Source organism: Shouchella rhizosphaerae, from assembly GCF_900142675.1.
Classification (GTDB): Bacteria; Bacillota; Bacilli; order Bacillales; family Bacillaceae_D; genus Shouchella; species Shouchella rhizosphaerae.
This window is the reverse complement of record NZ_FRBS01000006.1, coordinates 1-230686: the sequence shown is the minus strand read 5'-3', so window position 1 is coordinate 230686 and position 230686 is coordinate 1. Positions and strand designations below refer to the sequence as shown.

The window sequence follows — 230686 nt, the reverse complement described above, 5'->3', positions numbered from 1 at the left end:
CAAGCAATGCTTTATAGATTTGCGCATTCTCGGCAATATGTTCGAGCAACAAAACCAAAGAATCCCGTGCTATGCCTGGCTGGTAAGATTCCACATTCGCTTTAGCCGTCAAAATTTGGTGAATATCTGCTAGAAGTTCATTTAAAAAGCTTTCGACTAAATCATGAATATCTTTATAGTGTGAGTAAAACGTGACACGGTTGATTTCAGCTCGCTTTGCAATGGCGTTAACCGAGATCTTGCTATACTCCTTTTCTTCAAGCAAGGCAATAAAAGCATTTCGGATTGATTTTCTGGTGCGCAAGACACGTAAATCTAAATAGGATTTATTTTCCACGCTTTCACCCCCAATAACTCAACACATGTAAATTATACTACAGTGTCGATCGATCTGGTTATGACAAATATGGGGTAATTTTCTCCGTAAAAGCTCTTATCGACTTATAGTACAACGAACTAGGAATAGTGCTTCGCTGTCGTATAGTTTGGATAGAGGGTACTAAAAAAGCTGAACTGTACGCCCAGCTTCAGACTGTAGACAAACGCCTGCATACGTCGTCGTTTAGAAGACGAATGGAACCCCCGAAAAGTCTTTTGCGGCCACGAATCACTTTAACGCTGTGAAACGGCCGCGAGAAATCGGGTTGCCTCCTCGGCCTTTATGCACTCTTGGACAATGTCACGATGGTCAAGTACATAAAGCAATTGGTTATAGACACGTTCTAAATCTTCGGTGCTGCCTTGTTTGACACATAATAAGCATACCAACTGGACCGGTTTTCCATTCCAGCTTACCGGTTCTTTTAAGGTGACAAAAGCTAGGAATGTTTTTTCTGTTTGTGGTGTAATCGGGTGTGGGATCGCGACTAAATTTCCGTACGCGGTTGAGGCAAGATTTTCCCGTTTCACTAGTGCTTCATAAAAGCCTTTGCTTACCACCCCTCTTTCTCGTAATTGTTTATCCAGAAACCGGAGAACGTCCTCCTTGCTTTTGAGCGATTGTTGTAAAAACACAAGGCCTGCTTCGGTATAAGAGAGCAAGCTGTCACCGTGTCTTAACTGGATTTCAATTCGTTCTAAGTCTTCCGTGCCTAATATCGTATTCACCTCTACTACAGGGACTGGCATCTTTTTTTTAATAGGGATAGAAGTGACGATTAAATCAATATTTGTTAAGTCGGCTTGGTCGATTTGGTAGTATTCAGTCGTATCAACAATAAAAAGCCGCTTCTTAAAATTGGCTTCTAATTTATACTTTAATAATTGAGCGCTGCCTCTGCCCGACGCGCATACAATTAAGATGCGCTTCGGTTCTTTTTGTTGGTTGCGGCGTTCAAGGGCAGCTCCTATATGAAGGGCAAGGTAGCCAATTTCGTTTTCATCAATGCTGATGCCAAGCTTATCTTTAATTACTGCTTGGCCAATGACAGCTGCTTCAAAGGCCAGCGTATAATGCTGTTTAATATCGGCTAGCATTGGGTTGCGAATATTCATGCCGTAACGGTAACGGTTGATCGCGGGCTTTAAATGGAGCATAAGGCTAACAAGTAGCTCTTGGTCATTTGCAATGTTCAAATCGAGCTCCCTCTCCACTTTCTCAACGATAGCCTTGGCAAGCTTATAATACTCATCATCAAACACTTTTTTTAAGTTATCGTTTGCTTGCTCGTTTTCTGCAACTAGGCGAGTGCCTAATAAATGAATAGCAATATAAGCAATTTCCATTTCAGGAAAGGATACCCCAAGATGCGTGTTAAGACGGGCAATCATTTTTTGGGCAACGTAATATTCATGTTGGCTGCAAATATCCGACATATCTTTTCGGTAAAGGGAAATATGATGGCCTGCTTCGATTCGTTTAAAGGCGATGACAATATGAATAAATAAATTATTAATAGCAATATCAGACAACGTGACTCCATTTTCTTGCATCGTCGTCACCAAAATGTCCCAAATGTCGGCCAATTGTTCTTCTTTCATAAACGCCGTCAATTGCAGGCTTGTTAAATCAGCCGCAACGTTTTTTCGTTCAAACACATACTCAGCCATGCAAAACCGGCGCTTAAGTTCATCACCTTTAAGATATAAACCGTAATTGGGCCTTGTAGCAACTTGAAGCCCGTACCTAGCTAAAATCAATTTGGCGTTTTTTAAGTCATTTTGCAAACTTGATTTGCTAATAAACAGATCATCAGCTAAGTCGTCTAATTTAATATACTCTTCAGCTAGCAATAGTTTCTGAATTAACCAGGTCACTCGCTCTTCTGGGCTGATCGGGGCGCCGTGGTTGCCCGTCGTTTCTCGTTGTAAAAATTGGCGGAACTGCGCCTCATCTTCAATCGTCAGCTTATAGCCTTTGCCAGGCACGGATTCAATGCCAGCATGAATTTGCGATAACTCACTTTGCAGTTGTTTCACATCTTCACGCACTGTCCGCGGTGTAACTTGGTTGACGCTGGCCAAGTAACGGCTGGTGACGTACCCCTGTGTGCCAAGCAGCTCTCTTAAAATTGATTGTAAGCGTTGATTCATGATGCCCTCCTTCCTGTGAAAAGAACGCAAAAGGAACACTCCTTTTACGTTCTCAACCCTCGTTAAAACCCATTTTGCTGCGATACTGCTTTTATCCACTCCGCGCTCTTTTTCGGTGTCCGTTTTTGCGTTTGCACATCGACTGAAATGAATCCATAGCGATTTTTATAGGCATTGGTCCATGACCAATTGTCCATGAACGTCCACAAATGGTAACCGCGGACATTGCAGCCTTCTTGAATCGCCTGGTGGAGCCATTTTAAATGCCCTTTTATAAACTCAATCCGGTACTTATCTTGAATTTGCCCATTTTCCATAAACCGTTCTTCGTTTTGTACGCCCATGCCATTTTCAGATACAAACGACTCAATGTTTCCATAGTTATCTTTTAAATTGACCATAATGTCATAAATGCCTTTTTCGTAAATTTCCCAGCCACGGTAATGGTTCATTTTCCGTCCAGGCATGTCATAATGGTCAAAAAACCATTCTGGCATAAACGGCGACGCGGGATTAGGCAGATGTTCTTTTGCTTTTACACGCCGGGGCTGATAATAATTAACACCAAGCAAGTCAATCCGCTGTGCGTTAATCAGAGCAACATCTTCTTTTTCATAGGTAGGCAATTGCCCATACTCATCAAGCAAGGCGACAAGCTCTTTAGGAAAAGAACCAAGGACAACAGCGTCTAAAAAACTGCGGTTAAAAAACAAATCGGCAATCGCGGCTGCTTTTTGATCCCCTAGATGGTCGCTGCGCGGGTATGAAGGCGTCAAATTAAGGATGATGCCAATCTTTCCATCTTCGATAGAGCGTGTACGGAAGGCCGCCACTGCCAGTGCATGGGCTAAAACGGTATGGTAGGCGACCTGGAATGCCCTTCTTGCATCCACTATGTTTGGGTAGTGAAAATCGTAAAGATAGCCGCCCTCGACTGGCACAATCGGTTCGTTAAATGTAAACCATTTTTTCACTCGATCGCCAAACAAGTCATAACAAGTAGCAGCATACTGGGCATACAATTCGACCACTTCGCGGTTTTCCCAGCCACCTTTTTCTTGCAGCTCAAACGGCATGTCAAAGTGGAACAAGTTGACAAACGGCTCAATGCCATTAGCGATCAGCTCATCAATGACATTGTTGTAAAAGGCGACTGCTTCCTTATTCACTTCTCCCTCGCCGCCTGGAATCAGCCTTGACCATGAAATCGAAAAACGAAAACTATTATGCCCGATCGCTTTCATCAACGCAATATCGTCTTGGTAACGGTGATAAAAATCAGACGTTGCACTCGGCCCTACTTCTTCAAAAAAGCGGTTTGGCTCCAGTTCGTACCAGTGGTCCCAGATGTTTTTTCCTTTTCCGCCTTCATTGGCAGCTCCTTCGATTTGCGTTGCCGATACAGCCGATCCCCACCAAAAATCTTTCGGGAAAGAATACGCATGTGCCATCTTTATAAAAGTCCCCTTTTCGTACGGTATATTTCAATGATTTCAATTGCTAAATCACGTACGGTCATCGACGTCATCAAGTGGTCTTGGGAATGGATCAGCAGCACGTTTAACTCTGTCCGCCCTCCATTTGCTTCTTGCTGGATTAAATTTGTCTGAAATTCATGGGCTTTGGCCAGCTCTCTTCCTGCCTCTTCTATTAACTCGTCCGCTTGTTCAAATGAGCCTGCTTTTGCCGCTTGAATTGCTTCCATCGCGCTTCCTTTCCCATTTCCAGCGTGCAAAATGATACGGAAGGAAACCTCTGTTATATCCGTCGATTTCTCCACTTTTCTCACCCATCCTATCTAAGCTGTTTTCGTTGGTTTGCCTTCGCTTTGTTCATTTTCATAGTATTGCTTATCCATCACTTTCAAGAATGGCCACCAAATGACAAACACGATCGCCATGTTTACCACTTGCAAGACCGCTCCTTGCCATGAATTCGTTGCCAGTGCTCCGCTAATAATAGGCGGCATTGTCCATGGCACGATCGCTCCATACGGCGCCGGCACAAGCCCGGCCGCCATCGTGAAATACGTGAAAATCGTTACCACGACTGGCGCGAACAGCCACGGGATAATGACAAGCGGATTCATAATGATCGGCAAGCCAAAAATAATCGGTTCATTGACATTAAACAAACCAGGAGGACCGCCGATTTTTCCAAGTTGTTTTAGTTGGCGGCTGCGGCCAATCAAGAAAATCGCAATAATAACGGCTAGCGTCATACCGGACCCGCCAATACCGACAATAAACGATTCCATAAACGGCTTGCTGACAATATGAGGCAACTCATTGCCTGCGTTGTATGCGTCCAAGTTTTCTCCCGCCAATGTGAACCAAATCGGGTCAAGGACAGAGTTTATAATGATTTGGCCATGCAAACCGAAAAACCAGAAGATTTGTGTCAACAGCACGGCAATGATTGTTGCAGTCAATCCGCTTCCAAGTGCCGTTAACGGCGCTTGAACCGATGTGTACACAAAATTTTGCACGGTCTCAAAAGGTGTAAACGAAAAGGCGATACGCACCAACAAGAAAAACGAAAGGGTCATCGTAATGGGAATCAAAGAACTAAACGAACGGGACACCGCATCTGGTACGCCGCTCGGCATCTTAATTTGCCAATTTTTGTTTACAAAAAAGCGATACAGTTCCGCAGACACAAATGCTGTAATAATCCCGACAAACATTCCTTGTGCGCCTAACACGCCAACTGGAATAACACCGGTCGTCTCATCGACGTGTTGCGGGATTAAAATCAGAAAAGCAGCAAGAGCAGTCACGCCGCCAAAAAGCGCCTCGCCTCCGTAGCTTTCCGTCAGTTTATAGCCAATGCCGACGATGACAAACGTCGCCATAATCGCCAACGTTGCTGACGAAGCACTACCAATCAGTTCCTGGTACTGGGCGTAAGTGGCCTCAGTCATCAAACGGTCAATAAATGGAAGGTTGGCAATAACGACAAAAATCGAACCGAAGATAATGAGCGGCAGCGCCACCATAAAACCATCACGCAATGCTGTTAAATAACGATTGTTGTTTAACTTGTCTGCAAGCGGCATTAATACATTTTCAAGTACATCCATGAAGCGATTCATCAACCATCACCCTTTCCGGCGACTATTTTTTACTTATCAGCTAGTTCTAGTGCCCGCTTCATTACAGCCATGCCGTCGACACGCCCATACGCAACCGCATCAATAATCTCAACAGGAACACCAACTTCCTTGCCTTTTGCCTCGTATTTCTTTTTCATAAAGCGCATTTGCGGTCCTACTAACAGCACGTCCGCTTTTTCGATTTCTACCAATGCCTTATCTTGGGCAACCGCCCAAATTTCCGCTTCTACCCCTAATTCGGCTGCAGCTTCCTTCATTTTTGCTACAAGCAAGCTCGTAGACATTCCTGCTGAACACGCCAACAACACGTTCATCGTCCATTCCCCCTTAACTTCGCCTCTTTCACATTCATCTTAAAATGAATCCGCTTACAACTACACCTAATTTTTTTCCGCAGACTGCGGAAATGATGGAAATTTAGCCATATAAACGGAAAAAACAGGCATAAAAAAATAGAGCAAACAAACTCATAGCGAGGTTGTTCCCTCTATTAAAAACACTTGTTAACTTCCCCAGTGTTGGGGCCTCTCCACATAATCAGGCAATACCGTTGTTTTATCCCCTTTAGCCGATTGAATCTGTGACTGTGTTAAGAAGAGTGCTCCAGCCAAGTTTGCCCCGCTTAAGTCGGCATCTCGCAAGTCTGCGCCAATAAAGTCCGCTCTTCGTAAGTCACTATTGGTCAAGTTGGCAGCAATGAGAAACGTCCCTCTTAAATCATGCCCTTTCATATCGACGTTGGCGAAGTTTTCGCCTATATAATCTACCCGTTTCTTTTTTGTCCCGCTGCCTTTCCCCTTCTTCCGATATTGTGACCGGTATATGTCACTAACTTCTATGAACATAGGATTTATTTTATTTCTATGTGCTTCAATATCTAACGCCAATATTTCTTCCGGTGCTTTAATTGTTAATGTATAAGTTAAATCATACAAAGCCTGAATTTCTAGTTTGAAGTCTTTGGCTTCTTCTAACGCTAACTCCTGTTTTAAATAGAAAAGCATCTCGTGGAGCTGTTGAACAACTGGAAATACAGAAAACATTTCCTCGGCCATTCGATTATCTTCACGCCAGTCCTTACCCTTATAGACAACTTGTGATACCTTTTGCCCTGCCCCAAAACATTCGTAACTCACACAGCCACGAAATCCTTTGTCTCGTAGTGACTCGTGAATCGAACAGCGATGATCTGAACATAAGTGGCGGCACGGTTCCCCACTACCTTTATCATAAGGAAAATCACTCGATTTCATGAAAGGCAGAGACACACAGCACAACCCAAAACAGTTTAAGCAATCCGATTTTAAATCGCTTTCCATGGATAAACAACTCCCTATATAACGAACAAGATATGTTCATTATAAAGAAATTTTGTGTCCAAGCAATCCGTATTTCTCTACTCTAGTTTACGCGGTTCACTGAACGTCTGCTAGATTTCGAATGGTTGCAATGAAATTCGCCTAAACCCTCATATAAGCTCACTTGTTGATTTGCGCTAATTTACGCAGAACGTTCATAAACAAATAATTTATGCTTTTCAATTGGTACGTTGTCTGATTAAAACTTCCTGTAAGATAGACATCCATCGCTTGCACATAGACCATAAAAGAACCGCTCGCGCCGAGATGCCCCCATACTGTATATTTTTCTGTGAACGGGAGAAATTGTAGTTTCATAAGACCATATCCGTATTTTAAACCCAACTGCATTTTTTCCCAGTTTTGCATGAGGCGCAAGCTCTCTTCTATTACCAGTTGATTATTAACGAATGCTTTCATAAAAACCAAGAGATCTTCTAATGTACATACTGTCTGACCACCAGAATAAAAACTACTAAAACTGCGGTATTGTTCAACACTTATTTTAAGGTCGTCAAGATAGAGATGGGCAACGGGGTTGTCGCTTTTTACAGCGGGCTCGGAAAACTGGGCTAAATATGAATGCTTCATCTTCAATGGCGTAAAAATGTATTCAGGCAACCGTCCGCATAGGGCTTCGATGTAATCGACTCAATGATCAGCCCGAGTAAATTGTAGCCTGTGTCTGTATAGTGAAAGCCTTGCCCCCGGTGGAAAACGCGGTAGTAGATGTTCTTTCGACCATTCAATCGTTTCTTCAGGAGTCCAAAAGCGTGACGACTGATCGAGATTTTCACGCAAGAATAGTTTGTGGCGCTTCGGTTTATCTTCGAAAAAATCGGGCAGTCCGGATGTATTGCTTAATAAATGTGTTAGCTGAATATCAGACGAATACTCTTTTCCCTTAAAAATGTGTAGCCCTTCCACCAGGCTTTCAGGCAAATAATGGGCGATCGGATCTTCAAACTTGGCGAGACCGTTTTCCACAAACTTCGCAAAATTTAAGCCAAATACGCTCTCCCCTCCTCTTGGCCTCGCTTGCATCCGATCACTTTGCAAGCAATCAATTGCAGAGCGATTTCACTTTTTCTCCCTCCAGCTGTAAGGCAATAGGTCTTGCAGCGAAACGATTTGGTCTTCTGCTACCATAACCTGGGTCTCGCTATTAGCGTCATTCATTTGGCTAACAAATTCCCGGCATCTTCCACAAGGAGGCAAAATGCGACCATCCCAATCAACGGCAATCATTTTCTTAATATGGCTTTCCCCAGCCGTAATCACCGCCGCCGCAGCCGCATGTTCGGCACAAAAACCGATGGAACAAGCCATATCAATACAAACACCTGTATAAATGTTGCCGCCCGCAGTTTCAATTGCCGCTCCGACACCGCCGACTTCAACGACGTCAGATAATTTCCGAGGGTGTATCACCGCTTTCGCTTCTACGTAAAGTTGATCAAATGTCACATTACCACTCCTTTTATTCGCACTTTTGAATGAGGATACCTGACTAAAGCATATAAATGATGCACTCTCTTCCTTTGAGAAGAGAAGACAAACTTCGATAACGCCTTTCAGAATCGTAACCGAAAATCTATAAATTTATTAGTAAAAGAGCGGGAAACGAAAGTGGAACTTGCCAGAATATAGCCCGCTCTCCTTTATTCCACTTATTTAACTTACTAGGTCCAATAAGGGGCTCTTCTAGTAAGAGCTTTATACAGTGCGGTTTTTTGACGCACCTAGGCCGCATAAGAGCAGCATTGCGCTAACGAAAAACAATAGCAAAAGTGGAAGGTTCCAGCCTGCTGTCACATCATGGAGGAAACCGAACAAAATCGGCCCTGATGCCGCCAGCAAATAGCCAACAGATTGGGACATACCGGATAAAGAAGCTGCATCGTAGGCATCTTTCGTCCGCAAACTTAAAAAGATCATAGCCAAACTAAACGCACATCCACCGGCAATTCCGAGTAAAATCGTCCATAACGAAATAAGTGCATGATGGCCGAAATAAAAGCCGCCTAATGAAACAAAAAATAAGAAAGCCATTATGGTGACCAGTAAACGTTGGTTCTTCATGCGCCCTGCAAGGATTGGCACGATAAAAGATACGGGAAGCGTAGCCATTTGAAAAAGCGATAGCATCCAACCAGCGCTATCTTCACTCAATCCCCGGCTTGTCATCATTTCAGGCAGCCAAGTGATCAAAACATAGAAAAGGAGAGACTGCATTCCCATAAAAAGAGTAATGGTCCACGCCAGTGGTGAACGCCACAGGCTTCGCCTTACCATCGCCACATTCGTTGTGACCACAACTGATGGGTGACTCCCACGGATTCGAGGGAACCAAAATAGCGCAGCGATCAAAGCAAGTATGCCCCAGACTCCAAGTGCGCCATTCCAGCCGAAACCGAAATTACGGGCGAGCGGAACGCTGATACCAGATGCGATCGCACCGCATAAATTCATCGACACTGCGTAAATCCCTGTCATTAGTCCAATATTATTAGAAAAGTCGCGTTTAACTAGACTCGGAATGAGCACGTTGCACACTGCGATCGAGAGGCCAAGTAAAACAGTGCCTGCAAACAAGGAAATAGTTGCACTCACCGAGCGAACAGCGATTCCCATCATAAGCAGAACCAACGCACAAAACAAGACTCGTTCCATCCCGAAACGGCGCGCCAACGTAGGAGTGAACGGGGAAAGGAGCGCGAAAGCCAGCAACGGCAATGTCGTCAGCAGGCCTGCGACAGTGTTCGATAACCCGAGAGATTCACGAATCGACCCTACCAATGGGCCAACCGACGTTAGTGGCGACCGCATCGTTAGTGAGATCAGGACGATGCCAAAGATGAGCGCCCAACTCAATGAAGACGACTGTTTCGCCACAGTTGGCTTTATGCCACTTTGTACGCTCATGGCTGTTCTCCCTCGTCTTGAGTAATAACATCCTTCGATTCCTCTATATAGCGATGAACGGCTGCCACGGCACGATCACCGTCCTGAGCGACAATCGCTTCGACTAGTTGCCGATGCATTGCCACGAAGTCGGCATCAACTTCATAACGAGTTAGGCTTGTAATCGAATCATGCAACGCTTCGCCGATATGGCTATAGATTTCAATCAATATTTCATTATGAGAAGCATTAATAATCATTTGGTGTAATTGAATGTCCGCTGTTACAAACTGATCAATGTCCCCGCGTTTTGCTGCAGCCTCGCAACGTTCCAACTGAAGCAGAAGTTCGTGGGCCTCATCGTCGGTTCTCCGTTGGGCAGCTAGATGCGCTCCCTCACGTTCGAGCGCATACCGGACTTCTAACGTTTGCAACGTATCGGAGCGCAAAACACGTTTTTTCAGCACAACCCCTAAAGCACTCGAAGAACAAACATAGGTTCCATCTCCTTGTTTCGTCTTTAAAAGTCCCGCATGGATTAATGCCCGAATCGCTTCTCTTAAAGTATTGCGACTCACGTTTAATTCAGCCATTAACTCCGGCTCGGCTGGGATGCGCATCCCGACACTCCACTTGCCCGATTCAATCATATTTTCCATTTGTAACGCCACTTGTTCAACTAGCGTTTGCCGATTTGTTTTCTGAAGCATGTGTCGATCCTCCTTCTTGCACTTGTCAAACATAGGATGTTTGGTTGATTGGTATTATATCATGTCCATTAAATGAAAATCAACAAGCAGATAAATCTACACCAAGTAAGGAGAGGCTTTAACTCAAGTAATTTGATCAATGGCTAAATAGGATAGCTTACCTCTTTTCCTGCTCCCATTTTGCAATTCCACCTATTTGTATTACAATTAAAACATAAGATAAAGAATGCTTTTGGCAGAATGGTGGGACAACAATGCCTGAAAATAAACTTGATTTAATTGGAAGCCGTGTCAGCCGGCAAACATTGGCGCAACAGGTGGAGGAAAAAATTGTCAACTTGTTGATTACAAACAAGTTGAAGCCGGGAGACAAATTGCCTCCAGAAATGGAATTGATTTCGATGCTTGGTGTCAGCCGCCCAGTGCTGCGCGAAGCAATGAGTTCCCTTGAATCATTGGGAATTGTGAAGCGGAAAACACGGGACGGAACCTATTTCACAGAAAAAATTAGCAGCAAACCGTTTTCGACCATGCTTTCCCTTGTGAACGACAATATTGAAGCGATTATTGAAGCCCGTACTTCGCTAGAGTTAGGGCTTGTCGTTTTTGCTGCTGAAAAAATATCAGCACACGACTTGGAGCGGTTGCAAACGACGATTCAGGCGATTAAAGAAAGTGTGGACGATGATTATGGCGAGCATGACTTGCTGTTTCACCGCATTATTGCCCAAAGTGTAGACAATCCGATTTTGCAAGGAATGGTCGATTCGCTTTTGCTGACCCACGCAAAAGTAAATGTGCAAATTAAACATAGGGAACGGGATAAGACGGTAGCGCACCATCACGCTATTTACGATGCTCTTGCCAATCGCGACGGCCAAGCTGCCTTTCGGGCAATGCATGAGCACTTAATGTTTGTTCGCAACAAAGTCCTTGAGCCGAACCAGTAACTATGAACCCCCGCTCTATTCGTATCTTCTCTTGGCTGCCTCGTCTAACAAGTTTTCTATCAGATGAGTGCAGTTATCGACTTTGTCGACAACCTCAAACGTGCCTTATTTGGGCACGTTTTTTGTGGTTTCCAAATTTAAAATTGACTAACTATTTAATTTGTCTTACAATAAAACAAATTACCATAAGGAGTTGATCGGTTCGATGCAAACCAATAAGCTGACTGGCATTCTCGGCTTCCCTGTTTCGCCCTTTGATAAAAATGGGGCGCTTGATGAGAATGCACTCCACCGAAATATTACGTTTTTAATTGAAGAAGGCTTGGAAGCGATCTTTGTCGCCTGCGGGGCGGGGGAATTCCATGCCATTAGCAAAGCCGAGTATGGGGCAATATTGGATGTTGCTGTAGATGCGACCCAAAAACGCGTTCCCCTCTATACTGGAGTTGGCGGAAACATCCAAGACGCCCTTTCCTTCGCACGGCTTTCAGAAGAAAAAGGCGCCGACGGTTATTTAATCCTGCCTCCCTACTTGATTAACGGCGAACAAAACGGACTACGCGCTTATTTGTCAGCGATTATTGAATCAACTTCCCTTCATGCGATTGTTTACCAGCGTGATAACGCTGTATTAGAAGGGGACACACTTGAATCGCTGCTCGTCTACCCACAGTTAGTCGGATTAAAAGATGGTATCGGCAATATGGAGCAAAACATTGAATTTACTCAGCGATTTGGCGAGCGGTTGCTATGGCTAAACGGCATGCCGATGGCAGAATTAACGATGCCTGCTTATTGGCCCATTGGCTTCCACTCGTATTCATCGGCGATATCCAATTACATTCCACACATTTCTAGATGCTTTTTTGAAGCTTTAAAACGCGGCGATCATGAGGCTGTTCGCAGCCTTTATAATGACGTCCTTCTGCCAATTAATGCGATCCGCCGCCAGAAAAAAGGCTATGCGATTTCATTAATTAAAGCCGGAATGGAGATCGTTGGCTTGCCTGTTCAAGAGCATGTCCGCGCCCCACTTGTGCCTGTCGAAAAAAGTCATTACAAACAGCTGACGCAGATTTTGGAAAACGCTCACAAAAAGTACCCACGCAATCATATTTCGCTATAACCCATAAGGAAAGGAGTCTTATTTATGGATGTACGTAATTTTATTAACGGCCAATGGGTGCCTTCTGTGGACGGTCAAACAGCAAAGAACATCAATCCTGGCAATCTAAACGATACAGTCGGCACGTATCAGGATTCGACTGAAGCAGATGTAGAACAGGCGGTGCAAGCAGCTCGAGAAGCAGCTAAGCCGTGGCGCAAGTTAAGCGGGGCAGAGCGAGGGGCTATTCTTTATAAAACCGCAGACATTATCGAAAAACGTATTGACGATATTGCCGAGACTGCGGCACGGGAAATGGGCAAAACATTGGCGGAAACAAAAGGCGAAACGCTGCGCGGCATTGCGATTCTCCGTTATTATGCAGGAGAAGGGCTGCGCAAAAATGGCGATGTCATTCCTGCAAGCGATGCAAAGGCGCTTATGTATACAACCCGTGTACCCCTTGGCGTCGTAGCGGTCATTACGCCATGGAATTTTCCGATTGCGATTCCTCTTTGGAAAACGGCGCCTGCTATCATTTACGGCAATACAGTCGTCCTCAAGCCTGCTTCAGAAACGGCAGTTACATGCGCAAAAGTGGTTGCATGCTTTGAAGCGGCCGGGTTGCCCCCTGGCGTCTTAAATTTCATTACAGGCTCAGGGGCAAAAGTTGGCCAAAGCCTTGTTGAACATCATAGGGTGAACGCGATCACATTTACTGGTTCGAACACAACTGGCAAGAAAATTGGCCAAACAGCCCTTGCCAGGGGGGCGAAGTACCAGCTTGAAATGGGGGGCAAGAACCCTGTCATTGTGGCCGCCGATGCTGACATTGAGCAAGCAGTAGACGCGACATTAAGCGGAGCGTTTAAATCAACTGGCCAAAAGTGCACAGCGACAAGCAGAGCGTTTGTCGACCGTGCTGTTTACTCCACTTTTAAGAAATTGCTATTAGAAAAGACAAAAGAAATCGTAGTAGGTGACAGCCTTGATGCAAAAACGTGGATGGGACCACTCGCTTCCCAAAATCAGCTAGCCAATTGCCTTGCCTACATAGAAAAAGGCCTGAGTGAAAAGGCGACGCTATTAACTGGCGGGCATGCCATCGATCAAGAAAAAGGTTCCTTTATCGAGCCGACGATTTTTGAATGCCGAGATCACCATTCCTCCATCGCCCAAGAAGAAATTTTCGGCCCTGTCCTGGCTTTATTTGAAGTGGACGGCATCGAAGAAGCGCTTCGTTTGGCCAATGATGTGCCATACGGGTTAAGTGCTTCAATTTTCACAAAAGATATTGCCAATATGCTTGCCTTTATTGAGGATATGGACGCTGGTCTCATTCGGGTCAATGCCGAAAGCGCAGGAGTTGAACTGCAAGCCCCATTTGGCGGGATGAAACAATCCAGCTCCCATTCCCGCGAACAGGGGGAAGCAGCGAAAGAGTTTTTTACAGCGACCAAAACGATTTTTGTAAAAGCATAACAGGCCATGCAGGAGGTCTTTCCTGCAATTCTATATGTAATCGCTTACAACGAAGGAGGGAATTAGATTGCTCAAACGTTACCATTCCGATGTTTACGCCAGCATTGCTCTACAATGTTTAGCGGTGCTTATGTTTGTCGCCTCCTTGCGAATGGAGACTTTGACGATTTTATCGATTGGCGTTGGCTCACGCTTTTTGCCAATGTTGATGGCTGCTGGCATTTTTCTGCTTAGTACGGTTCTTTTGCTCAGCGGGCTTAAAAAACAAACAGAGCCAGTTAGGGAAACAGCATCTGCCGTTGACGCCCCAGACGTAGACAACAACCAGCCGCAGCAAAAAACAAGCGACGAAAAGACAACGGTTCTAGCAACAAGCCTGTTGCTGATTGGCTACGTTGTAGCACTGCCGGTGCTTGGCTTTATTTTGGCATCGACATTGTACATGGCCGGGCAATCGATGATGATGACAAGTCAACATAAAAAGCGCTTTTTTATGTTTGTTTTGCCGATATCGTTCGCAGTCTCTTTACTGCTGTATTACGTCTTTCGGGTAGGCTTTAACTTAATGTTGCCAATTGGCCTATTCGGCTAACTAATGAAGGGGGCGTGTCTATGCTTGAACTGATTGAAACTGGCTTTCTCAGCATCCTTAACATAGAAACGATTGTGATTGTATTTATCGGTGTTGCTCTAGGCCTTGTGTTTGGCGCCATTCCCGGTTTAACGGCTGTAATGGCGATCGCGATTTGTTTGCCGATTACATTTGGGATGACACCCATTAATGGTTTGTCCTTGTTAATGGGCCTATATATTGGCGGCGTCTCCGGGGGCTTCATCCCCTCTGTCCTCCTAAACATCCCCGGGACTCCTGCAAGCATTGCCTCGACATTTGATGGTTATCCGATGGCACAAAAAGGGGAAGCTGGCCGAGCCTTTGCGTTAACGATTGTATTTTCGTTTTTAGCCGGTTTGCTTAGCCTATTGGTGTTGATCTTTATTTCTCCTGTCTTAGCCAGTGTAGCGATTCAGCTTTCGCCTTTTGAGTATTTTGCCATTACTGTTTTTGCGCTGACGATGATTACATCCCTTTCAGACGGTTCCATGTTGAAAGGCCTCATTGCAGGTATGCTCGGCATAAGCCTGGCTACAGTCGGATTTGCTCCGATTGACTCTTATCCACGTTTCACATTTGGCCTACCTGAACTTGAGGCTGGCTTCAACGTCCTACCAGTGCTAATTGGCTTATTTGCGATAACGGAAATTTTAAAAACATCGTCTGATCGAAAGCAAATTGAAACGAAAAGTATCCAAACCGCTTACCGTTTAAAAGACCTTGGTTTAAGCTTCAGTTATTTTTTCAAGCAAAAATGGAATTGGCTTCGCTCTACCGCTATTGGCGTCATCGTCGGCATTTTGCCAGGGCTTGGCGGATCGGCGGCTAACATCATCTCCTACGTAACTGCTAAAAATCAGTCAAAGCATCCTGAAACGTTTGGAAAAGGGAATCCTGCCGGCGTTGTCGCCGCTGAATCTTCCAATAATGCGGCCATTGGCGGGGCACTCGTGCCGCTTTTATCGATCGGTATTCCTGGCGACGGCGTAACGGCACTTTTAGTCGGCGGGTTAATGCTCCACGGCTTAAACCCTGGCCCGCTTTTGTTTGAGCAAAATGGTGAAGTAATGTACGGAATTTTCGCTGCTCTCCTTTTGGCTAATGCCTTCATGGCCCTTTTGCTTATTATCGGAATGCGTTTCTTTATCCGTGTTCTTCATGTGCCGCGGCATGTGCTGTTGCCCATCATTGTCGTCCTTTGCGTCATTGGCGCATTCGGTGTAAACAACCGGCTATTTGATGCGCTCGTTCTTGTGCTTTGTGGTGTCATTGGTTACATCTTCGCCAAATTAAAATTTCCGGTTATGCCGATTGTGCTCGGTTTTATTCTCGGCCCGATTTTAGAAACCAATTTGCGGCGTGGACTGATGCATTCCAATGGCGACTTTCTTCCATTTGTCACGTCACCAATTGCCGCTGCCTTTCTATTGCTTGCCGCTGGTTCGTTTTTAATGGCAATCTACAAAAATCGAAAGCGTTCAGCCACTGTTTAATAAAGGAGGAATGACCCGTGAAAACACATACGCTTTATCCTGTTCTTTTGGCTTCTGCTCTGTTGTTCTCAGGCTGTACAACGGTTGGCTTTCATGCGCCGACATTTGGTTCAGAAAAGAAAGTACCCTCTGCCAGCCAGATTGACGCCTACCCGAACCGCCCGATTGAAATTATTGTCCCGACTGGAGCCGGCGGGGACACCGATTTAGGAGCACGGCTTCTTGGCCGTTATTTAGGTGAAGAAATGGATACATCGTTTGTTGTCACAAATATTGCCGGAGCTGGAGGAAGCATGGGCTCCAGGGAAGTGCTCGAAGCCGATCCAGACGGCTATAAAGTCTTGTTTTTCCACAACAACTTGCTCATCAACAAGCTATATGGCTTATCAACTTTTAACCACAATGATTTTAAGATTGCCGGCATTGCCCTAATGGATCACGGCGACACGTTTATTGTTCATGGGGATGCCCCTTACCAAACAGCAAACGAATTAGCGCAAGCCGCCATCGAACAGCCTGGTGAACTTTCGTTTGCAACGGAGGTCGGTGGCTATACACATTTGCAGATGATGGCGTTTGAGGAAGCGACAGGAGCGGACTTAAAGCCAATTGATGTCGGTGGCGCGTCTGACAAACTCGTAGCCCTTTTAGGCAACCAAGTTGACATTGTCCCGATTGCCTACGGGGTAACAGCCGATTATATTGAAAACGGCGATTTCGCCTCAGTCGGCGTCCTGTCATCAGAACAACATGCCCTATATGACAACACGCCTACTTTTTTAGAGCAAGGCATTGATGTAGAGTTTGAGAAATTTTTCTTCTTTGCTTTTCCGAAAGAAACGCCCGATGCGATTGTCGCCCGCTTTTCTGAAGCGCTAAAAGAAGTCGTAGAAAACAATGAAGCCTACCAGGAACAAGCTGAATCGTATTACACCATCCCGACTTATATGGCCCCTGAAGAAGCGACACGATATATGGATGATGTGAGTCATTCCTACGAGCGCTTGATTGAACGTCTAGAAACACAAACGAACTAAAAAGGGCTATCCCATAAGGTCAAGTAACTGACCTTGTGGGATAGCCCCTTTATTTCCGTTTACCATTTTGTCCCTGTCACTTCATTCAAGGCATTAAGCAATGCTTTTATGTAGCCAATTGAATAGGCAAAACCAATGCTTCCATAACTCCACCCAATATTAGAGTGGGCCCAATTGGCATTTAAATCTGGGCTGTCTCCTTCTAAAACGGGGACATGATCAGGATTGAGGCATCCATCATAGCCGACTTTTTTTAATTCGAGCAGCAGTTTAAACATGTTCATATCGCCATCATCGAGGAGTGCTTCCTCAAAAGCACCCGCTGTTGGCAAAGCCCCGCGCACATTGCGGAAATGAATCAAAAACAAGCGCCCTTTTCGGCCGTAATGATTGATTTCATCGACAACAAGGGAACTGCCTCCCTCTTCTGCACGCGTTCCCATACAATAGATGTAACCAACTTGCTTGCTCGGGAATTCATCCATAATCCGCCTGTAGCCAAGGCCGCCAAAAGGCGTTCCTTGCAGCGGCGAATCAGACGGATGCATTCCCAACTTAATGCCTGCCTCTTCCACCGCCGGGACTAGTTTTCCATACGCATAAAGAAAGCGCTCCCACCATTGCTCATGGGCTTCTAAAGTCGGCGCTTCATAAGGCGTTTGGCTAAAAACAAGGCTTTCACCTCTCGCCAAAGCCCCGCCCCGTTGCCTTGCTTTGTAACTTTGAGTCAAATGATTAAACGTATCTCCAGCAAACCGCTGGCGTACAATCGGTATTCCTGCTTCAGCAAATACGTTGATGGCCGCCACCGAATGATCGACTTCCTTCTCACTTTCTTCAGCTCCTGCCATAAAAGCGGCTGATAAATCAGGAAGCGTAACCCGGTTAATGTCGAGCCCAAAGGAACGAATTCGCCGTTTCAGCCGGAGCAACGCATCCAAATCAGGATAGCCTTGCTCCTTTACTCCAGGGAAGCTTGAACCACTGCCAAAATCAATACAATCCACGCCCAATTGTGTCATTTGCTTTAAGTCGCCATCTGATAAATCACACGTTGTTGTCGTAACCGATACCCTCATTCCTGATCCCCCTAGCAAATTTTTGATAAATTAATTGTAAGACAAATAGACATTTCAGTCAATTACATTTTCACCTATACAAAAAAACACCCTGAGCACAATCAGCGTGTTTTCAATCAATGTCTTTTATTCATGAAGCATACGCCTATAATGAAGGGAGACACGTTGCTTCGAGATATTCTCCAAGTAGTTCTCAGCTAATTCTGTCGCTTGTCTTGCTTCAGAAGAAACAAGTTCAATCCGCATCGCCATATCTCTTGTCAATTCTTTTTCCTTCTCCTCAAGGGCGTCAATAAACGCGCCGCTGCTTGCGCCTAAGCTGGCTCGCAGCGATTGGCCCAAAGCAGCTTGAACCACATAAAGCTGCTTAAGCGACAGTTCAAGCTGAAGTCGTTTCCACACATAGCTTGGCGGTTCTTTAAATTGGTGTGTAATCACAACCGCTCCTGTATCATCAGGAATCATCACTCGTCCTCCTTCCTATTACCCCGAAAGTGTAAAAATCGCGGCAACGTTATGTTCTTCATCAAAAATATCTTCGATCCCTTCACGCATCTTTTCAAGGAAGGTGCGCTGCTTTTCCAATTGCTCCACCAAAGCTGCTTCCCACACTGGCCCTTCAGGCAATGTGATTCCGCCAATTTGGTCATGGACGACAATTCGCTCTATGCGGCTGCCTGCTGGCGCATGGCTTTTATTTAACAAGTGCTGATAGGCCTTAGGGTTGCTTTCCATATCATCAAACGCTTGGACAAGCACCTTTTTTTGGTTTTCGACATCCTCTACGACCTCATGCTCATACAGGCGCACAAACGCTTGCACTTTTTCCTGTTGCTGCTCAACAATGGATAGGCCGTTGTAATACGCTTCGACAGTGGCACTTAAATTAACACGGATTTCCTCGCCTCCGTGTTGTGTGCTCACTATCATTTGGTTGTTGTAGTACGAGACCCCGTTTTCTGCATTCAGCGCGTTCAACAATTCATGGATGCTGTGGCTATGGCCGATTTCATCCATAACTTCTTGCAATTCCTTTTCTAAAGCCTGCCAATGGCCATACAACTTTTCGCCATGTTCGATTAACAGCAGCAAAAAAGCCACGTCACTTCCTAACAGTCCACTTCCTCCATCCCGAATTAAATACGGTGATTCTTTATATACGTCTTCAAGATGCTTATAATCATGAAGGACTTCCAGCGATTCCGTCAACCCATTCAATTCCTTAACAATGATGTCTTTCGAAGCCTCATCAATATAGCCTGCCTCAACCAAATACCCGAACACCTCTTCAGCCGAATCGTTTAAGCCTTGAACCGTCTCCACGATCGGCCCTACGTTCCGCTGGAATTGCTTAATATGGTAAAACTCTGTCAGTCCCTTGCTTAACAAATCAAAGGCCTGTGGAATTTTCGCCCCTACTTGCCCTAGCGCATGGGAACGGGCCATCTCTCCCCGCATAAAGACAGGATACTCTGACAAATCAATCGTGTCCGCTTCCAGCAATTGTTGAAGATCAGCCTGCAACTCGTTAAAATCATCAAACACCGTCCGCTTGAGACCCGTCATTTCTTCCAACACGTCGAGGGCACCATCTACTCCATTATCCATATACGCATCAGCGGCTGGCATAAAAATCGCTTGCCACTTGGCGATTTCCTCATCTGGCAGATTGGCAAGAAGAGGCGACAGTCCTGTATAATTTTTGTTCGTTACAATCCCCTCTTTCGCTTCTACTGGAACAGTCACAAACCCTCTCGTATTTTCCATCAACGCATAAAGGGGGTCATTGCTCGAACGGAGCTGATGGATAGAACTGGTGTCGATTTTTTCTTCTATGTACTCGACGGCAAACTGTTCGAGTTTATCAGGAGGGAGGGTGTAGATGGCGTTTTTGTCTGTTCTAAGTAGATTGAAGTTTTGATTGACTTTTTGTCTGAAATCGGTATCTGCAGTATAAAGTTGATACACATTAATTTGTGCACCATTTACTCCATATATTTGGTTAAATTCCTGTTCAAGAACTTGGGCAGTCAAGTTATTATTATTCGCTAACGAATGACCTAATGCGATTTTAACTGGTTGCTTACCTTTTAGACCAAATTGTACTTCAGCCTCATCCAGCAAATTAAGTGCATCCTCGGCCTGTGAAGCATCTTTCCCTTGAAACAAGCCAATCGCATTGTATAACCAATCACCAGAGTCATTAGAACCTTGCGAAATAACATAGAGTTGGCTAATGTTCTTTTCCTCGTTTTCGAAATAAAGTACTGTACCATCATAATCTGATTTTAATTCGCTACTTTCGCTTGAAGTATAAATTTTCATGTCTGCTGGAAGCTCTTCTCCCATTTCTTCAATGTAAATTCGCCGCACTTCTTTTTCAAATGCTTCTTTAGACATACCATGTTTCATTTTATATTCCAACTCGGTAATACGAAGCCACAACTCATCTTTTTTTAATAACTCTTGGTTAACCATCGTGTTCCTCCCTTTGAGTGTATTCAATTGATTCCACCCACGTACGTACAAAAGCCTCTTCTTCGTCTAGATGAACTTGACAAGTATCTAGATTATTATCCACACAAGAGGCAATATAGGAAAATTCGGTTGCCTGAGGTACCCCGCTTTCATATACTTTAAAACCAATAATCACTACTTCTAATCCGTATTCGGTTTCGTTTTCCTTTACCCCGTAATATAGAGTGGTCTTACCGTCTTTGAGTTCTTTCCATTCTCCCTCAAAATCCCACCTTCTTCGCAAACGTTCTAATTTGTTTTCTGGCCGATTCGCGCTACCGCTATAGAAATATTCAAAATCAGCTATATATCCCCAATTTTCTTCTTCACTTTCATAAGCAAAACTAATTTTTTCATAATGGTCTCCATCAATTCCAGATGCATTGTCCATAAACACGGCCTCTTCTGGAAACCAAATCGTATAAACGCCGATTTTCGAGCGCATTAAATAATACCCGTCCGCCACTGGTTCTGTCGATACCATCATTTCTCGGGAATACTCATTTTGAAACGCATCAATTTGCGGCAAGTCTGCCGGGTCCATTTCCGCTGGCGTTTTTTCTGGTTCTTCTTCTGGTGAGCTACCCATTTGGCCACAACCTCCTAACATCATGGCAATGACAACTGCCAGCAATGTCTTGCTTTTGTCCATTCTGCTCGACTCCTTAGGCCTCACTACCGCTTTTTTATCATTCTTAACATAAATATGAAAATAATGACACTGACATAAGACTTGTGAGGTTATACCTATGGGCGTTACTGGAAAGCGATTGGAGAGAGAAGAAGCTATTAGATTCTGCTTTCTTATCGGTTTGTCTTTTTAAGAGTTCGTCATTCGCCATCCGTCTCGCCTCCATCGCCACGAGTACCTGAAAACTGAATCGACTTTACCCACTGGAGTATATATGCTTCTTCTTTTGAAAAATCTATTTCGCAACTTTCTGCTTCTTTATCTAAACATGAAACGACATATAGAAACTCCATTGCTTGAGGAGCTTCCTGGAATGACACTTTGTACCCCATAAAAACGTAATTTTGATAGCCTTTAAAATCTTCTATTGTAGACCCATAGTATGTAAGACCGTGTTCATCCTCAACTTCTATCCACTCCTCCTCATAATCCCATCGTCCCCTTAAGTTATCCAAAAGCCGTTCTGGTTTTTTTGCGTTTCCTCCATAGTTATACTGAAAACCAACTACATATCCCCGGTTTTCCTCTTCACTTTCATAAGCAAAACTAATTTTTTCATAATGATCCCCATCAACGCCAGACGCATTGTCCATAAACACGGCCTCTTCTGGAAACCAAATCGTAAAGGCGCCGATTTTTGAGCGCATTAAATAATACCCATCCGCTACTGGCTCGGTCGACACCATCATTTCTCGGGAATACTCATTTTGAAACGCATCAATTTGCGGCAAGTCTGCCGGGTCCATTTCTGCTGGTGTTTTTTCTGGTTCTTCTTCTGGTGAGCTACCCATTTGGCCACATCCTCCTGCCATGATGGCAATGACAACTACCAGCAATGTCTTGCTTTTGTCCATTCTGCTCGACTCCTTAGGACTCACTACCCGTTTTTTCATCATTTTTAACATAAATATGAAAATAATGACACTTATATAAGACTTGTGAGGTTTGAACTAGCTGGATGTTCTCAATGGAAATCACCTGTGTTAAACTTTTTTCACCGGAATTTTCCGAATGATGAATAACAGAGGGAATTGTCTATGAGAGATAGAAGTTCGGTGGTCATAATAAAAGATGAGAAAGTCGTTTTAATTCAAAGAATTAGAGATGATGCTATGTATTATGTTTTCCCTGGTGGTGGAATAGAGCCAGGGGAAACACCAGAAGCCGGTGCCAAAAGAGAAGCATTGGAGGAGTTAGGAGTCGACGTAAAAATTAATGAGTGTATTTCCAAAATTGAATTCAACGGAACTCAATATTTTTTTCTGTCTGAAATTATTTCTGGAACTTTAGGAACTGGACAAGGGGAAGAATACCTGGACAAAAATAGAGATAGCGGAACGTACTTGCCAATGTGGGTAGATATAGAAAGTTTATCATTGATTGATGTTAGACCCAGTGAAGTTGCTTTAAAAGTTCAATCGCTATTCAATTGACGCATCTCCCAAATAATCAACACTCTATATAATCGATAGGAAACGTAATGAGATGCCTCATTCTCATTGCACGGTATGTCTATTTGTTGTGTTTTTGGCGAGTGTGAGTCACAATTTTCCCTTGCAAATATGAATGGCGTATTCGGTTGATTCTATTAAGTCTTTTTGCCCCTTCTGAATTCTTAAATTTAAGGCTTTGTGAAAATAACTTATAGCAAGATCGTAAATTTCTTGGTCAAACAAATTTTTGGCATAATGTTGATAAACAAAATCTAGTATACCCCGACGTTCATCACATATTTCGGCTTCTTCCATCAGTTTCTTAAACATTTGATTAGACGTATAAAAGTCTTTCTGCCATTGATATGTGTGGGCCAAACGTAGTTTATTAACAAACAAGCTATTGTCATTACTTGTGCTTTCATATGTTTGAATCGCTAACCTTAAATATTTTTTACTTTCTTCCAATTCTTTAACAATCCGCAAATAAACGCCCATTAATCCATAGATTTTTGCTACTTCGTTTTTATCGTTCTGGAATATTGGTATTTGTTTTTTTAGAAATTCGATACCTTTCATCATTTCAGCTTTTGACAGAGGAACTTCTCGCAAATTTTCATCAAAATAAAAACCTAAATTAAATGGGATAGCAGACATGTCCATCCTTTTATTTAGACCACCTTTCAAAGAATCATTCGCTACCGCCTCGTCGCCCTCGCTACGAGTTCCAAGAAAATTGAATTGATTTCACCCACTCAAGGGCAAACTGTTTTTCCTCTTCTAAATGAATCTCAAATCCTTTAACCTGTTTGTTTACGCAGCTTACATCGTGCACAAATTCTATGACCTGAGGGGCTTGTTTTGTAGAAACTTTATATCCTATTACAACAATTCATTTTGCGCCATTTTTTTTGCCCCATAAAAAATCATGCTCTCATCTTCTTCAATCTCATTCCATTCTTCTTCGTAATCCCATCTCCACCTTAGATTAACTAAGATGCGGTCAGTGGTCAGTTTTTTTAAAATTTCCCCCGTATTGGTATTGAAAATTCCCTGTATATCCGCGATTTTCCTCCTCACTCTCATACGCAAAACGCAATTTTTCATAATGGTCGCCACGTTGGTTTTAAAAACAAGCATGATCCGAAAAGCGCCGGACCATGCTTGTTTACTTTAAACTCCTTGCTGTTCTTGTTTGCCTATTACTAAAATGGTATCGCGGTCTCGGTACAGCAAAAATGTCGCAAGGATAAACGATAGCAAATCGGCAATAGGAAATGCTAAGAACACGCCGGTGATGCCCATATATTGAGGCAGCAACAACACAAGGGGAATTAGGAAAATGATTTGCCGTGACAGTGATAAAATCAAGGCAGGGATTGGTTTGCCAAGAGCTTGGTACAAACCGCCGGCGACCACTTGTACGCCAGCAAGAAAGAAACCAGCGAACATGATTCTCATCGCTGTTGTGCCTGTCTCAATCGCAAGAGGGTCTGTCGTGAAAATTCGCATCGAAAGAGCTGGGAAAGCCATCATAATAAAGACAACGCCAATCGAACAGGCGACCACGACTTTTAATGTCAGCCAAATGGTCTCACGCATTCGCGCAAATTGTTTGGCTCCATAATTGTAACCGACAATCGGCATCATTCCTTGCATAACGCCAATCATCGGCATCACCGTAAACATCATAATCCGCTGGATGATGCCAAATACACCGACGTGCATATCGCTTCCATGTTGAATGAGCATCGCGTTGATGGCGATCATCATCAAACTCCCTGATGCTTGTTGGACAAATGCAGGAAAGCCGACAGACAAAATTTCCTTTACGACAGAAAACCGCAGAGACACGCTTGTCCAACTTAGGCGCAACGAACTTTCACCTTTAACGTAATACCGCAAAATAAAGAAGCTCACCGCTCCTTGGGCAACAACCGTGGCGACGCCTGCCCCTTTAACGCCCATATCGAGAGCAAAAATGAAAATGGGGTCGAGAATGATATTCAGAATGGCCGGAATGACCATCGTCACCATCGCAAACCGAGCGTTTCCTTCCGAACGAATAATATTATTTGTTGCAAATGTAAAAGCAAAGAATACCGTACCTAGCATGATCGGGAACATGTAGTCATAGGAATACGGCAAAATATCCGGAGTGGCGCCGAATAAGACAAGCAAATCATCCAGAAAAAATAGCGCCGTGATTAAACCGGCGACGCTCATGACTACAATGAGCGCAAGCACTGTACCGAACACGCGATTGGCGTCTTCGTGCCTGTTTTCTCCTAGCCTTCTAGAAATGACAGACGCGCCGCCAATTCCCACAGCTGCCGAGACCGCCATCATGATCATCATGACGGGGAAAGCAATCGTTAGACCCGCCACCGCTTCAATGCCAACACCATAGGAAATAAAGAGAACGTCGACGACATTGTAAAACGCCATGACAAACATACCGATCATGGCTGGAACCGATAGATCTCGAAGCAATTTTCCGATCGGTTCGTTTCCTAACTTTGTGCTATTGTTCGTCTGTTTCATGATAAAATCCTTCCATTAAACGGTTAACATCCTCAAGCATTGGAGGAAAACGCTCCTTGCTTTTCATATGAACCGTCCTTTTCCTTTTAACCTAAGAGCTCTTTGCCATCTCCCCTTTTTCCTCAACTTGCTGCTTAGCAAGCTAGCTTTAGTTATTGATGGACAGACAGCCAAAAGTTTGACTCTAATATGTTCTCCATGAGGAGCGTGTTTTTCCTTCTACCTAATTATAGGGAGGGAAACACCGTATACTAATGAAATGTTGGGGCACACAAGTACAGAATCTGTCTAGAAGGCCGACTCCATTAACCCTTACGGCCCTAACCATACAAAAAAACTGCAGAATGCCTGTTCTGCAGCTTAACGTAAACGGCTTTACTATTGGGAAGACGCCCTAAAAAAAGAAAGGCAGACGTATCCGCCTTTCTTCAAGTTCTTTTTACAAGCCCCGTAGAAAAGTTATAAACTTGGACAGACAGACGGATTCCGTTTACTCTGCAGCATGCAGAGCCTTGAACTATGAAATTACGTGTCCAAAACAAATCCAATCTGGCTGCGCATCGTTTAAACCCCTCCTCTTTCAAGTAATCTTACTATACTGGTGAAATAGCTGTCTGTCAATGTATATTATTCTGTTTTATAATAAGCTAAATCGTCATTCATTTGCTGGTTTAGAGCTGTTAATTTTTCTGCGGCGGTGGCGATCGTTTCTAAGGCCGTTCCTTGTTCATCAAAGGAGGCTGTGATTTCTTCAACGGATGCGGCTGTCTCTTCTGCTACACTTAACGCTTGTTCCACCGAGAAAGTCATCGTTTTTGCTTGACCTGTAATATTTTCCATTTCATTTTCGATAATATAAATGGCGCCGCTTGTCTTTTGAATAGAAGCTTCGATCCCTGTGAATACTTCTGCTGTTTGTTTGACTGCTTCTTTTAATTCATCTGAGTAGTTGCCCGTTTGTCCGATTAGCATGATGATTTGCTCCATCTCGTGTTCAACTCCAGAGATGACCTCTTTTATTTCAGCTGTACGCGTATTCGCCTGTTTCGCAAGCTTGCGTACTTCTCCAGCAACGACGGCAAAGCCATTGCCATGTTCTCCTGCCTGGGCTGCTTCAATGCTTGCGTTTAAAGCTAAAAGATTCGTCTGCTCGGCGATGCCATTAATCACTTGCGTTACTCGCGAAATGTCTTGGATTTTTCCATATAATTTAGTAATGCCGATGCTGATATCTTCTGACGCTTGGTGGGAATTGGAATGGGACTGTTCCAAGTGGGAAACCATTTCTCTTCCTTTTGCAGAAGCAATGGAAGACTCAACGGATGTTTCCACCACTTTTTGCTTTTGCTCGTTGATTGATTGAATCGACTGGTTCAATTCCCCGACTTGCTCATTGGCTTTTTCCAGTTGGATGGCTTGATCTTGCGTTCCTGACCCGATTTCATTAACAGCTAAAAGCATCTCTTGGGCCGTTGCTGATGTCTCTTCTGCTACTGCTGACAAGTCCGAGGCCCGATCGAGGACATTGATGCCAGATTGCTGCAAATCAGCAACCAATTTTTTCAATTGGGTCGTCATTGTATTGAATGACCGACCTAACCGGCCAATCTCGTCGTTGGACTCTGGCAAGTTCGAGTAGGAAATGTCGCCGTCAGCAATTGCAGCTGCCGCAGTCGCCACTGTTTCCAGCGTTTGCACTCTTTTGCGGATAAGCCAATAAGCGGCAAGCAATGCTGCAATGGAGACGATAGCTGTTAATGCCGTTATATAATAACCAAGCTCTTGAATGTCGCTATAAAATTCGCTTTCAGTTGCCGTCATGCCAATATGCCAGCCCCAAGGTTCGAAGTATGTCATGTAGCTGATTTTTTTTACTTGTACACCGTCTTCAACACGATTATAAAACGTAAACCGATCTTCTACATTTTCCTTTCTAGCACTTTCGACAAATTGTTCCCGATTTGTCGTGTCTTCCGGAATTTCACCGATCTCATTAGTAGGGTGAAGTTGGGTTGCGTAATCTTCTGTATACGCTACCATATATCCGTCTGATTTATAAGAAAACAGCGATTTGGAATGCTCATATCCGTTTTCTGTTTTAGGTCCAGAAATCAGCAAACGTGCCCGTTCCTGCCCTTCTTCTAGCGATATTGTGCCATTCTCGATATCCTCTTGTATGGCTGTTAATAGAGGCAGCGCTGCATCGACAGTATGTTTCATATCAAGCATGCCCGCGTCAATCAGTTGATTTTTCGCTAACGTATACGTAGTAGTGCCAATTGCTAAACTTGTCATTAGCACACATGCTACAAGCAAAGCAGTTAATTTAACTAAGATTCTATTCCTAAATCTTTTCATGAACATCCCTCCCCCTTTTTGTATCGGTTAAAAAGTGACAGGGATGAATATTGCTTATCTCGTATCAGGATGCTTATTTCCCGTCGGCACGAGGAACCGTTTAAACGTAGCCTATTAATCGAAAACCTCTCATTCTTCTTTCGTTTAGCGGCAATAACCCGTTTTAGCTTTTTATTACCAGCCAGACAACACGCCAGTAAGCAAAGCAAATAGCGCCATCCATAGTGTCGTTAAAAAGGCCCACTTGAACATAAACCGTTGATGGTCGCCTAGTTCTACTTGCGCGAGGCCAATCAATAAAAACGTTGATGCCGTCAGCGGACTAAGGGGAAAGCCGACTGTCATTTGCCCAAGTACGGACGCTTGAGCAATTTCAATTCCAGGCACGCCATACATTTCTGCCGATTGGGCAAGAATCGGCATGACCCCGTAATAATAGGCATCAGGATTAAAGACAAGGCTGAGGGGCATGCTCGCAACGGCAACGACGATTGGCAGCGAACGACCAAGTTGTTCAGGTACAAGGTCGACTAGTGCTACCGCCATTGCCTCGATCATCCCTGTGCCTGTCAGGATGCCAGTAAAAATTCCCGCTGCAAAAATAATCGATAACACCGGCACCATTCCTGACGCCTGCAGCTGGATTTGTTGCATTTGTTCTTTTGGATTCGGGTAATTCATTAGCAACGCAAGCACAAAGGCAATAATAAAGACAACAGGCAGTGGCAACCATTGCATCACCAATGTTGTTAACGTCAAGGCGGTCAACAACAAGTTGGGAATAAACAACTTGGGGCGTTTCATGTTCATTTGTTCTTCTGTTTGGCCACTGCTCATTGAATATTCAATCGATTGGACACCAATGCGTTGTCGCTCTTTTTTTCCAATCCAGTACGCGACAAATAAAAGCCAAAGAAATCCTACCGCCATCGAAGGCAATAGTGGGATAAATATTTCACCAGGATCAATGCCAAGCGCGCTGCCGGCGCGGGCAGTCGGACCTCCCCACGGCATAATATTCATGAGGCCAGCTCCAAGGCCAACGATTCCTGCCAAGACGATCCTGCTCATGCCGAGTCGATCATAAAGAGGCAACAAAGCTGGGATCACGATTAAGAACGTTGATGCCCCTGAACCGTCAAGATGAGCAACCATCGCAAACAATAGTGTGCCAACTACTACTTTTAATGGGTCGCCTTTTACTGCTTTTAAAATCCGGCCAAGAATCGGATCAAACATGCCCGCATTGTTCATAACGCCGAAAAACAAGATCGCAAAACCTAACATAACGCCAGTCGGGGCGACAAGTTGAATGCCCTCGAGCATGTGCTCGCCGAGCTCAAGGCCAAACCCGGCAATGATGCCAAAAACAATTGGAATCAACACAAGTGCAACGATAACTGACAGCCGCTTCGAAACGATGGAATAGAGAAACACCGCGATCGTAAGAAAACCAAATAATGCTAGCATGAAATCCCTCCTTATTTAAGCGCTTTCAATTGCATAAAATACTAAACGAGCATAGACGATACCCGCTCGTTTATAACCAAACTTCCATTTCAAGGAGATACCAAGAGAGCGATTTACCATGTGCATCAAAATCAAGGGCGGCTGCTACGCCACCTGGACGAGTGCCATGGATGACAAAATGGAGTGCGGCCAATTGAGGAAGCTCATAACGGTCAACACTGCCAGAGGCTAGTCGGCGAAAATGTTGCTTGACCGCCGCTGCCGTTATTTGTTGCCTTACGTTTTCGTAAAATCGTTCATCGTACAGAAACAGGCTGACCGTTGTCTGTTCGCCTTTGTCGCCTGCCCGAGCATGGGAAATTTTATATAAAGGTGTAGTCATGCTATTACCTCCGTTACGAACACTTTTGTCTTCACCATGGTTCGTGGAATCGATGCTGAATAGGCAGAAACGACACGTTTTGCCTGTGATCGAACTCCGCCTGGACCCCCTGGGCCATTTAGCCACAAGGCTTCCACTTCTTCCCCAACACGTTCAGCTTGCCGGCGGTCCTTCGCTCTAGCAGCTACACGGAGAAGGACTTCATATGGGCGGACGGACGGCTCATTCTGAAAAAGCCCATTCACCCCAAGCAATTCATGTTTAACCTCTTGCTGGTTAAACCCTGCACTTGTCAATCGGGCCAATACGATTTCAGCGGCGAGACGGGCCCGTTCAGCTGCACCGTAGCCTCCATAGGCAATCATGCCTTCACCAATGTAGCCTTGGTTCACGCCAATTGTCGCTTTTAGTTGAGCGGGCCGCTCACGACCGTTTCCCCCGTTCACTGCAATCCGGTTGTCAGCAACCTCCTTAAACCTTACAGATGAAAAATCGGCGGTAACATCGGGCGTCATATAGGCAGTTGGGTCCATTACTTCATACAATAATTGCTCTTTGCATGTTTGGAGCGTCACCGTTCCCCCGCTTCCTGGCGTTTTCGAAATGATGCCAGTCCCATCAGCAAAAACATCAGCAAATGGCATTCCGAGCCGGTGCAACTCCGGCACACGCTTATTGCAGCCATCAGCAAAATAACCACCACTTACTTGGGCGCCGCACTCAAGCAAGTGGGCAAGTACTGTTCCTGCACCAAGCAAATGCCAATCTGAAAGCTCCCAGCCAAACTCATAAACCATCGGCGCCAAAAATAATGAAGGATCTGCAACACGGCCAGTTAGGATCACATCGGCTCCTTGCACCAAAGCAGGCAAAATCGCGTCAACTCCTAAATAAGCGTCAGCGGAAATAACATCATCACCGAATGTGGAAAGAGGGGCGCCCGTTTCCCATAAAGGAGGGTCGGCTTGTTTTGCTTGTTCAAGCACATCCGCACCAATTACTGTGGCGACTCTCAGCTTTGAAAGACCGAGAGAAGAAGCGATTTCTGCCGTTTTCTTTGCAGCACTTTCCGGATTAGCTGCCCCTAAATTTGTAATGACCGTTACCCCTTTGTCTTGGCATAACGGCAATAAAGCTGCCATGCGTTCTTCTAAAAACTGGCCATAGCCTTTTTCACGGTCTATCGCTTTTTCTAAGTGGGCAAGCGCCGTTGTCCGCTCGGCAAGCCCTTCCAGCACAAGATAATCTAAATCCCCGTGCTCCACTAAATCCACTGCTGCATCAATCCGGTCGCCTCCGTAGCCAGCGCCAGTGCCAATACGTATCGACTTCATACTCTCCCTACTTTCTACAATTTTTGCTATGCTATTTGAATGCAATCATTATGCCAACTGTTAATACGCGAACTTCCTAGGCTACAAGGCGCCATTTCTAAAAACAAAGAAATACATTCTAATAATTAAGAACAAAATTGGCCGTTTATCGCAAAGGCTGATATGATAATGAAAACGCTTAAAAAGGGGGCTTCCAAGTGAATGGACATGCCATTCTTGATGCCATTCAAGACGGCATTCTTGTCATTGACAAGCAAGGGATTGTCAAGAAAATTAATAACGAATATACACGCATCACAGGCGTTTGTGCACAGGACATTATCGGCAAACCCCTTCTAGAAGTCAGGCCAGAAGCACAACTTGTTTCCACGCTAAAAGACAAAAGCGTACGTGTCGGCGTTTATAGAAAAGTCAATGGCCGAGAATACTTAGTCGATATGGCGCCTATTTTTGATGGCGACCAAGTGGTAGGAGCCGTTTCAATTTGTAAAGGCAAACAAGAAGTGCTGGATTTGACAAAGACAATTGAACAGCAAAAACAACAAATTCAATGGTTGCAGCAAAAAGTAGAAGCCAGTTTTCAAGCGGCCCATCATTTTGAATCGATCATTGGATATAATCAAGGGTTAAAAGAGGTAACAGCGATTGCCCGCAAAGCAGCAACCGCTCCTTTTCCAGTCTTGATTACAGGAGAGAGCGGAACAGGGAAAGAGCTTTTTGCGCAGGCCATTCATAGAGAGGGGAAAAATGCCTCACAGCCGTTTGTACCAATAAACTGTGCAGCGATTCCAACAGACTTGCTCGAAAGTGAATTGTTTGGCTATGAAACGGGGGCTTTTACAGGTGCCCAGAAAAATGGCAAACTTGGCTTGTTTGAGTTGGCTGACAACGGTACGTTGTTCCTCGATGAAATCGGCGAACTGCCCCTTTCCTTGCAAAGCAAACTGCTACGCGTCTTACAAGAAGGAACGATACGGAGGCTGGGTGCTTTAAAGGAAAAACGCGTTTGTACCCGTATAATTGCTGCGACTAACCAAAACTTGGCGGACTTAGTGAGCAAAGGTTTGTTTCGCGAAGACCTCTATTATCGTTTATGTGTGTTCCAACTTCACATTCCACCGTTGCGTGAGCGAAAAGAAGATATCCCTTTGCTTGCCAAAACGCTGCTTGCCAGCCAATCTGACGCGAAGGCAGTGGGGCAAGTAAACATTAGCGACGAAGCATTGGAAAGGCTTAAGCACTATCATTGGCCTGGGAATGTGCGTGAACTAAAAAACGCGCTTCAATTTGCCCTTTGCATGATGGATGAACCCGTTTTGCACCCAAGCCACCTGCCGCCGCATTTGGCAACGGACCAATGGCAAAGGTCCACGCCAATGTCGTTTACTCCTCCTACGTCATTAAAAGCAGGCCTGGAGGAAGCAGAACGGCAGCTTATTACAAACGTACTTGCCAATTGTGACAATCATTTAGAAGGCAAAAAGCAGGCAGCAAAACGATTAAACATTTCCTTGGCAACGTTATACAATAAAATGAAGAAACACCGTTTGTAATTGTAGGGAGAATGGAAAAAAACCGGACGGAAATTGTCCGGTTTTTTCTGTATAACTTGCGCAGAAGCCGTTGCCTTTTTTAATGAGCTTCCAACACAGAGCGCTCTGCTACCATCTTTATAAACGCTTGATGCAAGCGGGCGTCATCCGTCAATTCAGGATGGAACGAACATGCAAGGAAAGAGCCTTGCTTGACGGCAACGATTTCTCCGTTGTATTCGCTCAAAATGTCTACATCTGGTCCGACTTCTTTAACAAGCGGCGCGCGAATGAAAACAGCAGTCAGTTTTTCGGCTACCCCTTTCACATCAAGCGTTGCTTCAAAACTATCCCGTTGCCGCCCAAACGCATTGCGCTCAACAACCATGTCGATAAAACCTAAGTGCCCATCTTGCTCACCCGAAAGAGTCTTTGCCATCAATATCAGTCCAGCACATGTTCCTAATATCGGCTTTCCTGATTCGCCAAATTCTCGCAACGGCTTAAAAAGTTGATACTTGTCAATCAACCTACGCATTGCCGTCGACTCACCACCTGGCAAAATAAGCCCATCGACTTCTGCTAGCTGGTCTGCACGCTTTATTTCGATTGCTTCTGCGCCACTGTTCGTTAATAAACGGATATGTTCACTAACCGCGCCTTGTAAGGCTAATACGCCAATTTTCATAGACTTACCACCCACGGTCCTGCATCCGTTCTGCCGGCGCCAATGTCGCCACGTCAATTCCTTTCATAGCGGAACCAAGGTTTTTCGAAAGCTCGGCAATCCGTTCATAATCTGTGTAATGGGTTGTCGCTTCCACAATTGCCCGAGCAAATTTTTCAGGATTGTCTGATTTAAAGATGCCCGATCCAACAAAAACGCCGTCAGCGCCTAGATGCATCATAAGAGCGGCATCTGCTGGCGTGGCGATGCCCCCTGCGGCAAAATTGACGACAGGCAATTGGCCCGTTTCCTTAATGTGCAGCAATAATTCATATGGGGCGCCTAACTGCTTGGCTTCCGTCATCAACTCATCTGTCGACATATGGGCTACTTGTTTGATTTGCGCCTGCATTTTCCGCATATGGCGGACTGCTTCAACAATATTGCCCGTTCCTGGCTCTCCTTTTGTACGAATCATTGAAGCGCCTTCGCCAATCCGGCGCGCTGCTTCGCCGAGATCGCGGGCTCCGCAGACAAACGGCACTGTAAAATCACGTTTGTTTAAATGATAGACTTCATCAGCCGGTGTTAGCACTTCGCTTTCATCAATATAATCGACACCCATCGCTTCCAGAACTTTCGCTTCAACGATGTGGCCAATGCGTGCTTTTGCCATGACTGGAATCGAAACAGCGTTTAACACTTCTTCTGTCACAGTTGGGTCTGCCATTCTCGCCACACCGCCAGCTGCACGAATATCAGAAGGCACCCGTTCCAATGCCATGACCGCCACAGCACCCGCTTCTTCAGCGATTTTGGCTTGTTCGGCATTAATCACATCCATGATAACGCCGCCTTTTTGCATTTGAGCCATTCCTTGTTTCACCCGGTCTGTTCCTACTACTTTTTCCATTTGTCCCACTCCTTTATCGTTGCTTTTTTTGGATTTGCTGACTAGTATAGAAAACAACTGACCACATTGTAAGTGTCAGTTTTTAAGAAAATGATGAGGTCAGAAAAAGGAGCGGTCTAACATGGAGCTGCTGTGGTGCGAATTAAATCGAGATTTGCCAACGCCCTTATATGAACAATTGTACGCACACATCAAAACGGAAATTACGGAAGGCCGCATTGGCTATGGCACGAAACTTCCCTCTAAACGCAAACTAGCCGACTCTTTAAAATTAAGCCAAAACACGGTTGAGGCAGCTTACGAGCAGTTAGTGGCAGAAGGGTATGTCGAAGTGATTCCAAGAAAGGGATTTTATGTACAAGCCTATGAAGACTTAGAATACATTCGGGCTCCACAAGCACCTGGAGATGCGTTAGCAACAAAACAAGACACGATTCGCTACAATTTCCACCCGACCCATATTGACACAACCAGCTTTCCATTTGAGCAATGGCGCAAGTATTTCAAACAAACGATGTGTAAGGAAAATCACCGTTTATTGCTGAATGGAGACCATCAAGGCGAGGCTTCATTTCGGCGCGAAATTGCCTATTACTTGCATCATTCACGTGGCGTCAATTGCACACCAGAACAGGTGGTAGTCGGCGCTGGGGTGGAAACGTTGTTGCAACAGCTGTTCTTGCTCCTTGGCGAAAGTAAAGTCTACGGGATTGAAGACCCAGGCTACCAACTAATGCGGAAATTGCTATCCCATTATCCAAACGATTACGTCCCTTTTCAAGTAGATGAAGAAGGCATTGATGTTGACAGCATCGTCCGCACAGCGGTAGATGTCGTTTACACAACGCCATCGCGCCACTTTCCTTACGGTTCTGTCTTATCGATCAATCGGCGCAAACAATTGCTTCATTGGGCGGAAGCACACGAAAACCGCTATATTATTGAAGACGATTACGATAGTGAATTCCGCTATACAGGAAAAACCATTCCATCCTTGCAAAGCATGGACGTCCATAACAAAGTCATTTATTTAGGCGCCTTTTCAAAATCATTGATCCCGTCTGTCCGCATCAGTTATATGGTACTGCCGGCACCACTTGCCCACTTATATAAAAACAAGTTTTCTTACTACCACTCAACGGTATCGCGCATTGACCAGCAAGTGCTGACGGCCTTTATGAAACAAGGGGACTTTGAAAAACACTTAAACCGGATGCGGAAAATTTACCGCCGCAAGTTAGAAAAAGTTCTGAGCCTGTTGAAACGATATGAAGACAAGCTATCGATAATCGGTGAACGTTCCGGCCTCCATATCGTTCTCGTCGTAAAAAATGGAATGGATGAACAGACACTGGTTGAGAAAGCATTAGCCGCCAAGGCAAAAGTGTATCCACTGTCTGCTTACTCCCTTGAACGCGCAATCCACCCGCCTCAAATTGTACTTGGCTTTGGAAGTATTCCTGAAGATGAATTGGAAGAAGCGATTGCGACAGTGTTGAATGCATGGGGGTTTTAAATTCACCCATCCCTTTCTAAATGGATCGTATGCCCTGTATCAGGGTCAACATAAGACGGATGAGATTCGGCCTCAACATACTCCAATCCATTTGTATCAGGAATATCTTTAGGATCAAGGTGAATGACATGTGGGTTCAGTATCGTTTCCCGTAGCAGTTGAGGCGTGTTTGTTGGTTGAGAGGTGTTTGTGGTTTGTGGAGTATCTTTTGACTCGGTGCAGCCAACTAACGCAAGTGCCAGGATCGGCATGACCAAAAGTCTATACATGAGAAACCCCTTTCCCGTTCTACTCGTTAAGAAAAGGGTACATGAAGCGAGTTAGAAATTCAATATTTTTCCTTTCAACGCTGCTGCTGGTTCTACTTAAAGTCCCTCTGGCCTGTTAAACCCGACACCCCCTTCAGGCAGTAATAAACGCTGCTTAAAGGGGGCGTGTGCTTACATACAGCAACTTAAAGCTGTTGGCCGTTCGCGTTATCGTGTAATACGCGGATCGGTAAAGATGTCACTGGCGTCGTCGCTGTGGGAAGAAAATTCACTTATGATTGCCCCTTGGGGCCCTGCTTGAAACCAGTGGCGCGTGTTTGGCGGAATCGTATATTGTTCCCCTGGCAGGAGCACAATTTTGTTAGCGGCTGTATAATAACTAGCATCTTCAGCTGGCGGATGGACACTTGGATCGTCCGTTGCCTCCCCTTCAACAAATAGATGGACACAGCCAAAGCGGCAGCGGAATGTTTCTTCTTTTCCAGGGGTGCCGTCTGGCCGGGGTGGGTGTTTATGTTCTGGGCACGTTTGGTTCGGGAACAGCACCAATTCCTTGGCACAGTAGCGCGGGCTGTTTACATAAGTGAACAGTTGCAAACCGCTTTGCTCAAGGCGCCCTAGCCCAAAGTCAGCAACTTCAATAGTGTCCGCTTCTTGGTCCGTTAAGAGAAACCCTTGTTCTTCAAGGGCTTCTCGTGTTTTTTGCTTTGCCGTTTCCATATCCACTACTTACAACCCCTTCGTCAAGCTGAAGTCGTCAAGGTCGACTTCCTCCTCTTCAGGTTCTTGTTCCATTGCCTCTTCCTCTTGTTTGACTGCCGGTTTCCACAATGACAACATCGTACCGGTAATGAGGCTGCCGATGGCAAGCGCTAACACAAAGTACCAAGGTTCAATCATCAGTGGTACCACAAACAAACCGCCATGTGGCACAGTGCTTCCGACTCCCCATACCATCGAAAGCCCGCCGGCAATTGCTGAGCCAAATGAGCACGAAGCGACAACGCGGATCAAGTCCCGCGCAGCAATTGGGATAACCCCTTCGGTAATCATGCAAATGCCCATTGGCACGGCTGCTTTTAATGTTTCTTTTTCTGCTTTTGTATATTTGTATCTTGTAAATAGGAAAGATAGAGCAATACCGAAGACAGGCACCATGGAGCCAATGAATTTTACTGCTTCTGGTTCATAAATGCCTTCTACAAGCAGCCCATCGGCAAATAACGAGGCCGTTTTGTTGACAGGGCCACCGAAGTCAAAACTGGACATTGCGCCGAGGATCGTCCCCATAAAGAAGCGCGAACCACCTTCCATTGATTGCAACAGACCTAGCAGTGAGTTTTGCATGCTGGCAATGGGCTGGCCAATGATTGTCAACATGAGCAAACCAGAGAAAGCGGTTGCAATTAAAGGAATAATCATGACAGGCATCAGACCAATCATGCTCTTTGGCACTTTCACATACTTTTTAATTGCCAACACGACATAACCTACTAAAAAGCCGCCGAGTATGCCGCCGATAAAACCGGCCTGGATTTCATTGGCAATAAAGCCAATGACGAGGCCAGGGGCGAAAGCGGGGCGATCGGCAATCGACATGGCAATCGCTGCTGTAAAAAGGGGAACGACGAGCGTCATGCCCCAACCGCCAATTTGGTTCAAGTAAAAGGGGATCGTTCCTTCATGGTTGGCGACATCGGCTCCTCCGAAGATTTGCCCTAAAGCAATGCACAAGCCGGCCGCAACAATCAGTGGGATCATATAGGAAATACCAGTCAACAGATGTTTTTTAATCGTCAAGCCGATTGATTTCATGCTGCTTCTCCCCTTTACACGTTTGCGTTCAATTCAGCTTCGATTTTCTTGATGAGCTGCTTTGGCGATTTGATGGCAATATGTGTCGGGATGCGGATGACTTTTTTCTCTTTGAAACGATCGCGCCCCGATATGCTAATGTCTGCTGCAATGATGACGACGTCCGCTTCCTTGATCTCGTTTGCTGTCAACTCATCTTCCGTGCCGATCGTCCCTTGTGTTTCAATCTTTACTTCGTGCCCTGCTTCTTGTGCCGCTTTTACAAGCTTTTCTTTCGCTAAAAATGTATGGGCAATTCCTGCCGTACAAGCCGCAACACCAACAATTTTCATGATTCTCCCTCCTGTTCATCAAATGCCTGTATAATGTCGTCTTTTGAGTTCGATTCAAGCAATGCGGCACACACTTCATCGCGGGCAAGCGCACCAGCTACTTTGGCCAGAAGCTTTAAATGAAGATTGCCCTCATCTTCTTTGCGTACCGCAAACAAGATAATCGCCTGAACCGGTTTTCCGTCTAACGTTTCCCAACCAATTGGCTGTTTCGTCCGGCCGATGGCAATCGCTGTGTGGCGAACAGCATCCGACTTGCCATGGGGAATGGCGACCCCGCCGCCAATCCCCGTCATGCCTTGAGCTTCCCGCTCATATACATCTTTTTCAAAGCCTTCTTTTGATTCGATGGCCCCATTCTCATCAAGCAAATCAATTAATTCTTTAATCGCGTCTTCTTTCGAGGTCGCGCTTAAATCAAGATTGATCACATCTTTATGCAATAACTCCGCTAGCTTCATTGGCCTATTTCCCCTTTCACTCACTGAGCTTGTACAACGGTGCTTTGCCTGTTGAACCGAAAAGCGCCATTTTTTTGCGCAACACTGCTTTCGCCGCTTCTCGGGCTTCAGGCATTAACACGTCCGGTTCAAAATCGTGTGGTTTCTCTTGGAGCGTTTGGCGCAACTGGTTGAAAAAGGCGCGTTTCATATCGCTAGAGAGGTTGATTTTTGCTACCCCTAATTGTGTCGATTGGCGGATGTCCTCATCTGGGTTATCCGAGCCGCCATGGAGGACTAATGGGATGCCTACTGACTCATTGATTTTCTCCAGCCGGTCCAGTTGGATTTTTGGCTTCATATGCTTTGGATAGAATCCATGAGATGTGCCAATCGCGACGGCAAGTGTGTCGCAGCCAGTACGTTCAACAAATTCCCGTGCTTCATCTGGTTCAGTGTAAAGAATTTGGTCTGCGCCTCCTTCAGAGCTGCCGTCATTGTTGCCGATTGTTCCTAGCTCGGCTTCTACGGAAACACCGACTGAGTGGGCTATTTCAACCGCTTGTTTCGTCAAGGCAATATTTTCTTCAAACGGCAAATGGGATGCATCCATCATCACCGATGTATAGCCATTTTGGATCGCCTGGGCAATATCAGCCAATGTCGCCCCATGGTCGAGGTGGATCACGATTGGCACGCGAGCACGGTGTGCTGCTTCTCTGGCGTAAGCGATAAACTCATTGCCTATAAGCGCCAACTCATTAGGATGGATTTGTAAGATTGCTGGCGATTTTTCTTCCTCTGCCGTCTCAATAATGGCGGATAGCAATTCGCTATTAGAAACATTGTAGGAGCCGACTGCAAATTTTTGTTCATATGCGACTTTAAGCAATTCTTTCATCGTGATAAGCATATAGTTTCCTCCAAGTTAAGGTTATAATGACAAACTATTCCGAAATCCTTGGTACGACTTCATGTCTTGAAGACGTGCCGTTTTACTAAGTTGATAAATTTCGCGAAAGATTGATTCGTACAACACGGTGTCCCGTTCACTCACCAATAGCAAGAACACCATTTGGACTGTCCGCTCTCCCCATTGGACGGCACGGCTGTTCATGCCAACAAAAATTTTTGTTTCCGGGGCATCGATTGAAATAAGCGGATGGGGCACAGCCATGCGGTTGCCAATGTCTGTTGCAGACAATTGCTCCCTCGATTCAATCGATGGCAAGTACACTTCGGCTCCTGCCTTTTTCACAAGCAAGCGCAGCAGCTCTTCTTTTGTCTGCCCATTTAAACGGAAAAAGCAATCTTCGGTAACGCGTGCCTGCAAAATCCCGTAAGTTAAGCATTCCTTAATGCGGGCAATATCTTCTTTTGTGATGAAATCGCCTTCAATATACAATGTCTTATGCTGTGTCTTGAGCTCCTTGGACGTTGTCAGTACAAACGCGGCATCGCGGGGCACTGCAGAAGGAGCATAAGGAATATAAATTTCCTGAATCGACACTTGCGGATACGCTTGTTCCACTTTTTGTTTCATTAGTGTGGTCATAGCCAAACTTTTTGTGCTAATTAAAGGAACACGGATTGGCTTTCGTTCCATTCGGTCAATTGCCGCCTGCAAATGAAGAGCTAAGTAGCTTACTTCCGCTTCAGGAACGGAAATAGACAACTTTTCTCCTAGTTCCTCAGCAAAGACAACCGCCATCTGAAACGCATGAATGTATTGGGCTTTAATCATCGATAACGATGGAGCTTCGATTTCATATTGGTCTTGTAATACGGACAACATATTTTGCAAATGCAACGTTAAATGCCTTAGCAGCTTTTGGTCGCCTATTAAATCGACGCCGTACTGCTTCTCGAGTAACGACAACCCTGCTAAGCAGGCCGCCTGTAGCCGTTCAGAAGCGGCTGTGTTGCCGTTTTTTTGGATCGGAAGCAACTTGAAGGCGATGCAATTAGAAGCAAGATAAGCAAGTTCCCCATCGGGGCAACATGGCCAACCAATCGCATTCGCTATTTGTTCAGCCAGTTTCCAGTTTGCTCCTGCTTGCGCGCTCTTGTTTGTGCTTAATTCATGCGTTTTTCCGCGGTGCACAGCGACAAGCACTACAGCCAATAACTTTGCCCAGACACTGGCCGACACATAGATGCTATTTGCATCTAAAACATCGCTTAACTTTTTGCCTATATCGGCAATGCTTTGCGGCGTATGCCATCCTGAAAAGGCCGTTGTCATTTGTGAAATTGCTTCTTGCTTTGCAGCAAATTCATTGTTGAACAAACTTGTCAACAACATCCGTTTATCTTGCTCGTTCCCAAGCAAGCGAATTCCACAAAAAGGCTTTGTTTCAAACATGGCTTTTCGGTCATACTGCTTCAGCCATTCCGACATCCTCATCACATCACTATGGATCGTTTGCGGGGAGACGAAATGGGTTTCCGCAAACTTGTCATAGCTCATCCATCCATTTGCATCAAGCAATTCTTTGACAAGCTGAAAAGCCCGTTTATGGTAATCTAAATCTAAATGAGAGCGCTTGTTAAACTGCGTTAATGTCCCTCTCAATTTATATCCAAGGCGATTGTTGGAAACAATTTCTGCATTGATTAAATAGTCTTCATTCAAAATGCGAATGTCATTGCGAATCGTCCGGTCGCTTACGCCTAGCTGTTCGCCTAGCTCCCGGCCTGACAAAAAACGCCCCTCCTTTTCTTTTAATAATTGGAGCAGTCTGGCATGCCGTTTCTTCAATGCGACCACCTCCTAATTCTCACTATAGTTGGGCTCGCCTTCTCCTGCTAGGCTATCCTATTTCCTAAATGATTAGGAAGTAAGCGCTGTCATAAAAGGAGATGATAAGAATAACCTATAAATCGATTTATCTCCATGTTTATTTTATCATGGTTGATTCAGCTTCATTTCTAGTAATTTCATCCATTCTTCTAATAAATTTTGCCACTGGTCAATTTAGACGCACTCAAGCAGAAGAGCATGATTTAGTGGATGAAAGAAGGAACCACATAAGACAATCGATACAGCGGGCATAATAAAACCGCCCCTCTCTAACCAAACTGGAGAAAGGGACGGTTTTACTTCCTACTTAAACTCTATTTTCCATGAATGATCGTAATGCAGCTTTCATCCCATGTTCTCCTATATTCTGCACATGGAACGTAACGGTTTCCGCCAATTGTGGGACAGCGGTTAAATCGGTCTCCCAAAGCTGCTGATTGCTAAGAAATGCATGAATTGTACGCTGCAAATCCTCTCCATTATGATCGGACAGAATTTGAATGGAACGAAGCGTTTTTTCATTCTCTTTAATCGGATACACAGTATCCCCGCGTTTGCCAAACCATACATGGTCCTTCACATGATCAGGACGATAAAAGACGTATAAAGCGGCTAGTGAAAAGGTTAAAGCTGCTGGAAGCGCATTGTTTTTCCTTACCGCTTCGAGAAGAGAAGGCAGTATCCTAGTTTTCCATTTAAAGATGGAGTTCAATGAAATGTCTAATAGCTTGTGCTGATTAAACGGATTGCTAAACCTTTCGAATGTAGCGTCTGCAAAGCGGATCTTTTCCTCTTCATTGATATGAAGCAAAGGCAAAATTTCTTCGTAAACGCCTGTTCGGATAAATTGCTGGAGTTCCTCATCCTCCATTGCTTCCTTAACGGTATCCAGGCCAGATAGATACGCCGCCGCAAACATCATGGTGTGGGCGCCATTAAGAATTCGCACCTTCAGCTCTCGAAATGGAGCTACAGGCTTCCAATGGACGTTTAATCCAGCCTTCTCGAAAGGCAACTGTGCCGCTATTTCCGGTTTGGCTTCGATCGCGAATAAATGAAACGGTTCACAAGTGGTTAAAAGAGTATCCTCATAGCCTAGCTCTTGATTAAACTGCTCAATCCCTTCCCGAGGAAAGCCTGTGACAATACGGTCTACAAGCGTATTGCAGAACTGGTTATGCTGGTCGACCCAGTCTATAAAGGATCGAGGGAAGCCCCATTCCGTTGCCAGCCTAATAACAATTTCCTTTAGCAGTTGCCCGTTGTTGTCCAATAGCTCACAAGGAAATAGGATCATGCCCGCTTCCTTCGCACCTTGGAACGTTTGAAAGCGGTGATAGAGATAAGCGGCCACTTTTCCTGGAAAAGACAGGGGAGAGCGTGCCTTGTCGTACTCCTCATGCAAATACGTCAATCCAGCTTCAGTGGTGTTGGAGAACATAAAACGAACGTCTATGTTTTCTGCTACCTCAAGAACCTTTTGCCAATCTGTGTAAGGGTTAATCCCCCTGCTGATCGACGTCACAATCTCCCTTTCATCTACCTCTGTTCCATTCAACATTCCCCGCTGCGCCAACGTATACAACCCGTCCTGTGCGTTTAATTTAGGCACTACTTTACCGTGTGGAGTCGGCTGTATCGCTACAATCGAGCCATTAAACAAGCCCTTTTTATTCAACGTATGAATCATCCAATCGACAAAGCCGCGCAAAAAATTCCCCTCGCCAAACTGGATGATACGCTCCGGCAAATGCGCGTTGCAAGCTTCGTTTGCGTCCTGTAGGAGCTGCTTTTTAGCTTGATTGTGAGCTATGAATTTTTTTGATAATTGTTCCATTTAGAGGTCCCCTTTTTATTTGATGAGCGTTAAAGGGTCACGCCATCCTTAAAAATAGCGATCTCTTTAAAACCGTACTGCTCATTTTTTGTCTTCTTTTCTCCCGAAGCGACCTGAAGCAAATAGGTGAAAAAGTCCTCTTTGACATCGTCCATGCTGCTGCCTTGAATGAGCTGTCCGGCGTTATAATCAATCCAGTTCTTCTTCTTTTCAAATAGGGCGGTATTGGTTGAGATTTTAACCGTTGGCACAGGCCCGCCAAACGGGGTTCCCCTTCCTGTTGTGAACAGCACGATATGGGCACCAGCTGCAGCAAGGTTTGTGACAGATACTAAGTCGTTTCCTGGCCCTTGTACGATGTTCAGCCCCTGCTTTGTAACCTTAGAACCATAAGGGAGGACGTCGACGACAGGGGCAAATCCACCTTTTTGGACACAACCAAGTGACTTTTCCTCCAGTGTTGTAATGCCTCCTTTTTTATTGCCTGGAGATGGATTTTCGTAGACCGGCTGGTTGTACTTAAGGAAATACTCTTTGAAACCATTTACCACATCGACTAAATCGTTAAATACCTTTTTATCCGTAACCCGCTCCATCAGAATCGTCTCTGCGCCAAACATTTCAGGCACTTCCGTCAAAATCGTTGTCCCTCCTGCGGAGATAAGCATATCGGAAAACGCTCCGACCATCGGATTCGCTGTAATTCCTGAAAATCCGTCAGATCCTCCGCATTTTAAACCAACTTTTAACTTTGATAGAGGAATAGGCTCTTTTTTAAATGTTTTTGCATAGCTGACCAGACTCCCGAGTAAATCCAGCCCTTCCTCAAGTTCGTCCTCGACATCTTGGACCGCGAGAAACTTTACTCGTTCTTTATCGATTTCTGATAGAACCTGTTTAAACGATTCTATAAAGTTGTTCTCACACCCTAGACCTAATACGAGAACCGCTGCAGCGTTAGGATGCTCTACGAGTCTTCCTAATATTTTTTGAGTGTTATGCAAATCATCGCCTAGTTGGGAGCAGCCTAGGGGATGAGGAAAATGATAGATGCCATCGATCCCTTCCTCTTGAAATGCCTCATTTCCCATTTTCGCGAGAATCTCTGCTGTTTTATTAATACAGCCCACGGTATTGATAATCCATATTTCATTACGAATGCCCGCTTCCCCGTTTTTGCGCCAGTACCCATCAAAAGTGGTTGCGGATTCCCGAACACGAAACGGCTGTGATTTATGTTGATACTGATATTCGAGCGTTCCTGATAGCTTCGTTACAACATTATCGGTGTGTACCCAATCGCCTTTTTGAATTGGCTTGCTTGCTTTGCCAATAGGGAATCCGTATTTTACGATGTCTTCTCCTACAGCGATGTCTCTGATTGCAATTTTGTGCCCAGAAGGAACGTCTCTGGATAAAGGAATATGCTCTTCTTTAAACTGGATACGTTGATCTTTTTGCAAGTCTTTTAAACTGACGATGACATTGTCTGTCGGGTGAACTTGAAAAAAAGCGTTAGACAAAATCAAAACCTCCTTATTTGTTAAACATGGATTTAATCTACCTCACAGTGTCCAGTTGTCGCTGAATACCGTTAGAGTGGATGGCTTCATCGATCCTTATTTAATTAGGAGAACAGAGAAGGCAGCCATAGGGAAATTGCTGGGAAATAGGCAACAAGCAAAATCGCAATGATTAAAACAATATAAAAAGGCCATGCCTCTTTAATAAAATCTTCAATTTTCACTTTAGTAATTGCCGTTGTCGTAAACATAATCGTCCCGATAGGAGGAGTGATCGTTCCAACACTAAGGCAAAGAATAAAGAAAAGCCCAAAATGCACAGGATCTATACCGAATGTTTGAATCATAGGCATAAAGATAGGTGTTAGTATAATAAGTAAAACGTTGCCTTCAATAAACATGCCTACTACGAGTAAAAAGACCATAATGACTAATAAAAACAGAGCAGGGCTCTCGATAAAATTGGTTACCGTGCCAGTTAGTTGCTGTGGAATCTGCTCCAGCGTTAAAATCCAGCCGAAGGCCGTTCCTGCCGCAATAATGATCATGATCGTGGCCGTTAAATTGACCGATTCTTTTAAAGCGGTAACGAGCTGATTGCCCTTCATCTGGCGATAAATAAAAAACCCTAAAATAAGAGCATAAATAACGGCAATCGCTCCGGCCTCCGTTGGGCTGAACACGCCAAAGCGAATTCCACCAATAATGATAATCGGCAACAAAATCGCAAACGCTGCATCCTTAGAAGCAATGAGCATCTCTTTTGGTTTAGCCGCTGGCTTTTTTTCCGTTTCAAAGCCTCTCTTTTTAGCAATAAAATGAACAAGTATTAAGAAAATCACACTAAGCATTAAACCCGGTACAATGCCAGCTAAAAACAGGTTGCCAATAGACACGTTCCCGATATAGCCGTACATAATTAAGGCTATCCCTGGTGGAATGATCGGTGTAATCAGAGACGTTGCCGCTGTTAATACAGTCGAGAAAGCAGGCGGATAATTGCGCTTCGTCATTTGCGGCACAAGTACTTTGGACTGCATGGCCGCATCCGCGATATTAGACCCCGATAAACCTCCCATCAGCACACTGAGCAATACGTTGACTTTCGCTAGCCCACCTGTCATATGGCCAGTCATGACTTGGGCAAAGTTAAGCATTCTTTCCGTAATTCCGGTATAGTTCATCAGAATCCCTGCTGTTATAAAGAAAACGATCGCAAGGAGAGGAAAGGATTCTACGCCACTCATCATTCGTTGGATTAAGATTTCATGGGTGAAGCTATCATTCATGATAAAGTAGTAGGCGCAGCCGGCAATAATGGCGTAGGCTACAGGAATATTCAATATGATCAGAGCAAACATGATAATTAAAGCGATCGTTAAATCCATCCTTACTCCAGTCCTCTCTCTTGATGTATATAAGCCCGGTCTCTTTTAATAAACACGTTAAGAAGATGAAACACGGCTAGCAACGAACCGATCGGCACCGCCAAATTAATGAATGTATAACTGATCCCAAGCACTGGGGTTACTTTGGCGACACCGTGAAAGGCAAACGTAGCCCCCCAGTAGACAAACACAAGGATAGTGGCAGCCAAAATCACGACAAGCCTTGCCACCTGAACATAATGGCGTATTTTTCCCGGCATTTTCCGGACGAAATAATCGATTCCTACGTGTGAATTGTGCTTGATTCCAGAGCTAATACCGATAAACGTAAGCCATATAAACAACGCCAAACTGACTTCCTCAGTCCATGTGATCGGACTGTTTAAGACAAAGCGGAAAAATACGTTTGCGCTAATGAGAACAATAATTCCTGATAAAGCAAGAACTCCTAGATAATCATCCAAATGATGAAAAAAACGCTTCATGTTTATCACCTCTACGTTGTTGTGAGTGTAGGCTTTCCTCTAAGCATCGATCCAGCTTCTACCAGAGACAAAGGAGTTGTTCATTCCTTCTAATCACGGTTATCCAGCAGTTCTTGAATCGTTTCCTGTAGATCAGGGCTCCATTCAGGAATACGGTTAAAAATCTCCTGCGCTCTTTCTTTAAACGGCTCAACATCAATCTCATTTATCTTAATTCCTTGTGAAGCAAAATCTTCGAGAACCTTTTCCTCCTCCTCTGCCACAATCGTTTTTTCAAATTCTCCCGCTTCATCCCCCGTTGTCTGTAAAATGTCCCGCAAATCAGCTGGCAGAGAGTCCATAAACTCGTTTCCAGTCACCCATGGGCTAATAATCTTCGTATGTCCCGTTAACGCTAGAAATTTCGCGACTTCATGCGTTTTTGAGCCAGAGAGGACAGGCAGCGGATTCTCAGCCCCATCAATTACGCCCTGTTGCAAGGAAGCATACATATCGGATAGAGGAAGCGGTGTCGGTGAAGCGCCAAGCACACTGAACGTGTGAATATACATCTGGTTGTTTGGAACCCGGATTTTTAGCCCTTTTAAATCCTCTGGTGTCAGAACCTCTTTCGTTGTCATGAGATGGCGCTCACCATAGAGTGTGTTTGTTGTTACAATCTCTAAACCCTCCTGCCTCAAGTCATCCTCGAGCGATTTAAACCAATCGGTTGTCGTCAAGTAGAATAAATCCTCTACGTCGTCTACTAGATATGGAGCCGTCATCACTCCCAGATCAGGGACAAAGTTCATAAGGAAGTCATAGCCTGTAAAGATGATCACATTGCTCCCAAACAGTGCCTGCTCAACTACGTCTGCTTCAGAGCCTAGCTGTGAGCTAGGATATAACCGTATATTCAACCGTCCGTTGCTCCGTTCTTCGGCAAGCTCCTTCCACTTCCGCGCCATTTGGTCTACTGGTTCACCTGGCTGATTTCCGTAAGCGATATTCACGGTGTAAACCTGGTCTGGGCTATTGCCTGCATCAGCCGTACTGCATGCCGTTAACAAAGCTACCATTACAAGAAGTAGGAGGGAGGACATTGTTTTCCCATTCTTCATTCCATTCAGTCCTTACGTATAGTTTTTCTTATTGCTCGCCTTTGTTGATAACGCTTTCATTTTTGCCATAACAATCTGTTACTCTGACCTGTACCAATTTAAATCGTTGATAGACTCAGGCAAGGGACGAGCTAATTTCTCATCCCTTAGAGCTCTACGACCACCTTTATCACTTTTGATTCCGGTAATAGCCAGCTATCAAACTGTTCAACCATCTCCCTAAAGCTGCAGCGATGGGTAATGTACGAATCCAGTTGAATAGAGCCTGTTTCCAACACCTGTATAACGTAGTTAAAATCCTCTTTGGTCGCGTTCCTGCTGGCCATTAATGTCATTTCTCTTTTATGAAATTCTGGATCATCAAATTGAATCATTCCGTTGACAAGCCCTACGTAAACCAATTTCCCCCCATGAGCAACATAGTTAAAAGCTTCTGTCATGGAATCGTTGTTTCCCGTCGCATCAAAAACAATTGTCGGCAACTCGTCATTCAGTCGATCATTTAGTTCGGACAGAGGGTTATCCAATGCATGGACGACTGCATCTACTTTGGCCCATTGCTGGCAAAATTCAAGTCTCTCTTCATTGACATCCATAGCAATGACACGGGCACCCTGTTCCTTGGCAAAAAGCATCACGCCCAACCCGATGGGCCCTGCCCCAATCACTAGAACCTGTTCATTTCTTCTTGGCTTCGCCCGATTTACAGCGTGGGCACCAATAGCAAGAGGCTCAATGAGGGCTGCTTCATCATAGGAAAGACTAGTAGTTTTCATTAATTGTTCGGTAGGAACAGCAACCAGCTCTCTCATACCACCATCGATATGAACACCCAGCACATTCACCTTCGTACAACAGTTCGTTTTGCCGTTTCGGCAAGCATGGCAATTTCCACAGCTTAAATAAGGGATGATCGCTACACGATCTCCTGCTTGCAGCCCTTCAGGATTATGTTCGACCTCTTCAATGACACCAGACAGCTCATGCCCTAGTACTCTAGGATAGGAAAAAAAGGGCTGGTTTCCTTTATAAGCATGAAGATCAGTCCCACATATGCCAATTCGTTTAATACGAACTAACGCTTCACCGGGCCTAATTGAAGGCGCTTTCTCTTTTGTCATCTTGAATACATTTGGCCGTTCGCAAACGATGCTTCTCACAGTTTTCCTCCTCATTCTGTCCACCCTTCATTGTTGCCAAGATTCATTTTATCACCATAAATAAGTTATAAATATTGCGTATTCTGCTCAATATGTACCTTTTATTGATATAATATAAAAAGATTAAGATTTTAGGTTTGGAAAAGAGGTGTTGACATTGGAGCCTGTCCGCAAAACATTTGATTCAGAGAATGATTTCCCCTTTTTCATTGCTTATAAAGATACGAAAACGCCTAATCGCGAGCTTCCTGACCATTTGCACGACTGGTACGAAATTGTCTATGTCTACCAAGGGAAAGGAACCTTTTTTATCGATCAGAATTTATTTCAAGCTGAGCAGGGAGATATTATCACCATCCCTGGAAATACGATCCACCGCGTCATCCCAACAGCAGAAAATTTGATTACCTCAACGGCTATTTTTTTCAGCCCCGTTTTATTGCAGCGCTCTGTATTCTGGGATTCTCACTCCTATCTAAGATTGTTTGAGGAAGGCAAAGGACGCAAAAATTACAGGCACCGGCTAGAGCCAAAAAACCGGGCTCAGCTCGAATTGTATATCGATCAGCTCTGGGAGGAGGAAAAAGAAAAGCGCATTGACCAGAGGCAGATGTTAGCCCTTTTGTTGCAGCAAATTCTTTTGTTTCTAAACCGAAACTGCCTCAAGAGCGAGCATGTCGGGCATCATAACGCTGGGCCAGTGTGGATCAATCAGGTTCTTGACTATATCGAGCTCAATTTAGAAAATGAGCTCGAACTGAATAACCTAGCGAAAATAGCAGCTGTGTCGCCGGCGCACTTTAGCAGGGTATTTAAAAAACTTATCGGCATGAATGTAACAGAATACATCACAACGAAGCGCATCATTATGGCGAAAAATTTGCTACAAGAACAAAAAGAAAACATTGCCCTTATTGCGGAACAATGTGGCTTTAACAGCATGCCACACTTCTATCGGACATTTAAAAGGCTTACGTCCGTAACGCCGGCGGCGTATCGAAGTAGCTTTGCCAAATAGATTTTTAGAAAACTGATTTTTTCTTCTCTTATAAAAAGGACGAGGTACCAATGTTAGAAACACCACTTCGCTCATGTTCACATCGGTGTGAGAGATGTAAACATGAGCTTTTTGTCGACTTTTAAAGGCGCCAATGCCATTTCCGCTAAAACCATTGACTAGGGAGTGAACGATCCTATATAATAACAATGAAAATTTTACAAATAATAAACCTCTTTTTCATAATCTCTTTATTCTTACATGGGACAATCATATTATCGCTATCATTGCCATAACTTAATAGACGCAGCCTGATGAATACAACCCTGATTAAACGACAAGGAGTCGATTGATTCCTGTGATGAGGGCTTTTTTGCATGCTTTTAAAGGATGGCCTGTGCATAGTTTCCTCTTCCAATTTTGCTAAGGAGGTGACTGATGGAACGATTTTAATGCTCCTTTATAAGGGAACCAAGAGAACGTACCGCACACGGGTATCAACTTGCCGTTCCCGCTGGCATTTTTGCGTAAAAATGAAAAGGGGGGTTTTGCAATGAGACAGAAAGCGGCGACGTTTGTTTGTATTTCGATGATGGGATTGTTTGTTCTCAGTGCTTGTGGCAATTCAAATGAAGACGCTGGAACGGAAAGCGAGGGGGAAAACCATCAAGGGGACATTGTATTAGAGCTTTGGCAAAATGACGCGAGCGAAAAAGAAAAAGTATATCAAGATGCGATTGCCCGTTTTGAAGATAAAAACCCAGGTGTAACAGTGAACATGCAGTATATTCCGAATGACGATTATAAACAGCGCATGGTTGTTGCCATGTCAGGAGGAGATCCTCCAGACGTCTTTTTTTCCTGGGGTGGCAGCTGGCTAAAAGAGTTTGCTGATGCCGGGCAAGTAGTATCATTAAATGACTACGATATCGACTTTGATAAATTTCTTGATGTTGCACTAACGAATACAACATTTGAAGACGAAGTTTACGGGCTTCCGTTAGGGCTTACTCAAACACTGTTCTTTTATAACAAAGAAATTTTTAATGAATACGGGTTAGAGGAGCCGCAAACATATGACGAGTTTCTTGAAATTGTGGACACGTTAAAAGAGAACGATATTATCCCGATTACATTAACCAACCAAACAAAATGGCCGGGCACGTATTATTTGATGTATTTTGCCGACCGCCTAGGCGGCGAAGACCTTTTTCAAGGGGCTTTTAACCGTGACGGTACAGGGTTTGATGACGAGTCCTATGTAAAGGCAGGCGAATACATCCAAGACCTTGTTGACAGAGGTGCTTTTAATCCAGGCTTTAACGGCGTTCCTTACGATGCAGGGCAAGGACGGCAACTGCTTTATTCGGGCCAGTCTGCAATGATGCTAATGACGAATACGTTTATCTCTAGCGTACGTACAGAAGCACCTGAATTTGAAGAGAAACTAGGGATGTTTGAGTTTCCTGAAATAGCTGAAGGAAATGGCGATCCTTCCAATGTAGGCGGCGCAACAAGCCCCGTTTGGTCCGTTTCTTCAGCCACAGAACATCCTGACCTTGCAGTTGAGCTGATCAATGAACTTACAAGCATTGAAACAGCCGAAGATTATGTAAACCGAACGGGCAGCATTGCCGCTATTAAAGGCATTGAAACAGATGACCCATTTATTAAGCGAATTGATGAAATCGCGGCTAATGCCAATGACATTCACATGCCTTATGACCAAACATTGCCCCCTGCTCTTGCTGAACTACATCTAGATACAACACAGCAGCTATTCGGTAAAGCGCTTACACCTGAAGAAGCAGCTAGCCAGATGGAGGAGAAAGCAAAAGAATTGTTAGATTAACAGATAGAAGAGAGCGCACTTTTTCGTCTAGTGCCTCTCTTTATCTTTATAAAAGGAGGGCTACATATGAAAACCGCTGTTCAACCAGGAACTTCTCCCCCGCTTACACAAAGAAAGGCAAAGAGCGGTCGAACGATTTTCTTCTTTGTATTGCCAGCGCTTCTTGTTTATAGCGTATTTATTATGTATCCGATTTTTTCAACATTCTATTACAGCCTTCATGAGTGGAATGGTGTGCAACCTCAACGCACCTTTATTGGACTGGACAACTATGTGACTTTGCTTAAAGACGCCACTTTTTGGCAAGCGCTGCAAAACAATAGTTTGCTTGTGCTTGTTTCCGTTTTTGTGCAAATCCCACTAGGGCTGATCATGGCACTTGTTCTCTTCAGCCCTGTCATCGGTAAAAGATTGTTAAATGTTATTTACTTTCTTCCCTATTTAATGTCTACGGTAGCGATAGGGCTTCTCTGGATTTTTATGTATGACCCGATAAACGGTCCGATTAACCAATTGTTGCAAATAGTTGGCATTGATGCGATCCCCTGGTTAGCAGACGCCAATGTAGCGATGATTGCCATCTTAGTTGTCGTTATTTGGCAGTTCTCTCCTTTTTACATGATTTTATTTAAAGCAGCCATGGTAGGGATTCCAAATGAATTGTATGAAGCGGCTAGCATTGATGGCGCAAATGGAAGGCAACAGTTTTTTTACATCACGTTGCCTGCCCTCGTTCCGACTATTGTCAGTTCTTCCGTTCTCGCCGTTGTTGGTTCGCTAAAAGCATTTGACATTTTTTACATTATGACTGGCGGCGGCCCTGGAGGGGCAACAGAAATACTAGGAACCTATATGTACAAGCAAGGCTTTATCCAGTTTAGCATGGGCTATGCGAGCACAGTCGCTGCTGCCATGTTTATTATTGCCTTTATTTGTGTAGCCATCATCCAATTTGTTGAATACCAGCGAAAGAAACGGGGGATCCTCTCGTGAATCCACTACAACTCGTTAAACGTATCATGCTGTATGTGTTGGCTGTTTCCTTGTTGCTGTTTACGTTTTATCCATTTATGTACATGGTTGGTACATCGCTAAAAAGCATGGACGAATTTTTCGACAACCCTTACGCGATTGTGCCTGACACCTTTACGTTTGAACATTACTTTGCGGTAGTTGATATGGGGCTTGCTGGCTATTTTTTAAATAGCTTAATCATTACGGTAAGCGCCGTCTCATTGACAGTCGTCATTGCTTCATTAGCCAGTTATCCATTAAGCCGGCTGTCATTCCGCTTTAACCGCCCTCTGTTTTTGCTCTTCGTTGCAGGAATGATGCTCCCCATTCATGCGACCTTAATACCGATTTTTGTTTTAACGCAAGAGATGGGCATTTATGATACATTGTTGGCTTTACTCGGTCCATATGTCGCTTTTAGCTTGCCAATCTCGATTTTCATCTTGACGCAGTTTATGCAGGAAATTCCTAAAGAGCTTGAAGAAGCCGCACAAATTGACGGCGCGAATCACTGGACCATTTTTCGCAAAGTGATTTTCCCTAATGTAACCCCAGCCTTGTCTACAATTGTCATTTACAATTTCGTCTTCTTGTGGACAGAGTTTATCTTTGCACTCATTTTGCTTACGACAAGAAGTAAGATGACATTGCCTCTTGGACTGCAAAATTTTTACGGCGAATTGATGATTAACGTCCCTGGCCTGATGGCTGCTATCACGCTAGCTAGCTTGCCGATTTTGTTATTGTTTATTATCGCCCAAGAACGTGTTGTCAAAGGTTTGACAGGCGGCGCTTTAAAAGGGTAAATCGGGTTGTCCCCCTTCTTGTGCTTGCCTCTGGAGGCCCCAGAGGCAAGGTCAACCAAAATCTTTCCATGTAAAATCAATGCTTAACGTACCAACAGCCTTTTCATCCGGGTAGTACGTTTTAGCTGAAGCAGCTTCTGGCTTGCGAAAACAGACGAGGTTTTTTGGTGATGCCCAAATGCACGGCAAATCGCTGGACGGACTGAGTGAATGCCACAACAATCATTGGCTTCGTCAAAAAAGATGCACGTCCCTAAAAAACGCTGTTGGTTTTTTAGGGAATCGCGTCTTTTCGCAGGCATTTTCTTAATGTGTTTTTTTATATGTCGCAGCTCCCTTTCGGAAATAGGCACAGGCCCACAGCACAATCCTTTGCATCCTTTGCATGGCAAATCTCCCACTTTCATCTCTCCTCTAAATGGATTCATTTACAAACAACGGCAAAAAGCCTTTAAACACACTTGAAAGGACGCTTTCAAGTTGCTTAAAGGCAACGTTTATTGGGTTCGTTTGTATGGTTATTATACCATATTTATGCTTTAAGTGGCCAGATCGATGTTCCATCCTCTAGTCATTTTATCGAATTGAGGATACGAGTATTTTTGCCTTTTGGAAGAGAAATATTTATTTTTTTCAGTTATTCTGTTATATTAATTCCTACGTATGAACTATTTAGACAAGTGTTGCGCACGGCTCCAAGCAAAAGATTCGAAATATACAAAACAAGAAAGTGGGGAAAGAGAGATGACAGAAAAACAATCATTTGGTTTTGAAACCATTGCTCTACATGGTGGACAAACGCCTGACTCTGCAACAAACGCGAGAGCGGTACCCATTTACCAAACAAGCTCTTACGTATTTAATGATACCGATCACGCTGCAAATTTGTTTTCTTTACAAGAGCCAGGCAACATTTATTCACGCATTATGAACCCGACACATGATGTGTTTGAACAGCGGATGGCTGAATTGGAAGGCGGCGTAGGCGCATTAGCAACTTCTTCTGGGCAAGCTGCCATTACATATGCGATTTTAAATATCGCGGGAGCAGGAGACAACATTATTGCTTCCAGCAGCTTGTATGGCGGCACTTATGCCCTATTTGCGCACACGTTGCCTAAACTAGGCGTGGCATGCCATTTTGTCGATGTCGATGAACCATCCCAATTTCAAGAAAAGATCACAGACAAGACTAAAGCGATTTTTATCGAAACGATTGGAAATCCGCAAATCAACATAGCAGACATTGAAGCGATTGCAGACATTGCCCATGCAAATGGGATCCCCCTTATCGTTGACAATACGTTTGCTACCCCGTATTTGTGCAGACCGATTGAACATGGCGCAGACATTGTTGTCCATTCCGCTACTAAGTTTATTGGCGGCCATGGGACATCGATCGGCGGCGTCATTGTCGACTCTGGACGATTTGATTTTGCCAATGGCAAGTTTCCTGGTTTATCAGAGCCAGATGCTAGTTACCATGGACTTGTGTATACAGAGGCACTTGGCCCCCTCGCTTACATTACAAAAGCACGAGTCACGCTGCTTAGAGATATTGGCGCCTCTGCTTCCCCATTTAATACATTTCTATTTATTCAAGGGCTGGAAACATTGCCGTTGCGGATGGAGCGCCATGTAGAAAATGCGAAACGCACTGCTGAATACTTACAACAGCATCCTATTGTTTCTTGGGTCCATTACCCAGGCCTAGAGTCGAACCGTTACTATGATCTGGCACAGAAGTACATGCCGAAAGGGGCAGGATCGATCTTTACATTCGGCATTAAAGGCGGCGTGGAAGAAGGCAAACGGTTTATTAACAGCCTACAGTTATTCAGCCATTTAGCTAATGTCGGTGACGCCAAATCATTGGTGATTCATCCAGCAAGCACCACACACCAGCAACTAGATGAAGAAAGCCAAGCAAAAGCAGGCGTCACACCAGACATGGTTCGCCTATCTGTCGGTATCGAAACCATTGACGACATTCTGAGTGATTTAGACCAAGCGCTTCAAAAAAGTCAACAGTAGGCAAATAATGCCCGCTAAACAAACAATCGTCTCCCTGAAAAAGGAGGCAACCTTTTGCATAAGCCTGTTCCTTGCCTTTTAGCGGATAAAGACGATTAGGCCAGTTGAAGGTTCAACTGGCCTTTCATTAAGTTTGCGCTCTCCTACTCCCCTTTAAATAGGAGCACTCTAGTTTGCGAGCGCACTCGTTCGTTCCTCTAATGTAGGGTTCGTCTAGAAACATGGCGATTGTCATTTTCAATTTCAGCAAATAAGTTGCTTTCGCTCATGGCATTGTTGCTTTGCCGGTTTGTTTCATTTGGTGGAGGAGCACCTTTTAAATAATGTGCCAACAAGGCCTCCATTTGTGCATAAGTGATCGGCTTTGCCCAATCAAATAGTTCATAGCCAAGCCCACCGTTTGGCTCAATGGTGGCTGTCTTCACATCACTCATTTTAGATATTCCTTGCTGGCGCAATTGCATTTCCAAGGCATCGACCGTCATTCTAAGCTTCTTTAAGTTTTGTGGTTGCAGTTGGCCTTCACGTATAACGAGTATGGCTGGCCCTTTGATAAATGACTCAGCTGCATTCCACCTAACTTGGATCGATTCAGCTAGAAACAAGACCAATATAAACACCACAGCGGCAATGATCGTCAAGAGAATACTATGATTGGCAATTGGCTGTACAATGACAGTTCCAATAGAAATCATGGTAATCGTCGTCGGCACTGTCATCTGTGATATCGATTTTCGGCCAGAAACCCGTAACAATAGCATACCGACAATGATTAATAGAAACGCTTTCCATACTTCACTCCAAATAGCGCCCATTTCCACCCCTACTCCTTTTTCATTCCAGAATAGTTTTTTCCATTTGCCTAAAGTTCATTCAATAGCCATTCTGAAAAGGGAGCAACAGTGCATGAAAAAGCGAGAAAAGGACAGACTCCATTTGATGGTATTGTATCCCCGATGCTATTTAGCAATTCCCCAAGGGGAGAACAACAAATACGTTCCTAAAACCGTTAAGATCACCAACACACTTACCCAATTGCGGTGTTTCCAAGGTGTCAAGTCGACTTTGTTCGTTTCTTCTGTCAATTCAAACGGAACCTGTAATGGCTTTAATCGGCTTAGCGCCCATAAAAGCAACAAATCGATGAAAAACATCACGCTAAATACGTAGAGATAATGAATTTCTAAGAATATCTGACTTGCAGTATAGGCAACCACATGAAAAGCAAACGTCACTTTTGCAGCAAAGGCAGTCGCGTACTTAGAATAGAAGCCGAGAATAATGATCGCCAGCAACGGCATGCTGTACAGCCCATTAAATTGTTGGACGACATGGAATAACCCTGCCGGAGCAAAAGCAATCAACGGCGCGATAATGATTGATAGTCCACCGACAATGACCGTAACCATTTTGCCAAAGCGAGCGACTTTATTGTCTGTCACGTTTTTCTTGGCCAACGGCTTATAAAAGTCAAGCGCCAACAAAGTAGCTGTTGCATTTAAAGCTCCTACAAATGAGCTTAAAATCGCGCCAAAGATAATTGCCGCAAAAATGCCAAATGCTAAATCCGGTAGAACGGCAACGACTAGCATCGGATAGGCGTTATCGGCGGGATTAATGCCGTCGCCAAACATGTTGAAGGCAATGATGCCAGGGAATACTAAGAACAACGCACCGAAAATTTTGAAGAAACCGACATAAAGGGCTCCCTTCTGCCCTTCTTTTAAGTCTCGTCCCCCCAGTACTTTTTGAACAATTAACTGGTTTGTACACCAATAAAATAAGTTATTAAAAAACATGCCTAAAAAAAGCGTTGGCCACGGCACCATCTCAGAGTCAATTGCTCCAATTGAATTTAATTTTTCAGGCGTGTTTTGGCGAATCGTTTCAAATCCTGCAAGTAAATGGCCATCTCCTAATACAATCAACCCTAGAATCGGAATAGAAAGACCACCGATAAGCAAACCAACGCCATAAATCGTATCGCTAAATGCACTAAGGCGCAGGCCGCCGATAAGCAAATAAAGCAGACCAACGATTCCAATCATGGCTGAAATCAACGAAACAGCCACAAGGGGATGGACATTTAACAGTTCATCTACTGAGAAAATTTGGTTAAATACTAATGAACCAGAATATAAGACAACAGGAAGAAACGAAACCACATAGGTAAATATAAATAAAAACGAAGCAATCCTCTTCGTCGTTGCATCATAGCGCCGTTCAATAAAATCGGTGACTGTGTCCACACCATATTTTAAATATTTAGGCAAAAATACGAGTGCAAGTGCGACAATCGCAATCGCAGCCGTTACTTCCCAAGCCATGACTTCCATGCCAGCCACGTAGCTTTGTCCATTTTGACCAACAATTTGCTCTGTAGATAAATTGGTCATAATGACTGAGCCGGCAATCGTCACACCGGTCAAACTCCGTCCACCTAAAAAGTACCCTTCTGAGCTCGAAAGATCGACATTGCGGCTTCGTTTGTAAGCGAATAGCCAAATGGCTCCGATAATCATGATAAATGACATAATTGAAACTATACCCAATTTGTCTCTCCCCTTTATCATCGCTTCTTTCCTTAAAAACCGATTCATCCATCGATAGGGAACAGCGCTGCACTACAGCAGTGGTTAGTAGACTCCTTTTTCTGTTTATACAAGCCAAATAAGGCGCACACACAAAAATAGGCAAATGTCTCTTTCTAAAGGGAGGCCTGCGGCTGCAATACCACTTTCTTGCCGCTTCTCATTGATTCAGTTGCAGCAAGGGCTATTTTTAAGTTGATTGTGGCATCTTCAGCCGTTACAATTGGCGTGTTCCTTGAGCGGACACAGTCAATAAAGTGCTGCAATTCTAAACGGTACGCGTCACGAAAGCGGGTCTGGAAATCAGGAATGATTTCGTACCTTGAACCAGTGGCATTTAATATCGTCAATGATTTGTCCCGCAGTTCGCCAATAAACAAACTGCCTTCTGACCCAATAATTTCGGCGCGGATGTCATAACCATAAGGCGAATTACGGCTAGCTTCAGCATCGCCTGCCGCCCCATTGTCAAATTCAAAGTAGGAAAGAGCGTGGTCCACATCGCCGTAGGCTTCCATGAATGGATACTTCAGCACCCGTCCATGACCGGAAATCGCTGTGATCTCCGCCCCGACCAAATAGCGGGCAATGTCATAATCATGAATGGAACAATCGACAAACAGCCCGCCGCTATCTTTTATAAATTCAGGCGGCGGTGCGCCTGCATCGCGTGTAAAACCTTTATAATAAAGAGGTTTGCCGATCTCTCCAGCAGCAATTCGCCGCTTGGCATCTGCGTAAGCCGGGTCGAACCGCCGCATGAACCCCACTTGGCAAATAATACCTGCCTCCTCAACCGCTTTCGTTACGTCTATCGATTCTTCTAATTGCAAAGTCAGCGGCTTTTCAACAAAAACATCTTTGCCATAGCTAGCTGCCAGTTTGATCATCTCGGCGTGCGTCCGCGTCGGCGTGACGATAACGACGGCATCGACGGCAGGGTTTGAGAATGCATCGAGTACGTCGTCCGAGTAACTAGCCACTCCAAATGTTTGGGCGACATCCTTGGCCCGGCCAGGAAGGGGGTCAATCACTTGGACAATTGCCGCCCCCCTCACTTCCGTCAGCAAATTTTTCGCATGGTAATAGCCGAGGCGCCCAAGTCCGAGAACGGCACATTGAATGCGTGCTGCTGTCATAGGTTTCATCTCCTTTGTAGACTTGCAGAACCAGCTGCTTTATTGGCTGCTCCAAATTGTTTGATTTTCTTTTCGACCGTAGCCTGGACCATCGCCAGGCCCTCTTGCAAGAGCAGTCGCGGCTCAAACGCCGTTTCCTGCTCGGCAAATGTTGTCCGGCAAGCATCAGACCATGCGATCATGCATTCGGTGTTTATATTGATTTTGGCGTGCCCAAGCTTTATGGCCCGTTGTAGCTGTTCATCAGGTATGCCCGAGGCACCGTGAAGGACGAGCGGCACATTCGTGCTAGCCGATATGGCGGCCATTTCGTTAAATCCGAGCTTTGGCTCACCCTTGTATTTGCCATGGACGGAGCCGAGCGCTGCCGCGAGCGCATCGACATTGGTTTCACAGACAAACCGCTGGCATTCTTCGACATCGGCATATTTGATTTCGGCCATAAGCCCATCTTCTATGCCACCGACTGTACCGACCTCCCCCTCTACCGAGACATTGTGTGCGTGGGCATAGGCCACTACCTCTTTGGTCATGTCGATATTCTCGTTAATTGGATAATGAGAACCATCAAACATGACAGAACTGAAGCCAGCATCAACTGCTTTCTTGCAACGCTCAATACTTAAACCGTGGTCAAGATGGAGCACGACAGGGACCGTTATACCGAGTTCATCGGTTAATGCTCCCATCATTGCCACAACCGTCTGAAAGCCTCCTAAGTAGTCAATCAAACGATCAGAAGCGGCTGCAATTACTGGTGATTGTTGCGATTCTGCCCCTGCCAAAATCGCTTTTGCCCATTGCAGCCCATTAATATTAAATTGGCCAATTGCGTAACTGTCTTTCTTCGCGTCGGCCAACAATGGAGCCATCGGCACAAACCCCATGCCTTCCCTCCTTTCAAATTTAAGGTCCTTTTAGGACTCTTGCTTTTCGGACAGCTGATCTTCAGGACGAATTTACAATAAAGTCATAGCCATGCTAGTCGTAGTAGGCCAGGCCTTTCTTTAATGCGGCATTGTTCCCCCGTTAACACAACGTTTCATCGCTGTCTTCTCCTATACTTGCTCAGGCGTGGCTGCTGAGTGTTGATAAAACGCAGGTTTCTTCGGAAGCTCAATCGATTCTTCCCGGCCCGACTCTTGCGCTTTTACACAGGCATCTGCAGTTACAGCAGCCACATATCCGTCCCACGCGCTCGGCCCTGAAGCCGGTTCGTCCTTTAAGCCATCGTCAATAAAGGCTTGCAGTTCGACGTCATAAGCGGCTTCAAACCGTTTTTTCCAGTCTTGCAGCACTTCCGTCCCTTTGCGGCCGTTGCTGCATAAACGGACTGCTGGGACATCAGGCAGACTGATAACGCCCTCTTCGCCAGCTATTTCGCATTGGATGTCGTAGCCATATTTACAGTTAACAAAAATTTCCGCTTGAATGATGACGCCTTTTTTCGTTTCAAGCAACACGAGTTGCGGATCTTGCAAATGGGGAAGCGCATGCTTTGTTTTTTTCGGATAAAGGACACGGACATGTTGATACTCGTCATTTAGGAGCCAATGAAGTACGTCAATTTCATGAATCAATGTGTCCGTAATCGCCATGTCGGTTGTATAGCTTTCTGCTGACTCGACATTGCGGTGGATGCAACGGACCATTAATGGTTCTCCGACCAATTCCTGCTCAAGTGCTTGCTTTAATTGAAGATAGCCGCTGTCAAAACGCCGCATAAACCCGACTTGGACAAGCCGCTTGCCATGAGCCATTTCCGCTTCGACAATGCGCATGCACCCGTCTGCCGTGGTCGCAAGTGGCTTTTCGCAAAAAACACGCTTGCCTGCCTCAAGCGCTGCCAGCACACTCGCTTCGTGTGCTGGCCCCCAGCTGGCCACTAAGACGGCATCCACATCGCGGGCGGCAATCAATTCTCTGTCATTGGCATAAACAGTCGCCTGTTTGGCGTATGTGTTGGCCACTTTCCTGGCAAGATCTTGGTTAACGTCTGTAACCGCTGTCACTTTTGCTCCTGAAAGTTTGCATTCTAATCGCCTAATATGGTCTTGGCCAATGGCCCCCGTGCCAATCACGCCCACTCGAACTGTCATGTTCCTTCCTCCTTCATCTTTTTTAAATGGTTGCCTGCTTCTCGCCGCCTGCCAGCAAATAGGAATCAATATAGCGTCTTGCTTTTAATGCGTACTCCAGCGGGTGGGCAATGTTTGGATCTTGCTCCGCCTCTACGACAATCCAGCCATCGTAGCCCCCTCGAATAAGACGTCGGTATACTTTTGTAAAGTCAATGCAGCCATCGCCTGGTACTGTGAACATCCCTTTTAAAAACGCTTGTTGGAACGAAAGCCCGTCACGCCTGCAAGCATCCGTCACCTCACTCCGCACATCTTTAAAATGGACGTGCTTAATCCGATCCATATAGTCATCGAGGAGCGGCAAAAATGCTCCATCTGACACGTAGGCATGCCCCGTATCATACAGAAGGCTCACTAAGCTCGGATCCGTATGGGCCATCAGTTGATCAACTTCTGCTTTTGTTTGCACGCCCGTGCCGAGATGGGGATGGAACGCAAGTGTAAGGCCATATGAATGAGCAATTGCCCCAAGCTCCTCAAGCCCTTCGTATAAACACTGCCATTCTTCTTTCGAAAAAGTCGGCTTGTCGCGGAAAATATTTGCTTCAAGCCCTTGGATGCTATACGTTTGTTCCGAAACGATCGCCATCTCTGCGCCGATAGCTTGCAAAAACTGGCAATGGGTATCGAAGGCTTGGGCGGCTGAAGCGATGCCATCACGAATGATATAGCTGGAAAACCACTTGCCAGCCACTTTTAAATTTCTTAGCTGCAGCTCTTTGTTTAAAATTTGTGGCTCAGGAAAAAAGCCGCCTGCTTCCGTTCCTTCAAATCGAGCAACAACAATATCGCCAAGCAAATGGGAAAGTGTGTTTTCCGCGCCAATTTCCGGAATGTCGTCATTGCGCCAGCCAATGGGGGCAATGCCCCAGCGGATCTTGCGATTTGCCATTGGATCGACTCCTCTAATAATGTTTTGCTTCCTTGAGCTTTGCTTGCCTTGCTTGATAGGCATCTTGAATAGACTGGGAAGCAGCCACTTCGGCGACGCCGACATTCCACCAGCTTTCATAGCCGTCTGTCATCGTCTTTGGCAGCACTTTCATTTCAATCAACGTGGAAGTCTCTTGCTTCTTGGCATCTTCAAGCGCTGCCTTTAATTGTTCAACTGTGTTAGCCCGGTATGTTTTGGCTCCATATCCTTCGGCGACTTTGGCATAATCGATGTTCATCACTTGATTGTCTGCCGTAAGAAATTCGCAATAATAACTGCCGCCGCCATGGTCCATCTGCAAGTTGCTGATACAGCCAAAACCGGCATTGTCAAACAGCAATATATTGATTTTCTTGTTATATTGGATGGCAGTAATCAATTCGGAATGGAGCATAAGAAAGCTCCCATCTCCGACGATCGAATAAACTTCTCGCTCAGGCTCGGCTAGTTTGATGCCAAGGGCGCCAGAAATTTCATAACCCATGCAGGAATATCCGTATTCAAGATGGTACGTATTCGGCTCGTTTGCGTGCCAAAGTCGCTGCAAATCCCCTGGAAGGGAGCCCGATGAACAAATAATTGTGCTGTCCTCATCAATGGTTTCATTAATAGCCAGCAAGGCAGTCGTTTGCGGCAGTTCTGTACCCAGAGCATCGGCATACTCATTTAACTTCTCTTGGCTAAAATGCTCTTTGACTTCAGGCACAAATGTTTTTCTATTAAAGACGACTGATTTTAGGCGGTTCCGTTCAGCGAGCCACTCTTCTTTCAACGCAGCAATTCGATCGCCAAACGCCGACCGATACGTTTTTAACCTAGAAATAAGTAGGCTGAGCGTTTCTTTCGCATCTGCAACAACCTGATAAGCATCAAGCTTATACGTTTGCATGCGGCTGACATTGATATTTAAAAACGTGGTATGCTCAAAATCAAACGCCGTTTTTGACGAAGTCGCAAAGTCGGTGTAACGAGTGCCTACGCCAATCACCAAGTCAGCTTCACGGGCTGCCTTATTCGCTGCAAGCGTGCCGGTAACGCCAAGGCCACCTAGGTTGTTAGCAAAGTCAGCGGCAACAGTTGCTTTTCCTGCTTGTGTTTCGACGAGAGGAATGCCACACTGTTCAGACAGCGCTACTAGTTCTTCCTTTGCTTCTGAATATTTAGCGCCTCCGCCAACAACAAGAAGCGGCCGCTTGCTCCTACGAATCCGTTCAAGTGCCCCTTCGATTTCCCGCTCCGTTGGCTTTCTACGTTCTAAATAATGAATGCGCTTTCGGAAAAACTCCTCTGGATACTCATATGCTTCTCCTTCGACATCTTGGGCGATGCAAATCGTGGCGGGCCCCGCTTTTCCTGGGTCGGTCATTACTTCAAAGGCACGAATAAGGCTCGACATTAACTGCTCTGGGCGAGTAATCCGGTCCCAGTATCTCGACACCGGCTTTAATGCATCATTTGTCGTCACTGCTTGGCTGTATTCTTGTTCAAATTGCTGCAAAACTGGGTCAGGCTGGCGAGTCGCGAATGTATCGGCAGGAAGAAGCAAAACAGGTATATTGTTAGCTAGCGCTGTGCCAGCAGCGGCAACAAGGTTCGCGGCTCCTGGGCCTACAGAAGTTGTCACTGCATATATTTTTTTGCGGAGCATCTGCTTGCTAAAAGCCATTGCCGCATGGGCCATCCCTTGTTCATTTTTGCCTTGCCATACGTTTAATCGCCCGGCATCTTGCTCTAGTGCTTGGCCAATCCCTAACACATTTCCATGCCCGAAGATCGTAAAAACCCCTTCAACGAAAGGCTCCTCTTTCCCGTCAGCATGCAAATATTGGGCATTTAAGAACTTCACTAGCGCTTGTGCAGTCGTCAATCGTATTGTTTTCGCCATTGTTTCCACCTCGCATCATCACTACGCGTTTTTATTTAAAGAAAATCCGACATTCAAACATGCTGTTCTTCGACAAGCGCCTTGATTTCAGATAAAGTTGGCATTGCTTCCGATGAACTGTGCTTACTGACAACAATCGATGCGGAAGCGCTCCCAAAACGCAATGCTTGATCAATGTCATAACCACGCAAAAGTCCATATAGAAACGCAGATGCATACGAATCTCCAGCACCAAACGTTTTTAACACGTTTGTTTTGTACACGCCTGCTCGAAAGGTTTCTCCTGATGGCAAATAAGCGTAAGACCCATCAACACCATGTTTAATAACAACCAATTCCGGCTCTTTGGCAAATAGCATTTTGGCTGTTTGCTCATTGCCGCTGGCACTTGCCCCTTCCATAATGTCATACTCTTCCCGCGTGCCGATCACGATATGAGCCATGCCTGCCAGAAGTGTGTAGTAAACGGACGTTTCTTCCCTCGATGACCACGTGTACGGACGATAATCGAGTTCAAACACAACTTTTGTACCTGCCGCCTTTGCAAGTGACACTGCTTTTAAGGCTGCCTCCCGTGAAGGCGATTGAGCCAATGCCGTTCCAGAAATGAGCAGTACTTTTGCAGATCTCACATAACCGGCGTCGATTTCATCAGGGCTTAAATATAGGTCAGCTGCTTTTTCACGGTACATCAAAATGCTGCATTCTTCAGGGCTCAAAATTTCCGTAAACGTCAAACCTGCTTTATGCCCTTCTCGGTCAATCACGAGCTGGCTTGTATCCACGCCTGCCTCTCTCATATAAGAAGAAATAAACCGGCCATGTTGGTCATCAGGAATTTTACCGACAAAACCGACTTTCAAGCCAAGCTTCGCGCTGCCAATGGCAATATTGGCTGGCGAACCGCCGACATATTTTGTGAATGACCGCGTTTCTTCCATCGGCCGGTTGTATTCGGCCGCATTTAAATCAATGCAGGCCCTGCCAAGCGCAATCACATCAAATTGCTTTCCCTCTTGAAATTGGATGCCCATAGGCTACCGCTCCTTTTATCGTGATAAAATCCACTCATGGTCTTTTTCATTACGGAATTTCCAAATACGTACAGGGCCTGCCATTACGTTTAAATAGTAGGACGCATAGCCGTCAGGAACGCCAACTGGATGGTAGCCAGCAGGTACAATGACAACATCGCCGTTTTCGACAGCCATCGTTTCGTCTATATTACGTGACTCAGTATACACACGCTGGAACACAAACCCTTGCGGTGGATCGATTTCATGGTAATACGTTTCCTCTAGAAAAGACTCGTAGGGCAAATTATCCTCATCATGCTTGTGGGGCGGATAACTGGACCAATTGCCGCTTTCTGTAAACACTTCGACGACTAGCAAACTGTTTGCAGTCTTGTCTGAATCAGGCAATATATTATGGACTAAGCGCTTGTTCTGTAATTGGCCCCTGTTTTCAATGCCGACGTCACTCGCTTTAATAAGTTTTGTCGGCAATTGTTTGTTTGAAGGCGCATAGCAAAGAGCGATGCACGCCTCACTTGTTCCAGTTACCGTAAATGAACGGCCATTCGAGAGATAGACACTGTCTGTCGGTTTCCGTTCAAATACGCTACTCCGTGTGCCAATATTGGAAAACACATGCTCTCCGTCCGTTACCGTGACTGTTCCCCTTACAACAACAATGCAACATTCATAGGAACCGAGCGTTTCTTCGTATATAGCGTTTGCCTGGATATCGACGAGCTTAAACGATACATACTTAAGGGGCGCCTTTTCTGCCTCCGTGTCATGAACAAGTGTAACCCCTTGTTTAAGCACCTTTGTTTTCGGTTTTTTTAGTAACTGTCCCACCGGCATGCCTCCCCCTTTACAAATTAGTCAAATGACGGCTTCGGATAACGTGCGGTCACGACTTTTTTGCGCGTATAAAAGTCTACGCTATCTTTTCCGTTTGCATGAAGCGTCCCATAAAACGACGATTTCCATCCTGAAAAAGGAAAAAATGCCATAGGTGCAGGAACACCAAGGTTAATGCCAAGCATTCCAGCATCAATGTTTTCACGAAAATAGCGAACGGCCGCCGCATTCGTTGTAAATAGGCAAGCTCCGTTTGCAAATTCAGAACGATTGGCTATTTGAATCCCCTCATCTAAATTTTTCACACGGATAATCGAAAGCACAGGGGCGAAAATTTCATCTTTCCAAATTGTCATATCCGTTGTCACATTTTCAAAAATCGTCGGCCCAATAAAATAACCATCGGCAGATACTCGGCTTCGGCCGTCGCATACAAGGGTCGCCCCTTCCTCCACTCCTTTTTCAATATAAGCAATGGTTCGGTTTTTGTTTTCTTCACGTATGACAGGGCCTAAAAACACACCGTCGTCTAAACCATTGCCCATTACGAGCGATTCAGCTTTTGCCTTTAATTTGGCTACAAACGCATCGGCAATTCCTTCCTCAACTGTTACAACAGCACAGGCCATGCACCGCTCCCCAGCAGAGCCAAAAGCAGCTCCGGCAATATTGGTGACGGCGTCGTCCAAATCGGCATCATTTAAGACGATTGTATGGTTTTTTGCTCCTGTCAACGCTTGAACGCGTTTTAAGTTTTCGCTTGCTTTTTTATAAACATACTCGCCAACAGGCTTAGAGCCGACAAACGATATCGCTTTTATGTCAGGGTGCTCTAGCATGCCATTGACGACATCATGGGCGCCATAGACAACATTGAAGACGCCATCTGGCACTCCAGCTTCAGTAAGTAAGTCGGCGAGTTTTTCAGTCAATAATGGCGTCCGCTCTGAAGGTTTTAATAGAAATGCATTTCCGAGTGCGATCGCCATTGGGAACATCCAACATGGCACCATCATCGGAAAATTGAATGGCGCGATTCCGCCGACGACGCCAATGGGGTAACGATAATTGCTTGCTTCTACGTCTGTCGCAATCATCGGTAATGAATCGCCCATCATTAAGTTCGGGGCACCTGCAGCAAATTCAACATTTTCAATGCCACGCTGCACTTCCCCCCGTGCTTCCGTCAAGTTTTTGCCGTTTTCAATTGTAATCAAACGCGCCAATTCTTCCTTATCACGCTGCAATAGTTGCTGATAATTGAATAAAATCCGTGCACGACGCGGCACAGCGACTTTCGACCATTTAGCAAAAGCGGTTTTTGCGGCTTCAACTGCGTACTCTACATCCGCCTTTGTTGAAAGGGGTACTTGGCAAATGACTTCTTTAGTCGCCGGATTCACTACATCTTCATAAAGGCTTGTGCTGCTTTCAATCCATTTACCATTAATATAATTTTTGACTTTACGGACCTCTACTGTTGTTTCGCCCATGTGTTAGCCTCCTAAAGTGAGTAAACCGCTTTCATTACCGGTTACTTTTTGATCATTTGTTGGTTATATATTAAAACCATATGCCATAAAAGGTCAACATATTTCCATTACTTTTTCAATAAATTTGGTTAAGTGTTGGTTATTTGTTGAATAACTTTGAAGGCTATGCTATTGTCTAGGTAGATAAAAAAAGGGGTTTTCACAATGAAGCTATTACGTATACAAGAAATGGAAGCATACATTCTAAAAAACGGCTCGGCCTCCCTTGATGAGCTGTGCGAGGAATTTAATGTATCAAAAAACACGATTCGAAGAGACATTAACAAACTAGTCGAAAACGGCGTGATCCGCAAAGTTTATGGTGGGGTCACCGCAGTAGAAAAAAGTTTAGTCTCATTTGAGAACCGAAAAGTGCGAAACCAAGCAGAAAAAACGAGAATTGCCCGTGAGGCAGCCAACTTCATCAAAGACGATGACTTAATCTTTATAGACTCGGGCACGACCACAAAATCGATTTTGTCGGCATTGGACCCGAATATCTCGATTACTGTGCTGACAAATAGCTTGGATGTCATTAATGCGGCTACAGGTTTTGAGCGAATCCATTTAATTGTCATCGGCAATTCTTACAAACACAAAACGCGCTCATTTGTCGGCATCGATGAAGCTGCGATTTTGCAAAAATACAACATCCACAAGGCGTTTATGTCGGCTACTGGTGTCAGCATTGCCCATGGCCTTACCAATGCAGACCAACTCGAATATGAAATTAAAAAGATCGCAGCCGAAAAAGCACGGGAGGTATTTTTGCTTGCCGACCAATCAAAATTTGGAAAATCAACGCTATTGACATATGCACCCTTCAACCGAATCGACCACTTAATTACATCAGCTCCACTCGATAAAGAGTACGAAGCCTATTGCCAAGACCATCATATCGAAGTCGTGGTCGCTGCTGAACACCATGTGGCGAACTGACTAGAGAGAAGTTTTTGTAACGTAAAAACCACTCTACAACCAAAAGGCGCGCAGCTTGAATTTCATTCATTCCAATCGAGGTGCCGTTTAAGTAGAGTGGTTTTTATTCATTTCACGCTGTACTATTAGGTTTTTATCGCTGATTCCCCTTATTGTTCCTGTTGCCGAGCGTTCTTTTCTTTTGCCGTATACACCAGTACCCATGCTACCAATGCCAAAATGGCCATTACGCCAAAGGCAAGCTTTAGCCCTGCTAGCGTTCCTTCTACATAGTCGATGTCGCTTCGGTTCGCGTTAAGGCTGACAAGTGTCGTCAATACCGTTAACCCTAGCGCTGCGCCAAACTGCCTGATCGTATTGGCAATCGCCGTTCCGTGTGCAAGTTCTGCTTGCTTTAGAGCGTTCATCGCTATCGCCGTCGCAGGGGTCATCGTGAAGCCAATTCCAACCATAAACGCACAAAAACAGACAACTAGCAGAGGAATGCCCGTTTGATCTCCCATAAACATAAAGACAGTGAATACCAATACTAGAATTCCATAACCACTTAAACCAAGAGCTCTCCCGCGGAATGAGTCAAACAGCTTGCCTGAGACAAATGAAGTCAACGCCAACAAGACCGTTCCCGGCAAGAGAATCATCCCCGATGAGAAAGCAGACCGGCCTTGGACATCTTGAATAAATAACGGCAACAACGTTTCCGTTGAAAGCAGCAAAATCGAGATTACAAAAGACAAAATTACACCGTGTACAAACAACGGAAGTTTAAATAAACGAAGTTCAAGCATCGGCGAGTCTAAACAAAGCTGCCGCCATATAAACATTGCTATTGCAAAAAAACCGGCACTAAGAGGCACGAGTACAATAGCAGAGGAAAACCCAGCGACGCTAATATTGCTTAAACCGAAAATTACGCCGGAGAAGCCAACCACAGTAAGGAATAGTGACAACAAATCAAATTTGACGCTTTTTTGTTCTGTTACGTTTTGCATAAAGACTGCAGCAAGAACGAAAATCGCGAGAGCGAGGGGCAAAACAAGCCAAAACAAAGAGCGCCACCCTAGCCAATCAACGATATAACCGGAAATCGGCGGTCCGATAGCTGGCGCCACATTAATGACAAGTGCCATAAGCCCCATGGCATAGCCTCTTTTTTCAGCCGGGTAAACGTGCAAAAGGATCGTTTGCACCAGCGGTAGCATCATGCCAGCCCCGATCGCTTGAACGACCCGTGCACTTACAAGTAACACAAATGAGGGCGCTATCGCTGACAATACCGTGCCGACCACGAAGCATGCTAAGGCGGTCATTGTCAGCGCTCGTGCACTGAAACGGCTCATTAAATAGCCCATTGTTGGAATGAGCATCGTCGCCATCAACAAAAAAGACGTAGTCAGCCATTGCACTTGCGTCGCATTAATGGAAAATTCATCCATAATCGTCGGAAAGGCCGTAATTAATAAAAATTGATTAAATAAAAATAAGAACGAAGCAGCCAGAACGGTGATGACCATCATTTTCTTGCGCCAATGGGAATTTGTCGTTTCATTCATTTCTTGCTAAACCTCCTACCGATGAAGTGGTTCAACATCTATTCACTCTACGGTGTTTTTGTTGAAAATGCAACAAAAACAAAGGAAGGGAATACACGTGTACAAAGCACTTAAGGAAACATCCTATGAGGGGTTAGCATGTGAAAAAAGACAGCTCGACAGCCTTAACTCGCAGCTGACAAAAGCAATTGACAAATACCGCTTCACTTGCTATTATCAATTATGAATGACATTCAGTCATTAAAGGATGTGTACAAGTGGATAAAAAAGAACGCATTGTTGAAGCAGCGATTGTTGCCTTTAAAGAAAAAGGCGTCGAAAAAACGACGATTACTGACATTGTGAAACGGGCTGGGATTGCCCAAGGGACTTATTATTTGTACTTTCCTTCTAAACTGGCGGTCATGCCTAGCATTGCCGAAGTGTTCGTCAATAAGCTGATTGATCGGCTTCATAAGTCCGTCCGCAGCGACTCGATTGAAAGGCAAATTGAGGAAGTCGTTGAGGCCATTTTCTCGATTACGGAAGAGCATAATGAACTGGCCATTTTAATTTACTCCGGCTTGACTCAAACGGAGTATGTCAAGGAGTGGGAAATGATTTATGCACCATTATACGACTGGTTTGACGGCATGCTAGCCCGCGCCCTTGACAGGAAAGCCATTCGCGAGACAATCAATACTGCCTATACCGCCAAAATTATGGTCGGTGCGATTGAATCAACAGCAGAGCAGCTTTATTTGTACGACCAACATGATCAAGCGAGTGCACAAGCACATAAAAATGAACTCATTTCATTTATTAGCCATGCATTAGGAGCAAGCGGCCTGCACTAAGGCGCTTGCCTTTCTTCGGTTGCGAAAATGAATGAATGTCATTCACTAATTTAAAAGGAGTTTGTTCACAATGAAAAACGGTTGGTTCTATGTCGGCTTAACTTGCCTATTTGAACTTTTTTGGGTATTTGGCTTTAATGTTGCAACTGTTTGGTGGCATTGGGCAATCATTGTCGCTATTATTCTTATCGATTTTCATTTTCTTTCTAAGGCATGTGAAACGCTCCCGACTGGAACAGTCTATGCTGTATTTGCTGCCATCGGCACAGTCGGGACTGCCCTAATGGATATTTTTATATTTGGTGGCGCCTTTAGTATCGCCAAAGGGTTGTTTATGGCACTTCTTGTTATCGGCGTGGTTTTATTAAAATTGGCCGACAACCATACAGACGAAACGAAATCCAATCAGAAAGGAGCGGCTTGACGATGGGATGGTTCTTTGTTGTGTTGGCAGCACTGTTTGAAGTTGTCGGCGTGATTGGTTTAAAAAAATACAGCCAACAGAAAACAGTGCTCCATACGATCTTGTTTCTCGGCGGCTTCGGTGCGTCGTTTCTGTTTTTGTACACTTCGTTTAATTATTTGCAGCTAAGCATTGCTTACTCCGTTTGGATTGGACTTGGAACGGTTGCTGCTGTTTTGGTAAACATGATGTTCTTTGGAGAATCAAGGAATTGGCTGCGCTTGTTTAGCTTAGCCATCATTGTCATAGGTGTTACTGGCTTAAAAGCCATTTCCTAATCTTGTTTAAACGTTTGATTAAATCAAAATGAAAGAAAATGCTTGTTGACGAGGTAAACGATACGAGGTTGTTTGCCTACAACCTAAGACGGCTTGCCTTGCAATGCCGTCTTTTTTTGCTGTTCGATATTTACTTGATGAAAAAATCTGTATACGCTATAAAGACGACATCCATTTTTTTAAGGAGAAACCAAAAACCATGTTTGAAATAAATCTCCCATCAAAAATATCGGGAAACCGCCTGCTCCTTCCTGAAATCAATGTAGCAGTCCAACCTGGGCAACCTGTTGCGATTCAAGGAGAAGCCGAGTTTTTGCAAACGTTCTTGTCCCAGTTTATGAATCCATTTACTGGCTCAACCAACCAGTTTAAATTAGAAGGCAAGCCTTTTGATCCTCATTCTAACGCCTTTATGTTCCACCAATCCGATGGCTTGTATAAGCGCTTAACGCCACGGGAAGTGATCCGCTTTTGGCTGAAGCTCTACAAAAGCGAAGAAAATGACAAACGTCTTTTAGCAGTATGCGAATTGAGTGAGGTAGCCGACAAACGGGTCCGTTCGCTCCCTTTGTCTGAAAGGAGGCGTTTGCATTTTTGCCGCTGCCTGATCATGCCAAGCCAAGTATGCGTATTCGACCAGCCCACTTTGCACGTCGATCGCCAAACCAAGCATGTATTTCATACAATTTTGGACATGCTATCCGACAAATGCATGGTCATCACCACTACATCTCTAGAAGAAGCAATCCAGCTAGGGACTGCGTTTCGCATGACGGAGCACAGCTTCTATCAAGTCGAACAGACAAGCCATGAACAGGATGTCAGCGAAGCACCTAAAGGCGACACCCCGCTGAAACTAGCAAAAATTTCAGCTAAAATGGACGATAAAATCATTCTGTTCGACCCGTTGGAGATCGATTATATGGAAAGCCAAGATGGGCAAACGATCTTGCATGTAAATAGTGAAACCTTTTTTACTTCTATCCCCTTAAAAGACTTGGAACAGCGTTTAGCTCCTTTTGGCTTTTTCCGCTGTCATCGATCTTATTTAGTCAATTTACAGCGTGTGCGCGAAATCATTGTCTGGAGCAAAAACAGCTACAGCCTCAGTTTGGATGATCAAACAACAAACACGATTCCATTGTCGAAAGGCAATTATGCCGCATTAAAAGAACTGCTGCAAATGTAGGGAGGACAAAATGAACGTTGATTCGTTTAAAGCGTTGCTTTACAAAGATATAAAGGACTTGCGTTATAATGGCCAACTGCTTGTGCTTATCTTTTTTCCATTGATGTTTGTCATAGCTTTTTTTCTCCTTCAAAGTAACGTGCCGTTAAATATCTTGCTCATGATTACGTTGTTGCTGCTTCCTATCCATATTCAAGGGAATTTGCTGGCTGAAGAGAAAGAACAACGTACTTGGCATGTATTAAAACAAATGGGAATTCATTTTTACCACTTAACGATTGCAAAAGCGTTCATCACCATATCCGTCACATTGCTGACAATCGTGGTCACCACTTTGCTCCAAGGGCAAACCATCTTCAATACTGCAATGGCAAGCCTTTTTACAGTTCCCTGTATCGTCATTATGATTTGTGCTGGGACATTGCTTGGTACTTATGCGAACAACACCGTTGAAGTAAATTTATTTGGGACACCAATCGTCATCTTTTTTATTGCCCTGGAAATAATCACCCGTTTCCTGTCGAACATAGGGCTACATTCCCTTGCCAACTTGATGCCAAACATTCTTTTCATTAGCGGAATTGATTTGATTGAATCTGGCCAAATTGGAGCTGCATTTACTTCTTACTTCTTGTTATTAGTCATATGGGCAGTTGTGGCCGTTATAGCAACCCGTTTACTCATAAAGCGAAAGGCCTTTACAGTGTGAACCTTTCCATAAAGTAGTAAGGCACTACATGTTTGCTCCATTCATGCTGGCTATAGCTACATTCACCATGATTTCCCCTCTTTTCACCCTTGTTTTAAGGCATGTGTATCCCCATTCCGATACAATGAGCGAAGAAACAATCACTTAAAAAAGGGGAAATGACAATGTTGCAAGATCTAATGAAATTTATTATCGAGGCAGACACCATATATCAATATATAGGCGTTTTTATTGTGTCGTTAATTCCTTTTTTTGAATCGTATGTGGCCATTCCGATTGGCATTGTATTAAACTTTCCGGTTATTCCCGTTGTCCTTCTCTCGATCGCTGGAAACCTCCTATCTGTGTATGTCTTTATTTGGCTAGTTGATAAACTGCGCAGAACAAAGAAAAGCACGAAAAACGAGGGGAGTAGACGAAAAAGAGCGCTACGTTTCTTTCAACGTTACGGAGTTCCAGGCGTCTCCTTTGCTGGACCGATAATTTGCTTCCATGTTGGTGCTGCGATTGCCCTCGGAGCTGGCACAAGCAGGCAGTACGTCACACTTTGGCAAACGATCGCCATTGTTGTATGGTCGGTCGCACTTGGCATCGCCTTCGCCTTTGGCGTCAATTTATTTGACTATTTCCCGAGCCTGAACGTCTTTTCATAAAAGAAGTTTCTTTTGTTTTTCGTTATTTTTTGGCCAAGCGCCTTTTGTAGAATGGTCTATAAAGGCGCTCCGGCTAATGTTTTTAGTTGTTTGTGTTTATTTCCCCCACTTGACCAACCTTTTTTGACGTAATTAATTGACGCTTCTCTACCATATAGGCATGTATACATAAGATAAATGTGATTATGCTTGCAAAAACAACCAATACGATTACTCCACTTATAAAGTCAATGCGGCCATTGTTAAATAGCTCAGCTAAAAAACCAGTAGCAACGTCTCCACCAAGAAAGTATGTGAAGGGGCTTAAGTGTAGGAATGGGTGCAAAGAGCTTATAAATTCATGTGTCATAGGAAAACCAACTGTCATCAGAATAGCAATCATCAAAGTCGCCATCTTGTTTTTTGTTAAAACAGCAGCGAAGGCTACGATCAGAACCAAATTAAAAATAGCAAGCACGTGAAGGATAAATGTCTTCATCATGACATTCCATAAAGGCATTGTTTCAAAGATTGGGCTCCCATTATTAACAATAGGATAGTGGAAAGAACCAGTTCCATTAAAAATACTTGCTAAGAAAAAACTGAAAACCAGAATAACGAAATAGAATGCGACAGTCACTCCAGCCATAAACGATAATTTCTTCATTAACAGGCTCGTAAACTTTTTAGGGAGTAAAACGTCAATGTTTATCCCCCCTCTGAATGAACGAAAAAATGCCTCTGACAGAATAAGTGATGCGATCAACATAAATAATGTCGGGAAAAGGCTTTCCATTACTCGATACGTAAACGTCGCCCCAAATTTTTCAAAATGCAATGTATCTGGTTCTGCGTTTAATTCAATTAAGCGATTATTCACATTGCGTGTCATCATAAACTGATCAATCGCTTCTTCTGGAAATAATTCTCCATTCGTCTCTTTATGTATATCCAAATTTCGATCGATCATTTTGTTAAAATAGACTAAGGCCTCTGAGAAATCGTTTTGATCAATAGCCTCTAAAATATGTTGACCCCAAGAGATGTTTTCTTCGACCTCGATTATAGCTTCTTCAAACATGATCCGGTTCTCTTCCGAGATATGAGGATTTTCTAATTCTTCCTGATAGAATGCAAGCGTTTCTTGATCATGATGTAAGTAACTTTGCATGTCTGCTCTAAAATCACTTCCGTCGATTGCATTTACGATATAGAGACCAACTACCCCTAAAAAAAGAATCGTTGTCGCTACGATTACAGCCTTGCTTCGGTAGATTTGTTTAAACAATAAGTAACTATAGCTCATCGATTTTCTCCTTTTTGACTTGCCTCTCTCATAACTAAAGAGCCGTTGCCTAACTCATAAATGTAATCACAAACTTTATAAATACGATCATCTTGATGTGATGAGAAGAGAATTGCTTTATTCTTGCCTTTCTCTCGTGCTAACAACTTTTCAAACTTTTCAATGCTATTTGTATCTAATCCAATTGTCGGTTCGTCCATTAACCAGTATTCTGCGCCACTAACCTCATACAGACCTAATAATACCCGCTGTTTCATGCCAAGCGAATACGTTTTGATAGGGATTTTAATATATTGATTCATTTCCCAATAATCTACCACATCATCTATACATGCATTTTTATTAGACCATTCTCTTTGAATGAATGTTAAATAATCAAAGCCTGTCAAGTTAGGATCAAACCATTCTGAACTTTCATAGTAAAACAGTTTCCGTTTTAATTCTGGCAAAGAATAGATTTCATGATTAGAAATGTAATAAATCGATCCTTTTGTTTCGCTGCGGATTCCTGCTATTGTCCGCAACAATGTCGTCTTTCCAGAACCATTTCGTGCTGATAACCCATAAATAAAACTTCTTTTCAACTCAGCATTGCCATTATAGAGAAGTTTTTCTCTAGTCACTAAATCTAAATCCTCTATCTTTATCATTTTTCTCACTCCATCTCCTTAGACAATTACGCATCAAAATTGCCTCTAGAACGACTAAGCTTTATTTATCCCTTCAAATACAAATTTCCTTTAATTTATATAGAACTCCAGAATAATGTTATCACAGAACGTTTGAACTTGTTCTAAAAATCTATAAAAAAACGAAAGTGCGCATCGATTTTTAGGGTAATGAACAAACACATTCTTATCTATCGAAAAAGGAGCCCCCTCATGGAGCTCCTCCTTTTTACTCGTTTGCAGAGTGAATGCTTTGCTCTGCAGCTGGACGCTTTATTGCTTTGTCTGCTTGACTGGCATTTTTCATTGCTTCCGCTCGATTTTCTTTCATTTCGGCAACAGTCTTCGTTTTCAGGCGGGCTGCGCCGCTCGTGTCCTTTGTCGCTAGCCGTTGCTGCGTTTGTTGCCTTTGTTTGGCTTCGGCAATGCTTGTTTTATATTGGGGCAGCCATTTTTCTTGGGCAATGAGCATGTCGTCGACAAGCTGCCAAATTTCAGGTGGGGTGCATACGGCCCCAGTGAGTGGGTCCATCATAAACGCTTGCCGCAAGAGCTGGTCATCTCCAGCTACGGCTGCTTCTACCGCAAGGCGTTGGACATTAATGCTCACGTTGCAAACGGCGGCGCAGCCAATGGGCAAGTCGCCTATGACGGGCATATTGATGCCGTTTCTATCGACGTAGCCAGGGGCTTCAATAATGCAATCAGAGGGCAAATTGGAGATGACGTTTTGGTTGACTACATTAAAATGCCCTCTGTAGATACGCCCTGTTTCTAACGCTTCAACAATATAAGAACCATGTTCTTGGCCGCGCTCGCTTTCAGCAAAAACGAAAGCCGGCTCGTTCATCCAATTAGGAAAGTCTTCTTTAAACCAGTTGCGCCCTTCTTTGCAAACGCGCAAATAGCCGCCGGTTTCGCCGTTAATCCACGTGCCGAGGTCAATCCAATCGCCAATTTCCTCTTGCCGTTTTCGGTACCAAGGTACATATTCGCTTAAATGGCCGTTCGATTCTGTGCTGTAATAGCCAAAACGCTTGAGCATATCGATGCGTACTTTTTCTGTTTTGCTGTATTCAGGGTGGTTTTCAAACGCTTCGAGCAACTTGCCCGTTAAATCTTCGCCGTCATGTTTGATTTGAATGTACCAGGTTTGGTGATTGATACCGGCGCAGACAATGTCGACTTCTTCTGGCTGAAGCCCAAACACGTCGGCAATTTGGCGATGGCCGCCTTGAACGCCGTGGCATAGCCCAACTGTGTTGACACCGCCGTAGTGGTTGCACGCCCATGTGAGCATCGCCATTGGATTGGCGTAATTTAATAGGAGGCAGTCTTGTTCAGCAACGTCACGGATGTCTTCGCAAATGGCGAGCATTTCGTTGATGCCTCGTTGGCCGTACATAATCCCTCCTGCTGAAAGGGTATCGCCTACACATTGGTCGATCCCGTAACGGAGCGGAATATCGATGTCTTGCTCAAATGCTTCGAGTCCACCAACACGGACAACGTTAAAAATATAACGCGCCCCTGTTAACGCTTCTCTCCGGTCAAGGGTGGCGTGGATTTGAATAGGAAGGCCGTTTTCATTAATATCACGTTGGCATAACTGTGTCACCATGTTCAAATTTTCCTGATTGATGTCTGTGAAAGCGACTTCGATTGTGGAAAAGGCAGGAACAGACAGCAAATCCCGCAATAACATGCGGGTAAAGCCGATGCTGCCTGCGCCAATAAAGGCAACTTTAAATGGCATTTGTTTCATCCTTTCTTTAATAAGTGACCTTGTTATCCACGGCGCTTATTGACGACGTCGAATGCGACAGCAGCCAATAGCACAAGCCCTTTAATAGCCTGTTGCCAATCGATGCCAAGTCCGAGAATCGACATGCCGTTGTTCATCACACCCATGACGAGGCCGCCGACGACAGCGCCAATGATCGTCCCGACGCCGCCATAAGCAGAAGCACCGCCAATAAAGGCAGCCGCTATCGCATCGAGTTCGAATAAATTCCCTGCCCGTGGGGTGGCAGCATTTAGCCTAGCGGCAAAAATGAGGCCTGACAGCGCTGCAAGTATCCCCATGTTGACAAACACAGCAAACGTCACCCGTTTTGTTTTAATCCCAGACAATGCGGCGGCTTTTTCATTCCCGCCAACCGCATAAATGTGACGGCCAAACACCGTTTTTTTCGTGACGAAGGCGTAAAAGGCAATTAAGGCGACAAGCAAGATAAGAATGTTTGGAATGCCGCGGTAACTGGCTAATACAAAGGTAAACACTAGAATAACTGCTGCGATTGCTACTAATTTAACGGTAAACCAGGCCGGAGTAACAACTGGCAAATCATGATGAAGTTGTTTCTTTCTCCCCTTAATTTGGATCGCGATCAAAACAGCTGTTAGCACGACTCCAAGGAACATCGAAAAAAGATGAATCGACTCGCCATTAAACAAATCAGGCAAAAACCCTGAGCTTAGTTGTTGAAAAGTTGGCGGATAGGAAGCAATGGACTGCCCTTCAAGCATGATTAACGTAATTCCTCTAAAAATGAGCATGCCTGCTAATGTCACAATGAAGGCAGGAATTTGTACATATGCGACCCAAAACCCTTGCCAAGCGCCAACGAGAGCGCCGGCGATGAGGCAGATGAGAACAGCTAACACTGGGTGGACATTTAACTCAATCATTAAAATCGCTGACAGCGCACCGATAAAAGCAGCGACAGAGCCAACGGATAAATCAATATGGCCTGTAATGATAATCATGACCATTCCAATCGCCAAAATTAAAATATAGCTGTTTTGTAAAATGATATTTGTAATATTTAACGGCTGCAGCAAAATGCCATCTGTTAACAGCTGGAATAAAAGCATAATAAACAGCAACGCACAAGTCATGCTATATTGGCGCATGTTGTTTTGGACAATATTAAGAAATGCTTTCATGGTGATCCTCCATTTCCATTGTCATTCGCCTCATCAGACGCTCTTGGGAAAGGTCTTTCTTTTCTAGTTCTCCTGTGATGCGCCCTTTATTCATTGTATAAACACGGTCGGCCATGCCAAGTAGTTCTGGCAGTTCAGAAGAAATCAATAGAATTGCTTTTCCTTTAGCAGCAAGCTCGCGAATGAGCGTATAAATCTCATATTTTGCGCCGACGTCAATTCCACGCGTCGGTTCGTCTAAGATTAATACATCGGGGTCGGATAAAATCCATTTGCTTAACACAACTTTTTGTTGGTTGCCGCCACTGAGCTTGCCTGTTTCTTGCAAAATGGAATGCGCTTTAATTTGCAATTTCTTCATAAACGATTCTGCTACTTGTGTCTCTTTCATTTGATCGATGATTTGATTTTTGGAGACGGCAGGCAAGTTGGCCAGTGTGATGTTTTCTTTTATATCATTCATCAACACGAGCCCATAGGATTTTCGGTCTTCGGTCGCGTAGGCGAGGCCGTGATCGATTGCTGCCCGTACAGAAGGGATCGAGATGGCTTTGCCATCTTTTTTGATCGTGCCCGTTATGTTTGTGCCATACGATCTGCCAAATAAACTCATCGCCAGTTCTGTGCGACCGGCGCCCATTAAGCCAGCAATGCCAACAATCTCGCCTTTTTTCACGTGCAAATTGACATCATGGATGATTTGCCGATCCCTTTGCACTGGATGAAACACATTCCAATTTTCGATTGAAAACACGATATCGCCGATCTCACTTTGCCCTTCTGGATAGCGGTTTGTTAAATCCCTGCCGACCATCCCTCGAATGATGCGGTCTTCGCTCACATCTTCCGTATGCAAATCAAGTGTTTCAATTGTTTTGCCATCCCGTAAGATCGTAACCGAATCAGCAATTGCCTTAATTTCATTCAACTTATGGGAAATGATAATAGACGTCACGCCTTGTTCCTTTAATTCCGCTAACAGCTTGAGCAAGTTTTCGCTGTCGCTTTCGTTTAGTGAAGCCGTCGGTTCATCTAATATGAGCAATTTTACGTTTTTAGCGAGCGCTTTGGCGATTTCCACCAGTTGTTGTTTGCCAACACCGATATGTTTAATCAGCGTCTGGGGTGATTCTGCCAATTTCACTTTTTTAAGGAGTTCTTGCGCTTTCGTTGCGGTTTCGGCCCAATCGATAATGCCGCGTTGTTTTTGTTCATTTCCTAAAAAGATATTTTCGGCGATGCTAAGCTCTGGGATGAGAGCAAGTTCTTGATGAATGATGACAATTCGTTTCTCTTCGCTTTGTTTCAAGTCTTTAAAACGGCAAACATCGCCTTCAAACAAAATGTCCCCTTCGTACGTACCGTATCCGTAAACACCGCTTAGCACTTTCATTAACGTCGACTTTCCTGCGCCATTTTCCCCGCAAAGCGCATGGATTTCGCCTCGTTTCACTTTCAAATTGACATTGCTTAATGCCTTTACACCAGAAAACGTCTTGGTAATGTTTTTCATTTCCAGCAAAATATCGGCCATTTGCTTCACCTCTTTTTTAGAGCAAGCGGCTATTAGCAAGCCGCTGTTATTGATCAAGCTGTGACGCCTCATAGTAGCCGCTGTCAACCAGCACTTCCTCGTAGTTGTCTTGATCTACAACGACGGGCTCTTCTAAGAATGCAGGAACGACTTTCGCATTATTGTCGTACGTGTTTGTGTCATTGACTTCCGGTTCTTCCCCTTGAAGCACAGCTTCGGTCATCTCTACCGCCTTTTTAGCAAGCAGCCGCGTATCTTTAAAGACAGTCATTGCCTGTTCCCCTTTGATGACAGCATTGACTGCTGGAAGATCTGCATCTTGTCCCGTTATAATCGGCATAGTATCGACGGTATAGCCCGAATTTTTTAAAGAGGCGATAATGCCGATGCTTAACAAGTCAGCTGGCGCTAAAACCGCATGGAGCTCTTCACCCCCTCCATAATTAGAGCTGAGCAAATTGTCCATCCTGCTTTGCGCTTTGGCGCCGTCCCAGCCTAGAATGGCAATCTGGTTGAAATCCGTCTGCCCACTTGGGACCACTAGCTTGCCTTGATCGATATAAGGCTGAAGAACAGACATTGCCCCTTTAAAAAAGAACGTCGCATTGTTGTCATCTGGAGAACCTGCGAATAACTCAATATTAAAAGGCCCCTCTTCTTCTTCGAGATCTAAAGCTTCTACAATGTACTCTCCTTGGAGCACGCCGACTTTATAATTATCAAACGTGGCATAGTAATCGACGTACTCAGAATTCATGATTAAGCGGTCATACGAAATCACTGGGATGTTTTCAGCATTGGCGCTTTCGAGTACACTTGTTAGCGTTTCTCCGTCAATGGAAGCAATGACAAGGGCATCGACGCCTCGAGTGATCATATTTTCAATTTGTGAGAATTGGTTTTCGACAATATCTTCCGCATATTGCAAATCGGTGTCGTACCCTAACTCCTCAAAGTAGGCAACCATTTGGTTGCCATCCGCAATCCAACGTTCAGACGACTGGGTCGGCATCGCGATTCCGATCGTTCCTTTGCTGCCTTCCTCTCCAGAGCTTTGCTGGATGCAGCCAGCTGTCATGAAAAGAAGGCTGGCTACAGCGCCAAATCTAATTGCTTTTTGCATGACGTGCCTCCTACGCAATTTGATAACGCTTTCAATGTAATGGAGCTTGTTTCTCAAAATGCATATGCCTTTGGCTTGCTTTTCATACGCCTTTATTCCGCTGATGAAAAAGCAAGAAGCCGTACCTTTGTCAGCCCCTTACCTTTCTATGATGGTTGCTTAATAAGCGCGCCGGTTCCAAAAAAGTTCCTTTCTCACCTGGCCAACATTTGACTGATCATCGATAACGATACATTCGATCCCCATAAGGCTAGCCCAATCAGCCAATTGTTCTTTGGAAATCTCATAAGAAAACACGGTATGATGGGCACCACCAGCATAAATCCATGCTTCTGTCGCTTCCGAAAAAGAAGGCAGAGGCTTCCACAGCACGCTTGCTACCGGCAGCTTCGGCATGTCATGTGGGTTTTCAACTGCTTCGACCTCATTGGCGACTAAGCGAAAGCGGGAGCCCATATCAATAAGGGCTGCATTTAATGCACGGCCTGCTTTGCCTTTGAATACAAGCCGCGCTGGGTCCTCCCTATTCCCCATTGACAGCGGAGCAACTACAATTTCTGGTTTTTGGGCACTGATTGTCGGACAGACTTCGAGCATGTGGGAGCCTAAAATCATTTCCTGCCCAGGTTCCAAATGGTTTGTATAATCTTCCATGAAGGATGTCCCTACGTTGCCTGCCAGCACTTTTAGCACACGCAATAAGGCAGCTGTTTTCCAATCGCCTTCTCCAGCAAACCCGTACCCTTTTGCCATGAGACGTTGCACGGCTAGGCCAGGCAGTTGCTTCATGCCATGCAAGTCTTCAAACGTAGTCGAAAAAGCGCGGAAATCGCCTTGCTGCAAAAACCGCTCGATCCCTATCTCGATTCGAGCTTGCTCTTCAACGGCTGCTATATTTGCGTCTCGATGAAACGTATAAAGGCTCCGGTACTCATCCATTAGCGCATTGACCTCTTCTGTCGATACGCTATTGATGACTTCAACTAAATCGCCAATGCCAAAACCAGACACAGACCAGCCAAGCTTGATTTGCGCTTCGACTTTATCCCCTTCTGTCACCGCTACTTCGCGCATATTGTCTCCAAAACGAGCGATTTTCAGCTGTTTGCTCTCTTGATAGGCATTGACCGTTTTCATCCAGTCGCCTATCCGTTTCATAACGCGGGCATCTTGCCAATGGCCTGCTACAACTTTCCGGTCAATGTTCATTCTTGATACCATAAAGCCAAATTCACGATCCCCATGGGCTGACTGGTTCAAATTCATAAAATCCATGTCAATGTCGCCCCACGGAATGTCGCGGTTATATTGAGTATGAAAGTGGAGCATTGGCTTGTTTAACTCGTTTAGTCCAGCGATCCACATTTTTGCTGGCGAAAATGTATGCATCCATGTAATGATGCCAGCACAGTTGTTGTCGCCATTGGCTGCGCGAAACAACTCAAGTATACGCTCAGGCGAGGAAGCCACTGGCTTGAGAACAAGCTCCTCTGGCAACTTTTCCTTAAGGCGCTCCACCATCGCTTTGGAATGAGCTGCTACTTCATCCAGAGCTTCCTGTCCATAGAGCGGTTGGCTTCCAGTTATAAACCAAAATTGGTATTTTCCTTGTTTATGCATGCACGGCTCCTCCTTTTGCTCTGCTACGCAACTGCTTGAGTGTTTTCATCACATCGTTTTCGCCCCTGCCAAAGTAGTCATGGAGTTTGCTATATTCCTCGTATAGAGCCTGATATAAACGGACATTTTCATGATTTGGTTTAAAGGAGCGCGCTTTCGTGTGTGCCATTTTTTCGGCGGCAGCGAATATCGTCTCATACCCGCCAGCTTCATCGCCTGCAGCAACACTTGCATACATGGCGGCCCCAAGAGCAGGCGTTTGTTTTGAAGCAGCCACTTTGATTTCAAGATTTGTGACATCGGCGTAAATTTGCATGAGCAACTCGTTTTTTTGTGGCAGCCCTCCACACGCATATAGAACGTTCACCTCTACGCCGCTGTCCCTGAAAGCGTCAATAATCTTTTTCGTGCCAAATGCGGTCGCTTCCAGCAATGTCCGATACAATTCTTCTGCTTTTGTTTGCAAGGTGTATCCTAAAATAAGCCCTGTCAAATTTGCATCGACAAGCGTTGAACGGTTTCCGTTCCACCAATCAAGAGCGAGCAAACCGGTTTCGCCAGGACGGTAAGCGGCCGCCTTTTCTTCTAGCAACGAATGAAGTGGTTTTCCTGCTTGTTCCGCTTCTTGCTTCAAGTCAGCGGGAATGCCATGTTTCATCAGCCATGCAAATATATCGCCAACTGCAGACTGCCCTGCCTCATAGCCAAAGTATCCTGGCACAATGCCGTCTTCTACTACGCCGCACATCCCTTCGACTTCTCTTTCCTCTTTAGCTAAGACAAGATGGCAAATCGATGTGCCCATGACCATAACCATTTTCCCTGGTGTGACAACGCCTGCTGCTGGGACGGCCACATGAGCATCGACATTCCCTACCGCAACAGCCGTTCCAGGCTTAAGGCCAAGCGTCTCCGCCATTTCTGCTGTTAATCCACCGGCACGTTGGCCTGGGGCAAGGATATCACCGCGGAGTTTCGTCGTTGTCAGCTGGGCAAGGCCTGGATCTAGCGCGGCAAAAAAGGAGTCGTCTGGATAGCCGTCGCGTTTATGCCACATCGCCTTATACCCTGCTGTACAACTGTTGCGTACAATTGTGCCAGTGAGCTGTGCTACCACCCAATCCGTTGCTTCTAAGAAAGCATCTGCTTTCTCGAACATATCGGGGTCTTCATTAAAAATTTGCCAAATTTTCGACACCATCCACTCGGATGAATATTTGCCTCCGTACCGAGCTAAAAAGACCTCTTTTCGTTCCTCAGCAATGCGGTTGATTTCATCGGCCTCATCTTGGGCGGCATGGTGCTTCCACAACTTCACCCAACTGTGGGGCCTGCCCGCGAGTTGGGGGTCGAAACATAGGGGATCCCCATGCTTGTCAATCGGAAGCATGGTACAGGCGGTAAAGTCAATGCCAATGCCAATCACTTGAGAAGCGCTTATGTCTGCGATTTCTACAACCTTTGGCACCGATAAACGCAGCACATCTAAATAGTCGCCAGGATGTTGCAATGCCCACTCTGGCTCTAGCGAACGCCTGCTGTCTGGCAAGCATTGATCGATAACGCCATGTGCGTAAGGGGTTACATGTTCAGCCACTTCGGCGCCATTTTCTAAATCAACCAAGACTGCCCTCCCCGACTCAGTCCCATAATCAATTCCAATCGTGTAGCGCTTCATCCTTTTGTATCTCCCCTTTCCTGCCCGTAATAAGCATGTTCTCCGTGCTTTCGCAAATAATGGCGATCAAGAAGCTGTTGCGAAATGCGTTCGGCATTTGCGTTAAGCCCGATTGTATGAGCTGCCATTTGCGCCACCTCTTCGAGCACAACCGCGTGGTAGACCGCTTCTTTCGGCGAGCGCCCCCATGTAAACGGGGCATGGCCGTGGACGAGAACAGCTGGTGTCTCAAGTGGGTCTTGAAGACGGAATGTCTCGGCAATCACATGGCCCGTCTCTTTCTCATAAGCGCCATTGATTTCTTCTGGCGTCATTTTCCGCGTACATGGCACTTCCCCGTAAAAATAGTCCGCATGAGTGGTCCCAAAGGGAGGAAGGGACATGCCCGCCTGTGCCCAACTTGTTGCCCACCGAGAATGGGTGTGGACAATCCCTTGTATATCTGGAAAGGTTCGATATAGAACGAGATGTGTCTCAAGATCCGATGAGGGGTTGAGCTTCCCTTCAACAAGTTCACCATCAAGGGTAACGACAACGATATCTTCTACATGCATCTCGTCGTAGTCTAATCCGCTTGGTTTAATGGCAACAAGGTTGTTTTCACGGTCAATGCCACTGGCATTTCCCCACGTGAATGTGACAAGCCCGTGTTTCGGCAAACTTTGATTTGCTTCCCATACGTGGCGCTTAAGAACGTCCAACATGAGTTTCACCTTCTTTTTTCATTGTTGTGCCTTCACGATAAAGACGCAAAAGCGTATAACGGTCTCTCAGCAAATAGGCGTGCTGTAAGCTTTCCTCAACAAGTTCTGGAGCAATCGGTACGAGAGCTTCGTTCCACCCTGCTTGCTCAAGCAGCGCTTTTACATCGTCAGGGTCTGGCAATGCTTGAACAAGAGCAATCACTTGCTTCGCTTCATCGTCGCCCAAAAACCGATGTACGTCTGGAAGCACAGTGTTCTTATAAAAGCGGTTGATGATTTGCGTCGATAAGCCAACTTTTGCGCCGTGCAGCAACTGCTTTTTCCCTAGTCTAAGCGCTTCCATTTCCCAGTAATGGGAAAGATGGTGCTCGGCACCTGAAGCCGGATGGGAATAACCAAACAAGGCCATCGCTAAACCGGATGTAAGCAGGCTTTCCATCAGTACCTGCACGCCCGCAGACGTCCTCTTGCCAATGTCTGCGACTTTATCGACACAAGCAGAAAGAGCCTCCTCTGTTAAATCAGCTACCAACTCGGAATAGGCCTCACTTTTTAGAAGAGAGCCAATTTTCCAATCGAATAATGACGTATACTTGCCGACCATATCGCCAAATCCAGCAGCAATCAAAGCAGGAGGTGCGTGTTGCAAAACAACCGTGTCGGCAAATAAAGCGATTGGCGCGACAAGTTGATATGTTTTTTTCGAGCCTTGCACGACAATCGGCGCACCGAGAGAAGTGAAGCCATCCACAGATGGGGCAGTCGGTATCGACACAAACGGTTTGTTCGTTTTGCCACTTACAAAGCGGACGATGTCATGAATCGTTCCCGCGCCGACAGCGACAAGCAACTTCGTCGATTGCTCTACTTTTAGCATGACGCTAATAAGGGACACTTCGTCGGCGATGATATCGCCATTGCTGTTTGGTTCTAACAGATGCCAGTCTGCTTTTACGCCTTTTTGGCATAAGTGGTCGTGCAAATCGCGTCCTGCGGCTTTGTACGTATGGGAATCAGCAACAAGGACAACGCCTGATTCGGCTTGCTTGGCTATGAAAGCAGCCGCTTCGCGCAAAGCCCCTTCCGCCACGACAATTTGCTCGAGTGGCAAAGGATACAAATCCTCTTTTGAGGCGCGAATCCGTGCTTTTAATGCTGAGATATTCATAAGTACCCCCTTAAGTCATCAATGCTATTTAAAACGTAATCCGGCTGTCGCTTTGGCGGAAGCAGCTCCACTGCTTCTTTACGGGTATTACCTGTTAGCACAAGGGCGGTTTTCATTCCTTGCATTCGCCCAAGCCCGATATCCGATTCAAGGCTGTCGCCGACGATCAAGCATTTTTCTGCTGGCGCCTGCACATAAGTTAGGGCTGCCTCCGCCATAAAGCAAGAGGGCTTGCCAATGACAAGCTCGGTTTTGCGCCCTGTCGCCGCTTCAATGGCGCCGATAAATCCGGCAACATCAATAGCTTGGCCTGCTTCGTCTGGATAGGTTTTGTCGGCATTGGTGGCGATCATTCGGGCGCCCGCGGAACTTGCTTTAAAAGCAGCATTCAACTCTTCGTACGTAATCTTATCGTGAAGCGTCACAACGACAAAGTCAGCCTCCTCTGGCGTCTGGGCGATTTTAACCCCTGTATACAGCAATTCTTGGGCAAGCCCTCGATTCCCAAGTGGCCAGACTGCAGCTTTCGGATAATGTTGCTTTAAAAAGGAGGCAGTTACAGTTGAAGACAGTATCAATGATTCAGGGGCTGCCATAATCCCATGGCGCTCCAGCTTCTCAAGCCCTTCCTTCCTAGATACATTGCCGCGGTTGCTTAAATAGGCAATTCGCTTGTCAGCTTCTTGTAAGGAAGCAATCGTCTCTTTTGCGCCTCGTATGAGGCGGTCGCCTTGAAAAACGGTTCCATCTAAATCAAGGAGCACTGCTTCCGTGTCTGCTAGCATATGAAATCCTCACCTTCGCCTTTTTCCTTTATCTATTTTTATTACTTCGCCTCCCTTACCTCAGCATTCTAAAACCTGTGGTTGTCGGCAAATATTGATTTAATCTTAACGTGGCCCATAATTAAAGCGCTTCCAATAAAGTCACTTATGCTTCTGCCGATTGTATAATATCCTCACTTTTTCTTCTTAAATTGTCATTATATTGATGCCTTTTACGGTACTCGCTTGGTGTGCACTTTACATGTTTTTTAAAGGTCGTGCTGAAGTATTGCTGGGAGTTCATACCGATATAATGGGGGATGTCCGTAATGCTAATATCCGTCTGCTTTAGCATCGCTTTTGCCTTATTGATTCGATAAGAAATGAGGAATTCATGAATCGACTTGCCGGTGAACGCTTTAAATACACGCTGCAAATACCCAGGATGCAAATGGACAGAATTGGCAATATCAGCGACGCTCACTTCGCGGTCATAATTTTGGTGGATGTAAGCGAGGGCCCGTTTCACATAAGCCTGCTGGTCCGGCTCGGCCACTTTCGCTTCAGCCAATTCTGCTATCCGAATTAAATATTCGCTTAAAAGCAGCTGAACCATAAAATCAGTTTGTTCGCTTTTTTTGTCCACTTCTAAAATTAATCTTCGTAAACATTGGTACGTATCGTCGGTGTCATGCAAAAGCAACTGCGATGCTTGCTTGTTAACCATGTTCCCTAATGCTCGGTTCTCTTTGCATAATTTATAAAAAGGCGGAAATGCCGTGCAGCCTTGCTCAAAGGAAAACTCAACATTAAACATCCGGCAACGTTCGCTAACGATTAAGCGGTGCCGTGTACCGGCATCCAAGAAAATAATTTGTCCTTTTTTTAACTGGTAGCTCCCTTCATCGGTTTCAACTTTGCAGCTGCCTGAGAGAACATGCATGCATTCAGCTGCTTCATGTGAATGGAATTTCATTTCAAACTGGCGCCATTCTTTGTAATAATAAAACTTTACGACAGGGTAGTAAGGTTCCTTTTGCAACTTAGGGTCAAATACACTCATTCGTATTTCTCCTTTGCCTGTGTAGGGGACACTCCCCTACACATTCGGTCTCATTCGTAATACAAGCGAAAAACAATATCCTGGTCATAATTGCCAAACGAAGAGCCAAACAGTGTCACGCCGCCAATATGGACGCCTTCTTCGCCTACAGCTACCCGGAATGTCCATACTTTTTCCCTTATTGAGACATCAGCCAATTTAACGTCTGATAGCTGCTTGCCGTCAATAAACGTACCAGCTTCTGTAATCCGAATGACTTTAAGAAGGCCATATTGGTTGATGCCCCGTGGCCACCAAGCAGGTGTGTACTTCCCTTTTTGATCGCCAAAATCACCGGGGCTGCGCCAATAGCCAAGGCTTACTCCGTTAAAGGTAAACGACACATCAGAGGGCCAATTGTCGTTTGTAAAAGGGGCTTCTGATGATAATTCCATTGAAATCTCCAATTCCTTTGGCGTTTCGCCCCCATGAATAAAATTGGAAAGTTTATACTCAACAAACCCTTTATAAAACCAAAGGATTCTCGCGTTCACACGCATCGGGTCAAGAAAATAACGAGGCTCATCAAATTCGCCTACAATTGTTTCTGGCGTGGCCAAGCCACATGTAGGTTCTACATAAAAGTCAGTGAAATGGCCAACAGACACATGGCTCTCATGAAAAGCGCGAGTCGGGCCGTTTTCCTTATTAGGAAAAGCGATCTGGGCGTGTCTTACTCGGAGCGAACACATTTTTTGCACGCCTGCCTTGCCCCTTACATGCGTCGTGTCGATGAGCCCGGCCTTTTCTAATTTCTGCACATGTTTTGTCATAATCGCGCTACTTACTTGCTGCGACTCGGCCAGTTCCTTAATGTTCATAGACCGCTCCGCCAACAACTGTAGGACATTTAAACGAATCCGGCTTGCCAATGCTTCATAAACCGGCAAAGACTGTTTTGTTAAGTCTAAATCTAGTTCCATCGCGCCACCTATTTTTTTCCGTTCATACTCGAACCGAATTCCTCCATTTAAGAAACGGCCTTTAAGCAGGAGAAACCAACTCTCTCACCAGTATAATGAACTCGCTTTCTACCTACAAGTCCGTGAAGATGCCACACTTGCCTTGTATAAGCCCTGCTAGACTGAAAACGAACCGATCATCGAGCTGGATGAGGCAACAGCCTCGCCCGCTGAAATGCTTTTAGGCTAAAATGGGTGGTAATCCAAGCGAATAAGCTTCCAGCAAAACAAAATCCAGCAGGAGGCACCAACACGAACAATAAAGCAGCTAGACAGAGGAAGACCGACATGAACACTGCATACCGTATCGAAGCAATCGCCAAGAGGGCAACATTCTTTAAAAATGGGATGAGCGCCCCGTCAAATACGACTAATGCCGGGCCAATAAACAAGGCGCCTAACCCATATACGAACAAACAGAGCATCAACAACACTGCAGCCGCTGCCGCTCCTGGAAAATCGAGATTGAAGACAATTAAATAGTCAACCACCAGTATGGCGCCTACAAGGGCAACAGTAAAACCAACAATGTTCGCCCGCCAAAACGCGCCTTTCCATTCTTGAAAAAATGTCCTTACTAGCGGAACATCGCCCTCTTTCAAACACCATCTTTTCATAACCGCAAACATCGCGTACATTGCGGGAAAAAAACCGACAATCACTCCTCCTAACAAGGAGAACACAAGCCATAAGCCGTTTAAAGCCGCTAAACGTACCAACCAATCACAAAGACGGAGTGCATAACCGCGAAGGCCACTTTCATCCATTAGCCCATCCCCCTTTTTATAAGTCTTATGGCTGCGAGCCATTATCCCTTAATGCCTGAAAAGCTGACGCCTTTGACAATCTGTTTCTCAAACACGAGAAAAGCAATAATGACAGGGATTGAAGCAATCGCGTTGACAGTCATCGGCAAAATGTACGTCTCTGAATAATTAGAATTAAACATCGGAATGCCAACAGGCAATGTATAGAGCGATTCGGAAATAATCGCTAGAAATGGCCATAGGAAATTGTTCCATGAGCCTATAAACGTCAATATGCCGACAGCAGCAACTGCTGATTTGCCAAGAGGGAGCACAACGTTCCAATACAAACGGAAATCATTGCAGCCATCAAGTTTTGCGCTTTCAATTAATTCATTCGGCACGCCGTCAAAAAAGCTTTTTAATATGATGACGCCTAAAGGGGCGGCAATCCCAGGCAAGATAAGCCCTGCATACGTGTCAAGCAGCCCCATTGAGCCAATAATTTCATAGAGCGGGATAATCATCGCTTCACCTGGCACCATCAAACCGGCTAAAAAGAACAAATAAAGCGCTTTGCGATAACGAAAACGCATTTTCGAGAAGGCAAATGCCGCCATAGACGTCAAAAGGAGCGTGAGTATGGTTGTCAGAAACCCAACAATAAAACTGTTCCAAATCCATAAAAACACATCGCTGCCGACGATAATGTCGACATAGTTGCCAATTGTATACGGAGGGGCAAACCAGTCTAACGGCGATGAAGCAGCCGTCCCTTCTGGTTTTAAGGAAACAAAGAACATCCAAATAATTGGAAATAAAAACAACAGCGCCGATATAAAAGCAACAGCCACTTTTACAGGACGAAACGGATCGCGTTTATTTTCAAGACTCGTTTGACTCATAAAAGCCGTCCCTCCTTGCCGCCTAAACGGAGCTGAATGACCGATAAGACGAGGAGCACCATAAACAGCAAATACGACATAGCCGCTGCATAGCCAAGGTCATAGCGTTCAAAGCCCATTTCGTAAATGTACAAAATGATCGGCCGTGTTGACGTTCCTGGACCGCCATCCGTTATCAACAATATTTGCGCAAACACTTTGAATGAAGCAAGGATTTGCAAGAGAAAAATCAATCTCGAAATCGGCAATAGTTGCGGCAATGTGATGCGCCAAAACATTTGTTGCCTTGTCGCTCCGTCGACTTCGGCTGCTTCATAGAGCTCATCGGGGATCCCTTGCAACGCCGTCAAGTAGAGAATCATATTAAAGCCGACTGTCCACCAAAGAGTCACAGCAATAATGCTGACCCAGGCAAGAGATGGTGTCGCCAACCAAAATGGCTCTTTATCTAGCCCAAACGCTTGTAAAATGTTATTGACGACCCCTGTATAAGGCTGCAGCATAAAAATAGCGACAAACGAAATGACCGATACACTTAAAATGCTTGGAAGAAAGAAAGATCCCCTAAAAAACGTTTTAAGCTTCGTATTTAAGTTGGCCATTAGCGCAAGCACCAACGCTAGAATAACCATTGTCGGCGTAGACAAGACAACAAACAATGTCGTGTTGCCAAATGCTTCCCAAAAATTAGGGTCCTTCAGTACATTGGCGTAATGGGCAAGCCCGACAAAATCTTGTTGTTCAATTAATGTCCAGTTAAAAAGGCTCATTTGCATTCCTTTAAAAATGGGGTAAACCGTAAACAGTACGTATGCTACAAAAAAAGCAATTAAAAATGGAACAGGGCGCAAGTCGTCTCGCCATGTCAACTTTTTCACTTATTTCCCCTCCTTCATATGAGTCAGAATTATTGGCGCGTGGTGACACGTAATGCATCGATCATCTGATCAATGCCTTCTTCAGGGGTCAGGCGATTGCTCATAATTTCATCAAGCGCCCGCACCATATCCGTCTCAGCAGGGTTTTGGTAAATTGTCTTATCGGTAAAAACGACTTTTGATGCGACTTCAGCATATTCAGAGCGAAAAGGCTGTTGTTGGAACGCCGGCGAAGCGACAACGTCCGTCCTAGCCGGGATATGGCCTGCTTTCGCCCAATCGGCGCCACGATCGCTAACATAAGCAATGAATTCGGCAATTGCTTGTTGTCTCTCTGCTGTTTGCTCCTCTTTGATCGGGATGATCAACGTATGGGAGTCTCCTTGTGCGGCTTCGACTTCAAAAGATTGAGGCAATGGGACGGCGGTAAAGTTCATGTCGCTCCCTTCCCAAATTCCAGTCGCCCACACGCCTGTCATTAAACCGACAGCATTTCCAGCCTGAAACGTTTCATAAAAATCGCCAATGTGCATCGGGATCACGTCCCCGAAGAAGCTATGAATATAGGTAGCTGCTTCGATCGCAATTTCCCGATCAAGCGTAATTTCTGGTTCCCGCAAGTCATCGGAAAAAATCGGCGTGCCTCCCATTTGAAAATAAACCGTCCACCACCAGCGGTACACATCGACCCCGCCCGTTGAAATGGAAAGCGGAGTTTTATCAGGAAGCGCTTCTTTTGCTTGTTGAAAAAAGGCTTTAAAGCCTTCAGGCGACTCATCTAGTTTAAGGCTGCCGTCTTCATCCAACAGCCCAGCTTCTTCCGCTAAGTCGTTGTTAATGTAAAGGATGAACGGGTGTGTGTCGATTGGCACTGCATAAGCAGCGTCTTCCACTTCAACCGCTTCACGGATGTTGTCTGGAAATAACTCAAAATCAAATTCAGTCTCTGCCATAATCGGTTCAACAGGTTCTAACAACCCTTGATTCATAAGTTGAGGAAGCGTTGCCGCGTGAGAGACAGCAACATCTGGCCCTCTATCGGCTGCTACGCTTGTGACCACTTTTGTATAATAGTCATCCCAATCTTGCAAAATCATATCAATGTACACTTCATCTTGACTATTGTTATAGTCATCGACGATTGCTTCCATATACGACAAATCGCCGCCTGAAAAAAACACCCAATAATCGAGCTTCATCCTGCCATCACCAGTTGTTCCTGTTGTCTGGGCACAGGCGCCAAGAAGGAGTGCCGCGCTTGCTAAGACAGCGAACTTGCCAAAAACATGCTTCATATTGACCGGCTCCTTTCTAAAACGGCATTATTCCGAAAACGCTTTCATATTTATTGTCTAGAAAGCCGCCTAGCTGCACGCAAGCGGCCTTATGCCTTACTGGTGTTTCAAGCGAATTACATGCCATGATGCTCGAGGCAAACGGGCTTCTAGTTTGCCATCCTGCAATGTCGACTGCCCTTGATCGTGTGGTTTAACAGGCTGATATGCTTTTGTGTTAACCGCTTTTAAATCATTGTGCTCTAGAACGGTATGAGCAACGATTTGATAATGTTCAAAACCGCGCACGTCGATTTCAAGATCGAGGCCATCATGCAAATGGCGGTTTAACGCAAAAATGGTCAACGTCTTCTCCTCTTCATTATGGACGACAGCGCTATCAAGCTGCGGCACGTCTGTATACTTATTCGTATCATAGGCTGGCGTCTGTACAACTGGCTGAAGAGAAGTGCCTCTTCCGTAAAGAGAAACATGCATAAATGGGTAAAAAATCGTTTGCCGCCAAGACGGCCCGCCTGTTTCTGTCATGATTGGAGCGATGACATTTACAAGTTGCGCCATACAGGCGATTTTGACGCGGTCAGCTCGCCGTAAGAAACTCATTAGCATCGACCCGACTAACAGCGCGTCTTCAAAATTGTAGACGTCCTCAAGCTGTGGTGGCGCTACCGTCCAAGGCTCAATCGCTTTGTCTGCTTCCCTGGAATGGTACCAAACATTCCATTCATCAAAACTTAAATACATCGTTTTCTTGCTGCGTTTTTTTGCCTTTATATAATCACAAGTGGCAATCACGGTAGCAATAAAACGATCCATTTCCAACGTCTTTGCTAAGTAGCTAGCTGAGTCGTTTGAGGTATTTCCATAATATTGGTGCAATGAAATATAATCGACTTCATCATACGTATAATCAAGCGTTGTCGCTTCCCACTCGGGAAATGTCGGCATATCGATGTTGGAACTGCCGCACGCCACCAGTTCAATCGTCGGATCTACCAGCTTCATTGCTTTTGCTGTCTCTACAGCAAGCCTGCCGTATTCATCAGCAGTCTTATGACCAATTTGCCACGGGCCATCCATTTCATTGCCTAAGCACCATGTTTTGATGCGGTGTGGTTGTTTCACTCCATGGCTGACTCGCAAATCGCTATAATAACTACCGCCCGGATGATTGCAGTATTCTACTAGATTTCTGGCAGCGTCTGGCCCCCTTGTGCCTAGATTAACAGCCATCATTACTTCTGTGTTGGCGCGTTTGGCCCACTCAGCAAATTCATTTGTGCCGACTTTGTTTGGTTCCAGCACTCGCCAAGCCAATTCTAGCTTTTTCGGCCTCTCTTCAATTGGCCCAACCCCATCCTCCCAATTGTATCCAGAAACCATGTTTCCTCCAGGATAACGGACTATTGGGACATTTAGCTCTTTTACAAGGTCAATGACATCTTGGCGAAACCCATCTTCTCCAGCATCGTGATGCCCAGGTTCATAAATACCGCCATAAACAGCTCTGCCTAGATGCTCAATAAAAGAGCCGTAAATTCGTTCGTCGACTTTGCCAATTTGAAATAGCGGATCAATAGACATCTTCCCTTTTTTCAATTGATTCATATGCGCCTCCTTGTAAGCGATTGCAATTATAGTTAATAAAAAAGTTAATCAAAAACATTTATATTACTTTACGTGAATTATACGCCCGCCTTTTCCACCCGTCAACGCGAAATTTTAAACAGACGAAACAAAGAACCCAGTACTGGATTCTTTGTTCGTATACATGCAAGCAAACATTTCCCTATTTAAGCCCCGTTGTCGCAATGCCCTCTACCAAATGTTTTTGGAAAAACAAGAAGATGATAAACTGAGGCAATAGAGATAAAGTCGACATTGCCAAAAGCGGCCCCCACGACGTGCCCCCTTCTGCATCCATAAAGTTCCGGAGCCCTAGGGAGACGGTTTGAATGTCAGCACTATTTAAATAAATTAGCGGAGCGAGAAAGTCATCCCATGCCCACATAAAGGCAAAAATGGCGACCGTCACAAGCGCAGGTTTAATTAAAGGCAGAATGATCCGCCAAAAAATCCCAAACGTCGAGCATCCGTCAATGATAGCTGCCTCATCTAGCTCTCGTGGAATGCCGCGGATAAATTGGATGAGCAGAAAAATGAAAAAAGGCGTGCCCCCTAAAAAAGCTGGAACGATTAGCGGGTAAAACGTATTGACCCAGCCGATGTTATGGAACATGATGTATTGAGGTATTAAGGTAATTTGCACAGGCAACATCACTGTGCCGAGCAAACACGCAAATAAAATTTTTTTAAAGCGAAACTGCAGGCGTGCAAAGCCGTAGGCGACAATGCTCGAAGACAGAATCGCACCTATAACAGACAAGGTCGTAATAAAAATAGAGTTAGAAAAATAGACGTCAAATCCAGTCCGCCCAAACCCTTCCCAGCCTTTTGCATAGTTTCCCCACATAAATTCGCCAGGCCATAATGAAGCGGCGTTGCCGAAGATCTCTGTTTGCGGCTTTAAAGAACTTGCCACCATCCATAAGATTGGATACAACATGACAAAACCGAATAAAATGACAAACGTATAATAAATCGCATCCGCCGTTTTGGTTCGCTTCTTCATTTGCTTCCCCCCTCATAATGCACCCAATATTTGGACGTCGCAAACAAAATAAGCGTAATCACGCCAATGATGACAAGCAAAATCCATGCCATTGCCGACGCATAGCCCATCCGTAAATGCTCAAATGCCGTTTCATATAAATAGACCGCGTAAAAATTAGTCGCATCCATCGGCCCACCATTTGTAATTAAAAACGCTTGTGTAAATGTCATAAACGCTCCAATGGTTTGCATGATTAAATTAAAGAAAATGACCGGCGTCAACATCGGCAACGTGATTCGAAAAAAACGAGTCAATGTAGACGCACCATCAACGCTTGCCGCTTCATAAAGCTCCTGGGGAATTTGTCGTAGCCCTGCCAAAAAAATAATGAGCGGTGAACCAAATTGCCAAACGACAAGCACAATTAAAATTGATAGCGCGTACGAAGGATCGCCGAGCCAGTTGATGCCATCAAGGCCAACGGAGGCAAATAGCGTATTGATTGCGCCTTCGCGGCCAAATAGCTGGCGCCACACAACGGCAATCGCTACACTCCCCCCAATAATGGAGGGAATGTAATAAATCGTCGTAAACAGCCCTGTCCCTTTTCTTCCTGTATTAAAGAGCAGCGCCAGCAATAGGGCAAAAATCAGTTTTAGAGGCGTAGAGACAAACACGAATATAAGTGTGACTTTTAAAGACTGGACAAAACGCGGGTCATTGAACAACACGTTTTTGTAATTGTCGAGCCCTGTCCAAACTGCAGGCGAAAGCATGTCATAATTGGTAAACGAAAAATAAAGGGACGCTAGCATCGGCCCTATGACTAATCCTAAAAAGCCAATTAGCCACGGAGAAATGATCAAGTAGGCAACGAAATCGTTTTGCAGCGACTTCATTGGTTTTCCTTTAAAAGAAGGTTGAACGGTGCTTTGCGTAGGTCTCATCTTGGCCTCCTGTTCCGATGCTTACTTTAAGATCGATTCTGCTTGCTGGCGAAACTGTTCGGCTCCATCTTCCGGTGTGGTTTGCCCGTATTTTAACGACTCCACAACCCGCAAGAAGGCAGCACGCACTTCACTTTCACCAGGCGGGGGCAGTGGATCGGCTGGCGCCGAGTTCTCAGCGACATATTCTAAGTACGCAAACGTTTTTTCGACTTCTGGCGAAACTTTCCCCTCAAGATGGGAACGGATTTCGGCTGAAATCGGCACGCCTCGCTCCGCTTGGAGAATTTCATTTGCCTCAGGATCATTTGTTATAAAGTCAATAAACAGCGCCGCATGTTCTTCCTGGTTCGTATGCTCGCTAATGGCGAACGACATGCTTGGCCTTATCCAATTGCCTTCCGTTCCCCCCTCCATCTCAGGAAGCGGTTTCAAATCTAATTCTGCTTCCGTTAACGCCTGCTGCCCAATAATCTGGTTACTCGCAATTAGCAGCATGCTTGTCGTGCCGTCTGCAATCGTTGAATCCCCGCCTTGAATATATTCCATCGTTAACTCATGTGGCGGCGCTGCTTCCTCTTCGATCATCCCTTGGATAAATTGAAAATAAGAAACGAGCGTTTCATCAGAGTAGCCAAGCCCGTCGCCTGTTTCATTAAACACATTTTCGCCATTCTGCCTTGCATAGGCGAAAAACAAATCAAATTCAGTATTGTTAAAGTCGTAGCCATAAAAGCCATCGCCAAGTGCGCTTTTTAATTCAAGCATCGATGCTTTCATATCTTCGTACGTATAACCTTCGTCTAGCTCAATCCCATGTTCGGCAAACAGTTCGGCATTGTAAAGCATGCCGAGGGCATTGGAGCCGAGTGAAATTCCATATATGGCATCGTCGATCGTATTGACATCTTGGTACACATCATCCACATTGGACAAATCAATCGAGCCGTCCTCGATCAAAGGTGCTAAATCTTTCAATAAATTTCTGGAAATGTACTCGTTCATTTTCGTGTAATCCAATTGGACGACATCGGGCAAGTTGCTTCCTGCTGCTTGTGTCGTTAGCCGTTCCCAGTAGTTGTCCCAGCTCGTGTACTCTGGCTCAACCGATATGTCAGGATATTTTTCTTCAAACAAATCGATCACGTCAAGTGTCATTGTATGGCGCTCCTGCCCGCCCCACCAAGCAACCCTTAAAACATTGTCGCCGCTGGCGGTAGAACCGTTGTCTTCTCCTCCCGTTCCCACTTGGCAACCTGCCATCGCCAACAGAGCCAATGTTGAGTAAAGAACCGTGCTCCGCTTGTTTTTCACAACAACTCCTCCTTTTATTCTGTGCTCACGTCCTTCAACAGACGCGGCTTTCGCAAATGCGCGGCTTATCATTTTCTTATTTTTAGCCTTGCCCCCACTGTTGCTCGACTGTTTCAGCATGGCGAATTAGCTGTTCTTTCGCTTCTTTCGAGAAGTGGCGTTCGTTCGCCCTATTATGCAAATGGCGCGTATACTTGTCGATAAACAAGAGCGCTTGCTCCGTCCGTCCTGCTTCGTTGTGGTGCTTTGCCTGCTTCAGGGATTGGGTAAGCTGGACAACGAGTGGGCCTTGGACTTCGCCCGCCACAATAAACGCTTCTGTTGCTTTTTCCAAAAAGGCGAATCGGTCTTCCTCGTGTTCATTGAACAATGGCACATATGCCCAATCAATATCCGAAGCAAAGTAGAAGCTCGGATAAGAAGGTTGGTTGTAAGTAACATTTTGCCAAGCAATCCCCGTTCGGTATTGGGGATCATGCATCAATGTGTACAGTTTTCGGTCTGTTCGTTCTGTGTTCATATAAATACGAATCGCAGAGCTGTCTTCTGTGCGGACGAGAAGTTCTTCCCGCCAATCGCCAAATATGTCAGCAACAAGGGACGGATTGCCTTTCGTTCCGTTGTTTGTCCGTGTCCCTTCCGCTGTCAACAAACGCCCTCGTTGCCAATCATCAATCGTCGGTGTCTCGTCAAGCGCGCCATTAACAATTTGTGTGGTCATGTCAGGGGACCATTTAATATTCATGTTTGTGCCTGGCTGCTCGGTGCTCAAACGCTTGCCTGACGCACTGTATAAGCCGACGGCCCACGTTTCCAGGCCGCGCTCGCCAGGAATGACATCGCCAACCATGCCGCGGCCAGTGTCTCTGCCGCTATACTCTCCGTAAAGGACATCGCCTGTGCGCGCATCGCGTAACGCGAAACCATACGGCGCATACTGGGCCCCTTCAAAAACCATAAACGATTCCAACCCTGGCCTGTCTGGATCAATATCGGCAACATGAAGGGCATCGCCATGGCCTAATCGAGCCATTTCACCTGGTGCTGCACTTTCGGGAGGCAATTCAGCAAACGAGCTATACAGGAGCGTTCCGTCATCGTCAATCGTTGCGGCCCCATAAACAATCTCGTGTTTGCCATCCCCGTCAACATCGGCAACACTTAATGAATGCGCCCCTTGTGTGGTGAGGGTGGCGTATTCCTCATTGGTTCCGTCTACGCCATGGGGCGAATCGTGAAATGGGTTTTCCATCGGTGTCCAGCCGCTGTCAACAAACCAACTCTCGTGCAGTTGTTCGCCGTCCCAATCATAGGCGACAAGTGTTGTTCTTGTGTAATAGCCTCTCGCAAAAATGGCAGAAGGCTTTTCACCATCCAAGTATGCAACCCCTGCTAAAAAGCGATCGACACGATTGCCTGGCTCAATCCGGTTCATCGCATAGTCGCCCCACATAAGGCCATCGTCTTCTCGCCCTGGTTTATAATGGATTGTTTGTAATTCCTGTCCTGTCTCGCCTGCAAACACGGTTAAATACTCAGGGCCTTCAACGATAAAACCTTCAAAATCCCGCAATTGGTTGTTCGCACTTCTCGAAGGGGCGTATTCATCGATAAAATAATCGGCTAACGCCTCCGCATCTCCGCGGCTTAAAGGATAGTCATACAACGGTTCGATCCCGAAAGCCTCTTCAAGCGTCTCTGGCCAATGGCCGTTTTTTACTTCTTCATGTTCATGCCAACCGATAAACATCTCGACCAGATGGGCATAATAATCATCGGCACTCATCCGGTAATCGTCTTCATGGCTGTACCCTGCTTCCACGTCTTCCTGTGGCATCGTAATATACGTTTCTGATTCAACTTTGCCATCCTCTGTAAAGGTGATCACCTTTGTCCCTGGTGCCGTTTTGAACATCAGTTCCGCTTTGCCGTCCCCATCAAAATCATAAACAAGCAGTTGCGTGTAATGGGCGCCGGAACGAATGTTTTTGCCAATGTCTATCCGGTATAGCAACTCGCCAGTCAATGTATAGGCATCAATATAGGTGTGTCCGGTGTAGCCTTTTTGCGACACGTCTTTCGAATTTGTCGGTTCCCATTTTACAAAAAACTCATACTGGCCATCGCCATTGACGTCGCCGACGCTCATATCATTAGCATGGTACGTGTACGCTTCTCCTGCAGGCGTTACACCATCCTCCGGCTTTTGCAACGGCAAGTCATAATAGCCGTTTTCCCACGGCTGAACTACGTCACTTGCCTCTTCCTTCCCACCATTGACAGCGCTTACATAATAACTAGATGATGACGTTCCTTGCTCATCCAAATAGTTGGTGCTGTCGGTTACCGTTTCAAGAAATTGCCCATCACGGTAAACGTTAAAAACTGTGCCGACCAATCCATGGTCAGAATAGCCGACCGCCTCTTCCTTCAACAGCCGCCAACTCAAAAAAACGCCTTCTCCTGTATCAACGGCTACTAAGCCACGGTCAAGCGCTTCCAATTGCACGTCGAACTGCTTTTCAACAGGGGATTTCACAGCGGAAGAACGCTTTCCTTCAGCGCCGTTTTTGATAGGAGCGACTTTAAAAAAATGGTTGACATGAGTCGAACCGTTAAACACAAATGCCTGTTCTTCCGTCTCGGCGATTTCTTCATATTCCATCAAATCTGTGTCTTTATCGGCCCAATAGACTTTGTAGGAATCTGCCTCTTTTAGCTTGTTCCATTCCAACGTCACGGAGTCATCCGTCACTTCCGTGATCACAACATTTAAGTAATCTGGTTGCCCATTTGCTACTGCTTGTTCGCTTTTTGACAAAGGCAAACACAATGCAACACAGACAAGTGCTACAGCCATTTTCCGAAAGCAAACAGCCATCCATCCTCCTCCTTTCGGTAGAAAAAAACCTTATTTATCCATTAGAATAACGAACTGCTATCTATCGGTCTTATTAAATACGGTTCCTCGCTCTCAGTTTCCGAACTTAGCTTTTTGGGGCGCAAAAAAAGACAGTGGTCATGCTAAGCCACTATCTGATTGTGATACACTAAGCTTTATTAAAGAAGATTCAAGAAAAAGCTTTATTCAAAACAGACAAAGGTAACCTATAAAATGTAGACAGAAGTATAAGAGCAAAAAAGAACGAAGCATTCCCATTTTAGGTGAAAAAAATTAAAGTAGTGATGGGATTGACGGAAAATTAGAGGAAAGCTTAAAAAATGATATAGAGGGTTACTTTAACATAAACTTGAAGTCCTTTATTAACCCATATATGGTTATGAACGACGAGGATTATTAAAGGTAGGGACTAATGTGTCAGGAATTGGTTGAAATGCAAGGGGGATCGGCAGATGGTACGAATCATCCACCTGAGCCGCTAACTCAAGGGTGGATGATTTTTTGTGGTTGTGAAACGACATCCATGCAACGATCAGAAGCCCAACTCAACATGAATGACCTTATAGAGTATCTAGAGAATGGTTTGCTGACGTTCGTAAAATCCAGGTAATGATACGGTGAATATTAAAATTGTTTCTATTATCTTGACAGAGGATCGCTAATGTCTCGCCACTAACATCTTTGACGGTAGTAATATCATTGTTGTCTCTACGAAACACTGTTTGCAGAAAATTACTTCTAATAAGTTCTGCCTAGCCCCCCCTTACCTCCCTTCCTTCATCTGAAATTTAAAATGGCATTGCCCTTCTTTTAAGACGTATTGGTCATGGACGACGTCAAAATTTTTATTGTAACCCTTCGCAATAGAGGGGTCGATCATTCTACAGTAGAGAATTCCATATTCACCTGTCCCATCATCAGCCCATTGTTGTCCTAATGGACACTTTGTAAACGTCTGTTCAATTTCCTCTTTTTTATAGCTACTTTCGAATTCAAATAGTTCACTACGTCCCATATCGTAATGGGATAAATAATTCTCGACTGTATTTTCGAATCCATTCGACCTAGCTCGTTGCGCGATTCCTTGTCCGCGTTTCTTACCAAATTGTTCAACCGCAGACATGATAACTGCCTCCCCTTTTTCCCCGTATTCATCAACAACTTGTTTCGCAATTTGTGCGAACATCTTGGCAAAGCGGGCAAATGGGGTTAGACTTGCATATTTTTCTTGTACCTCTAAAACTGGTGGAAGATACTCAAAGAAATGATGGTTTTGACCTTCTGAGGTTGCTTGTATAGCAATTAATTCAGCATCCTTCAAACCAAAAGCTATTAACCCTTTTTTTATTAGGTTGTATCCTTCATCAGAATAAGCTTCTAATATGGCTACGTGCAGCTCATTAAACATTTTTGCTGTTATAATTTCCATTGATAAATTCTTCACCATAATCAACTCTCTTTTTATTCCTATTGATTTAATTGGGATTAATTATATAATTGGTGAAAACAATTAGTCAAATGAATCTTTCAGCTTATAAGTATGAATTAAATTCATAAGGAGGAGCCAAATGCCTACATTAGCTCAATATAAAGCGTTTCGAACATTAATTGAGACAGGAAGCTTCACTGAAACAGGAATAAAGTTAAATCTCACCCAATCGTCAATCAGTCATGCCATTTCTAAGTTAGAGGACGAATTTGAGTTAACATTAATTATAAGAAATCGATCAAATATAAATCTAACTAATGAAGGAAAGCTCGTATATGAGCAGATTGTAAATATTCTGCAACAGCATGAACAATTGCTTACAACCATTTCCACTTCTAAAAATATAATTTCAGGCGTTTTGCGTATAGGCACTCTCCCAAGTGTTTCTCTGATTCTTTTGCCTAAGGTGTTAGCTTATGTTGAGGAGCACTACCCACAGCTAGATATACAGTTATTCGAAGGAAACTATGACCAGGTAGAAGAATGGCTTGAGACAGATCAAATAGATGTAGGTTTTTTAGTAAGGCCTCATGCTAGTGGCTTTGTATTTGAACAAACCTTTAAAGATAATTTAGTCTGTATCCTATCGAAAGATCACCCACTTGCTGAGGAAGTTGACCTAAATATTAATCAACTAAAAAATGAAAGATGGATTATGCCTAACAAACAAATTGATCGTGATGTGGCACGCATACTATCTGAAAACAATATAAAACCAAATATCGTTTATGAGATCGCTGTAGATCAAGTAATATTAGCAATGGTTAGCGAAAATTTGGGTATATCAATTACTCCTAGTTCATTATTAATTCATTCACCTAACAACCTTATCCAAAAAAATTTCAGCACTCCATATATACGAGAGGTAGGCATCGCTTATAAGCATAGAGTTCACTCCTCCCCTATTACTTTAAAGTTTATCGATATAGTTAAGCAGATTGCATCATCCAATATTAACAACTGCCTAAAATAAAGAAGAATTCATTCGTTCGTAAAGTATAAATCGTAGGTAGTATCAAACTAGATTGAAGCTACTTACTAAGAACGTAAATTATAATGACACCATTGAAAAACCATGACTTTGGCACGATTACAAGATGTTGATTAAGTCACAAGCGCTACTCTTTTTATGATAGGATATCAGCGAGTTATGGCCGTTGGTGCGTTTCAGAAGGCTTTTATTCAAATATAAAAACGGCAAGATAGGTTCAAAGAAGTTATTGCAAATGTATTCCTTCAAATATGTTTATATAAGGAGAGGTATGAAAAGTGATCAGATTCATAAAAGGAAGACGGCTTCTTATAAATGAAAAAGAAAAATACAAACGTTCATTAAATCTTCAGAAAGCGTTACCTAATTGCTTCATTTTTTCATATTAGACTAAATCTGAAGCAACTTAATCAGACATTCATGCAGAAGGCAATTATTCAAAAAGCGTCACTGAAAGGAGAATTTGATTGAAGAGAATTTTGCTTATTGAGGATGATGCAGCGATAGCTCGATATTTAGAACTAGAGCTAAAACATGAAGGATTTGAGTTAATTATAGAAAACGATGGAGAAGACGGATTAGCTAAGGCGCTATTAGAAAAGTTTGACGTGATTCTTTTGGATGTGATGCTTCCTAAAATTAGTGGGATCGAAGTTCTACGCAGACTTCGGAAGTCGAAAGTAACCACCCCTGTTATATTACTTACTGCAAAGGGAGAGGTATCTGATAAAGTTACAGGGTTGGATAGTGGAGCGAATGATTATATGACAAAACCCTTTTTTATAGAAGAATTACTTGCTCGTATTAGGGTAATCTTTCGCGAAAAAACGACAAACAATAGCCTTCATTGGGGAGAACTGACAATGAACCCTGATACGTATCAAGTAATCGTTAAGGGACAAGAATTAGGCCTTACTAAGAAGGAATATGAATTGCTTTATTATTTATTGGTAAATCGTAATATTGCATTATCACGTGAAAATATCATTGAGAATGTTTGGGGATATGAGTATTATGGCGATACAAATATTGTAGATGTGTTCATAAAGAATATTAGACGAAAGCTGGAAGATGTTATGGACGTTAGGATGATACAAACGATTAGAGGAATTGGATATGTCATTAAAGATAACTAATCTCTGGGAAAGGCTAAATAAACGCTTTAAATTTTCGATTGGATTAAAATCGATTTTAACCAATTTAGGGCTTTTTACTATTTTATTTACTGTGATCGGATTTGTACTTGTTTTTGCATTTTCAAGACTCCTAATTGCAGGGGCTTCCCTGACATTAGAAGACCATGAAAGAGTCATTAGGAGTATGGTTTCTAAAGGGGAAATCGATCAAATCGACTCCTATTCAGCTAATACGAATATAACCGTTTTGTTAGTTGAAAGCGAGCCAGTAAAGACAACAGGGATATCAAGTGACATTAATAGTATGAAGATTACAAACAAATTTAACGTCGATCTAAATGGAAAGAGCGTTGTGATTACTATTTCAAAATCACTTGAACAAGAGTGGGAGATTGTTAGAGCGATTATATTTGTTCTCATATTTGTATTCATTATAATTGGAGTTTTTGTTTTAGTTATTAGTGGTTGGACCATTAAAACGATGTTGCGTCCTATACAAGAGATGGTCAAGTTCATTAGAACAGGCAGTTTAAATGTAAGATTGGATGTTAAAACATCTCATGATGAATTACGTGATTTGGCAGAAACGTTTAATGAGTTAATGGATAAAATATGGGACACCTATCGTCAACAAGACCGTTTTGTTTCCGATGCCTCCCATGAACTTCGAACACCGCTATTAGTCATTCAAGGATATGCTGATTTGTTAGAACGATGGGGAGGAGAAGATATTGCTATCCGGCAAGAAGCCATCTCTTCTATAAAAAAAGAGGCATCGTATATAAATAAATTGGTTGAAAGGCTCCTGCTGCTAGCAAAGTCAGGACAACAAATGATGGAGGTAAGAACCATTCATTTGCCTGAACTGATTGAAGAAGTCATACGAGATTCAGTGGTGATGAATACAGGCCATACATTTATATTTGAAAAGAAACAGGAAGTTCTTGTGGATGGCGATTTTGCACTTATTAAGCAAGTCATCAGAATTGTTTTAGATAACAGTATAAAATATACACCTTCTTCAGGTACAATTTCTTTTAATTGTGAAGTCGAGGGAAACTATGCGTTGATTTCTATTCAAGACAATGGGATTGGCATTTCTAAAGAGGACTTACCAAATATATTTGAACGATTCTATAAGGCAGATAAATCTCGCAGCAGAGTTTCCGGAAGTACAGGATTAGGTTTATCCATTGCTCAATATATTGTTCAAATGCATGGCGGTATGATAAGTGCACATAGTGAAGGATTAGAAAAAGGATCGAAAGTACTAATTCGATTGCCTCTGAAAAGAACGGTAACATCGTGACATGTAGATATACGCAGATTAAACGATGGCTAGTGAGTAGCTGGCATGTATCAACTTATAAAGAGCATGGGGGTATAAAATGAATGGAATTAAAAAATGAACCTTTCTCTAAAAAATCAAGACTACTATACCTAGATCATATAAAAGTATTTTTAATCTTATTAGTCGTAGCTCATCACGCTGGTCAAGCATATGGACCTATTGATGATTGGCCACTTGCAAGTTCAGAAAAATCAGCAATTTTAGGTCCTTTCTTTGATGTTAATGGCGCTTTCTTTATGGGGTTATTTTTTCTAATATCTGCTTATTTTATTCCTGCTTCGATCGATAAAAGAGGCGTTTACTCCTTTATAAAAAGTAGATTCATCCGGTTAGGTATTCCTTTTATCGTTGTGGTCATTGTACTATTTGGCCCAATCACCTATTTTGTCGATGGAGTTAGTGGATCGTTCTGGGAATATATGATTTTTGATTATATTGGAACACTTGATTTTGAAATTGGTCATCTTTGGTTTATCGCATTATTATTCTTTCTTTCTGTCTGCTACGCCTTAGTACGAGTTATAATGAAGATACCAAATCCTACAAAAAGCAGATCATTAGGACATAAACAATTATTTTTATTTTCATTATCATTAATAATTGCTAATATGCTTATTCGGATTTGGTTTCCTGTAGGAGAATGGGTGAATATTTCACCTTTTATGCCGGTAGAAGTTGGACGTTTGCCACAGTATATTAGTTTTTTTGCCTTTGGCATTCTTGCTTATCGTTCTAATTGGTTAGAAAATATTCCAATTAAAACAGGCGTGATCTGGTTCATAATAGGAATTATAGCAGCAGCCATGCACTATTTAAATGTTTTAACAGGTTTACGGTCTGTCTATATATGGCTAGTTTTAGAAGGGTTTATTGGCGTTGGCTTGATAATAGGAATACTAGTGATAGGCAGGGAATTTGCGAATAAACGCGGAAAATTACTTGCTTTTATGGCAGAAAACGCTTTTGCCGTTTATATTATTCACATTTTTGTAGTTTATATATTGCAAGGGGCTATGGAAGAAATCCCTTCTGGAGCGTTAACAAAGTTTTTCATAGTAAGTATCTTAGCTAGTTTATTGAGCTTCCTATTTAGTCATCTAATTCGAAAGATACCAACTATGAAAAAAGTTTTGTAATGAAGGTTAAGATGAAAAAGAAACAGTAGTAATAAAGATCGTGTAAATAGGCGGTTGCTGCAACGTTCTGGATTTACGCGTTAATCTAATATGAGCCATTTCAACATAATGCTGAAAGTGGCTCCTTTTCTTTTTCGAAAACCGATTTTACACACTTATAGGACTTATCGATCCCGCCCCAAAAGAGATCTGTGCAAGTAGTTCCTCGTTATCTTTTCATGACCTCGATCGTTACTTGATTCCTGTTGTTGCAATCCCTTGGACCAAGTATTTTTGGAAGAATAGAAACACGATAAATTGGGGAACGAGAGACAGTGTTGCCATCGCCAGAAGCGGTCCCCAGGACGAAGCGCTAGTAGAATCCAGAAAACTGGCAAGCCCTAGTCCTACCGTATAGAGTGATGGGTCATTCAAATAAATCAACCCACCAAAAAAGTCATCCCAACTCCATAGGAACGCAAAGATCGTAACGGTGACAAGCACCGGTTTGCACAAAGGCATAATAATCCGCCAGAAGATGCCAAAGGTAGAGCACCCATCAATGACAGCCGCTTCATCTAGTTCTCTCGGGATGCCTCGGATGAACTGGACCATTAAGAAGATGAAAAACGGTGTGCCGCCTACAAAGGCAGGGACGATTAACGGCAAAAACGTATTGACCCAGCCAAAGTAGTTAAACAGAATATATTGGGGAATGAGCGTGATTTGCATGGGAAGCATCAGCGTTCCAATTAGACAAGCAAACAATATATTCTTAAGCGGGAATTTCAACCGTGCAAACCCGAACGCGACAAATGAAGATGAAATCAAGGCACCGATAATGTTCATGCTTGATACAAAGAGTGAGTTGCGGAAAATTTGGTCAAAGCCAACGCTGCCAAATCCTTTCCAACCTTCTACGTAATTGTCCCAATGAAAAGCAGACGGCAGCAAAGAAGCTGCCTGCTGGAAGATTTCTGCAGGTGGCTTTACGGAGCTGCTGATCATCCAAAGCACAGGGTAAAGCATAAAAAAACCAAACAGCAGAACAGTAAAGTGATATAGAAACGTTTTAAACCTCCTTTTTGTTTGCACCTGCTCACCCTTTCTCTGATTCATAAAACACCCATTTTTTCGAGCTATAGAAAAGCAATCCTGTGACAATCGCAATCACAATGAGCAATGTCCAGGCCATCGCAGAAGCATAGCCCATTTCATAATTGGTAAACGCTCGTTCATAAAGATACAAAGCGTAAAACAGCGTGCGGTCAAGAGGGCCGCCTTGTGTTGTCACAAATGCTTGTGTAAAGACGAGAAATGCACCAATCATTTGCATAATCAAATTAAAGAAAATGACAGGCGTCAACAATGGAATCGTGATGGATAAAAATTTGCGAAACTTCCCTGCCCCATCAACGGACGCTGCTTCATATAAATCTTCAGGAATTTGCCTAAGCCCTGCCAAAAAGATGATCATAGGAGAACCAAATTGCCAAATAACAAGCAAGATCAACACCATTAAGGCATGGTCGGGGCTAGCAATCCAACTTTTTCCTTCTACGCCGAAAAACAACAAAATATCGTTAATGGCTCCTTGTCCGCCGAATAACTGGCGCCACATCACAGCTACAGCAACACTGCCGCCGATAATGGAAGGAATATAAAACATCGTCGTATAAAACCCTGACCCTTTGCGTTTATTGTTAAACAGCATCGCAATCAACAAGGCAAACGCTAGTTTGATTGGCGTTGACACAAACACGAATACAAGCGTGACCGTGATTGAAGTACGGAACCTCGGATCATTGGTAAACATCGTGATATAATTGTCCAAGCCAACCCAATTAGGGCTCGTCAACATATCAAAATCAGTGAATGAGTAATAAAGCGACGCGATCATCGGGCCAATGACAAAGCCTAAAAACCCGACTAGCCATGGAGAAATAAAGGCAAATCCGACTAAATACTGTTTCCAAACACGCCATTTCGCGCTTGTTTTTCGATTCGGCGGATACTCGGCTCTTATCGTTTCTGATGGTTTCATTCGTCTCTCCTTTATCATCCACTGGCTAATTGCTTAAAATGATCTCCACTTCGCCCCGGAAACGCTCGGCAAATTCCTCGGCGCTTAGCAACTCATACTCGAATTCTTCTATCATACGCGCATATAAATCCAAAATCTGACCTGTACCTGCTGGGTCTGGTGGATGGATCGGCGCAGCCCTCTGTTCAACTAATTGAACATAATCAAATTGCAGTTGTGTATTTTCGCTGACATGATCATAAAGGTGATCTCGAACCTTTTCAGAAATCGGCACGCCCCGTTCAGCGTTTAAAATTTCATTGGCTTCTATACTATTGACAAAAAAATTGATGAATCGCGCAGCCTCTTCGCTCTTGTCCCCTTGGCTTGTAGCAGAAAATAGCAATGACGGTTTGATAAAGGAGGCTTCTGATCCACCTTCCATTGCTGGCAAAGTTGTCATCTGAAGCTTACGGCCAGCAGCTTCATTGAGTGCGACAATTTGATTGCTGTGAGGGGAAAACGTTGAAGCGCGTCCGTGGACAATTAATTCATCTTGGATGCCTTGCACCTCGGCTTTGACATCAGGAGGCGCAGCCACCCCACTGTCAAGCAAGTCTTTATACATGTTCAAAAAATCAATCAAGTATTTGTCGTCGTCGTAGCCAAGCCCGGTGTTGTCTTCGTTGTACAACCACAAATCATGTTGGCGCAAATAATGCTTAAAAAAATTTAAACTATCGCCGAAACCATACGCATACATGCCATCCAAGTTTTCGTTGATTGTTTTGACTGCCTCTATATAATCCTCCCACGTATAACCAGGTTCTAGTTCCGGAACGCCTGCTTCGGCGAAAATCTCAGCATCATAAGCGATGGACATCGCATTGGAACCAAGGTTAATTCCATACAACCCTTCGTTTACAATGCCGCCTTCTAAATAAATGTCATCCACATCACTAAAATCGAGCGTTCCATCTTCCACGTAGGGGGTTAGATCAACAAGCAAATCACGGGAGACATATTCGTTGATGTACTGTAAATCCATTTGAATGACGTCTGGCAAGTTTCTGCCCGCTGCTTGCGTCGACATCCGTTCCCAATAGCCGTCCCAGCCAGTGAACTCCGTCGTTATAGCGATATCCGGATTTTCAGCTTCAAACAGTTTAATCGCTTCGATTGTGCGGTCATGCCGTGCTTGCGAGCCCCACCATGCGACTCTCAACTCGGTTTGGCCGCTTTTTAAGTCCGCTTTCTCGCCGCCCTCTCCTTCGGCTACTTCCGTTTCCGACGATGAGCATGCTGTGAGCGCCACGACACTCACTAAACACATTCCAGCTACTCCTTGCCATCCTTTCATTTTGTCGCCTCCCTTTTTCATAAAATAAAGCGCTTTCATTTAGTTCTAGTTTAAAAACTCTTTTTGTGGGTGAATAGATGACAAAAGGGAAATAGTTTGCACAAAAGACCATTTAAAAGAAATATGGGACGCTTTTACTCTTTTTGGTTAATAAATTCAGTTGGACTGGCGTGGAAAAAACGCTTAAATTGCCTTGTAAAATAATGGACATGGCTGTAACCGACTTGATCAGCAATTTCATAAATATACAGCTCCCCTTCAAGCAGCAACTGTTTCGCCTTTTCCATCCGAACGCGGGTAAGATAGGACTTAAACGATTCGCCGACTGCTTTTTGAAACACAATCCCGAGGTATTTCCTCGATAAACCCACCTCTTCCGCAATATCTTTGAGGACAAGATCTTCGTTATAATGGGCATGAACATAGTCGATCGTCATTTGGACAGCGCGGCGATGCCTCGCGTTGCCTTCTGAAATCGAGGCGATGCACGCTTGATCAACTTGCGACTCGATCCATGCTTCGAAGTCTTTGATCGTCAACAATTGGTCTGGTGCCACTTCCACTCTATTGGCACAGACATGTTGGCCGGTTCTATTTCGTACCGCATCACGGATCAATGCTTGCAAGCTGTTTGCATGGAAATGAAGCAATGAAGGCCGCTCCAGTTCTTTCGCATCATGTAAATAAGACACGACCGCTCTTGCTGCTTGTTGTGCTTTACGCCAATCATTGTCGCGTACGGCTGTTGCCAATGTTTCATAAAGGGGTAACGACTCGCCGGTTATTTCAAAAGGGCGGTCAAGCAATGGCGCAACCGCATTTAAGCGGATTTCCAACTGTTTGCTTTTGATCTCCTCTTCCGCCTCTGCCGTTAAGCGATTGACGATTTTCTCGAACACAGTGAAAATCGTCATTTTTGAAGCCGGTTTGCTTAAATAGTCATCTACACGTAAGCGCAGCGCTTGTCGTGCGTATTCAAAATCATCGAAGCCACTTAAAATGACAACCTTTCCAGCAAATCCTTCATCCCTCACCGTTTTAACCATTGCCAACCCTTCCAACACAGGCATATAAATATCGGTTACCACAATGTTCGGCTGATTGGTTTGAATCAGCTTAATCCCCTCTTCGCCGTCATACGCTTCTCCAACAAAGGTCATGTTAAACCTCTCCCAGGGAATGATGCCTTTTAGCCCTTCAATTACTTGCTCGTCGTCGTCGATAATAACCGTTTTCCACATGTTTGTTTACTCCTCCCCAATCGCTTGTTTGCTTTTGCGGAATTTCAATCAATATTGTCGTCCCTGCCCCTATTGCACTGTAAACAGTGATCGTCCCTTCCTCACCAAAAAACGCTCGTAAACGCTCTGCGACGTTTTGCAAACCATAACCATTTTTCCGGGGAATCGGCTCCTTTTGATCAAACCCTACGCCGTCATCTTTTACTTGTAGCTGAAGCGCCTGTTTGTATGGACGAATGGAAATGTCAATCATCCCACGTTGGCGGCGATGAAATCCATGAACAATCGCGTTTTCAACAATCGGCTGCAATGTAAACTTCGGCACATAGTAATGGTGGAGTTCAGATGGGACATCGATCTCAAATGAAATATCGACGCTTTTTGTACATTGCTGGATTTGCATATAGTAGCGAATATGGTCCAGTTCATCGGCAATCGGTATGAAACTTTTCCCTTTCGAGAGGCCAATCCGTAGCATTTTTCCCATCAATTCAATCACTTCACTGATTTCATCTTGTCCCTTGGCAATCGCCATCCAATTTAATTGGTCGAGTGTATTGTACAAAAAATGTGGGTTAATGTTTGCCTGTAATGCCGTTATATCAGCTTCATTTTTGCGGCGGTGCTCTTCCTCTAAAGATTGGTGCAATGCATGAATTTCCTTCGTCATTTCCGTAAACCCTTCAAATAAATCGCCAAATTCATTTTGATAGCCAATTGGCACATTCACTTTTTGTGATTTGCCAAATTGCACAAACCCTTGGCGTAGCTGGAGAATTGGCTTTGAAAACGCAGTAGACAGAAACAAAGCAAACAGGAGCGCCCCTGCGATCGCTACTAGGCTAATTGCTATAAGCACAGCTGTAATTCGTTTCCCCCCTTTCGTTAGCTCTCCCCATGGCGTTACCTCGACAAGAAACCAATCAGCACGCTCTAACGCTGACCATACAGCTAGCCCCTGGTCAAGCTCTCTTTTTCCACCTTGGTTAAAAGAATGTTCAGCTACGATTCTTCCTACTTCTTCGTCTGTTTCATGAGCGGCCATAATCGCCTCTCCATTTTTGCCAACTAACATTCGCTGATTTGCATGATGATCCCTATCCACAAACAAGGCTTCAAAATCACGGGTGCGGACGTTCAGTACTAACATAGCTTTTAACGTTCCTTTGGCCGAATACAGTTTGCACATGTAAGAGACGACCTTTTCCTCTTCTGTTAAATGTTTGTCGTGTTCTCCTAGCCAAACTTCATTGGCCTCATTTACTTCTTTGTTTTTTGGATGGCTGTGCATATCAATCTTAGACAGAAAACGGATCGGATATTGGCTATCAAAAGTTGGGGGATTATCCATGTATATATCAATGGAATCAATCATTGATGAACTTAATACAACTTGATGCAAATACTTGTGGAGGTTGTTTCGTTGTCGATTATAAGAAAAGTGTTCGTGTCGGTTATTGATAAAGGCTTGCAAATCAGCATTTCTTGAAATAACAACTGCTGTTTCTTCCAACACCTTCATCTGGTTATCCAATTCATCCCGGTATAAGTGCAAAAGCTCCTTTTGGTGAGCCGACGTCGAGGCAATCGTTTCCGACACAACCATGCGATAACTTACGCCAATTACGACAAAAAACAGGAAAATAATAAACAGCGCAATGCTTAAAAACAGAATGGTTTTGACCTTTGCCTTTTTAAACATAGCAACCACCTTATCGCACAGCCAAGTCAAGGCTATATTTGTCGGCAACATTCATCAGACTGATAGAAAACGCTTGTCAGGCGAGGGAATACGCGAACGAACATGGGTTCATCTGTAAAGACCTGGAAGCGTTTATTTACAGTCACAGCACCCGCGATGGACGCGAGTGCTGCCTGCTACGTTTTCAGCGTTTCTTTAATCGGAGTAAAACCATGTTGCTGTGGGTTTTCATAGCGTTCAAGCAATGCATCAGCTAAACCTGGCACGACCCGGTAGCCGTCAACTTGCTTGACATTAGCAAACTCGTGAATAGGATGTTGTTTTAATTGCTCAATGATTTGCACATGGGCAAATGCTGTTTCGTACGTACAAGGGACCGTTTTGTTTGGGTCAATAACTGCTTCAATACAGTCGTCCAACTTCGCAAATGAATCATCGTGAGTAACACCAAGCCTGCCATATACTTTTGTAGAACCATCTTTAAAATAAGCGATGACGTGGCCCGTTTTATTGTTGCACCTATATTCGATTGTCGCTTTTTCAAATTCCAACGCAAACATCGGACCGGCCTCTTCCTCCGTAGCGTGTGAGGCCACAAACAATAGCGCTGCTCCTTCGTCTGTTTCCGCTCGCAATATGCATGTGTCAAATGTTTCAATTGGATTGGCCCGATACAATTCAGCGTCGATGTCAACGACGTTGGCGCAAGTATCGATTTTGTCGCCTAGCACATACACCAAATGATGAAGAAAATGGGCTGCGGCATTGTTGGCAATGCTATCAAAAATCGCCTGCCCTTGCTGGGAGAAGCGTTTTCCTGCCCAATCGGAACGTTGGTAGTACGCGGTGTTTCGCGGCCAAAACACCAATGTCTTTAGCGACTTGGCCCGACCAAACATGCCGGCCATTCGGTCACGCTTTAACGCATGAACGGTTTTGCTAAATGACCAATTAAAACCAATCGCTGCCCATCTTTGCGCCTCTCTTACTGCTTTTTCCCACAAAGGAAAATCATTTTCCATAGCGGAAAGGGGCTTTTCACACAAGACATGGCTGCCATACGTTAACGCTTCCAGAGCGTGGACTGTATGAAAATGAATTGGTGTAGCGATAACAGCCAAATCAGCATGATGTTCTTTATAAAACGAGCGTAGTGAATGGTAGACCGGTACACCACGCTCTCGTAAATCGGGCAAATACGGGCTACGTTCCGGCGCATTGTCAACAACCCCTGCAAGCAGTGCTTGTTTGTGGGTTAATAGCTTTTTTACATATCCACTGCCATAACCATTAATGCCAGCCACTACTACTGAAACCAAATCCGCCATTTTAAGCCTCCTCGTTCGCACTCTTGCCAACAACGCGATTAGACGTGGGTATCAAACCGTTCAATGATTTTCGCCATTGCTTCATCGCCGGAAAGGTTCCAGAGCGACTGGTTCATAATTTCGACTTCAATCGGTCCCTTATATCCTGCTTGTTCTACTAACCGGCGCATGTTCTTTAAGTCGATTACACCATCGCCCATAAGGGACCTGCCTTTAAACATGTCTGTAATAGGAACGTTCCAGTCGGAAACATGGAACCCAAGTATATGCTGGCCTGCCCGTTCGATTTGTTGATCTAGCTCAGGGTCCCACCAAACGTGGAACGCATCAACGATTACACCGACTTGGTTTGTGCCGATCGTTTCAGCTACATCATTGGCTTGCCTTAGTGTATTTATAACAGAACGGTCAGCTGCGTACATCGGATGAAGAGGCTCGATTCCAAGTTTAATCCCGCATTGTTCTGCATAAGGAACAATCGCCTCAATCCCTGCTTGTACATGCTTTCTTGCTTCCACTAAATCTTTGCCGGCAGCTGGGCCACATACAAGGACAAGCACATTCGCGCCAAGTTCAGCGGCTTCGTCAATGGCACGCCGATTGTCTTCAATCCGCTGGAGCCGCTCTTGTTGGCTAGCAGCAGGAAACATGCCGCCGCGGCATAAGCTGGAAAGGGAAAGGCCAGCATCACGAATATGTTCTTTCGCTTCCTTTAAGCCGTACTCATGCAGTTTATGACGCCAAACAGCCAGCCAGCCCACGCCGTGGCGGGCGCAGCCTTCAATCGCTTCTGGCAACGTCCATTGTTCAGTCGTAATCTGGTTTAAACTGAAACGCTCGATTCCAGGAGCACCGCTCATACGCGCACCTCCTGGCTAATACCAGCCGCTTCAAGCGTTAGCACCATCCGTTTAATCGCTCTCTCAGGCTCAACGAGCAAGCCTGCTTGGTCGGCTAGCATAAATAGCTTTGCCAAGTGAACAGCAGACCTCGCTCCTTCTGCGCCTCCAATCATTCGAAAATGGTTTTGGTGCCCATTTAAGTAGGCCATAAAGACAATCCCTGTTTTGTAGGCGTAGGTCGGCGCTTCAAAAATATGGCGGGCAAGTGGGACAGTTGGCGCCAAGATCCGGTTATAGGTTTCGAGATCGCCGCGGTCAAGCGCTTGGAAAGCTTCAGCAGCTGCCGGCGCAATTGCGTCAAAAATGCCTAATAGCGCATCGCTATAAAAGCCGTTTTCCCCAGCAATCAGTTCAGGATAGTGAAAATCATCGCCTGTATACATTCTTACCTGTTGAGGAAGAAGACTGCGCATAGCCACTTCTTTGCTTTTATCAAGCAGCGATAGCTTGATCCCGTCTATTTTGTGCTTGTGTTCATGAATAATCTCCAGACAAACATCCATCGCCCCGTCAATGGATCGATCTCCCCAATAACCAGCTAGATTCGGATCAAACATGTCGCCAAGCCAATGGAGAATCACCGGTTCCTTCACTTGGCGGAGCAGGCGGCTATACACGCTCCGGTAATCATCTCGTGACCGTGCTGCTTTCGCAAGGGCGCGGCTTGCCATGAGAATCACACGACTGCCTTGCGCTTCGACAAACTCCATTTGTTGTTCATAAGCGGAAATGATCGCATCAAGCCCATATATCTCTTTGTCACTCAAGTGATCCGTCCCCACACCTGAAGCGATGTCACCGCCGACTGCTTTTGCGTCCTTTGCCGAATAAGCGATCAACTGTTTGGCCGCTTCCCATGTTAAGCCCATCCCTCTTTGCGCTGTATCCATTGCTTCAGCAACACCGAAGCCGAGTTGCCATAGGTGGTGGCGGTAAGAAAGGGTCGCTTCCCAGTCAACTTTGCCGCCCAGCACTGGCGGTACTGGCGATAACGGATCGGCGACGACATGAGCCGCTGAGTAGGCACGCCGTGCAGAAAAAGCAGCCGTCTTCAGACATGCAGGCTCAGCATTCTGGAGCGTATAAACGATTTTGTTTCTGTCTTCAGTTGGCAATGTAATCGTGTAAGCCATCGTTTTTGCCCCCTTAAACATGCTTTGCCGGAACAGTTGCCGCCAGTTTAGGGACGTCAACCCATTTCCGCTCACGCCATGCTTGTAAACCTAAGTCTGATAACTGTGTCCCTTTGGCTCCTTCAAGCAAGTCCCAAGGAAATGGACTGTCTGTATGAACATGTTTCAAAAACAGTTCCCACTGTGCCTTAAAGCCATTCTCGTAAGGCTCATTGTCAGGCACTTGCTGCCAGAGTTCCTGGAAAGCGATCGGGTTTGGTATATCTGGATTCCATGTCGGCCGAGGCGTCATGACACGGTGTTGGATTTTGCAATCGCGCAATCCCGCGACTGCACTTCCATATTTTCCGTCAACGTGGATCGTCAATAAATCATCACGGTCGACACGTGTCACCCATGAGGAATTCGCTTGGACAACAATCCCATTTTCCAATTCAAAAATCGCATAGGCTGCATCATCGGCAGTCGCCTTGTATGGTTGGCCATCCTCATCCACGCGTTTGCGAATATGAGTCGCTCCTAGGCAAGAAAGAGATTGAATTTCGCCAAACAAGTTGTCGATTACATACCGCCAATGCGCAAACATATCGACAATAATGCCGCCGCCATCTTCTTCTCGATAATTCCAGCTTGGCCGCTGCCCTTCCTGCCAATCGCCTTCAAATACCCAATAACCAAAATCAAGTTTCACCGAATAAATGTCACCAAAAAAATGACTGTCAATCAATCGTTTTAGCTTTAACAAACCAGGCAAAAACAGTTTATCTTGGACAACGCCGTTCTTCACTCCTGCTTTATTGGCAAGCTCAGCTAATTCAAGGGCTTCGTCTAAGCTTGTCGCCGTTGGTTTTTCGCAATAAATATGCTTGCCTGCTGAAATGGCTTGCTTAATTGCGGCAGCGCGGCGGCTCGTTGTTTGTGCATCAAAATAGATGACATTGTATTCGTCTGCCAGCGCCTGCTCTAAGTCCGTTTCGATCCGGTTTAGTCCGTATTTGCTCGCAAGCGCTTCAAGTTTTGCTTCGTTTCTTCCTACTAATACCGGGTCAGGCATAAGCGTCTCCCCATTAGGAAGCGCAACCCCTCCCTGTTCACGGATTGCTAAAATCGACCGGATTAAATGCTGGTTTGTGCCCATTCTCCCGGTGACGCCATTCATAATAATGCCAATTGGATGCGTAGCCATTCTTATATGCCCCTTTCATCTAAGTTCGCTTTTAATTGAATGAAAGCGATTTTGTCGACTTTATCGCCAACCTCTTGCTCTCAGTTTAGTGAAAGCGCATCCAATTCGTCTTATCACTCCCCGTTTTTCGTTCTCAGTTTCCGAACTAAATCAGCTAGGGTCATTAGGGGCCTCTATGAAGCGACTTTTTGGCTATTATTTTGAAACATTGCGGTGATGATACTGGCTTAATTGAGTATGTTTATAGACTAAAGGACTAACGCCAACTTGCTTTTTAAAAACGCGATAAAAGGTAGGCAACGATTCAAAGCCAACTTCGAAACAAATCGAAACCATATCAAGGTCAGTTTCTATTAGTAATTTCTTTACGCGGTTTAAACGGACTTCGGTTAGATACCGCATCGGCGTCGTATCATATGCGTCTTTAAAGATTTGCTGCATATAGCGGGAGCTTACCCCCATTTTGGCAGCTAATTCTTCAGCGCGGCTTAACTGGTAGTAATTATTTTCGATATACTCTTTAAGGGCAGCCGCACGCCACTCATTTGTGTTTTGGTAGGTAAATCCTTTTTTCGTCCGCTTTAATAGCAGCAACAACTCTCCAAGCAAAAGCGACAAGCCGATTTTTTCGCGGTCCCTATACTGGAGTTGTTCGTAAAGCATACGCCTTAGCAATTGGCGGACTTCACTCCCTTTAAACAAATTGAGGCGGAGCACTTCTGAACGGGCAAACACGTTAGCTATAAGCGTGTGCCTGTACTCCACAGGCAGTTGCTTTTCATCAAACTCTAGCACGAGCATAGTCATTTTTGATTGCGCGGCAATCGAGTGGTGTGTCAAAGGGCGAATGATGAGCAAATTGTCAGAAGCGAGCGCATGCTGTTGTTTCCCTAACTCGCACTCCCCTTTTCCGTCGAGGACATAGAGAAGCTGGTGTGTATAATGAAAATGGCTATGAATGTAATTTTTCTCTTTATGCTTGTTTTCATATAAATAAACCGCTCCCTTTGGCTTTTGCTTTCCAGTCCTCACAAGGCTCAACTCCTTTCTTAGGGCGATTTACTCTCCTGCCATGTTACTCGTATAGGTTCGATTTTGCTGACTGTAATCCTCTTTTTGCTGAAACGCCCTTCTATGCCTTAGCCTCGCTGTTAAGTCCAGTTAAGCGCTTTTCCCATAACGTTCATGTTGGATTTCTTCCAATGACCGGTTCCTTGTCTCTGGCGCCATGATAACGCCGATGACTAGGCTAATGACCAAGAAAGCAATCATGATCATTCCTGATGTTTGAAAGCCGATTGTCGAAATCATTGCCGGAACGACAAGGGAAATCAACCCTACGCCAATTCGTACGACGCAAAACATCAATCCTTGGGCTTGGGCACGGTATTTTGTATGGAACAACTCGCTCGCAAACAGCGCATAGAACGCCTGGGCACCGAAGCCTGCAGCCAATCCCCAGATCGTTACAAACAAGGCAAGCTCGGTCATGCCCATACCGCCAAAAGTCAGAATGAGCCAGGCAATGATGCCCAAAACCCCTCCCGTCCCAAACAAAAGCTTACGGTTCACTTTATCGCCAAGCTTAATAAACACCGCATAAGTAGCAATCACCGTAAATGTCCAAAGGACGCCTTGCAGCAAATTGGCTTGTGCTGCTGACAAACCGCCTACCGTTTCATAAATATATGGCATAAAATATCCCATTGTCCCAGCGACAAGGTTCCAGAAAAAGTAGATGCCAATGAGAAAGATAAGCGCTTTCAAATTTGCTTTGATCGTAAACAAATCTTTTAACGAGCCTTTCACAGCAGCCTGGCCAGATTGAGTCAGCCGTGCTTTTTCTTGCTCTTTTTCCCATATTTGCGATTCATTGATTTGCTGTTGCAATATCCAAGTGATGATCGCCACCACAAACAATTGCGCAAAGATCAAACGGCTGCCTAGTAAACCGAGGGGAGCAAGCGCTACCGACAAAAAAAGCGTAATAGCAGGCCCAATCGACCAAGCGAACTGGGACCAACCGACTCTGGCAGCTCGTTCGTTAGGCGGCGCCTCTTCGGCAATATACGTCCAAGCTGCTGGAATTAACGCGCCAACAGCAATGCCAACGATGACATAGCCGGCAAGCAGCATAGGAAAGGAAAAAGCAAAGACAATGAGAAGCATGCCTGCCATATATAGCAACAAATCATATTTGTAAATAAATTTCCTGCCATAGCGGTCGACTAAAGCACCGCCAATCAGAGCCCCGATTGCTGCTCCAAAGCCATTAGCACTCAAGGCGCCTAGCAATCCTACCCACATGTCGGTCAACTGCAAATACTCGACCCATAATGTTAGCCCACCGGCGCCCGCAACAATAGCGCCTGCTTCTAAATAATTGGACATCGCTACCGTAATCGTGGCTTTCATCCCTTTATTTTGCCGCACCATCCTTACCACTCCCTTATGCTAAATAAAAAACTTCTTTTAAATCATGGGAAACTGGACTTAGATCATCATTTGTTTCCATTAGCGGCGCCATATACGCCCACCATTTTTGGCATATCTCTGTTTTGGCGACTTCGCTAAAACTGTCTTCGTCTTCAACAAGCAAATAGGCAAACAGCTGGCCAGTCTCCTCTAACAGAAAAATCGAATAATGGTGGACACCATGGGCTTTTAGCATTTCCGCCATTTCTGGCCAAAGCTTATCGTGGCGTTGTTTGTAATCATCGTACTTATCTTTGTAAACCTTCATTACTGTAGCTTTGCGAATCATGCTCGTTCACTCCTCTTACTTTGATCGTCTTTTCATACAAATTTCCTCCCCGCATTTTTAACGGAGAGGAAACCACCCTTATCTTGGAAAAGCTGCTGGTACGCCGCCATCTACAGTTAACATACAGCCCGTCGTCTTTTCTGACTTGGACGAAGCAAAGAATAAAACTGCCTCGGCAATATCTGCGGGAAAAATATGGACGCCAAGCGTTGTCCGTTTTTTGTAATGGTCTTCAAGTTCATCAGCTGCAATTCCGTACGCAGCTGCTCTTTCTTCACGCCAAGCCGAATCCCAAATCGCTGAACCTTGCAAGACGGCGTCAGGGAGAACCGTATTAACGCGGATTCCGTAGGTGCCCCCTTCAGCGGCAATGCAGCGGGCGAGATGGGCTTCCATCGCTTTGGCTGCGCTGTAGGCTGATGCGTTTTTTCCTGCGTAAACCGAATTTTTCGAGCCGATAAACACCATGCTACCGCCTGTGCCTTGCTCTTTCATTTGCGCAAAGGCTTGGCGGGCGACGAGAAAGTAGCCTGTCGCAAGCACATCGAGATTGAGCTGCCATTCCTGTAAAGTCGTCTCATCAAAAGGGCTTGATGTGGCAAGGCCGGCATTGTTGACAACAATGTCAACGCCCCCGTATGTCCGGGCTACGTCGGCAAAAGCTTGCTTGACTGCTTGTTCATCTGTGACATCCATTTTTAGTGCAAGTGCCCGGCCAGCACCGAATTGCCCATTTATTTCTGCCGCTACTTCTTCTGCCCTTTCAAGATTGAGGTCAGCCAACACGACGTGTGCGCCTTGCGCAGCGAATTGCCGGGACGTTTCGCTGCCGATGCCCCCTGCTCCCCCTGTCACAAACGCCACTTTGCGCGAGAACGTTGCTTCTTTTGGAGCAAGCGATAGTTTGTAAAGCTCCAATGGCCAATATTCAATTTCATACGATTCGGCTTCATTTAGTGAAACAAACGAGCCTAATGCATTCGTTCCACGCATGACCGCAATCGCTCGTTCATAAAGAGCGCGGCTCACTTTTGCGTTTTCAACCGCCTTGCCGCTGCTAATCAGGCCGATGCCTGGGATGAGCAACACGCGCGGCGACGGTTCAAACATCGTGTCGCCTTCACGGCGGTTGCGCTCAAAGTAGCGAATGTATTCCTCTTTGTATGCGGCTATTCCGTTAAGCACCGCTTGCTTCAAGCCTACTTCGTCACTTGCATCAGGCACCCAATCGATAAACAAAGGCAATCGCTTCGTATGGACAAGATGGTCAGGGCAGGCAGCGCCAATTTGCGATAGCTCCTTTGCCTCTTTGCTGTTGACAAATTCAAGGATAGGATCGCTATCATCATAGGTCACAATCATGTTCCGCCCATTATGGGCCACTGCCCCCCGTAGCGCCGGCATGATGTTGGCCAGCAATGCTTGGCGCTCTTCTTTTTTTAGCCCTGCTGTCGCAGCTCCGCCAAAAGGCGCGTTTTTGCCTCGCTTTTTCTCGATAAATTGCTCTGCTTCATTAATCACAGAAATCGTGCGGTCATAACTTTCTTTAGCTGTTTCTCCCCAGACGACAAGGCCATGTTTTTCCATTAGCACAAGCTCCGCTTTCGGGTTCGCGTCTACTTGTTTTGCAATCATTTTAGACAGCGCAAAGCCAGGGCGAATGTAAGGCACCCATACAAAGCGGTCACCAAATAGCTCTTCTGCCAATTCGCGGCCATTTTCAGCACAACATAGGCTAATGATGGCATCTGGGTGAGTGTGGTCGACATGCTTAAATGGCAGAAAAGCGTGAAGCAGCGTTTCAATCGACGGGCGCGGGTGACGAGGGTCGATTAGGCAATGCCCCAAATAGGCGACCATCTCCTCATCTGTCATTGCTTCCCGTTCTTTCAGCGGCAAGACATCGTCAAGCCGCAAGCCCGTAAAGTTGTTTGCTCCCATTGTAGCCAGATCAGAGCCACTGCCTTTGACCCACATAACGTCAACTTCATTGCCGCGAAAGTCAATTTCAGTCGTTTTCATCGACGTATTGCCGCCGCCCCAATTGCAGACAGATCGGTCGGCGCCAATCAAATTGGAGCGGTACACCAACTCATCGAGCCCTTGACACAATTTGCTTGCTTCTTCCACATTCCACAGATGTTGTACCATGACGATCCCTCTTTCTAGTAAATTAGCGTTGCTTCGCTTTTTCGCTTTCACGCTTCAGTTGGACTTGCTGTTCGTATTCCTTGACGACATCTAGCCACTCGGTTTCTGTCGGCACTCCTTGGCGTTTGCAATACTCATCCCACATGTCGCCAAACGGATACGTTTTTAGCTGTTCTTGCATGGCTAAGCGCGACGTGAAATCGCCTTCATCTTGCAACTGCTTTAAATGGCGATGGGGCATTAAGGCTGCATACAATAGCGCCTTTGCCATATTGCGCGTGCCAATGGCCCAGGCAGCGACACGATTAATGCTTGCATCAAAAAAATCAAGACCAATATGGATGTTGCCAAGAGCATCGTTACGGACTAGTTCAATCGCAATTTCTCGGAGCTCATCGTCAAAGGTGACTACATGGTCACTATCCCAGCGGACAGGACGGGAAACGTGCAATGCCAACTGATCGTGGAATAACAACATCGCTGATAGTTTGTTAGAAACGACTTCTGTTGGATGAAAATGACCGGTGTCAAGCAAATACAGCTTGTTGTTTTGGTTCGCATAGTTTAAATAAAACTCGTGTGACCCGACAACGTACGCTTCTGAACCGATGCCAAACAATTTGCTTTCAACGGTATCAAGAACAAGCATTGGGTCGTATTCGTCTGCATAAATCGCATCTAAAGACTCTTTTAAACGCTTCCGTGGCGTTAGCCGATCACTAGGCGTATCTTTATAACCGTCTGGCACCCAAATGTTTACTAGCGATGGCGTCCCCAACTGTTCCCCAAAATAGGCAGCAATTTTCCGGCATGCCTTACAATGGTTAATCCAAAATGTGCGGATTTCCTCATCTGGGTGGGCAAGCGTCAGTCCATCAGCAGCCTTAGGATGGCTGAACACCGTTGGGTTGAAATCAAGGCCAATGCCTAATGATTTCGCCCATTTAACCCACTTTTCAAAATGCTCAGTCTTCAATTGATCGCGTTCAATTGGCACGCCATCCGTTTCGGCATACATGGCGTGGAGATTGACGCGGTGCTTTCCAGGAATTAAACTTAGCGCTTTTTCCAAATCACGCCGCAGCTCTTCACCATTCCGCGCTCTGCCCGGATGATTCCCCGTTACATCAATGCCTCCAGACAACTCGTTCGCAATCACCTCTGTTCCATGAAGGTCATCTCCTTGCCAGCAGTGGACAGAAATGGGCACTTGTTTTACTTTCGCGAATGCTGCCTCGACATCTATACCTAATTGTTCATATTGCACTTTAGCGCTTTCAAATCGACTCGACACGTGCGATTCACTCCTTTGTGGTAGAAAGTAAGTAACAGGAAACGCTGTCCTGACTAGTGCACGACCTTCCTCTATGCGAGAAAGCTCTCCGTCTGCAATCGCTTGCACAAGCAGATTGCCAACAGCAGTTGCCTCAGTTGGACCAGCGATCACCGTTTTGTTCGTCCGGTTTGCTAAACGTTGGTTAATCTCCTTGTTCAGCGCCCCGCCGCCAATAATATGGATTTGCTCATATGGCTTTCCTGAAATAGCTTCAATTTCGGTTACAGCTTTGTCATAACTGGCAATCAGACTATCATAAATACACTTAGCCAAATCACCTGGCGATTCAGGAACAGCAAGCCCCTTTTCACGGCAAGCTTGTTGAATTTCCTCGATCATGTTTTCTGGCTTTAGAAAACGATGTTGATCGACATCCATTTCCCCGGTATACGTTGACTCACTCGCTGCTTGCGCCAGTTGAGAAAAGCTCCAATGCCCAGGGAGCAGCCTTTGTACTTCTTGGATCATCCATAAGCCCATGATGTTTTTTAAAAAGCGAATACGGGAGCCAACGCCGCCTTCATTCGTAAAATTGGCAGCCATCGCCTGCTGGCTACATATCGGCGTGCGGTTTTCAATGCCGATGAGCGACCACGTGCCTGAGCTGATGTAAACCGATGTTTGTTTTTCTGGGAGCGCCGCAATGGCTGAAGCTGTGTCATGGGTAGCGGGCACAATGACTTCGAGTTGGACGCCCAGTTCTTTTTCCATGCTTTCTGTCAAAGAACCGATCTTTGTGCCAGGATGCTGCAATGGCTGAAACATTCCACAAGGCAAACCGAACTCTTTCAGTAGTTGTCTATCCCAATCCTTTGTATGGACATTGACTAACTGGGTTGTCGTTGCGTTCGTATACTCATTGACTTTCACACCTGTCAGCAAAAAATGAAAATAATCGGGCACCATTAGAAATGCATGGGCTTGCTCAAGCAACTCCGGGTTTTGTTTTTTTAACGCCAATAGTTGGTAAAGAGTGTTAAAAGGCTGAAAAGCAATACCCGTCCGTTCGTATAATGCCTTTTTTCCGTAAGTCTCGATCACACCTTCCATCACCCCGTTTGTGCGCGGGTCACGGTAGGAGATAGCGTCTGTTAACCGCTCGCCTTTTTCATCGAGAAGGACAAAATCTACCGCCCATGTATTCATGCCAATGCTAACTGGCTGTAACCCTGATTGAACTGCCACTCGTATGCCTTTCTTGATTTCGCCAAACAAGTGGTCAACGTCCCAACAATAATGGCCGCCCATTAATTGAGCCTGATTGTCAAACCGGTAGACCTCTTGTAAATCGATGCCAGCCTCGCTTATTTTGCCGGCCATCACCCTGCCGCTTGAGGCGCCAATATCAACGGCCAGCCGATATTCCCCCAATGTTCCTCCCCCTTTCTCGCTATAGAACGATTACTTGTATCTTACGTGTTTGTCACGGAAGCCACTATAGCGTCATTCACCAAAATACTGTCGTTATTTGCAAATATTGAATCAATTAGACTGGTTGAAAACGCATGTTAGATAGGGAGGTCTGAAAAAGGAAGATAGGAATAGCACAGAGGGTTCATGAGTAGGTGACCGAGACAAACGGCGACGGGTCAAGCGCTTGTCTTCGGCCAAACGCATCATTGAGGAGGCGATGACGCGTGTTTTTTTCGATAAACGAGAGGAGTCGTATGAAAATGCTTCTTAAAAATTTGATAGAAATAGCTGAAGTTGTCATAGCCAATTTCTTGCGCAATAACGGATACAGGTAAGTCCGACTGAACGAGCAACTCCTTTGCTATGTCCAGTCTCCTTTCTTGTAACAGCGCTTTAAATGTTTTTCCCGTCTGCTTCTTGATGACTTTGCTAAGCAAGTAATGGGGCTGGTTCAGCCGTTCAGCAAGCTCATATAGAGAAGCGTGTTTGTACTGCTCATCGATATAAGCAAACGTTTGCCGAATCCATTGGTTGTGCAAAGACAGCTTTTGCTTTCCATCTAATGTATTCGCTTTCTTTGCCAACTCAATCATGAGCATGCCGACATACAACTTAATGGACGCTTGCGAATAAGCGTCTGGCTCCATCATTTCCTCAACCATTTTCCTCAGCAGTTGTTGCACAGACGCTTCTTTTGCACATTTAAAATAGAGGAACTGTCCTAGCGGTTCGCTACCATGAATGCTGTCGATGAGGAATGAATAAAACGGCCCTTCCACATTTAAAAAGGAGAAAATGTAATTAAAAAAAGACGGCTGAATAATAAAATTAATAATGATATCTTCTGTACCGCATGCCTCGATCTCGTGTTCAATATGCTGGTTTAATACAACCAGCTCCCCTTTTTGCAATTCGACTGCACGATCGCCAATCGTTTGCTTTAAACTGCCGTTATAGACATAATTCATTTCAATGTAGTCATGCCTGTGTGGAGGAAAATCAATAAAGCGCGTATGCTTGCGGATCATGATTTCTGTCCCTGGGGCAAGAAACTTATTGGCTTCAATAATAAATTGTTGCTTTGATGTATAACGTGCTTTCATTACACGCCGATATTCAAGAATGTCTTTTTCTTCTTCTGTAAGCGGCAACATTTTTTCAAGCAACCCCACCATTGGTCCTCCTTTTTCGTCTTGCTTGTCTAGTCTCTGAAGTTATGGACTACTATCTACTGGTCTTGTATCTGCTTTGTTCCTCGCCACGCCTAGCAGCATTTGTTCAATCATGCCACTACCGCTTTGCTGTCCTCGTATATATATGACTTGGCCCTTTTTAAATCAAATTCAACAAAGAAAAAGGAAAATCCTTCTTTTATTGGATATGAACTCAAACGCCACCATGAATATATATTCGTTTTCGGCAATTAAACTATTGATAAATACAAGGACAACGTTTAATATAATAAGAATTAATGCATTTTTATACAAAAATCTTATGCAACAGGAGCACAACAGACGATGAAGAAAAAAGGAATGACTACTACTGACTTCTTTGGACTGGCATTCGGCAGCATGATCGGCATCGGTTGGGTGATCTCTGTGCCCCAATGGATGGCCTCGGCAGGAAGCCTAGGCGCAATCATTGCCTTAGCAGTGACAATACTGCTTGTCATTCCAATTGGCTTTGTTTATGGAGAGCTCACGTCCAGCCTAAAATTAAGCGGTGGCGAATTTGCCTATACCCATTATGCACTTGGCAAATGGCCAGCATTTATTTGTGGCTGGTTTCTGATTTTAGGCTACCTTATTATCTTGCCATGGGTTGCGATTTCCGTGCCACTCTTGTTCGCTTACGTTTTTCCGCTATTAAACTCGTATCCCCTTTACACGCTAATGGGACAAGTCGTCTATTTGCCCCACATTCTGCTCAGTTTAGCGATGATCTTCGGTCTATCCTGGTTGAACTACCGTGGCGCGACATTGTCAGCACGCTTTCAAACGATTGCTACAGCGATGATGCTTGTCACATTCCTTGCTTTTTTAGGTGGCGGCTTTTTCCTAGGCGATCCTCAGAATGCAGCACCTTTGTTGCAGACAGAAAATGGGCATGCATTTAACGGCATTATTTTGGCGGTCTCCTCGATTCTATTTTTTATGAATGGCTTTGATACTGTTTCAAAAACGGTTGACGAGGCTGAAGCAAGCATTAACTACAAAAACTTAGGCAAAGTCACCGTCGGGACAATCCTTTTAGGCGGTGGGCTGTATATGGTTATTGTTCTTGCTTCTGCCTTTTTAATGCCTGCCTCTGAAATGGGGGAAATGGGGGCGCTCCCTCTTATCCATGCATTAGAAGCCCGTTCAGGTTCAATGTTGTTGCCGCTTATTGTCGTATTTGGCGTGCTGCTTGGCGTCATTACGACTTTCAATGGCTTTTTACTGGCCGGAAGCCGTCTGATTCAATCATTTGCGGCTCGCGGTTTTATCCCTAAAGGATTTGCAGCAAAGCATACTCGTTATAAAACGCCTCACAAAACGGTGTGGGCAATGGCGGCCTTTTCTATTGTCGGAACCTTATTTGGCAGTGGCGCCCTACTCCCACTCGTTATTATGGGAGGAATTGCTTTTCTCATTGCATGGTTTTGTATGGCATTTGCGGCCGTCACCATTCGCCTCAAACAGCCACATTTACAAAAACCATATAAAATGCCAGGCGGCATCTACATGGCTTATGCTGCTACGTTTTTTTCGGCGGTCTTGCTAGCCGCAATGCTGATTCCTGGTACGCCGATTTCGATGGGCATGACGGAGTATATCCTCTTTTTCATCTGGCTCGCAGCTGGAGCTGTCCTTTATGTTTGCTACACACGCCGAAGTGTTCCAAACAAGGTAGAAGTTACACATCTAGAAGATAAAGGAGTGCATCAAGCATGAAACCATATTCTACTTTTGGCATTGTCGGTTTCCCTTGGGATGGAGGGGCCTCCCTTGGACGGCCTGGGTCTCGGTTTGCTCCAGAAAAAATACGAGAAGCCTTTGCCTGGTTTGCCAATCGCATCGAAAACAACCAAGTGTACAATGTAGAAAAGCGAAAAACGTTCACATTGCCGAAAAACGCGTTAACCGATTATGGCAATATTGAAATTGCTGCCTACAGCACAGACCAAACGTTTGCACAGGCAGAGGCAAAACTGAAAGCAGTGCTTGCTGATCATGCCTTTCCCTTTGTGCTTGGCGGCGACCACTCGATTTCCTATCCGCTCATTAAGGCGCTGCACGACCAGAACCCTGGAAAACGGATAGGCATTATCCAGTTTGATGCCCATCTTGACCTCGTTGACGAATCCCCTGTCCAAGGGAGGTTTTCACAGAGCAGCCAAATGCGCAGAGCGATTGAGCTTGAACATGTTTCTGCTAAAGACATTGTCCAAGTAGGGGTACGCAGTTATAATTACCCTTGGTACGCCAACTATTTAAAAGATATCGGCATTCACCAAATTACCGCGCAGGAAGTTCACCAGTCAGATCCGTTGGCCATTGCCGAACAGATTAAATCCGTAATGGAAAACGTCGATCTTGTTTATTTAACATATGATATGGATGTTCTCGATCCGGCATACGCACCAGGAGTCGGCGCCAACGAACCAGGCGGGCTGACGCCAGTTCAAAGTTTCGCGATTCTAGATGCGTTGTACCCCATCGTTGATGCGTTTGATATTGCAGAAGTCAATCCACTGTATGACCATCAAGACATCACTACTGCTATGGCGGCGCGCATTATGTTTGATTGTTTTGTCGCTAGGATGGAATGTGGGGAAAACGCTCAAACATAAGCAACAACAGCGATTTAAACAAAACAGGTTTAAATCGCTGTTGTCTTTTATACAAACAAACTAATTAAATTCCCGTCTGGGTCTTGGACAATCGCATAACGTTGCCCCCAAAAGGCATCCCATGGCTCTTTATAGCCAACATAGCCTTTGTGGACAATCTTCGCATAAAGCTGGTCCAGCGCTTCCCTGCTTTCACAACGAAAGGCCAGCTCAACCCGGTGCCCCGTTGGCTCTTCCCAGCTGCCGTAAATTCCCTTTGCCATTTCCAGCTTATCAAACGCCAGGCGAACCCCTTCCTGGTCAATTTCAACGTGCATGTCGTCATTGTGCGTTTCCGCTATTTGAAAGCCAAGCAATCGGTAAAAATCAAGCGCTTCTCTCATATTGGCAACCACAATTCCGACCATATCTAATTTTATCGTCATAACAAATGACTCCTTTCAATAGGCTATAAGGCCATTATTGCCTATTATCCCAATCGGAGCTTGAAAAAACCGGACAACTTTTAACGATTTGTTGCTTGGCACGCGATTTGTGCCATTACTGTCTGTGGGGCCAATCCGTAAAAACGCTTAAATTGATTCGACAAATGGGCATGGTCGGCATAGCCGTATAATAGAGCCAAATCAGCAAGACGTGCATGGACGTTTTGCTGCAAGCCTACTAACAAACTTTGGAATTGGACGACTTCCAATACTTCTTTCGGGGAAACGCCAAGCTCATGGGCAAACGTACGGCGCACAGTCCGCTCACTGTAATGTTCCATTTCTGCAAGCTTACGGACAGAGAGCATACCTTTGTTTGCAAAAATATGACCCATGCAGCGCTCAAACAAGCGTTCCGGTCGATATGCCTTATCTAGTTTTTTTCGTAAGACCGCCTCAACGACCGCAATTCTCTCCTTCATATCGCGGGCTTGTGCGATCGTCTCGGCGATTTCAAAGGCTGGATTCCCCCATACTAGCTCTAGTTCAATGCCTCCGTCTCCAAAATCAGCAGGGTGGTGGCGCAATAATGTATGGACCGAATCCGAATAGAAGCGGATTCCGAAAGAAAAGGTTGGCTCTGTCAACGGCAAAACGTCAAATCGATTCATAAAACCGGCCACAAATGCCTGTGCGTTATTGTCAGTGATCGAAACAATTAAATCGACGCATCCATCTGGAAGAATACGATTGGTGTCGCGCTTTCCCTCCTTGGAACGAGCTCGTCCAATAACAGGCCACATAGGCGGATAAATCAAAGCTTGGCGCATACTCAGTATACTGGTAGCTATCATCGCTTTCTTGCTGCAACCATGGCGCCTGAACAGGACGAAACAAGCGCATACACGGATCCCTCTCTTCCAACGTACATGTAGTCTGCTTCTTGCCTTCATGATACAGTGCCTTTCAGCCAAACCAAAGATTACAAAGCTTTCACTAATCCGCCGTCGACGAGAAACGCTTGTCCAGTCACATACGTATTAGCTCCAGAGCAGAGAAAAACGGCATGCTTGGCAAACTCCTCTGGTTTGCCGTAACGCCCAAGAGGGATGCTTTTTTCTGAAGCCTGTTTTACGTCTTCGTATGACATTTGCTTTTCTTTTGCGGCTAAACGGTCAAGGCTTTCAACCCGGTCCGTGGCAATGCGCCCTGGACCTAACGTATTAATAAGAATGTTGTCTTTTGCCAACTCTTGCGCTAGGCTTTTGGCAAGGCCTAGTACCCCCGCGCGGAACGTATTTGACAACAGCAAATTGTCAAGTGACTGCTTTATCGATGAAGACGTGACATTCAATATATGGCCACCGCCTTGCGCCCTCATGTATGGCAGCACGCCACGGATGGCGCGCACGTAGCTTAGTAAGTTTAATTCGTAAGCATTTTGCCAGTCGCCATCTTCAAACTGGTCAATTCCCCCAGCTGGCGGGCCTCCAGAATTGTTAATTAAGACATCGATAGCCCCGTGTTTTTCGTTTGCAAAAGCCAGCGCTGCCTCAATATCTTCTGCTCTAGTCATATCGCAGCGGCAACACGCAATCTGGGGATTGCCTGTATGCGCCTGTATTTCTCCAACTGCTGTCTCCAATGCGTTAATATCTCGGCTAGCTAGAACAACGCTTGCTCCTTCTGCCGCAAATTCGCCAGCAATCGCCCGACCAATTCCTTTGCTTGAAGCAAACACAAGTACCGACTTGCCTTTGACGTTTAAATCCATATCCATGCCTCTCCTTCCCCATCGGTGATTTGGTTTCATTTTAATGTCAGTTCATTCACTTTTCAATCTGTTATCATCGGACTTGTTGGCTATTCATTAAACGTTTGATTAACTCATGCCAGCGCTCCCTACAATACTTGACGCCCTTTGCTCTCTATATTCTTCATTGACAGGGGCGCTCCTCCTTTTTTGAATGCGGAAAAACCTTGCACGTTGCGCGCAAGGTTCAGCCTGTAGATAACGGGTTTCCCGCAAGCGTTTTCTATTTAGGATAATGGTGCCTACTTATTGGCATTTATAAGGTTGTTTCAATTGATTCAACCGTCACGGACCCATCATCATGCATCACGGTGCCTATTGTAATCGCTGCCCCGTGCTCAAACTCCTTGTCAAGATCACGTTTTTGCAATTGTTTTGACAAGTCATAAATGACTTCTTGGTGGGGGATGTAAACAAGGATGCTTTGCTTGTTTTCTCCTGCATAGCCTAAAAAGGTTGCGTCCACAAACTGGGCACGTTCCCCTTCATCAGGGGTGTATGTAATAAAGAAGGTTGAAACTTCATTCTCGCCATTTTGTTCTGTAAAGTAGATGCTTAAAACCATGCCAGTACGCACGGATTCAAAACTTGACTCCAACCCTTCACTAAGGACAAACCATTTTGGTCCATACTCGGTTTCAATGGCAAAGCGATTTCCGTTAATTTCGACTACTTGGCCATGATTGTTCCATTGGATGATTTCCTGATTGGCCGGGCTCTCTTGCTGGTCTAAATTATTGCTTTCATTCTCTTGTTCACCAGTTTCATCTTGTGATGTTGATTCTGTTTCTGCCACGCCGCCACCATCCTTTTCTGCCTCATTATTGGTATTAACTGCAAGGCCTTCCAATTTATTTGAATAAGAATCATCATTTATCGTATCATTTGTCGTTTCTGTGCCGTGGCTACTCGAATCATCCTCTCCAGCAAGTGTTGTTGTTTCTTTTGAATGTGTTTGCTTCTGCGCTGGTTCCGCTTTGTCCAACTTGTTATGTTCAGATGTTGCTTCGAGACTACCTGTTTCATTATCGGTTTCGACACTTTCTTCATATGTAGGTTCACTGGTTGTTTTAAATCCATAAACATTCGTTTCTACGTCACCATCTTTAAGTGTATATAAAAATGTACCTGTATTGTCGGTTCGCTTCTCGACTAGTGAGGCCAGCAGCATTTTATACGCTATTGGCGATTGCCTAATGGCAGGAGCTTCTAAAAAACTCCCATGGGCCGCAATGGCTACTTGTTCAACACCAGTTCCAATTGTCGGTAAATCAGCAGAAGCCATAGCCGAACTTTGGGAGCAACCTGCCATTCCAATTGCTACAGAGGACAAAACACCTGCTTTCGTTCTTTCCATGCGTTGAACCCGCTTTTTTTGTTTATCCGTTCGGGCTGTTTCCACCCTAGATAACGTGGACATTCCAATCACTCCTCCCGTATTAAAGTCGCCTCTTAGTAGTAGGTCATAACTTCTTCTTTCCACCAAGCAATATAGCCCGAAATTAAAAGGCTTTCAATAGTCCAGAGTCCATAGTCGTATAGCCCAGCAAGCAAAACCGCTCATTTCGCTCGGCATCAGTTTGAATATAATGACTTTAATTACAAAATATACCTATAAAACTTTTTAATTGAAGTAAATTAAAGGAAATACCAGGTCCTAAATACCCACTTACCTTCCACATCAACTTGCCATCAAGCATGATCGTTCAAGCCTAAAGACTCTTTTCTGACTATATCTCTTCTTTACGCCAGATTAAAGAACGTACGTTCCTCTAAATGAAGGAATTTAGACTCATTATGCACCTCGTTTTGTGCTCTTTTTGCGCATACCGCTAACGTTTCCAGACCATAAAACAGTCTATTCTGGCAATATATTTTGTTACAAGAAAAATCCACTCGCTTAATTCAGGTATATATACTCAGGTCTTTTATCATTAGCGGGTATTTTTTCATGGAAAATATAAAAACTAAGTAAAAATTCCTGAGTTAAATGGCTATATTGTGATGGCAGTGTCTTTCTCATGCTTTAGGACTGCACTAGCTTTGGGCCGTACTTTTCCAACAGACGTTGTTTAGACATAAACACGTACATCGGGGAAGGGATTTTCCGTGATTTAGTAGGAAATTTTGACATAGACAGCAAAAAAATTGGATGTTGCGATAACCTTTTTAACCCCTTATAAAAGCGATTTCGAATAGGGTGTGCTTCAAATCCGAGTCGTTCACAGCCCCTGTTTAACATCGTTACGCCAATAATCCCTTTAATGTCCTCCACATTTTCTTGCCTCTCTATGTAAAAGGCGAGAGGAGGCATCGATTCTTTTACTTTTTGCACTAAAACTTTTGCCTTTTTTAAATCGTTATCAATAGTAAATAGTTCTTTAATTAAGCGGACATTATGCAAGTGAATTTTTACGAGCACATCATTTTTGCAAATTTCCTGTCCATCTGCCAAACAAACTTTCGGCCCTTTATAGCGAATTTGCTTGATTCGAAAAACGGTTGTATTGGTTTTCGCACTTTCTGGATAATGAAGCCGGGAAATATAAAAATAAATTGGATCAAGCACACTCCAAGTGGATAAAAAGTATAGTTTAAGTTTCATCACGATCTCCTATTTGCCAATGGGGTCCTTTCAGACATTATGATGCGAAATAGGAAAGATGAATATAGATGGGAAATTTAGGGGATGATGCAGCCTTCAAACCACCTATGTTTACTCGCGCTCTAGTATAGCTTGGACAATCTTTACGTCATTTTTCAATCGCCAACAAAAGCCTAATTTCTCCAAAGAGAAATTAGGCTTTTCACCTAAACAAAGACAGCCTTTTTACAAGCTAATCGCCCGTTTCCGCTCAGAAGACAAATAAATGCCTTCCAACATTTTCATTAATGCTAGCCCATCTTCGGCAGGAGCAGGAGAAGGAGCGCCAGTTAAGCACGCTTCCACAAACGCATCCACTTGTTTTTGGAACGCACTGTCAAAATGGAACGTGGGATGATCCAATTGCGGCTCAATGTTTAAAATCGTATTTTGTTCTTCAGCTACAAGGGTTAGTGCTGGTTCTAGCTCAGCACCGCCTTTCGTTCCGAATAACTGCATGGAAAGGTGGTCTTTTTTGGTATGAAGGGAGTACGAAACGTCAACCATAAGCGAGCTGCCATTTTCAAACGTTATTAAGGCATTGGCTAAATCTTCAACTGTATTCGTGGCTGCATCGTAGTCAGCTGTTTTATAGAACGAAAGGTGCTCAATGTTGCTGCGGTTTCCGAGTTTATCATAGACATGGCCCGTTACTCGTTCAACGTTTGGCCGCCCCATTAAGTACCAGCAACAGTCAATGATGTGAACACCTAAGTCAATAAGCGGGCCACCTCCAGACAGCTCTTTGTTCGAAAACCACCCGCCAGGATTGCCGACGCGCCGCAACAGTGAAGCCTTTGCGTAATAAATATCGCCAAGTTTTCCGTTATCAATGAACGCCTTCAGCACTTGAGTATTTGCCCCAAAACGGCGAACATAGCCGACTTGCAAGATCGTGTTCGCCTCCTGTGCTGCCGCTTGCACTTTTTTGGCCTCGGCGACAGTCAGCGCCAGCGGCTTTTCTACAAGAACATGCTTTCCTGCTCGGAGCGCCGCCACAGCCAAGTCTGCATGTGTTTTATTCCAAGTGCATATGCTGACCGCATCGACATTCGGATCGGCAAAGACATCATCTGCATCGGTAAATACGTTTGCAACGCCATAGAGCGCCGCTTTTTCATAGGCACGCCCTTCATTGACATCACACAAGCCATACAGCTCCGCGTTTGCATTGGCTGCGTACGATTTTATATGCATGTCAGAGATTGTCCCTAAACCAATTACTGCTACACGCATTCATTGCTCACCTCCTCTGCCGTTACTTTCCAGCCGTCTAGTGCCACTTCATTCCACAAACGCTTGACGTTATTCATAGCGATTCTCGAGCCGGTAAAGCAATCTTCCATCCCTTCAAATTCAACAGCGATGTAGCCATCATAATGGTGGACTTTTAGTAGGCGGATAATTTCTCGGATCGGCAATTCGCCGTGGCCGACGATGGCACCGCGCAAATAATTGCCGTTTACTGTTCGAAACCATGGCCCTTCCCCGGGATTCTCGTAGTATGGGCGCACGTAGAAATCTTTAAAATGGACGGTCGCTGCATCAGGCAAATTTTTACGGATGCCAACAAGCGGATCTTCGTCTGCACAAAGAAAGTTTCCAATATCAAGTGTCGTCTTAAAGTTGTCGCGATCAACAGCGCGAAGCAAGCGCTGGACACGGTCACTTGACTGGACATTGAAGCCGTGATTTTCAATTGTTGTTGTCATGCTATACTGTTTGGCATAATCAGCAATCAGCTGGCACCCTCGAACCATTTCCTCAAAGTGGTCGTCAAAATAATGGACTGTCCGCTGTTCCGGCGGGAGCGAAAACGCTGTCACGTCATGGCGCAAAAGCTTAATGCCCATATGATGGACGACATCGACATGTTTTTGGATACGTTCAACTTCTTCCTGAAAAGCTCGTTCCGTCGGCTGGATGAAATTGGCTGGCATGCAGTAGGCTGATAACTCAATCCCTGTTTCCGCTGCTTTGTCTTTCAACTTTGTCGCCAATTCGTAGTCATCTACAACCGAAAAGCCATAAGGGACGAGCTCCATATGGGTGCCGCCATTGTCGGCTACCCACTGAAGGGCATCCACTATTGTGGTGCGCCCATCTTTTAACGCTTGCAACAGGCTGTATGAACTCAATCCTACTTTCATATGTTTTACACACTCCTTCAAATGGGTTGGTGCTTCCCGGCAAGGCCGTTAAACGTCGCTATTCACTCCGCGTTGTTTTACAACAAACATTTCCACTCCCTTATCAAAAACGTCAAAGCATTGGTCCCATTCGTATATTTCGTCAAAAATGGCTTAATTCCCTGTGGGAAATATTTGCTCTCCTTTTACACTTTTTTGTGGTTTAGAAATGGCGCTGTTCATACAGTTGCGCATCTTCGTTATTATTTCGATATGTGCCCAATAGTTAGGCATGGTAGTTCTCTTTGAACAGCTCCAATTCGTTTACCGTACATAGCACGCCGGGCCTTTTCGCCATTCTTTCACACGCTTCTTTTGTGTCAATTGGCCAAACAATGAGCTGATAGCCACGCTCCTTGCACTGATCGGCAAAGGCCTCTGTATAGAAACGAAGTTCCATTGCAATAGAGGACGCCTGTATTTGTTCCATATAAGGAAACAATGCTGGCGATGCGTCACTTTTGATTAAGCCAATTTCCAAATCGGGGGCAACCTCCCTCAACGTCTTCATTGATTCGTGGTTAAATGAATTGACGTAGACGTCATTGGCCATTCCTTTTTCCTCTATTAATGCGGCTACCTTCCTCTCTAACCGGGGATACATGTTCTCGATTTGCTTTAACTCGATTGCGACTTTCACGCGCCCTTTTGCCAAGTCTAACACTTCTTCAAGTGTCGGAATCCGTTCGTTGCCGCTCGTTTTTAAACGGCGCAGCTCTTTTAATGTATAGGCATTAATTAGGCCAGTGCCATTGGTTGTGCGATCGACGGTTTTATCATGCATAATGACAGGCACTTCATCACGGCTTAAGTGAACATCTACCTCAATATGGGAAAATCCAAGATCTATGCTTGCTTCATAAGCGGCAAGTGTGTTTTCAGGATACTTTGCGGAATAGCCTCTATGGGCAATTGCTTGTACGTCCATCTTCTTTCCTCCCTTTGTCTTCTCATGTTTATGGTTTAACCGCGTTTTCATTACCCTTTGATGGAACCAATCATGACACCTTTTACGAAAAAACGTTGCAAAAATGGATACAACACCAACATTGGCAAGCTGGCTACGACAACAACCGCATATTTTAAGCCTTCCACTGTTAAGGCGTGGTTGTCTAATGTCGAATCGCTCACTTGTACCATTTCAGACAGTTGATCTTGGATCAGCATTTCCCTTAAGAACAGTTGAAGGGGAAAAAGATTTCTGTCCGTTAAATAAATCAATGCGTCAAAAAAAGCATTCCACTGGCTGACGCCGTAAAACAAAACCATGACCGCAATCACGGGCTTTGACAACGGCAACAATATCTTGATTAAATATTGGATGTTGGAACAGCCATCCAACTCTGCCGATTCCCGCAGTTCATTAGGGATATTCTGGAAGAATGTGCGAATAATAACGACATTGTACACCGATACTGCCCCAGGCACGATCACTGCCCAAATCGTGTTCAACATCCCTAAATCACGGACGAGCAAATAGGTTGGCACCATTCCCCCGCTAAAGAACATCGTAAAAACAAGAAAAATCGTCAACACGTTTCTGCCATAAAAGTCTTTTCGTGATAGCGGATAGGCGACCATAATCGACAAAAGCAAATTGAAGGCCGTTCCTAAAGTCGTATAGAGAAAAGTATTGCGAAACCCTATCCAGACGTCTTCATTTTGAAACACGCTTTTATAGGACTCGATCGTTGGATCGATTGGGAACAACCACAAATCCCCCCTTAAAATGGCTGCTGGATCGCTAAACGAAGCACTAAGCACATAAACGAGTGGATACAAAACGATTAATGTAATAAGCGCCACACACATGTAAACGGCTATACCAAAAAGGCGATCGCCTGTGCTTTGTTTCATGTACATTCCTCCCCTACCACAAACTCGTTTGGCTTGTTTTCTTTGCTGTGTAATTGACAAAAATCAGAATAAAAAAGTTAATCGCTGATTCAAATAGACCGATTGCTGCCGAATAACTGTATTGGGCGCCTGCGATTCCTGTTCGGTAAATATGGGTAGCGATCACGTCAGATGCTTCCATGTTGAGCTGGTTTTGCATTAAAAATACTTTTTCAAAACCAACGCTCACAATGCTCCCTGTCTGCAAAATCAGCAAGATGATGATCGTCGAGCGAATCCCTGGCAAGTTGACATGCCAAATTCGCCTTAAGCGGCTAGCGCCGTCGATTTTAGCGGCTTCGTGCAGCTGTGGGTCAATGCCGGCAAGAGCAGCCAAATAAATGATCGAGCTCCAACCCATTTGCTGCCATACATCGGAAAACACGTATGTCGTTTTAAACCATTCAGGCGAAGTCATAAAGGCAATTTCCGAAATGCCTAACAAGCCGAGAATCTGGTTAACGAGGCCATTAGGTGACAGCAGTAAAAACAGCATTCCTACGATAACGACAGTCGACAAGAAATGGGGCGCATACGTCACTGTCTGGACAAAACCCTTTGCTTTTTTATAACGAATTTCATTAATGAGCAAGGCAAGAATAATCGGAATTGGAAAGCCAATCACTAAGTTATAGAGGCTTAAGCCGATCGTATTTCCGATCAAGCGTTCAAAATAAAAACTTTCAAAAAAACGAATAAAGTGTTCCCATCCGACCCACGGGCTTCCCCAAATTCCTTCGGCGGCGATAAAATCTTTAAAGGCAATTTGCACGCCATACATAGGGTAATACTTAAAGATCAAAAAATAGACCACAACCGGAAGGACAAGCAAATAAAGATCCCAGTTGCGTTTGATCCCGTTCCATCTTCTTTTCGGCGGCGTTTTCAGCGGCTTTTTTACCTGTTCAATGCGATTTTCCACAAACAGTACCCCCTAAATAATGCTAGCTGACACGGCGACCGCGCCTGCATGAAGCGCGTTTTCCATTTCTTGCTTTGTTTTAAACAATCCGCCGGCTACAATTGGCACGGTAGTCATCTCAACTAATTCCTTTATGACCCTCGGCATTAACCCAGGCATCGCTTCTACTGCGTCAGGCTTGATTTTGTTAACCGTTTGTACAGCCTTTTCCATTGCTTGTGTGTCAATTAAAAAAACACGCTGAATCGTCTTTAACCCACATTTTTTCGCCTGGATAATCGATTGGCTCCTTGTGCTAATGATGCCATCAGGTGCGATCACTTCGGCGATGTAACGCATGCCATCAGGCGTGTGGCTTTCTATTCCAGAAATCAAATCGACATGGACGAACACTTTTTTGTTTTGTTTCTGGAAACAATAAACTTGGTCAGGCAGCAAATGCATCTTACCAGTAAGTAAAAAAATCGTGTCCACATTCGAATTGCGGCACCTTTTTTCTTGTTGGCTGTCTGTCAGTGCATGAATAAACGGTTGCGTAAACATACGGCTTTACCCCTTTATTGTTTGATAGATCTCTTGAACAGATGCATAGACACTAGTTGGGTGATGAGCCGTACCGAATAGCTGGTCTTTTGTTGTAACGCCTGAATAGACTAAAATGGTATCGATTCCTAATGCATTGCCGATCCCAATATCACTTAATAGCGAGTCCCCTATGATTACTGCATCGTCTATCTTTCCTTCCATTACGCGCAATAGCGCTTTTTGCATCCAATAAGATGGCTTGCCGACTGACACTGTCTGGTGGCCAAACCTTGGATGGTCTAGCAATCGGGCCAAAGAGCCCGTATCAATTAAAAACCCTTTTGGATGCGGGCAAAGTAAATCTTCATTGAGCAAAATAAGACTCGCCCCGTTTTGAATGAGCCAAAGTGCTTCTTGCAATTGGCGGTACGTCAAATCAGGCGACATGCCAAGCACCACAGCTATTTGCTCTGGCCCGTTTCCCCTTTCACAGTCACCTATATGCAAACCTAGTTCAAAGAGCTCTTCTCTAATCATGTTCGAACCGGCCACATAGAGTTTCCTGCTTGCCAAGCCATTCGAGTGCACGTATTCGATTAAGCCCATAACGGGGGTAAGCAACTGGTTATACGTAATCTCCAGCCCTAACTTTTGCAAATCAGCACTTAGTACTTTCCTAGAGCGAACAGGATGGTTCGTTAAAAAATAAACATGCTTGCCGTTGGCGCATAAAGCATCGACTAGCTCCTTTGCCCCTGGCAACAACATGCCCCCATGGAGCAATGTCCCGTCTAAATCAAAGAAATAATGGCTGTATTTGTCCATGCCCATCCTCCTTTTTTCCACAACAAAAAACCCTAATAAACACTGGTACACGTAGCTTAGGACCAGCATTTACAAGGGTTTTCTCATCGTCTCCACCCACATATTCAGTTTGTACCTTTCCCTTTTAGTATAAAAAAGGAATGTTAAGACAGAGTGAATCTGTCATTAAGATTTAGAGGCCCGCTATTAAACAGGCACTTACGAGTTGTCCTTTTAAAATAATTGAATGCGCTTCCTTTGTCAATGTCCAATCATTTAATTTGCTTATTATTTACAATTTTTTAATTGACATTCGCCTATGTTTAGCAGATAATATGGCGTAACAACAGTTCATATACGGGTGGAGTCTTTCTGGAGAAAACCCTAATTAGCGCCAAACCATGGCGTTAATTAGGGTTTTTCTGCGTATATGAGCGAACTTAATTGATTGGGGGACATATCGTTATGACGAAAAAGCATTGTTTGTTGATTGCCGTGGCCGCATTAGGAGTAGCCACAACAGCATGTGCAGACGCTGGCGAAGATACAGCGACAGAAAGCGAAAACAAAGACATCGTTAACGAATCAGGGTTTCCGATTGTGAAAGAGCCGATTGAATTGACGTTTTTTACTGGCAAATCAGAACCAAACTCCAACAACTTTGAGGAAACATATGTATGGAAAACGTATGAAGAAATGACAGACATGAAAATCAATTTTGAGCTTGCCGCTTTCGATGGATTAGCGGAAAAACGAAACTTGCTATTTGCAAGTGGCAACTACCCTGATGCCTTTTATTCTGCCAGGCTGACCGCGAGTGATTTGGCGACGTATGGCGAGCAAGGCATTTTAATCCCGTTAGATGACTTAATCGAAGAATATGCGCCTAACTTTAAAGCAGCGTTAGACAAACATCCCGATTTACGCAAAGGACTAACGATGCCAGACGGACACATTTACTCGTTCCCGTCCTATTACGACCCCGATTTTTTGCCGATGCTGATTGGTGTGCCGCTATGGATAAACGACGAGTGGCTTGACGAACTAGGGATGGAACGGCCAACGACGACGGACGCGTTTTATGACTATTTAACGGCAGTAAAAAACACGCCAGAATTAGCTGAAGGAGAAATAATTCCATTTTCAGGAACAAATATGACAGAAATTCGCGGACAGCTTCAAGGGGCTTGGGGATTTGGCAACCGGGGTGTTGGCCATAAATTTATTGACGTCGACCCAGAAAATGAGGGGGAACTGCGCTTTTTCCGTACCGATCCGAAATACAAAGAATTTCTCGAATACTTGAATAAACTATATACGGAAGAGCTGATCGATCCTGAAGTTTACACACACGATAGCGGTCAACTGCTGGCAAAAGGAGCAGAAGGACGAATTGGCGCTGTTATAACGAGCAACCCAGAAACATTAATGAATCAAGATCATTATTCTGGCGGTGAGGCGTTAGAAGGCCCACACGGTGATAAGTTGTACAGCCATGTCAAACCACCTCTTGTCCATGTCGGCGCATTCGCGATTACGGACAAAAATGAGCACCCTGAAGCGACCGTGCGGTGGATCGATTACTTCTTTGGCGAGGAAGGCGCTACGTTTTATTTCATGGGCAAAGAAGGAGAAACGTACACGAAACAGGAAGACGGCTCCCTAGAATATACGGAAGAAATCACCGACAACCCTGATGGTTTGACGCAAGACCAAGCATTGGCATCGTACATTACTTGGCTTGGCGGCAGCTATCCTGGCTATGTGCAAGAACACTATTTTAAAGGCTCAGAGTCGCTGCCCAATTCAATTGAAAATGGTGAAAAAGCCGCCGCAAATGCCCCTGAAGAAATTTGGAATGCTTTTAACTACACAAGAGAAGAGCAACAATTCCGCGATTCCGTCGGCGCTGACCTTGAAACATTCATCAACGAAACAGAAGACGCTTTCATCACTGGCAGAAAACCACTAAGCGAATGGGACGATTATGTCGCCCAAGTTGAAGCGATGGGCTTGGAAGAATATATGTCGATCCAGCAAGCTGCCTATGAGCGGTACCAAGAAGTCGATTAAATGACGCCTACGGCGGGGCTTAAGTTGTTTTTAATACAGATTGTGGCCAATCCCGTTTATTGCTGATCAGCGAAACAGTTGGTATGCTTTCTTTAACGACCATAGCTTTGGCAAAGAAAGAAGGCACTGATGGATGGAATCTGACCGCACATGGAAAATTTGGCGAACATATGGGTGGCGGGCCACACTTTTAATCGGAACAGAATTCTTTTTGACGTTCAGCTTTTTTATGTTTGTTCCTTATATTTCGTTGTACGTCACTGGCGAACTTGGCTATTCCCTTAGCTTTGCCGGTTTGCTGCTGGCGCTTCGTTTAACAGGCCAGCAAGGGTTTATGATGTTCGGTGGTTATCTAGGCGATAAATTGGGCTATAAAACAATGATGTTTATTGGCTTTGTCTGCAGAGGCGTCGGATTCGCTGGAATGGGATTCGCCCAGTCCCCTGCTTTGCTGTTGTTTATGGCGGTAATTGGCGGTCTTGGAGGAGCTTTGTTCAGCCCAGCACTGAAATCTTTATTGATATACAAACAACCGAAAGCGCATCATAAAAAGTTGTTCTCTTACGTGAACATTACGGGCAATGCTGGTACAATTCTCGGCCCCTTATTTGGCGTGTTGTTTTCAGCGCAACAATTTCCGCTCCTTAGCATGCTTTCCGGGCTGTTGTTTGTTCTAATTGGTTGTACATTATTAGGGCTGCCGATCCAACAAGAATCAGCAAATAGCGACATTTCGTTCTTATCTGGATTGAAACGAATTGTCGCCAACCAGCCGCTGTTAATGATGATTGGGTTGATGATCCCTTACCATTTTATTCACCAGCAATTGTTTTTAACATACCCCGTCATTGCAACCAAGGTAAGCGGCAGCTCAGGCTGGATCTTTACACTTGTCACCGTGATTGTCATCACAACACAAATGAAAGTAACCGCATGGACATACCGTTTCACCGCTCGCCAATCGCTCCAAGCAGGTTACCTGATACTTGGAATAACGTTTTTGCCGCTGCTTGCCTTTGAACATGTCATTACGCTTACAGTTTCATTGATGGGTATTGCCTTATCGGTTACACTGATGCAGCCCACCTTTCACTCCTATATAGTCAGCCAAGCTTCTTCGCAAACGCTTGGTATTTTTCTCGGCTTTTCTAATCTGGCGATGGCTGTTGGCGGCGCGCTTGGCAACATTACTGGCGGCAGCCTCTACGAATGGTTTGAAACCAATCGCTTAGGTGGCTTCTATTGGGCTATTCTCGCGCTACTGTCCTTTATTGCTTATGTCACAGCAAAAACGCAAAAACAGTAAGCCCGTACTATAGCATCTTCCTACAGAGCGAGAGAAGATGGATAGAACGGGCGTTTTTCTCATATCATTCCATCACGTAAGGCAATGGCACGGCTAGGATAGTCTGTCATGATCGTGCCTACTCCTTTTGCAAGCAACTGCCGTATTTCTTGGTCTTGGTTAACTGTCCAGGCGCGGATAACGGAAAGCAATCCTTCCTGCTCAAAGGCATTTCCTTCGGTTAAAAGAATCTTCCTGTCGACATGGAGCGACTCGAATTGAAAGCAGCTCATGTAATCAGCTGCCAACGGCAAATTGATGTTAAGCAACCACGCGATATTAGCTGTGTTGTTGAGTTGTTTGAGCCTTAGAAGTATCGGCATGTGAAAAGAAGAATAAATGATTTTCGTTTGACTTCCCCAGGCCTGGACCGTTTCGAGCACACGGCGCTCAATTCCTTTATGTTTTGCTAAATGTGGCTTCAGTTCAATATTGGCTTCGGTACCGAACGGCGCTAGAAAACAAAGCACTTCCTGTAAAGTCGGGATCCGCTCCTGATCCCAACTCGGTTCATATTCAGGGAAGTGGTTGAAACGGCAGCCTGCACTTAATGCCTTAAGCTTACGCAACGAATAATCGTGCACGTAGCCTGTGCCATCGGTTGTCCGATCTACCGTGTCATCATGGATGACGACAAGCTCCCCATCTTTCGTCACCTGAATATCCAGTTCCACTCCGTCTGCGCCTTGTTCAAGGGCTGCTTGAAAACTTAGCAGTGTGTTTTCTGGATGTGTACCCATTGCGCCGCGATGGCCATAAATGTTTGTTTTTTTCATTCTTATTTTTCCTTTCCCCAACGAACGGATCGCTTCCCTTGTTTGATTTTATGAATCGCCGCGTGCTTTATTCGCTTGCTCAATCGCCGCATTCACTTGTTTGACCGCTTCATCAAACGCTGTTTGCGCGTCTGTGCCATTAAATACATTTTCAAGTGCCGTCTCTATGATTTTTCGTTCTTCTGGAATCATATCCATAAGCGCTCCTTGTGTGGCAACAGACTTTTTCGTCGATTGGAGTTGCTGCACGGCTGTTTGCAGCTGAGGCATGTCTTCATATGCCTCCTGTACCACTTGTTCGTTATAAGCGTCAGGATTGATGGCAAAATAACCAGTACCGACATGCCATTCAGCTTGCACTTCTGGCGTCGCCAAATATTTCATGAAGTCCCATGCTGCCTCTTGCTCGGCTTCCTCTTTGCCGCTTGCCATCCATAAGCTCGCTCCGCCAATGACTACACCTTCACGCTCTACTTCTTCAGCGTGGGGAATAAAGGCGACACCGACATCAAATGGAGCATTGTCAATGACATCTCTAGATGTGGCCGACGATTGCATAAACATGGCGACTTCGCCTGCCAAAAAGCCAGCAACCATGTTGTCTGAGTTGGTGCCGTAATTCATAAACGTGTCTTCTTCAATCATCCGCTCAACCCACTCAAAAATCGAGCGGCCTTTGTCATTGTCGAATGCCACTTCAGTGGCGACATCGTCACGTCCGTTTTCATTGTTTAACAAATGCCCGCCTTGGTTGGCCAACAACTCTTCGAATAGCCATCCATATGCTTGTAAAGCAAAACCTTTCATGCCTTCATTGGCCTCGACGATTTTTTTGCTTGCTTCTTCGATTCCTTCAAATGTTTCTGGCGGGCTTTCAGGGTCTAACCCAGCCGCTTCAAACGCATCTTTGTTGTAATACATAACAGGGGTTGAAGAATTAAATGGCATCGAATAAAATTGGCCATCAATATGATAGTAATTGATAATATTTTCTTCTAAACCGCTCATGTCATATCCTTCTTCATCAATGAACGGTTGAATCGGTACAATATGGCCGCTGTTAATCATCGACATTGTGCCGATCTCCTGCACTTGGATAATGGTGGGCGCTTCCTCCGTCCCACCAACGCTATGGAATTTTGGCAACGATTCCTCGTACGTGCCTTGGAACTCGGCATTTACGTAGACTTCATCCTGTGACTCGTTATAAGAAGAGACGATTTGATCAAGGGCAACCTGTGCCTGTCCTCCCATTGAGTGCCAAAAAGTGACAACGGTTTTGTCGCTATCTCCTCCGCTTGCTCCCCCTGAACTGCCACATGCGGCTAACATGACAAGCGCGGCGGCGCTGCTAAGTAGACCGATTCCCTTTTTCATAAAAAACACTCCTTTTTTCATTTATTTAAGCGCCCCTTCAGCTAGTCCTTGCTGCAATTTCTTCTGGCCGAGAAACAGCAAGATGAGCGTCGGGAGAATCACAATGACTGCCCCTGCCATGACAACGCCCCACTGGTTTAATGTTTCTTGCGATTGCAATTGCTTTAAACCGATTTGCACCGTTCGGACGGTGTCATTAGTGGTGGCTAGAAGTGGCCACAAATACATATTCCAAGAAGTTAGAAACCCATAAATGCCAAGTGTGACAAGGCTTGTACGCGCCATCGGCAAGACAACCGTTAAATAAAACTTAAAGTCGCCCATTCCTAAAATTTCACTCGCCTCTTTTAGCTCAACGGGGATTTGTTTAAACGTCTGCCGCAACAAAAATGTCCCAAATGCCATCGCAAAAAACGGCAATGTCAAACCAGGATACGTATTGACAAGCCCTAATTCACGGATCGTCTGGAAGTTCGGAATGATCGACGCTTCAAACGGAATCATCATTGTCGCCACAAATAAAAAGAACAGCGTATCCCGGCCTTTAAACGTTAAAAACACAAACGCATAAGCAGCTAAGCTTGATAAAATTAGTTGGCCGACCATAATTGCGAGCGAAACAAGCAAACTGTTAAACAAGTAATTCAACAGCGGAAACCGTTGAAACGCTTGAATATAATTGTCGAACGTCCACACAGATGGGATCACTTTTCCTGTCAGTGTGTCTGCGCTTGTCATAAAACTCATCAAAAATGCTAAAATCGCTGGTGCAAATAGCACAAACGCAGAAACGATAAGAAGCAAATAAAAGACAAGCTTTTTATGCCATGTCAACGTCATTGGTAATGCACCTTCTTTTCACCAAGCTTAAATTGCACAATCGTCATAAGCAAGATGATCGCAAACAGCACAACTGCTTGGGCACTTGCGCTTCCATATTGGTAATTGACAAAAGCTTCCCGATAAATGGAATAAACGATCAAGTTTGTTTCATTTTGCGGCCCACCCCTCGTGAGCATGTCAATTTGCCCAAATGTCTGAAACGCATTAATCATCGTGACAGTGACTACAAAAAATAGCGTTGGCGATAACATCGGAATGGTAATCCGCCTTAATTTGTAAAAATAGCTAGCGCCGTCAATCTCGGCACTTTCATACAAGTAACGGTCAATCGACTGCAAACCGCCGAGCAAAATGAGAAAGGTAAAGCCTATATTCATCCAAATCGTTGAGACAGAAACTGAAAATAACGCCCATTTCGGATCTGTTAGCCACCGGATTGAGCCGACGTTCAGCCAACTAAGCAGCTGATTCAAAAACCCGATGCTGGGATGGAACAAAAACAGCCAAAATACAGATGCTGCCGCTACTGATATGCCCATCGTCGAAGAAAACACCATCCGAAATAAACCGATTCCCCTTAGCCGCTCGTTGGCGATGATAGCCAAAAACAAACTGATCAGAATCGTTCCTGGCACCGTGTAAACCACAAATAAAAATGTCGATGTGAGTGATTTTAAAAAAAGATCCGATGTAAAAATACGCATAAAATTCTCTAAACCGACAAAGACTGTTGCCATTCCGCGGTTATCTGTCAGAAAAAAACTTAAATACAACGTCCGTATCATTGGGTAAAACAGAAACACAGTAAATAAAAATAATGAAGGAAATAAAAACAGCATGCCTTTAGTAAAATGCCTCGTACTGCGCTTTCCTCTTTTCGCTGTGCTCGTCTGTTCAGGTATATAGACATACGGTTCCGTCATAAAGCGACAACCTCTTGTTGGACATTGGTGGTTGCAGGCTTCAAAAGCTTGCCTGTTACTGAGTCAAAGAAACTGATATGGGCCAAATCAATCGCGACTGGTACGAGGTCGCCGGCTGTAATTGCCCATTGCCCACTCCACTTGGCTGTCCATAACTCCTTGCCGACTTCGAAAACAACAACAGTCTCATTCCCTAGCTGTTCCACACTAGCAACAAGCAATGTGACGGTCGGCTTTTCTTTCTCAAATCGGATGTGCTCAGAGCGAATGCCAATCGTCAATCGCGGTTCTACTAGATTGCTGTCTAATGGCTGTTTGATTGGCAAGGCAATTGTCTCTTCTATGAGCAGCTGCCCATTCTCCGATACGAAACGGGCTTTTCCTATGTTCATCTTTGGAGAACCAATAAACGTAGCAACAAATAAGTTCGCCGGTGTGTTATACAACTCAATTGGTTTGCCTACTTGCTGGATATGCCCTTCGTTTAGCACCATAATACGATCGCCCATTGTCATCGCTTCAATTTGGTCATGGGTCACATAGATCATCGTTAGCCCGAGCTTTCGCTGCAATCTCCGGATTTCAATGCGCATATGCGCCCTTAGTTTAGCGTCAAGATTTGAGAGCGGCTCATCCATCAAGCACAGTGGAGCTTCACTGACAACAGCGCGTGCTAGCGCTACCCGTTGCCGTTGACCGCCTGAAAGTTCCCTCGGCTTTCGCTTTAACAGCGTCGTAAGTCCCATCATCTCGGCCGCCTCTTGCAAACGCCGTTTGCCTTCCTCTTTGTTCACTTTTTTTGCATGTAAGCCAAATAGAATATTTTGTTCTACAGATAAGTGAGGGTATAACGCATAATTTTGGAAAACCATCGATAGGTTGCGGTCTTTCGGGGCAAGCCTATTTGCTTCCCTGCCGTTTATTTTTAAGATCCCCCCCGTCATTTCTTCTAGACCAGCTATCATTCTGAGCAATGTGCTCTTGCCACAGCCAGAGGGGCCAACTAGCACAAAAAATTCCCCTTGTTCAATTTCAAGGTCAATTTCATTTAGGACATTTGTCTCTTTGTCATATGACTTTGTTGCATTGATTAATTCCACTTGTTTCATGGAAGCACGTTTCCTCCTTAGCCGGAATGTACGTCCATTTAACCATAGCTTTTTTATTAAATACGGAAATTAACCGAAGACTTACATTTTTTTAAAGAAATATAAAGTTAATCTCGCTTTACAAACAACGACTGCCACCACTTTTTAGCTGTTTTCTCCCATTTCCTCTCTTAAAAATGTTTACACATCATTTACCTCGCCACTGGCGCCTCTTTCATCATCATTTAATGATTTCAATTATTTTTTGAAAACGCTTGTTTTTTCTCCGCTTGTCTCTTTTTTTATGGTAGATGCGCATCAACTCATTCATAAGGGAGGGAAGCTCGAAATCAAATTTTGATCCTGTTCAGGTTGGGGAAACGCCATTTTTGAGCACAAAACAGCAGAAAAAACTTACGAAATGGAGCTTGTATGAATATGTTGCAGAGTATTGCTAAATATGAAGGAGGATTCTTTCCATGCATGTCGATAAACCAACACCGGCTCTGCTAATTACTGAAATACACCCAGATAATTACGACAGAGACGACTATGAGTTTTTTGAAATATACAACAACTCTTCCATCAGCTTGTCTATTGGAAATCGGGATTCGTCCGCTGATTACCATTTGCTCTTCCGCTATCCTGAAGATAGCCGTGGTGATCGTCCTTTTGAACTTGAAACAATTACGATCCTGCCCAAACAAGCACATGTATTTTGGCTGAATACGAGCGGACAAACCCTTGAGGCATTTAACCGCAGGTACATGAGCCAATTAAGCTCAAGCCAAGTGAGTGAGGTGTCAGGAAATATCCCTGCTTTCTCCAACAGTGAAGCACGAGCTGTCGTCATTGTTGACAACTTGTCAGGGCAAGAGGTGGTTCAAGCAGGTTATCAAGCTACAGACATTTCCGCTGGTTTTGGAGTTCATTTCGCGCTGCCTCCTGCCGGGAGTACAGAACAAACGGTTTTCCTGCCAATGAGCCCAGCAACCCCTGGGTCAGTCTATGCGGAACAATCGCTGCAAACAGGGGCCTTAGACACGCCTATTCCTAGAGTCGTGATTTCCCAGTACATGTACGATGCCCCCGCTGCAGACGATGGCAAAGAATTTATCGCTATAAAAAACGTTGAGGACAAAACTGTTGATTTAAGTGGATTCAAAATAGGCGATGCCCTTTTTCTCGGGGAAGGAGAAGGAATGGCGCAATTTCCAGATGGCACTTTAATTCAACCTGGACAAGAGCTGTTTTTATCCCAGTCTAGTTTCATCTTTAAGGCCATTTATGGTGCGGTTCCAGACTTTGAATTCCCATGGTTCAGCACAAATCGCCTTTACGATGACCCTGATGTGCCGACAATGCTAGATGCGAACTGGTCCACAGGCGAAATACGCCTTGCCAATAACGGCGACAAACTATTGCTCATGGATCGACATGACCGTATCGTTGATTTTGTCCCTTACTTGCAAAATATTACCTACCGGGGAAAACAGTATCGTGGCGTAACAGCGCGTGCGGATGGCAATGGCCAATCGATTCACCGCATTTCCGAGTCTAGCGATTTGCGGACTGCTTTTCGCGCTGGGCCGATCCGCCGGCCGTCAAAACGGATTCCTGTCTCACCGAGCAAGTCGCTTTTAATTACGGAATTTATGTACACGCCCTATTTTGATGAAGGCACAAACGAATATGTCGAAATCGCCAATATAACTGGCGAAACGATTGATCTTAGCGGTTTTTATTTCGGTAATAAAGTGGAAGAAAACGGCGTTGCGAATAAAGCGATGTATAATTTCCCGGAAGGAGCGGTGCTTGCCCCTTATTCTGCTGCTTTAATTGCCCGCAATGCCCAAGCCGTTAAAAAATTATATGGCGTTACTGCTGATTTTGAAATGGAAGCTACCATTAGCGCTGTCCCTAAGCTTATTCCAAACTGCGATTGGGGCTGCGGAAACTTCCAAATGGCCAACGGCGGCGATGCTGTCGTATTGCTTAACCGGGATAAGGAGCTTGTCGATGCCGTTGTTTTCAAGAACGCCCTTTGTATGGGCCTCTCTTCTCATCCTGGCGTTTTTGCCAAAGGTCACTCCCTTGAACGGGTCAGCGCCATTGACACGAAAAACCCTGCAGTTGATTTTGTGGAACAGCCACATCCAACTCCAGGCAAACTGCTTTTCGGCCCTAATGGCGATCCGTCCCTTGTTCCGAGACCTTCTATTAAAGAAAAAGTGCTAGAAGTCAATGAGCCAAAAACGGCTCTTGTCGCAAGCCCTACAATCATCGATAGCGCGACCGGTATGCCTGACGCTCTGCCTCCCAATGTTCCTTCTATTCTGTTCAAAGCGGAATGGCGAAACGGCAATCTTGTCGCTAGCAATCGTGGCGTACTGCTTGAGGAGGCACTAGATACGGTTACACAAAAAATGCTGCCCATGATCGAGATCAATGAGCATTTCCTTGTTCCTTATGTCCATCAATTGCTTAAGACGAAAGGGATAGACGATGTCTTTATCCTTTCTCGCCAAGCATCCATTATTGAAGCAATGCGAACATGGAACAATGAATACCGTGGGGCCTTGCGTCTTTCTGGGTCGACGTTGCCTAAGAAAAAAAGAGACGATGCCATTCGTGCCATCCGCCAATGCCAATGTTTTACAATACTAGTACAAGCGGAAGCACTCTCTGCTGAAATCATTCATTACTTCCGCAGCCGGGCGATTACAATATGGGCATATGAGGCTAACAGTGAATTAGCGTTACACCGGTTAGCTGCCATTGGCGTCCAAGGCATCGAAACGCCATTACCTGAAAAAGCCGTTGCTACTTTACAAGCGTACCAGTTGGAAAATAGCACAAATCAACAGCCTTTGTTAATTGCCCACCGTGGCGTTTGTTCCTTAGCGCCTGAAAATACAATGCCCGCAATCGAACTGGCAGCCGAGTTGGGCATTGAAGCAGTGGAAATTGACATTATGATGTCTAAAGATGGCATTCCAGTCGTCATCCACGATTACACGGTAGACAGAACGACGGATGGAAGCGGTTATGTGAGGGATTTAACACTCTCACAGTTAAAGCAATTGACAGCGAACAGAACCGATAATTCCGACTGGGTGGAGCGTTACAAACTTTATCCAGACGCCAAAATCCCGACACTTGAAGAAGTGCTTGTTTATGCCAAAGAAAAAGAATTAATACTATCTATCGAAATCAAAACAGACGGTTTGGAAAAACAAGTAGCTGATTTAATCCGCCAGTATGAGATGGAACCCCATGTCTATTTAAGTGGTTTCAACCCTGTTGTCATGGCTGCGATCCAAGCGCATCACCCAGCCATTGGGGCCATGCATATTTTAGCCGGGCTTTCACCTCAGGGAATGACTGCGCTACAATTTGCTGAAAAAACGGCGCGCCACTTAACAAAATTAGGGATGTTTAGCATGCCAGGCGACGGCACGATGACTCAAGCTTTGCTCTCCTATGCAAAACACCGTGGCATCCCTCTTGTCGGCGGTACGAGCAACAGCAAAGCGAGCATTCAAGCAAAGAAAAAACGGGGCATTACGATGATCTACAGCGACTACCCGCAATGGTCCGAACAGATGCCTATTTGCGTCAATCCCATTCCGTTATACAAGGTCGTCAAAGAAGGAGACGTGCTGACTCTAGCTGAAATGGGCGCTACTGTCCATGAACGGTATGGCGTAGCAAGCACGCTGCGCGGGGGCATTCGCATAATTGGTGAAAACGAGGGTGTTGCCTATACAGATGGCAGTAGCTTAATGGCATTGAAAGCAGGGGAAACCCTTTTCCACCTTTACCATGAATATGAGCCATTTAACTACGAAACAGAAGGCGATCCTGCAAAGTTGCCAGACAAATGGCGCATGTATTCAAACCCTGTGCGGCTGATTGTCTTGAACAAAGCAGACCTATCAGCCAAACACTTAGTGGAAGTCGTACAACGCTATCGCCAAGAAATGACTGTGATCGCTTATGCTTCCCTACTGTCTTTATGTCAAGTGGCGTTCCTATTTGAAAAATGGCGAGCTAATCAGTTAGCAAAGCGCTCCATTGAAAAGATTGAAACCGCACTAATGAAGTATGTGGCAGCTGGCCACTTAACGGTTGAAGCATTTGATGCATTACAGGCCCATATCGCAATCCTTCAAGAGGAATGGAAGTAATGCAAACGTATGATACCTTTCTGCTAAGCTTTTCGTCGTGACAGACAGTTACTAAAACCGCTATTGCCCCTATAGTTGCCAGTTTTACTGGCGTAATAGACTAGAAAACGCACGAATGTCCCTTTGCAAACATTCGTGCGTTTTGTTTATGGGGCAATAATGCTTTTAAGAAGAAGCAAGCGTCCCCGCAGGACCGAAAAATTCATAATGGATTTGTTCTTCTGGAACGCCCCAGTTGTTCAAGATGTGGTAAACCGTCTTCATAAAAGGAATAGGCCCACAAAAATAAAAATCAGCGTGATGATCTTCAATCATGGAACGGAGGAATTGCTCATCAATATACCCTTCCTTCTTCATATAAGGATTCATCTGGTCTTCTGACGTAGGGCGTTCATAGCAGACAGCGTAGTGGACATTTTCTTTCTGACTCGCTGTCTGGGCTACATGGTCATGCATCGCATGGTAGGTTCCATCAATGGCAGCATGGATAAACGTCACCTTTTGTTTGGTTCCTTGCTGCATAAGGGTATTAAACATGCTCATAAGTGGCGTGATGCCAACGCCGCCGCTGATTAAAACGATCGGGCGTTCTTCTCCCTGTTTTAAAGTAAAATCACCAGCAGGAGCGGTCATTTCTAGTACGTCGCCTTCACGAATATGTTGATGTAAATAATTGGAGACGACACCTGGAGGGCACTCAGTGTTGCCCTCTTCCCGCTTTACGGAAATTCGATAATATCCTTTTCCCGGAGCGTCTGACAAGCTGTATTGGCGCATATGCGTATACGTATCACCAGGGATGTTCACTTTTACCGTCATGTATTGGCCTGGCTGGTAAGAAGCGATCTCATTTCCATCTTTCGGCTTTAAATAAAACGATGTAATCGCCTTGCTCTCCTGCTTTTTTTTCTCTACCACAAAAGAACGAAATCCACTCCACCCGCCAGGAGCTTTGCCGGCCTGATCGTACATTTGCTTTTCTACTTCAATAAACACACCGGCAATGATTTCATACGCCTCTCTCCACGCCTCAATTACATCATCGGAAGCTGCCTCTCCTAATACTTCTTTCATGGCGGCAAGGAGATTATCGCCAACAATCGGATATTGTTCCGGCTTAATATTTAAGCTGCGGTGCTTATGGGCAATCCGTTTTACAACTGGTAAAATCGCTTCTAAATTGTCGATATGCTGGGCGGCAGCATAGATCGAATTGGCCAGTGCCTGAGGTTGCCTGCCTATTTTTTGATTGGTTCGGTTAAATACGTTTAACAGTTCAGGATGATGGTGAAACATTCGCTTGTAAAAATGCTTTGTGATCGTTTCTCCGTGTGCGGCTAAAATAGGAACAGTTGCTTTCACCAATCGTTTCGATTCTTCTTTTAACATCACAGTACTCATGAGTGATCGCCTCACTTAAAATAAGTATTTTATATATATATTTAAAGTATGACATTCACCCTCTTAAATCAATATTTAAAATGCATATTATATGCATTGTTGGAAATTCGCCACAAACGGGCGCCCCTTTCCTCCTACATGGCAAAATTATGGTATGCTGTAGAAGAGATGACTTTCTGGAGTGAAAAATATGCAATTAACTTCTTATACGGATTACTCGCTTCGTCTCCTTTTGTATTTAGCTTTACAACCAAAGCATAAACTGTCCAGCGTCAAACAAGTAGCTGATATTTATCGAATTTCTTATAATCATCTAACAAAAGTCACCCACGAACTAGGAAAGCTTGGTCTGATTGAAACGATCAAAGGACGAAACGGTGGCATTCGCTTGGCAAAAAAGCCAGAGGAAATCAACATTGGCGAAGTCGTCAAACAGACAGAAGACAACCTTGAGCTCGTTGAATGCTTTAACCGCGAGACAAACACCTGTATATTAAATCCCGCTTGCCGATTAAAAGGCGTATTGCATGAAGCGCTCGCCGCCTATTTGCAGGTGCTTGAGCAATATACAGTCAAAGATTTGGTGCTAAACGAAGACGACTTACGGGCATTGTTACAATTTAAAACAACAGAGCAGTGAGATGTGAAAAAGATGGGTGTGCCTTTTCCATAATGACAAACAGCCTGCCGGTGCAGGCTGTTTGGGTGCAACAATGCTTGCGGCATTGCCTTTCTACTTATTTGATTTTCACTCGTCATATGCAAATCGAATATTACAGTGAGAATAGGCACAAGCAACATGCCCATTAACGATGGAAGGCTAGCCCAACAAGATTGGAGTTCACTCATTTATGATAGCTTTTTTGGAATCCTTGTCTGATTTAAGCCACTTGATCCTAATATTTTGTTCATTTGTTTTTTATAGAAAGCTCAAGAAAACTAAGCAGGAAAGAAAACGTACCCCTTTTGAAATTGTCCTTATGATTCTTATCTTATTTGGCATTTTTTCTTGGGCTGTATCCTTTGCTTTATTACAAACACAGTAGGGTGATTTTCACCCTACTTTTTATTCATGTGCAACAGTTCATGGGTAAATGCCTCGTGGGCAGTTCACTATTGTAAACATTTTCTTCTTTGGTTTCGATGTGCTTCTCCTGCCTGAGCCATCTCATGGGCTTTCTCCGATTGATAAGACGTCTTCCCGCTCGCATATCGTCGTTCCCGAGAAATCGTGGACGGACTTTGCCCAAGGTTCTTGGCGATCTGCCGAAGAGATAGACCAAGACGAGTCATCGCTTCAATACGTGCGCGATCAAATGTGGTAAGATGATGGTTAGCAGCTCATGGTGCCCTCCTTGATCGTTTGTGTGGTTACGAACATCTTACACGAGGGTTCCATGAGCTGTCTTTCTTAAGGTGTTGCACTTCATATTCCAATTCGTCTTTTAAATAAGATTACAGCCCTTTACAATTTTTAGTATATTTATTCTACTTGGACTGGCCAAAGGAGGACGTAGATTGATGAACCTGATACCGGCTGACCAAATTAAGATCCCGCAGGGTTTGTGGGAAGGACTTGGACGATTAGGGATAACGGCCGACGAAGTAGCCCGCCAAGCCCGATTGCCATTGACCATTATGTCTGAGCCTGCTGTAACGACAACTCAATACTTTGCAATTTGGCAGGCTTATTTTGACCTTGCGGGAGAAACTGCGGCAGCCATCATCGAGCTTGTGACCGCCTATGAGACTGCCCAATATCCACCGTCACTCTTGGCAACCTATCACGCTCGCAATTATCACGATGCCCTACATCGAATGACACAGTATAAACAGCTATGCCCTCCCGAAAACCTGCGCATCACCGAGGATGGCGAGCTGTGCGCCATCGAATTGGAGTGGCTTTATGGCGGACGCGAGTTGGCTGGTCCGCCTATGCTGATAGGCTTAACTTTGGCATGTCTTCTGGAGCTTGGACGACGAGGGACAGCAACAAACCTGTCTGCCTATCGCGTTGAATTCACCCAACCGATGGGTGATTCTCGGACACTCGAAGCTTACTTCGGCTGCCCGATCTGCACCAATGCCACAGGAAATCGGCTAATTCTCCACCGAAGCGATTTGGATCGACCGTTTGTCTCCTATAACGAAGAACTGCTGGAGATTTTGACGCCTGCCTTGGATCGCACAATTTATGAACACGACAACGTCCATTTCATTGCCGAGAAGGTGAAGTCGATCATTAAGCTTCGTCTCGCCGATGGATGTCCTGACATTGGGGGGACCGCGCACGAGCTCGGAATCAGTGACCGCACCTTGCAGCGCCGACTTGCGGAAGAACATACAAGCTTCAAGCAGTTATTAACGCAAGCTAGACATGAACTAGCTCTTGCTTACCTGGCAGACCCTTCGCTTGATATTAAACAAATTGCTTCCTTGATCGGATATGAAGACCAGAACTCCTTTTACCGCGCTTTTCGCATATGGGAAGGCGATACGCCGGCACATTGGCGGTTAATGCAGTTAGGAAAAACAGCGTATTAACAAGTTTTTGCCTAAGACTTGGTATTTTAGGCCCAACCATCTTGCCGTTTGGCGTATTCTGCAAGAATGTTGGCGGAGGCGGCTAGTTACTGGCTGATGAAGACAAGTTATGATAGTCTCTATCCGAAACAGAAGGAGCAATGACAAGATGGAAATGGCATTAACAAATAAAACGGCTTTAGTGACAGGATCGACGAGAGGCATCGGAAAAGCGATTGCCCTGGAGCTTGCTAAAGAAGGGGTTCACGTCCTCATTAACGGACGGAACCAGGAAGCGGTCCAACAAACGGTAGAGGAGATCAAAGCGAAATATCCATCCACCTCGCCTCAAAATGCAGCGGCTGATCTCACTAATAAAGAGCAAATGGAAACGCTATGTCAGCAGTTCCCGAGCATCGACATTCTCGTTAACAATATGGGCATTTATGAAATCAAGCAATATGAACATGTGGACGATGAAGGGTGGGAAACGTATTTCCGCACAAATGTGCTAGCAGCCAACGGGTTGGTTAGATGTTATTTGCCGACAATGCTGAGCCAAAACTTCGGCCGAATCCTTTTCATCGCAAGCGAAGAGGCCGTCATGCCTTCAGGTCTTATGCCTCATTATGCCGCGACTAAATCGATGCTGCTCTCATTGGCAAAGAGCCTGTCCAAATTAACAGCAGGCGCCGAAGTGACAGTCAATACTATCCTGCCAGGTCCTACGCTATCGCAAAATGTAGCTCATATCATTGAAGGCATGTTCATGGATGAGGAACCGTCGTTGTCCTTTTCCGAAAAAGAAAAAAAATTTATGGCCTCCAATGTGCCTCACTCCGAAATTCAGCGCTTCATCAGGCCAGAAGAGATCGGTAGACTCACTGCTTTTATGTGCAGCCCTCACGCCTCAGCCTTCAAAGGCTCCCCGATTCGGATGGATGGGGGAATCGTGCCGACGATTTTTTAATGCCGCAATTAACCATCCATGTCCTTTACGACATTGGTACAAGTTCTTGGCCTTAGATCAGGACCAGAACTTGTACCAATAAAACAAAAAAGCTGCTAAAACAGCGACTTTCATTTGGAGCATGTCACCCGATCTCGACCATGGAAGTAATATGTGTGGCTACCTAGCAATTACAGCGATTGTTGAATTAGCTGGTAACGCTTCATATTCTTCATGTGTTACCTGCTTATCACATCGTGGAAATACAACCAAACTTCATACAGCAGTCGATGGAATTAGTTATATCCCCTTACGAATGCTCCTTATACTACGTATCCCCCGGTTAGCCATTCTCTTTTAAGCAAGAAAAATCTTGAAGGCATGTGACCGATTAAGATTAATAACCCCTTTATTACCAGATTTAATTTTTCCTAAAATAATTTAATATTGTTTTTTTCACTTCAATATCATTACCATAAATCTCAAAAAATGAATAATCAAAAGCACGAATTTCTATTTTTGCTAATGGATGTTGTAACCCTTCACTTTCTTCAGTTTCAGGTAAATGGTCGAAATGCCAATTAATTTTTTTCCCTTTTTCAACAGCTATAAATACTCCTGACTCAAATTGTATTACCCTTTTTACTTTTTCTATCAATTCATCTGTTGAAAGTACAGTACAACCTTTCTGTAGGTTCTTAGGGAACACCTCGTGAAAAGAAGACTTATTAGTACCTAATACATCAAAAATGTACCAATCATAACTTTCTGTATAATCCTTAAGGGATAGTAAAATTTCAGCAAATTGACAACCTAAACAAGAAAGCTCTTCATTAAAATAATCACTACCACGTATCTTTAGTATAAAAGCTGGTTCCTTTAAGCCCATGATTTTTCTCCTCTAAGAATTATTCTTTAAAGCTCCATGATCCATCCTTAAAAATAGCTTGATGTGAATGTGGGTTTACATGATCCCCTCTACCATGGTCTGTCGAGTATTGTCCGTTGAATCAACTTCCCGTTTCTTCCCCACTCAAGTGTTTGAATATATTCTCCTCTGACCCTTTTTAATCCCAATTTGATTGTGTAGATTCATAGAATCCGGTTTGTGAGTAGTGCCGTTTACCAATTTCCCATCTATATTTTTTGGTAATCCTAATTTTTTGCCACTGCTATCCTTAGGCACGTAATTAGGTTTTACCGTACCCTTCCCCCCGGTCTTCACCTTCCTCGCTTTCGACAAGTCATATACTACTTCTCCCACTTTCGCTGGCTTCGCTAAAATAAACGTCGTTGCCAGGGCTTTCTCCCCGAACGAAGCTTCTGGGGCGGCGAGCGTGAGGAAGTCACTGAAGAAAAAGTCGGCTGCTGCAGCAATATTGGGACCGATGTCGTTTCTATACGCGATCCCGTCAGCGCCAACACGGGCATCCTTCGTTGGCCCTGGATAACGCCCGTCGTCGTTGTATACTTCCTCATCGACCTCGGCTATGAGGAAACCATCGCCCAGAGATTCGTTTCGAGGTACGCTTGGATGATTGCGACTTCTTCCTCTGTAAGATCATGCTCTCCTGTGGCGGCCACTTCCGAAATGGCCGTTTGAATCGCTTGGGTACGGAGCTGGGCTTGGTACCATTGGTATTGGATCGGCACCAGCTGTTTCCGTTACCGTGTCAGGATCGCCGGCGACACCGTCGCGTTAGCGGGCAGGTGCGATAGGCGCGCAAACAACGGGAAATACGCCGGGGTAACGGCATGGGTTTCTCCCATCGCTGGCGCTCGGCACGCTTGCAGCGCCTGTTCATTGCTTAGGGTGGTACTGGCAAGCAAATGGTTTAATTCTGACTTTTCTACTCAAGAAATGCAAAAATTGTTTACTCATTTTTACATTTATTGTTCTTATTGGTTGATTTGATTATAATGGGTTCGTTGTAAAAGAACACAAAAACCCAAGTAACGAACTTTTTAAAGTGTTCATTTTTCGGGAGCAGTTCATTGGGAGCAGTTCATTATAATTAAAACCACATTCCATGATGGTATAACCTTCATGAGTTATGAATCTCACATAATAGTTTTTCAATGTATACTTAAACATAAAACTTTTTCTTTTATTGATTCATTCATTTTCTTATATACAAGTTTGTTTCCTTATTTATCACAATGAGCTTTGTCATTCTCATGTGTAAATTTAAATCAAGTAGTAAGTGTAGTAGTTATATTTAAATGTCACTGCAGCTAATCTAGTATGTTTGCTAACCATCATGAGTTTTTGATTCAAAAGTCATCTTGCTTTTACGCATAAAGATCTTAAAGTAAAAAACCTTGAAAGGCATATAGCCAATCAAGGTGATTTTTAGAAAATATCCTAAAGGTATTAATCCATTCCATTTAGACATTGTTTATTCGAACCCCATATATCGGTATCAAAATCAATCATAACTAAACCATCTCTTCCAATTAAATCCTCAGCATTATAATCAATTGAAAAGTTATCGAATCAAGCTTTGTTCATAATACCATAGTGTTGTTTCTAAAATGAAGTAAGTAGTGACGATAGAATGTCTTTCCCCTACATCTACTAAAACTACTAAAATAGTCGAATTTGCTTGAATTCGTTGTTTCTCGCCCACTTAATGGACGTTGCTTGATGCTCGAGCTTAACATATAAGATTAATCATAAACTATATATACATTGCTTTCATTACTCTTGGCTTGTTCTAAAAAATGTGTAATCTCACGTGCAACTTCAGGAAGCGTGGGTACAATATTCGGAGAGGCATCAACGGCCTTTACATCCACGCTTTGTAAATTAAATGATTTAAACAACCGAATAGTAGCATCAAGATTTGTTAATTCCCAAGGACTTTCCTCGTACCAACCTTCATGAACGTAATATTCATGCAAAATACCCTCATTGTAAGATTCATACTGACATATTAAATCTAACATGGTTTCAAAGTAACCAGTCCACATTTTAAGAACTTGTCTTTCATTGGTCTTTTCATAGACAAAAGCAATTTCAGGCTCTCCTTCAAACCCTGTATAGTAGGAATCATTAACTATTTCCGTTTTCATACTTTACTCCTTCCAATGCCCTTGATCTAAAATTCTAACTTGTTCTGGAGTAGCAGTTCCCGCTTTTCTGGCGGCAATTGCATCATACCATTTATACCCCTCAACCCACTCATTTTCTCCAATCTTGAAGAAGGATTGTGGTTTATTCCCACCACTACCTGGAATTGTTCTTTGAATTACCCAAGTGTTTCCTTGATCAGCAGGAGCTCCAGAAGTTCTAGTGTGCCATCTTACTTCGTATTTGTATGTTCCGTCATTCCATTTGTAGGTTATTTGTTCATAACCACCAGCCATTGACTTAGCCTTCATGTTCGCGTTTTCTGGTACTTCGATTGGTGCTCTCCGTGAATACTGCTTTGCTATAGCTAATTGTTCATCAGCACTCATTTCAGAGAATTTTTTATTAGCATTAGGCGCACCCTTCCCCCCAGTCTTTACCTTCCTCGCCTTCGACAAGTCATATACTACTTCTCCCACTTTCGCTGGCTTCACTAAGATAAACGTCGTTGCCAAGGCTTTCTCCCCGAGCGAAGCTTCTGGGTCGGCGAGCGTGATGTAGTCACCAAATAAAAAGTCGACCACTCCAGCAACAATGGGATTTGTATTCAACCTCTCCTCGTTAGGAGGGTTGTTCTCAAGATACGTGTTGATAGCTGCGACTTCTTGATCCGTAAACATATATCCTGGTGTGGTGACTACTTGCGACGTATCCGTTTGAATCGCTTGGGTACGGAGCTGGGCTTGGTACCACTGGTATTGGATCGGAACCAGCTGTTTCAGTTGCCGTGTCAGGATTGCCGGCGAGACGGTCGCGTTTGCCGGCAAAGTCGATAGGCGCGCAAATAACGGGAAATACGCCGGGGTAACGGCATGGGTTGCTCCCATCGCTGGCGCTCGGCACGCTTGCAGCGCCTGTTCATTGCTTAGGATGGCACTGACAGGGAAATGGTTCAAGTAATACCAGTTAGCTGCTTTCAGGCTACCGTATAGAGGGGCGTAGGCGCCTGTATACAGAAATTCTAGCGGCAACACGTCTTGGTACAGATCCCCTTCGCGGCTTTCGATATGGCTTTGGTCTAGTGGGGCCATTTGGAGCGCTTGTGTCACGACATTTTGGTACAGCTCTTCCATATTGGCATTGATCTCCGCCTGCGTTTCTGGGGAGGGGATCACGCCGCCACTGGTCCAGTTGGCTACTTGGCTGACGACGGTCGTCAGTTCTTGCAAGGTGCTTTTTGCGCTTGCGAGCACCGTGTCGTTGGCTTCGTCCAAGTTGCCAAGCCTTTCCGCCGTTACACGGACATGGTCTTTGCCTTGTTGGGCGTAGCGAAGGACTGGTTCCATTGAGAACGGGGGCAGTGGCAATAGGTCGGCGATGGAAGCGCGAATCGACTCAATCGCTGTCGCGTCTTCAATCGCATAGCGCTCGACTCGATCCAGGCCGGTTTTGACATCAGCGAGAAATTCTTCTCGAATCAGAGCGGAGCGGCTTTCAAAGTTTAGCAGATTCGAGCGGATTTGCTTCAATTGTTCGATGTATTGGCCGATGAAAAGCTGGAACGCTGTCAATACAGGGAGATGGAGCGTCGCAAAATGGTCTTTGATTGCTTCGCCCCCTTCGCCTTGCAGGGAATCGAGGTGGATGATCTTCTGGATGCTGGCCTGCAAGCGTTCGAGCTGGGCTTGATCGTGAAGCTTTCGTTCCACGATTTCGTCAAGTGCATCGAGTACTTCTTGTACGTCAAGTGTGTTCATCCGTCTGTTCCTTTCTGTGTTATCGGCGGCTTGCCAGCATCTTGTCTACAACTCCGTATGTTTGAACGAGTTCTTTTGTTTCTGCTTGTACGTTTTTCACGACGTCCAAATAGCGATTGAATTGGTCGGCATACCCGCTTTCTACTTCCAGCAATGAATGGAGAAAGGCCATCGACGACGTATGGATCGCAGGCTCGTGATCCGACACGGAATAGCTGGCCTGTTCCTCCGTTTCGCTTAAAGCGCTGAGCACGGAGCCTTCGTCGATTTTGATTTCAGGCATCGGTTCTCTCCTCCTTTCCTATCTCGCCGCTTTTAACGCGATTGTTGTTTTGTTTTGCTTGTTTGGAAACAAGTACTTGCCTGGTCGCACACCCATTTCGCTTCTGTCTGGCTAAAAGGCTAAGTTATCCCCGAAATTTACGGAGTTCATCTTGTCACCTCTTTGGGACAGTATTAAGTTTTTCCGCAAACACTATTGTTCGCTATCTTCCATCATTCTCCATATAACTAACATAAAACAAGACGATAGGATTTTCAACTATCTGAAAACGAGAAAAAGACCTGCTACTAAGGCAGGGTTACGTTTTCATGCTTTTGGTTTAATTGAATTACACTTCCAGATTTGTTTGTCTTGTTAATAGCAAACCAGTTCAGTTATTCAATAAAACCGCTCGCTATATTTATCCGCCTATTTCTACTTTTTCTTTTGATTCAATTTCCACTGTTTCAGCTTGTGCATGACTTAAACTTACTGTAGCTACAAAAGCAAATGCCATCAAACTTGCAACCAATAGTTTCTTCATTATTGGCAAGCCCCCATATTTTGATTTAGTCGTGCAACGTAAGCTACTTTAAAAAACTTCAATGCAGACTCAAAATCTCCTCTTTTTTCTGCATAGTTACCTGCTTCTTCAGCAATATCGGATACCTCATAAAATAATCCTCTTAACTCTAGTTTTTCAATTGCTTGATCCACTAGAGCCATATTTTCATCGATATAAAGCCCTCTAGTCGAAGGCAACGAGCTTGATATTCGATGTTTTTATAGTAAGAGGCTCCCAAGACCTTCTTCTTTTTTTCCTTGTCTTAACAAAACATTACCTAAGTTATATTGGGATTTTGCTCCAACTTGATGGTTTGCATGCTCCTTAATTGATAAAGCTAATTGCAAACTGTCTTCTGCTTCGTAATAACGTTCATTTCTTATGTGATCAAGCGCAATTACCCTATAAATTAATCCCCTACAACAGGATACTTATCTGACTCACTTAATGCTTCTTTCAGTCTTACTTGAGCCTTTTGTGAATGACCCAATTCTGAATCAATGCCTGCTAAAACGATTTGTCCATTCAAATAAGATTCTTCGTAGTTTAGTCTTTTGAAAATCCGATAAGCTTCTTCCATGTAGGATGCTGCCACAGGATACTGATTTAAACGATAAAAAAGCACCCCTGCATACATGGAGAATTCAGCTTCCTCGGCATCGTCATGCAAACAAGCTAAAAATTCTTCAGCTTTTCGCAATAGCTTAATCGCTGAGCGGTAGCGCTCGTGGACATATTCCTTTTGGGCGCTTACGAAATAATAAAAATAGTTCAGTGTACGATCAAGTGACGATTCCGCCAACTCTCCGATTTCTGCTAGTTTAGCCGAATGCTCTTCTACTTTTTTAAACTGGGTGGCAAGGATGTCATGGCGAAAACTAACTAGTGAGTAGTGGAAAATAATAGACAAATCCGATATTTCCCAAGTAGGAAAACATGTTGGGAAAATGCTGAGCAGCCCCTCTACAAATGCTTATTCAACAACATTCGCAAACAACGCCGCTATTCCTAACCCTCCTGCTGCACCAATGGCGCTCAAGCCAAACTTGGCATCACGGCGTTTCATTTCGGATGCTAGACGGCAAACGTTTATCGCCCCAGATGCCCCGTACGGGTGCCCTATGGCTAAAGCGCCGCCGCTGACATTTAGTTTTTCTTTGTCTAGGCCAAGCTCTTGTTGGAGCGCTACCATCTGAACCGCGTACGCCTCGTTCAACTCAATCAAATCAATGTCTGATAGATTCCGTTTTTGTTTTGCCAACAGTTTGCGGATCGCAGGCACTGGGCTCATACTTGCAAAGTGGGGATCGTAGCCTGCTCTTGCAGCATCGACAAATGCAAGCATTGGTTTCATACGGTAACGCACGCACGCTTGCTTTGACATGAGCAATACGAGAGCCGCTCCATCCGATTTTGCGCATGAGTTGGCTGCTGTTACGGTCCCTCCGTTGTAAAGCGGCGGCACTCGTTTTAAAAGCCGATCGGGCATTTGCCGAATGCCTTCATCAGCAAGATCACGGTGTGCTGCAATTTTTTCGTCACGAAAAAGGCCCTGTTGTTCTGCTGCCCATGCGCGCCTGTAACTCTCAGCGGTGTACTCGTCCTGTGCATCCCGGCCAATTTTCCTTTGTTCAGCCACATTCTCTGCCGCTTCAGCCATATCGGGGTCCCCTAGCGATTCCGGCGAGAAGCGGGCACGTTCGATTGTCTCGTGCCACTCTCGTCTATTTCCGTTCATGTTAACGGCAATCCGTTTCGGCTCAAGACTTGTGCTTTCTACGCCGCCGGCCAAATAGACATCGCCATCTCCTGCTTGTATATGCCTTGCCGCAACGATGATCGCTTCTAATCCAGAACCACATTGGACATCGACCGTTACCCCTGGCACGTCAACAGGCAGACCGCTTTCTAACAACGAGAGGCGTGCTATATTTCCCCCTTCGCCAACAGCGTTGCCAAGCACCACTCCATCAATCTCAGGAAAAGGAAGGCCAGCAACGATTTCTTTTATGACAGAGGCGGCTAACACTTCTGGACGCTGCGTGGCTAGAATGCCGCCAATTTTGCCAACAGCTGTCCGTTTTGCCCTTACGATGAACACATCACTCATAACGGCCACTCCTTAATGCTTGGCGGTCCACTTTTCCGCTCGGCAAAAGTGGAAACGCCTCTACAAGGTGGAGACGCCGTGGACGTTTAATCGGAGGCAGCACCTCTTTTAGGCGTGTACGAATCTGCTTTTTGTCTTCTTGCGACAAATACCGGCCTTTTATGTAAAGTTCCATTTGGCTGCCCCAATAGGGATGGGCCTTGCCGATCGCAATCGCTTCTTCAACGCCTTCGATCTCTTTTGCCAACTGTTCCACTTCCTCAGGGTAGACATTGATGCCGCCAATGATGAGCATATTGCCTTTTCGCCCTTTTACGTGAACAACCCCTGTTTTGTCAATAAAGCCAATGTCGCCAACCGTTTCCCACTCTTTTACAGGCGCCCCTCCTTTGTAGCCAGCAAACAAATAAGGGCTCTTTATATGCAACATCCCTTCATCGTCCGCTTGGATCGTCACCCCTGGAAATGGCCGCCCTACTGCCGTCGGAGGAAGAGTGCTTTGGCTACGGTGGTGCAAACTAGAAATAAAACTTAGCTCAGAAGCACCATAAAATTCATACAGCTTTGCGTTTGGAAACTGTGTTTGCGCCCGGCCAACCTGGATTTTCGACCATTTTGCCCCTGACACAATGATGGTATCGACTTGCTCAAGAGTCTCGTTGCTGCTTGCCTTCACAAATGCTTCAATCATTGTGGGTACACCATAAATCACATCGACTTGCTCACCCTTTATCGTTTCTAAAACGTCAAACGGCGAAAACGTCGGTTCCAAATAAAGAGTCGCCCCCATATGGAGCGTATGGACAGCGGCAAACAAAAACAGTGAGTGGAACAGTGAACCAGGCACACTCACTCGGTTTGTGCTTTGCAGCTGAAACGTTTCTGCCGCTGGTTGGAAACTTGTTGTCCATGAGTGATGCGTACGGACATACGCTTTTGGCGCTCCTGTGCTGCCAGAGGTAAACCCTAGGTAAAAGAGATCGTTCCCTTGGGCGAATCGATCTGCCTCTATTTCAGTCGTTTCATTGACCTGTCTGCTGTCCCACACTGCACATTCGGCTTCGGAAATGGGCCTATCCGTAAAGAGCACATCTGCTTCAGCACGCGCTAATGCCTGCAAACGTTCATTGTTTGTCCATTTTCTGTTTAACGGAATGCCTGTCCACCCTAAGCTTGCTGCTGCCAAAAACACAAGCAATAGCTCATCTTGGTTTTCAATGTCAATGGCAAAAGCAAGCGGGCGAACGAACCCACATTCCTTTGCTTTAGCCGACAAGGCGTTTCGATAGCTGTGCAAGTCTGTCTCCACGTCACGATACGTACGTGTCCGGTCTTTATAGACCAATGCGGTTTTATGAGGCAGCATGCCTCCATTTTTCAAAATCTGATCGGCGATATGCACGTACGTTCCACCTCTTTGTCCATTGAATGGTGCCATCGTAGGCGATCGTGACAAAATTGTCAACCGATAGATCATTGACGTTTACATAAATAAAAGGAAAAGCAAAATTTCCCTTGTTTATCATCAAGGGTAGAGACAGTACTCTATTAATGTACAATAAAAAGACGGTACACCGCTGTACCGTCATCAAATCAAGCTTATCAACTTTACCGTCTTCCTCCTATAAAAAACGGCTTTGATTGAACAGTTCCTTCCGCAAAGCACGTTTTAGAAATTTGCCGACTGATGTTTTCGGCAATGCCTCCATGAAGACGACGTCGTCAGGCAGCCACCATTTGGCAAACTGTGGTTTCAAATAGTCGACAATTTCTTCTTTTGTCGCCTGTTTGTCATTTTTTAATACAACGCAAGCGACTGGGCGTTCTTGCCACTTATCATGGGGCACAGCGACCACTGCTGCTTCGAGTACAGCTTCGTGAGACATAATCGCATTTTCCAAATCAACGGAAGAAATCCATTCCCCGCCACTTTTGATTAAATCCTTCGTGCGATCAACGATCTTAATGGCTCCCTCCTCGTCAATCGTGACTACATCTCCAGTATGGAACCAACCGTCTTTGAATGCTTCTGTACTCCGTTCATCGTGAAAATAACGGTTGGCAACCCAAGGGCCTCGGATGAGCAACTCGCCCATTTCTTCTCCATTCCAAGGGATCTCCCCATTGGCGTTCACGCCTTTGATGTCGATTAACGGAACGGCCATTCCTTGTTTTGCCTTCGCTTGATATTGCTCGCCTTTGCCCCACTTTTTCTGGTGGCTTTTTAAACGGGAAAACGATACGAGCGGGGCCGTTTCCGTTAAGCCATAGGCATGGTAAAACGGGACGTTCAACTTACGTTCAAATCGCTCGATCATGCTTTGCGGTGCCGCAGAACCACCACAAATGACAGCACGCAAGCTGCTTAAATCATAATGATGATGTTCAAGTACTTGCAAGAGGCCGAGCCAGACAGTCGGCACGCCGCCGGTAAAGGTAACCCGTTCTTTTTCGATCAACTCAGCAAGGAGCTGAGGGGTAAATGCTGGACCTGGCAACACTTGTGTCGCTCCATAGAACGTAGCACTAAACGGCAAGCCCCAAGCATTTACATGAAACATTGGCACTACGGGCATGCACACGTCGTTTTCGCTAATTGCCGTCGTGTCTACATGCCCCTGCACTAAACTATGAAGAACAATGCCACGATGGGAATACTCGACCCCTTTAGGCATCCCCGTTGTTGCCGATGTGTAACACATCGCTGCCTGTTCATTTTCATCAATGTCATCGCAAAACGCAAAACAGTCATCCCCCTCTGCAAGCAACGCTTCATAAGAATAGAGCGGTTCCAGTGTGGACGAAGGCAACTGATCTTTGTCAGTCATCACTACAAACGCATGCACCGTCTCCAGTTGAGGCCTAATCGCTTCTACGAGCGGCAGCACATCTTCATCAATCAGCAAAATCCGGTCGCTTGCATGGTTAATCACAAAGGCGAGATGATCAGGCGGCAAACGCATATTAATCATGTGGAGGACGCTCCCTATACCAGGTGCAGCAAAATATGCTTCCAAATGGCGATGGTGGTTCCAAGCGATCGTCCCCACCCGTTCCCCCCGTTTTAACCCTAGTTTCGTCAGTGCGCTCGCAAGTGCTCTTGTGCGTTTGCCGATTTCTGCATACGTATACCGGTAGATGTTGTCATGCGTTCGTGATACCACTGTTTTGTTTGGAAAATAGCGCTCTGCCCGTTCCAACATCGACGAAATCGTTAAAGGCGTGTTCATCATCGGCAATTCCTCCTAAATGATTATAAGATGAGGACAAGTCTTGATTCTAAAGCGCTTACATTTAATATGACCATACTTGATTTTTTTGTCAAAAGCAATCTGTTCGATGTATAGATTCATGTCGTTTTTTACGATATGAACTAAAAATTATGAGACATGTAATTTTTGAACACCTGCTAATTTATAAAAAGGGATTTACGTACGGTGGTAATGAGGTGATTTTCGATAGTCTACTAATACTTTTATTGGGTTGGTTCGCCCTTTGTTTAAATGGCGAAGCATTGGTAAATGTAAATTAGAAACTTCTAGGGAAGACTGTTTAATAGTCAATTAGCAAAGTTGGCTCCGAAATACACAAAGAAAGCAATTATAGCAATTCCTGCAAAGGCTATGAACGAAGCTATGATTGGTATTACCTTGTTCTCTGTCTTTGAACAAAAACAAATTACTGCTAAGACAAATATAGCAAATATACTTAAGGGTATGAAAGAACCATATAGTTTTAACGTGAATTGATTAACATATTGCGAAATAAAGTCCAACAACAGAATACTTAGGACAAGGAGTACACTAATAATAAGAATACTATAAGACCGCCAAGTAATTCTTTTCATTTTTTCCTTCCTCTTAAAATCCCTTATTGTCAAAACTTCTATAGTAAAAAGTTAATCATTCGTTCATTTATAGGGGTTTAAATGCCAAAAACTTGCTACCCCCATCGTTATAGATTAAAAGTGAGGTTACCACGCGCACAAACTTGTACCCTCAATTATGTACTAAGATCAGATGATCCGTACCCTGCAAACTCTTCTCATCGGTAAAAACATGTTTGAGAAGCTAATCGCACATCCGGCCATAATTTTTGAAAAAAATAGAATTACCTTCCCTTTCATACCCACTTTCAGAAGAAATAAACCTGTTTTTGCAAAAAATTTTTCGTTTTCTACTTCCACTATGTATATGACAAATTAAAAAAGACAATAGAAGCTTTGTTCCATTGTCCTTATGACGCTTCCCTAGGCCTATTCCTTACCAAGTTTACTTTAAATCTCTATCTCTGTAGTTTGTGAGTGGCAGCGTTTTTTAGTTAGGCATGAACGGCCAATCGTTCATGCCGTTCATTAGCGCTTACTTCAATCCGATTGCCGGCTTCATCAAAAAAGTGAAGATGCTCTGGCGGAATCGAGAGATCGACTTTTTGCCCAGTTGTATAAGATTCTGTCCCTGCCACGACTTGGATAGTGACGCCATTGATGGTGAGGTAATGGACATAGCGTGAACCAATGTATTCCTTGCGAACATATTCCCCGTGAAGGACACACGCTTCTGGGAGCTTCTTAAACATAATGTGCTCGGGCCTTACACCTATTTCTGTAACTCCGGGAATCATCGCCCTGTCGGCAAATGCATCAGCTGGCAGCATATTCATTGGCGGCGTGCCGATAAAAGTGGCGACAAATCGTGTTTTGGGCTTTTCGTAAATGTCTTCAGGCGTCCCAATTTGTTCGATAACACCGCCATTCATCACGGCGATCCGCTGTCCAATTGTCATTGCCTCTAATTGGTCGTGCGTGACATAGACCATCGTTTGTTTCAAGCGGTTATGAAGTTCAATTAAGTCATTGCGTGCGGACACACGCAAAAGCGCATCAAGATTGGACAATGGTTCATCCAACAGGAAAAACGGCGCTTGTTTAACGACCGCTCGGGCAAGGGCGACCCGTTGACGTTGGCCGCCGGAAAGTTCGGCAGGTTTGCGCCCTAAATACGGCTTTAATTCGACCAGTCCGGCGGCATATTCAACTGCTTCGCGTATGTCTTGCTTTTTCTTTTTGCGAATCGTGAGCGAAAAAGCGATGTTATCAAACACGGTCATATGGGGATAAAGGGCATAGTTTTGGAAAACCATTGCCACATTGCGATCGGCAACGTCAACCCCTGCCATTGCTTGCCCGCCCATTAAAATCGTGCCTGACGTAGGCTGTTCCAGACCCGCGATCAGTCGCAACAATGTCGACTTGCCGCATCCAGAAGGCCCAAGAAGCACAAGGCGTTCGCCGCTGTTAATCATTAAATCCATTGGCGGAATGACATTTGTCTGCCCAAAGTTTTTCTCTACTTGTGTAAACACAATGCTTTTATCTTCTGTCATCGCTACTTCACCCCTGTATGCAAAAAGCTGCTCATAATATGTCGCTGCAACAACAAATACACAGCGAGTGGCGGGACAGACGCAAGAAATGCGACAGCCATCATCGGCCCCCACGATGTGCCCCCTTCTGCACTTATAAATTCTTGCAAAGCCAGAGGCATCGTCATCAAGTCGTTGTCGTTAATCATTAGTAACGGCCATAAATATTCGTTCCATGTCGTAATAAAAAAGAGAATGCCTAGAGCAATCACCGATGGCTTAACCGACGGGAATAAAATTTTCCAAAGCCTGCGCCAATCCCCTGCCCCGTCCACGCGAGCAGATTCAATTAGGCTGGCAGGAACAGACCGAAACGATTGCCTTAACAGGAAAACGCCGATCCCATTTGCGATTTGCGGCACTATTAAACCGAAATAGGTATTTACAAGCTCTAAATCACTTAACAGAATATAGTTTGGCAGCATCGTCACTTGAATAGGAATGAAGATGCTCGCAATAACCAAGTAAAAGCAAAACTCTCTTCCACGGAATTGAAATTGAGTAAACCCGTAAGCAGCAAGGATGCTAGTGAACAGTTGTATCAATGTAACCACTGTTGCGACGAAGAAAGAGTTGCCCATATAGCGTAAAATCGGGATCGACTCCCACACTTGGCTAAAATGGTCTAATGTAGGCGGAATCGGCAATAATTGCAAACCACCTGCAAACAACTGGCTTGTTTCAAGAAAAGCGGTTGCCGCCATTGTCAAAACCGGAAAAAAACTAAGGACCAGGCAAATCGCCAATAACAAATGCCATCCGTTAACTTTCATAATGGACCCTCCGATCAAGCACTTTAGCCTGAAGCAAAATGATCAGAACAAAAAACAAAAACGTTAACACGGCAGTTGCTGACCCAAGTCCTGTGCGAAAAAACTGGAACCCATACTGATACGTTAAGAACACCAAATTGCTTGTTGATTGGTCTGGGCCGCCATTGGTTAGCATTTGAATCGGCACAAAAGCAAATTGGATGCCCATTACGGTCGTTAACACAAATACGAACAAAATTGTTGGTCCTGTAAGCGGAAAAACAATCCGGCGCAACATGCCAAGTTTGCTTTTCATTCCTTCTACACGGGCCGATTCCTTCACTTCTTCAGGGACACTTAAAATTCCAGCAAGCAACACAATAAAGTGATAGCCAAACGTATTCCAGGCCACGACAAGCGTAATCGCAAACAGCGCCCAATTGGCATCATTTAGCCAGTTGACATCGGGAAGTTGAAAGAAACGGAGAATTTCATTCACTGAGCCAATCAATGGATTGTATAACCATAAGAAGATGACAGACGCAACCGCAAGGGACAGCACGTGCGGTACAAAAAGAGCGCCACGATAAAAATGTTGCCACCGCCCTGAAACTTGCGTGACTCCGTAGGCTGTCATGTAAGGAACAAACAAGATTAGGACGAGCAGCATGCCCATGTACCATAGCGTATTCGCTGATGCGTTTAAAAACTCGCGATTTGAAAACAATTCGACGTAATTGTCTAAACCGACCCATGTTTTGGTTGGACTAACCATATTCCATTCTAAAAAGCTCCAATAAATCGAGCGAACTAGAGGAACGAAAATAAAGAGAACAATCGGCAGCATCGCAGGAGCGATAAACAAAAGCGGCTTTATCCGCTGCAGCCAACCGCTTGCTGGTTTCATCTTCATACGTTTATCTTCCCAACCACTTTTCCTGCTTGTAAAAGCTCGTTGCCGTGGCGCTTCAACACTTCTAGTGATGCTGACTCGTCATATTCTAAAATTAATCGCAGAGAGTGTGTTTGCTCGGCAACGGCCTGCCAAATCTCATTCCAGCGTGTCACTCCTGCGCCAATTGGCAAATGCAAGTCATTTTCGCCGTCATTATCATGCAAATGAAGAGCAGACAGCCTTGTCCCTAGCGCTTCAATCACATTTGCTATATCCCAATTGTTAATTGTGGCATGGCCGACATCAAGCAATGCTTGAATCGCCGGAATTTCCTCGAACAATTGGACAAATTCCCGTTCATCAAATAGCATCTTATCGTGAAAACCGACATTTTCAACCAATAGCATGATGCCCTTTTGTTCAGCGATATCACCGAGCTGTTTTATGTAATGCTTCGATAAAGCTTGTGCTTCTTCTCGGTGAAACAAAGGCATGTTGTATAGATGAGTGTGGAGCACAGCATGGCTTGCAAATGTAGAAGCCCATTCTAAGTACGTACGGTATGCTTCAAAGGAATAGGCCGCATATTGAGGGAACTGGACAGAGGCCAAGTTTAATTCCCAAATTGGCAAGTGGACGCCAATGTCTCCTGCATAGGAAGCAAACCGCTCTTTCTCCTGAGCCCAATCGGTATCGCCATGCCAATGGGGGCCGTCTGTCGAGATTTCAACTCCGCCACCCCAATCCTGTAAAAAAGCTGGGGCATCGTTAATTTTTTTCATAAAAGGAAGCAAGTTGATATATACACTCATTGTATGTCCGCCTCTCGCTTATTGAATATATCCATTAATTTTTGATTCTGTTTCTTTCAAAACCGATTCCGCATCGGCACCGTCAAAAATTTGATCCCTTGCATCTAGAATCGCTTGCTCTGCCTGCAAACCATTTGCACCCGGAAAGTTGATCCAAGGGACAATCGATTCCATTTGCCGATTAGCGGTTTGCATGATCGGATTTTCGTCAAAAAAAGGACCTAACGTATCTGGATCTTCTGCCAGTCCCTTGACCGGCGGTAGATAACCAGTCCCTTCAACCCAAATTTCCATGGCTTCTGGGCTTGATAAATACTTCATAAATTCCCACGCCGCTGCCTGTTTCTCTGGATCCTGTGAAAATGAGAACAGCGCATTCCCGCCAGCAGCTACTTGGCGCTCTTTATCCCCAAAGGTTGGAATTTCGACGGAACGCAAATCAAAGTTGCTTTGTTCTTCAATCGCAGCCCGGCGGCCTACGGTTGTCATCATCATCCCGACTTTTCCTGTGGCAAATGCCTGTATGCCTTCTTCCCACGTCACATGGAGGGCATGTTGGTCTTCAATCATGCGTCCAAGCATATCAAACACTTCCACACTTTCCGGGGAACCGATGGTTGATACAACTTCGTCGCTACTAAAATCGAGGAAATCCCCGCCATTTGAACGAACAAGTGAGTACTCCGCCCAGCTATCTGGGGGCTGTTGAACATAGAGGCCGTACTCCCCTGTATTTTCCTTTACCATTTTGGCCATTTCCTGCATCTCATCCCATGTTTGCGGCAGCTCGTCTACATTCCAGCCAGCTTCTTTTAGCAAATCTGCATTGACATACATAATTGGATTGCTTAAGGCATAAGGCAATCCAGCCAATGTTTCTTTATCGTTGGAATACCCAAGCGCTTTAATATTGTCGAGATAAGATTCGTTTAAAAACGCTTCCCCCTCTTCATCATTAGCCGCTAGTTCGGACACAGGGACATAAGGCACGTTTTGGTCGACATAAGCTATGTAGTTGTAGCCAATTTGCGCGACATCAGGTGGATTCCCTCCACTTAGCGCCGCCTGGGCATTTTGCAACAGCCCTTGATAATTTCCAGGCTGAAAAGATTCCTTTACTTCAATTCGATCCTGGGAAGCATTAAACTGTTCGACCAGCTCTTTAATTGCTTTGCCGCCCCAGTCTTCGTTGTTTACATGCCAATACTCAATCGTGACTTTCTCTTCACTCGTGGTTGCCCCTTCCGTGCCGCCACAAGCTGCTAAAACAGTGACCGTGCCTAGTGTCGATAACAAGGCTGCATGTTTCTTCCACACAGTCTCTCCACCCCTTTGTTGGTTAAATACATGTCTAGTATAAAGACAGGCTATTAATTTCTAATGAGAGGGAAGCAAATATTTTGTAAAACGTTTGTAAAGGAAGCGGACAAAAAAAAGACAAAGAGCCATTGCCCTTTGTCGATTTCATTCTTTTTCCCGCTCTATGAGTTTAAAGGCTTCATATGTTCTGGAAGAGGATAGGCACCGTCTTCGTCATGAACTTCTTCGCCAGTAACGGGTGGATTAAACACACAGACCATGCGCATATCCGTCTTCGCCCGCAGTAAGTGCTCATCATTTTTGTCGAGCACATAACATTCGTATTGCTTGACGGGCCATACTTTTCCATCTTTTACCGTCTCCACTTCGCCTTCCCCTTCAATCACGTAAACCGATTCAAGATGGTATTTGTACCAAAGATGCGTTTCTGTGCCAGCTTTAATTTGCGTGTCATGCAAAGAATAACCCATACCGTCTGACTCGACAACAATCCGCTGGCTCCGCCAATTGCCGCCGTCTACATCCCGGTTCGTGCCAATAATGTCTGCCAGTTTGACTACTTTCATTTTCTCTCCTCCAATGATTAAGTAACTAACGCTTGTTTAAGTGGTGACAGGCTCTTTTACGCCAAGGACGGCGCGTACACTTTCTTCTATAATGGCAAAGCCTTTTTCTAAGTCCTCATCTGAAATGGTGAGCGGCGGGAACAGCTTAAAGACTTCATCTTCTGGACCGGCCGTTTCCATGATTAAGCCGCGCTTAAATGCTTCAGCCGCTACTTTTCCAGCTAGGCCGTCTACTTTTGAACCGATTCCAGCCATAAAGCCCCTTCCTTTTACACAACCATCCATTTCTGGATATGAGTCAACAAGTTTCGTTAAGAAAGCATGGATTTTCTTTGACTTGTCTTTAATCGCTTGTTCAAACGATGGGTCTTCCCAGTAGGACAATGCTGCCGTTGCTGTAATAAAGGCGTGGTTGTTTCCACGGAATGTGCCATTATGCTCGCCCGGAGCCCAAATATCAAGTTCAGGTTTGAAAAGGGTGAGAGCTAATGGCAATCCATACCCGCCAATTGATTTAGACAGGCAGACAATGTCAGGCGTAATACCTGCTTCCTCGAAGCTAAAAAACGTCCCTGTGCGTCCAATTCCCGCCTGAACATCATCAATAATCATTAAAATGTCGTATTTCTTGCAAATGCGCTCTAATTGCTGTAACCATTCCATACGTGCGGCATTAATGCCGCCCTCTCCTTGAACAGTTTCGAGAATGACGGCCGCCGGAATGTCTACTCCAGAGCCATTGTCATGTAAAAACTGTTCGAGATAACGAAGTGTATCGACTTCTTCGTCTCCAAATTTGTCATACGGCATCGTTACAACATTAGTCAAAGGGATGCCTGCACCTTTTCGTTTAGAAGCATTCCCTGTTACCGAAAGCGACCCGATTGTCATTCCGTGGAAGCCATTTGTAAAACTGATGATTTCTGTTCTCCCTGTCACCTTGCGAGCCAGCTTCAGGGCTGATTCAACTGTATTTGTGCCTGTTGGACCAGGAAACATCACTTTGTAATTGAGCTTTCGTGGCTTTAAAATCACTTCGTTCAATTTTTTTAGGAATGCTGCTTTTGGCTTTGTTGCCATATCAAGTGAGTGGGTAATTCCGTCATCGGCAATATAATCGATAAGAGCACGCTTCATTTTTTCATCATTGTGGCCATAATTGAGCGCCCCTGCTCCAGCAAAGAAGTCGATGTATTCCGTTCCGTCCTCATCCCACATTTTCCAGCCTTTTGCCTTCGTGAAAACAGCCGGGAAGCTGCGGCAGTAACTACGCACTTCTGATTCCAATTCATTGAAAATGCTCATTGTTTCATTCACTGTCTGTTGTTCCTCCTTCATTTTTTCGTTTAAGAACGAAGTGGTCCAATGCGAAACGTGTTTTCTTGTTCATGGCTATCTCCAGGAAATAACTGTTCCGAAAAACAACTAGACACTTGGCAGTCTGTTTGATGGCTTCGGGCTAATTTCCTGAATAACGCTTGCGAAGCTTTGTTCGAAGGTGTTACCGTTGCTTCCACGTAACGGATATCCTTGCATGCCTCTCGCTCAATCAGCTTATTGATCAAGTCAAGGCCGAGCCCTCGCCCCCGTTGGGATGCTGCTACCCCGATTTGCCAAATAAACAACGTATCTTGCTGTTTAGGAGGAATAAAAGCGGTAATAAATCCTACTACTTCGTCGCCATCTTTTGCCACAATACATGTATCGTCAAAATATTCGCACATCATAATGTACTTGTAGGACGAGTTTGTATCGAGCGAAGACGATTTCGCCAGTTGCCACATGGCCGCGCCATCTTCCACGGTTGGCTTTGTTAACGTTAGTACTGGTGTCTGGACCATAACAGCCTCCTTTTCGTTTATTATTTCGTTTTTGCCAGACACTGTTTCCTTACCCGTCTCTCATCATTCTAAACGTTCGTTTTTGAAAAATTTTATGAAAGAACATAGGCAACTTTCTTTGCCTTCTATAATGATAGGGGGGCGTGGCAACAAATGCAAACGCTTAATCGTTGGATATAATTGGATTGATGTGGCTGAGTCGTGCTAAGTCGAGCAGAGAGTAGGCTCCTTTTCATATCCTCCTTAAAAGTCACGTTTCCTTCCATATTCGCCTTTTGCTTATGAAAAACAAAAAAAGGAGGGTTCCCCCTCCTTTCAGCCAGTCGCCAAGGGCTCGCATACGTCGTCGTTTGGCTGGACTATGCTAACTAACCCTCGACCTATTCCCATTTTTTCTCGTCTACATTTTAAATCAATTTGATTGATGTTACTGTCACACGCACTGAAATGAAGCAATTCGCTCAGTGTCAATGCCAAAGAATACCCAACGGAAGAAAAACCAACGCCAGCCTGCTACAGAGCGCCGGCCTACAAAAGTAGGGTAAAACCAAAACGATTCGCCGTTATTTAGGCGGATAAACGTATAACGAAACAGGCAGCCTGCGATCGCTCCAGGATCAACAGCAAAAACAGAAGGCGCCCCTAAAGTGCTTAAAGCAGCTTGGGAAGGAGGCGGGCCAGGCGGCGCCCCCGTTCCTTGACCTGTGGAAGTCGTCGGGGGGCCTCCCTGGCCTGGGAAAAACCCTCCTTGTGTGGGCGGGGGTCCAGGTGGGCCACCTTGTGTTGGCGGAAATGGAAACGTGCCTGGGCTAAAGCGCATTGGGTAATCATGCCCATTGTACATAAACGAGCAACTCCTTTTTATAACCTTTTTGCTAGCCTACGCAACTGCCCATGGAATGGTGAACAATATCCATTTTTTGTGTATAGCATCGTCTTAATTCCTAATACTAATTGGAAACTAACAACAGATAAGGAAGAAATGGCATGAGGACAACGGATCAAAATGCATGTGCTGCGGCCATTAAAAGTGCTTTTTACCAATCAAACAGCGTGCAAACACTGGAAATTCCGATTTTAGAGACAGACCAAGCGCTTGTGCTATTCATTCAAGAGATTGTCGACCAAAATAAGTTGCATGCGTTAATCGTTGATCCCCTTACTCGTTTCCGTCTCGCAAAGCAGTCATACCCGACTGAATCTGTTACGACTTGGCTGAAAGACGGCACCCCGCTACCAAATGCCACTGTGGAACAAATAAAACGGGAAATGATGAACGGCCAAGCAGTTGTATTGTTGAAAAACGAACAGCCTGTTTTAATCGATTGCGCGATGTGGAATGTCCGCAGCGTCAGCGTGCCCCTTACAAGCAGCGTGTATGAAGGGCCAGCATCGGCTTTGACGGAAAGCCTTGACGTTAACATGAATTTGCTCCGTAATTATTTTCGTAGCCCGGAATTAGCGATCGAAACATTAGAAGTCGGAGAAAACGCTGCAAAAAAAATGGCGATTGTCTCGCTTCACGGAAAAACGAATCCAGACCTTGTCAAAGAAGTCCGCGAAAGGCTTAAACAAGTGCATGTAGCCGAATTCATCATTTCGCAAATTGCAACTGACGCGCTCGAAGGGAAAGGGTTTCTGTTCCCTCGGACAATGGCGAACGACCGCCCAGATGCGTGCGCATTGGCATTGGCAAAAGGGAAAATTGTCTTGCTCGTAGAAGGATCGCCATTGGCGATTCTGGCACCAAGCCTGTTTTTTCATTTCTTCCAAAACCAAGACGATTACTTATCCGAATTTGGCCGCTTTGGCGCACGTCCTCTTCGGTATTTGTATTTTTTTATTGCCACCTTTTTTCCAGCTATTACTGTAGCGATCATCCGTTTTCATCTCGGTCACATACCGACGGAAGTGGCTAACCAGCTTGTGAAAACCCATGAAACCCTTGCCCCCTATACAATCGAGCTTGTCTTTGTCATTCTTTTATTGCAGCTTATTATGGATGGCTCCTATCGCTTGCCTGGCAATACGATTTTTGCAGTGACGTTTATCGGCACAATGCTCATTAGCGATATTGCTACAAATGTTAGCCTATTCCATCCGATTACCATCGTCGTCATTGGCGTTTGTTATATAACTAGTTTTCCTGTATTAAACCGCGGGCTGCTTTCTCCGATTTTTTTTATTCGCATAACGTTGATTATCGTAGCCCATTTCTTTGGCTTTGCAGGAATGTTTGCTGTGACAACCGCCGTCATCATCCATATGGCCCATTTAAGGTCCCTTGGCATTCCATATCTCTATCCGTTTATTCCGTTTCAGCCTGATAAATGGCATGACACGATTTTCCGCCCTACTTTGACGATGGCCATCAACAAACCGACGCCGCTGCCTTTTAAAAAAGCAGAGGCTGCCCAGAATCGAAGAGGCAGCTACTGAGGAACGAGATGAATTAATTGTGGGATGAGGCGAATCTCAAAGCATCGCCTTTTTTTAAATAACATATGATTAAACCACCCATTCCCGCGGAGGAATGGGTGGTTCTCTTTAAAGTTGCAACGATATATATTTCACTTCTACATATTCTTCAATGCCCCAATGGCCACCTTCACGGCCTAGGCCGCTTTCTTTCATGCCGCCGAATGGCGCTTGGGCGACCGAAGGCAAACCATCATTCAGCCCGACAATGCCGTATTCAAGCCTTTCCGCAATCGTAACAGCTTCCGATAGGTCATTTGAATACACATATGCTGCTAAACCGTAAGGGGAATGGTTGGCCCTTTCAATCACGTCTTCCGTTGACGTGTACGTGGCAATCGGCGCAAGCGGTCCAAATGTTTCTTCCTTCATGCAAAGCATGTCATCGGTCGCATTGGCAATAAGGGCAGGCGTTTGGAAGTAGCCCTTTGTGGCATCGGCTTCTTGGCCAAAGATCACTTCGCCTCCTTTTGCCTGTGCATCCTCAATATGCTTTTGCACTTTTGCAACCGCTGCTTCGTTAATAAGAGGGCCAATGTGGCTGTCTGGTTCCATGCCGTTGCCTACTTTTAGCTGTTTCATTTCAGCAGCAAAAGCCTCTACAAAAGGCGCTTTTATCGACTCGTGGACGTAAATGCGGTTTGCACAGACGCATGTCTGTCCGCCATTGCGGTACTTTGAAGCAATGAGACCGTCTACTGCCTTTTGAATATCAGCCTGTGCAGTTACGATAAAAGGAGCGTGACCGCCTAATTCGAGCGACAGTTTTTTGACAGTATCGGCTGCCTGCCGCATCAGCAGTTTGCCGACACGAGTTGAACCAGTAAATGACACTTTTCGCACCCGTTCATCGGCCATCCACGTTTCCCCAATTTGTTGGGCGTCTCCTGTAATCATATTAACGACACCCTTTGGAATGCCTGCTACTTTAGCCAATTCCACGATCCGGTAAGCAGTAAATGGCGTTAACTCTGATGGTTTCATAACGGCTGTACAACCTGCTGCCAAAGCAGGCCCTAGCTTCCTCGTTAACATGGCAGCGGGAAAATTCCATGGCGTAATCGCAGCGATAACACCAATGGCTTGCTTTTGCACAAATATACGCTTATTGGTTGCTGCCGCAGGGACCGTTTCGCCATAAACACGTTTCCCTTCTTCTGCATACCAAGACAAGAAACTGTTGGCATAGCGGACTTCACCAAGGGCTTCTGCAAAAGGCTTCCCTTGTTCTAGTGTCATTAACTTGGCAATTTCTTCTTCCTCCCGTTGAATTAACTCGTACCACTTTTGCAAGTACGCGCCTCGTTCTGCTGCCGTTTTTGCTCGCCATTCTGGCAATGCCGCCGCCGCAGCGTCGACTGCTGCTAAAGCTTCCTGTTTTCCCCCATTTGCAACGGTGCCAATCACTTCTTTTGTCGCGGGATTTTCTACTTCGATCATGTCGTCTGTCGCTACACACTCATTGTTGATAAACAGTGCATGATTCATCACAAGCTCACTCCTTTTCATGTTCGAAAAACACCATTTCCGTTTTTTACTGCACACACTACACTCACCGCCCTGCCCATGCTCGTTCATAAATCGACAAAATGGTATCACGCTCAAGCGGACGGGGGTTGTTCTTTAAGAGCCGATCGATTTTGCTTGCATCTTCTGCCATAGCCGTAAGGTCTGCACGTCTTATGCCAAACTCTCTAAGGTTGCTTGGAATATGGACTTGATCACAAAGACGCTCCATGGCGCTTATCGCCTGGTCAGCCCCTTCACTCGATCCCATCCCTATCTCCTTTACGCCTAACACTTCTGCGATAACAGCAAGCCGGTCGACGCAGGCAACTTTGTTCTCCCTCATTACATAGGGCAACAGCACGGCGTTACTGACACCATGGGCCATGTTAAACCTTCCCCCAAGAGGATAAGCGAGGGCATGGACAGCGCCAACTCCGGCGTTGCCGAATGCCATGCCAGCCATTAAGCTGGCAACGGCCATTTCTTCCCGTGCTGCGAGGGTTGTTGGCTTTGCGTATGCTTCCGGTAAATTCCGGGCAATTTTTTCAATTGCCTGAAGAGCGAAAGCATCTGTAAGGGGCGATGCATTTACAGATAAGTACGCTTCAATTCCATGGACAAGGGCGTCTATGCCGCTCGCAGCTGTAACAGCAGGAGGGGTTGTCCTCGATAATTCTGGAGAAACGATTGCCACATCAGGAAGCAAATGGTCACTAACCATCCCTTTTTTTAGCTTAGCGTCATTGTCGGACAGAATTGCAATATTCGTTACCTCGGAGCCTGTTCCCGCTGTGGTCGGAATGGCAATGAGTGGGACCCCTTTTGTAGGAACTAAATCAGTGCCAATCAAATCAGCAAGTGCACCGTTATAACGAACGTAAGCCGCCGTCGCTTTCGCTGTATCAAGGGCACTGCCGCCTCCTATGGCAATCACGCCATCATGGCCGCCAGCGACAAAAGTTTGTTTGCACGCTTCCACAACTGAAAATGCTGGTTCTGGCTCCACTTCTAAAAATATGCCATAACTACGCCCAGCAAGTGCCACTGTTACTTCCTCAAGCAGCCCGGCCTTCTTAATCATTTTATCAGTTACGACAAGGGGGTGGTTCATTTTTAACCTTGCTATTTCACTACCTAAATGGGAAATCGCTCCTACGCCCGTCATAATTTTGTAAGCGCTTTTAAAAATGTGCACCATTTTATTGCCTCCTTGTTTCAACATTTTAGCAGAACATCCCTTTTTCTGGGGAGGGCACCGCCTTTTTTTACTCTTTCACACTATTAATTGAGCACAACTGCGTTTTTATTGGTCTGTGCACAGCTTAAAACATGCTGAGTGAATAACGTTTGGCCATCATTTCCAGCAATTTGATCCCGGCAATGGAGTTGCCTTTTTCATCGAGAGACGGCCCACAAATGCCAATCCCGCATTTTTTCGGTACGGCCCCCATAATTCCGCCTGACACTCCGCTTTTGGCTGGAATGCCGACATTGATGGCAAATTCACCTGAAGCATTGTACATGCCACATGTGACCATAAATGTTTTGCATATTCGGGCAACGTCTATAGGCAAAAGCTGTTTGCCTGTGTCAGGATCGCATCCGTCCATGGCCAAAACACAACCGACCCTCGCTAAATCGATACAATTCATTTCAATCGCACATTGTTTTGTGTAAAGGTCCATAAGCTCTTCTACATCTTCATCAATGACGCCATGCTCCTTCATAAAATAAACAAGCGCCCTGTTTAAATGGGCTGTTTCAAATTCTGATTTGGCGATTTCTTTGTTATACGTAATGGTCTCATTTCCTGTCAAACAACGGATAAAGTCCAATAAACGTTCAAACCGCTCCCCTGCTGTGTTTCCTTTAATCATATGAGTAACGGCAAGAGCCCCGGCATTAATCATTGGGTTGAGCGGTTTGGAAGGCTTGTTGGTCTCCAATTTAGCGATTGAATTAAAAGGGTCGCCTGTCGGTTCTTTTCCAACACGGGTGAACACGCATTCTTCCCCTTGATCGATAAGCGCCAACGCTAAGGAAAGCACTTTTGAAATGCTTTGGAGCGTGAAATTTTCTTCCGTATCCCCAGCCATAAATCCTTTACCATCAGGATAATACAAGGCTACCGACAGCTCATGTTTATGAGCAGCAGCTAAAGCAGGTATATATTGAGCCACTTCTCCTTGCCCAGCAAACGCTCTTGCCTGGCTAATGAGCAATTCCAGTTCATCATTTGAACGGCATAGCATGCGAATCTCGCCTCTCTTTTTTCGGTCTCTTTCATTAGCTTGGCTGCTTTGGCGGAATGCATACAAAAAACCGTTTCCTTTCCAAATCCGTGTTCCTTCACTACTGACAATCACTTCGTTTAAGCGGTGAAAATCAAACAAACGCCCCCTTATATAAAAACAGCACCTGCAATTGATCGACGCTGTCTTTCAATTGCGGTGCAGTTTAGGATTAAAAAAACGTGTAGAGCGCGACGGCAATGGCAAGTGCGACAGTCGGTAAAAGGGTGCACACTAAGAAAATAGGCCCATATGCTCGTTTATGGGTTTCTCCGCATATAGCTCGAATCGTCGTGACGACAAAACCGTTATGAGGCAGTGAGTCTAGCCCACCCGAAGCTAGCGCGGAAATACGGTGCATCGCTCCTGGGTCTACGCCCCTTTCCATATAATCAGGGGCAATGAGCGGCAAAGCAATGCCGAGGCCGCCCGATGCAGATCCGGTAATTCCGCAAATGACTGTGACAAACAAAGCTAGGCTAACGAACGGTTGGCCTGCTGCATTCAATAATGCTTGTAAAAACAAATCAAAAGCAGGCACTTGCGCAGCGACACTGCCAAAGCCGACAACAGCACATGTATTGGCAATTGCGACAAGAGCATTTTGGGCGCCTACGGCGAGTGACTCTCCGACTTGCGTTACAAATTTCAAATTAAACAGCCATGTCGTTCCGATGCCAAGAAGCAGCGCGACCAATACAGCCGTTTTGGCGGCTATATAAAGCGACAGCACATTTAAAGAAACAAGCACAATCACTAACGGCAACAACGCAAACAATGGCTTTGGCAATAGGCGCTCTTTTGCCGCCGCCAGTTCATCAAGCGCTTTTCCCTCTAGCCCGTATAGAGGGCTGTCTTTTGGGAGCGAAAAACGCTCGCCTTTTTTCAGCGCTGCCCTCAACATATGCCTGACCCAAAGGCCGCCTGCAATCATAATAAAGACCGCAATTACAACACCAATCCAGCCACCAGCAGTTGGTTGTGTGCCAAAAAACTCGGTTGGAATAATGTTTTGGATTTCAGGTGAGCCAGGTGAAGTCATTGTGAACGAAATGGAACCGAATACGATGGCAACCGGTATAAAACGGTGCGGGTAATCGGCGAGCTTAAATAAGGATACAGCAATTGGGTAAACGGTAAAACCAACCACAAATAAACTGACGCCTCCGTAAGTCATAATCGCACATGCGGCTATTACCGCAAACAGCGCCCACTTTGCGCCTAATTTCCGCTCAATCCAATCGGCAATTGCTTCCGCGGCTTTTGTGTCCTGAATGACTTTGCCAAAAATCGCGCCTAATAGAAAAACCAAAAACCAAGAAGCAAAATAGTTTGTAAACCCCTCCATATAGTAGCCGCCCATTGCCGCGTTTAAGTTAAGCCCTCCAGTTAAAGCAAGAAGAACAGAAGAAAGAAGAGCGGCAATAATAATATTAACCCCTCTTAATGTGAATACGATTAAAAGGGCCAGTGCGCCTAATAAGCCAATCATGCTGATCATTTTGTCTATGCCCCCTTAATGGAAAACGGCCGGTTTTTGTTGAAAGAGGGCCTCATACAGCTCAATCAACTCTCGTTTTGACGGGACACGCGGGTTGTTTTGCGGACTTCCGCTTTCAAGCGCATCGTCAGCCATTTTAGAAAGCATTGGCATAAATGCCTCTTCTTGAACGCCCCAGTCTGGCAATGTAGGAATATCGACTTTCGCGCACAGTGCTACGATTTCTTCGACAACGGCATTAGCTAATGTTTCAGTCCCTTCGCCGCTTTTTCCTGGAAAGAGGACACGGCCGATTGAAGCAAGGCGCTCCTGGCAACTTTCCTTTGTATATTCAAGCACAACCGGTAAAAGCATAGCGTTGGAAACACCGTGTGGTACATGGAAGAGAGCGCCAATTGGCCTTGACATCCCATGGACAAGACAAACGGATGAATTGGAGAAAGCCATGCCTGCAAGCAGCGAGCCATACAACATTTCATGCCTTGCCTTCATATCGTTGCCGTCTTTATAGGCGGGCAATAGATAGTGGAAAATCCGCTCCATTGCCGATAGCGCCAATCCATCGGTAAACGGATGTGCTTTTTTGCTAATATAAGCCTCCAACGCATGGGTAAGCGCATCAATTCCAGTAGCCGCAGTAATGTGTTTAGGCGTCGATTTTGTCAGCACTGGATCAACAATAGCCGTCCGTGGCATAAAGGCTTGCTGTTTAATCATCATTTTGACATTGGTGTCTGTGTTCGTAATCACTGTCGCGTCTGTTGCTTCAGAACCAGTGCCCCCTGTTGTCGGCAAAGCAATTAAAGGAACCGCCCCTTTTCGCGCAATCGTACGCCCGTTCATGTATTCATCGATTGATCCGCCATTGGCTGCTAGCACCGCGACAGCTTTAGCTGTATCTATACAGCTTCCTCCTCCAATGGAAACAATGACATTGCAACCTTTTGTACGAAACAACTCCAACGCTTCATACACGTACGTATCTGTCGGCTCAGTTGCTACACCTAAATAGGAATACGATGGGATTCCGCTTTTCTTAAGCAATGCTTGAGCCCGTTCAACATTTCCGAGCCTTTCCATTACTGCATCGCTAATGATCAGCGCCTTGCTTCCAAGCTTCGCAGCTTCAACTCCAACTTGCAAAAAACTGTTTTCCCCATAAATAATCGTGGCTGGCAAATGACAGGTTGTTGCTTGCATCTAATCCCCTCCTTGTTGTTCTGCCATTGCAAAAACGATGCCAACTACCAATCAAGATGATTGAAAGCGTTTTCTATAAACTGTATCGCAAATTTGCGACACAGCCCCTTGCCACTGTCGTTAAATTACGACGACTCTTGTTCTTTTAGCTTACGGTACAGTGTCGCACGGTGGATGCCTAACAATTTTGCAGCTTTTGCCTTATTTCCGTTTGCTAATACGATCGCTTGCTCGATTCGCTCCTTCTCGGAACGTCTCGCCACAGCCTTTAATGATTCTTTCTTCGCTGCATGGTTTCGCAAAAATGGAGGCAGTGTATCACTTGTCACTTTTTCCTCTTCACCGATTGCCATAATATAATCGATCGCATTCGCCAACTCACGAACATTGCCTGGCCAATCATACTCAAGGAAAGCATGCAAAGCGTCTTCGCAAAATCGTTTGTGTCTCAGCCCGTATTCCTGTGCAAAACGGTCCATAAACGCGCTGATTAAATAAGGAATATCTTCTTTACGTTCACGCAACGGTGGGATGTTTAATGTGATTGCCACTAGCCTATAATACAAATCTTTCCGAAACTTGCCATCGGCCACTAGTTGGTTGAGATCCGCATTGGTCGCTGCAATTAACCGAAAATCGGTTTGGACCGGCCGGCAGCTGCCAACCCGGTCAACTTGTTTCGTCTCAAGCACACGAAGCAGCTTTGCTTGCAACGCATTTGACATTTCTCCTGCTTCATCTAAAAAAAGCGTACCGCCACTGGCTTGTTCGAATTTCCCTACTGCCCCGCCTCGTCGCGCGCCAGTAAAGGCTCCTTCTTCGTAACCGAACAGTTCAGCTTCGAGAAGCGTTTCTGGCATAGCAGCACAATTAATTGCCACAAATGGTCCATTGGCTTGGTTGCTCATTTGATGGATCAAACGGGCAAACAGCTCTTTTCCCGTACCTGTTTCACCTGTCAATAGCACTGTCGCTTTTGTGCGTGCTACTTTGCGGGCAAAACATTTGCATGATTGGAGTGCCTCGCTCCTGCCTATAAGCCGGCGCTCGACTGACGTTGCGTCCTTCTTTGTTGGTTCAGTGGATGGTGACTCCTCACTTAAAAAAACGCGTGCTCGTTGTAAGATTTCATAAAGTTCGGAAACACCTTCAAAAATCAACATGCCGACAGCTCCGACAACACGGTGATTTTGCCAAATTGGGATACGATGCACCACCATATTTTGGCCCTCAATCCGTTGGATCTCGCCTCGCTCTGGAATGCCTGATTTTACAACTTCATGCAAGCGGGTATTCTCAATGACATCAGCGACAAACTTGCCTTCAACTTCCGCTTCGTCCTTTCCGCCAATAAAGCTGCGGTAAGCATTGTTCATTTTGACGATCTTTCCTTGCTTATCGACAATGACGATCCCTTCATAGGCGTTTTCTAAAATCGCTTCCAGTATCGCTTTTTGCTCGTACTCTTCCCGCGCCCGCCGCCAGTTTTCCCTTGTGACTGCCCCAATATAATCATTGCCCTCTTTGATGAGAACCACTTTACTTCCGTCTGGACTAGGTGCACGCCTGTCCTCGATTTCAATCACTTCTACCGATTCTAGCGCTTTTTCTATCGCTGTTTCTCCATGGCTTATCGCTGCCACAATCGTTTCTGGAAGCAACGCCCCAACTGGTTCACCTTCTTCTGTCACGAGCACGATCAAAGAGCCTGCATGTTGCAACAGACGGGCCCACTCCTGGATGGTCCGTTCTTCATAGAAAGCAAAGGAAACAGGTTCGATCCAATAGTGGCTTACATGAAAACCTGATTGGTTGATGGTCATTTGCTGTACCACGGCATTTCCTCCATTCCAATAATTTGTCTAAGTGCTTTTGTTCGCGTTTTTGCATACCTCTTTTTTTAACGTACAAGAGCCCTCAAGTTGGAAGCGACGTACCTATTGTTTCACTACTGCCAAGTGATTCCCTTCAAATAAATACAAAGGAACATGTGATTGAAATGGGAATAAGTTTTTTTGGTGGGCCACTGTGAATGGCTCTGACATCCCGACAATGTGGGCGTGGTTATGGAACATTTCAGCATTTTTTCGTTTTATTAAGATCATTTCACGCATTCTTTATCAGATCTTAAATAGATTTGGAAAGCTGTCTCCTTTACACTAACATTGAGAGCTAACGAAACATAGGCTCCAATATGACTAGAGAGGTGAGCACATGTACTCAAACGAAGATTTGCATGCAGTTGAAGAACGGGCGAAAGCATTTTTGCCTACAGCTACAAGCGAACTCTCCGCTTATTTACGGGCCATCGAAGAATACGTGCGAAGCAAACGCAAGGATCTCGGCTTCGACCAAGCTGAACATCTAGAAACACAGCTTCTTGTCCACTATGGCTTAGAATAAAGCCATCTTCATGAACACTAAGAAAGAAGCCTCGTCAAGGCTTCGTTTACATAAATCTGTATTATTGTATGTGCATATCCGGTTCAACCCAAATTCCCCTGGCCTATTTGGAACCAGGGGTTTCCTATTTTTCAAACGGTCAGCATGACCACCGCGTTCATTATCTTTTTTCACATTAATCAAATGTTTAATTAACTGCCGATCATTCCCTTTTTCATGCTACAATATTTTTAGAGACAGAAAGTTTAATAAAAAGGGGCGAATATCGACCATGCCAATGATTCACGCTGAAGGCTATCATTCTTTTGAAGCCGAAAATGGAAAGAAACTTGTATTAGCGTTGGAAGACAACGGAGTAGACATTTTGCACCGCTGCGGCGGAAATGCTAGATGTACTACGTGCATGTGCGAAATTACCGAAGGCGACGCTGGCCCAATCGGAGAGGCTGAAGCAGCGATTCGTGCCAAAAAAGGCATCACTGCTGAAAACCTACGGCTGTCCTGCCAAATTCGCGTAGCAAATGACTTGAAAGTCAAGCCGCTTCGCACCGCAACAAGCGAGCAGATGGATCCAGGCAAACGTCCAGAGGAGTAATGCCGGTCCAGTGCTATTGCCGCCAAACGGGGCTGCTTGAAGACAGCGAGGGTCCTATCTCTCGAGTAGATGAATTCAGCAAGAAAGGGAGGGCATTTATCGCTCTCCCTTTCTTGCATATAGGCCATTTACAGAAAGTAGTCTCTGACATCCAGCCAATTATGGACACGGGGATAGCCCGTTACGTTCACATTATGAGGCGATGTAAACAAAATTCCTTCGCCTGAAAAACGTTCTAATTGCCGCACATTATCGTCAATCAAATAGTCGGCGTGGATGATGCTTTTATTGCCGCAAAAGACAATATTTTGGTCATCAATAAACGGGAAATGCTCTTTGAGCCATTCGTACTTTGCATTAAAGGATGTTGGAAAATCCATTGCCGCCGTTGCCACAAAAATTTCGTACGACTGGGCCAGTTCCTCTACAACCTCTTGGCAATGTTCCATCACCTCCAGGTCGCGGAAATAAGTAGGGTCGAGCAAATAGCTGCGAATTTCTTTCACTAACTCAGGGCGGAGCTCCCTTAGCTTTTTGCCGTGTAAATCATCGGTTGTTAGTTGCTCGCCAAAATCCCTATTAAACAGTGCCAAATGCTTTTTGTTAAAATCAGCCATCACTTCATCCATGTCAATTGCAATTCGTTTCATCATTCCACCCCTAATTGATTGTTCTCCATATAGATTACCATAGTTTTTAGAAACAGGTTGCCTGACAAATGTATCGTTTCAAGTTCTATGTTCTAGAGGGGTTATGTCATGTTTGACACTGTAAGTGACGACATGTTGGTTTTGCCCTTACAAGCAGCTATACTCAGAGAATTAGAAGCGGCCTTTTTCCGACTGAATCAAAAAAAGACCGCTCGATTTCAAGGATTTAACTTTATAATGATTGATTTTCTGTTTGCAAAAACCGCACATGATTGACAGCCTTTGTGTCAATATATTGGCTTGTGTCTGGTCCGTATCCATAACCATCCGTTCCATCAATAATCAACAATCTAGGGGTGACACAGACGAGGATGCCTTCAATAAAATTTGTATCTGTGGCAACCTCCACCCGCGCATCGAGTCGTTGAACTAGCCTCTTATAAAGAGTATTGCACAAGTACTTTGCCTCCTTCCGCATTCAGCTTAGTGACCTGATCGTTTCAATTTTGGCAATGCGGACAAACACGTCAGCACCCATTTCATCCAACAATTCAATATAGTCTTTCCCAACGACCACTAATTCGCCAGCGAGAAAGCCGAAGGGTGTCGAAAGTTCAATTTGTTTACCGATGAGGCCGCGTAGCAGCTCTCTTTTCGCCCGCGCCTTTTTCCAGCATCTTGGGAACCAGAACAACAAGAAAAGATTTTTTAGTGCATACCAAACACGTACCATTTTTCCCCTCCTTTGCACCTTCTTTAGTAAATGCAAAATGAGTATATTTGCTTGTTAGGTTCGCCTATGTTCGTTTAAAATTCACGAATTGTACCGATTCGCCCATTTTCTTTTGCCCACCAACACGAATACAGCAAAAAGGACTGAGATGCAAAAGCAGCAACCAGTCCTTTCTATTGATTAATCACTCTTAAGCCCATTTTCACCATAAACAATTCGTTTGCCCCAACTCGTCAATGGGCCTGATGGGCCTTCAGCTAAATCCAGGTATTCAACACCCCCGCTGTTGCCATACCATGACCAGGCCAGCCAGCCCACTTGCCGCTCTGCTGTATAGGCCAAAATCGCATCTTCATCGACATCGCCATCATGATGACTATGGCCAAATTCACCGATCACCACAGCAAGATTTTCAGCAAGCACACGATCAATGTTATAGGCAATTGTCGCCCTATCAGCTCCTGCATATTCGTACATATGGATCGAAAACATCGTGTTTTTTAATGGATCGGACGCAAACACATCGGCTCCCCGCTCGTGGATTGAGGCAGGGTACTGGCCCCAACCTGCCGCATCAACCATTAATGTATGGGAGAGGCCAGCGCTGCGCAAGCGCGGGATCGCTTGTGCGTATGCTTCTGCCCAAACGTCGCTCCTCCACGACCCATACCATTCATTGGCAACGTTAATGATTACTCGGTCTTCTGTCCCCTTGAGAACATCAGCCATTTCGATCCAATAATCGACTGCTTTCTCTAAATCAGCAGGATCGTCACTTCCTGTAGCGTCATGGACTTCCAGCACAGTTGTCAATCCATATGTTTCTGTGGCAGCCAGCACACGGGCAAGCTCAGAGGCATCATCTTTTTCCCATTGCTGTCCATTGGATAAGACCATTCTCACCGTGTTCGCCCCTGTTTCTGCTATGGCAGGGATTGCTTCCTCCAGATCTTGCTTAAACCAAGAGTGTCCATGGTTGACGCCACGCATAACATAAGGATCGCCATTTTTGTCCAACAACTCTGTACCGGATACGTGAAATCCGTTTTGTGCATATGCCGAACCGCTACCGTACACGAACAAAACCAATACCACTAGTGTTCCAAACAATTGTAACCGCTTTCTTTTCATTTGATCCATGTCCTCCCTCTTCACAAAATTAGTCCATATCAAACTCTGCACGGAGACTGTCTGCTAATTCGCCTAAAGCATCCGCTACATCCACGTCTCGGTTTTCATCCATGATTTGGTCGATTACAGGCTGAATGTTCGAGGCAGCAGCTGGCTTATCTGGAAACATGCTTTGCACGACTGTGTTTTCTTCCATGATCGTCTGGAAAGCTTCTACATTTTCTGGCACCCATTGGCCTTCGGCAAATGTATGCGTTTCACGAGTGACTGACGGATTGGCGCCAACGATGTTCGCCTGGATGGACTGGCCTTCGCCATGGGTTAAAAATTCTAACAGCTTCCACGCTTCTTCAGGATGGTCTGTTTGCGATCCAATGCCGATCGGCAATCCAAGCAGCTGCGATTTGTTCCCAGCTTTCCCTGCCGGCACTTCAACAATATCCCATTCAAACTCTCCGTCTTCTTCATATTGGCGCCAGTGCCACGGCCCTGCAAAAGCCATTGCCGCCCGGTTAGCCAAAAACAAATCGCCAAGCCCTTCCGACTCGGTTGCCAATGGAGCGACACGGTGGACATCAACCAAGTCATGCATAAACTCAATCGCTTCGATTGTTTCCGGTGAATCAATCTCGACTTTAGATCCATCTATATTAAACGAAGCACCTCCATTTTGGACAATCATTTCTTCCCAGATCAGCCCAGCAATCCCAAACTGGACAATCTTCCCATCTTCTTCAATCGTTGTCGCTTTTGCTGCTTCTAAAAAGTCGTCCCACGTCCAGCCAGCTTCCGGATAAGGATGCCCTGCCTCGTCAAACATATCTTTATTAAAAACAATATGATGAGAAGTCAGATCCCTTGGCAAGGCATACTGGACGCCTTCCCATGCGCCAATATCCCAAGCGCCAGGTAAATACTCGTCTTCTTTTATGCCGCTTTCTTCTATAAATCCATCAAGTTCCATTAACATTCCTTGGCTTGCGTAGCTCGTCATTGCTGCTGCATCGATCATCCAAAACACGTCTGGCTGATTCCGTCCAGCCGACATTGTCGTTAACCGCTCATTAAAATTATCCCAAGGAACATGGCTTAACTCCACTTTAATGCCAGGATTTTTTTCTTCAAACACATCAAGGATTTCACGCTCTCCTTTCAGTTCTGCCGGGCCATTTCCCCAGACAAGCATCCGCAGCGTTACATCGCCGCTACCGCCTCCTGCACTTTCCTCGCCTCCACAAGCAGTAAGGGCCAATAGCGAAACTAACACAACCGGTGTATACATCCATCTTTTCATCCATCTCATCTCCTTAAATGTATAATTCCGTCACCTCAATGGCCGTATAATTTGATAAACTGGCCGTTAAGGCAAAAGCAACATGTTCGTTTCCTGGACTAGCAAACAAATGCGCTCTTACTGACGCTTGCCGAAAAAACTTTGGATAAGGAATTTACCCTTTGATGCCTGACAGTGCGATTCCTTGGATAAAATGTTTTTGGGCAATGAAAAACAGCACGACGAGTGGGAAAATCACCATTGTACTTGCAGCCATCATCGGCCCCCATTGCATCGTTTGTTGGCCATTAAACATTTGCAAACCAAGGGCTAGCGTATATTTATCGATATCATTTAAGTAAATCAACGGTGTCAAAAAGTCATTCCAGCTTCCCATGAATGAAAGAATTGCGACCGTTATCAGCGCCGGTTTCGATAAGGGAACGACGATCCGCCAAAAGATCCCAAACAAGCTGCAGCCATCAATAATGGCCGATTCCTCCAATTCTTTTGGAATGGCTCGAAAAAATTGGCGCAATAAAAAGATAAAGAAAGCGTTTCCTAAAAAGGCGGGAACGACCAACGGCAAGAACGTGTTCACCCAGCCAAGCTCTGTAAAAATCAAGTACACTGGAATCATCGTCACCTGGGGAGGCAGCATCATCGTGCAAAGCAATAAAATAAACCAGACGCTCCTGCCCCTCCCCTTAATTCGTGCAAACGCGTAAGCGACAACGGCACTGGAAGCGACTGTGCCGATGACTGTCAGCCCTGTCACTACGATTGTGTTCCAGTAAAACTGCAAAAAGGGAACCAATTCAAATACTTCGCGGTAGTTAGCAAAATCAAACGGTGCTGGCCATAAAGTCGGCGGATACGAGATCGCTTGCGACTCGGTTTTGATTGATGTAGAAACCATCCATAAAAAAGGAAGAATAAACAAAATCGATAAAACAACAAGCATAAGGTAAATCATTAAACGGTCTAATTTCTTTTGCCTCGTATAATTTTTGAAAACCGGCTTTGTCTGATTAATCGGCCCTGGCATTCTTGCAGGCTGGACCGGTTCGATTTGTCTATTTGCTTGGTACCGTTCCTCCAACAGCATTTCCTCCCTTCTTCAGTCGTCGTATTCGTAATAAACTTTCTTGCCAAAAAATTTGAATTGCAGCAATGTGAAGATCAAAACAATCACAAACAATACCCAAGCAAGCGCGGATGCATAGCCCATATTGAAAAATTCAAATGCATTCTGGTAGAGGTATAGCACGTAAAACAAAGACGCATAGTTTGGCCCGCCGCCACTCATCACATAAGCTTGAGTGAAAACTTGGAAAGAACCGATCACACCCATAATCAAATTGAAAAAAATAACATGAGAAGTCATCGGGATTGTAATATGCCAGAACTTGCGCCACTTTCCAGCCCCATCAATCTCAGCAGCTTCATACAAACTTGGAGGTACGCCTTGCAAGCCGGCCAAATAAATGATCATGCCGCCGCCAACACCCCAGAGGCTCATAATAATCAATGCTGGTTTAACCATCGACTCGCTCAATAACCAGCGGGAAGTCGGCAAACCAACAGAATCAAGGAGCGCATTCGCCAAACCAAACTCAGGTTGGAAAATAAGCACCCACAACAGTGAGCTTGCTACAGCAGGCACGATGGAAGGCAAATAAAAGATCGTTCTAAAAACCCCCATAAACTTCACTTTTTGGTTTAGAAGCACCGCCAACAAATAGCCGAAAGCAAGCCCAAGGGGAACACCTAAAAATGTATAGAAAAACGTGTTCCACATCGTTTTCCAAAACAGCGGATCATGGAAAAACAAACGTTCATAGTTTTCGAGACCAATCCATTCAGCCCCGCCCATCACTTGCCACTCTGTAAACGACATATAAAACGAGTAAATCATTGGCCCCGCAGCCAATGCTAAAAAACCAATGAGCCACGGGGAAATAAACAAGTAAAAGGCTAGTGTTTTGCTTCTACGCAACCTCGCCAATGCTGGCCGATTCATACATTTCCTCCTCTCAACGCATGCTTATCCTGCAATTTCTGGTTTTGGGCAAAAGGACTGGTTAAAGTAAGCGACAGCCCCAATTAAATTGGCATCATTGCCAAATTGGCATTTCCATAAATTGGGCCGCAGATCCACCATTGAATTGGCTTTTATAAGCAAATCGATTTTCTCGTAAATACGTGGAATATAATCGTTTCGTTCACTTATTGCGCCGCCGATTAAAATCGCTTCTGGATCATAGGTAAATTGTAGATTGTACAGGCCTACTGCCAAATAATAAAAATGCCGATCAACTTCCACACGGGCGACCTCATCACCAGCTTCAGCAAGTTCAAATACGCGAATGGCATCGATGTTTGCACGTTTAGCAGCGGACACGCGTTTTGCCAGTTCAACGGGGGAGGTAATGCTGCTGAACGTTTCTCCGTGTTTATTCATAACCATGTAGCCAAATTCGCCGCCGTAGCCATTTGCTCCGCGATGAATGGCGCCATCTTTAATAATCGAACCGCCTATACCCGATCCAGCAACAACCATAACAATGTCTTTCATTTTTCGCGCGCTCCCTAGCCACATCTCCGCAAGAGCTGCGCAGTTGGCGTCATTTTCAAAGCTTACTGCTAGCTGCATGCACTCCTGTGCCTTTTGCTTAAATGGCACTTCATGCAAATAAGAGAGGGCGCTGCCGCCGTCGATAAACCCAGTTGCTTGATTCGGTATTCCAGGCGTGCTAAATGCCGCGCCTGAAAGCGTGTAGTTGGCGGCATAACGATGTTTTATGTCCTGTAACAATTCAAACAGAAGCGCCATACTTGCAGGCGTCACATCGATGCCCTTTTGCAAAATGTCACCTTTAGCCGTTACCACGCCATGTTTAATCGTCGTCCCGCCAATGTCGAATGCCAACAAATTCAGATGCTTTCTCTCCCTTCCAACAACTTCGCTAGAAGCCATTGTTTTCAATTACCGTTTTAAACCACCAGCCGCTTTTTTTAACCGTCCGATTTCCATCTTTCCCCAAATCAACAGACACAAATCCATAGCGGTTTTTATAAGCATTTGTCCACGACCAATTGTCCATAAACGTCCACAAATGGTACCCTTTCACATTAGCGCCCTCGGTTAGCGCTTTATGGAGCCAGCGCAAATGGTTTGAGATGAATTCAATCCGGTAGTCATCTTGAATAACACCAGCTTCATCACGGAATTTTTCTTCCCCTTCAACACCCATTCCATTCTCAGAAATAAAGCACTCGATATTTCCATAATGATCCTTTATGTTCATCAATAAATCATAAATGCCTTTTTCGTAAATTTCCCAGCCACGATGGGGATTGATTTTTTTGCCAGGCATATCGTAGCTATCAAAAAATGTTCCTGGCATAAGCGGGCCATCTCCTATAGGCGTCTCTTTCGCTTTCACCCGACGTGGTTGGTAATAATTCACCCCCAGTAAATCAACTGTATTTCCAGAAATCACTGCTTTGTCGCCCTCTTCTACATGAGGCATAAGCCCATATTGTTTTAAAATTGCCACTAGTTCTTGCGGGAAAGTCCCTTTCACAGACGGATCGAGAAAAGAACGGTTAAAAAAAGCATCAGCGAGTTTAGCTGCTTCTACATCTCGTTCGTTTTCCTCTGCACGAGGGTAGGATGGTGTTAAGTTTAAAATGATGCCTATCTTGCCTCCTTGCCCTAAACGGCGGTAGCGTTCAATTGCTAGAGCACTAGAGAGCATTGTATGGTAGCCAACTTGGACTGCCCGCTTGAAATCAACGACTTTCGGGTAATGGAACTCGTATAAATAACCGCCTTCCACTGGCACAATCGGTTCATTATGGGTAAACCACGTTTTCACACGGTCCCCGAAATGCGTAAAGCATATTTCCGCGTAACGGGCAAACGCATAGGCGACTTCACGGTTTTCAAAACCGCCTATTTTCTGCATCGCCATTGGCATATCAAAGTGAAATAAATTAACAAACGGCGTAATCCCTGCAGCGAGCAATTCATCAATGACTTGATCGTAAAATTGAACGGCTTTTTTGTTCACCGCGCCATTTCCTGCAGGAATAAGCCTTGACCAAGAGATGGAGAAGCGAAATGATGTATGGCCAAGTTTTTTCATTAAAGCAATGTCATCCTTATAGCGATCATAAAATTGCGATGTTTTGGCTGGCCCTACCTCGTTAAAAAAACGGTTTGGCTCGATTTCATACCAGTGATCCCAAATGTTTTTGCCTTTGCCGTCACGGTCTGCCGCTCCTTCAATTTGCGTAGCCGACACGGCCGTCCCCCACCAAAAGTCAGGTGGAAACAGATACGTCGTCATCGTTTCTCCCCTTTTCTAACGAGTTTGATTTTGTCTCTATTCTATTTAAGTTAACGTTTAAGTAAAAGATAAAGATACGATAACCTTAATATGAAAGCGATTACTAGTCAATAGCCAAAATGAAAATAAACAAAAAAACAGCTTTTGCAAGCTGTTGAAAGAAGTACGTTTAGTTGTTCAATCCTATTGAATATTCTTTACCGATTCGCGAAAGACAATCGATCCTTTGATTAATATCCTCCCATAGCCATCGCTGCCTTTATCGCCTTCGAGCTTTTCAATCATTCGTTTTGTGGCCACTTTGGCCATCTCTTCTAAATCGACTTCCACTGTTGTTAAAGGCGGGGTCGACAACGTTGCGTAAATATCATTATCAAAGCCGACAACAGAACAGTCTTCCGGGACACGGATTCCGCTATCCGACAACTTTTTGATAAGCAAATAGCCTACATGGTCGCAATTGCACACAAAAGCAGTCGGCAGCTTTTCCGGCAATACTAAGTCAATAAAACGGCCCGCATCATCGCGATCACTGACCAAGTACCGCTCATTAAAAGGGAGCCGGTGTTCTAGCAACGATTTATACATTCCTAAAAAGCGGTCTTGGATGCTACTTGTTGTGTGGACATTGCCAACAAACCCGATTTCACGGTGGCCTTGGCTAATTAAATAGTTCGTCAACTCATAAACGGCATAAAAATTATCAGTGACGACCACATCCGCATTCAATTGGTCCGTATAAAAATCAAGGAATACGAGAGGCACGTTTTCTTTTGTTACATGTTCAATGTATTCCTTTTTTGGCTGGCCAAGCACAATAACGCCGTCCGCCCTGTTTTCTAAAAATGCTTTCGGCAGCATGAGCCGCTCTTCATCATCGGAGCTCAATATTTGTAAGATGCCGTAGTAGTCATAGGATTCAAGTACCGATATAATTTGCCTGTAAAACTTTAAATAAAATGCTTGCTCATCACCGGCAAATCGTTCCGGGATCAAGATGACGATATTATTGGTGCGCCCGCTTCTCATTGACTTAGCGGCCGCATGAAAGCGATAGCCCATATCAGCTGCCATCTGCTTGATTTTTCGTTTCATCTCATCGCTAACGCCCTCTTTATCATTCAGCGCTTTCGAAACTGTTACCGTGCTTACACCCGCTTTTTTCGCGATATCACCCATTGTGACCATTTCACCACTCCTTCTCACGTTCCAACTATAGTTTACCTTTTCAGAACGATTCTGTTAAGCATAGGATGGAAAAGCAAAAGTTTAACGATAAAGTAAAACACAAACAGCAGCTATACACAAAACAAAAAGGAGCAGGTTGTGCCTGCTCCTGTTACATCCATTTAAACTTCCAATTTTGCCCGCCTTTTATGTGCTGAATTAACGGTACATCGGTGTCAATCACCCGGCCTAGCACATTTACTTTCTCATCAGCAGGCAAGTCTGTTTTGGTAATTTGTATTTCGCCTTGGTAACGGCCGTAACGGTTATTGTCAATTGTCACTGTGCCAATAGGCCGCTCCCCAGTGTTTGCCGGCGTTACGTCTCGCTTCCCAATAGATGCGAAGGAACGAGATGACTCTGACCGAAGGACATCACGGGCTGCATCTTTGCGGTTGCGGTGTTTTTCCTCTACATCAACGACATTCTCCACCGCTGGCTGCACCCGCAACAGCACTGCTTTTTCATTATGATAGACGTGAAATTGTTCAAAGCTGCTATCAGACAAGCCCTTGTCGCCGACTAAAATCGTTTCAATGCCTTCGCCTTCATATAGATCTAGAAACGAGGCAAACGGCGACATGTCCCGATGGTCTTCAAGTGTCGGCAAACCCTTGAACAACGGAGCCCTAGGCACGTCGCCAGGAATAAACGCCATTACCGAAAAGCCCATTTCAGACAGAAAGGTGTTTGTTTGACGAAAGTCTTCTCGGCTTAACCCCGTCTCAGGGCGAGGGTAAAAATTATGCCATACTTCAACTTTGTTTGGATCGAGGCCGGCTTGGCGCAAGGCGATTGCTTCCCTTTTATCGACAGTGCTTGCATTTAAGACAACTTGCATCTCTTGTGATAGGCGCACGACCGTCTCAGTCGCCACACCATAATCGATACGCAATCCTGTCACGCCCCACTCTTTTAAATTGCTCGCTTGTTCCCATGACAAGTTTAAATGGTTCATTGAGTCAGGCGACACATCGCATATAAGCCGCATATGATTTGCTTTGGCAAACATTCCAACTTGCTTGAGCCGTTCTGCATATAAAGAAGCATCGTCTTCAGGGATGTGCAATGAAGTAAACAGTACATTAAATCCAGCGGCAGCGGCTTTTTTTATATAAGCTTCTTGCTCTATAAATGGCTGGCTGAGATAAGCAGATACACCAAGCTCCACTCTTTCCTCACCTCCAACTTAAATGTCTTTTGCCATTTCTTCTTTAAAACCGAACATGTAGGTGAACAGAAAACCGAACAAATAGGCGAGCGCAATACCACCTAAATAGTAGAGGTATTTGCCTTCCGCAATTAACGGTGTTAGGGACAAGCCGGAAACGCCGATTCCTGTAGAGCCTGTGGCAAATATTGCTTGCATGGCCCCACCAACAGCCGCACCTAAACTGGCTGTCACAAACGGGCGCCCAAGCGGGAGCGTTACCCCGTAAAGCAACGGTTCCCCGATGCCAAGGAAGCCAACAGGCAAGCCGCCTTTAATAATATTACGTAGACGAGGATTCCGCGTTTTAACAAAAATAGCGATTGCTGCGCCAACCTGGCCTGCTCCTGCCATTGCTAAAATTGGCAACAGCGTTGTAAAACCGAATACATTGATAAGCTCCGCATGAATTGGCGTTAAGCCATGGTGCAATCCAACCATGACAAGCGGAAGGAAAAAGCCTGCCATGAGCGCCCCAGCAATCGGCCCACCCATGTTTAAAATCGAGTGGATGCCGGATGTGATCCCATCCGATACAATGCCAGCAACGGGCATAATCGCATAAATCGATAAGAAGCCCACAATGACGACAGTAAACAGTGATGTGAAAATGATATCGACCGATTTCGGTATAACTTTACGGATGTGGCGTTCAAAGAACGTCATTAACCATGCCGCAAAAATGACGCCGAACAATCCGCCACGCCCTGGCACAAGGGCTTCGCCAAATACGGTCACCTCGGCAAGGGCCGGGTTGAAAATGAACATCCCCGCGATCGCTCCTAGAACCGGCGTGCCGCCAAATTCTTTAGCGGTATTCCATCCAACAACAATCGCCAAATACGTAAATAGGCCGCCTCCTAAAATGGTCATTAACAAAAGCCACGTATGTTCTTCTTTTTGCATGCCTGAGTTAATTAAGAAGTTGGCCACGCCATTAATGATACCTGAGGCAACAAGGCCTGGAATCAACGGGATAAAAATATTCCCTAAGCTTCGCAAAAATTGCTTAAATGGTGTTTTGTTTTTCTTTTTCCGTTCTTGCTGGGCGTTGGCAGCCTGTTCTTCAAAAGACGTTTGCCCTGTACGAGCGAGCTTTTTCATTTCTTCCGTAACGACATTGACAGTACCTGGACCAACGACAATTTGCCATGTATCGTCTTCAACGACTCCCATAACTCCTTCCATTTTCTTTAAAGCATCTTGATTGACTAGGGCATCGTCTTTTACAGCAACACGGACACGCGTCATACAATGGGTAAGGGACTCGACATTTCCTTTCCCGCCAATATGTTCAAGAATTTCTGAGGCCATGCGTTGTTCTTTGTTCACACGTTTCCCCTTCTTTCACAAATTATTTTTCTACCGTTTTGCGAATAAACCCTTTGGCGTTTTGCAACTTTGTAAGCGCTTCATCATAAGAGCAATCAAGCAAAATCATCACAATTGCCGCCTTTACATGCCCATTTGCTTTTTGGTAATAGTCGGCTGCTGTCTCATAGGTTGAATCGGTTGCTTCCATAATAATCCGTTTGGCGCGCTCAACTAGTTTTTGGTTTGTCGGTTGTACGTCGACCATTAAATTTTGATAGACCTTGCCAATCCCAACCATTGCTGTTGTTGAAATCATATTTAAAATGAGCTTTTGGGCTGTTCCTGCTTTTAAGCGAGTTGATCCAGTCAACACTTCCGGCCCCGTTTCTACTTCAATCGCAACGGCAGCGTATTGGCTCATTTTCGCCTCCTTGTTGCAAGCAATGGATACCGTGTTAGCCCCACGAGCCTCTGCCTCTTTCAACACGCCAATCGCATACGGCGTGCGCCCGCTAGCTGCAAGAGCAATAACCGTGTCCTTTTCGCCTATATTTAAGCGGTTACAATCATTTGCACCTGCACGCTCGTCGTCTTCTGCCCCTTCGACTGCTTCTGTAAATGCTTGCTCGCCGCCGGCAATTACACCACGAACCATTTCCGGTGAAACACCAAAAGTAGGTTTGCATTCAACAGCATCTAAAACACCTAATCGTCCTGAAGTACCAGCGCCCGCATAAATGAGCCTTCCGCCCTGTTGGAAAGAAGCAATCACTAATTTGACCGCCTTTTCAATTAGCGGTAGTTGTGTTGCAATGGCTGTTGGCACTTTTCCATCTTCTCTATTCATTGCTTTTAAAATATCGTGAATCGGCATACTGTCAAGCGCCATTGTCGCTTGGTTGCGCGTTTCTGTTTTTAACTTATCAATCAAACCATTCACCTCTTAATCAATTGCATATTTATATATTTATTATCGCTCTATAGAAATAAAACGTCAATATAATTTTAATTAATTACGAAATAAAATTTCATACAAGCTATCCTTGTAGCTATTATTGTTTTCCTTATTTGATCGTGGTACTTTCTAAAAGATAACGGCTTTGCAGGGCAGTTGCATGATGGAGGGAAAACGATGCGCAAAATACACGTTACGATCATCGCCCCTTATGAGGGCTTAGCAGAAACATTTAAACGAATACAAAATGAATTCGAACATCTCGATATGACGATCCATATAGCGGACCTTCAGCAATCTTTGCCTCTATTGACAACAGAAGTACAAGCGCAGACCGATATATTTATTAGCCGTGGTGGAACGGCTAAAGTGATTCGCACTCGGACAGAAAAACCTGTTGTTGAAGTTCCTATATCTGGCTTTGATATTTTACGAATGATTTTGCTCATCCAAGCCGAGCGGGAACAAACAGAAATTATTGCCTTTGAAAACATTTCCCTAAGCTTTACGAAAGTAACAGAGTTAATCGAAACCGACATTCCAATCACAGCAGTCATGAAAGAAGAAGAAGTGGAACCAGCCATTATCGCCGCCAAGGCAGCCGGGCGGAAGATGATAGTCGGTGACGCCATTACGACGAGCTTGGCGAACAAACATGGGTTGGAAGGAATTTTAATTACATCTGGAGAAGAATCTGTCAGAACTGCACTTGAGCAAGCGGACCTTTTAGGCAGAAAAATGAATGACAGCAAGCAACAGCATCAATATTTTCGTTCTGCCTTTTTTCAGTCTGACCAGTTCCAGCTTTTAGCTGATGGAACGGGGCATGTGTTTGCTATAAGCGACAAGCTCCAAGAGAACGAGACGTTGCTGAAAGCAGCGACCAGCCAATTACTTTCACTTATTCAAAACAAAACACACGCTTTCTTTACAGAAGCAGGCGGAAACAACGTTTGCTTCGCTGTAAAAAACATCGGCACTGAAAAGGCACCGACCTGGCTATTAACGGCGACAGCTCTCCACCAATCGCTGCCAAAAGGAGCTACCGTGTTTGAAGTACCTCATTTATCCGTACCGCTCGTCCTCGGGGCAAACGATTCGCTATCTCGTGACTATGAAGCCGCTACTGGCAAACATTCTGTAGCGCTTATTGGCAAAAACGGGTCTGGAGAACAAGCGCTCGCAAAAGGACTTTTGCCAAAATTGGCCATTACATGCCGGGCAAAAGATTTATTGAATGTGCCTGATTTTGAAGCAAACGGGCTTTCCTTGTTTATTACCCATGCAGAAGAACTTTCTACTACACAATGGAGACAACTAGAGGGCACAGTGCTTAAAACAGCGCCTTATGTTGTCCACAGCGAAAAGCCGTTGTCTTTTCTAAACGATATGCCAACTGTTTGGATACCGCCGTTATGTGAACGCAAATCCGAATGGCCAGGCTTTATAAGACGCTTAATTGCAGAAGCGAACCAGCTATACGGCAAGCAAATTATTGGCTACCGGGGCAGCATTCACCCAGCGATTATGGGAAATTTAAATTGGCTAAAGGAGTTCATCTTTGCAAAAGTCGTAGCAACAAGCCAACCGTATATTGACTTTAGCGACAGTTGGTCAGAAAAAGGCTTCGCTCGAATTGATTTAGAACAGACGCTGGAGGAAATGGAAAAAACGTTGATTAAACATGTGCTTGAAGAGGAAGGCTATAACCAATCAAAAACAGCTGAACGTTTACAAATTAATCGAACAACGTTGTGGAGGAAACTCAAATAATGTTGCTATTTGCAACATTATTTGAGTTTTGTATTGCAATTTCCAAAAGAAAGCGTATCATTTTTGCTGTAATCATTTCTTTTAAGCGTTTCCAGCTTGAATTTCGTTTCAAAATGAAACAGAAAGAAGGGATCTTCTGATGAAGGTAAAACAAAGCATTGAAAAAATTCCCGGAGGCATGATGGTTGTCCCGTTGCTTCTTGGTGCACTTATCAATACGGTTGCCCCTGACTTGCTTAGGATCGGCAACTTTACACAAGCGCTCTTTGTAGACGGCGCGACTACCTTAATTGCTCTTTTCCTTTTGTGCGCAGGCTCGCAAATCAACATACGCAGTTTTGGCGTTTCATTTGGAAAAGGCTTTACGCTTTTGCTAGTTAAATGGATTTTTGGCGGCCTCGTCGGTGCGATCATTTATGTACTGGCTGGAGGGCCTGAAGGCTTATTCCTCGGCCTCGCTCCAATTGCAGTCATTGCCGCAATGACCAATTCCAACGGCGGCCTTTATGTTGCGCTTGCAGGGCAATACGGAAAAAGCGAAGACAAAGCGGCCTATTCTGTACTTGCCATGAACGATGGCCCGCTCTTTACAATGCTGACATTGTCTGTTGTCGGCGCGATGGGCGTCCAAAGCGGCTATTTTTCCATCACCGCTTTTGTCGGCGTGCTCTTGCCCATTTTAATTGGGTTTGTTTTAGGAAACATTGATGAAGACATCCGCACGTTCCTTGGAAAAGGCAGCGACATGCTCATTCCGGCATTCGCTTTTGCACTTGGCATGAACATTAGCTTTACGTCCATTCTTGAAGGGGGACTGCCAGGCGTCGTACTTGGTGTGCTCGTCGTTCTAGTAACCGGTATCACTGGCTACTGGACGTTTAAATTGTTCAAATGGAACCCACTCGTTGGCGCTGCTGAAGGATCGACAGCCGGAAATGCAGTAGCAACGCCAGCAGCCATTGCCGCAGCAAGCTCTGCTTTTGCCTACAATGTTGAACTTGCAACTGTCCAAGTTGCAGCCAGTGTCGTAACTACAGCCATTTTGCTACCGATTTTTATTGGCTTTTTGGCTAAACGTTTAGAGAAAAAAGGCCAGCTTCCTGAAGAAGCGAGGCAACAAGCGTAAGGATAGGAGAGTCATCATGAAAATTGCCATCATTGCCGATGACCTTACCGGAGCAAATGACAGCGGCGTCCAGCTTGCCAAAGCAGGCTTGGACACAGTTGTCTGGCTCAATGGCAAAGGTTCGTCAGAAAATCGCGCAGAAGCAGTCGTGGTCGATACGGATAGCCGTGCCCTTTCTCCTAAAGAAGCGAAAGCAGCTGTCCATGCTGCCATGTCTGCATTAGCGCCTTACAATCCAAATTTGATTTTTAAAAAAGTCGATTCGACATTGCGCGGCAATGTCGGGGCAGAACTCGAAGCAACTGCCGAAGCTTGGCAGCCGGAATGCATTTTGTTAGCTCCTAGTTTCCCTGCCAATAACCGTACAGTTGAGGATGGGATCCTTTACGTAAATGGCACGCCAATTGGGGAAACAGAGTTTGCCAGAAACGAAGCAGATCCCGTTTCTGACTCTGCCATTTCTGACCACATTGGCCGCCAGTTCCACGGTGCCATCGCCCATATTCCCGAATCGTTATGGGCCGAAAAACCAGAAACGATTAGCGCTTGGCTTGATCGCAACATCGCAAATGAACAAACTGTTTTTATTTGCGATGCGGTTTCAATGGAAACACTCGAACGAATTGCTGCTTTTTCGCAGCAGCAGCCGAAACGACTGCTTTTGGCTGGTTCTGCTGGCTTGTCGAATGCCCTTGCGCAGACGATGGTGTCCGGCACAAATACCCCATTTGCTGACCATCCTGTTAGCAGTGACCCCATCCTTTATCTCGTTGGCAGCATGAGTGAAGTGAGCAAGACACAAGTGGCCCATTTGCTCACGCACCCACAAACGGAAGGGATTCGCCTTCATGCGGCAACAGCAGCGAGCAATGACCGCCATACACAAGCAAAAGAGTTTGAGCGAGTGGTGGCCGCTGCTGAAAAGACAGTAGCGATCGGCAAAATACCCGTTATTTTTTCTGGAACAGAGCGCCAAGAAGTCGCTGAAGTATATGACTATGCGAAAACAACAAATACGGCAATTAGCGAATTGGCGAAACGAATTGCCGATACGATTGCGGCGATCGGCTCCAAACTAATGGATACTCGCCATTTCCAAGCGATTATTATGACCGGCGGCGATACCGCTAAAGCACTATGCCGGCGGCTAAGCATCGATGAATTGCGTTTGCTTGATGAATTTGAACCGGGTATCCCTGTTGCCCAGTTTACTGGCGAACATCATCAGACATACGCGATTACGAAAGCAGGCGCCTTTGGCAATGAGAAAACTTTCTCGAATCTATACCACCACTTTACTAAGGAGGAAAGCAAATGAGACCAATCATTGGCATTACCATGGGAGACGCAGCCGGTGTCGGCCCTGAAATCATCGCAAAAGCATTGGCGGACGAATCAACTTTTAAAATTGGGCGTCCTGTCGTGATCGGCGATGCAACTATCATGGAACGGGCTGTCGACATTACTGAAACGGAATTGAATGTTGTGTCTGTATCAACGGTTGACGAATGTGTCTTTGAACCGGGAACGATTGAAGTCATTGACTTGCGCTTGTTAACGGAAGGCGTATCTTTCGGACAAGTTAGCGAAGCGGCGGGCAACGCAGCTTTCCGTTATGTTGAACGGGCAGTGGAGCTTGCTAAAGCGAAAAAAATCAATGCCATTTGCACAGCTCCATTAAATAAAGAAGCGATGCAAAAAGCAGGGCATCTGTATCCAGGCCATACGGAAATTTTAGCTGAACTAACGGGGACCACTGATTTTTCAATGATGCTATCTGCTCCAAATTTAAAAGTGATCCATTTGACAACACACGTAGGTTTGCGCAAAGCGATTGATACGATCAACCCAGAACGGACATATAAAGTCATTTCTTTAGCGCATGAAACACTTGCGGCCGCCGGAAACAAGCAGCCAAAGATTGCTGTATGCGGCATTAACCCACACGCTGGTGAGAACGGCCTGTTTGGAGAAGGCGAAGAGGAAGAAAAATTGGTCCCTGCGATAGAAAAGGCGCGTGGAGAAGGGATCGATGTAGAAGGGCCATACCCGGCAGACACACTGTTTTTCCGGGCTGCGCGCGGCGACTTTGACATCGTTGTCGCTTGCTACCATGACCAAGGCCATGTGCCAATAAAGGTAATGGGCTTAGAAGCAGGCGTAAACATCACGGTTGGCCTCAAAGGCGGCATTGTCCGTACGTCTGTTGACCACGGCACGGCCTTTGACATCGCTGGCAAAAACATAGCCGATGAACGGAGCCTTCTGGCCGCTTATCGGGACGCGGTTGAGCTTGCTCCTAAATAAAATCAACTTTGTGTCGTTCTATATAAAAAGAGCTTTAGGCGTTGATTTGGCCTAAAGCTCTTTTTGCTTAACGGCGTAAGCGCAATGCTTCGTCACGGGCTTTTAAAAATGCGGTAATCGTGTCTTCGTCTTTTTCATGGAATACACTTAAATAAAGCGTATCAATAATGTTCAACTGCGTCATTCGCGAGGCGATCGTGCCGATGCGAAAGTCTTCTTCCACATTTGGCGTACAAAGAGTAATATCTGCCAACCTATATAATGGCGAGCGGTCCATTTTCGTAATCGCCACAACGGTGACGCCTTGCTTTTTTGCAAAGGTGGCCAATTCCACTACATCCTGCGTTTTTCCCGACAAGCTGATTGCCACAAATATATCGCCTTTTTCCATATAAGGAATGAGCGAAAGATTGTAATGGAAATCTTGAGAAGAAGATGCCTGATAGCCAATACGCGTAAACTTATAGCTACCGTCGAATGCAGCAGCGGCAGAGCCGCCAACTCCATAAAAGACGATGCGCTTCGCTGTCATTAGCACAGCAACCGCAGCTTCAAGCTGCTTCCGGTCGATCGATGACAACGACAATTCGATCGCGCTTTTATTCGTAAACGTCACTCTGCGGAACAAATCATAAGGCGCATCTTTTTCTTGCAACGATGAAAAGTCGGTTAATCTTTCTTTTGAAGCCGTTACATCTTTCATCAGTTCCATTTTAAACAGCCGGAAACTGTTAATTCCAATTTTCTTGCAGAAGCGGATGACGCTTGCCTCACTGACCCCAGCGCGAGCCGACAGCTCTTTCGTCGTCATGCTTGGGATTTGGCTTGGACTGTCCAATATCGTTTGCCCAATTCGGGCCTCTGCCTCTGATAGGCTTTCCAGTTCTTTTTCGATTTGCGCGAGCAACGAACCCACTTTGGACGCACACCTTCCTACATGTCTTTCGTTTCATTATACCTGCTTTGGCGGCAATTACAAATTGGGAAATCGCTTTTGTGACGCCTTTACTGAACACAATGAGCGTGCGCCCACTTTTCTTAATCAAACTGAAGCTGCTGGCTTACCAGTTCCTTATAAAGTGGGTGTGTATCCAGCAATTCAGCGTGTGTGCCCGCGCCCGTTACGTTTCCTTCCTCTAGTACAATCAATTGATCCGCATGCCTAACGGTCGCTAATCGATGGGCAATCACAAGTGTCGTCCGCCCTTCCATCAGCACTTCAAGCGCTTCCTGCACAAGTTTTTCCGATGAACTGTCCAAATGTGCTGTTGCTTCATCTAGAAGCAAGATTTCAGGATCGCGAATCATCGCCCGGGCGATCGCAAGGCGCTGCCGTTGTCCACCTGATAGTCGGACGCCCCGCTCCCCTACTTCCGTATCGTATCTGTCTGGAAGGGAAGCAATAAACGACTCCAAATTTGCATGCCGAACCGCAGCCGTCATGTTCTCTTCAGGAACATCCGTCAGCCCATAAACCAAATTGGAGCGGATCGTGCCTGCCATGATCGGCGAGTCTTGGGAAACATAGGCAATCTTTTGCCGCCATTCATGCAAAGGGAGGCGGTGGATGGAATGACCCTTATATTGGATCGTGCCGTCGTCTGGCACATAAAAGCGTTCAATCAATGAAAACAATGTCGTCTTCCCTGCCCCACTTGGCCCTACAAAAGCGGTGACCTTGCCGATAGGAGCATCAAAATTCACCTCTTTTAAAATTGGCTTGTCAGCAGTGTAACCAAAGGAAACGCCTTGGAAGCTGAGTGTGCCAGCAGGCGCAACTGCTCCATCTACGTTTGCAGCATTCTTTTCCGGCTCAGCTCGCAAAATCGTCTCAAGGCGTTCACTTGCGCCAAGCGCCTTTTGAAATTGAGTGAAAAAGCTGGCCATTTGTGTAAATGGCATTGCAATTTGAAATAAGTAAAAAATGATGGCAACAAGGGCTCCCGCCGATAGGGTTCCAGCCGAAACTCTCATGCCTCCGTAGCCAAAAATCACAACGAGCATAATGAGCATGGCACTCATCATCAATGGTTGAATGACAGCCATAATCTTCCCTTCACGCATCCCAAAGCGAAACAGCTTGGCCATACGCGAGAGGCCGACTTTCTGTTCGACTCCTTCAGCAAGAGACGCCTTGACAAGGCGGATATCTGATAGAACGCGGCCTAAATCGCCTTGAAAAGAGGCTGTTTCATCTTGTAAAGACTTTGACACCTTATACATACTGCGTCCTAATGGAATCATAACGAGAAGCGAAGCCGGAACAACAGTAAGCATCATCAACGTCATTTTCCAATCAATCGCCAAAAGCAAGACGATCGAGCCAATAATCGAAACTATGCCTGAAAAAAATGGGATTAGCTGCATTGTCAAAAAATCTTTTATGACAAGCGTATCATTGGTCATCCGGCTCATCAATTCCCCAGACGAGTGTCTGTCAAAAAAGGGAACAGGCAAGTGCAGCATCCGTTGCCAAGCTTCTTTCCTGAGCGCGAACACGACTTTCTGGCCAATATACATCATCGTATAAAGGGCAAAACCGGACATCACAAGTTGTGCGAAAAACACAGACGCAAGCAAAATTACCGTTTGTCCGTTTAAGCCAACTGCATTCATTTCGTCCACGAAATTCATTGTCAATAGCGGGACAATGAGCGATAGGCTAGTTTCCCCAATAACAAGAACAACTGCGAGAACGAGCCAAGCCACCTTCGGCAAAAAAGGTTTGACCATGGACCAAAAACGTCTAGCTCCCAATGAGCCGGCAAGTTCATGTTCCATCTTCTTCCCCACTTTCATTTCTAAAGTAAATTTCCATTGCTTCATCCATATATTTTTGTAACCTTTCAGGGAAATGGATGAAAAATAACCTCTCATGTTCGACGAAAAACGCTTCAATATCACCAAGCTCATCAACCACATTCGGAACCGATTTCATTGGAAAACTAGAAAATAGCTCCTTTATATAACTTTGGACTTCTTCCGCTCCTGGCTCAACGTTGTTATGAAGCGCGTTTTTCATCCGTTTGTAAAAATAAGCCGCTTGTTTGTCTATTTCTAGTTGTACGTCAGGATCCTCGTCATAGTCAAACAATTCATTTAATAGACTTTCAGGAAAATGGGCGATTAATGCATCTTTTTGCCGTTTCTCCAAACGGAACGCGTCAAGGAGCACAAACAGCAAATCATCAAGATCTTCTTCCTCGATCCCTTCTAAATCATATAAAGCTTCTGCACGCCTGATTGTCGCCAACACCTCTTCTAATTCCCTTTTCTTTTGTTCAAGCATGTTTTTCTGGGCCACGAGCATTTCTCTTCCACTCCAAGCGGAGGTTTTTAGCTTCTCTTTCATATCAGCAAGCGAGAAACCAAGATGCTTAAAAACTTGAATTTGTTGATACCGTTCCCATTCTTTGCGGGTGTACAGTTTATGCCCATTTTCATTTTGCCGTTCAGGCGTCAACAATCCAACTTGGTCGTAATAACGCAATGTCCGTACCGTGGTGCCGACTTTTTTGGCGAACATGCTGATTGTCATCTCCATCCTATTTGCCCCCTTTCCCCTATCGTAACCTGTAACGTAACGTCACACGCAAGCACCTTTATCTCAATGAACAAAAACATTCCTAATTATTTACGATACGAAGCCGGTACGGGATTCACTTCTCATAAGACAACGTTGATGTTATCCGACAACGAAAAAAGAACCATCATGCAACGCTTCATGATGATTCTCCGTCCAAACAATATTATGCCCTTGGTTTCGTTGAATTTCTCCGCACCAGTTCAGGCGTTAGTTTCCGACCAGTAGCTGCTTGCTCCCCTTCTATTAAGGCCAACAGCGTTTCAACCAACTCTTTTGCGAGCTTGTCAATCGGAACGCCTACTGCTGTCAATGGCACGTCCGCTTCAGCTAGCTGTGGGATATTGTCATAGGAGATGAGCGACAAATCATTTGGAACTTGAATGCCGTTCCGCCTTAATGCCCGTAATGTACCGATCGCAATGTCGTAACTGGAACAAATGATCGCTGTTGGGAGAGTGGGCTCCGTCAACAAACGTTCGATCGCGCTATCAGCGTCACAAGCGTCAAGCCCCCTGGTATCAATTCGTTGCGACTTAAGCCCCCTCTTTCTCATGGCCTCTTCATATCCTATCTGTTTTGCTTGTTGTCGCCTTCCCGTCCCATTGATAACACCAGCGTAAGCAATGGATTGGTGGCCGATTTCTACAAACTCTTTTACAGCTAACTCCATTGCCAATTCATGCTGGACGCCTACAGTCGGAAACTGTTCAATAGCAGGCACCCCGTAAGAAAGCAAAGGGATCCCTATGTTATTTGGAAGTTTGTCTTGGGGAATTTCTTCTTCAAATAACAAAATGCCGTCAATTCGCATTCTTGAAAATAGCTCTACTGCCTCAAGTGCATGATTAATGGATAAAATCATTGTCCGTCCGCTGTTTGTTATATGTTGATTTACTCGTGTAACCAACGCCGACAAAGCAACACGCTCAATTGTCGGCCACACCAAGCCAATCGTATTTGTGCGTCTCGTCACTAAATGCTTGGCTGAAAAATTGGGCGTATAGCCGAGTTCATTCGCCTTTTCCACAATCATACGCTTCGTTTCCGGCTTAACAAGGGGGCTGTCATTTAATGCTTTCGAGACCGTCGAATAACTAACATTAGCTGCTTTTGCAATATCCTTAATCGTAACCGTCATTCTTTCTCTCCTTTAGGCAGCGTTTCGATCTAAAAAAATACTTGCTAAAACTAGTCTAATCGATATATGATGAAATAACAACGTTGTTATAAAGGAATGATAGCGGTTTCTTTTTATTTGAAAATAACAACGTTGTTATAAACTCAAGGAGGAAGTTCCATGCGTCGCACAGCTCTATTTTTTGGAAGCGTTTTTATTGGTCTCACTGTTGCGTGCGCTTCACCAGCTAGCTTGTCAACAGAGAAAACGACATTGCGCCTTGCACACAATATGAATGAAAGCCATCCCATTCATCAGTCTCTGCTCCACTTTGCAGAATTAGCTGAAGAAAAAAGCGAGGGCGCTCTGACATTTGAAATTTTCCCCAACGGCCAACTTGGTTCTGAACGGGAAGCCATTGAATTAACGCAAACAGGGGCGGTAGATGCGACAAAAGTAAGCGCTACCGCGTTAGAAAGTTTTTCGCCTGTTTACGCTTTATTTAGCATTCCTTATTTATTTGACGGAGCCGACCACTATTACACGGTCATGGAAAGCGATATCGCAACGGACATCTATGATTCAACTGCTGACAATGGCTTTTTCGGCCTAACTTACTATGATGCAGGCATTCGTAATATGTATACGATCGGCACACCGATATTAGCGCCTGAGGACCTGAGAGGCTTAAAAATTCGCGTACAGCCGAGCGAGACGGCGATTGAAATGACGCGCTTGATGGGCGGCGCTCCTACCCCGATGGCGTTCGGCGAAGTCTATACGGCCCTTCAACAAGGTGTCATAGACGGTACTGAGAATAATGAAACCGCTTTAACTTCAAACAACCATGGGGAAGTTGCAAAAGAGTATTCTTACACAGAGCACGCCATTGTCCCTGATTTGCTTATCTTTAACCAAAGCCGCTGGGAAAGTTTTAGCCCAGAGGAACAAAGGATCTTAAAAGAAGCGGCACTTGAGTCAAGTGAGTTTCACAAGGAGTTATGGGCCGCTGAAACCGCGGAAGCGATTGCCCGTGCGGAAGAGATGGGCGTCACATTCCACGAAGATGTCGATAAAGCAGCATTTCGTGCAAGTGTCGACCCCATGCATCAACAAGTAAAGCAAGACCCAGATTTAGCGCCATTTTATGAGCGTATTCAAGAAATGCGTAAGGAGGGGCATACAAATGATTGAGAAAATCAATGGTGGATTAGGAAAAATCATCATGTTCCTATCGTCGGTCATGTTTGGGCTGATGGTGCTTGTCGCCATTTGGCAAGTCATTAGCCGCTATGTCCTCAATGCCCCCAGCACTTTTTCAGAAGAATTTCTTCGTTACTCGCTTATCTGGGTCACGATGATTGGCGGTGCTTATGCCTTCCATCTCAAAAAACATATTGCAATTGAAATGCTCGTTAACCGCTTTTCAGCTGCGACTCAAAAACGAGTGCGCCAGCTCGTCCAGCTTTTTTTGATTGTCTTTGCCTTACTTGTCATGGTATATGGCGGCATCCAGCTTGTGTCATTAACGCTGTCCCAACAAACAGTTTCACTTGGCATCCCTATGGGTTTTGTCTACTTATCATTGCCTATCTCTGGCCTGCTGATTACTTGGTTCTGCCTGACAGAACTACTAACAGGCAAAAATGGGACAACCCAAGGCTCCGATGAACCGATTGACCTATAAGATTATTTCATAAAGAAGGATTGATAAAATGGCTCTCCTTGCAGGTATTAGTTTAATTGTCGTGTTTTTAGGATTGCTTTTACTAGGCGTGCCAATCGCCATCAGTGTTGCAGGTGCATCCATTGTCACGATGTTTCTGATCGCCCCTTTTGATGTCGCGATCTTTACATCTGCACAAAAGATGGTGACAGGCATTGACAGCTTTACACTGTTAGCGGTTCCATTCTTTTTGTTGACAGGCATTATCATGAACCAAGGAGGCATCGCTCTCCGGCTTGTCAATGTAGCAAAACTATTTACAGGCAAATTGCCAGGTTCCCTTGCCCATACGAACATTGTCGGAAACATGCTTTTTGGATCGATTGCCGGCTCTTCCGTCGCTTCGGCTGCGGCAATCGGCAAAGTCATGAACCCATTGCAGGAAAAAGAAGGGTATGACCGGAAATTTTCAGCCGCAGTCAACATTGCCTCCGCCCCAACTGGATTGATTATTCCTCCAACAGGGTTGTTTATTATCTATTCCCTCGTTAGCGGTGGAACGTCAGTGGCGGCCCTTTTCCTTGCTGGTTATTTACCTGGTATCCTTTGGGGTCTTGCTACACTGGTTGTCGCTTTTTTTATTGCTAAAAAGAAAGGCTACACGACATCGTCGGCTACAAAGGTTGAATCTCCCTTAAAAGTTATCTGGGAAGCGATCCCTAGCTTGTTTTTAGTCATTATTATCATTGGTGGCATTATCGGCGGTCTATTTACAGCAACCGAAGCGTCAGCAGTCGCGATTGTATACGCGTTGCTTCTGTCTTTTGCCTACAAAAGCCTAACGTTGCGGCAGTTGCCAGGCATTTTTAAAGAAGCCGTTGAACTAACCGTTGTCATCATGTTCCTAATTGGGACATCGGCCATGCTTTCCCTAGTCATGTCATTTACGGGCATTCCGAGCGCCATTAGCTCCGCGATTTTAGCTTTGACGGATAACCCTATTCTTATCTTGCTGTTGATCAATGTGATTTTGTTACTAATCGGCATTGTCATGGACGTCACGCCGGCGATCTTGATCTTTACGCCCATCTTTTTACCAGTGGTGATGGAGTTTGGCATGGACCCAGTCCATTTTGGCGTCATTTTAATCGTCAACCTTTGCATTGGCAACATTACGCCACCAGGAGGAAGCGCTTTATTTGTTGGCAGTACCATCGGCAAAGTCAAAATTGAAGAAGTCATCCGCCCTTTGCTTCCATTTTACGGCGCGGTCATTGTCGTTTTAATGCTCGTAACCATGTTTCCTTTTTTAAGCACGTGGCTGCCAACTCTAGCGGGATTAATGGAATAAATAGATAGATAGACCATTAGAAGGAGAGAAACCCATTATGAATATTCAACAACGTTATTCATTTACTGTTGCAACGAAACACGACGCCCATATCGAATTTTCTGCTCCAAACACAGACATAAAAGCACATGTTTTTGTGCTAGAACCTAAAATCATCCGTGTCTTATTTGAAAAAGAAAGCGGGCTTGAACTTGAACGCACGTGGAGCATCGCCCCTGGTCTGAACGACCTCCCTTACGAAGGGCGAGAGCGCAAGAGCACGGAACATTTTAGCTGTCCCCGATATGATTTTCGTGAAACGGAAGACGCCTATGTCGTCGAAACAGAGATGGTAAAAGCGACCATTAAAAAAGAAGGCTTTCGCATTACTTGGCACCGGCGTGACAAAGACAAGTGGACTTGTTTTGCCCAAGACCGAGACACACAAGCATATAATTTCAAAGGCGAGCTCGGGACAGGGATCAAGCATTATTTAAAACGAGACATTCGTGAACGCTATTATGGATTAGGGGAGCGGACAGGCACCCTGAACCGCCACCATGGCCGTTTCCGTAATGTAACGATTGATGCTATGGGCTACGACGCCGAACACTCGGATCCATTGTACAAACATATCCCTTTTTACATCACACACCAACCTGAATCAGCCTTTTCTTACGGCTTGTTTTATGACAATTTGGCTCCTGGCTATTTTGACCTGGGCAAGGAACTGGATAACTACCATGGGCTATACCGCTATTTTGAGGCTGAAGCAGGTGACCTAGATTATTACATGATTGTTGGTCCTTCGATGAAGGATGTCGTGCAAACCTATACATGGATGACAGGGAACACGGCGCTCCCGCCTAAGTGGAGCATTGGCTATTCTGGTTCAACCATGACTTATACTGACGCTGAAAATGCCCAAGAACGGCTATACGAGTTTATCGAAAAATGCGAGGAAAACGATATTTTATGCGATTCATTTCAACTATCGTCTGGCTATACTTCGATTGGCGATAAACGGTACGTCTTCCACTGGAACAAAGACAAATTCCCTGATGTCCAGAAGCTTGCCCGTGACTTTAGCGACAAGGGGCTACGGCTTGCAGCCAATATTAAGCCTGCTTTGCTTAAGGACCATCCACAGTATAGCGACTTGGAACAACAATCGTTTTTTATTAAAAATGGCAAAGGCGAAACAGAAACGGCTCAATTTTGGGATGGCGGCGGCGCTTATATTGATTTTACAAATGAAGCCGCTTATCGTTGGTGGATAGACCAAGTGCAGCAGCAATTGCTCGCATACGGCATAACATCCACTTGGAATGATAACAATGAATATGAAATTTGGAGTCAGGACGCTACTGTCAATGGATTCGGAAGCGAGCTGCCATTCCAAACAATCCGCGCTCTCCAGCCGCTTTTAATGATGAAAGCCTCATTTGAAGCGCAAGCAGAGCACACGCCAAAAGAACGGCCTTTCTTAATTTCACGTTCTGGCGCCCCTGGCATGCATCGTTATGTGCAAACATGGACAGGCGACAACCGTACCGAGTGGAAAACGATTCGCTATAACATCAAAACGGGCATCAGCCTAAGCCTATCTGGCATTTACAACTTTGGCCACGATGTCGGTGGATTTGCTGGTCCAAAGCCTGATGAAGAGCTATTTATCCGTTGGGTGCAAAATGGGATATTCCATCCGCGTTTTACGATCCATTCATGGAATGAAGATCAGACCGTTAACGAACCTTGGATGTACGAAAATGCCGTCCCTGCTATTCGGGAATTGATCCAACTGCGGTCGATGTTAACGCCTTATTGGTACACCGCGTTTTACCATGCCAGCGCCAACCATGAGCCCATTATCAAACCAACGTTTTTTGATTTTGAAGAAGACACACGCACGTGGGAAGAGAACGATGATTTTCTTGTCGGCCCATCCATGCTTGTCGCTTCCGTTGTCGAACCAGGCGTTTCCGAACGGACTGTTTACGCACCTGCACACAATGGCGGATGGTATGATTTTTATACAGGCAACCATGTCGAAGGCGGCACAACAACTACTTTGCCGGCCCCATCCCATCAAACACCGCTGCTCGTCAAAGCAGGAGCAATTATACCTGTAAACGAAGCAAAACGAACATTTGCCAAAAAAGACGAGGACAAACGAGGCTTTTTACTGTTTCCTAGCCGCGGCGCCGGACACACATCAAACTATACGTTATACGAAGACGACGGCATTACAAAAAATTGGCAGTCCGCCCACGCGCTTGTCTCGATCGAAATGACGACCACAGCCGATGCCATTCATGTAACAACAAACGTCGTTTCAAAAGGCTATTCCCTGCCTTATCACGAAGCACGCTTCACCGTCATGACTGATGATAGCCGACCTTTGTTTGTAAACGGTAAAGAAGTGGTGGAGATGGGATCGATTGGTGGTAGCATAGAGCAATAAAAAAAGAAAGCTAATGACAGTGTCACAGAAAATGAAATCGAGTGAATCGCTTCCGATTCACTCGATTTATTATAAGCTGTTTCTTTTGACAAAGATACTTTTCGTTAATCAGAATGGCGAACAGACACAGCAAGTTATAAGGCATCTCTATACACCGCAGCAGAAATAGAGCAATCGACGTCTATTTAGTATACAACCTCCAAACAAATTGAAATCCGTTCTAGCGTAGCTTTACCGGCAACTCGACCCTTTTAGAGCATGAGAAGAAAGAGGGATTGGTTGTGAATCTAGTGCTTTTTAAGGGTCTATTATATTTAAAAATTCTTCTTGGTCTTCTACAGGTATAACACCCAATCTTTTTTCTTTCTCATCATAAACTTCAATTTTTGTGCTGTTTAAAACCCAAATCGAGAAAGAAAATGCTTCATCTTTTACTACATAATCAGGGGGAGAGCTAGCACTTATTTCAATAACATCTCCCCATTTAATATTATTTAAAGTATGTTGTATATACTCAATATCTTTTTCACTTTTAATTTGTATAGGCTTTTTGTTTTTAGAGTCTTCAAATTCAACTGTAATACCATTAGTGTCACCAAAACTATTTTCAGTATTATTGAAAATTACTAGATAGGTGATAACAGCAATCATGCATATTAACAGCAAGGTGAAAAATTTATTCATGATGATTTTTCTCCTTTAAATATGTAATAGTTACTTTACTGCTTCTCGAGCGCCTGTTCGATCAGCCGCTTGGTGTGTGGTGACAGTTCTTGTTTCTGTGCCATACATTAATTTATTTCTATTACTACTATTTGTTAAATCGCCAAGACCAATTGAATGACCAAGTTCATGGGTAGCTGGTGTATTTTTAGCAGCAGCGCTCCTACCAACGCCTGGCTAATAATCTTGGTTGATTAAGCTATAACGTTTTAGCTAACTTTAGCCACACTATAAATAACAACGCTTACGTTTGCAATTCTTTTTTTATTGCCTACTTTTAAAAAAGCGAGTGTCTTACTTGAATGATAAGACGGGTAGTTGGCCCATATGAGCAAAAAAACAAGCCAGCTACATAGCAGCCAGCTTGTTTCGCTATCAATCATCTCGGTCCGTTCCAAGTACCTCTCCGTTCGTGGCATCAAGTTTAATATCATAATCGTTGCCTGCATTGGTAACCGTTACTTCATAGTACGTCACTTGGTCGTCCTTCTCTAACTTCCAGCTGCTTATCGCGCCTTCCGCTTCCGATAGAGCGATATCAACCGCTTCTTGAGGATCGATGATGTTGTCCATGTCCAATGCATCCTCTTGACGCTCCACGCCTCCAGCATCATTTGCATCAAGTGCTTCTTCCCGTTCCTTTGTTACTTCTTGTGTCTTTGCGTCTACGATGACCTCATATTCCTTCTCATCGTCAAGTCCTTGAATCTCGTATTGCCACGTACCGCGCTCCGCCTCTAACTCGATGCTTGAAATAGAGGCGTCGGGATAGGCGTTCTCAAATTCAGAAACCGCTGTTTCCATGTCGACTTGAATGTCTGCATTATTCAAGTCTTCTGAGCTATCTGCCCCTTGGCCTTGCTCTGTGCCAAGATCGGCCTCTTGCTCTGGAGCATTGTCATTATTCCCGTTATTGTCTTGGTTGCATGCCATCAAGGCCATGACCATAAACGTCGAAGCTAATGTAACCTGTAATTTTTTCATAGCAATCTCCTTTGTGCATCTGAAAATCTTCCTACCTTTATATTCTCATCATTGCACAATTTAAAACCCGCTATACACTAAAAAGTGATTGTAAATCCGTGGAGAACCGTGAAAAAACATATTGCAGCCCCGGCAAAACCGTGCGTAGGCAGTTAAAAGAAGCACGTGACATGATCATCGACTTCAACTAGTGTGTTACACTACGACAAAAGGGGGTTATCCTATTTTAGTTCTACTAGCCATCATGTTTGTAACAACTTGTTATGTTTTACTTAACACACTATTCACAAGAAGAATGGGTAGAATTAATTTTTATGCTGATTTCATTGTCCCCGTTTCATTTATCTGTTTAGGCTTGCTCCCTACCGTTTTAACCTTAATAGTCAGTCAACGTTTCTCCTTACAATTAGGCTCGATTCTGCTCGCTATCGCTTTATCTTTACTAAGCTTCATCTTCACGTTGATTAAAAAGACCAGGCTAAACAATCAAGCTAAGATAATTGAGTGAAACTAAAAAACCACCGTTTGGTGGTTTTTTCATGCTGTCTGTTAACTTTGTAAAGATACGATGCACATCATAACAAGGGAAATGGCAAACGTCCAACCTAATCATCATCAACGATTGAGAACGCCTCTGGCAAATGCTCAATAATATCGCTTGGGGTGATAGTGGCAAGGACCTGTCGTTGTTTAGCCAGCAAGTCTGCTGCATAGCCATGAAAAAATACAGCTGATGAGAGAGCAGGTTGAATCCGTTGCCGGGCAACGAGTGCAGCGACCATCCCTGTAAGCACGTCGCCTGAACCACCTTTGGCAAGCCCGGCATTGCCTGTGACATTGACAGAAATGCAACCACTTGGTTCAGCAACAATGGTGTTCGGCCCTTTTAAAACGACATACACGCCATATTGCTCCGCATAACTCTCTGCTACTTCAAAGCGATTTTTATTGACATATGAAACCGATTGGTCAATTAACATCGCCATTTCGCCAGGATGAGGCGTAATCACCGTTGGAGCGGTTCGCTCCTGGACAATCGGCCCACACTCTTTCAAACAATGCAAGGCGTCAGCATCGAGAATCAACACACCTTTGAAATGAACAAGCAAGTACGCAACCATCTTTGTTAGTGCAGGCGTGCGTCCAAGCCCAGGTCCGACCGCAATCGATTGCTTATTGTCCATAAAAGCGGCCAATTCTGTCTCTGTAGGAGCAAGATAACCATGTTTTTCGCTAAAAATCGTATACATCGCTTCTTTTACGTGGCTGGCAATTACCGGCACATTTTGCGCCACTGTCGCTATCGTCGTAAATCCTGCTCCGCTGCGAACAGCGGCCGACCCAGCCAGCGCTGCTGCTCCTGGCATTGCCTCGCTGCCGGCAATGATGCCAACCCGTCCGTTATCGCCTTTGTGGGCATTCGGTTTGCTCATCACCCAGCTATTGACGACTTCATTTTTGCCCCAAATGTAGCGTTGTGACGCGAGATGACGCAACGTGTTAGGTGGAATGCCGATCGGGACGACGTCCACTTCTCCGTAATAGGGTTTGGTTTCTTCTAAATAATAGCTTACCTTTGTCCATTGTAAAGTAAGGGTACGGTCTGCTTTTATTGCTTCGTGGTTCAGCTCGGCGCTGCCAGCTGGAACGCCGCTTGGCAAATCAATTGATACAATTTCATTTTTCAATTTGTTTATGCTGGCGATCACGGAAGCATACGGTTCCTTAACTTGGCCACTTATGCCTGTGCCTAGGAGCGCATCAACAATAATGTCGGTTTCGTAAAGCATGGCTGGCCATTGGCTCTCAATGTCTTTCCAATACTTCCAACGGTAGCCACTTTGCTCGAATACACGTTTATGCAGTTTGGCATCTCCTTTGTACCGGCTTTCTTCCGGCACGATGAATACTTGTACTTCTGCGCCTTCGTCTTTTAACACTCTCGCGACAACAAACCCATCGCCGCCATTGTTTCCGCTGCCGATGACAATAAAAAAGCGGCGCTTACGTCCATAGTGGTCTAACAGCTTACGAGCAATTCCGCGTCCAGCATTTTCCATTAGGACAGCGCCAGGGAGCCCCACTTTGTTCATTGTAATGGCATCAATGCTCGCCATTTCCTCGCCTGTTACAATCCGCATCGCTACCACCCTTTTTATAATATTCGTTCTCTTCCCGGTAAACTGTAGCACAAACCGGGGATTTTTGCATTTTAAGAGAACTGATTCATCTATTTCCGAAAGAATGTGGTATAGTACTGATACAGTTTCTTTTTTCCTATCAAAGGAAGCAAACGTATTGTGAAAAAGAAAGGTTGAGCGTGCAATGATGGAGAGCAAAGCATTTCGTTTTGCGTGTTGGATTATTGTCCTTTTGTTGATCGTTTACTTAAGTTCATTGGTTAACTTTATTTTTATGCCGATTGCCGTGCTTTTTCAAACGTTGTTTACGCCAATCGTCATCTCTCTTGTCATCTACTATTTGCTTAGACCATTTGTTAACTTGCTAAACAAAAAACTTCACCGCGGCCTGTCGATTCTCATTGTCTTCCTTGCATTGGCTGGCCTTGCCACAACCGCTTTGCTTTATGTCGGGCCACTCTTACAAGAACAATTTATGACATTTGTTGACAATGTGCCAGGATATGCAAACGATATTCACCACTTATTCGTAGATTTGCAAAAGCAGCCTGCGTTGCAAAATTTCTTGGAAAGCACTGACTTTTCATTGGATGAGCTTTCTGGGACGCTAACAGAAAACTTGCAAGGCTATTTACAGTCGATCATTGACAGCATTGGCACATTCATTGGCGCTGTGGCGAATGTCGTCATTATTGCTGTGATTATTCCTTTCGTGCTTTTCTACATGCTGAAAGAAGGCAAGAAGGCGCCGATGATGGTCATTAACCAGTTTCCAGCAAGAGAACAAGAAGAAGGAAAGCGCGTGCTTGGCGATTTAGACAAAGCCTTAAGTTCGTACATACAAGGGCAAATTCTCGTCAGTGCTTGCGTCGGCGTTCTCTGCCTGATTTGGTATTTAATCATCAAACTAGATTACGCGTTGATTTTAGCGCTCGTCGCCCTGTTTACAAACGTTATTCCCTTTATCGGCCCGTGGATTGGCACCGCTCCTGCCGTTATCGTTGCATTATTCGATTCACCCGGAAAAGCGTTTCTCGTTATTGTCGGTGTCGTGATTATCCAGCAAATTGAAAGCAATGTCTTCTCGCCACAAATTATGGGACGCCAGCTTTCCGTACACCCGCTGACGATTATTTTTGTTCTCCTTGTCGCCAGCCAGCTTGCTGGTTTTGTCGGGATTCTCCTTGCTGTGCCTGCCTATGCCGTCAGCAAGGTCATTGTCCAGCACACGTACCGTCTTATACGCATCCACAGACGTTCAAAAAACATAAAAACCTAAATGGGCAAGTTTAAAAGAGGATTGGCAAAAACATAGGCAGGGAATATCGGCAAATAACAGTTATGTCCAGTTGCTTCTTGCTTAGACGCTGTTTGAAGAACCCAAGCAATCATGTCAGCAAATCCCCTATTTCAGACTTGGAAAGGATGATCAATATGCTCTCAGAAAAAATTGTCAAAGCGTTGAACCACCAGATGAATATGGAGTTTCAAGCTGCCCATGATTATATGGCGATGGCTGCCTACTGCCACCATATTAGTTACAATGGCTTCGCCGATTACTTCCTTAAGCAAGCTGAGGAAGAGCGGGAACACGGCATGAAAGTGTATGACTATTTAAATGACAAAGGCCAAAAAGCCGTCTTTGAGGCGATCCAAGCCCCAAAAGCCGATTATGGTTCACTCGTCGCCACATTTGAGGCTGCGCTGGCCCAAGAGCGGGAAGTAACGAAAAGCTATTATAAAGTGTACCAGATCGCCCAAGAAGAACAAGAATACCAAACGCTTTCTTTCTTAAACTGGTTCCTCGACGAACAAGTAGAAGAAGAGGCCACATTTGAAACGCATATTGATTATTTAAACCGCATCAAAGATGATGCCAATGCTCTTTATATTTATGAGCAAGAGCTGCGCAAACGAAAAGAAGACTAACAATGGAAAGCCGCTTTGCTTAGGCGGCTTTTTGTTGTTTCCCGCCTCGCTCGCCCAATCGAATAAGTCTGTGGTGACATAGGCTAGCGGTAAGAAGGAAGAGGGGGGACTTCACTATGTTTCCGTTTCGACAGGGAAAAGCAAACATGCCTGCCACAAGACCACTGCCTCCTGCACCAAGGCCTTTTGTACAAGAATACATTGTTCAAGAAATCCAGCCTGTCTTAACAACGTACGTCACAAACCGTGTCTACCGCCATGTGCACACTTTCCCGCACTCAGCATCCGTTGCCAATGTCGTCCACAATCAACAAGCTTTTCCCCCTACGCACTATGTTCCAGGCCGACCTCCTCGCTAAGCGAGGAGGTGAGGTTGTTGGAAAGGCCGGCAGCGTGAATTGCCTGTATCGGCTGGCTATATTTCCTCAAAACCGTCCATTCTCGTTAACCTGATCCAAAAAACGTTGGACTTCTTTCCTTGTCTTTAGTATGACAACGCGCTTTCGCTCTTTTACTTGCTCAAGCGCTTGAATCACTTTGGGCCTGCTTCTCTTCTTATAATTCCAAACCCAAACAAAAAAAGCCCAATCTAGTTTTTCAGGGCAATCCTCGTTCAAATCAGGTCTTGTTTTTCCATGATAAATCACTCTTCTTTTTATAATCCTATAGATGCATAACAGTCTAGGCATATCTAAAAATATGACGGCATCTCCTTCATGCAGCCTCATGTCGAGCGTCCTTGAATAATTTCCATCGATAATCCATTTATTTTGGCTTACCGCATCTTTAAGAAACGCATCCCATTCTTCGTTTGGGGTTGGCGTCCAGTTAGGCTTCCAATAAAATCGGTCTAAATGAATAACGGGCAACGATAAACGTTCACTAAGTTTTCGAGACAAGGTAGATTTACCAGAGCCAGCTGATCCAATGACAACGATTCGATTCATCCCTTTATCCTCCTTGCTCTATTCTAAGATACATACTCCTGATCCTATTCTAAAATGCCCATCAAGGCTCCATTCAAGTTGTTTCCAGACACAATAAAGCAGGCTAGATGCCAGCCTGCTTTTAAAATAGGAATCTGATACAAAAGAAAGACTCTAATTTTTTATAGAAGAATCGATAGCCATTACTTATCCTACAAGCATGCCCGCAATGGCTGCGTTCATTAAATTGACAAGCGTTGCGGCAATAAGTGCTTTCAACCCATATTTAGCGATTAAAGGGCGGCGTTCTGGCACGAGACCGCCAAGGCCGCCAAGCAAGATCGCGATCGAGCTAATGTTTGCAAATCCACACAACGCAAAGCTCGTAATGACATATGTTCGTTCTGATACCTCGCCTGCAGCCGACGCAAGGGCATCAAAACCAATAAACTCGTTGACAATCGTCTTTTGCCCGATAAACGAGCCCGCTTGCACGGCCTCTTCCCATGGGACACCAATGATCCACGCCACCGGGGCAAACACGTACCCGAGGATTTGCTCTAGCGTAATGGAACCATAGCCAAACCATCCGCCAATCGTACCTAAAAACAAGTTGATCAGTGCAATTAAGGATACAAAGGCGATCAGCATCGCGCCTACATTGAGCGCTAATTTCAGTCCATCCAATGCCCCGTTTGAAGCGGCATCGATCACATTTTTGGACTCGCGCTCGACTTGGAAATGAATGTTGTCCTTTGTTTCGCTTATCTCTGTTTCTGGCACAAGCATTTTGGCCATCAAAAGTCCGCCTGGCGCAGCCATAAACGTCGCTGCAATTAAATATTCCAGCGGAATGCCCATCTGCGATATTCCTGCCATTACGGAGCCCGCTACTGTCGCCATCCCACCTGTCATGACGGCAAAAATTTCAGACGACGTCATTTTGCCAATATAAGGTTTAATTAGCAAGGGAGCCTCTGTCTGCCCAACAAAAATATTGCCTGTCGCCGATATCGACTCTGCCCTGCTTGTCCCAAGCAACCTGGCAATGCCGCCTCCTAAGTATTTGACAACAAACTGCATGATGCCGAAATGATAGAGAATACTAATAATCGCTGAGAAAAATATGATCACAGGCAACACTTGAAAAGCGAAAACGCTGCCGACTCCTTCCGCTTGCAGGACACCGCCAAAGAGCATATCAATACCAGCAGCCGAAGTGTCAATCGCCGCTTGTACAGCGCCTGTCACTTCCTTAAGCACATAACTCCCTGCATCGGTCCATAAGACAATCACCGCAAAAACGAATTGTAACGCCAGAGCCGTCAAAACCGTTCGCCAGTTAATCGCTTTCCTATGTGCAGAAAGCAAGTAGGCAATCCCAAGCAAGATGGCCATTCCCATTAAGCCCCATAAAAAATTCATCTTTACCTCCTGTATGGTCAGTCGTACCCGACTTTTGCTTACTATTCCCGGTGCGCGCCAATTTTTGCACGTTTTCCTAAAGAAACGCACACAATATGGCTAAGCTTATGAAAAACGGCTGGCACTGTCAACCATCATTCAAGTAAAAAAAATTATCAAAAAACCCCACATCCGTTGCTTCCTTTTTCCACCATCCATGATTCCTACGACTCTCTTTTCTTGTTACACAAAAAAAGCCTCTTGACTCATTTCGTCAAGAAGCTTTGTGCTGTTGCAGAAAATCGGCCAATTCGTGGGTGTGCTGCTCTGATCCTTTACCAAGGCAGACAAGGTGGCCCCACGTATCTAAGCAGACTAGCTTTGAAGAACGAATCCGTTCATGGGCATAATGGGCATGCTCCAAAGGCACGATTGCGTCATTTTTGCTATGGACGATAAGTGTGGGCGCCGTAATCGTTTCTAATTCTTCCTCAAGGGACTGACGCATATGCTGCAAGTCGATATAAAAGCCATGTCCGGAGCGCTGAAATTCGGTCATTCGATCAAACAAATACCAGTCCCTGGCGAGCATCCTCTGTTTAATTTCTTCATACGAAAGTGTGCTGTAAGCAGGCGCAATTTTTTTGAATGCATAATCTGGTGAAAACCGAGCTAAAGAAGAGAGGCTCCGCCAGACAAACCGCTCAATGAAAGGATGGAATAAGAAGCGGCTCAATACTGCATCACGGACACTCGCTTCTTGCCACGGCTTCGTGACGGCCCCTTGCAATGTAAATGATTGCACTCTCTCTGGGTAGTGACTCGCTAAATAAATGCCAGACGGCCCGCCAGTCGACGCCGCAATTAAATGGACTTTATCAATATTCAATTCATTCAATAGTTCAATATAAAAGCTGCACGCCTTTTCAAGCGACTTGCCAATTTGCCTTGATGTTTGCCCATATCCTGCCCGCGATGGCACAATTACGGAGTAGCCGTTTTGCGCAAGCTCCTCAATCCCCAGTTGTTCCAAGCAGTTGGAATGGCCACCATGCAAATATAAAACTGGCTCCCCTTCTCCGGTTATGGCGTATTCAAGCGTAAAATCTGAATACGTAAAAGAAGCGATGCCTCTTTCCATCGGTCTCTATCCCCTTTATATTTATGATAATCCTTTTTTTTCGAATCGCTTTAAATCGCTGTTTTCGCCTGCCAAAATTAAAAGATCATTTTCATAAATGACCTCCTCAGGTGACAAATGGATATTCAGTTGCCCATTTCGTTTGTAGCCAATTAATGTACAGTGGTACTTTTTACGAATGTTTAGTTGGGCAATGGTCTTATTAGCTATCTTTTCCGTCGCGGCCAACTCAACAATACTGTGCTCATCCGACAGTTCAATATAGTCAATCACTTTAGTGGAATCAAGCAAATGGGCAATACGAATACCCATTTCATGTTCTGGCCGGATGATCCGGTCGGCACCGACTTTCTCTAAAATACGGTAGTGTTTCGCATTGCTTGCTTTCACCCACACATTGGCGACGCCGAGCTCCTTTAAAAGCAACGTAGCAAGGACGCTCTCTTGAATATGTTCGCCAATCGCCACAACGACATAATCGAAATTGCGGATTCCAAGCGCTTTAAGAGTACGCTCATCTACTCCATTTGCGACAATCGCTTTTGTCGCATAGTCGCTGGCAAACTCGACTTTTTCTTCAGACCGGTCAATAGCAAGAACGTCATGGCCCATTGCATAAAGCTCTTGGCATACACTTGTGCCAAAACGGCCGAGCCCTATGACAGCAAACTGTTTTTCCACTTTGTCCCTCCTGAATGCAGGCAAGATTTTAAGTCTAAGAGTGATCTTACTCCTGTAGCATAAGAAAGTCAACGCGTGCTCAGCAATTTTTATCTTTTCTTTAGGAAGTGATGGATTATATTCATTCGCTATATTAAGATTTTTGTTTATTATAGCTAGAAAAAATGATATTCTAACTATTCAACTTAAATGCCAGTCTTTTTTATCGGGTTATCGGGGTTTACCGTCGACTAATCGGGGGAAATTGAAAAAGAGTCTTTCTCCTTATCCATACAACGTACTTTTAACTGCAGGAAAGGTGGTTTGCGCATGCCGCAAAACTCTGACACAACATCAAAAAAATCCCCCTTTGTCCTCTATGCGTCTGCAACAGGAATGACATTATTCGTGTTGTGGGGCATTGTGAACCCTTCCCACTTAGGCGCTACAGCAGAAACGGCCTTAGCTTGGATTATCGACAACTTCGGTTGGTTTTATATGACCATTGCCAGCATTTTCATCCTTTTTGGTTTTATTGTGGCCGTTACGCCTTTTGGCAAACTTAGGCTCGGCAAAGACAACGACGTGCCTGAGCATTCTTTCATTTCATGGGTCGGGATGCTGTTTGCGGCTGGCCTCGGTGTTGGGTTCGTCTTTTTTGGTGTAGCTGAACCTATTCTTTACTATATGGATCCGCCACCTGGCTATTCGTTCCACTTGCCAGAAGAGTCCGCGAACGCTGCTGCGATTGGGCTCCGTTACGGCGTTTTCCATTGGGGGCTCCATGCTTGGGGGGCATTTTCAGTCGTTGGCTTAACGCTTGCCTTTGTCCAATACCGCAAAAATCGGCCAGCCCTGATTAGTTCTGCCTTTTATCCCATTCTCGGTTCGAAAACAGACGGTTGGATGGGCAAAACGATTGATTTGCTTGCGGTTATTTCTACTTGTGCAGGTGTTGCAACGACATTTGGCTTAAGCGCTTTGCAAATTTCAGGTGGCATTTCCTTTTTAACGCCATTGTCGAATAGCATTCCTTTACAGCTAGCAATTATTGCCGTCATCACTTGTTTGTTTTTATTTTCGGCCGTTGCCGGAATCAATAAAGGCATTAAACGGCTCACTAATTTGAATTTGGTCCTTGCGGGCATCTTACTGTTATTCGTTTTATTTGCAGGACCAACCATTACACTGCTTGAAAGCATGGTGACGACTTTAGGTGGCTATTTGTCTAATGTCGTGTCAATGTCATTAACGATGACGCCTTTTTCAAATGATGAATGGCTAGGGTCAAACACGATTTTCTTCTGGGCTTGGCATATGTCATGGTCGCCATTTGTCGGCTTGTTTATTGCACGGATTTCAAAAGGGCGTACCATCCGCGAATTTATCGCAGGCGTCCTGCTCGTCCCGACGCTCATGGCAGTCGTTTGGTTTTGTGTGTTTGGCGGTACCGCCTTACATATTGAGATTTCTGGCTTGTTCCCCCTCGCGGAGATTGCTCAGTCTGAAGTGGAGCTTACGCTCTTCTATATGCTGCAAAATCTTCCGTTCACTACAATTTCGAGCATTTTAGCCGTCATTGTCGTCGGAATCTTTTTTGTCACTTCCGCCGATTCAGCTGCGTTTGTACTTGGGTCGATGACATCGAACGGCATGCTTAATCCAAGCTTTAAATTAAAAATGTTGTGGGGCGTATTAATTGCTGGTACAGCGTCTGTCCTCCTAATAAGTGGGGATGGAGGGCTGGATGCCTTACAGACTGCCGCATTGACGGCTGCACTCCCATTTGCCATCATTCTCGTCTTTATGCTGTTCTCGATTGGCATGATGATCGCGAGAGACTGGCGAACAGAGCAACGAAAGGCACGGCTGGCACATGATAAAGCATTGAAGCAGCGTCTGAAAGAAGAAGCGTACGAAGAGTTGCGTCAGGATTTGAGCCAAGAGTGGCGTGATGAACTCCGTCGTGAACTACTGGCCGCTGGGCGCAACACAGCAGAAATGCTCCACTTCCAAACGACAGAGGATACGGCCATTGTCGGCAAAACACTTGCTGAAGTCGGTTTCCCTCCTCATGTCAATGTTAGTGCTATTGAACGGGGCGATGATGTGATTTCCCCTTCCGGAAGCACTGAAATTAAAGCAGGCGATTATTTGTATATCCTTGTAGAAATTCAGCAAAAAGAAGCGTTGCAGGCGATTTTACGGCAAACGAAATCGGGGAAATAAACATGAGCGCGACCGACAAGCAAAAAAGGAGTTGTCCCAAAAGGTCATAGATAAATGACCTTTTGGGGTGGCTTTTTTGCATTTAGATAAAAAAGCACAAAAAAACCGCCCAATCGTTTAAAATGAAGGTACCACTACCAAAATTCAAACGAAAGCAGGCGATTTTTTTGCGTAACCCAAAGGTCACTTTCCAAGAGTATACCATGAATCAACTCTATCTGCCTATGGATTTTTCCGATCTTATCCCCGAACATCATGTCGCGCGTGTGGTCAGTGACGTGGTGGATGGGTTGGATGACGATTTCTTTGTTCGCGCGTATGAAGGTGGAGGCAGACCCGCCTATCATCCGAAAAT

General features: G+C 44.9%; 206 protein-coding genes and 3 pseudogenes (1 of these 209 cut by a window edge). 49 read left to right on the top strand and 160 right to left on the bottom strand.

From position 1 onward, the window contains the following. The 12 genes from BUC05_RS17425 to BUC05_RS17370 form a co-directional block, all read right to left on the bottom strand. A protein-coding gene (locus BUC05_RS17425; protein WP_073305522.1) for a TetR/AcrR family transcriptional regulator crosses the window boundary here: on the bottom strand, window positions 1–337 show its 5' portion. Its footprint begins 269 nt before the window's first position; 337 of the gene's 606 nt are visible here — the first part of the coding sequence; it begins with the start codon at window positions 335–337; its stop codon lies beyond the left edge, outside the window. Between the two features lie 275 nt (window positions 338–612). Continuing rightward, complete coding sequence (locus BUC05_RS17420) at window positions 613–2532, bottom strand: BglG family transcription antiterminator (RefSeq protein ID WP_084140085.1); 1920 nt, start codon at window positions 2530–2532, stop codon at window positions 613–615. Window positions 2533–2594: 62 nt separating this feature from the next. After that, window positions 2595–3983 carry a glycoside hydrolase family 1 protein gene (locus BUC05_RS17415; protein WP_073305520.1) on the bottom strand — a complete coding sequence of 463 codons (1389 nt, stop codon included), beginning with the start codon at window positions 3981–3983 and terminating at the stop codon, window positions 2595–2597. 2 nt (window positions 3984–3985) lie between these two features. After that, complete coding sequence (locus tag BUC05_RS17410; RefSeq protein WP_011245342.1) at window positions 3986–4321, bottom strand: PTS sugar transporter subunit IIA; 336 nt, start codon at window positions 4319–4321, stop codon at window positions 3986–3988. Between the two features lie 9 nt (window positions 4322–4330). Further along, window positions 4331–5626: a PTS cellobiose transporter subunit IIC gene (celB, locus tag BUC05_RS17405; protein WP_011245341.1), complete on the bottom strand. Its 1296-nt coding sequence runs from the start codon at window positions 5624–5626 to the stop codon at window positions 4331–4333. A gap of 29 nt (window positions 5627–5655) precedes the next feature. Next, window positions 5656–5961 (bottom strand): PTS sugar transporter subunit IIB, encoded by a 306-nt coding sequence (locus BUC05_RS17400; RefSeq protein WP_011245340.1) that lies wholly within the window; start codon window positions 5959–5961, stop codon window positions 5656–5658. 189 nt (window positions 5962–6150) lie between these two features. Continuing rightward, the gene (locus tag BUC05_RS17395; RefSeq protein ID WP_011245339.1) at window positions 6151–6966 is read right to left on the bottom strand and encodes a pentapeptide repeat-containing protein; all 816 of its coding nucleotides are present in this window, start codon (window positions 6964–6966) and stop codon (window positions 6151–6153) included. Window positions 6967–7125: 159 nt separating this feature from the next. Further along, complete coding sequence (locus BUC05_RS21790) at window positions 7126–7626, bottom strand: serine hydrolase domain-containing protein (RefSeq protein ID WP_011245338.1); 501 nt, start codon at window positions 7624–7626, stop codon at window positions 7126–7128. A 30-nt stretch (window positions 7627–7656) separates the two neighbouring features. Further along, on the bottom strand, window positions 7657–8049 hold the full coding sequence (locus tag BUC05_RS21785; protein ID WP_011245337.1) for a serine hydrolase: 393 nt from the start codon (window positions 8047–8049) through the stop codon (window positions 7657–7659). A 36-nt stretch (window positions 8050–8085) separates the two neighbouring features. Next, window positions 8086–8472, bottom strand: coding sequence for a cytidine deaminase family protein (locus BUC05_RS17380; protein WP_011245336.1), 387 nt, complete (start codon window positions 8470–8472; stop codon window positions 8086–8088). 249 nt (window positions 8473–8721) lie between these two features. Further along, complete coding sequence (locus BUC05_RS17375) at window positions 8722–9930, bottom strand: CynX/NimT family MFS transporter (RefSeq protein ID WP_011245335.1); 1209 nt, start codon at window positions 9928–9930, stop codon at window positions 8722–8724. Next, entirely contained in the window at window positions 9927–10619 is a 693-nt protein-coding gene (locus BUC05_RS17370) for a FadR/GntR family transcriptional regulator (protein ID WP_011245334.1), read from the bottom strand. The genes BUC05_RS17375 and BUC05_RS17370 overlap by 4 nt, the downstream gene beginning before the upstream one ends. A gap of 254 nt (window positions 10620–10873) precedes the next feature. Here BUC05_RS17370 and BUC05_RS17365 point away from each other — a divergent pair, with 254 nt between their 5' ends. From BUC05_RS17365 to BUC05_RS17340, 6 genes are all read left to right on the top strand, one after another. Then, complete coding sequence (locus BUC05_RS17365; protein WP_035205352.1) at window positions 10874–11569, top strand: FadR/GntR family transcriptional regulator; 696 nt, start codon at window positions 10874–10876, stop codon at window positions 11567–11569. Between the two features lie 205 nt (window positions 11570–11774). After that, window positions 11775–12695, top strand: a complete 921-nt coding sequence (kdgD, locus tag BUC05_RS17360; protein WP_073305518.1) for a 5-dehydro-4-deoxyglucarate dehydratase — start codon at window positions 11775–11777, stop codon at window positions 12693–12695. A 24-nt stretch (window positions 12696–12719) separates the two neighbouring features. Further along, a complete protein-coding gene (gucD, locus tag BUC05_RS17355; protein WP_073305516.1) occupies window positions 12720–14156 on the top strand; it encodes an alpha-ketoglutaric semialdehyde dehydrogenase GucD in 1437 nt (478 codons plus the stop codon). Between the two features lie 67 nt (window positions 14157–14223). Beyond that, window positions 14224–14748 (top strand): tripartite tricarboxylate transporter TctB family protein, encoded by a 525-nt coding sequence (locus BUC05_RS17350; protein ID WP_035205357.1) that lies wholly within the window; start codon window positions 14224–14226, stop codon window positions 14746–14748. Between the two features lie 20 nt (window positions 14749–14768). Continuing rightward, entirely contained in the window at window positions 14769–16262 is a 1494-nt protein-coding gene (locus BUC05_RS17345) for a tripartite tricarboxylate transporter permease (RefSeq protein ID WP_035205358.1), read from the top strand. A 17-nt stretch (window positions 16263–16279) separates the two neighbouring features. Continuing rightward, the gene (locus BUC05_RS17340) at window positions 16280–17299 is read left to right on the top strand and encodes a tripartite tricarboxylate transporter substrate binding protein (protein WP_035205360.1); all 1020 of its coding nucleotides are present in this window, start codon (window positions 16280–16282) and stop codon (window positions 17297–17299) included. A gap of 59 nt (window positions 17300–17358) precedes the next feature. On the opposite strand, the gene BUC05_RS17335 is transcribed toward BUC05_RS17340, so the two are convergent. From BUC05_RS17335 to BUC05_RS17315, 5 genes are all read right to left on the bottom strand, one after another. Then, entirely contained in the window at window positions 17359–18378 is a 1020-nt protein-coding gene (locus BUC05_RS17335; protein WP_035205362.1) for a mannonate dehydratase, read from the bottom strand. A 126-nt stretch (window positions 18379–18504) separates the two neighbouring features. Then, window positions 18505–18843, bottom strand: coding sequence for a hypothetical protein (locus BUC05_RS17330; RefSeq protein ID WP_011245324.1), 339 nt, complete (start codon window positions 18841–18843; stop codon window positions 18505–18507). Between the two features lie 18 nt (window positions 18844–18861). Next, entirely contained in the window at window positions 18862–20856 is a 1995-nt protein-coding gene (locus tag BUC05_RS17325) for a DUF6792 domain-containing protein (RefSeq protein WP_073305514.1), read from the bottom strand. Further along, on the bottom strand, window positions 20849–21547 hold the full coding sequence (locus BUC05_RS17320) for a hypothetical protein (protein WP_073305512.1): 699 nt from the start codon (window positions 21545–21547) through the stop codon (window positions 20849–20851). Before BUC05_RS17320 ends, BUC05_RS17325 begins: the two co-directional genes overlap by 8 nt. A gap of 179 nt (window positions 21548–21726) precedes the next feature. After that, window positions 21727–22440, bottom strand: a complete 714-nt coding sequence (locus BUC05_RS17315; protein ID WP_073305510.1) for a hypothetical protein — start codon at window positions 22438–22440, stop codon at window positions 21727–21729. A gap of 183 nt (window positions 22441–22623) precedes the next feature. Between BUC05_RS17315 and BUC05_RS17310 the strand changes: the two genes are divergently transcribed. Next, window positions 22624–23019: an NUDIX hydrolase gene (locus BUC05_RS17310; protein ID WP_073305508.1), complete on the top strand. Its 396-nt coding sequence runs from the start codon at window positions 22624–22626 to the stop codon at window positions 23017–23019. Between the two features lie 108 nt (window positions 23020–23127). On the opposite strand, the gene BUC05_RS17305 is transcribed toward BUC05_RS17310, so the two are convergent. The 7 genes from BUC05_RS17305 to BUC05_RS17275 all read right to left on the bottom strand — a co-directional run bounded on the left by BUC05_RS17305 (window position 23128) and on the right by BUC05_RS17275 (window position 31107). Continuing rightward, window positions 23128–23676: a hypothetical protein gene (locus BUC05_RS17305; RefSeq protein ID WP_084140096.1), complete on the bottom strand. Its 549-nt coding sequence runs from the start codon at window positions 23674–23676 to the stop codon at window positions 23128–23130. Window positions 23677–23901: 225 nt separating this feature from the next. After that, window positions 23902–24159, bottom strand: a complete 258-nt coding sequence (locus BUC05_RS17300; protein WP_142237581.1) for a hypothetical protein — start codon at window positions 24157–24159, stop codon at window positions 23902–23904. Window positions 24160–24192: 33 nt separating this feature from the next. Further along, a complete protein-coding gene (locus BUC05_RS17295; protein WP_073305502.1) occupies window positions 24193–25563 on the bottom strand; it encodes an MATE family efflux transporter in 1371 nt (456 codons plus the stop codon). A gap of 627 nt (window positions 25564–26190) precedes the next feature. Then, a complete protein-coding gene (locus tag BUC05_RS17290; protein WP_167369586.1) occupies window positions 26191–27921 on the bottom strand; it encodes a methyl-accepting chemotaxis protein in 1731 nt (576 codons plus the stop codon). Between the two features lie 174 nt (window positions 27922–28095). Further along, complete coding sequence (locus BUC05_RS17285; RefSeq protein ID WP_073305498.1) at window positions 28096–29391, bottom strand: CitMHS family transporter; 1296 nt, start codon at window positions 29389–29391, stop codon at window positions 28096–28098. Window positions 29392–29461: 70 nt separating this feature from the next. Then, complete coding sequence (locus BUC05_RS17280) at window positions 29462–29773, bottom strand: AtuA-related protein (RefSeq protein WP_073305496.1); 312 nt, start codon at window positions 29771–29773, stop codon at window positions 29462–29464. Further along, the gene (locus BUC05_RS17275; RefSeq protein WP_073305485.1) at window positions 29770–31107 is read right to left on the bottom strand and encodes an acyclic terpene utilization AtuA family protein; all 1338 of its coding nucleotides are present in this window, start codon (window positions 31105–31107) and stop codon (window positions 29770–29772) included. Before BUC05_RS17275 ends, BUC05_RS17280 begins: the two co-directional genes overlap by 4 nt. Window positions 31108–31304: 197 nt before the next feature. Between BUC05_RS17275 and BUC05_RS17270 the strand changes: the two genes are divergently transcribed. Then, window positions 31305–32660: a sigma-54 interaction domain-containing protein gene (locus BUC05_RS17270; protein WP_073305483.1), complete on the top strand. Its 1356-nt coding sequence runs from the start codon at window positions 31305–31307 to the stop codon at window positions 32658–32660. A gap of 79 nt (window positions 32661–32739) precedes the next feature. On the opposite strand, the gene pdxT is transcribed toward BUC05_RS17270, so the two are convergent. Together pdxT and pdxS are read right to left on the bottom strand one after the other, a co-directional pair. Further along, window positions 32740–33327: a pyridoxal 5'-phosphate synthase glutaminase subunit PdxT gene (pdxT, locus tag BUC05_RS17265; protein WP_011245313.1), complete on the bottom strand. Its 588-nt coding sequence runs from the start codon at window positions 33325–33327 to the stop codon at window positions 32740–32742. A gap of 4 nt (window positions 33328–33331) precedes the next feature. Beyond that, window positions 33332–34219, bottom strand: a complete 888-nt coding sequence (gene pdxS / locus BUC05_RS17260; protein WP_011245312.1) for a pyridoxal 5'-phosphate synthase lyase subunit PdxS — start codon at window positions 34217–34219, stop codon at window positions 33332–33334. A 121-nt stretch (window positions 34220–34340) separates the two neighbouring features. Between pdxS and BUC05_RS17255 the strand changes: the two genes are divergently transcribed. Next, window positions 34341–35735, top strand: coding sequence for a MocR-like pyridoxine biosynthesis transcription factor PdxR (locus tag BUC05_RS17255; protein WP_063608184.1), 1395 nt, complete (start codon window positions 34341–34343; stop codon window positions 35733–35735). A gap of 2 nt (window positions 35736–35737) precedes the next feature. Here the strand turns inward: BUC05_RS17255 and BUC05_RS17250 are convergent, their stop codons facing one another. The 13 genes from BUC05_RS17250 to BUC05_RS17190 all read right to left on the bottom strand — a co-directional run bounded on the left by BUC05_RS17250 (window position 35738) and on the right by BUC05_RS17190 (window position 48887). Beyond that, a complete protein-coding gene (locus tag BUC05_RS17250; RefSeq protein WP_073305480.1) occupies window positions 35738–36004 on the bottom strand; it encodes a hypothetical protein in 267 nt (88 codons plus the stop codon). A 207-nt stretch (window positions 36005–36211) separates the two neighbouring features. Further along, a complete protein-coding gene (locus BUC05_RS17245; protein WP_073305659.1) occupies window positions 36212–36724 on the bottom strand; it encodes a D-lyxose/D-mannose family sugar isomerase in 513 nt (170 codons plus the stop codon). Between the two features lie 9 nt (window positions 36725–36733). After that, window positions 36734–37819 (bottom strand): PTS fructose transporter subunit IIC, encoded by a 1086-nt coding sequence (locus BUC05_RS17240; protein ID WP_011245309.1) that lies wholly within the window; start codon window positions 37817–37819, stop codon window positions 36734–36736. Window positions 37820–37833: 14 nt separating this feature from the next. Then, entirely contained in the window at window positions 37834–38151 is a 318-nt protein-coding gene (locus BUC05_RS17235) for a PTS fructose transporter subunit IIB (RefSeq protein ID WP_011245308.1), read from the bottom strand. Next, the gene (locus BUC05_RS17230) at window positions 38148–38612 is read right to left on the bottom strand and encodes a PTS sugar transporter subunit IIA (RefSeq protein WP_073305478.1); all 465 of its coding nucleotides are present in this window, start codon (window positions 38610–38612) and stop codon (window positions 38148–38150) included. Before BUC05_RS17230 ends, BUC05_RS17235 begins: the two co-directional genes overlap by 4 nt. A 16-nt stretch (window positions 38613–38628) precedes the next feature. Continuing rightward, window positions 38629–39504: a ketose-bisphosphate aldolase gene (locus BUC05_RS17225; protein ID WP_011245306.1), complete on the bottom strand. Its 876-nt coding sequence runs from the start codon at window positions 39502–39504 to the stop codon at window positions 38629–38631. A 21-nt stretch (window positions 39505–39525) separates the two neighbouring features. Beyond that, window positions 39526–41352, bottom strand: a complete 1827-nt coding sequence (locus tag BUC05_RS17220) for a BglG family transcription antiterminator (protein ID WP_073305476.1) — start codon at window positions 41350–41352, stop codon at window positions 39526–39528. A 349-nt stretch (window positions 41353–41701) separates the two neighbouring features. Further along, window positions 41702–43231 carry a tagaturonate reductase gene (locus BUC05_RS17215; RefSeq protein ID WP_073305474.1) on the bottom strand — a complete coding sequence of 510 codons (1530 nt, stop codon included), beginning with the start codon at window positions 43229–43231 and terminating at the stop codon, window positions 41702–41704. 29 nt (window positions 43232–43260) lie between these two features. After that, window positions 43261–44754, bottom strand: coding sequence for a UxaA family hydrolase (locus BUC05_RS17210; RefSeq protein ID WP_035205384.1), 1494 nt, complete (start codon window positions 44752–44754; stop codon window positions 43261–43263). A gap of 104 nt (window positions 44755–44858) precedes the next feature. Then, entirely contained in the window at window positions 44859–46142 is a 1284-nt protein-coding gene (locus tag BUC05_RS17205) for a TRAP transporter large permease (RefSeq protein ID WP_011245302.1), read from the bottom strand. A gap of 2 nt (window positions 46143–46144) precedes the next feature. After that, window positions 46145–46627: a TRAP transporter small permease gene (locus BUC05_RS17200; RefSeq protein WP_073305471.1), complete on the bottom strand. Its 483-nt coding sequence runs from the start codon at window positions 46625–46627 to the stop codon at window positions 46145–46147. An 89-nt stretch (window positions 46628–46716) separates the two neighbouring features. After that, entirely contained in the window at window positions 46717–47727 is a 1011-nt protein-coding gene (locus BUC05_RS17195; RefSeq protein WP_011245300.1) for a C4-dicarboxylate TRAP transporter substrate-binding protein, read from the bottom strand. A 146-nt stretch (window positions 47728–47873) separates the two neighbouring features. Continuing rightward, window positions 47874–48887, bottom strand: coding sequence for a zinc-binding alcohol dehydrogenase family protein (locus BUC05_RS17190; RefSeq protein WP_073305469.1), 1014 nt, complete (start codon window positions 48885–48887; stop codon window positions 47874–47876). 157 nt (window positions 48888–49044) lie between these two features. On the opposite strand from BUC05_RS17190, the gene BUC05_RS17185 reads away from it, so the two are divergent. The 4 genes from BUC05_RS17185 (at window position 49045) to BUC05_RS17170 (ending at window position 53556) form a co-directional block, all read left to right on the top strand. Then, window positions 49045–49905, top strand: a complete 861-nt coding sequence (locus BUC05_RS17185; protein WP_073305467.1) for an AraC family transcriptional regulator — start codon at window positions 49045–49047, stop codon at window positions 49903–49905. Between the two features lie 532 nt (window positions 49906–50437). Then, window positions 50438–51736 carry an extracellular solute-binding protein gene (locus tag BUC05_RS17180; RefSeq protein WP_073305465.1) on the top strand — a complete coding sequence of 433 codons (1299 nt, stop codon included), beginning with the start codon at window positions 50438–50440 and terminating at the stop codon, window positions 51734–51736. A gap of 66 nt (window positions 51737–51802) precedes the next feature. Beyond that, on the top strand, window positions 51803–52729 hold the full coding sequence (locus BUC05_RS17175; protein WP_035205393.1) for a carbohydrate ABC transporter permease: 927 nt from the start codon (window positions 51803–51805) through the stop codon (window positions 52727–52729). Further along, the gene (locus tag BUC05_RS17170) at window positions 52726–53556 is read left to right on the top strand and encodes a carbohydrate ABC transporter permease (RefSeq protein WP_082111768.1); all 831 of its coding nucleotides are present in this window, start codon (window positions 52726–52728) and stop codon (window positions 53554–53556) included. The genes BUC05_RS17175 and BUC05_RS17170 overlap by 4 nt, the downstream gene beginning before the upstream one ends. A gap of 51 nt (window positions 53557–53607) precedes the next feature. Here the strand turns inward: BUC05_RS17170 and BUC05_RS17165 are convergent. Continuing rightward, a pseudogene (locus BUC05_RS17165) lies at window positions 53608–53957 on the bottom strand (YkgJ family cysteine cluster protein). Window positions 53958–54300: 343 nt separating this feature from the next. Between BUC05_RS17165 and BUC05_RS17160 the strand changes: the two are divergent. Beyond that, window positions 54301–55590 carry a homocysteine synthase gene (locus BUC05_RS17160; protein WP_011245293.1) on the top strand — a complete coding sequence of 430 codons (1290 nt, stop codon included), beginning with the start codon at window positions 54301–54303 and terminating at the stop codon, window positions 55588–55590. A gap of 197 nt (window positions 55591–55787) precedes the next feature. Here BUC05_RS17160 and BUC05_RS17155 read toward each other — a convergent pair whose 3' ends face one another. From BUC05_RS17155 to iolA, 10 genes are all read right to left on the bottom strand, one after another. After that, the gene (locus BUC05_RS17155) at window positions 55788–56405 is read right to left on the bottom strand and encodes a DUF421 domain-containing protein (protein WP_051881262.1); all 618 of its coding nucleotides are present in this window, start codon (window positions 56403–56405) and stop codon (window positions 55788–55790) included. 144 nt (window positions 56406–56549) lie between these two features. Next, window positions 56550–58142, bottom strand: coding sequence for a solute:sodium symporter family transporter (locus tag BUC05_RS17150; protein WP_094978882.1), 1593 nt, complete (start codon window positions 58140–58142; stop codon window positions 56550–56552). Between the two features lie 155 nt (window positions 58143–58297). Next, a complete protein-coding gene (locus BUC05_RS17145; protein WP_035205398.1) occupies window positions 58298–59320 on the bottom strand; it encodes a Gfo/Idh/MocA family oxidoreductase in 1023 nt (340 codons plus the stop codon). Between the two features lie 5 nt (window positions 59321–59325). Next, a complete protein-coding gene (gene fba, locus BUC05_RS17140) occupies window positions 59326–60207 on the bottom strand; it encodes a class II fructose-1,6-bisphosphate aldolase (RefSeq protein WP_035205399.1) in 882 nt (293 codons plus the stop codon). A 171-nt stretch (window positions 60208–60378) separates the two neighbouring features. Continuing rightward, window positions 60379–61419 (bottom strand): bifunctional inositol 2-dehydrogenase/D-chiro-inositol 1-dehydrogenase, encoded by a 1041-nt coding sequence (locus BUC05_RS17135; RefSeq protein ID WP_011245288.1) that lies wholly within the window; start codon window positions 61417–61419, stop codon window positions 60379–60381. 22 nt (window positions 61420–61441) lie between these two features. After that, window positions 61442–62353 (bottom strand): myo-inosose-2 dehydratase, encoded by a 912-nt coding sequence (iolE, locus tag BUC05_RS17130; RefSeq protein ID WP_073305463.1) that lies wholly within the window; start codon window positions 62351–62353, stop codon window positions 61442–61444. 13 nt (window positions 62354–62366) lie between these two features. Further along, window positions 62367–64280: a 3D-(3,5/4)-trihydroxycyclohexane-1,2-dione acylhydrolase (decyclizing) gene (gene iolD / locus BUC05_RS17125; RefSeq protein WP_073305461.1), complete on the bottom strand. Its 1914-nt coding sequence runs from the start codon at window positions 64278–64280 to the stop codon at window positions 62367–62369. A gap of 53 nt (window positions 64281–64333) precedes the next feature. Next, on the bottom strand, window positions 64334–65314 hold the full coding sequence (gene iolC, locus BUC05_RS17120; protein ID WP_011245285.1) for a 5-dehydro-2-deoxygluconokinase: 981 nt from the start codon (window positions 65312–65314) through the stop codon (window positions 64334–64336). A 15-nt stretch (window positions 65315–65329) separates the two neighbouring features. Then, entirely contained in the window at window positions 65330–66145 is an 816-nt protein-coding gene (gene iolB / locus BUC05_RS17115) for a 5-deoxy-glucuronate isomerase (RefSeq protein WP_011245284.1), read from the bottom strand. A gap of 23 nt (window positions 66146–66168) precedes the next feature. Beyond that, a complete protein-coding gene (gene iolA, locus BUC05_RS17110) occupies window positions 66169–67644 on the bottom strand; it encodes a methylmalonate-semialdehyde dehydrogenase (RefSeq protein ID WP_073305459.1) in 1476 nt (491 codons plus the stop codon). A 204-nt stretch (window positions 67645–67848) separates the two neighbouring features. Here iolA and BUC05_RS17105 point away from each other — a divergent pair, with 204 nt between their 5' ends. Further along, window positions 67849–68622 (top strand): DeoR/GlpR family DNA-binding transcription regulator, encoded by a 774-nt coding sequence (locus tag BUC05_RS17105; protein WP_011245282.1) that lies wholly within the window; start codon window positions 67849–67851, stop codon window positions 68620–68622. A 149-nt stretch (window positions 68623–68771) separates the two neighbouring features. Here the strand turns inward: BUC05_RS17105 and BUC05_RS17100 are convergent, their stop codons facing one another. Beyond that, on the bottom strand, window positions 68772–70175 hold the full coding sequence (locus tag BUC05_RS17100; protein ID WP_073305457.1) for a DHA2 family efflux MFS transporter permease subunit: 1404 nt from the start codon (window positions 70173–70175) through the stop codon (window positions 68772–68774). A gap of 257 nt (window positions 70176–70432) precedes the next feature. Between BUC05_RS17100 and BUC05_RS17095 the strand changes: the two genes are divergently transcribed. From BUC05_RS17095 to BUC05_RS17070, 6 genes are all read left to right on the top strand, one after another. Beyond that, the gene (locus BUC05_RS17095; protein WP_011245280.1) at window positions 70433–71011 is read left to right on the top strand and encodes a TetR/AcrR family transcriptional regulator; all 579 of its coding nucleotides are present in this window, start codon (window positions 70433–70435) and stop codon (window positions 71009–71011) included. Between the two features lie 70 nt (window positions 71012–71081). Continuing rightward, window positions 71082–71435 (top strand): DMT family transporter, encoded by a 354-nt coding sequence (locus tag BUC05_RS17090; protein WP_011245279.1) that lies wholly within the window; start codon window positions 71082–71084, stop codon window positions 71433–71435. A gap of 2 nt (window positions 71436–71437) precedes the next feature. Continuing rightward, the gene (locus tag BUC05_RS17085; protein ID WP_035205408.1) at window positions 71438–71752 is read left to right on the top strand and encodes a DMT family transporter; all 315 of its coding nucleotides are present in this window, start codon (window positions 71438–71440) and stop codon (window positions 71750–71752) included. A 199-nt stretch (window positions 71753–71951) separates the two neighbouring features. Beyond that, window positions 71952–72941 carry a LytTR family transcriptional regulator DNA-binding domain-containing protein gene (locus BUC05_RS17080; protein WP_244153323.1) on the top strand — a complete coding sequence of 330 codons (990 nt, stop codon included), beginning with the start codon at window positions 71952–71954 and terminating at the stop codon, window positions 72939–72941. A gap of 10 nt (window positions 72942–72951) precedes the next feature. Then, the gene (locus BUC05_RS17075; RefSeq protein WP_073305453.1) at window positions 72952–73650 is read left to right on the top strand and encodes a hypothetical protein; all 699 of its coding nucleotides are present in this window, start codon (window positions 72952–72954) and stop codon (window positions 73648–73650) included. Between the two features lie 164 nt (window positions 73651–73814). Continuing rightward, window positions 73815–74303 carry a small multi-drug export protein gene (locus BUC05_RS17070; protein ID WP_011245275.1) on the top strand — a complete coding sequence of 163 codons (489 nt, stop codon included), beginning with the start codon at window positions 73815–73817 and terminating at the stop codon, window positions 74301–74303. 82 nt (window positions 74304–74385) lie between these two features. Here the strand turns inward: BUC05_RS17070 and BUC05_RS17065 are convergent, their stop codons facing one another. From BUC05_RS17065 to BUC05_RS16950, 23 genes are all read right to left on the bottom strand, one after another. Next, window positions 74386–75588, bottom strand: coding sequence for a hypothetical protein (locus BUC05_RS17065; protein WP_073305451.1), 1203 nt, complete (start codon window positions 75586–75588; stop codon window positions 74386–74388). Then, on the bottom strand, window positions 75585–76238 hold the full coding sequence (locus BUC05_RS17060; RefSeq protein ID WP_073305449.1) for an ATP-binding cassette domain-containing protein: 654 nt from the start codon (window positions 76236–76238) through the stop codon (window positions 75585–75587). The genes BUC05_RS17065 and BUC05_RS17060 overlap by 4 nt, the downstream gene beginning before the upstream one ends. Window positions 76239–76485: 247 nt before the next feature. Continuing rightward, a complete protein-coding gene (locus BUC05_RS17055) occupies window positions 76486–78012 on the bottom strand; it encodes an alpha-glucosidase/alpha-galactosidase (RefSeq protein WP_073305447.1) in 1527 nt (508 codons plus the stop codon). Between the two features lie 32 nt (window positions 78013–78044). Beyond that, complete coding sequence (gene mmsB / locus BUC05_RS17050; RefSeq protein ID WP_011245272.1) at window positions 78045–79205, bottom strand: multiple monosaccharide ABC transporter permease; 1161 nt, start codon at window positions 79203–79205, stop codon at window positions 78045–78047. Then, on the bottom strand, window positions 79189–80739 hold the full coding sequence (gene mmsA / locus BUC05_RS17045; protein ID WP_035205418.1) for a multiple monosaccharide ABC transporter ATP-binding protein: 1551 nt from the start codon (window positions 80737–80739) through the stop codon (window positions 79189–79191). Before mmsA ends, mmsB begins: the two co-directional genes overlap by 17 nt. Window positions 80740–80785: 46 nt before the next feature. Then, on the bottom strand, window positions 80786–81817 hold the full coding sequence (gene chvE, locus BUC05_RS17040; protein WP_244153325.1) for a multiple monosaccharide ABC transporter substrate-binding protein: 1032 nt from the start codon (window positions 81815–81817) through the stop codon (window positions 80786–80788). 204 nt (window positions 81818–82021) lie between these two features. Next, window positions 82022–83482, bottom strand: a complete 1461-nt coding sequence (araA, locus tag BUC05_RS17035; RefSeq protein WP_011245269.1) for an L-arabinose isomerase — start codon at window positions 83480–83482, stop codon at window positions 82022–82024. Then, on the bottom strand, window positions 83475–85160 hold the full coding sequence (locus tag BUC05_RS17030) for a ribulokinase (protein ID WP_035205422.1): 1686 nt from the start codon (window positions 85158–85160) through the stop codon (window positions 83475–83477). The genes araA and BUC05_RS17030 overlap by 8 nt, the downstream gene beginning before the upstream one ends. After that, the gene (locus BUC05_RS17025; protein ID WP_035205424.1) at window positions 85157–85864 is read right to left on the bottom strand and encodes an L-ribulose-5-phosphate 4-epimerase; all 708 of its coding nucleotides are present in this window, start codon (window positions 85862–85864) and stop codon (window positions 85157–85159) included. The genes BUC05_RS17030 and BUC05_RS17025 overlap by 4 nt, the downstream gene beginning before the upstream one ends. Further along, entirely contained in the window at window positions 85848–87032 is a 1185-nt protein-coding gene (locus BUC05_RS17020; protein ID WP_051881263.1) for a sn-glycerol-1-phosphate dehydrogenase, read from the bottom strand. Before BUC05_RS17020 ends, BUC05_RS17025 begins: the two co-directional genes overlap by 17 nt. Continuing rightward, window positions 87029–87817: an HAD-IIA family hydrolase gene (locus BUC05_RS17015; protein ID WP_035205426.1), complete on the bottom strand. Its 789-nt coding sequence runs from the start codon at window positions 87815–87817 to the stop codon at window positions 87029–87031. The genes BUC05_RS17020 and BUC05_RS17015 overlap by 4 nt, the downstream gene beginning before the upstream one ends. 145 nt (window positions 87818–87962) lie before the next feature. Then, a complete protein-coding gene (locus BUC05_RS17010; protein WP_035205428.1) occupies window positions 87963–88859 on the bottom strand; it encodes a helix-turn-helix domain-containing protein in 897 nt (298 codons plus the stop codon). Window positions 88860–88909: 50 nt separating this feature from the next. After that, complete coding sequence (locus tag BUC05_RS17005) at window positions 88910–89821, bottom strand: ArsR/SmtB family transcription factor (protein ID WP_011245263.1); 912 nt, start codon at window positions 89819–89821, stop codon at window positions 88910–88912. Window positions 89822–89997: 176 nt separating this feature from the next. After that, window positions 89998–90627, bottom strand: coding sequence for a YesL family protein (locus BUC05_RS17000; protein WP_073305445.1), 630 nt, complete (start codon window positions 90625–90627; stop codon window positions 89998–90000). Between the two features lie 41 nt (window positions 90628–90668). Beyond that, window positions 90669–91511 carry a carbohydrate ABC transporter permease gene (locus BUC05_RS16995; RefSeq protein ID WP_073305443.1) on the bottom strand — a complete coding sequence of 281 codons (843 nt, stop codon included), beginning with the start codon at window positions 91509–91511 and terminating at the stop codon, window positions 90669–90671. Further along, the gene (locus tag BUC05_RS16990) at window positions 91508–92389 is read right to left on the bottom strand and encodes a carbohydrate ABC transporter permease (RefSeq protein ID WP_011245260.1); all 882 of its coding nucleotides are present in this window, start codon (window positions 92387–92389) and stop codon (window positions 91508–91510) included. The genes BUC05_RS16995 and BUC05_RS16990 overlap by 4 nt, the downstream gene beginning before the upstream one ends. Before the next feature lie 29 nt (window positions 92390–92418). Next, entirely contained in the window at window positions 92419–93684 is a 1266-nt protein-coding gene (locus BUC05_RS16985) for an extracellular solute-binding protein (protein WP_011245259.1), read from the bottom strand. Window positions 93685–93780: 96 nt separating this feature from the next. Beyond that, a complete protein-coding gene (gene arfA / locus BUC05_RS16980) occupies window positions 93781–95292 on the bottom strand; it encodes an arabinosylfuranosidase ArfA (RefSeq protein WP_063608147.1) in 1512 nt (503 codons plus the stop codon). 181 nt (window positions 95293–95473) lie between these two features. Next, window positions 95474–96316, bottom strand: a complete 843-nt coding sequence (locus BUC05_RS16975; RefSeq protein ID WP_073305441.1) for a carbohydrate ABC transporter permease — start codon at window positions 96314–96316, stop codon at window positions 95474–95476. Continuing rightward, window positions 96313–97245, bottom strand: a complete 933-nt coding sequence (locus BUC05_RS16970; RefSeq protein ID WP_035205441.1) for a carbohydrate ABC transporter permease — start codon at window positions 97243–97245, stop codon at window positions 96313–96315. The genes BUC05_RS16975 and BUC05_RS16970 overlap by 4 nt, the downstream gene beginning before the upstream one ends. 21 nt (window positions 97246–97266) lie before the next feature. After that, a complete protein-coding gene (locus BUC05_RS16965; protein ID WP_244153322.1) occupies window positions 97267–98559 on the bottom strand; it encodes an ABC transporter substrate-binding protein in 1293 nt (430 codons plus the stop codon). Between the two features lie 82 nt (window positions 98560–98641). Then, window positions 98642–101440, bottom strand: coding sequence for a rhamnogalacturonan lyase family protein (locus BUC05_RS16960; RefSeq protein WP_073305437.1), 2799 nt, complete (start codon window positions 101438–101440; stop codon window positions 98642–98644). A gap of 784 nt (window positions 101441–102224) precedes the next feature. Beyond that, complete coding sequence (locus BUC05_RS16950; protein ID WP_073305435.1) at window positions 102225–102908, bottom strand: L-2-amino-thiazoline-4-carboxylic acid hydrolase; 684 nt, start codon at window positions 102906–102908, stop codon at window positions 102225–102227. Between the two features lie 121 nt (window positions 102909–103029). On the opposite strand from BUC05_RS16950, the gene BUC05_RS16945 reads away from it, so the two are divergent. The 4 genes from BUC05_RS16945 (at window position 103030) to BUC05_RS16930 (ending at window position 107564) form a co-directional block, all read left to right on the top strand. Beyond that, entirely contained in the window at window positions 103030–103923 is an 894-nt protein-coding gene (locus BUC05_RS16945) for a LysR family transcriptional regulator (RefSeq protein ID WP_073305433.1), read from the top strand. Window positions 103924–104408: 485 nt separating this feature from the next. Beyond that, window positions 104409–105077: a response regulator transcription factor gene (locus BUC05_RS16940; RefSeq protein ID WP_073305431.1), complete on the top strand. Its 669-nt coding sequence runs from the start codon at window positions 104409–104411 to the stop codon at window positions 105075–105077. Further along, window positions 105058–106386 (top strand): sensor histidine kinase, encoded by a 1329-nt coding sequence (locus BUC05_RS16935; RefSeq protein WP_073305428.1) that lies wholly within the window; start codon window positions 105058–105060, stop codon window positions 106384–106386. The genes BUC05_RS16940 and BUC05_RS16935 overlap by 20 nt, the downstream gene beginning before the upstream one ends. 83 nt (window positions 106387–106469) lie before the next feature. Continuing rightward, window positions 106470–107564, top strand: coding sequence for an acyltransferase family protein (locus BUC05_RS16930; RefSeq protein WP_063608135.1), 1095 nt, complete (start codon window positions 106470–106472; stop codon window positions 107562–107564). A 231-nt stretch (window positions 107565–107795) separates the two neighbouring features. Here BUC05_RS16930 and BUC05_RS16925 read toward each other — a convergent pair whose 3' ends face one another. The 16 genes and pseudogenes from BUC05_RS16925 to BUC05_RS16850 form a co-directional block, all read right to left on the bottom strand. Then, complete coding sequence (locus tag BUC05_RS16925) at window positions 107796–108662, bottom strand: carbohydrate ABC transporter permease (protein WP_244153321.1); 867 nt, start codon at window positions 108660–108662, stop codon at window positions 107796–107798. Beyond that, window positions 108643–109587, bottom strand: a complete 945-nt coding sequence (locus BUC05_RS16920) for a carbohydrate ABC transporter permease (RefSeq protein ID WP_073305424.1) — start codon at window positions 109585–109587, stop codon at window positions 108643–108645. The genes BUC05_RS16925 and BUC05_RS16920 overlap by 20 nt, the downstream gene beginning before the upstream one ends. A 25-nt stretch (window positions 109588–109612) precedes the next feature. Further along, window positions 109613–110926 carry an ABC transporter substrate-binding protein gene (locus tag BUC05_RS16915; RefSeq protein ID WP_063608133.1) on the bottom strand — a complete coding sequence of 438 codons (1314 nt, stop codon included), beginning with the start codon at window positions 110924–110926 and terminating at the stop codon, window positions 109613–109615. 134 nt (window positions 110927–111060) lie between these two features. Further along, a complete protein-coding gene (locus BUC05_RS16910) occupies window positions 111061–112167 on the bottom strand; it encodes a response regulator transcription factor (RefSeq protein WP_073305422.1) in 1107 nt (368 codons plus the stop codon). After that, window positions 112124–113869, bottom strand: coding sequence for a sensor histidine kinase (locus BUC05_RS16905; RefSeq protein WP_073305420.1), 1746 nt, complete (start codon window positions 113867–113869; stop codon window positions 112124–112126). The genes BUC05_RS16910 and BUC05_RS16905 overlap by 44 nt, the downstream gene beginning before the upstream one ends. Before the next feature lie 176 nt (window positions 113870–114045). Then, window positions 114046–115197, bottom strand: a complete 1152-nt coding sequence (locus BUC05_RS16900; protein ID WP_073305418.1) for a Gfo/Idh/MocA family protein — start codon at window positions 115195–115197, stop codon at window positions 114046–114048. Window positions 115198–115235: 38 nt separating this feature from the next. Continuing rightward, entirely contained in the window at window positions 115236–116057 is an 822-nt protein-coding gene (locus BUC05_RS16895) for a sugar phosphate isomerase/epimerase family protein (RefSeq protein WP_073305416.1), read from the bottom strand. Beyond that, window positions 116054–117232, bottom strand: coding sequence for a dihydrodipicolinate synthase family protein (locus BUC05_RS16890; protein ID WP_011245241.1), 1179 nt, complete (start codon window positions 117230–117232; stop codon window positions 116054–116056). Before BUC05_RS16890 ends, BUC05_RS16895 begins: the two co-directional genes overlap by 4 nt. Window positions 117233–117245: 13 nt before the next feature. Further along, the gene (locus BUC05_RS16885; protein ID WP_073305414.1) at window positions 117246–118418 is read right to left on the bottom strand and encodes a Gfo/Idh/MocA family protein; all 1173 of its coding nucleotides are present in this window, start codon (window positions 118416–118418) and stop codon (window positions 117246–117248) included. 195 nt (window positions 118419–118613) lie between these two features. Then, complete coding sequence (locus tag BUC05_RS16880) at window positions 118614–119450, bottom strand: helix-turn-helix transcriptional regulator (protein ID WP_073305412.1); 837 nt, start codon at window positions 119448–119450, stop codon at window positions 118614–118616. A gap of 129 nt (window positions 119451–119579) precedes the next feature. Then, window positions 119580–120854 carry an MFS transporter gene (locus tag BUC05_RS16875; protein ID WP_011245238.1) on the bottom strand — a complete coding sequence of 425 codons (1275 nt, stop codon included), beginning with the start codon at window positions 120852–120854 and terminating at the stop codon, window positions 119580–119582. Window positions 120855–120867: 13 nt separating this feature from the next. Next, complete coding sequence (gene rhaM, locus BUC05_RS16870; RefSeq protein ID WP_011245237.1) at window positions 120868–121182, bottom strand: L-rhamnose mutarotase; 315 nt, start codon at window positions 121180–121182, stop codon at window positions 120868–120870. 78 nt (window positions 121183–121260) lie between these two features. Next, window positions 121261–123333 carry a bifunctional aldolase/short-chain dehydrogenase gene (locus BUC05_RS16865; protein ID WP_073305410.1) on the bottom strand — a complete coding sequence of 691 codons (2073 nt, stop codon included), beginning with the start codon at window positions 123331–123333 and terminating at the stop codon, window positions 121261–121263. A gap of 22 nt (window positions 123334–123355) precedes the next feature. After that, window positions 123356–124627 (bottom strand): L-rhamnose isomerase, encoded by a 1272-nt coding sequence (rhaA, locus tag BUC05_RS16860; protein WP_073305657.1) that lies wholly within the window; start codon window positions 124625–124627, stop codon window positions 123356–123358. A gap of 48 nt (window positions 124628–124675) precedes the next feature. Continuing rightward, window positions 124676–126040: pseudogene (gene rhaB / locus BUC05_RS16855) on the bottom strand (rhamnulokinase); the annotation flags it as partial. 245 nt (window positions 126041–126285) lie between these two features. Next, a complete protein-coding gene (locus BUC05_RS16850; RefSeq protein ID WP_035205472.1) occupies window positions 126286–127257 on the bottom strand; it encodes an AraC family transcriptional regulator in 972 nt (323 codons plus the stop codon). 342 nt (window positions 127258–127599) lie between these two features. On the opposite strand from BUC05_RS16850, the gene BUC05_RS16845 reads away from it, so the two are divergent. Both BUC05_RS16845 and BUC05_RS16840 read left to right on the top strand, forming a co-directional pair. Continuing rightward, the gene (locus BUC05_RS16845) at window positions 127600–129015 is read left to right on the top strand and encodes an APC family permease (RefSeq protein ID WP_011245233.1); all 1416 of its coding nucleotides are present in this window, start codon (window positions 127600–127602) and stop codon (window positions 129013–129015) included. Next, window positions 129012–129914 carry an agmatinase family protein gene (locus BUC05_RS16840; protein ID WP_035205474.1) on the top strand — a complete coding sequence of 301 codons (903 nt, stop codon included), beginning with the start codon at window positions 129012–129014 and terminating at the stop codon, window positions 129912–129914. Before BUC05_RS16845 ends, BUC05_RS16840 begins: the two co-directional genes overlap by 4 nt. Before the next feature lie 47 nt (window positions 129915–129961). Here BUC05_RS16840 and BUC05_RS16835 read toward each other — a convergent pair whose 3' ends face one another. From BUC05_RS16835 to BUC05_RS16780, 12 genes are all read right to left on the bottom strand, one after another. After that, window positions 129962–130339, bottom strand: coding sequence for a VOC family protein (locus tag BUC05_RS16835; RefSeq protein ID WP_035205476.1), 378 nt, complete (start codon window positions 130337–130339; stop codon window positions 129962–129964). Between the two features lie 80 nt (window positions 130340–130419). Beyond that, complete coding sequence (locus tag BUC05_RS16830; RefSeq protein WP_167369585.1) at window positions 130420–131193, bottom strand: helix-turn-helix domain-containing protein; 774 nt, start codon at window positions 131191–131193, stop codon at window positions 130420–130422. A 128-nt stretch (window positions 131194–131321) separates the two neighbouring features. Beyond that, window positions 131322–132113 (bottom strand): SDR family oxidoreductase, encoded by a 792-nt coding sequence (locus tag BUC05_RS16825; protein WP_035205477.1) that lies wholly within the window; start codon window positions 132111–132113, stop codon window positions 131322–131324. A gap of 295 nt (window positions 132114–132408) precedes the next feature. Beyond that, a complete protein-coding gene (locus tag BUC05_RS16820; RefSeq protein ID WP_011245228.1) occupies window positions 132409–133572 on the bottom strand; it encodes a hypothetical protein in 1164 nt (387 codons plus the stop codon). 606 nt (window positions 133573–134178) lie between these two features. After that, entirely contained in the window at window positions 134179–134757 is a 579-nt protein-coding gene (locus BUC05_RS16815) for a YkoP family protein (RefSeq protein ID WP_011245227.1), read from the bottom strand. Between the two features lie 225 nt (window positions 134758–134982). After that, the gene (locus BUC05_RS16810) at window positions 134983–136032 is read right to left on the bottom strand and encodes a Gfo/Idh/MocA family protein (protein WP_011245226.1); all 1050 of its coding nucleotides are present in this window, start codon (window positions 136030–136032) and stop codon (window positions 134983–134985) included. Continuing rightward, the gene (locus BUC05_RS16805) at window positions 136023–136946 is read right to left on the bottom strand and encodes a sugar phosphate isomerase/epimerase family protein (RefSeq protein ID WP_035205478.1); all 924 of its coding nucleotides are present in this window, start codon (window positions 136944–136946) and stop codon (window positions 136023–136025) included. The genes BUC05_RS16810 and BUC05_RS16805 overlap by 10 nt, the downstream gene beginning before the upstream one ends. A 265-nt stretch (window positions 136947–137211) precedes the next feature. Continuing rightward, window positions 137212–137913: a glycerophosphodiester phosphodiesterase gene (locus BUC05_RS16800; protein WP_035205480.1), complete on the bottom strand. Its 702-nt coding sequence runs from the start codon at window positions 137911–137913 to the stop codon at window positions 137212–137214. 50 nt (window positions 137914–137963) lie between these two features. After that, complete coding sequence (locus BUC05_RS16795; RefSeq protein ID WP_011245223.1) at window positions 137964–138842, bottom strand: carbohydrate ABC transporter permease; 879 nt, start codon at window positions 138840–138842, stop codon at window positions 137964–137966. Between the two features lie 13 nt (window positions 138843–138855). Then, window positions 138856–139803: an ABC transporter permease gene (locus BUC05_RS16790; protein ID WP_011245222.1), complete on the bottom strand. Its 948-nt coding sequence runs from the start codon at window positions 139801–139803 to the stop codon at window positions 138856–138858. A 12-nt stretch (window positions 139804–139815) separates the two neighbouring features. After that, the gene (locus BUC05_RS16785) at window positions 139816–140346 is read right to left on the bottom strand and encodes a glycerol-3-phosphate responsive antiterminator (protein ID WP_011245221.1); all 531 of its coding nucleotides are present in this window, start codon (window positions 140344–140346) and stop codon (window positions 139816–139818) included. A gap of 6 nt (window positions 140347–140352) precedes the next feature. After that, window positions 140353–141153, bottom strand: coding sequence for an HAD-IIA family hydrolase (locus BUC05_RS16780; protein ID WP_011245220.1), 801 nt, complete (start codon window positions 141151–141153; stop codon window positions 140353–140355). 444 nt (window positions 141154–141597) lie between these two features. On the opposite strand from BUC05_RS16780, the gene BUC05_RS16775 reads away from it, so the two are divergent. Then, window positions 141598–143205 (top strand): extracellular solute-binding protein, encoded by a 1608-nt coding sequence (locus tag BUC05_RS16775; protein ID WP_084140079.1) that lies wholly within the window; start codon window positions 141598–141600, stop codon window positions 143203–143205. A gap of 133 nt (window positions 143206–143338) precedes the next feature. Further along, window positions 143339–144511, top strand: coding sequence for an MFS transporter (locus BUC05_RS16770; protein ID WP_011245218.1), 1173 nt, complete (start codon window positions 143339–143341; stop codon window positions 144509–144511). Between the two features lie 59 nt (window positions 144512–144570). Here the strand turns inward: BUC05_RS16770 and BUC05_RS16765 are convergent, their stop codons facing one another. The 5 genes from BUC05_RS16765 to BUC05_RS16745 are packed head-to-tail and all read right to left on the bottom strand — an operon-like array spanning window position 144571 to window position 149578. Then, entirely contained in the window at window positions 144571–145326 is a 756-nt protein-coding gene (locus BUC05_RS16765; RefSeq protein ID WP_035205486.1) for a glycerophosphodiester phosphodiesterase, read from the bottom strand. 48 nt (window positions 145327–145374) lie between these two features. Next, entirely contained in the window at window positions 145375–146703 is a 1329-nt protein-coding gene (locus tag BUC05_RS16760) for an ABC transporter substrate-binding protein (protein ID WP_051881271.1), read from the bottom strand. Window positions 146704–146724: 21 nt separating this feature from the next. After that, window positions 146725–147543 (bottom strand): carbohydrate ABC transporter permease, encoded by an 819-nt coding sequence (locus tag BUC05_RS16755; RefSeq protein ID WP_011245215.1) that lies wholly within the window; start codon window positions 147541–147543, stop codon window positions 146725–146727. Further along, window positions 147540–148469: a carbohydrate ABC transporter permease gene (locus tag BUC05_RS16750; protein WP_073305408.1), complete on the bottom strand. Its 930-nt coding sequence runs from the start codon at window positions 148467–148469 to the stop codon at window positions 147540–147542. The genes BUC05_RS16755 and BUC05_RS16750 overlap by 4 nt, the downstream gene beginning before the upstream one ends. After that, entirely contained in the window at window positions 148466–149578 is a 1113-nt protein-coding gene (locus tag BUC05_RS16745; protein WP_011245213.1) for an ABC transporter ATP-binding protein, read from the bottom strand. The genes BUC05_RS16750 and BUC05_RS16745 overlap by 4 nt, the downstream gene beginning before the upstream one ends. A 458-nt stretch (window positions 149579–150036) precedes the next feature. Between BUC05_RS16745 and BUC05_RS16740 the strand changes: the two genes are divergently transcribed. Beyond that, the gene (locus BUC05_RS16740; protein ID WP_073305405.1) at window positions 150037–153747 is read left to right on the top strand and encodes a lamin tail domain-containing protein; all 3711 of its coding nucleotides are present in this window, start codon (window positions 150037–150039) and stop codon (window positions 153745–153747) included. A gap of 165 nt (window positions 153748–153912) precedes the next feature. Here the strand turns inward: BUC05_RS16740 and hmpA are convergent, their stop codons facing one another. Further along, on the bottom strand, window positions 153913–155148 hold the full coding sequence (gene hmpA / locus BUC05_RS16735; protein WP_035205493.1) for an NO-inducible flavohemoprotein: 1236 nt from the start codon (window positions 155146–155148) through the stop codon (window positions 153913–153915). 190 nt (window positions 155149–155338) lie between these two features. On the opposite strand from hmpA, the gene nsrR reads away from it, so the two are divergent. Then, window positions 155339–155788 carry a nitric oxide-sensing transcriptional repressor NsrR gene (gene nsrR / locus BUC05_RS16730; protein ID WP_035205494.1) on the top strand — a complete coding sequence of 150 codons (450 nt, stop codon included), beginning with the start codon at window positions 155339–155341 and terminating at the stop codon, window positions 155786–155788. Between the two features lie 473 nt (window positions 155789–156261). On the opposite strand, the gene BUC05_RS16720 is transcribed toward nsrR, so the two are convergent. Next, window positions 156262–156441: a helix-turn-helix domain-containing protein gene (locus tag BUC05_RS16720; RefSeq protein WP_073305403.1), complete on the bottom strand. Its 180-nt coding sequence runs from the start codon at window positions 156439–156441 to the stop codon at window positions 156262–156264. Between the two features lie 228 nt (window positions 156442–156669). Here BUC05_RS16720 and BUC05_RS16715 point away from each other — a divergent pair, with 228 nt between their 5' ends. Both BUC05_RS16715 and BUC05_RS16710 read left to right on the top strand, forming a co-directional pair. Continuing rightward, window positions 156670–157692 carry an AraC family transcriptional regulator gene (locus tag BUC05_RS16715; protein WP_035205500.1) on the top strand — a complete coding sequence of 341 codons (1023 nt, stop codon included), beginning with the start codon at window positions 156670–156672 and terminating at the stop codon, window positions 157690–157692. Window positions 157693–157840: 148 nt separating this feature from the next. Further along, the gene (locus tag BUC05_RS16710; protein ID WP_035205503.1) at window positions 157841–158641 is read left to right on the top strand and encodes an SDR family NAD(P)-dependent oxidoreductase; all 801 of its coding nucleotides are present in this window, start codon (window positions 157841–157843) and stop codon (window positions 158639–158641) included. A gap of 400 nt (window positions 158642–159041) precedes the next feature. Here BUC05_RS16710 and BUC05_RS16705 read toward each other — a convergent pair whose 3' ends face one another. The 20 genes from BUC05_RS16705 to BUC05_RS16610 all read right to left on the bottom strand — a co-directional run bounded on the left by BUC05_RS16705 (window position 159042) and on the right by BUC05_RS16610 (window position 178841). Next, window positions 159042–159509, bottom strand: coding sequence for a hypothetical protein (locus BUC05_RS16705; RefSeq protein ID WP_035205505.1), 468 nt, complete (start codon window positions 159507–159509; stop codon window positions 159042–159044). A 599-nt stretch (window positions 159510–160108) separates the two neighbouring features. Continuing rightward, window positions 160109–160273: a hypothetical protein gene (locus BUC05_RS21650; protein ID WP_179289661.1), complete on the bottom strand. Its 165-nt coding sequence runs from the start codon at window positions 160271–160273 to the stop codon at window positions 160109–160111. Between the two features lie 1017 nt (window positions 160274–161290). Next, entirely contained in the window at window positions 161291–161695 is a 405-nt protein-coding gene (locus BUC05_RS16695; protein WP_035205510.1) for a hypothetical protein, read from the bottom strand. A gap of 3 nt (window positions 161696–161698) precedes the next feature. Beyond that, window positions 161699–163450 carry an LXG domain-containing protein gene (locus tag BUC05_RS16690; RefSeq protein ID WP_073305399.1) on the bottom strand — a complete coding sequence of 584 codons (1752 nt, stop codon included), beginning with the start codon at window positions 163448–163450 and terminating at the stop codon, window positions 161699–161701. 19 nt (window positions 163451–163469) lie between these two features. Continuing rightward, a complete protein-coding gene (locus BUC05_RS16685) occupies window positions 163470–163733 on the bottom strand; it encodes a YwqI/YxiC family protein (protein WP_073305397.1) in 264 nt (87 codons plus the stop codon). 400 nt (window positions 163734–164133) lie between these two features. Continuing rightward, entirely contained in the window at window positions 164134–164256 is a 123-nt protein-coding gene (locus BUC05_RS21950) for a hypothetical protein (protein WP_257006205.1), read from the bottom strand. Beyond that, on the bottom strand, window positions 164256–164429 hold the full coding sequence (locus BUC05_RS21570; protein ID WP_156323113.1) for a hypothetical protein: 174 nt from the start codon (window positions 164427–164429) through the stop codon (window positions 164256–164258). The genes BUC05_RS21950 and BUC05_RS21570 overlap by 1 nt, the downstream gene beginning before the upstream one ends. A 257-nt stretch (window positions 164430–164686) precedes the next feature. Further along, a complete protein-coding gene (locus BUC05_RS16675; RefSeq protein ID WP_035202317.1) occupies window positions 164687–165187 on the bottom strand; it encodes a hypothetical protein in 501 nt (166 codons plus the stop codon). Between the two features lie 63 nt (window positions 165188–165250). Then, entirely contained in the window at window positions 165251–166387 is a 1137-nt protein-coding gene (locus BUC05_RS16670) for a thiolase family protein (protein WP_035202315.1), read from the bottom strand. Then, entirely contained in the window at window positions 166380–167789 is a 1410-nt protein-coding gene (locus tag BUC05_RS16665) for an AMP-binding protein (protein WP_035202313.1), read from the bottom strand. The genes BUC05_RS16670 and BUC05_RS16665 overlap by 8 nt, the downstream gene beginning before the upstream one ends. Window positions 167790–168009: 220 nt before the next feature. After that, on the bottom strand, window positions 168010–169620 hold the full coding sequence (locus BUC05_RS16660) for a long-chain fatty acid--CoA ligase (protein ID WP_073305395.1): 1611 nt from the start codon (window positions 169618–169620) through the stop codon (window positions 168010–168012). 1087 nt (window positions 169621–170707) lie between these two features. Continuing rightward, window positions 170708–171772, bottom strand: a complete 1065-nt coding sequence (locus tag BUC05_RS16650; protein WP_211182820.1) for an ABC transporter ATP-binding protein — start codon at window positions 171770–171772, stop codon at window positions 170708–170710. A 2-nt stretch (window positions 171773–171774) separates the two neighbouring features. Beyond that, a complete protein-coding gene (locus tag BUC05_RS16645; RefSeq protein ID WP_011245201.1) occupies window positions 171775–172584 on the bottom strand; it encodes a carbohydrate ABC transporter permease in 810 nt (269 codons plus the stop codon). Next, window positions 172574–173476, bottom strand: a complete 903-nt coding sequence (locus BUC05_RS16640; protein ID WP_235360804.1) for a carbohydrate ABC transporter permease — start codon at window positions 173474–173476, stop codon at window positions 172574–172576. Before BUC05_RS16640 ends, BUC05_RS16645 begins: the two co-directional genes overlap by 11 nt. Beyond that, window positions 173473–174270: a sugar phosphate isomerase/epimerase family protein gene (locus BUC05_RS16635; RefSeq protein ID WP_011245199.1), complete on the bottom strand. Its 798-nt coding sequence runs from the start codon at window positions 174268–174270 to the stop codon at window positions 173473–173475. Before BUC05_RS16635 ends, BUC05_RS16640 begins: the two co-directional genes overlap by 4 nt. Before the next feature lie 18 nt (window positions 174271–174288). Continuing rightward, window positions 174289–175587 (bottom strand): ABC transporter substrate-binding protein, encoded by a 1299-nt coding sequence (locus tag BUC05_RS16630; RefSeq protein ID WP_011245198.1) that lies wholly within the window; start codon window positions 175585–175587, stop codon window positions 174289–174291. 164 nt (window positions 175588–175751) lie between these two features. Further along, a complete protein-coding gene (locus tag BUC05_RS16625) occupies window positions 175752–176156 on the bottom strand; it encodes an ectoine synthase (protein ID WP_011245197.1) in 405 nt (134 codons plus the stop codon). Window positions 176157–176192: 36 nt separating this feature from the next. After that, entirely contained in the window at window positions 176193–177473 is a 1281-nt protein-coding gene (ectB, locus tag BUC05_RS16620) for a diaminobutyrate--2-oxoglutarate transaminase (RefSeq protein WP_011245196.1), read from the bottom strand. A gap of 29 nt (window positions 177474–177502) precedes the next feature. Next, the gene (gene ectA / locus BUC05_RS16615; RefSeq protein WP_050748926.1) at window positions 177503–177997 is read right to left on the bottom strand and encodes a diaminobutyrate acetyltransferase; all 495 of its coding nucleotides are present in this window, start codon (window positions 177995–177997) and stop codon (window positions 177503–177505) included. 433 nt (window positions 177998–178430) lie between these two features. Continuing rightward, complete coding sequence (locus BUC05_RS16610; protein ID WP_011245194.1) at window positions 178431–178841, bottom strand: hypothetical protein; 411 nt, start codon at window positions 178839–178841, stop codon at window positions 178431–178433. A 143-nt stretch (window positions 178842–178984) separates the two neighbouring features. Here BUC05_RS16610 and BUC05_RS16605 point away from each other — a divergent pair, with 143 nt between their 5' ends. Continuing rightward, window positions 178985–180436, top strand: a complete 1452-nt coding sequence (locus BUC05_RS16605) for a spore germination protein (protein ID WP_011245193.1) — start codon at window positions 178985–178987, stop codon at window positions 180434–180436. A gap of 108 nt (window positions 180437–180544) precedes the next feature. Here the strand turns inward: BUC05_RS16605 and BUC05_RS16600 are convergent, their stop codons facing one another. The 7 genes from BUC05_RS16600 to BUC05_RS21565 all read right to left on the bottom strand — a co-directional run bounded on the left by BUC05_RS16600 (window position 180545) and on the right by BUC05_RS21565 (window position 189081). Next, complete coding sequence (locus BUC05_RS16600; RefSeq protein WP_035202304.1) at window positions 180545–181963, bottom strand: NAD-dependent succinate-semialdehyde dehydrogenase; 1419 nt, start codon at window positions 181961–181963, stop codon at window positions 180545–180547. Window positions 181964–182027: 64 nt separating this feature from the next. Continuing rightward, on the bottom strand, window positions 182028–183182 hold the full coding sequence (locus tag BUC05_RS16595) for an iron-containing alcohol dehydrogenase (protein WP_035202302.1): 1155 nt from the start codon (window positions 183180–183182) through the stop codon (window positions 182028–182030). 124 nt (window positions 183183–183306) lie between these two features. Next, a complete protein-coding gene (gene glsA, locus BUC05_RS16590) occupies window positions 183307–184236 on the bottom strand; it encodes a glutaminase A (RefSeq protein WP_011245190.1) in 930 nt (309 codons plus the stop codon). Between the two features lie 211 nt (window positions 184237–184447). After that, a complete protein-coding gene (locus tag BUC05_RS16585; RefSeq protein ID WP_035202300.1) occupies window positions 184448–185776 on the bottom strand; it encodes a GntP family permease in 1329 nt (442 codons plus the stop codon). Between the two features lie 15 nt (window positions 185777–185791). Continuing rightward, a complete protein-coding gene (locus BUC05_RS16580) occupies window positions 185792–186976 on the bottom strand; it encodes an iron-containing alcohol dehydrogenase (protein ID WP_035202299.1) in 1185 nt (394 codons plus the stop codon). Window positions 186977–187101: 125 nt separating this feature from the next. Further along, window positions 187102–188811 (bottom strand): sigma-54 interaction domain-containing protein, encoded by a 1710-nt coding sequence (locus BUC05_RS16575; RefSeq protein ID WP_051881124.1) that lies wholly within the window; start codon window positions 188809–188811, stop codon window positions 187102–187104. A gap of 102 nt (window positions 188812–188913) precedes the next feature. Continuing rightward, a complete protein-coding gene (locus BUC05_RS21565) occupies window positions 188914–189081 on the bottom strand; it encodes a hypothetical protein (RefSeq protein WP_156323114.1) in 168 nt (55 codons plus the stop codon). A gap of 109 nt (window positions 189082–189190) precedes the next feature. Here BUC05_RS21565 and BUC05_RS16570 point away from each other — a divergent pair, with 109 nt between their 5' ends. Together BUC05_RS16570 and BUC05_RS16565 are read left to right on the top strand one after the other, a co-directional pair. Then, a complete protein-coding gene (locus tag BUC05_RS16570) occupies window positions 189191–189379 on the top strand; it encodes a hypothetical protein (RefSeq protein ID WP_035202298.1) in 189 nt (62 codons plus the stop codon). 271 nt (window positions 189380–189650) lie between these two features. Next, window positions 189651–189974, top strand: a complete 324-nt coding sequence (locus BUC05_RS16565; protein ID WP_035202297.1) for a 2Fe-2S iron-sulfur cluster-binding protein — start codon at window positions 189651–189653, stop codon at window positions 189972–189974. A 128-nt stretch (window positions 189975–190102) separates the two neighbouring features. On the opposite strand, the gene BUC05_RS16560 is transcribed toward BUC05_RS16565, so the two are convergent. From BUC05_RS16560 to murQ, 13 genes are all read right to left on the bottom strand, one after another. Next, complete coding sequence (locus tag BUC05_RS16560; protein ID WP_011245184.1) at window positions 190103–190624, bottom strand: 5' nucleotidase, NT5C type; 522 nt, start codon at window positions 190622–190624, stop codon at window positions 190103–190105. A 232-nt stretch (window positions 190625–190856) separates the two neighbouring features. Then, a complete protein-coding gene (locus BUC05_RS21305) occupies window positions 190857–191081 on the bottom strand; it encodes a hypothetical protein (RefSeq protein ID WP_011245183.1) in 225 nt (74 codons plus the stop codon). 21 nt (window positions 191082–191102) lie between these two features. Then, window positions 191103–191357 carry a hypothetical protein gene (locus BUC05_RS16555; RefSeq protein WP_035202295.1) on the bottom strand — a complete coding sequence of 85 codons (255 nt, stop codon included), beginning with the start codon at window positions 191355–191357 and terminating at the stop codon, window positions 191103–191105. Window positions 191358–191537: 180 nt separating this feature from the next. Continuing rightward, window positions 191538–192497: a glycoside hydrolase family 5 protein gene (locus tag BUC05_RS16550; RefSeq protein WP_035202294.1), complete on the bottom strand. Its 960-nt coding sequence runs from the start codon at window positions 192495–192497 to the stop codon at window positions 191538–191540. Between the two features lie 19 nt (window positions 192498–192516). Then, the gene (locus tag BUC05_RS16545; protein WP_011245180.1) at window positions 192517–193782 is read right to left on the bottom strand and encodes an ABC transporter substrate-binding protein; all 1266 of its coding nucleotides are present in this window, start codon (window positions 193780–193782) and stop codon (window positions 192517–192519) included. 154 nt (window positions 193783–193936) lie between these two features. Beyond that, window positions 193937–194869 (bottom strand): carbohydrate ABC transporter permease, encoded by a 933-nt coding sequence (locus tag BUC05_RS16540; protein WP_035202293.1) that lies wholly within the window; start codon window positions 194867–194869, stop codon window positions 193937–193939. A 12-nt stretch (window positions 194870–194881) separates the two neighbouring features. Then, the gene (locus tag BUC05_RS16535) at window positions 194882–195784 is read right to left on the bottom strand and encodes a carbohydrate ABC transporter permease (RefSeq protein ID WP_011245178.1); all 903 of its coding nucleotides are present in this window, start codon (window positions 195782–195784) and stop codon (window positions 194882–194884) included. Between the two features lie 24 nt (window positions 195785–195808). After that, window positions 195809–196741, bottom strand: a complete 933-nt coding sequence (locus BUC05_RS16530) for an ROK family protein (RefSeq protein WP_050748925.1) — start codon at window positions 196739–196741, stop codon at window positions 195809–195811. Beyond that, window positions 196731–198119, bottom strand: coding sequence for a glycoside hydrolase family 1 protein (locus BUC05_RS16525; protein WP_035202292.1), 1389 nt, complete (start codon window positions 198117–198119; stop codon window positions 196731–196733). The genes BUC05_RS16530 and BUC05_RS16525 overlap by 11 nt, the downstream gene beginning before the upstream one ends. 183 nt (window positions 198120–198302) lie before the next feature. Continuing rightward, window positions 198303–199307: a LacI family DNA-binding transcriptional regulator gene (locus tag BUC05_RS16520; RefSeq protein WP_035202290.1), complete on the bottom strand. Its 1005-nt coding sequence runs from the start codon at window positions 199305–199307 to the stop codon at window positions 198303–198305. 151 nt (window positions 199308–199458) lie between these two features. After that, window positions 199459–200517 (bottom strand): DUF871 domain-containing protein, encoded by a 1059-nt coding sequence (locus tag BUC05_RS16515; protein ID WP_035202289.1) that lies wholly within the window; start codon window positions 200515–200517, stop codon window positions 199459–199461. A gap of 18 nt (window positions 200518–200535) precedes the next feature. Continuing rightward, the gene (locus tag BUC05_RS16510; protein ID WP_011245173.1) at window positions 200536–201888 is read right to left on the bottom strand and encodes a PTS transporter subunit EIIC; all 1353 of its coding nucleotides are present in this window, start codon (window positions 201886–201888) and stop codon (window positions 200536–200538) included. Window positions 201889–201910: 22 nt separating this feature from the next. Continuing rightward, on the bottom strand, window positions 201911–202801 hold the full coding sequence (murQ, locus tag BUC05_RS16505; protein ID WP_035202287.1) for an N-acetylmuramic acid 6-phosphate etherase: 891 nt from the start codon (window positions 202799–202801) through the stop codon (window positions 201911–201913). A gap of 201 nt (window positions 202802–203002) precedes the next feature. Between murQ and BUC05_RS16500 the strand changes: the two genes are divergently transcribed. The 4 genes from BUC05_RS16500 (at window position 203003) to pdxA (ending at window position 208031) form a co-directional block, all read left to right on the top strand. Further along, the gene (locus tag BUC05_RS16500) at window positions 203003–204598 is read left to right on the top strand and encodes a sigma-54-dependent Fis family transcriptional regulator (protein WP_035202285.1); all 1596 of its coding nucleotides are present in this window, start codon (window positions 203003–203005) and stop codon (window positions 204596–204598) included. Window positions 204599–204737: 139 nt separating this feature from the next. Beyond that, the gene (locus tag BUC05_RS16495) at window positions 204738–205724 is read left to right on the top strand and encodes a 2-keto-3-deoxygluconate permease (RefSeq protein WP_011245169.1); all 987 of its coding nucleotides are present in this window, start codon (window positions 204738–204740) and stop codon (window positions 205722–205724) included. A gap of 16 nt (window positions 205725–205740) precedes the next feature. Further along, window positions 205741–207042 (top strand): four-carbon acid sugar kinase family protein, encoded by a 1302-nt coding sequence (locus BUC05_RS16490; RefSeq protein ID WP_035202284.1) that lies wholly within the window; start codon window positions 205741–205743, stop codon window positions 207040–207042. Then, window positions 207039–208031, top strand: coding sequence for a 4-hydroxythreonine-4-phosphate dehydrogenase PdxA (gene pdxA, locus BUC05_RS16485; RefSeq protein WP_011245167.1), 993 nt, complete (start codon window positions 207039–207041; stop codon window positions 208029–208031). Before BUC05_RS16490 ends, pdxA begins: the two co-directional genes overlap by 4 nt. Window positions 208032–208098: 67 nt before the next feature. Here pdxA and BUC05_RS16480 read toward each other — a convergent pair whose 3' ends face one another. From BUC05_RS16480 to BUC05_RS16465, 4 genes are all read right to left on the bottom strand, one after another. Further along, on the bottom strand, window positions 208099–208947 hold the full coding sequence (locus BUC05_RS16480) for a MurR/RpiR family transcriptional regulator (RefSeq protein WP_011245166.1): 849 nt from the start codon (window positions 208945–208947) through the stop codon (window positions 208099–208101). Window positions 208948–209069: 122 nt separating this feature from the next. Then, entirely contained in the window at window positions 209070–210812 is a 1743-nt protein-coding gene (locus tag BUC05_RS16475) for an ABC transporter ATP-binding protein (protein WP_035202283.1), read from the bottom strand. Beyond that, entirely contained in the window at window positions 210802–211575 is a 774-nt protein-coding gene (locus BUC05_RS16470) for a MerR family transcriptional regulator (RefSeq protein ID WP_035202282.1), read from the bottom strand. The genes BUC05_RS16475 and BUC05_RS16470 overlap by 11 nt, the downstream gene beginning before the upstream one ends. Before the next feature lie 205 nt (window positions 211576–211780). Continuing rightward, the gene (locus tag BUC05_RS16465) at window positions 211781–212755 is read right to left on the bottom strand and encodes a substrate-binding domain-containing protein (protein WP_011245163.1); all 975 of its coding nucleotides are present in this window, start codon (window positions 212753–212755) and stop codon (window positions 211781–211783) included. Between the two features lie 159 nt (window positions 212756–212914). On the opposite strand from BUC05_RS16465, the gene BUC05_RS16460 reads away from it, so the two are divergent. The 4 genes from BUC05_RS16460 to BUC05_RS16445 are packed head-to-tail and all read left to right on the top strand — an operon-like array spanning window position 212915 to window position 218194. Beyond that, window positions 212915–213928: a TRAP transporter substrate-binding protein gene (locus BUC05_RS16460; protein WP_011245162.1), complete on the top strand. Its 1014-nt coding sequence runs from the start codon at window positions 212915–212917 to the stop codon at window positions 213926–213928. After that, window positions 213921–214421 (top strand): TRAP transporter small permease, encoded by a 501-nt coding sequence (locus BUC05_RS16455; protein WP_035202280.1) that lies wholly within the window; start codon window positions 213921–213923, stop codon window positions 214419–214421. The genes BUC05_RS16460 and BUC05_RS16455 overlap by 8 nt, the downstream gene beginning before the upstream one ends. Before the next feature lie 28 nt (window positions 214422–214449). After that, entirely contained in the window at window positions 214450–215751 is a 1302-nt protein-coding gene (locus tag BUC05_RS16450) for a TRAP transporter large permease (RefSeq protein WP_011245160.1), read from the top strand. A 37-nt stretch (window positions 215752–215788) separates the two neighbouring features. After that, entirely contained in the window at window positions 215789–218194 is a 2406-nt protein-coding gene (locus BUC05_RS16445) for a glycoside hydrolase family 31 protein (RefSeq protein WP_035202279.1), read from the top strand. Between the two features lie 297 nt (window positions 218195–218491). On the opposite strand, the gene BUC05_RS16440 is transcribed toward BUC05_RS16445, so the two are convergent. The 3 genes from BUC05_RS16440 to BUC05_RS16430 all read right to left on the bottom strand — a co-directional run bounded on the left by BUC05_RS16440 (window position 218492) and on the right by BUC05_RS16430 (window position 222042). After that, window positions 218492–218878, bottom strand: coding sequence for a hypothetical protein (locus BUC05_RS16440; RefSeq protein WP_035202278.1), 387 nt, complete (start codon window positions 218876–218878; stop codon window positions 218492–218494). Between the two features lie 414 nt (window positions 218879–219292). Next, complete coding sequence (locus BUC05_RS16435) at window positions 219293–219901, bottom strand: PepSY domain-containing protein (RefSeq protein WP_051881122.1); 609 nt, start codon at window positions 219899–219901, stop codon at window positions 219293–219295. A 605-nt stretch (window positions 219902–220506) separates the two neighbouring features. Further along, a complete protein-coding gene (locus tag BUC05_RS16430; RefSeq protein ID WP_035202277.1) occupies window positions 220507–222042 on the bottom strand; it encodes a bifunctional ADP-dependent NAD(P)H-hydrate dehydratase/NAD(P)H-hydrate epimerase in 1536 nt (511 codons plus the stop codon). A gap of 184 nt (window positions 222043–222226) precedes the next feature. Between BUC05_RS16430 and BUC05_RS16425 the strand changes: the two genes are divergently transcribed. From BUC05_RS16425 to BUC05_RS16415, 3 genes are all read left to right on the top strand, one after another. Then, window positions 222227–223321: an AI-2E family transporter gene (locus BUC05_RS16425; protein WP_035202275.1), complete on the top strand. Its 1095-nt coding sequence runs from the start codon at window positions 222227–222229 to the stop codon at window positions 223319–223321. 155 nt (window positions 223322–223476) lie between these two features. Further along, on the top strand, window positions 223477–223971 hold the full coding sequence (locus BUC05_RS16420) for a ferritin (protein ID WP_035202273.1): 495 nt from the start codon (window positions 223477–223479) through the stop codon (window positions 223969–223971). Window positions 223972–224087: 116 nt separating this feature from the next. Then, window positions 224088–224330 (top strand): CotD family spore coat protein, encoded by a 243-nt coding sequence (locus tag BUC05_RS16415; protein ID WP_011245150.1) that lies wholly within the window; start codon window positions 224088–224090, stop codon window positions 224328–224330. Between the two features lie 66 nt (window positions 224331–224396). Here the strand turns inward: BUC05_RS16415 and BUC05_RS16410 are convergent, their stop codons facing one another. The 4 genes from BUC05_RS16410 to BUC05_RS16395 form a co-directional block, all read right to left on the bottom strand. Continuing rightward, the gene (locus tag BUC05_RS16410; RefSeq protein WP_035202272.1) at window positions 224397–224918 is read right to left on the bottom strand and encodes a DNA topology modulation protein; all 522 of its coding nucleotides are present in this window, start codon (window positions 224916–224918) and stop codon (window positions 224397–224399) included. A 186-nt stretch (window positions 224919–225104) separates the two neighbouring features. Further along, the gene (locus tag BUC05_RS16405) at window positions 225105–226322 is read right to left on the bottom strand and encodes a NupC/NupG family nucleoside CNT transporter (RefSeq protein WP_035202270.1); all 1218 of its coding nucleotides are present in this window, start codon (window positions 226320–226322) and stop codon (window positions 225105–225107) included. A gap of 253 nt (window positions 226323–226575) precedes the next feature. Next, window positions 226576–227442, bottom strand: coding sequence for an alpha/beta fold hydrolase (locus tag BUC05_RS16400; protein ID WP_063609456.1), 867 nt, complete (start codon window positions 227440–227442; stop codon window positions 226576–226578). Window positions 227443–227463: 21 nt separating this feature from the next. After that, window positions 227464–228123 (bottom strand): potassium channel family protein, encoded by a 660-nt coding sequence (locus BUC05_RS16395; protein ID WP_011245146.1) that lies wholly within the window; start codon window positions 228121–228123, stop codon window positions 227464–227466. Between the two features lie 309 nt (window positions 228124–228432). Between BUC05_RS16395 and BUC05_RS16390 the strand changes: the two genes are divergently transcribed. Both BUC05_RS16390 and BUC05_RS16385 read left to right on the top strand, forming a co-directional pair. Continuing rightward, window positions 228433–230331, top strand: coding sequence for a BCCT family transporter (locus BUC05_RS16390; protein ID WP_035202264.1), 1899 nt, complete (start codon window positions 228433–228435; stop codon window positions 230329–230331). Between the two features lie 167 nt (window positions 230332–230498). Continuing rightward, window positions 230499–230686, top strand: a pseudogene (locus BUC05_RS16385) (IS5/IS1182 family transposase); the annotation flags it as partial.

Coding starts and splice junctions, on each gene's coding strand:
- BUC05_RS17315 (WP_073305510.1), bottom strand. CDS start 22,440: ATGGACAAAAGCAAGACATTGCTGGTAGTTGTCATTGCCATCATGGCA.
- BUC05_RS16755 (WP_011245215.1), bottom strand. CDS start 147,543: ATGACGTTGACATGGCATAAAAAGCTTGTCTTTTATTTGCTTCTTATC.
- BUC05_RS16875 (WP_011245238.1), bottom strand. CDS start 120,854: ATGGTGCGGCAAAATAAAGGGATGAAAGCCACGATTACGGTAGCGATG.
- iolE (WP_073305463.1), bottom strand. CDS start 62,353: ATGGCAAATCGCAAGATCCGCTGGGGCATTGCCCCCATTGGCTGGCGC.
- BUC05_RS16460 (WP_011245162.1), top strand. CDS start 212,915: ATGCGTCGCACAGCTCTATTTTTTGGAAGCGTTTTTATTGGTCTCACT.
- BUC05_RS16915 (WP_063608133.1), bottom strand. CDS start 110,926: ATGAAAGGATGGCAAGGAGTAGCTGGAATGTGTTTAGTGAGTGTCGTG.
- BUC05_RS17330 (WP_011245324.1), bottom strand. CDS start 18,843: ATGATTCCTGATGATACAGGAGCGGTTGTGATTACACACCAATTTAAA.
- araA (WP_011245269.1), bottom strand. CDS start 83,482: ATGCATAAACAAGGAAAATACCAATTTTGGTTTATAACTGGAAGCCAA.
- BUC05_RS16935 (WP_073305428.1), top strand. CDS start 105,058: ATGTCATTAAAGATAACTAATCTCTGGGAAAGGCTAAATAAACGCTTT.
- BUC05_RS16745 (WP_011245213.1), bottom strand. CDS start 149,578: ATGAAACAAGTGGAATTAATCAATGCAACAAAGTCATATGACAAAGAG.
- BUC05_RS16560 (WP_011245184.1), bottom strand. CDS start 190,624: ATGAAACGAATTGCAATTGACATGGATGAAGTGATGGCTGATTTTAAC.
- BUC05_RS17225 (WP_011245306.1), bottom strand. CDS start 39,504: ATGCTTATCACGATGAAAGAATTGCTTAAAGTCGCATATGAACAAAAA.
- BUC05_RS17200 (WP_073305471.1), bottom strand. CDS start 46,627: ATGAAGCGTTTTTTTCATCATTTGGATGATTATCTAGGAGTTCTTGCT.
- BUC05_RS16465 (WP_011245163.1), bottom strand. CDS start 212,755: ATGACGGTTACGATTAAGGATATTGCAAAAGCAGCTAATGTTAGTTAT.
- BUC05_RS17030 (WP_035205422.1), bottom strand. CDS start 85,160: ATGAAGCGCTACACGATTGGAATTGATTATGGGACTGAGTCGGGGAGG.
- BUC05_RS17065 (WP_073305451.1), bottom strand. CDS start 75,588: ATGAGCTATAGTTACTTATTGTTTAAACAAATCTACCGAAGCAAGGCT.
- BUC05_RS17085 (WP_035205408.1), top strand. CDS start 71,438: ATGGGATGGTTCTTTGTTGTGTTGGCAGCACTGTTTGAAGTTGTCGGC.
- BUC05_RS16695 (WP_035205510.1), bottom strand. CDS start 161,695: ATGAAAACGGAAATAGTTAATGATTCCTACTATACAGGGTTTGAAGGA.
- BUC05_RS16815 (WP_011245227.1), bottom strand. CDS start 134,757: ATGAAACTTAAACTATACTTTTTATCCACTTGGAGTGTGCTTGATCCA.
- BUC05_RS17230 (WP_073305478.1), bottom strand. CDS start 38,612: ATGAAGCTAGCGGAGTTATTGCATAAAGATGTGATCAATCTTGATTTA.
- BUC05_RS16550 (WP_035202294.1), bottom strand. CDS start 192,497: ATGGATCAAATGAAAAGAAAGCGGTTACAATTGTTTGGAACACTAGTG.
- BUC05_RS16555 (WP_035202295.1), bottom strand. CDS start 191,357: ATGGTACGTGTTTGGTATGCACTAAAAAATCTTTTCTTGTTGTTCTGG.
- BUC05_RS16995 (WP_073305443.1), bottom strand. CDS start 91,511: ATGAGTCAAACGAGTCTTGAAAATAAACGCGATCCGTTTCGTCCTGTA.
- BUC05_RS17205 (WP_011245302.1), bottom strand. CDS start 46,142: ATGGATTTAACGATCGCTTTAATTATCATGTTTGCTCTGATCATATTG.
- BUC05_RS16690 (WP_073305399.1), bottom strand. CDS start 163,450: ATGAACACACTTGACGTACAAGAAGTACTCGATGCACTTGACGAAATC.
- BUC05_RS17400 (WP_011245340.1), bottom strand. CDS start 5,961: ATGAACGTGTTGTTGGCGTGTTCAGCAGGAATGTCTACGAGCTTGCTT.
- BUC05_RS16930 (WP_063608135.1), top strand. CDS start 106,470: ATGGAATTAAAAAATGAACCTTTCTCTAAAAAATCAAGACTACTATAC.
- BUC05_RS17285 (WP_073305498.1), bottom strand. CDS start 29,391: ATGCTAGCATTATTTGGTTTTCTTACGATCGCGGTGTTTCTCTATTCC.
- BUC05_RS17240 (WP_011245309.1), bottom strand. CDS start 37,819: ATGAAATCAATCGGCTTGACGATTAAAAAACATCTGTTGACTGGTATT.
- BUC05_RS16845 (WP_011245233.1), top strand. CDS start 127,600: ATGAAGAAAAAAGGAATGACTACTACTGACTTCTTTGGACTGGCATTC.
- BUC05_RS16520 (WP_035202290.1), bottom strand. CDS start 199,307: ATGGTCACAATGGGTGATATCGCGAAAAAAGCGGGTGTAAGCACGGTA.
- BUC05_RS16540 (WP_035202293.1), bottom strand. CDS start 194,869: ATGCTGTTGGAGGAACGGTACCAAGCAAATAGACAAATCGAACCGGTC.
- BUC05_RS17245 (WP_073305659.1), bottom strand. CDS start 36,724: ATGGAAACGGCAAAGCAAAAAACACGAGAAGCCCTTGAAGAACAAGGG.
- BUC05_RS16685 (WP_073305397.1), bottom strand. CDS start 163,733: ATGCCTGAAATCAAAATCGACGAAGGCTCCGTGCTCAGCGCTTTAAGC.
- BUC05_RS16800 (WP_035205480.1), bottom strand. CDS start 137,913: ATGGACGTACAAGCAATTGCCCATAGAGGCTATTCCGCAAAGTATCCT.
- BUC05_RS16580 (WP_035202299.1), bottom strand. CDS start 186,976: ATGCAAGCAACAACCTGTCATTTGCCAGCCACGATTATTTATGGGGAA.
- glsA (WP_011245190.1), bottom strand. CDS start 184,236: ATGCTATGCCGTTCAAATGATGAACTGGAATTGCTCATTAGCCAGGCA.
- BUC05_RS17275 (WP_073305485.1), bottom strand. CDS start 31,107: ATGAAGTCGATACGTATTGGCACTGGCGCTGGCTACGGAGGCGACCGG.
- BUC05_RS16925 (WP_244153321.1), bottom strand. CDS start 108,662: ATGAATCAGAGAAAGGGTGAGCAGGTGCAAACAAAAAGGAGGTTTAAA.
- BUC05_RS17320 (WP_073305512.1), bottom strand. CDS start 21,547: ATGGACAAAAGCAAGACATTGCTGGCAGTTGTCATTGCCATGATGTTA.
- BUC05_RS16740 (WP_073305405.1), top strand. CDS start 150,037: ATGCATGTCGATAAACCAACACCGGCTCTGCTAATTACTGAAATACAC.
- BUC05_RS17100 (WP_073305457.1), bottom strand. CDS start 70,175: ATGAATGAAACGACAAATTCCCATTGGCGCAAGAAAATGATGGTCATC.
- BUC05_RS16670 (WP_035202315.1), bottom strand. CDS start 166,387: ATGAGTGATGTGTTCATCGTAAGGGCAAAACGGACAGCTGTTGGCAAA.
- BUC05_RS16835 (WP_035205476.1), bottom strand. CDS start 130,339: ATGACGATAAAATTAGATATGGTCGGAATTGTGGTTGCCAATATGAGA.
- BUC05_RS16775 (WP_084140079.1), top strand. CDS start 141,598: ATGACGAAAAAGCATTGTTTGTTGATTGCCGTGGCCGCATTAGGAGTA.
- BUC05_RS17155 (WP_051881262.1), bottom strand. CDS start 56,405: ATGGGCGCTATTTGGAGTGAAGTATGGAAAGCGTTTCTATTAATCATT.
- BUC05_RS16765 (WP_035205486.1), bottom strand. CDS start 145,326: ATGAAAAAAACAAACATTTATGGCCATCGCGGCGCAATGGGTACACAT.
- BUC05_RS17025 (WP_035205424.1), bottom strand. CDS start 85,864: ATGTTGGACGTTCTTAAGCGCCACGTATGGGAAGCAAATCAAAGTTTG.
- pdxT (WP_011245313.1), bottom strand. CDS start 33,327: ATGAAAATTGGCGTATTAGCCTTACAAGGCGCGGTTAGTGAACATATC.
- nsrR (WP_035205494.1), top strand. CDS start 155,339: ATGCAATTAACTTCTTATACGGATTACTCGCTTCGTCTCCTTTTGTAT.
- BUC05_RS17060 (WP_073305449.1), bottom strand. CDS start 76,238: ATGATAAAGATAGAGGATTTAGATTTAGTGACTAGAGAAAAACTTCTC.
- BUC05_RS16660 (WP_073305395.1), bottom strand. CDS start 169,620: ATGATGAACACGCCTTTAACGATTTCGTCGATGTTGGAACGGGCAGAG.
- BUC05_RS17375 (WP_011245335.1), bottom strand. CDS start 9,930: ATGAGCGTACAAAGTGGCATAAAGCCAACTGTGGCGAAACAGTCGTCT.
- BUC05_RS17395 (WP_011245339.1), bottom strand. CDS start 6,966: ATGGAAAGCGATTTAAAATCGGATTGCTTAAACTGTTTTGGGTTGTGC.
- celB (WP_011245341.1), bottom strand. CDS start 5,626: ATGAATCGCTTCATGGATGTACTTGAAAATGTATTAATGCCGCTTGCA.
- BUC05_RS16840 (WP_035205474.1), top strand. CDS start 129,012: ATGAAACCATATTCTACTTTTGGCATTGTCGGTTTCCCTTGGGATGGA.
- BUC05_RS16850 (WP_035205472.1), bottom strand. CDS start 127,257: ATGGTGGGGTTGCTTGAAAAAATGTTGCCGCTTACAGAAGAAGAAAAA.
- BUC05_RS17335 (WP_035205362.1), bottom strand. CDS start 18,378: ATGAGGGTATCGGTTACGACAACAACGTGTGATTTATCAGATGGCGAC.
- BUC05_RS16565 (WP_035202297.1), top strand. CDS start 189,651: ATGCCAATGATTCACGCTGAAGGCTATCATTCTTTTGAAGCCGAAAAT.
- fba (WP_035205399.1), bottom strand. CDS start 60,207: ATGGGGTTTGTGCCGATGGCTCCATTGTTGGCCGACGCGAAGAAAGAC.
- BUC05_RS16475 (WP_035202283.1), bottom strand. CDS start 210,812: ATGGAACATGAACTTGCCGGCTCATTGGGAGCTAGACGTTTTTGGTCC.
- BUC05_RS17020 (WP_051881263.1), bottom strand. CDS start 87,032: ATGAATATCTCAGCATTAAAAGCACGGATTCGCGCCTCAAAAGAGGAT.
- BUC05_RS21785 (WP_011245337.1), bottom strand. CDS start 8,049: ATGCAAGCGAGGCCAAGAGGAGGGGAGAGCGTATTTGGCTTAAATTTT.
- BUC05_RS16780 (WP_011245220.1), bottom strand. CDS start 141,153: ATGGACAAATACAGCCATTATTTCTTTGATTTAGACGGGACATTGCTC.
- BUC05_RS16760 (WP_051881271.1), bottom strand. CDS start 146,703: ATGAAAAAGGGAATCGGTCTACTTAGCAGCGCCGCCGCGCTTGTCATG.
- BUC05_RS16910 (WP_073305422.1), bottom strand. CDS start 112,167: ATGTGGAAAACGGTTATTATCGACGACGACGAGCAAGTAATTGAAGGG.
- kdgD (WP_073305518.1), top strand. CDS start 11,775: ATGCAAACCAATAAGCTGACTGGCATTCTCGGCTTCCCTGTTTCGCCC.
- BUC05_RS17345 (WP_035205358.1), top strand. CDS start 14,769: ATGCTTGAACTGATTGAAACTGGCTTTCTCAGCATCCTTAACATAGAA.
- BUC05_RS16865 (WP_073305410.1), bottom strand. CDS start 123,333: ATGGTACAACATCTGTGGAATGTGGAAGAAGCAAGCAAATTGTGTCAA.
- BUC05_RS17175 (WP_035205393.1), top strand. CDS start 51,803: ATGAAAACCGCTGTTCAACCAGGAACTTCTCCCCCGCTTACACAAAGA.
- BUC05_RS17005 (WP_011245263.1), bottom strand. CDS start 89,821: ATGGAACTAGATTTAGACTTAACAAAACAGTCTTTGCCGGTTTATGAA.
- BUC05_RS16455 (WP_035202280.1), top strand. CDS start 213,921: ATGATTGAGAAAATCAATGGTGGATTAGGAAAAATCATCATGTTCCTA.
- BUC05_RS17365 (WP_035205352.1), top strand. CDS start 10,874: ATGCCTGAAAATAAACTTGATTTAATTGGAAGCCGTGTCAGCCGGCAA.
- BUC05_RS16605 (WP_011245193.1), top strand. CDS start 178,985: ATGAGGACAACGGATCAAAATGCATGTGCTGCGGCCATTAAAAGTGCT.
- BUC05_RS17310 (WP_073305508.1), top strand. CDS start 22,624: ATGAGAGATAGAAGTTCGGTGGTCATAATAAAAGATGAGAAAGTCGTT.
- iolA (WP_073305459.1), bottom strand. CDS start 67,644: ATGGGCGAAACAACAGTAGAGGTCCGTAAAGTCAAAAATTATATTAAT.
- BUC05_RS17305 (WP_084140096.1), bottom strand. CDS start 23,676: ATGTCTGCTATCCCATTTAATTTAGGTTTTTATTTTGATGAAAATTTG.
- BUC05_RS17415 (WP_073305520.1), bottom strand. CDS start 3,983: ATGGCACATGCGTATTCTTTCCCGAAAGATTTTTGGTGGGGATCGGCT.
- pdxS (WP_011245312.1), bottom strand. CDS start 34,219: ATGGAAAAAGTAGTAGGAACAGACCGGGTGAAACAAGGAATGGCTCAA.
- chvE (WP_244153325.1), bottom strand. CDS start 81,817: ATGACAGCTGGCTGCATCCAGCAAAGCTCTGGAGAGGAAGGCAGCAAA.
- BUC05_RS16825 (WP_035205477.1), bottom strand. CDS start 132,113: ATGGATTTAAACGTCAAAGGCAAGTCGGTACTTGTGTTTGCTTCAAGC.
- gucD (WP_073305516.1), top strand. CDS start 12,720: ATGGATGTACGTAATTTTATTAACGGCCAATGGGTGCCTTCTGTGGAC.
- BUC05_RS16960 (WP_073305437.1), bottom strand. CDS start 101,440: ATGGCTGTTTGCTTTCGGAAAATGGCTGTAGCACTTGTCTGTGTTGCA.
- mmsB (WP_011245272.1), bottom strand. CDS start 79,205: ATGAAAGCATTTCTTAATATTGTCCAAAACAACATGCGCCAATATAGC.
- BUC05_RS16795 (WP_011245223.1), bottom strand. CDS start 138,842: ATGAAACAAAGCACAGGCGATCGCCTTTTTGGTATAGCCGTTTACATG.
- BUC05_RS17290 (WP_167369586.1), bottom strand. CDS start 27,921: ATGAAAAGATTTAGGAATAGAATCTTAGTTAAATTAACTGCTTTGCTT.
- BUC05_RS17295 (WP_073305502.1), bottom strand. CDS start 25,563: ATGAAACAGACGAACAATAGCACAAAGTTAGGAAACGAACCGATCGGA.
- BUC05_RS16420 (WP_035202273.1), top strand. CDS start 223,477: ATGCTCTCAGAAAAAATTGTCAAAGCGTTGAACCACCAGATGAATATG.
- BUC05_RS17055 (WP_073305447.1), bottom strand. CDS start 78,012: ATGCCATTTAAAGTTGCCTTTATTGGCGCAGGCAGCATCGGCTTTACC.
- BUC05_RS16570 (WP_035202298.1), top strand. CDS start 189,191: ATGTACTCAAACGAAGATTTGCATGCAGTTGAAGAACGGGCGAAAGCA.
- BUC05_RS17145 (WP_035205398.1), bottom strand. CDS start 59,320: ATGACAGCAGCACGCATTCAATGTGCCGTTCTCGGACTTGGGCGCCTC.
- hmpA (WP_035205493.1), bottom strand. CDS start 155,148: ATGAGTACTGTGATGTTAAAAGAAGAATCGAAACGATTGGTGAAAGCA.
- BUC05_RS16635 (WP_011245199.1), bottom strand. CDS start 174,270: ATGAGTGTATATATCAACTTGCTTCCTTTTATGAAAAAAATTAACGAT.
- BUC05_RS16625 (WP_011245197.1), bottom strand. CDS start 176,156: ATGAAAGTAGTCAAACTGGCAGACATTATTGGCACGAACCGGGATGTA.
- BUC05_RS16770 (WP_011245218.1), top strand. CDS start 143,339: ATGGAATCTGACCGCACATGGAAAATTTGGCGAACATATGGGTGGCGG.
- BUC05_RS17195 (WP_011245300.1), bottom strand. CDS start 47,727: ATGAAGAATGGGAAAACAATGTCCTCCCTCCTACTTCTTGTAATGGTA.
- BUC05_RS16715 (WP_035205500.1), top strand. CDS start 156,670: ATGAACCTGATACCGGCTGACCAAATTAAGATCCCGCAGGGTTTGTGG.
- BUC05_RS16890 (WP_011245241.1), bottom strand. CDS start 117,232: ATGGCTTACACGATTACATTGCCAACTGAAGACAGAAACAAAATCGTT.
- mmsA (WP_035205418.1), bottom strand. CDS start 80,739: ATGGCCGATATTTTGCTGGAAATGAAAAACATTACCAAGACGTTTTCT.
- BUC05_RS16805 (WP_035205478.1), bottom strand. CDS start 136,946: ATGAAAGTAGGATTGAGTTCATACAGCCTGTTGCAAGCGTTAAAAGAT.
- BUC05_RS21565 (WP_156323114.1), bottom strand. CDS start 189,081: ATGATCTTAATAAAACGAAAAAATGCTGAAATGTTCCATAACCACGCC.
- BUC05_RS17215 (WP_073305474.1), bottom strand. CDS start 43,231: ATGGAACAATTATCAAAAAAATTCATAGCTCACAATCAAGCTAAAAAG.
- BUC05_RS16440 (WP_035202278.1), bottom strand. CDS start 218,878: ATGAATAAATTTTTCACCTTGCTGTTAATATGCATGATTGCTGTTATC.
- BUC05_RS17250 (WP_073305480.1), bottom strand. CDS start 36,004: ATGTATAGACTTTTGGTCATGCCGATCCTGGCACTTGCGTTAGTTGGC.
- BUC05_RS17255 (WP_063608184.1), top strand. CDS start 34,341: ATGGAGCTGCTGTGGTGCGAATTAAATCGAGATTTGCCAACGCCCTTA.
- BUC05_RS17080 (WP_244153323.1), top strand. CDS start 71,952: ATGTTTGAAATAAATCTCCCATCAAAAATATCGGGAAACCGCCTGCTC.
- BUC05_RS16490 (WP_035202284.1), top strand. CDS start 205,741: ATGAAAATTGCCATCATTGCCGATGACCTTACCGGAGCAAATGACAGC.
- BUC05_RS16650 (WP_211182820.1), bottom strand. CDS start 171,772: ATGACAGAAGATAAAAGCATTGTGTTTACACAAGTAGAGAAAAACTTT.
- iolD (WP_073305461.1), bottom strand. CDS start 64,280: ATGGCGAAAACAATACGATTGACGACTGCACAAGCGCTAGTGAAGTTC.
- BUC05_RS16970 (WP_035205441.1), bottom strand. CDS start 97,245: ATGAGACCTACGCAAAGCACCGTTCAACCTTCTTTTAAAGGAAAACCA.
- BUC05_RS16920 (WP_073305424.1), bottom strand. CDS start 109,587: ATGAAACCATCAGAAACGATAAGAGCCGAGTATCCGCCGAATCGAAAA.
- BUC05_RS16705 (WP_035205505.1), bottom strand. CDS start 159,509: ATGGGCTTAAAGGAACCAGCTTTTATACTAAAGATACGTGGTAGTGAT.
- BUC05_RS16945 (WP_073305433.1), top strand. CDS start 103,030: ATGCCTACATTAGCTCAATATAAAGCGTTTCGAACATTAATTGAGACA.
- BUC05_RS16390 (WP_035202264.1), top strand. CDS start 228,433: ATGCCGCAAAACTCTGACACAACATCAAAAAAATCCCCCTTTGTCCTC.
- BUC05_RS16710 (WP_035205503.1), top strand. CDS start 157,841: ATGGAAATGGCATTAACAAATAAAACGGCTTTAGTGACAGGATCGACG.
- BUC05_RS21950 (WP_257006205.1), bottom strand. CDS start 164,256: ATGAAGAAACTATTGGTTGCAAGTTTGATGGCATTTGCTTTTGTAGCT.
- BUC05_RS16905 (WP_073305420.1), bottom strand. CDS start 113,869: ATGTTTAAAAAGGCAAAGGTCAAAACCATTCTGTTTTTAAGCATTGCG.
- pdxA (WP_011245167.1), top strand. CDS start 207,039: ATGAGACCAATCATTGGCATTACCATGGGAGACGCAGCCGGTGTCGGC.
- BUC05_RS16645 (WP_011245201.1), bottom strand. CDS start 172,584: ATGAAAGTTAACGGATGGCATTTGTTATTGGCGATTTGCCTGGTCCTT.
- BUC05_RS16415 (WP_011245150.1), top strand. CDS start 224,088: ATGTTTCCGTTTCGACAGGGAAAAGCAAACATGCCTGCCACAAGACCA.
- BUC05_RS17235 (WP_011245308.1), bottom strand. CDS start 38,151: ATGAAAATTGTTGGTGTTGCGGCTTGTACGGCAGGAATTGCCCATACA.
- BUC05_RS16470 (WP_035202282.1), bottom strand. CDS start 211,575: ATGGAGATGACAATCAGCATGTTCGCCAAAAAAGTCGGCACCACGGTA.
- BUC05_RS16405 (WP_035202270.1), bottom strand. CDS start 226,322: ATGAATTTTTTATGGGGCTTAATGGGAATGGCCATCTTGCTTGGGATT.
- BUC05_RS16895 (WP_073305416.1), bottom strand. CDS start 116,057: ATGAGCGGTGCTCCTGGAATCGAGCGTTTCAGTTTAAACCAGATTACG.
- BUC05_RS16495 (WP_011245169.1), top strand. CDS start 204,738: ATGAAGGTAAAACAAAGCATTGAAAAAATTCCCGGAGGCATGATGGTT.
- BUC05_RS16435 (WP_051881122.1), bottom strand. CDS start 219,901: ATGAAAAAATTACAGGTTACATTAGCTTCGACGTTTATGGTCATGGCC.
- BUC05_RS16785 (WP_011245221.1), bottom strand. CDS start 140,346: ATGTTTACGCAACCGTTTATTCATGCACTGACAGACAGCCAACAAGAA.
- BUC05_RS16610 (WP_011245194.1), bottom strand. CDS start 178,841: ATGTACAATGGGCATGATTACCCAATGCGCTTTAGCCCAGGCACGTTT.
- BUC05_RS16750 (WP_073305408.1), bottom strand. CDS start 148,469: ATGACGGAACCGTATGTCTATATACCTGAACAGACGAGCACAGCGAAA.
- BUC05_RS16720 (WP_073305403.1), bottom strand. CDS start 156,441: ATGACTCGTCTTGGTCTATCTCTTCGGCAGATCGCCAAGAACCTTGGG.
- BUC05_RS16900 (WP_073305418.1), bottom strand. CDS start 115,197: ATGGCGGATTTGGTTTCAGTAGTAGTGGCTGGCATTAATGGTTATGGC.
- BUC05_RS17000 (WP_073305445.1), bottom strand. CDS start 90,627: ATGGATGAAAGTGGCCTTCGCGGTTATGCACTCCGTCTTTGTGATTGG.
- BUC05_RS17015 (WP_035205426.1), bottom strand. CDS start 87,817: ATGCTAGCAGACACGGAAGCAGTGCTCCTTGATTTAGATGGAACCGTT.
- BUC05_RS16985 (WP_011245259.1), bottom strand. CDS start 93,684: ATGAAGCATGTTTTTGGCAAGTTCGCTGTCTTAGCAAGCGCGGCACTC.
- BUC05_RS16545 (WP_011245180.1), bottom strand. CDS start 193,782: ATGAAAAGATGGATGTATACACCGGTTGTGTTAGTTTCGCTATTGGCC.
- BUC05_RS16975 (WP_073305441.1), bottom strand. CDS start 96,316: ATGAAGAAGCGAACCAAAACGGCGGATGCGATTTATTATACGTTTGTC.
- BUC05_RS16525 (WP_035202292.1), bottom strand. CDS start 198,119: ATGACGACGTATCTGTTTCCACCTGACTTTTGGTGGGGGACGGCCGTG.
- BUC05_RS17420 (WP_084140085.1), bottom strand. CDS start 2,532: ATGAATCAACGCTTACAATCAATTTTAAGAGAGCTGCTTGGCACACAG.
- BUC05_RS16600 (WP_035202304.1), bottom strand. CDS start 181,963: ATGAATCATGCACTGTTTATCAACAATGAGTGTGTAGCGACAGACGAC.
- BUC05_RS16535 (WP_011245178.1), bottom strand. CDS start 195,784: ATGAATCGGCCAGCATTGGCGAGGTTGCGTAGAAGCAAAACACTAGCC.
- BUC05_RS17010 (WP_035205428.1), bottom strand. CDS start 88,859: ATGAGTGTATTTGACCCTAAGTTGCAAAAGGAACCTTACTACCCTGTC.
- BUC05_RS17160 (WP_011245293.1), top strand. CDS start 54,301: ATGACAGAAAAACAATCATTTGGTTTTGAAACCATTGCTCTACATGGT.
- BUC05_RS17105 (WP_011245282.1), top strand. CDS start 67,849: ATGAAGCTATTACGTATACAAGAAATGGAAGCATACATTCTAAAAAAC.
- BUC05_RS16400 (WP_063609456.1), bottom strand. CDS start 227,442: ATGGAAAGAGGCATCGCTTCTTTTACGTATTCAGATTTTACGCTTGAA.
- BUC05_RS16585 (WP_035202300.1), bottom strand. CDS start 185,776: ATGATCAGCATGATTGGCTTATTAGGCGCACTGGCCCTTTTAATCGTA.
- BUC05_RS16595 (WP_035202302.1), bottom strand. CDS start 183,182: ATGGTGCACATTTTTAAAAGCGCTTACAAAATTATGACGGGCGTAGGA.
- arfA (WP_063608147.1), bottom strand. CDS start 95,292: ATGAATCAATTGAAAAAAGGGAAGATGTCTATTGATCCGCTATTTCAA.
- BUC05_RS16830 (WP_167369585.1), bottom strand. CDS start 131,193: ATGATAGCTACCAGTATACTGAGTATGCGCCAAGCTTTGATTTATCCG.
- rhaM (WP_011245237.1), bottom strand. CDS start 121,182: ATGATTCGCAAAGCTACAGTAATGAAGGTTTACAAAGATAAGTACGAT.
- BUC05_RS17300 (WP_142237581.1), bottom strand. CDS start 24,159: ATGCTTGTTTTTAAAACCAACGTGGCGACCATTATGAAAAATTGCGTT.
- BUC05_RS16450 (WP_011245160.1), top strand. CDS start 214,450: ATGGCTCTCCTTGCAGGTATTAGTTTAATTGTCGTGTTTTTAGGATTG.
- iolC (WP_011245285.1), bottom strand. CDS start 65,314: ATGGGCATCCAATTTCAAGAGGGAAAGCAATTTGATGTGATTGCGCTT.
- BUC05_RS17325 (WP_073305514.1), bottom strand. CDS start 20,856: ATGGTTAACCAAGAGTTATTAAAAAAAGATGAGTTGTGGCTTCGTATT.
- BUC05_RS17370 (WP_011245334.1), bottom strand. CDS start 10,619: ATGCTTCAGAAAACAAATCGGCAAACGCTAGTTGAACAAGTGGCGTTA.
- BUC05_RS16640 (WP_235360804.1), bottom strand. CDS start 173,476: ATGAAGATGAAACCAGCAAGCGGTTGGCTGCAGCGGATAAAGCCGCTT.
- BUC05_RS17280 (WP_073305496.1), bottom strand. CDS start 29,773: ATGACTACACCTTTATATAAAATTTCCCATGCTCGGGCAGGCGACAAA.
- BUC05_RS16885 (WP_073305414.1), bottom strand. CDS start 118,418: ATGGCTACGCATCCAATTGGCATTATTATGAATGGCGTCACCGGGAGA.
- BUC05_RS16530 (WP_050748925.1), bottom strand. CDS start 196,741: ATGGCTTCTAGCGAAGTTGTTGGAAGGGAGAGAAAGCATCTGAATTTG.
- BUC05_RS16425 (WP_035202275.1), top strand. CDS start 222,227: ATGATGGAGAGCAAAGCATTTCGTTTTGCGTGTTGGATTATTGTCCTT.
- BUC05_RS17070 (WP_011245275.1), top strand. CDS start 73,815: ATGTTGCAAGATCTAATGAAATTTATTATCGAGGCAGACACCATATAT.
- BUC05_RS16410 (WP_035202272.1), bottom strand. CDS start 224,918: ATGAATCGAATCGTTGTCATTGGATCAGCTGGCTCTGGTAAATCTACC.
- BUC05_RS16500 (WP_035202285.1), top strand. CDS start 203,003: ATGCGCAAAATACACGTTACGATCATCGCCCCTTATGAGGGCTTAGCA.
- BUC05_RS17090 (WP_011245279.1), top strand. CDS start 71,082: ATGAAAAACGGTTGGTTCTATGTCGGCTTAACTTGCCTATTTGAACTT.
- BUC05_RS16445 (WP_035202279.1), top strand. CDS start 215,789: ATGAATATTCAACAACGTTATTCATTTACTGTTGCAACGAAACACGAC.
- ectA (WP_050748926.1), bottom strand. CDS start 177,997: ATGGTCCAGACACCAGTACTAACGTTAACAAAGCCAACCGTGGAAGAT.
- BUC05_RS17075 (WP_073305453.1), top strand. CDS start 72,952: ATGAACGTTGATTCGTTTAAAGCGTTGCTTTACAAAGATATAAAGGAC.
- BUC05_RS16810 (WP_011245226.1), bottom strand. CDS start 136,032: ATGCGTGTAGCAGTAATTGGTTTAGGGACAATCTCTGACATGCATATA.
- BUC05_RS16820 (WP_011245228.1), bottom strand. CDS start 133,572: ATGTCCACGTTATCTAGGGTGGAAACAGCCCGAACGGATAAACAAAAA.
- BUC05_RS17180 (WP_073305465.1), top strand. CDS start 50,438: ATGAGACAGAAAGCGGCGACGTTTGTTTGTATTTCGATGATGGGATTG.
- BUC05_RS17135 (WP_011245288.1), bottom strand. CDS start 61,419: ATGACAGTTCGAGTGGGCGTGATTGGCACGGGGGCCATTGGCCAAGAC.
- BUC05_RS16430 (WP_035202277.1), bottom strand. CDS start 222,042: ATGCGGATTGTAACAGGCGAGGAAATGGCGAGCATTGATGCCATTACA.
- BUC05_RS16950 (WP_073305435.1), bottom strand. CDS start 102,908: ATGGTGAAGAATTTATCAATGGAAATTATAACAGCAAAAATGTTTAAT.